207 protein-coding genes and 1 tRNA gene (1 of these 208 running past the window's edge) are annotated in these 227,106 nt (G+C 67.2%); 118 read left to right on the top strand and 90 right to left on the bottom strand.

Going from position 1 to position 227,106, the window contains the following annotated elements:
• Positions 1-216 precede the first annotated feature (216 nt).
• The 3 genes from ACFVUS_RS42440 to ACFVUS_RS42430 are packed head-to-tail and all read left to right on the top strand — an operon-like array spanning position 217 to position 1,971.
• A complete protein-coding gene (locus tag ACFVUS_RS42440; protein WP_387780761.1) occupies positions 217-939 on the top strand; it encodes a rhomboid family intramembrane serine protease in 723 nt (240 codons plus the stop codon).
• A 33-nt stretch (positions 940-972) separates the two neighbouring features.
• The gene (gene nucS, locus ACFVUS_RS42435) at positions 973-1,653 is read left to right on the top strand and encodes an endonuclease NucS (protein ID WP_387780758.1); all 681 of its coding nucleotides are present in this window, start codon (positions 973-975) and stop codon (positions 1,651-1,653) included.
• Positions 1,654-1,662: 9 nt separating this feature from the next.
• The gene (locus ACFVUS_RS42430) at positions 1,663-1,971 is read left to right on the top strand and encodes an ATP/GTP-binding protein (RefSeq protein ID WP_375955828.1); all 309 of its coding nucleotides are present in this window, start codon (positions 1,663-1,665) and stop codon (positions 1,969-1,971) included.
• Between the two features lie 131 nt (positions 1,972-2,102).
• Here ACFVUS_RS42430 and ACFVUS_RS42425 read toward each other — a convergent pair whose 3' ends face one another.
• Positions 2,103-3,071, bottom strand: coding sequence for a hypothetical protein (locus ACFVUS_RS42425; protein ID WP_387780755.1), 969 nt, complete (start codon positions 3,069-3,071; stop codon positions 2,103-2,105).
• Positions 3,072-3,157: 86 nt separating this feature from the next.
• Positions 3,158-3,628 (bottom strand): methylmalonyl-CoA epimerase, encoded by a 471-nt coding sequence (mce, locus tag ACFVUS_RS42420; RefSeq protein WP_364628583.1) that lies wholly within the window; start codon positions 3,626-3,628, stop codon positions 3,158-3,160.
• A gap of 113 nt (positions 3,629-3,741) precedes the next feature.
• Here mce and ACFVUS_RS42415 point away from each other — a divergent pair, with 113 nt between their 5' ends.
• The 3 genes from ACFVUS_RS42415 to ACFVUS_RS42405 all read left to right on the top strand — a co-directional run bounded on the left by ACFVUS_RS42415 (position 3,742) and on the right by ACFVUS_RS42405 (position 6,382).
• Positions 3,742-4,923, top strand: a complete 1,182-nt coding sequence (locus ACFVUS_RS42415) for an acetyl-CoA C-acetyltransferase (RefSeq protein ID WP_387780751.1) — start codon at positions 3,742-3,744, stop codon at positions 4,921-4,923.
• Between the two features lie 180 nt (positions 4,924-5,103).
• Positions 5,104-5,475: a DUF3817 domain-containing protein gene (locus tag ACFVUS_RS42410; protein WP_387780748.1), complete on the top strand. Its 372-nt coding sequence runs from the start codon at positions 5,104-5,106 to the stop codon at positions 5,473-5,475.
• A 58-nt stretch (positions 5,476-5,533) separates the two neighbouring features.
• On the top strand, positions 5,534-6,382 hold the full coding sequence (locus ACFVUS_RS42405) for a tetratricopeptide repeat protein (protein WP_387780803.1): 849 nt from the start codon (positions 5,534-5,536) through the stop codon (positions 6,380-6,382).
• A gap of 107 nt (positions 6,383-6,489) precedes the next feature.
• Here the strand turns inward: ACFVUS_RS42405 and ACFVUS_RS42400 are convergent, their stop codons facing one another.
• A complete protein-coding gene (locus tag ACFVUS_RS42400) occupies positions 6,490-6,729 on the bottom strand; it encodes a hypothetical protein (protein ID WP_387780745.1) in 240 nt (79 codons plus the stop codon).
• Positions 6,730-6,939: 210 nt separating this feature from the next.
• Here ACFVUS_RS42400 and ACFVUS_RS42395 point away from each other — a divergent pair, with 210 nt between their 5' ends.
• Positions 6,940-7,560, top strand: a complete 621-nt coding sequence (locus tag ACFVUS_RS42395; RefSeq protein WP_387780742.1) for a TIGR03086 family metal-binding protein — start codon at positions 6,940-6,942, stop codon at positions 7,558-7,560.
• Here ACFVUS_RS42395 and glgB read toward each other — a convergent pair.
• The 3 genes from glgB to ACFVUS_RS42380 form a co-directional block, all read right to left on the bottom strand.
• On the bottom strand, positions 7,528-9,720 hold the full coding sequence (glgB, locus tag ACFVUS_RS42390) for a 1,4-alpha-glucan branching protein GlgB (RefSeq protein ID WP_387780739.1): 2,193 nt from the start codon (positions 9,718-9,720) through the stop codon (positions 7,528-7,530). The two genes, ACFVUS_RS42395 and glgB, sit on opposite strands and share 33 nt — an antisense overlap.
• Complete coding sequence (locus ACFVUS_RS42385; RefSeq protein ID WP_387780736.1) at positions 9,720-11,720, bottom strand: maltotransferase domain-containing protein; 2,001 nt, start codon at positions 11,718-11,720, stop codon at positions 9,720-9,722. The genes glgB and ACFVUS_RS42385 overlap by 1 nt, the downstream gene beginning before the upstream one ends.
• A 77-nt stretch (positions 11,721-11,797) precedes the next feature.
• Complete coding sequence (locus ACFVUS_RS42380; protein ID WP_387780733.1) at positions 11,798-12,448, bottom strand: PaaI family thioesterase; 651 nt, start codon at positions 12,446-12,448, stop codon at positions 11,798-11,800.
• Positions 12,449-12,575: 127 nt separating this feature from the next.
• Here ACFVUS_RS42380 and glgP point away from each other — a divergent pair, with 127 nt between their 5' ends.
• Positions 12,576-15,143: an alpha-glucan family phosphorylase gene (glgP, locus tag ACFVUS_RS42375; protein WP_387780730.1), complete on the top strand. Its 2,568-nt coding sequence runs from the start codon at positions 12,576-12,578 to the stop codon at positions 15,141-15,143.
• On the opposite strand, the gene ACFVUS_RS42370 is transcribed toward glgP, so the two are convergent.
• Positions 15,140-17,194, bottom strand: a complete 2,055-nt coding sequence (locus ACFVUS_RS42370) for an AMP-binding protein (protein WP_387780727.1) — start codon at positions 17,192-17,194, stop codon at positions 15,140-15,142. The two genes, glgP and ACFVUS_RS42370, sit on opposite strands and share 4 nt — an antisense overlap.
• A 269-nt stretch (positions 17,195-17,463) precedes the next feature.
• Between ACFVUS_RS42370 and ACFVUS_RS42365 the strand changes: the two genes are divergently transcribed.
• Positions 17,464-18,825, top strand: a complete 1,362-nt coding sequence (locus ACFVUS_RS42365; protein ID WP_387780724.1) for an NCS2 family permease — start codon at positions 17,464-17,466, stop codon at positions 18,823-18,825.
• A gap of 150 nt (positions 18,826-18,975) precedes the next feature.
• Here ACFVUS_RS42365 and ACFVUS_RS42360 read toward each other — a convergent pair whose 3' ends face one another.
• The 3 genes from ACFVUS_RS42360 to ACFVUS_RS42350 form a co-directional block, all read right to left on the bottom strand.
• On the bottom strand, positions 18,976-21,039 hold the full coding sequence (locus ACFVUS_RS42360) for an ATP-dependent DNA helicase (protein WP_387780722.1): 2,064 nt from the start codon (positions 21,037-21,039) through the stop codon (positions 18,976-18,978).
• 87 nt (positions 21,040-21,126) lie between these two features.
• On the bottom strand, positions 21,127-21,696 hold the full coding sequence (locus ACFVUS_RS42355) for an isochorismatase family protein (protein WP_387780719.1): 570 nt from the start codon (positions 21,694-21,696) through the stop codon (positions 21,127-21,129).
• 159 nt (positions 21,697-21,855) lie between these two features.
• A complete protein-coding gene (locus ACFVUS_RS42350) occupies positions 21,856-23,172 on the bottom strand; it encodes a nicotinate phosphoribosyltransferase (RefSeq protein ID WP_387780716.1) in 1,317 nt (438 codons plus the stop codon).
• 337 nt (positions 23,173-23,509) lie between these two features.
• Between ACFVUS_RS42350 and clpS the strand changes: the two genes are divergently transcribed.
• The 10 genes from clpS (at position 23,510) to rdgB (ending at position 30,479) form a co-directional block, all read left to right on the top strand.
• Positions 23,510-23,785, top strand: coding sequence for an ATP-dependent Clp protease adapter ClpS (gene clpS, locus ACFVUS_RS42345; RefSeq protein WP_375956124.1), 276 nt, complete (start codon positions 23,510-23,512; stop codon positions 23,783-23,785).
• Positions 23,786-23,807: 22 nt separating this feature from the next.
• On the top strand, positions 23,808-24,377 hold the full coding sequence (locus tag ACFVUS_RS42340) for a DUF2017 domain-containing protein (RefSeq protein ID WP_387780713.1): 570 nt from the start codon (positions 23,808-23,810) through the stop codon (positions 24,375-24,377).
• A 57-nt stretch (positions 24,378-24,434) separates the two neighbouring features.
• Positions 24,435-25,496 carry a P1 family peptidase gene (locus ACFVUS_RS42335; protein ID WP_387780710.1) on the top strand — a complete coding sequence of 354 codons (1,062 nt, stop codon included), beginning with the start codon at positions 24,435-24,437 and terminating at the stop codon, positions 25,494-25,496.
• Positions 25,497-25,622: 126 nt separating this feature from the next.
• Positions 25,623-26,072: a Mov34/MPN/PAD-1 family protein gene (locus tag ACFVUS_RS42330; protein WP_387780707.1), complete on the top strand. Its 450-nt coding sequence runs from the start codon at positions 25,623-25,625 to the stop codon at positions 26,070-26,072.
• A gap of 33 nt (positions 26,073-26,105) precedes the next feature.
• Positions 26,106-26,384, top strand: coding sequence for a MoaD/ThiS family protein (locus ACFVUS_RS42325; RefSeq protein ID WP_387780704.1), 279 nt, complete (start codon positions 26,106-26,108; stop codon positions 26,382-26,384).
• 2 nt (positions 26,385-26,386) lie between these two features.
• Complete coding sequence (locus ACFVUS_RS42320; protein WP_387780701.1) at positions 26,387-27,349, top strand: cysteine synthase; 963 nt, start codon at positions 26,387-26,389, stop codon at positions 27,347-27,349.
• A gap of 121 nt (positions 27,350-27,470) precedes the next feature.
• Positions 27,471-28,172 carry a rhomboid family intramembrane serine protease gene (locus ACFVUS_RS42315; protein ID WP_387780698.1) on the top strand — a complete coding sequence of 234 codons (702 nt, stop codon included), beginning with the start codon at positions 27,471-27,473 and terminating at the stop codon, positions 28,170-28,172.
• A gap of 74 nt (positions 28,173-28,246) precedes the next feature.
• Positions 28,247-29,011 (top strand): cyclic nucleotide-degrading phosphodiesterase, encoded by a 765-nt coding sequence (locus ACFVUS_RS42310; RefSeq protein ID WP_387780800.1) that lies wholly within the window; start codon positions 28,247-28,249, stop codon positions 29,009-29,011.
• An 86-nt stretch (positions 29,012-29,097) separates the two neighbouring features.
• Entirely contained in the window at positions 29,098-29,871 is a 774-nt protein-coding gene (rph, locus tag ACFVUS_RS42305) for a ribonuclease PH (RefSeq protein ID WP_387780695.1), read from the top strand.
• Complete coding sequence (rdgB, locus tag ACFVUS_RS42300) at positions 29,871-30,479, top strand: RdgB/HAM1 family non-canonical purine NTP pyrophosphatase (protein ID WP_387780693.1); 609 nt, start codon at positions 29,871-29,873, stop codon at positions 30,477-30,479. The genes rph and rdgB overlap by 1 nt, the downstream gene beginning before the upstream one ends.
• 82 nt (positions 30,480-30,561) lie before the next feature.
• Here the strand turns inward: rdgB and ACFVUS_RS42295 are convergent, their stop codons facing one another.
• From ACFVUS_RS42295 to ACFVUS_RS42280, 4 genes are all read right to left on the bottom strand, one after another.
• The gene (locus ACFVUS_RS42295; protein WP_387780691.1) at positions 30,562-30,969 is read right to left on the bottom strand and encodes a DUF3817 domain-containing protein; all 408 of its coding nucleotides are present in this window, start codon (positions 30,967-30,969) and stop codon (positions 30,562-30,564) included.
• Positions 30,966-31,427, bottom strand: coding sequence for a transcriptional regulator (locus ACFVUS_RS42290; RefSeq protein ID WP_387780689.1), 462 nt, complete (start codon positions 31,425-31,427; stop codon positions 30,966-30,968). The genes ACFVUS_RS42295 and ACFVUS_RS42290 overlap by 4 nt, the downstream gene beginning before the upstream one ends.
• Before the next feature lie 72 nt (positions 31,428-31,499).
• Positions 31,500-32,375 (bottom strand): oxidoreductase, encoded by an 876-nt coding sequence (locus ACFVUS_RS42285; RefSeq protein ID WP_387780686.1) that lies wholly within the window; start codon positions 32,373-32,375, stop codon positions 31,500-31,502.
• Positions 32,376-32,531: 156 nt separating this feature from the next.
• Positions 32,532-33,470: an RNA polymerase sigma factor RpoD/SigA gene (locus tag ACFVUS_RS42280; protein WP_387780683.1), complete on the bottom strand. Its 939-nt coding sequence runs from the start codon at positions 33,468-33,470 to the stop codon at positions 32,532-32,534.
• Between the two features lie 73 nt (positions 33,471-33,543).
• Between ACFVUS_RS42280 and ACFVUS_RS42275 the strand changes: the two genes are divergently transcribed.
• Both ACFVUS_RS42275 and ACFVUS_RS42270 read left to right on the top strand, forming a co-directional pair.
• Positions 33,544-34,200 (top strand): TetR/AcrR family transcriptional regulator, encoded by a 657-nt coding sequence (locus ACFVUS_RS42275; RefSeq protein WP_387780680.1) that lies wholly within the window; start codon positions 33,544-33,546, stop codon positions 34,198-34,200.
• 160 nt (positions 34,201-34,360) lie between these two features.
• Positions 34,361-36,397, top strand: coding sequence for an MDR family MFS transporter (locus ACFVUS_RS42270; RefSeq protein WP_387780677.1), 2,037 nt, complete (start codon positions 34,361-34,363; stop codon positions 36,395-36,397).
• Between the two features lie 165 nt (positions 36,398-36,562).
• Here ACFVUS_RS42270 and ACFVUS_RS42265 read toward each other — a convergent pair whose 3' ends face one another.
• The 3 genes from ACFVUS_RS42265 to ACFVUS_RS42255 form a co-directional block, all read right to left on the bottom strand.
• Positions 36,563-37,777 carry an FAD-dependent monooxygenase gene (locus tag ACFVUS_RS42265; protein WP_387780674.1) on the bottom strand — a complete coding sequence of 405 codons (1,215 nt, stop codon included), beginning with the start codon at positions 37,775-37,777 and terminating at the stop codon, positions 36,563-36,565.
• Between the two features lie 191 nt (positions 37,778-37,968).
• Positions 37,969-38,631 (bottom strand): PadR family transcriptional regulator, encoded by a 663-nt coding sequence (locus ACFVUS_RS42260; protein WP_387780671.1) that lies wholly within the window; start codon positions 38,629-38,631, stop codon positions 37,969-37,971.
• 119 nt (positions 38,632-38,750) lie between these two features.
• A complete protein-coding gene (locus ACFVUS_RS42255; protein ID WP_387780668.1) occupies positions 38,751-39,551 on the bottom strand; it encodes a helix-turn-helix domain-containing protein in 801 nt (266 codons plus the stop codon).
• A gap of 158 nt (positions 39,552-39,709) precedes the next feature.
• Between ACFVUS_RS42255 and ACFVUS_RS42250 the strand changes: the two genes are divergently transcribed.
• Together ACFVUS_RS42250 and ACFVUS_RS42245 are read left to right on the top strand one after the other, a co-directional pair.
• Positions 39,710-40,153 carry a hypothetical protein gene (locus ACFVUS_RS42250; protein WP_387780665.1) on the top strand — a complete coding sequence of 148 codons (444 nt, stop codon included), beginning with the start codon at positions 39,710-39,712 and terminating at the stop codon, positions 40,151-40,153.
• Between the two features lie 50 nt (positions 40,154-40,203).
• Positions 40,204-41,223, top strand: coding sequence for an NAD(P)-dependent alcohol dehydrogenase (locus ACFVUS_RS42245; protein WP_387780662.1), 1,020 nt, complete (start codon positions 40,204-40,206; stop codon positions 41,221-41,223).
• Between the two features lie 123 nt (positions 41,224-41,346).
• Here ACFVUS_RS42245 and ACFVUS_RS42240 read toward each other — a convergent pair whose 3' ends face one another.
• Positions 41,347-42,213, bottom strand: a complete 867-nt coding sequence (locus ACFVUS_RS42240) for a LysR family transcriptional regulator (protein ID WP_387780659.1) — start codon at positions 42,211-42,213, stop codon at positions 41,347-41,349.
• Positions 42,214-42,247: 34 nt separating this feature from the next.
• Here ACFVUS_RS42240 and ACFVUS_RS42235 point away from each other — a divergent pair, with 34 nt between their 5' ends.
• From ACFVUS_RS42235 to ACFVUS_RS42225, 3 genes are all read left to right on the top strand, one after another.
• Positions 42,248-42,751 carry a nuclear transport factor 2 family protein gene (locus ACFVUS_RS42235; RefSeq protein WP_387780656.1) on the top strand — a complete coding sequence of 168 codons (504 nt, stop codon included), beginning with the start codon at positions 42,248-42,250 and terminating at the stop codon, positions 42,749-42,751.
• 141 nt (positions 42,752-42,892) lie between these two features.
• The gene (locus ACFVUS_RS42230; RefSeq protein ID WP_387780653.1) at positions 42,893-43,378 is read left to right on the top strand and encodes a hypothetical protein; all 486 of its coding nucleotides are present in this window, start codon (positions 42,893-42,895) and stop codon (positions 43,376-43,378) included.
• Between the two features lie 34 nt (positions 43,379-43,412).
• Entirely contained in the window at positions 43,413-43,880 is a 468-nt protein-coding gene (locus ACFVUS_RS42225; protein WP_387780650.1) for a hypothetical protein, read from the top strand.
• A gap of 11 nt (positions 43,881-43,891) precedes the next feature.
• On the opposite strand, the gene ACFVUS_RS42220 is transcribed toward ACFVUS_RS42225, so the two are convergent.
• Together ACFVUS_RS42220 and ACFVUS_RS42215 are read right to left on the bottom strand one after the other, a co-directional pair.
• The gene (locus ACFVUS_RS42220; RefSeq protein ID WP_387780647.1) at positions 43,892-44,632 is read right to left on the bottom strand and encodes a VIT family protein; all 741 of its coding nucleotides are present in this window, start codon (positions 44,630-44,632) and stop codon (positions 43,892-43,894) included.
• 85 nt (positions 44,633-44,717) lie between these two features.
• On the bottom strand, positions 44,718-45,164 hold the full coding sequence (locus ACFVUS_RS42215; protein WP_387780644.1) for an SgcJ/EcaC family oxidoreductase: 447 nt from the start codon (positions 45,162-45,164) through the stop codon (positions 44,718-44,720).
• A gap of 140 nt (positions 45,165-45,304) precedes the next feature.
• Between ACFVUS_RS42215 and ACFVUS_RS42210 the strand changes: the two genes are divergently transcribed.
• Positions 45,305-45,748 (top strand): MarR family winged helix-turn-helix transcriptional regulator, encoded by a 444-nt coding sequence (locus tag ACFVUS_RS42210; protein ID WP_387780641.1) that lies wholly within the window; start codon positions 45,305-45,307, stop codon positions 45,746-45,748.
• 76 nt (positions 45,749-45,824) lie between these two features.
• Entirely contained in the window at positions 45,825-46,919 is a 1,095-nt protein-coding gene (locus tag ACFVUS_RS42205) for a calcium:proton antiporter (protein WP_387780638.1), read from the top strand.
• Between the two features lie 9 nt (positions 46,920-46,928).
• Here ACFVUS_RS42205 and ACFVUS_RS42200 read toward each other — a convergent pair whose 3' ends face one another.
• Positions 46,929-47,132 carry a nuclear transport factor 2 family protein gene (locus ACFVUS_RS42200; RefSeq protein ID WP_387780635.1) on the bottom strand — a complete coding sequence of 68 codons (204 nt, stop codon included), beginning with the start codon at positions 47,130-47,132 and terminating at the stop codon, positions 46,929-46,931.
• 443 nt (positions 47,133-47,575) lie between these two features.
• Between ACFVUS_RS42200 and ACFVUS_RS42195 the strand changes: the two genes are divergently transcribed.
• The 11 genes from ACFVUS_RS42195 (at position 47,576) to ACFVUS_RS42145 (ending at position 58,904) form a co-directional block, all read left to right on the top strand.
• Entirely contained in the window at positions 47,576-48,424 is an 849-nt protein-coding gene (locus ACFVUS_RS42195; RefSeq protein ID WP_387780633.1) for an MlaE family ABC transporter permease, read from the top strand.
• The gene (locus ACFVUS_RS42190) at positions 48,424-49,287 is read left to right on the top strand and encodes an ABC transporter permease (protein WP_387780630.1); all 864 of its coding nucleotides are present in this window, start codon (positions 48,424-48,426) and stop codon (positions 49,285-49,287) included. Before ACFVUS_RS42195 ends, ACFVUS_RS42190 begins: the two co-directional genes overlap by 1 nt.
• A gap of 33 nt (positions 49,288-49,320) precedes the next feature.
• On the top strand, positions 49,321-50,319 hold the full coding sequence (locus ACFVUS_RS42185) for an MlaD family protein (protein WP_387780627.1): 999 nt from the start codon (positions 49,321-49,323) through the stop codon (positions 50,317-50,319).
• Positions 50,316-51,311: an MlaD family protein gene (locus tag ACFVUS_RS42180; RefSeq protein ID WP_387780624.1), complete on the top strand. Its 996-nt coding sequence runs from the start codon at positions 50,316-50,318 to the stop codon at positions 51,309-51,311. Before ACFVUS_RS42185 ends, ACFVUS_RS42180 begins: the two co-directional genes overlap by 4 nt.
• The gene (locus ACFVUS_RS42175) at positions 51,299-52,312 is read left to right on the top strand and encodes an MlaD family protein (protein ID WP_387780621.1); all 1,014 of its coding nucleotides are present in this window, start codon (positions 51,299-51,301) and stop codon (positions 52,310-52,312) included. Before ACFVUS_RS42180 ends, ACFVUS_RS42175 begins: the two co-directional genes overlap by 13 nt.
• Positions 52,282-53,394: an MlaD family protein gene (locus tag ACFVUS_RS42170; RefSeq protein WP_387780618.1), complete on the top strand. Its 1,113-nt coding sequence runs from the start codon at positions 52,282-52,284 to the stop codon at positions 53,392-53,394. Before ACFVUS_RS42175 ends, ACFVUS_RS42170 begins: the two co-directional genes overlap by 31 nt.
• A 410-nt stretch (positions 53,395-53,804) precedes the next feature.
• Positions 53,805-54,830 carry an MlaD family protein gene (locus tag ACFVUS_RS42165; RefSeq protein WP_387780615.1) on the top strand — a complete coding sequence of 342 codons (1,026 nt, stop codon included), beginning with the start codon at positions 53,805-53,807 and terminating at the stop codon, positions 54,828-54,830.
• The gene (locus ACFVUS_RS42160; RefSeq protein ID WP_387780612.1) at positions 54,827-55,783 is read left to right on the top strand and encodes an MlaD family protein; all 957 of its coding nucleotides are present in this window, start codon (positions 54,827-54,829) and stop codon (positions 55,781-55,783) included. Before ACFVUS_RS42165 ends, ACFVUS_RS42160 begins: the two co-directional genes overlap by 4 nt.
• A 21-nt stretch (positions 55,784-55,804) precedes the next feature.
• Positions 55,805-56,464, top strand: coding sequence for a hypothetical protein (locus tag ACFVUS_RS42155; RefSeq protein WP_387780609.1), 660 nt, complete (start codon positions 55,805-55,807; stop codon positions 56,462-56,464).
• 218 nt (positions 56,465-56,682) lie between these two features.
• Complete coding sequence (locus ACFVUS_RS42150) at positions 56,683-57,999, top strand: lipase family protein (RefSeq protein WP_387780798.1); 1,317 nt, start codon at positions 56,683-56,685, stop codon at positions 57,997-57,999.
• Between the two features lie 98 nt (positions 58,000-58,097).
• On the top strand, positions 58,098-58,904 hold the full coding sequence (locus tag ACFVUS_RS42145; RefSeq protein ID WP_387780606.1) for a nuclear transport factor 2 family protein: 807 nt from the start codon (positions 58,098-58,100) through the stop codon (positions 58,902-58,904).
• Between the two features lie 390 nt (positions 58,905-59,294).
• On the opposite strand, the gene ACFVUS_RS42140 is transcribed toward ACFVUS_RS42145, so the two are convergent.
• On the bottom strand, positions 59,295-60,386 hold the full coding sequence (locus ACFVUS_RS42140; RefSeq protein ID WP_387780603.1) for an AraC family transcriptional regulator: 1,092 nt from the start codon (positions 60,384-60,386) through the stop codon (positions 59,295-59,297).
• On the opposite strand from ACFVUS_RS42140, the gene ACFVUS_RS42135 reads away from it, so the two are divergent.
• From ACFVUS_RS42135 to ACFVUS_RS42120, 4 genes are all read left to right on the top strand, one after another.
• Positions 60,385-61,878, top strand: coding sequence for a flavin-containing monooxygenase (locus tag ACFVUS_RS42135; protein ID WP_387780600.1), 1,494 nt, complete (start codon positions 60,385-60,387; stop codon positions 61,876-61,878). The genes ACFVUS_RS42140 and ACFVUS_RS42135 overlap by 2 nt on opposite strands.
• A 68-nt stretch (positions 61,879-61,946) precedes the next feature.
• Positions 61,947-62,594, top strand: coding sequence for a hypothetical protein (locus ACFVUS_RS42130; protein ID WP_387780598.1), 648 nt, complete (start codon positions 61,947-61,949; stop codon positions 62,592-62,594).
• Positions 62,595-62,712: 118 nt separating this feature from the next.
• Complete coding sequence (locus tag ACFVUS_RS42125; RefSeq protein WP_387780596.1) at positions 62,713-63,426, top strand: Rv3235 family protein; 714 nt, start codon at positions 62,713-62,715, stop codon at positions 63,424-63,426.
• Between the two features lie 134 nt (positions 63,427-63,560).
• Positions 63,561-63,905, top strand: coding sequence for an Lsr2 family protein (locus ACFVUS_RS42120; protein ID WP_364628725.1), 345 nt, complete (start codon positions 63,561-63,563; stop codon positions 63,903-63,905).
• Positions 63,906-64,007: 102 nt separating this feature from the next.
• On the opposite strand, the gene ACFVUS_RS42115 is transcribed toward ACFVUS_RS42120, so the two are convergent.
• Entirely contained in the window at positions 64,008-67,943 is a 3,936-nt protein-coding gene (locus ACFVUS_RS42115; protein ID WP_387780594.1) for a BTAD domain-containing putative transcriptional regulator, read from the bottom strand.
• Positions 67,944-68,208: 265 nt separating this feature from the next.
• On the opposite strand from ACFVUS_RS42115, the gene ACFVUS_RS42110 reads away from it, so the two are divergent.
• The 3 genes from ACFVUS_RS42110 (at position 68,209) to ACFVUS_RS42100 (ending at position 71,800) form a co-directional block, all read left to right on the top strand.
• Complete coding sequence (locus ACFVUS_RS42110) at positions 68,209-68,439, top strand: hypothetical protein (RefSeq protein WP_387780591.1); 231 nt, start codon at positions 68,209-68,211, stop codon at positions 68,437-68,439.
• Between the two features lie 144 nt (positions 68,440-68,583).
• On the top strand, positions 68,584-71,130 hold the full coding sequence (locus ACFVUS_RS42105) for an ATP-dependent Clp protease ATP-binding subunit (protein WP_387780588.1): 2,547 nt from the start codon (positions 68,584-68,586) through the stop codon (positions 71,128-71,130).
• Between the two features lie 166 nt (positions 71,131-71,296).
• Positions 71,297-71,800: a PaaI family thioesterase gene (locus tag ACFVUS_RS42100; RefSeq protein WP_375955731.1), complete on the top strand. Its 504-nt coding sequence runs from the start codon at positions 71,297-71,299 to the stop codon at positions 71,798-71,800.
• A gap of 1 nt (position 71,801) precedes the next feature.
• On the opposite strand, the gene ACFVUS_RS42095 is transcribed toward ACFVUS_RS42100, so the two are convergent.
• From ACFVUS_RS42095 to ACFVUS_RS42080, 4 genes are all read right to left on the bottom strand, one after another.
• Positions 71,802-73,226 (bottom strand): WGR domain-containing protein, encoded by a 1,425-nt coding sequence (locus ACFVUS_RS42095; protein WP_387780585.1) that lies wholly within the window; start codon positions 73,224-73,226, stop codon positions 71,802-71,804.
• A gap of 84 nt (positions 73,227-73,310) precedes the next feature.
• Entirely contained in the window at positions 73,311-74,141 is an 831-nt protein-coding gene (locus ACFVUS_RS42090; protein WP_387780582.1) for an MIP/aquaporin family protein, read from the bottom strand.
• A gap of 115 nt (positions 74,142-74,256) precedes the next feature.
• Complete coding sequence (locus ACFVUS_RS42085; protein WP_387780579.1) at positions 74,257-74,820, bottom strand: heme-binding protein; 564 nt, start codon at positions 74,818-74,820, stop codon at positions 74,257-74,259.
• A 230-nt stretch (positions 74,821-75,050) separates the two neighbouring features.
• Entirely contained in the window at positions 75,051-75,344 is a 294-nt protein-coding gene (locus tag ACFVUS_RS42080) for a hypothetical protein (RefSeq protein ID WP_387780576.1), read from the bottom strand.
• A 3-nt stretch (positions 75,345-75,347) separates the two neighbouring features.
• Between ACFVUS_RS42080 and ACFVUS_RS42075 the strand changes: the two genes are divergently transcribed.
• Both ACFVUS_RS42075 and ACFVUS_RS42070 read left to right on the top strand, forming a co-directional pair.
• Positions 75,348-76,580 carry a sensor histidine kinase gene (locus ACFVUS_RS42075; protein WP_387780573.1) on the top strand — a complete coding sequence of 411 codons (1,233 nt, stop codon included), beginning with the start codon at positions 75,348-75,350 and terminating at the stop codon, positions 76,578-76,580.
• Positions 76,577-77,212: a response regulator gene (locus tag ACFVUS_RS42070; RefSeq protein WP_387780570.1), complete on the top strand. Its 636-nt coding sequence runs from the start codon at positions 76,577-76,579 to the stop codon at positions 77,210-77,212. The genes ACFVUS_RS42075 and ACFVUS_RS42070 overlap by 4 nt, the downstream gene beginning before the upstream one ends.
• Here the strand turns inward: ACFVUS_RS42070 and ACFVUS_RS42065 are convergent, their stop codons facing one another.
• The 4 genes from ACFVUS_RS42065 to glpK (ACFVUS_RS42050) all read right to left on the bottom strand — a co-directional run bounded on the left by ACFVUS_RS42065 (position 77,213) and on the right by glpK (ACFVUS_RS42050) (position 82,772).
• Positions 77,213-78,388: an NAD(P)/FAD-dependent oxidoreductase gene (locus tag ACFVUS_RS42065; RefSeq protein WP_387780567.1), complete on the bottom strand. Its 1,176-nt coding sequence runs from the start codon at positions 78,386-78,388 to the stop codon at positions 77,213-77,215.
• A 79-nt stretch (positions 78,389-78,467) separates the two neighbouring features.
• A complete protein-coding gene (gene sigJ, locus ACFVUS_RS42060) occupies positions 78,468-79,412 on the bottom strand; it encodes an RNA polymerase sigma factor SigJ (RefSeq protein WP_387780564.1) in 945 nt (314 codons plus the stop codon).
• Between the two features lie 88 nt (positions 79,413-79,500).
• Entirely contained in the window at positions 79,501-81,180 is a 1,680-nt protein-coding gene (gene glpD / locus ACFVUS_RS42055; protein WP_387780561.1) for a glycerol-3-phosphate dehydrogenase, read from the bottom strand.
• Positions 81,181-81,245: 65 nt separating this feature from the next.
• Positions 81,246-82,772, bottom strand: a complete 1,527-nt coding sequence (gene glpK / locus ACFVUS_RS42050) for a glycerol kinase GlpK (protein ID WP_387780558.1) — start codon at positions 82,770-82,772, stop codon at positions 81,246-81,248.
• A gap of 151 nt (positions 82,773-82,923) precedes the next feature.
• On the opposite strand from glpK (ACFVUS_RS42050), the gene ACFVUS_RS42045 reads away from it, so the two are divergent.
• The 3 genes from ACFVUS_RS42045 (at position 82,924) to ACFVUS_RS42035 (ending at position 86,198) form a co-directional block, all read left to right on the top strand.
• Positions 82,924-83,688 (top strand): IclR family transcriptional regulator, encoded by a 765-nt coding sequence (locus tag ACFVUS_RS42045; protein ID WP_387780555.1) that lies wholly within the window; start codon positions 82,924-82,926, stop codon positions 83,686-83,688.
• A 151-nt stretch (positions 83,689-83,839) separates the two neighbouring features.
• Entirely contained in the window at positions 83,840-85,354 is a 1,515-nt protein-coding gene (gene glpK / locus ACFVUS_RS42040; protein ID WP_387780552.1) for a glycerol kinase GlpK, read from the top strand.
• 10 nt (positions 85,355-85,364) lie between these two features.
• Positions 85,365-86,198 (top strand): DUF72 domain-containing protein, encoded by an 834-nt coding sequence (locus ACFVUS_RS42035; protein ID WP_387780549.1) that lies wholly within the window; start codon positions 85,365-85,367, stop codon positions 86,196-86,198.
• A 64-nt stretch (positions 86,199-86,262) separates the two neighbouring features.
• Here ACFVUS_RS42035 and ACFVUS_RS42030 read toward each other — a convergent pair whose 3' ends face one another.
• Positions 86,263-87,264 (bottom strand): acyl-ACP desaturase, encoded by a 1,002-nt coding sequence (locus ACFVUS_RS42030; protein WP_387780546.1) that lies wholly within the window; start codon positions 87,262-87,264, stop codon positions 86,263-86,265.
• Between the two features lie 304 nt (positions 87,265-87,568).
• Here ACFVUS_RS42030 and ACFVUS_RS42025 point away from each other — a divergent pair, with 304 nt between their 5' ends.
• The 3 genes from ACFVUS_RS42025 to ACFVUS_RS42015 all read left to right on the top strand — a co-directional run bounded on the left by ACFVUS_RS42025 (position 87,569) and on the right by ACFVUS_RS42015 (position 91,922).
• A complete protein-coding gene (locus tag ACFVUS_RS42025; protein ID WP_387780543.1) occupies positions 87,569-88,810 on the top strand; it encodes a KasA/KasB family beta-ketoacyl-ACP synthase in 1,242 nt (413 codons plus the stop codon).
• Between the two features lie 124 nt (positions 88,811-88,934).
• Positions 88,935-90,827, top strand: coding sequence for a long-chain-fatty-acid--AMP ligase FadD32 (gene fadD32, locus ACFVUS_RS42020; protein WP_387780795.1), 1,893 nt, complete (start codon positions 88,935-88,937; stop codon positions 90,825-90,827).
• Between the two features lie 204 nt (positions 90,828-91,031).
• The gene (locus ACFVUS_RS42015; RefSeq protein ID WP_387780540.1) at positions 91,032-91,922 is read left to right on the top strand and encodes a DUF5995 family protein; all 891 of its coding nucleotides are present in this window, start codon (positions 91,032-91,034) and stop codon (positions 91,920-91,922) included.
• A gap of 13 nt (positions 91,923-91,935) precedes the next feature.
• Here ACFVUS_RS42015 and ACFVUS_RS42010 read toward each other — a convergent pair whose 3' ends face one another.
• Positions 91,936-93,255, bottom strand: coding sequence for a diguanylate cyclase domain-containing protein (locus ACFVUS_RS42010; protein ID WP_387780537.1), 1,320 nt, complete (start codon positions 93,253-93,255; stop codon positions 91,936-91,938).
• A 117-nt stretch (positions 93,256-93,372) separates the two neighbouring features.
• Between ACFVUS_RS42010 and ACFVUS_RS42005 the strand changes: the two genes are divergently transcribed.
• Entirely contained in the window at positions 93,373-94,179 is an 807-nt protein-coding gene (locus tag ACFVUS_RS42005) for an SAM-dependent methyltransferase (protein ID WP_387780534.1), read from the top strand.
• A 72-nt stretch (positions 94,180-94,251) separates the two neighbouring features.
• Here the strand turns inward: ACFVUS_RS42005 and ACFVUS_RS42000 are convergent, their stop codons facing one another.
• On the bottom strand, positions 94,252-95,652 hold the full coding sequence (locus ACFVUS_RS42000) for an MFS transporter (protein WP_387780792.1): 1,401 nt from the start codon (positions 95,650-95,652) through the stop codon (positions 94,252-94,254).
• Positions 95,653-95,827: 175 nt separating this feature from the next.
• Entirely contained in the window at positions 95,828-96,373 is a 546-nt protein-coding gene (locus ACFVUS_RS41995; RefSeq protein WP_387780531.1) for an NADPH-dependent FMN reductase, read from the bottom strand.
• 217 nt (positions 96,374-96,590) lie between these two features.
• Between ACFVUS_RS41995 and ACFVUS_RS41990 the strand changes: the two genes are divergently transcribed.
• Positions 96,591-97,757 (top strand): lipase family protein, encoded by a 1,167-nt coding sequence (locus ACFVUS_RS41990; protein WP_387780529.1) that lies wholly within the window; start codon positions 96,591-96,593, stop codon positions 97,755-97,757.
• A 75-nt stretch (positions 97,758-97,832) separates the two neighbouring features.
• Here the strand turns inward: ACFVUS_RS41990 and ACFVUS_RS41985 are convergent, their stop codons facing one another.
• The 3 genes from ACFVUS_RS41985 to ACFVUS_RS41975 all read right to left on the bottom strand — a co-directional run bounded on the left by ACFVUS_RS41985 (position 97,833) and on the right by ACFVUS_RS41975 (position 100,367).
• The gene (locus tag ACFVUS_RS41985) at positions 97,833-98,972 is read right to left on the bottom strand and encodes a YeiH family protein (protein WP_387780526.1); all 1,140 of its coding nucleotides are present in this window, start codon (positions 98,970-98,972) and stop codon (positions 97,833-97,835) included.
• 4 nt (positions 98,973-98,976) lie between these two features.
• Entirely contained in the window at positions 98,977-99,132 is a 156-nt protein-coding gene (locus tag ACFVUS_RS41980) for a hypothetical protein (protein WP_387780525.1), read from the bottom strand.
• 176 nt (positions 99,133-99,308) lie between these two features.
• Positions 99,309-100,367 carry an AraC family transcriptional regulator gene (locus tag ACFVUS_RS41975; protein ID WP_387780522.1) on the bottom strand — a complete coding sequence of 353 codons (1,059 nt, stop codon included), beginning with the start codon at positions 100,365-100,367 and terminating at the stop codon, positions 99,309-99,311.
• 82 nt (positions 100,368-100,449) lie between these two features.
• Between ACFVUS_RS41975 and ACFVUS_RS41970 the strand changes: the two genes are divergently transcribed.
• The gene (locus tag ACFVUS_RS41970; RefSeq protein WP_387780519.1) at positions 100,450-102,168 is read left to right on the top strand and encodes a GMC oxidoreductase; all 1,719 of its coding nucleotides are present in this window, start codon (positions 100,450-100,452) and stop codon (positions 102,166-102,168) included.
• A gap of 112 nt (positions 102,169-102,280) precedes the next feature.
• Here the strand turns inward: ACFVUS_RS41970 and ACFVUS_RS41965 are convergent, their stop codons facing one another.
• Together ACFVUS_RS41965 and ACFVUS_RS41960 are read right to left on the bottom strand one after the other, a co-directional pair.
• Positions 102,281-103,252, bottom strand: coding sequence for an NAD(P)H-dependent flavin oxidoreductase (locus ACFVUS_RS41965; protein WP_387780516.1), 972 nt, complete (start codon positions 103,250-103,252; stop codon positions 102,281-102,283).
• A gap of 80 nt (positions 103,253-103,332) precedes the next feature.
• Positions 103,333-104,571 carry an oxygenase MpaB family protein gene (locus tag ACFVUS_RS41960; protein WP_387780514.1) on the bottom strand — a complete coding sequence of 413 codons (1,239 nt, stop codon included), beginning with the start codon at positions 104,569-104,571 and terminating at the stop codon, positions 103,333-103,335.
• A 213-nt stretch (positions 104,572-104,784) separates the two neighbouring features.
• On the opposite strand from ACFVUS_RS41960, the gene ACFVUS_RS41955 reads away from it, so the two are divergent.
• Entirely contained in the window at positions 104,785-105,450 is a 666-nt protein-coding gene (locus ACFVUS_RS41955; RefSeq protein WP_387780511.1) for a TetR/AcrR family transcriptional regulator, read from the top strand.
• Complete coding sequence (locus tag ACFVUS_RS41950; RefSeq protein ID WP_387780508.1) at positions 105,434-105,988, top strand: TetR/AcrR family transcriptional regulator; 555 nt, start codon at positions 105,434-105,436, stop codon at positions 105,986-105,988. The genes ACFVUS_RS41955 and ACFVUS_RS41950 overlap by 17 nt, the downstream gene beginning before the upstream one ends.
• 13 nt (positions 105,989-106,001) lie before the next feature.
• Here ACFVUS_RS41950 and ACFVUS_RS41945 read toward each other — a convergent pair whose 3' ends face one another.
• Positions 106,002-106,655 (bottom strand): TetR/AcrR family transcriptional regulator, encoded by a 654-nt coding sequence (locus tag ACFVUS_RS41945; protein WP_387780789.1) that lies wholly within the window; start codon positions 106,653-106,655, stop codon positions 106,002-106,004.
• Positions 106,656-106,853: 198 nt separating this feature from the next.
• On the opposite strand from ACFVUS_RS41945, the gene ACFVUS_RS41940 reads away from it, so the two are divergent.
• Genes ACFVUS_RS41940 through ACFVUS_RS41915 form a run of 6 tightly spaced genes read left to right on the top strand, consistent with a single transcriptional unit; the run spans position 106,854 to position 113,457 of the window.
• On the top strand, positions 106,854-107,714 hold the full coding sequence (locus tag ACFVUS_RS41940; RefSeq protein ID WP_387780505.1) for a metal-dependent hydrolase: 861 nt from the start codon (positions 106,854-106,856) through the stop codon (positions 107,712-107,714).
• A gap of 29 nt (positions 107,715-107,743) precedes the next feature.
• Entirely contained in the window at positions 107,744-108,622 is an 879-nt protein-coding gene (locus tag ACFVUS_RS41935; protein ID WP_387780502.1) for a metal-dependent hydrolase, read from the top strand.
• A 9-nt stretch (positions 108,623-108,631) separates the two neighbouring features.
• On the top strand, positions 108,632-110,200 hold the full coding sequence (locus tag ACFVUS_RS41930) for a flavin-containing monooxygenase (RefSeq protein WP_387780499.1): 1,569 nt from the start codon (positions 108,632-108,634) through the stop codon (positions 110,198-110,200).
• On the top strand, positions 110,197-111,129 hold the full coding sequence (locus tag ACFVUS_RS41925) for an SDR family NAD(P)-dependent oxidoreductase (RefSeq protein WP_387780496.1): 933 nt from the start codon (positions 110,197-110,199) through the stop codon (positions 111,127-111,129). The genes ACFVUS_RS41930 and ACFVUS_RS41925 overlap by 4 nt, the downstream gene beginning before the upstream one ends.
• Positions 111,126-112,205, top strand: coding sequence for a 2Fe-2S iron-sulfur cluster-binding protein (locus ACFVUS_RS41920; protein WP_387780493.1), 1,080 nt, complete (start codon positions 111,126-111,128; stop codon positions 112,203-112,205). The genes ACFVUS_RS41925 and ACFVUS_RS41920 overlap by 4 nt, the downstream gene beginning before the upstream one ends.
• A 28-nt stretch (positions 112,206-112,233) precedes the next feature.
• The gene (locus ACFVUS_RS41915) at positions 112,234-113,457 is read left to right on the top strand and encodes a serine hydrolase domain-containing protein (RefSeq protein ID WP_387780490.1); all 1,224 of its coding nucleotides are present in this window, start codon (positions 112,234-112,236) and stop codon (positions 113,455-113,457) included.
• Between the two features lie 91 nt (positions 113,458-113,548).
• Here ACFVUS_RS41915 and ACFVUS_RS41910 read toward each other — a convergent pair whose 3' ends face one another.
• Both ACFVUS_RS41910 and ACFVUS_RS41905 read right to left on the bottom strand, forming a co-directional pair.
• Positions 113,549-114,784, bottom strand: coding sequence for an amidohydrolase (locus ACFVUS_RS41910; protein WP_387780487.1), 1,236 nt, complete (start codon positions 114,782-114,784; stop codon positions 113,549-113,551).
• The gene (locus tag ACFVUS_RS41905; RefSeq protein WP_387780484.1) at positions 114,781-116,019 is read right to left on the bottom strand and encodes an MFS transporter; all 1,239 of its coding nucleotides are present in this window, start codon (positions 116,017-116,019) and stop codon (positions 114,781-114,783) included. Before ACFVUS_RS41905 ends, ACFVUS_RS41910 begins: the two co-directional genes overlap by 4 nt.
• Before the next feature lie 50 nt (positions 116,020-116,069).
• Here ACFVUS_RS41905 and ACFVUS_RS41900 point away from each other — a divergent pair, with 50 nt between their 5' ends.
• From ACFVUS_RS41900 to ACFVUS_RS41870, 7 genes are all read left to right on the top strand, one after another.
• Positions 116,070-117,230, top strand: coding sequence for an Lrp/AsnC family transcriptional regulator (locus tag ACFVUS_RS41900; RefSeq protein ID WP_387780481.1), 1,161 nt, complete (start codon positions 116,070-116,072; stop codon positions 117,228-117,230).
• Between the two features lie 383 nt (positions 117,231-117,613).
• Positions 117,614-119,308, top strand: a complete 1,695-nt coding sequence (locus ACFVUS_RS41895; protein ID WP_387780478.1) for a thiamine pyrophosphate-binding protein — start codon at positions 117,614-117,616, stop codon at positions 119,306-119,308.
• A complete protein-coding gene (locus ACFVUS_RS41890) occupies positions 119,305-119,964 on the top strand; it encodes an SRPBCC family protein (protein ID WP_387780475.1) in 660 nt (219 codons plus the stop codon). Before ACFVUS_RS41895 ends, ACFVUS_RS41890 begins: the two co-directional genes overlap by 4 nt.
• A gap of 3 nt (positions 119,965-119,967) precedes the next feature.
• The gene (locus tag ACFVUS_RS41885) at positions 119,968-120,984 is read left to right on the top strand and encodes a 3-oxoacyl-ACP synthase III family protein (protein ID WP_387780472.1); all 1,017 of its coding nucleotides are present in this window, start codon (positions 119,968-119,970) and stop codon (positions 120,982-120,984) included.
• Positions 120,985-120,993: 9 nt separating this feature from the next.
• Positions 120,994-121,998 (top strand): pyridoxal phosphate-dependent aminotransferase, encoded by a 1,005-nt coding sequence (locus tag ACFVUS_RS41880; RefSeq protein ID WP_387780469.1) that lies wholly within the window; start codon positions 120,994-120,996, stop codon positions 121,996-121,998.
• A gap of 122 nt (positions 121,999-122,120) precedes the next feature.
• Positions 122,121-122,510, top strand: coding sequence for a MarR family winged helix-turn-helix transcriptional regulator (locus tag ACFVUS_RS41875; protein WP_387780786.1), 390 nt, complete (start codon positions 122,121-122,123; stop codon positions 122,508-122,510).
• A gap of 169 nt (positions 122,511-122,679) precedes the next feature.
• Positions 122,680-124,482, top strand: a complete 1,803-nt coding sequence (locus tag ACFVUS_RS41870) for an AMP-dependent synthetase/ligase (RefSeq protein WP_387780466.1) — start codon at positions 122,680-122,682, stop codon at positions 124,480-124,482.
• Here the strand turns inward: ACFVUS_RS41870 and ACFVUS_RS41865 are convergent.
• Positions 124,473-125,357: an alpha/beta fold hydrolase gene (locus tag ACFVUS_RS41865; protein ID WP_387780463.1), complete on the bottom strand. Its 885-nt coding sequence runs from the start codon at positions 125,355-125,357 to the stop codon at positions 124,473-124,475. The two genes, ACFVUS_RS41870 and ACFVUS_RS41865, sit on opposite strands and share 10 nt — an antisense overlap.
• 378 nt (positions 125,358-125,735) lie before the next feature.
• Between ACFVUS_RS41865 and ACFVUS_RS41860 the strand changes: the two genes are divergently transcribed.
• From ACFVUS_RS41860 to ACFVUS_RS41830, 7 genes are all read left to right on the top strand, one after another.
• Positions 125,736-126,143, top strand: coding sequence for a hypothetical protein (locus ACFVUS_RS41860; protein WP_387780460.1), 408 nt, complete (start codon positions 125,736-125,738; stop codon positions 126,141-126,143).
• A 102-nt stretch (positions 126,144-126,245) separates the two neighbouring features.
• Complete coding sequence (locus tag ACFVUS_RS41855; RefSeq protein WP_387780457.1) at positions 126,246-127,871, top strand: condensation domain-containing protein; 1,626 nt, start codon at positions 126,246-126,248, stop codon at positions 127,869-127,871.
• A 3-nt stretch (positions 127,872-127,874) separates the two neighbouring features.
• Positions 127,875-129,335, top strand: a complete 1,461-nt coding sequence (locus ACFVUS_RS41850) for a glycosyltransferase (protein WP_387780454.1) — start codon at positions 127,875-127,877, stop codon at positions 129,333-129,335.
• A complete protein-coding gene (locus ACFVUS_RS41845) occupies positions 129,332-130,288 on the top strand; it encodes an ATP-binding cassette domain-containing protein (protein WP_387780451.1) in 957 nt (318 codons plus the stop codon). Before ACFVUS_RS41850 ends, ACFVUS_RS41845 begins: the two co-directional genes overlap by 4 nt.
• A gap of 79 nt (positions 130,289-130,367) precedes the next feature.
• A complete protein-coding gene (locus ACFVUS_RS41840) occupies positions 130,368-131,201 on the top strand; it encodes an ABC transporter permease (protein ID WP_387780448.1) in 834 nt (277 codons plus the stop codon).
• Positions 131,202-131,216: 15 nt separating this feature from the next.
• On the top strand, positions 131,217-132,557 hold the full coding sequence (locus tag ACFVUS_RS41835) for a hypothetical protein (protein WP_387780445.1): 1,341 nt from the start codon (positions 131,217-131,219) through the stop codon (positions 132,555-132,557).
• A 96-nt stretch (positions 132,558-132,653) separates the two neighbouring features.
• Entirely contained in the window at positions 132,654-134,156 is a 1,503-nt protein-coding gene (locus ACFVUS_RS41830) for a flavin-containing monooxygenase (RefSeq protein WP_387780442.1), read from the top strand.
• A gap of 65 nt (positions 134,157-134,221) precedes the next feature.
• Here the strand turns inward: ACFVUS_RS41830 and ACFVUS_RS41825 are convergent, their stop codons facing one another.
• Entirely contained in the window at positions 134,222-134,758 is a 537-nt protein-coding gene (locus ACFVUS_RS41825) for a hypothetical protein (RefSeq protein ID WP_387780439.1), read from the bottom strand.
• Positions 134,719-135,171 carry a hypothetical protein gene (locus ACFVUS_RS41820; RefSeq protein WP_387780436.1) on the bottom strand — a complete coding sequence of 151 codons (453 nt, stop codon included), beginning with the start codon at positions 135,169-135,171 and terminating at the stop codon, positions 134,719-134,721. The genes ACFVUS_RS41825 and ACFVUS_RS41820 overlap by 40 nt, the downstream gene beginning before the upstream one ends.
• A gap of 407 nt (positions 135,172-135,578) precedes the next feature.
• Here ACFVUS_RS41820 and ACFVUS_RS41815 point away from each other — a divergent pair, with 407 nt between their 5' ends.
• Entirely contained in the window at positions 135,579-136,604 is a 1,026-nt protein-coding gene (locus ACFVUS_RS41815) for a helix-turn-helix transcriptional regulator (RefSeq protein WP_387780433.1), read from the top strand.
• Positions 136,601-138,022: an aminotransferase class I/II-fold pyridoxal phosphate-dependent enzyme gene (locus ACFVUS_RS41810; protein ID WP_387780430.1), complete on the top strand. Its 1,422-nt coding sequence runs from the start codon at positions 136,601-136,603 to the stop codon at positions 138,020-138,022. Before ACFVUS_RS41815 ends, ACFVUS_RS41810 begins: the two co-directional genes overlap by 4 nt.
• Positions 138,023-138,044: 22 nt before the next feature.
• Here the strand turns inward: ACFVUS_RS41810 and ACFVUS_RS41805 are convergent, their stop codons facing one another.
• Together ACFVUS_RS41805 and ACFVUS_RS41800 are read right to left on the bottom strand one after the other, a co-directional pair.
• On the bottom strand, positions 138,045-138,383 hold the full coding sequence (locus tag ACFVUS_RS41805) for a hypothetical protein (protein ID WP_387780427.1): 339 nt from the start codon (positions 138,381-138,383) through the stop codon (positions 138,045-138,047).
• A gap of 180 nt (positions 138,384-138,563) precedes the next feature.
• Positions 138,564-140,900 carry an Rv1355c family protein gene (locus ACFVUS_RS41800; RefSeq protein ID WP_387780424.1) on the bottom strand — a complete coding sequence of 779 codons (2,337 nt, stop codon included), beginning with the start codon at positions 140,898-140,900 and terminating at the stop codon, positions 138,564-138,566.
• Positions 140,901-141,038: 138 nt separating this feature from the next.
• Here ACFVUS_RS41800 and hutH point away from each other — a divergent pair, with 138 nt between their 5' ends.
• From hutH to ACFVUS_RS41785, 3 genes are all read left to right on the top strand, one after another.
• A complete protein-coding gene (hutH, locus tag ACFVUS_RS41795; RefSeq protein WP_387780421.1) occupies positions 141,039-142,565 on the top strand; it encodes a histidine ammonia-lyase in 1,527 nt (508 codons plus the stop codon).
• Positions 142,562-143,344, top strand: a complete 783-nt coding sequence (locus ACFVUS_RS41790; protein ID WP_387780419.1) for a hypothetical protein — start codon at positions 142,562-142,564, stop codon at positions 143,342-143,344. Before hutH ends, ACFVUS_RS41790 begins: the two co-directional genes overlap by 4 nt.
• Positions 143,345-143,407: 63 nt before the next feature.
• Positions 143,408-144,466 (top strand): aminotransferase class V-fold PLP-dependent enzyme, encoded by a 1,059-nt coding sequence (locus ACFVUS_RS41785; RefSeq protein WP_387780416.1) that lies wholly within the window; start codon positions 143,408-143,410, stop codon positions 144,464-144,466.
• Positions 144,467-144,490: 24 nt separating this feature from the next.
• On the opposite strand, the gene ACFVUS_RS41780 is transcribed toward ACFVUS_RS41785, so the two are convergent.
• Entirely contained in the window at positions 144,491-145,189 is a 699-nt protein-coding gene (locus tag ACFVUS_RS41780) for a hypothetical protein (RefSeq protein WP_387780413.1), read from the bottom strand.
• A 150-nt stretch (positions 145,190-145,339) separates the two neighbouring features.
• The gene (locus ACFVUS_RS41775; protein WP_387780410.1) at positions 145,340-146,881 is read right to left on the bottom strand and encodes a carboxylesterase/lipase family protein; all 1,542 of its coding nucleotides are present in this window, start codon (positions 146,879-146,881) and stop codon (positions 145,340-145,342) included.
• Positions 146,882-147,042: 161 nt separating this feature from the next.
• Here ACFVUS_RS41775 and ACFVUS_RS41770 point away from each other — a divergent pair, with 161 nt between their 5' ends.
• The 3 genes from ACFVUS_RS41770 (at position 147,043) to ACFVUS_RS41760 (ending at position 151,350) form a co-directional block, all read left to right on the top strand.
• The gene (locus ACFVUS_RS41770; RefSeq protein ID WP_387780407.1) at positions 147,043-148,395 is read left to right on the top strand and encodes an ROK family protein; all 1,353 of its coding nucleotides are present in this window, start codon (positions 147,043-147,045) and stop codon (positions 148,393-148,395) included.
• Positions 148,396-148,483: 88 nt separating this feature from the next.
• Positions 148,484-149,833, top strand: coding sequence for a M20/M25/M40 family metallo-hydrolase (locus ACFVUS_RS41765; protein WP_387780404.1), 1,350 nt, complete (start codon positions 148,484-148,486; stop codon positions 149,831-149,833).
• Positions 149,830-151,350 (top strand): YfcC family protein, encoded by a 1,521-nt coding sequence (locus ACFVUS_RS41760; protein ID WP_387780401.1) that lies wholly within the window; start codon positions 149,830-149,832, stop codon positions 151,348-151,350. The genes ACFVUS_RS41765 and ACFVUS_RS41760 overlap by 4 nt, the downstream gene beginning before the upstream one ends.
• Position 151,351: 1 nt before the next feature.
• Here ACFVUS_RS41760 and ACFVUS_RS41755 read toward each other — a convergent pair whose 3' ends face one another.
• The gene (locus ACFVUS_RS41755; protein WP_387780398.1) at positions 151,352-151,915 is read right to left on the bottom strand and encodes a TetR/AcrR family transcriptional regulator; all 564 of its coding nucleotides are present in this window, start codon (positions 151,913-151,915) and stop codon (positions 151,352-151,354) included.
• A gap of 109 nt (positions 151,916-152,024) precedes the next feature.
• Here ACFVUS_RS41755 and ACFVUS_RS41750 point away from each other — a divergent pair, with 109 nt between their 5' ends.
• On the top strand, positions 152,025-153,335 hold the full coding sequence (locus ACFVUS_RS41750; protein WP_387780395.1) for a family 1 glycosylhydrolase: 1,311 nt from the start codon (positions 152,025-152,027) through the stop codon (positions 153,333-153,335).
• 435 nt (positions 153,336-153,770) lie between these two features.
• Here ACFVUS_RS41750 and ACFVUS_RS41745 read toward each other — a convergent pair whose 3' ends face one another.
• Both ACFVUS_RS41745 and ACFVUS_RS41740 read right to left on the bottom strand, forming a co-directional pair.
• Positions 153,771-154,763 carry an LLM class F420-dependent oxidoreductase gene (locus tag ACFVUS_RS41745; RefSeq protein WP_387780392.1) on the bottom strand — a complete coding sequence of 331 codons (993 nt, stop codon included), beginning with the start codon at positions 154,761-154,763 and terminating at the stop codon, positions 153,771-153,773.
• Between the two features lie 109 nt (positions 154,764-154,872).
• The gene (locus ACFVUS_RS41740) at positions 154,873-155,328 is read right to left on the bottom strand and encodes a MarR family winged helix-turn-helix transcriptional regulator (RefSeq protein ID WP_387780389.1); all 456 of its coding nucleotides are present in this window, start codon (positions 155,326-155,328) and stop codon (positions 154,873-154,875) included.
• 86 nt (positions 155,329-155,414) lie between these two features.
• Here ACFVUS_RS41740 and ACFVUS_RS41735 point away from each other — a divergent pair, with 86 nt between their 5' ends.
• Together ACFVUS_RS41735 and ACFVUS_RS41730 are read left to right on the top strand one after the other, a co-directional pair.
• On the top strand, positions 155,415-155,738 hold the full coding sequence (locus ACFVUS_RS41735; protein ID WP_387780386.1) for a rhodanese-like domain-containing protein: 324 nt from the start codon (positions 155,415-155,417) through the stop codon (positions 155,736-155,738).
• 81 nt (positions 155,739-155,819) lie between these two features.
• A complete protein-coding gene (locus ACFVUS_RS41730) occupies positions 155,820-156,542 on the top strand; it encodes a dienelactone hydrolase family protein (RefSeq protein ID WP_387780383.1) in 723 nt (240 codons plus the stop codon).
• Here the strand turns inward: ACFVUS_RS41730 and ACFVUS_RS41725 are convergent.
• The 3 genes from ACFVUS_RS41725 to ACFVUS_RS41715 all read right to left on the bottom strand — a co-directional run bounded on the left by ACFVUS_RS41725 (position 156,443) and on the right by ACFVUS_RS41715 (position 159,428).
• The gene (locus ACFVUS_RS41725; protein ID WP_387780380.1) at positions 156,443-157,345 is read right to left on the bottom strand and encodes a sterol desaturase family protein; all 903 of its coding nucleotides are present in this window, start codon (positions 157,343-157,345) and stop codon (positions 156,443-156,445) included. The two genes, ACFVUS_RS41730 and ACFVUS_RS41725, sit on opposite strands and share 100 nt — an antisense overlap.
• 119 nt (positions 157,346-157,464) lie before the next feature.
• Positions 157,465-158,793 carry an MFS transporter gene (locus ACFVUS_RS41720; RefSeq protein ID WP_387780377.1) on the bottom strand — a complete coding sequence of 443 codons (1,329 nt, stop codon included), beginning with the start codon at positions 158,791-158,793 and terminating at the stop codon, positions 157,465-157,467.
• Entirely contained in the window at positions 158,793-159,428 is a 636-nt protein-coding gene (locus ACFVUS_RS41715; protein WP_387780375.1) for a GntR family transcriptional regulator, read from the bottom strand. Before ACFVUS_RS41715 ends, ACFVUS_RS41720 begins: the two co-directional genes overlap by 1 nt.
• Before the next feature lie 180 nt (positions 159,429-159,608).
• On the opposite strand from ACFVUS_RS41715, the gene ACFVUS_RS41710 reads away from it, so the two are divergent.
• Positions 159,609-160,073 (top strand): PaaI family thioesterase, encoded by a 465-nt coding sequence (locus ACFVUS_RS41710; RefSeq protein ID WP_387780372.1) that lies wholly within the window; start codon positions 159,609-159,611, stop codon positions 160,071-160,073.
• A gap of 120 nt (positions 160,074-160,193) precedes the next feature.
• Here the strand turns inward: ACFVUS_RS41710 and ACFVUS_RS41705 are convergent, their stop codons facing one another.
• From ACFVUS_RS41705 to ACFVUS_RS41690, 4 genes are all read right to left on the bottom strand, one after another.
• A complete protein-coding gene (locus tag ACFVUS_RS41705; protein WP_387780369.1) occupies positions 160,194-161,414 on the bottom strand; it encodes a cytochrome P450 in 1,221 nt (406 codons plus the stop codon).
• A gap of 196 nt (positions 161,415-161,610) precedes the next feature.
• The gene (locus tag ACFVUS_RS41700) at positions 161,611-162,627 is read right to left on the bottom strand and encodes an NADP-dependent oxidoreductase (protein WP_387780366.1); all 1,017 of its coding nucleotides are present in this window, start codon (positions 162,625-162,627) and stop codon (positions 161,611-161,613) included.
• Positions 162,624-163,181 (bottom strand): TetR/AcrR family transcriptional regulator, encoded by a 558-nt coding sequence (locus ACFVUS_RS41695; protein WP_387780363.1) that lies wholly within the window; start codon positions 163,179-163,181, stop codon positions 162,624-162,626. Before ACFVUS_RS41695 ends, ACFVUS_RS41700 begins: the two co-directional genes overlap by 4 nt.
• Positions 163,182-163,187: 6 nt before the next feature.
• The gene (locus ACFVUS_RS41690) at positions 163,188-163,880 is read right to left on the bottom strand and encodes a type 1 glutamine amidotransferase domain-containing protein (RefSeq protein ID WP_387780360.1); all 693 of its coding nucleotides are present in this window, start codon (positions 163,878-163,880) and stop codon (positions 163,188-163,190) included.
• 118 nt (positions 163,881-163,998) lie between these two features.
• On the opposite strand from ACFVUS_RS41690, the gene ACFVUS_RS41685 reads away from it, so the two are divergent.
• The gene (locus ACFVUS_RS41685) at positions 163,999-164,925 is read left to right on the top strand and encodes a LysR family transcriptional regulator (RefSeq protein ID WP_387780357.1); all 927 of its coding nucleotides are present in this window, start codon (positions 163,999-164,001) and stop codon (positions 164,923-164,925) included.
• A gap of 39 nt (positions 164,926-164,964) precedes the next feature.
• Here the strand turns inward: ACFVUS_RS41685 and ACFVUS_RS41680 are convergent, their stop codons facing one another.
• The 3 genes from ACFVUS_RS41680 to ACFVUS_RS41670 are packed head-to-tail and all read right to left on the bottom strand — an operon-like array spanning position 164,965 to position 168,310.
• Complete coding sequence (locus ACFVUS_RS41680; protein WP_387780354.1) at positions 164,965-166,731, bottom strand: oleate hydratase; 1,767 nt, start codon at positions 166,729-166,731, stop codon at positions 164,965-164,967.
• Between the two features lie 38 nt (positions 166,732-166,769).
• On the bottom strand, positions 166,770-167,630 hold the full coding sequence (locus ACFVUS_RS41675; protein WP_387780351.1) for a 3-hydroxyacyl-CoA dehydrogenase: 861 nt from the start codon (positions 167,628-167,630) through the stop codon (positions 166,770-166,772).
• On the bottom strand, positions 167,627-168,310 hold the full coding sequence (locus ACFVUS_RS41670; protein WP_387780348.1) for a TetR/AcrR family transcriptional regulator: 684 nt from the start codon (positions 168,308-168,310) through the stop codon (positions 167,627-167,629). Before ACFVUS_RS41670 ends, ACFVUS_RS41675 begins: the two co-directional genes overlap by 4 nt.
• Positions 168,311-168,425: 115 nt before the next feature.
• On the opposite strand from ACFVUS_RS41670, the gene ACFVUS_RS41665 reads away from it, so the two are divergent.
• Positions 168,426-169,745: a hypothetical protein gene (locus tag ACFVUS_RS41665; protein WP_387780345.1), complete on the top strand. Its 1,320-nt coding sequence runs from the start codon at positions 168,426-168,428 to the stop codon at positions 169,743-169,745.
• 46 nt (positions 169,746-169,791) lie between these two features.
• Here ACFVUS_RS41665 and ACFVUS_RS41660 read toward each other — a convergent pair whose 3' ends face one another.
• The 9 genes from ACFVUS_RS41660 to ACFVUS_RS41620 all read right to left on the bottom strand — a co-directional run bounded on the left by ACFVUS_RS41660 (position 169,792) and on the right by ACFVUS_RS41620 (position 184,500).
• A complete protein-coding gene (locus ACFVUS_RS41660; protein WP_387780342.1) occupies positions 169,792-170,967 on the bottom strand; it encodes a hypothetical protein in 1,176 nt (391 codons plus the stop codon).
• Between the two features lie 82 nt (positions 170,968-171,049).
• Positions 171,050-172,912, bottom strand: coding sequence for an APC family permease (locus tag ACFVUS_RS41655; RefSeq protein ID WP_387780339.1), 1,863 nt, complete (start codon positions 172,910-172,912; stop codon positions 171,050-171,052).
• Positions 172,913-173,080: 168 nt separating this feature from the next.
• Entirely contained in the window at positions 173,081-173,956 is an 876-nt protein-coding gene (locus tag ACFVUS_RS41650) for an alpha/beta fold hydrolase (protein ID WP_387780336.1), read from the bottom strand.
• A 38-nt stretch (positions 173,957-173,994) separates the two neighbouring features.
• Positions 173,995-174,801, bottom strand: a complete 807-nt coding sequence (locus ACFVUS_RS41645; protein ID WP_387780333.1) for a phosphatase PAP2 family protein — start codon at positions 174,799-174,801, stop codon at positions 173,995-173,997.
• A 127-nt stretch (positions 174,802-174,928) separates the two neighbouring features.
• Positions 174,929-176,350, bottom strand: a complete 1,422-nt coding sequence (locus ACFVUS_RS41640; protein ID WP_387780330.1) for an aminotransferase class I/II-fold pyridoxal phosphate-dependent enzyme — start codon at positions 176,348-176,350, stop codon at positions 174,929-174,931.
• A complete protein-coding gene (locus tag ACFVUS_RS41635) occupies positions 176,347-182,742 on the bottom strand; it encodes an SDR family NAD(P)-dependent oxidoreductase (protein ID WP_387780327.1) in 6,396 nt (2,131 codons plus the stop codon). Before ACFVUS_RS41635 ends, ACFVUS_RS41640 begins: the two co-directional genes overlap by 4 nt.
• Before the next feature lie 60 nt (positions 182,743-182,802).
• Positions 182,803-183,426 carry a GNAT family N-acetyltransferase gene (locus tag ACFVUS_RS41630; protein ID WP_387780324.1) on the bottom strand — a complete coding sequence of 208 codons (624 nt, stop codon included), beginning with the start codon at positions 183,424-183,426 and terminating at the stop codon, positions 182,803-182,805.
• Between the two features lie 238 nt (positions 183,427-183,664).
• Positions 183,665-184,024 carry a fluoride efflux transporter CrcB gene (crcB, locus tag ACFVUS_RS41625; protein WP_387780321.1) on the bottom strand — a complete coding sequence of 120 codons (360 nt, stop codon included), beginning with the start codon at positions 184,022-184,024 and terminating at the stop codon, positions 183,665-183,667.
• Positions 184,021-184,500 carry a fluoride efflux transporter FluC gene (locus tag ACFVUS_RS41620; RefSeq protein ID WP_387780318.1) on the bottom strand — a complete coding sequence of 160 codons (480 nt, stop codon included), beginning with the start codon at positions 184,498-184,500 and terminating at the stop codon, positions 184,021-184,023. Before ACFVUS_RS41620 ends, crcB begins: the two co-directional genes overlap by 4 nt.
• A gap of 91 nt (positions 184,501-184,591) precedes the next feature.
• Here ACFVUS_RS41620 and ACFVUS_RS41615 point away from each other — a divergent pair, with 91 nt between their 5' ends.
• A complete protein-coding gene (locus ACFVUS_RS41615; RefSeq protein ID WP_387780315.1) occupies positions 184,592-185,725 on the top strand; it encodes an LLM class flavin-dependent oxidoreductase in 1,134 nt (377 codons plus the stop codon).
• Positions 185,726-185,735: 10 nt separating this feature from the next.
• A complete protein-coding gene (locus tag ACFVUS_RS41610) occupies positions 185,736-186,410 on the top strand; it encodes an FMN reductase (protein ID WP_387780312.1) in 675 nt (224 codons plus the stop codon).
• Between the two features lie 8 nt (positions 186,411-186,418).
• On the opposite strand, the gene ACFVUS_RS41605 is transcribed toward ACFVUS_RS41610, so the two are convergent.
• Entirely contained in the window at positions 186,419-187,315 is an 897-nt protein-coding gene (locus tag ACFVUS_RS41605) for an alpha/beta fold hydrolase (protein WP_387780309.1), read from the bottom strand.
• A 210-nt stretch (positions 187,316-187,525) separates the two neighbouring features.
• On the opposite strand from ACFVUS_RS41605, the gene ACFVUS_RS41600 reads away from it, so the two are divergent.
• Complete coding sequence (locus ACFVUS_RS41600) at positions 187,526-188,788, top strand: hypothetical protein (protein WP_387780306.1); 1,263 nt, start codon at positions 187,526-187,528, stop codon at positions 188,786-188,788.
• Positions 188,789-188,791: 3 nt separating this feature from the next.
• On the opposite strand, the gene ACFVUS_RS41595 is transcribed toward ACFVUS_RS41600, so the two are convergent.
• Positions 188,792-189,223, bottom strand: a complete 432-nt coding sequence (locus ACFVUS_RS41595; protein ID WP_387780303.1) for a hypothetical protein — start codon at positions 189,221-189,223, stop codon at positions 188,792-188,794.
• 124 nt (positions 189,224-189,347) lie between these two features.
• Here ACFVUS_RS41595 and ACFVUS_RS41590 point away from each other — a divergent pair, with 124 nt between their 5' ends.
• The 5 genes from ACFVUS_RS41590 (at position 189,348) to ACFVUS_RS41570 (ending at position 195,807) form a co-directional block, all read left to right on the top strand.
• Entirely contained in the window at positions 189,348-190,088 is a 741-nt protein-coding gene (locus ACFVUS_RS41590; RefSeq protein ID WP_387780300.1) for a glutamine amidotransferase, read from the top strand.
• Between the two features lie 89 nt (positions 190,089-190,177).
• Positions 190,178-191,674: a bifunctional phosphatase PAP2/diacylglycerol kinase family protein gene (locus tag ACFVUS_RS41585; RefSeq protein WP_387780297.1), complete on the top strand. Its 1,497-nt coding sequence runs from the start codon at positions 190,178-190,180 to the stop codon at positions 191,672-191,674.
• A 77-nt stretch (positions 191,675-191,751) separates the two neighbouring features.
• Positions 191,752-192,528 (top strand): DUF3472 domain-containing protein, encoded by a 777-nt coding sequence (locus ACFVUS_RS41580; RefSeq protein WP_387780294.1) that lies wholly within the window; start codon positions 191,752-191,754, stop codon positions 192,526-192,528.
• Between the two features lie 58 nt (positions 192,529-192,586).
• A complete protein-coding gene (locus tag ACFVUS_RS41575; protein WP_387780291.1) occupies positions 192,587-193,462 on the top strand; it encodes a DUF4436 family protein in 876 nt (291 codons plus the stop codon).
• 86 nt (positions 193,463-193,548) lie between these two features.
• Complete coding sequence (locus ACFVUS_RS41570; protein ID WP_387780288.1) at positions 193,549-195,807, top strand: germacradienol/geosmin synthase; 2,259 nt, start codon at positions 193,549-193,551, stop codon at positions 195,805-195,807.
• Here ACFVUS_RS41570 and ACFVUS_RS41565 read toward each other — a convergent pair.
• The 3 genes from ACFVUS_RS41565 to ACFVUS_RS41555 all read right to left on the bottom strand — a co-directional run bounded on the left by ACFVUS_RS41565 (position 195,794) and on the right by ACFVUS_RS41555 (position 198,900).
• The gene (locus ACFVUS_RS41565; RefSeq protein ID WP_387780285.1) at positions 195,794-196,906 is read right to left on the bottom strand and encodes a hypothetical protein; all 1,113 of its coding nucleotides are present in this window, start codon (positions 196,904-196,906) and stop codon (positions 195,794-195,796) included. The two genes, ACFVUS_RS41570 and ACFVUS_RS41565, sit on opposite strands and share 14 nt — an antisense overlap.
• Before the next feature lie 439 nt (positions 196,907-197,345).
• The gene (locus ACFVUS_RS41560; RefSeq protein WP_387780282.1) at positions 197,346-197,957 is read right to left on the bottom strand and encodes a dihydrofolate reductase family protein; all 612 of its coding nucleotides are present in this window, start codon (positions 197,955-197,957) and stop codon (positions 197,346-197,348) included.
• A 64-nt stretch (positions 197,958-198,021) separates the two neighbouring features.
• Positions 198,022-198,900 (bottom strand): LysR family transcriptional regulator, encoded by an 879-nt coding sequence (locus ACFVUS_RS41555; RefSeq protein WP_387780279.1) that lies wholly within the window; start codon positions 198,898-198,900, stop codon positions 198,022-198,024.
• Between the two features lie 88 nt (positions 198,901-198,988).
• Here ACFVUS_RS41555 and ACFVUS_RS41550 point away from each other — a divergent pair, with 88 nt between their 5' ends.
• A complete protein-coding gene (locus ACFVUS_RS41550) occupies positions 198,989-200,014 on the top strand; it encodes a bile acid:sodium symporter family protein (RefSeq protein ID WP_387780276.1) in 1,026 nt (341 codons plus the stop codon).
• On the opposite strand, the gene ACFVUS_RS41545 is transcribed toward ACFVUS_RS41550, so the two are convergent.
• Positions 199,977-200,972: a polysaccharide deacetylase family protein gene (locus ACFVUS_RS41545; protein WP_387780273.1), complete on the bottom strand. Its 996-nt coding sequence runs from the start codon at positions 200,970-200,972 to the stop codon at positions 199,977-199,979. The genes ACFVUS_RS41550 and ACFVUS_RS41545 overlap by 38 nt on opposite strands.
• 112 nt (positions 200,973-201,084) lie before the next feature.
• On the opposite strand from ACFVUS_RS41545, the gene ACFVUS_RS41540 reads away from it, so the two are divergent.
• From ACFVUS_RS41540 to ACFVUS_RS41530, 3 genes are all read left to right on the top strand, one after another.
• Positions 201,085-202,416, top strand: a complete 1,332-nt coding sequence (locus ACFVUS_RS41540; protein WP_387780270.1) for a putative glycoside hydrolase — start codon at positions 201,085-201,087, stop codon at positions 202,414-202,416.
• Between the two features lie 129 nt (positions 202,417-202,545).
• Positions 202,546-202,776 carry a lipopolysaccharide assembly protein LapA domain-containing protein gene (locus tag ACFVUS_RS41535; RefSeq protein WP_387780267.1) on the top strand — a complete coding sequence of 77 codons (231 nt, stop codon included), beginning with the start codon at positions 202,546-202,548 and terminating at the stop codon, positions 202,774-202,776.
• Between the two features lie 114 nt (positions 202,777-202,890).
• Complete coding sequence (locus ACFVUS_RS41530) at positions 202,891-203,196, top strand: hypothetical protein (RefSeq protein WP_387780264.1); 306 nt, start codon at positions 202,891-202,893, stop codon at positions 203,194-203,196.
• On the opposite strand, the gene ACFVUS_RS41525 is transcribed toward ACFVUS_RS41530, so the two are convergent.
• Both ACFVUS_RS41525 and ACFVUS_RS41520 read right to left on the bottom strand, forming a co-directional pair.
• Positions 203,191-203,835, bottom strand: coding sequence for a cysteine hydrolase family protein (locus ACFVUS_RS41525; protein WP_387780261.1), 645 nt, complete (start codon positions 203,833-203,835; stop codon positions 203,191-203,193). The two genes, ACFVUS_RS41530 and ACFVUS_RS41525, sit on opposite strands and share 6 nt — an antisense overlap.
• Positions 203,836-203,842: 7 nt before the next feature.
• Positions 203,843-204,169, bottom strand: coding sequence for a hypothetical protein (locus ACFVUS_RS41520; protein WP_387780258.1), 327 nt, complete (start codon positions 204,167-204,169; stop codon positions 203,843-203,845).
• Positions 204,170-204,280: 111 nt separating this feature from the next.
• Between ACFVUS_RS41520 and ACFVUS_RS41515 the strand changes: the two genes are divergently transcribed.
• The gene (locus ACFVUS_RS41515; RefSeq protein WP_387780783.1) at positions 204,281-204,634 is read left to right on the top strand and encodes a winged helix-turn-helix transcriptional regulator; all 354 of its coding nucleotides are present in this window, start codon (positions 204,281-204,283) and stop codon (positions 204,632-204,634) included.
• 4 nt (positions 204,635-204,638) lie between these two features.
• On the opposite strand, the gene ACFVUS_RS41510 is transcribed toward ACFVUS_RS41515, so the two are convergent.
• Complete coding sequence (locus tag ACFVUS_RS41510) at positions 204,639-205,538, bottom strand: MarR family transcriptional regulator (protein ID WP_387780255.1); 900 nt, start codon at positions 205,536-205,538, stop codon at positions 204,639-204,641.
• Between the two features lie 69 nt (positions 205,539-205,607).
• Here ACFVUS_RS41510 and ACFVUS_RS41505 point away from each other — a divergent pair, with 69 nt between their 5' ends.
• Positions 205,608-206,411: an SDR family NAD(P)-dependent oxidoreductase gene (locus ACFVUS_RS41505; RefSeq protein WP_387780252.1), complete on the top strand. Its 804-nt coding sequence runs from the start codon at positions 205,608-205,610 to the stop codon at positions 206,409-206,411.
• Between the two features lie 5 nt (positions 206,412-206,416).
• Here the strand turns inward: ACFVUS_RS41505 and ACFVUS_RS41500 are convergent, their stop codons facing one another.
• From ACFVUS_RS41500 to ACFVUS_RS41480, 5 genes are all read right to left on the bottom strand, one after another.
• The gene (locus ACFVUS_RS41500) at positions 206,417-207,418 is read right to left on the bottom strand and encodes an ABC transporter permease (RefSeq protein ID WP_387780249.1); all 1,002 of its coding nucleotides are present in this window, start codon (positions 207,416-207,418) and stop codon (positions 206,417-206,419) included.
• A complete protein-coding gene (locus ACFVUS_RS41495) occupies positions 207,415-208,941 on the bottom strand; it encodes a sugar ABC transporter ATP-binding protein (RefSeq protein ID WP_387780246.1) in 1,527 nt (508 codons plus the stop codon). Before ACFVUS_RS41495 ends, ACFVUS_RS41500 begins: the two co-directional genes overlap by 4 nt.
• Positions 208,942-209,023: 82 nt before the next feature.
• Entirely contained in the window at positions 209,024-209,974 is a 951-nt protein-coding gene (locus ACFVUS_RS41490) for a sugar ABC transporter substrate-binding protein (RefSeq protein ID WP_387780243.1), read from the bottom strand.
• Between the two features lie 25 nt (positions 209,975-209,999).
• Positions 210,000-211,040: a LacI family DNA-binding transcriptional regulator gene (locus tag ACFVUS_RS41485; RefSeq protein WP_387780240.1), complete on the bottom strand. Its 1,041-nt coding sequence runs from the start codon at positions 211,038-211,040 to the stop codon at positions 210,000-210,002.
• Between the two features lie 133 nt (positions 211,041-211,173).
• On the bottom strand, positions 211,174-211,980 hold the full coding sequence (locus ACFVUS_RS41480) for a DUF1460 domain-containing protein (protein ID WP_387780237.1): 807 nt from the start codon (positions 211,978-211,980) through the stop codon (positions 211,174-211,176).
• 115 nt (positions 211,981-212,095) lie between these two features.
• On the opposite strand from ACFVUS_RS41480, the gene ACFVUS_RS41475 reads away from it, so the two are divergent.
• The 8 genes from ACFVUS_RS41475 (at position 212,096) to ACFVUS_RS41440 (ending at position 220,298) form a co-directional block, all read left to right on the top strand.
• A complete protein-coding gene (locus ACFVUS_RS41475; RefSeq protein WP_387780234.1) occupies positions 212,096-212,710 on the top strand; it encodes an NADPH-dependent F420 reductase in 615 nt (204 codons plus the stop codon).
• A 66-nt stretch (positions 212,711-212,776) separates the two neighbouring features.
• Complete coding sequence (locus tag ACFVUS_RS41470) at positions 212,777-213,520, top strand: hypothetical protein (RefSeq protein ID WP_387780231.1); 744 nt, start codon at positions 212,777-212,779, stop codon at positions 213,518-213,520.
• A gap of 23 nt (positions 213,521-213,543) precedes the next feature.
• Positions 213,544-214,725, top strand: a complete 1,182-nt coding sequence (locus tag ACFVUS_RS41465; RefSeq protein WP_387780228.1) for a cytochrome P450 — start codon at positions 213,544-213,546, stop codon at positions 214,723-214,725.
• Between the two features lie 178 nt (positions 214,726-214,903).
• Positions 214,904-215,359 carry a hypothetical protein gene (locus ACFVUS_RS41460; protein WP_387780225.1) on the top strand — a complete coding sequence of 152 codons (456 nt, stop codon included), beginning with the start codon at positions 214,904-214,906 and terminating at the stop codon, positions 215,357-215,359.
• A 3-nt stretch (positions 215,360-215,362) separates the two neighbouring features.
• A complete protein-coding gene (locus ACFVUS_RS41455; RefSeq protein ID WP_387780222.1) occupies positions 215,363-215,914 on the top strand; it encodes a hypothetical protein in 552 nt (183 codons plus the stop codon).
• A 5-nt stretch (positions 215,915-215,919) separates the two neighbouring features.
• On the top strand, positions 215,920-217,194 hold the full coding sequence (locus ACFVUS_RS41450) for an MAB_1171c family putative transporter (RefSeq protein WP_387780219.1): 1,275 nt from the start codon (positions 215,920-215,922) through the stop codon (positions 217,192-217,194).
• A 282-nt stretch (positions 217,195-217,476) separates the two neighbouring features.
• Positions 217,477-219,096 (top strand): hypothetical protein, encoded by a 1,620-nt coding sequence (locus tag ACFVUS_RS41445; protein ID WP_387780217.1) that lies wholly within the window; start codon positions 217,477-217,479, stop codon positions 219,094-219,096.
• Between the two features lie 176 nt (positions 219,097-219,272).
• Positions 219,273-220,298, top strand: coding sequence for an alpha/beta hydrolase (locus ACFVUS_RS41440; RefSeq protein ID WP_387780214.1), 1,026 nt, complete (start codon positions 219,273-219,275; stop codon positions 220,296-220,298).
• A gap of 12 nt (positions 220,299-220,310) precedes the next feature.
• Here the strand turns inward: ACFVUS_RS41440 and ACFVUS_RS41435 are convergent, their stop codons facing one another.
• The gene (locus tag ACFVUS_RS41435) at positions 220,311-221,756 is read right to left on the bottom strand and encodes an MFS transporter (RefSeq protein WP_387780211.1); all 1,446 of its coding nucleotides are present in this window, start codon (positions 221,754-221,756) and stop codon (positions 220,311-220,313) included.
• Positions 221,757-221,852: 96 nt separating this feature from the next.
• Between ACFVUS_RS41435 and ACFVUS_RS41430 the strand changes: the two genes are divergently transcribed.
• Positions 221,853-222,926, top strand: coding sequence for an Lrp/AsnC family transcriptional regulator (locus ACFVUS_RS41430; protein ID WP_387780208.1), 1,074 nt, complete (start codon positions 221,853-221,855; stop codon positions 222,924-222,926).
• 11 nt (positions 222,927-222,937) lie between these two features.
• On the opposite strand, the gene ACFVUS_RS41425 is transcribed toward ACFVUS_RS41430, so the two are convergent.
• Together ACFVUS_RS41425 and ACFVUS_RS41420 are read right to left on the bottom strand one after the other, a co-directional pair.
• Entirely contained in the window at positions 222,938-223,453 is a 516-nt protein-coding gene (locus ACFVUS_RS41425; RefSeq protein WP_387780205.1) for a TrmH family RNA methyltransferase, read from the bottom strand.
• A 130-nt stretch (positions 223,454-223,583) separates the two neighbouring features.
• Positions 223,584-224,189 carry a phosphoribosylanthranilate isomerase gene (locus ACFVUS_RS41420; RefSeq protein WP_387780202.1) on the bottom strand — a complete coding sequence of 202 codons (606 nt, stop codon included), beginning with the start codon at positions 224,187-224,189 and terminating at the stop codon, positions 223,584-223,586.
• A gap of 109 nt (positions 224,190-224,298) precedes the next feature.
• On the opposite strand from ACFVUS_RS41420, the gene ACFVUS_RS41415 reads away from it, so the two are divergent.
• Positions 224,299-226,050 carry a hypothetical protein gene (locus tag ACFVUS_RS41415; RefSeq protein WP_387780199.1) on the top strand — a complete coding sequence of 584 codons (1,752 nt, stop codon included), beginning with the start codon at positions 224,299-224,301 and terminating at the stop codon, positions 226,048-226,050.
• Positions 226,051-226,183: 133 nt separating this feature from the next.
• Here ACFVUS_RS41415 and ACFVUS_RS41410 read toward each other — a convergent pair.
• Positions 226,184-226,265 (bottom strand) — tRNA-Leu (locus ACFVUS_RS41410).
• 389 nt (positions 226,266-226,654) lie between these two features.
• Between ACFVUS_RS41410 and ACFVUS_RS41405 the strand changes: the two genes are divergently transcribed.
• Positions 226,655-227,106 carry the 5' portion of a fatty acid synthase subunit beta domain-containing protein gene (locus ACFVUS_RS41405; RefSeq protein ID WP_387780196.1) on the top strand. The gene runs 8,863 nt beyond the window's last position, so the window shows 452 of its 9,315 coding nt (coding positions 1-452); its start codon is at positions 226,655-226,657; its stop codon lies off the right edge, out of view.

The following is a 227,106-nucleotide window of genomic DNA, read 5'->3' as shown; positions in this document are numbered from 1 at the left end:
CCGGAAGCTAAGGCCACCTGCGCCGATGGTACTGCACTCGACAGGGTGTGGGAGAGTAGGACACCGCCGGAACATCATTCGAGAAGACCCCCAGCCATTGGCTGGGGGTCTTTTTCGTTTTATAGATCTTTCTGTGAGTTTCGGTTGTTTAACAGCAGGTTCTCGAGGAACTCGTAGTCTGTACGGAGCGGCGCCAGGGATCCTGGAGTCAGCGTCGTGGAGAAGGAGAGCATCGTGGTGATCGTCGAGCCGGTCGCAACGACCCGTACGGGTTGGCGTCGCCTGTTCCTGCCGGTCACCTATGGCTATGCGGCCCTGCTGATCTCGGTCACGGTGCTGCTGTCCATCCTCAGCGAGGCCACCCAGACCCGGGTGGTGCTGCACGCCAGCACGAATCTGTACAACCTGCTGCACGGCCGCGTCGGCACGCTGTTCTCCAGCGCCTTCGTCATCGACGATCTGCAGAGCGCCGCGGTCATCATTCCGCTGCTGGCCTGTCTGCTCGCGCTCGCGGAGATGAAGTTCGGCGCGCTGCGCCTGCTGCGCATCTTCGTGGTCGGCCATGTCGGCGCGACGGTCATCGTCGCCCTCGGCCTGTGGGTCGCGGTATCGGCGAATTGGCTGCCGGTGGAGGTCACCCGGGTCTCCGATGTCGGTGTCAGCTACGGGGCGATGGCTTTGATCGGCGCGTTCATCGCGCTGGTTCCCTCGCGCTGGAAGCCCACCTGGGCCATTACCTGGCTGGCGGTCGCGGTGGCCGGTGTGGCGATGGGCCGCACCTTCACCAATGTCGGTCACCTACTCGCCTTTTCGATCGGCCTGTTGGCCGGTTATCGGGTATTGCGACGCGGTCGTACCGAATTGCCGAAGCTGAATGCCTGGGAGGGTGGGCTGCTCACCGCGGCCTCGATTCTCGGGTACATCATGCTGGTCGGTTAATCCGCGAAAAGGGCCGTCCCCTACAGTGCTTGGGTGCGCCTTGTGATTGCTCGTTGCCAGGTCGATTACGTCGGTCGTCTGACCGCCCACCTCCCGATGGCCCGCCGCCTGCTCATGGTGAAGGCGGACGGTTCGGTGCTGGTGCATTCGGACGGCGGTTCCTACAAACCGCTGAACTGGATGAGCCCGCCCTGCTGGCTGGAGGAGCGGGAGCCGGAAACCGATACGGCGCAACAGCTTTGGGTGGTCACCAATAAGGCCGGCGAGGAATTGCGGATCACCGTCGAGGAGATCGAGCACGATTCCAAGCATGAGCTGGGCGTCGATCCGGGTCTGGTGAAGGACGGCGTCGAGGCGCATCTGCAGGAGTTGCTGGCCGAGCACATCGAAACCCTGGGCGCGGGGTACTCGCTGATTCGCCGCGAGTACATGACCGCCATCGGCCCGGTGGACATCCTGTGCCGCGATGCCGACGGCGCGACGGTGGCGGTGGAGATCAAGCGCCGCGGTGAGATCGACGGCGTGGAACAGCTGACCCGCTATCTGGAGCTGCTCAACCGCGATCCGCTGCTGGCTCCCGTCGCCGGTGTATTCGCGGCGCAGCAGATCAAACCGCAAGCCAAAACCTTGGCCGCCGATCGCGGGATTCGTTGCCTGACACTGGACTACAACGCCCTACGCGGCACCGACAGCAGCGAATTCCGGTTGTTCTAGGGTTGGTTGATGCCCCGCCGGAAACCTCGCCCCAAGGATGCTCAGGCGCGGTCCCAGCCGGACCAGCGCCCGCTCGGTGACGTCTTCGGCCGCACCGAGGACGGCCCGGGCGGAGACGAGACCTACATGGTCCGCACCATCCCCGGCACCCGCGCGACCAAGTACTACCGCTGCCCGGGCTGCGATCACGAAATCCCGCCCGGCGTAGCCCATATCGTGGCCTGGCCCGCCTACGGCGGCGAAGAGGACCGCCGCCACTGGCACACCGGTTGCTGGAAAGGCCGCCACACCCGCGGCATCACCCGCCGCTGGTCCTGATTCGCGTTCGGTAGTGTGCGGGCGCTCCGCGGGCCGTCAGGGCATTGTGCGGGCCATCAAGGCATAAGGAAGGCCGCTCCCGGATCGGGAGCGGCCTTCGAGGTGTGCGGGTGTCGCCCGGGCGGAGGATGTTAGCCGGAGATCTCGGCGTTCTCGCGCTCTTCGTCGACGAGGTCGTCGTCACGAGTGTCGATGGCCTTGCGGCTGCTCTTGTTCAGCGAGCGCTGTTCGGGCGCGCCGTCCAGGAGTTCGCTTTCGCGGTTGACGGCGGCGAGCATGGCCGGCACCGAATCGAGCTGACCGCGGATGCCGAGCAGCTGGGCCAGCACGCGGCCGCGCAGGACGCGCATTTCCTCGGCCAGTTCCTTGGCGTGCGCGATCTTGCGATCGGCGGTGTTGGTCGCCGAGGTGATGAGGCGGTTGGCCTCGTCGGTGGCGTCCTTGATGCGCTGGGCGGCCTCGGCGCGCGAGGTGGCCTCGAGCTCTTCCATGGCACGGGTGAGCTTGGTGCGACGCTCGGCCATGGTGACCTCGAAGTCCTGCTGCGCGGCCTTGCGCTTGGCCTCGGACTCCTTGGTGAGGCGATCGGCTTCGGCGTTGGCCGCTTCGACGATCTTGTTGGCCTCGGAGCGGGCGTTGGCGAGGGTCTGCTCGAATTCGATTTCGAGCGCCTCGCGCTTCTCCTTGGTTTCAGAGAGGAGCGATTCGTACTTACCGCGCATCTCGGTCGCCTGCTGTTCGGCGATCGAGATCATTTCGGCGGCCTCGGCCTGGGCCTGCGCCCGCACCTCGGATGCCTCGTCGGAGGCCAGCCGCAGCATGCGAGAGATACGGTCCGACATGCCTTCCGCGGTGGTCGGCGGCACGGAGAGGCGGTCGACCTCCTTACGGAGCTCGTCGATCTCGTCGCGGGCGTCCTCCAGCTGGGCCGCCAGGTTGCGCGCCTGGGCTGCGGCGGCATCGCGATCGGTCGCGGTGACCCTTAGCTCGGCATCGAAACGGTCGAAGTAGTTACGCACCTCGTCACGGTCATAGCCCTTCCGCACGACGGTAAAGGGCAGTGCAACGAAGCGATTACGATCGGGCTCAGTGGACGACATGGCACACAAACTACAGCCTGGTGACCACTGATGGTGACCCGACCGCGAATGTTGTTACAGCCTCTTTAGGGTCGCTGATCTCGGTACTAGTGGGTAGTTTTCGCCGCCGGTTCCACGAGTTCGACCAGCACACCGCCAGCATCCTTCGGGTGGATGAAGTTGATGCGCGAACCCGCTGTTCCCCCGCGTGGGGCTTCGTACAGCAAACGCAAGCCCCGTGAACGCAGAAACGCGGAGACCGCCTCGATATCGGTGACTCGATATGCGAGCTGCTGCAGGCCAGGCCCGTTTCGGTCGATGAACTTGGCGATGGTGGAGGACTCGTTCAGCGGAGCCAGCAACTGGAGAGCAACAGTCCCGGCGGGGGCGCCCGCATAGGACAGCATGGCCTCGTGCACGGCCTGCGCCTCATTGATCTCGCGATGTGCCTCCACCATCCCGAGATTGTCCCGGTACCAGGCCACAGCCGTATCGAGATCGGGGACAGCGATACCGACATGATCGATGGCGGTGATGTATTCGGCGGGGATGAATTCGGTGTTCTCGGTGTTGCTCACACCTCGAACGGTAGCGCGCACCTGGGGAAGGCCGCCCGGGTCGGTCGGGTTACCTTTGAGTAGGGCTCCGATGGTTGGCGGAGCCACATCATTCGACGTAAGCGAGGCCTATCGTGACCACCACCGTCATCGTCTCCGGCGCCCGCACCCCGATGGGTCGGCTGCTCGGTTCGTTGAAGGATTTCAGCGGCTCCGATCTGGGCGGCATCGCCATCAAGGCGGCCCTGGAGAAGGGCGGCGTCGCCCCGGAGCAGGTCGATTACGTGATCATGGGTCAGGTGCTCACCGCGGGTGCGGGCCAGATCCCGGCCCGGCAGGCGGCGGTCGCCGCGGGCATTCCGATGGATGTTCCCGCGCTCACCATCAACAAGGTGTGCCTGTCCGGCATCAACGCGATTGCCTTGGCGGATCAGCTGATTCGCGCCGGTGAGTACGAAATCGTGGTGGCCGGTGGCCAGGAGTCCATGACCCGCGCACCGCATATGCTGGAGAAGAGCCGCGAGGGTTTCAAGTACGGCGATGTGACGCTGCGCGATCACATGGCGTACGACGGCCTGCACGACATCTTCACCGATCAGGCGATGGGCGCGCTCACCGAGCAGCAGAACGACGTGCAGACCGTCACCCGCGAGGAGCAGGACGCGTTCGCCGCCGCCTCGCATCAGCGCGCTGCCGCCGCGTGGAAGAACGGCCTCTTCGACGATGAGGTTGTGCCCGTTGAGATTCCGCAGCGCAAGGGTGATCCGGTGCGGTTCGCCTCCGATGAGGGCATTCGCGCCGACACCACCGTGGAATCGCTGTCCAAGCTGCGTCCGGCGTTCCGCAAGGACGGCACCATCACCGCCGGTTCCGCCTCGCCCATCTCCGATGGCGCTGCCGCCGTCGTGGTGATGAGCAAGGAGAAGGCCGAATCCCTCGGGCTGTCCTGGATCGCCGAGATCGGCTCCGCCGGTGTGGTCGCCGGTCCGGATTCCACCCTGCAGGATCAGCCCGCCAACGCGATCATCAAAGCCTGTGCCCGCGAAGGCATTTCGCCTGCCGATCTGGACCTGGTCGAAATCAACGAGGCGTTCGCGGCGGTCGGCGTGGCCTCCACCCGCAAGCTCGGCATCGACCCGGAGAAGGTCAACGTCAACGGCGGTGCGATCGCCGTGGGTCACCCCCTCGGCATGTCCGGCGCCCGCATCGTGCTGCACCTGGCCCTCGAGCTGAAGCGCCGCGGCGGTGGCGTCGGCGCGGCCGCCCTGTGCGGTGGCGGCGGCCAGGGCGACGCCCTCATCATCCGCGTCCCCTGAGACCCCATTCCCTGGCGGGGTCGACAGACTTGAATCCCCGCCAGGGATCCAGGCTCACGCGGCTCCGCGTCGCCACTTCGGTAGGCCCACGCCAATCCGCCCCTCGAAAGGGGGTTTGCGGGGCGGGGTGTGACCCATCTCCACTACGGGTCGTCGTAGCTGTCCGGCACAATGGACGCCATGGGTGACTTCTTCGACCTGAGCACGGTCGCTAAGCGGGTTCGGTTCTTCGGGATTCTGGAGGCTCCCAGCTGGGCGCTGCTGCTGCTCGGGTCGGTGCTCAAGCGTGCGGACGCGCTGGGTATCGCCGATGAGCCGATCAAGTGGCCGGTCATGGTTTTCGGCATGCTGCACGGCATCATCTTCATCGGATTCGCGATCAGCGTGCTGCTGGCCTCGCGTGAGTTCGAGTGGCCGGCCAAGACCACCGTGCTCGGATTGGTCTCCACCGTCATACCTTTCGCATCGGTGTTCTTCGAGCGCTGGGCGATCCGTACCGGTCAACTCGGGGAACTGAGTGAGGCTGCGGCACCCGCCGCCGCCCGTTCGTGACAGACTTGTAGTCGTGACTCGACCCGCGCGACGCCCCTCAGCCGCCGCTGCCGCCGCTATGTCCGGCGCGGTGGACCTGTCCAGCTTGAAGCAGCAGCCGGTGACGGATGTGCCCGCGGGGCATGCCGTCACCGAGGCCGATTTCGAGACCAAGGTGCTGCGCCGCTCCGCCCAGGTGCCCGTGGTGGTGGCGCTGTATTCGCAGCGTTCCCCGGGCAGCATCGAACTGGTGAAACTGCTGGAGCAGTTGGTCGCCGGTAACGGTGGTGAGTGGGAGCTGGCCACCATCGAGGCCGAGGCCAATATGCGGATCGCGCAGGCGTTCGGCGTGCAGGGCATTCCGACCGTGGTGGCGGTGGCCGCCGGTCAGCCGCTCGCGGATTTCACCGGTAATCAGCCCGAGGCGCAGGTGCGGCAGTGGCTCGATGCCGTGGTCGACGCGGTGCGCGGCAAGCTGCCCGGTGTCGGCGAGGGTGAAGGCGAGGCCGAGGAGCCGGAGGATCCGCGTTTCGTGGCGGCCGAAGAGGCTTTGGAGCGTAGCGATTTCGCGACCGCGGAGGCCGCGTACAAGGCGATCCTGAATGCCGAGCCCGGCAATGCCGAGGCCAAGGCCGCGCTGCGTCAGGTGCAGTTCATCGCGCGCGTGCAGGAGATCGATCCGGGCGCGATCGCCAAGGCCGCTGCCGATCCGGCGGATCTGGACGCGGCGTTGGCCGCATCGGATCTGGAGATGTTCAATCAGGAGCCGGAGGCGGCGTTCGATCGCCTGATCGGGCTGATCAAGCGCACCGCCGGTGATGACCGCACCCGGGTGCGCACGCATCTGCTGGAGTTGTTCGAGCTGTTCGATCCGGCCGAGCCGATCGTGATGGCGGCGCGCCGCAAGCTGGCCGCCGCGCTGTACTGATTCCGTTCCTCGACAACGAACCGCGCCCCTGCCGAATCGGCAGGGGCGCGGTCGTTTTCACCGTAGTGCGGTATCCCCGGCCGTAGGGTCGCCGGGGAGCGGCGCGACTACTTGGCCGGGTCGGCCGGGGTGGTGGCGGGCTTGCTGCCGAGGCTGCCGGTCAGCGTCTCCAGCAGCTTGGGCAGCAGCGAGGAGGAGCCGGTGGTGCCGGTGGGGTCCGGCTCGCCCGGGGCGACCACGGGGGAGGCGGAGACCGCGGGGGCCTCAGCGGAGGCCATGCCGGCGCCGGAGCCGATGATGGCGGTCGCGGCGGCACCGATGAGCATGGCAGTTCCGAGCTTCTTCATGCAGATTCATTCCTCTTCAAAGGTTTGCGATTAATTGGCGGCGCCGCCTCGCCAAGTCCACTACAGCGCAAGATGATTCGGCAGCCCGAATAGTTCGGGGCACAGAATCGTGTAACGCGTTCCAGATGCCCGGACTTCTGTGGGGTTGACCGCTTGGAGTAGATCGCCTACGGGGTAGCCAAGTTCGGAAAAATTAGTAAGCTGATGCTTATGATTTCGAATTACGACGAACTGCTCGCGGCCGGACCCGAGCTACTGTCTCTCGATGCCCGTGCGGTGCGCGCCAGCATCGACGTGGTCGCCCAGCTGTCCGGCGCCGATCTGGACGCCCCCACCCCGTGCGCCGGGTGGGCACTGCGGGATCTGTTGGAGCACCTGATCATTCAGCATTACGGCTTCGCCGCCGCCTCGCGCGGCGAGGGCGATCTCGCGCTCTGGAAACCGATTCCGCTGGGCCCGGACCCGATCGCGGAGTACCGCGCCGCGGCCGAGCATGTGCTGACCGCCTTCGCCGATCCGGGCGCACTGGACCGGAGCTTCCCGCTACCCGAGATCCGGGACGGCATCGTCATTCCTGGCACGCTCGCGGTCAGCTTCCATTTCGTCGACTACGTGGTGCATTCCTGGGATGTGGCAAGGACTTTGGGCGTGAGCGTCGACTTCGACGCGGATGTGCTCGCGGCGGCACTGGTGGTCGCGCGGGGCGTGCCGGGTGGGGAGGCGCGCACCCAGCCGGGGGCGTCCTTCGCGCCCGAGATCGTGCTGCCGGACGGTTCCGGGCTCGATCAGGTGCTCGCGCTACTGGGCCGCTCGCCGAGCTGGCCGCACTGATTCGGCGGGCGGCGCGGTCGGCACCAGCCACAGTCCGCTGCTGGGCGGCAGCGTGATGACCGCGGACGCCGGGCGGCCGTGCCAGGTCTCCGCGGTCGCGGTGACCGCGCCCAGATTCCCGATGCCGTTGCCGCCGTACGCGATCGCATCGGTATTGAGGACCTCGCGCCACTCACCGGTGCCGGGCAGCCCGATGCGATAGTCGCGATGTTCGGTCCCGGAGAAGTTGTAGACGCACGCCAGGATCGAGCCGTCCACGCCGTAGCGCAGGAAGGACAGCACATTGTTATCGCGATCGTCGGCGTCGATCCAGGAGTAGCCGCCGGGTGAGGTGTCCTGGCTCCACAGCGCGGGCGTGCCGCGATAGCGCTGGTTCAGATCCCGCACCAGGGTGTGGATGCCTTGGTGCAGTGGGTTTTCCAGCTCGTACCAGTCCAGTCCGCGATCGTGATCCCATTCCCGGAACTGCCCGAACTCCTGCCCCATGAACAACAGCTGCTTACCGGGATGCGCCCACATGTAGGCGAGCAGCGCGCGCACACCGCTGGCCTTGGTGAAATCGTCGCCGGGCATGCGGGTCCACAGTGTGCCCTTGCCGTGCACCACCTCGTCATGGCTGATGGGCAGCACGTAGTTCTCACTCCAGGCGTAGGTGAGCGAGAAGGTGATCTCGTTGTGGTGCCAGGTGCGGTGCACGGGATCATGTTTCAGGTATCCGAGGGTGTCGTGCATCCAGCCCATATTCCACTTCATGGTGAAGCCGAGGCCGCCGACTTCGGTGGGGCGGGTGACCCCGGGCCAGGTGGTGGATTCCTCGGCGATGGTGACCACGCCGGGATGGTGCTTGTGCACGGTGGCGTTCATTTCCTGTAGGAACGCGACGGCTTCCAGATTCTCCCGGCCGCCGTGGATATTCGGTTCCCAGTCGGGGCGGGAGTAGTCGAGGTAGAGCATGGAGGCGACCGCGTCCACGCGCAGGCCGTCGATATGGAATTCCTCGATCCAGTAGCGCGCGTTGGCGACCAGGAAGTTGCGCACCTCGTGCCGTCCGAAGTCGAAAACGTAGGTGCCCCAGTCGAGTTGCTCGCCGCGCCGGGGGTCGGGGTGTTCGTACAGCGCGGTGCCGTCGAAGCGCGCGAGCGCCCATTCGTCGCGCGGGAAGTGCGCGGGCACCCAGTCGAGCAGTACGCCGATGCCGTTGCGGTGCAGGTGATCCACGAACCAGCGGAAGTCGTCGGGGCTGCCGAAGCGGGCGGTGGGGGCGTAGTAGGAGGTGACCTGGTACCCCCAGGATCCGCCGAAGGGATGCTCCGCGATCGGCAGCAGTTCGACATGGGTGAAGCCCTGGGCGGCAACGTATTCGGCGAGTTGTTCGGCCATTTCGCGGTAGCCGAGTCCGGGTCGCCAGGAGCCCAGGTGCACCTCGTACGCGCTCATGGGGGAGCGGGTGGGATCGTGCGCGTCGCGGGCGCGCAGCCATTCGGCGTCACCCCAGACATGGGTGCTCTCGGTGACGACGGACGCTGTGGCGGGCGGGATTTCGGTGCCGAACGCGAACGGATCGGCGTGGTCCACGATGCGCCCGTCGGCCCCGTGCACCCGGTACTTGTATTTGGCCCCGGCCTCGATTCCGGGCAGGAATACCTCCCATACGCCGGAGTCGCCGAGCCGGCGCATGGGTGCGGTATGCCCGCTCCATCCGTCGAAATCGCCGATGACCGCGATCCCGCGCGCGTTCGGCGCCCACACCGCGAAGGCGGTGCCGGTCACCTCGCCGTCGAGGGTGGTGTAGCGCCGGGGGTGCGCGCCGAGCACATCCCAGAGTCGTTCGTGCCGTCCCTCGCCGAGCAGGTGCAGGTCGAGTTCGCCGAGGCCGGGCAGGAAGCGGTAGCCGTCGGCGTCGATCACGGTGCGCCCGCCCGGATAGGACGTCACGATCCGGTAGTCCCACAGTTCCGGAAACGGCACGGTGCCTTCGAATATCCCGTGGTCGAGGTGTTCGAGCGGATGATCGTCCGGGCCGATGCGCGCCGCGACGGTCTCCGCGTGCGGGCGCAGCACCCGGATGACGGTGCCGTCCGGATGCGGGTGCGCGCCGAGCACGGTGTGCGGGTCGGGGTGCGTTCCGGCGGCGAGCAGCAGCAGATCGCGCCGGTTCATCAGAAGTTTCTTCGATGTGCGAGTTCGGTGCGGACGGCGGCGGGGACCGGCGGCAGCACGAGAATGTGCGCGACCGCGCGAGAGGGGTCCAGGCGCACGAAATTGTGCTGGCCCCAATGGTATTCCTCGCCGCTGATCTCGTCGAACACCACCGGGCGGTCATGCCATTCGCGGCCGATGGCTGGCAGATCGAGCGAGATGTGACCCTGTTCGGGACCGTACGGATTGAGGTTCACCACCACCAGGACGGCGTCACCGGTGCTCGGGTCGAACTTCGAGAAGGCAAGCAGCGCATCGCTGTCGGTGCCGTGGAAGTGAATGCAGCGCAGCTGTTGCAAAGCGGGATGCGCGCGCCGGATCTCGTTGAGCCGGGTGATCCACGGTTCCAGCGATTCCCCGCGCGCGGCGGCCTCGGCGTAGGGGCGGGGCCGCAGTTCGTATTTCTCGGAGTCGAGGTATTCCTCGCTACCGGGTTGTGCCGCTTGATGTTCGAAGAGTTCGAAGCCCGAGTACACACCCCAGGTGGGTCCGAGGGTGGCGGCCAGCACGGCGCGAATGGCGAACATGCCGGGTCCGCCGTGCTGCAACGTCTCGTGCAGGATGTCCGGGGTGTTCACGAACAGGTTGGGCCGGGCCTCATCGGCCTTGGCCGCCAATTCCCGGCCGAATTCCTCGAATTCGTGCTTGTGCACCCGCCAGGTGAAATACGTATAGGACTGGGTGAAGCCGCGCCGGGCCAGGCCGTAGAGCCGGGCGGGGCGGGTGAACGCCTCGGACAGGAAGATGATCTCGGGGTTGGTGCGGCGCACCTGTGCGATCAGCCACTCCCAGAAGTCGGCGGGCTTGGTGTGCGGGTTGTCGACGCGGAAGATGGTGACGCCCAGCCCGATCCAGTGCCGGACCACGCGCAGCACCTCGGCGTACAGGCCGTCCGGATCATTGTCGAAATTGACCGGGTAGATGTCCTGGTACTTCTTGGGCGGGTTCTCCGCGAAGGCGATGGTGCCGTCCGGCAGGGTGGTGAACCATTCGGGATGCGCGGTGACCCAGGGGTGATCGGGTGCGCACTGCAATGCCAGGTCCAGTGCCACCTCCATCCCCAATTCCCGTGCGGATTCCACGAATTCGCTGAAGTCGGCCGCATCGCCCAGCGCCGGGTGGATGGCGTCGTGCCCGCCCGCGGCGGAGCCGATGGCCCACGGTGAGCCCACATCACCGGGTGCGGCGGTCAGAGAGTTGTTGCGCCCCTTACGATTCACCGTGCCGATGGGGTGGATGGGCGGCAGGTACACCACATCGAATCCCATGGCGGCGATGCGCGGCAGGTCCTTCGAGGCGGTGGCGAAGGTGCCGTGCACGGGCGTGCCCTGCGCATCGCGGCCGCCGGTGGAGCGCGGGAAGAATTCGTACCAGGCCCCGTACAGGGCGCGCTGTCGTTCCACCAGCACCGAGAACTGCGGTCCCTGCGTCACCAGCTCGCGAAGCGGTGTGGCACGCAGGATTTCGCTCACCTCGGCGCTGAACGCCGGGCCGACCCGGGCGGGCAGTTGGGCGTCGCCGCGCAGTGCGGCGGCCGCCGCGCGCAATGCCTCCCACTGCTTCTTCGGCACCGACTGTGCGGCCCGTTCCAGCAGTCGCGCCCCGATCTCCAGGTCATTGGCCAGATCGATCGCGCTCTGTCCGACCGCGAGTTTTGCCTCCACGGCCGAGCGCCAGGTGGCGAGCGGATCGCTCCACCCCTCGATGCGATAGGTCCACAGTCCCGGTTTCCCGGGCGTGAAAACCGCGTTGAAGACATCGGGCTGATAGTCCGGCGTCATGCGAATGCGCTGCGACCGCGAGGATCCGGGCGCTTTCACCGCGAGCGTGGCGGCCACGGCGTCATGTCCCTCGCGCCACACCACGGTGCGCACCGGGAACACCTCCCCGACGACGGCCTTCGCCGGCCGACCGCCGGGTATCGCGGGGGCGGTGTCATCGATGGCGATGCGGCCGGTCACCCGTTCGAACTTACCGGGTGCCGTGCCCGCGTGATGTCCCGCCGCCGAGGTGTCGCCGCCGCGACGCGCGTATATGGCTACTGCTGGCCCGGCTTGAGCATCAGGAACAGGCCGTTGGCTTCGGCGCACAGGCGCTCGCCGTCGTGCAGGGTGGCGCGGACGAAGACCTTGCGGCCCTCCACCCGCTCGACCCAGCCGTGCACCGCCAGTTCGGTGTTCAGCGGCGTGATGGAGCGGTAGTCGACGTGCAGGTACGCGGTGCGGGTGACGGCGCGGGTGTGCACGGCCGCGGTCATGCCGAGCAGATCGTCGAAGCCGAGGGCGATATGCCCGCCGTGCGCCGCGCCGTTACCGCCGAGATGGAAGGTGCGGAAGGTGATTCGCGCCCGCACGCCCTCGCGGTCGGCCTGATCCACCAGGTACGGCGGCAGCGTGAGATTGCCGCGCGCGGGCAGATCGGTGCGGTGCCAGCTGGGCGCGGACCATTCGTCGGTGACGACCTCGTCGAGACGCTCATTGAGCTTCTTCAATTCGGCGATGGCCTCGAGGGCGATCTCATCGGTGGGGCTGGCCAGGCGCACCCGGTCCATCAGGCCGCGCACCTGCTCGATGAATTCGCCGTAGTGGGGGCCGCCCTTGCTGTTGTCCCGGCCCAGTTCCGCGATCGGCCGGAATCCGCCCTCATGGTGCTCCTGGGACGGAGGTGTCTCGACCTGCTGCTCGCTCATGAGAACACGTTATCGGTTGCCACCGGAATGCTCTCCGCTGGGCTGTGCATATTGCATATCGGTGCGTAGGCGCAGGCAATCCCGCACAGCGCAGCGCGGGGAAAACCGTCCCGGTAGGGTTTTGTGGGTGAAGGCATTGCGTCGATTCACCGTTCGCGCCCATCTGCCCGAGCGGCTCTCCGCGCTGACCGAGCTGGCGACCAATCTGCGATGGTCCTGGCACGGGCCGACGCAGGATGTGTTCGCCGAGCTCGATCCCGCCCTGTGGGTGGACCTCGGGCGTGATCCGGTGCGCATGCTCGGGGAGGTGCCCGCCGAACGGCTCGACGAATTGGCCGCGGACGCGGCGTACACCCGCCGGGTGGATGCGGCCGCCGCCGATCTGGCCGATTACCTGGCCCGCCCGCGCTGGTTCCAGCGGCAGGAGCAGGGGCCGAAGGGGATCGCCTACTTCTCGATGGAGTTCGGCGTCACCGAGGTGCTGCCCAACTATTCGGGCGGACTCGGGATTCTCGCGGGCGACCATCTCAAGGCCGCCTCGGATCTGGGCCTGCCGTTGATCGGTGTCGGGCTGCTGTACCGGTCCGGATACTTCCGGCAGTCGCTGACCGCGGACGGCTGGCAGTCCGAGCACTATCCGGCACTGGATCCGCAGGGTCTGCCGCTGCGACTGCTCACCGACGGTGGCGCACCGGTGCTGATCCACGTGGCCATGCCCGAGGGCCGGGTGCTGCGGGTGCGGGTGTGGATCGCGCAGGTGGGGCGAATTCCGCTGCTGCTGCTGGATTCCGATATCGCCGACAATGATCCGGAACTGCGCGCGGTCACCGATCGGCTGTACGGCGGTGATCAGGATCACCGCATCAAACAGGAGATCCTGGCCGGTATCGGCGGGGTGCGGGCGGTGCGCGCCTACACCCGCGCGTACGGCCTGCCCGATCCCGATGTGTTCCATATGAACGAGGGCCACGCGGGTTTTCTCGGCATCGAGCGCATTCGCGAATTCATGGTCGCCGGAATGGATTTCGACGCCGCGCTGACGGCGGTGCGGGCCGGAACCGTATTCACCACGCACACCCCGGTCCCGGCCGGTATCGACCGGTTCGCGGGCGCGCTGGTGCGCCGGTATTTCGGCGGCGCGCACGGTGAGCGGGAATCGCTTGTGCTGCCGGGTGTTTCGGTGGATCGCATTCTCGCCATGGGCCGAGAGGCCGATCCGTCGGTCTTCAATATGGCGCATCTCGGATTGCGACTCGCCCAGCGCGCCAACGGTGTATCGAAACTGCACGGTGAGGTCAGCCGCGATATGTTCGCGCCGCTGTGGCCGGGCTTCGACGCCTCCGAGGTGCCGATCGGTTCGGTCACCAATGGCGTGCACGCGCCCACCTGGGCCGCGCGCGAATGGATTGACAAGGCCCGCGAACTCATCGGCGATGAACTCGTCGAGGAGGCGCGCGGCTGGGAACGGCTCTGCGATGTGGACCTGCGCGAGCTGTGGTCGACCCGGAACGCCTTGCGCGGCATCCTCGTCGACGAGGTGCGCCGCCGGGTGCACGCGTCCTGGTTGGAGCGCGGCGCGGCCCCGGCCGAACTGGGCTGGATCGACGACGTCTTCGATCCGAAGGTGCTGACCGTCGGTTTCGCCCGCCGGGTGCCGACCTACAAGCGGCTCACGCTGATGCTGCGCGATCCGGATCGCCTGCGCGCCCTGCTGCTCGACCCCGAACGTCCGGTGCAGTTGGTCGTCGCCGGTAAATCGCATCCGGCCGATGACGGCGGTAAGGCGCTCATCCAGCAGATCGTGCGCTTCGCCGACGATCCGGAGGTGCGGCACCGCATCGTCTTCCTGCCCAACTACGACATGTCCATGGCCCGGTACCTGTACTGGGGATGCGATGTGTGGCTGAACAATCCGCTGCGGCCGCTGGAAGCGTGCGGCACCTCGGGCATGAAGTCGGCGCTCAACGGCGGGCTCAACCTCTCCATCCGCGACGGTTGGTGGGATGAGATGTACGACGGCGAGAACGGCTGGGCCATCCCTACCGCCGACGGCGTGCGCGATGACCACCGGCGCGATGATCTGGAAGCCTCCGCGCTCTACGAATTGCTGGAACGCGCTGTGCTGCCGCGTTTCTACGACCGCGATCACGATGATCTGCCAGTGCGCTGGATGGAGATGGTGCGGCACACGCTCCAGACACTCGGCCCCAAGGTGCTGGCCTCGCGCATGGTGCGCGATTACGCCGTCGACTACTACACCCCGGCGGCCGCGGCCTATACGGCGGTGTCGCAGAACGACTTCAAGGGTGCGCGGGACCTGTCCGAGTATCGCCGCCGTATCGAATCCGCCTGGCCGACGGTGCGGGTGGTGCAGGTGGACAGCTCCGGCCTGCCCGATATCCCGGTCATCGGCGCGGATCTGGCGTTGCGCGCCCGCATCGATCTGGGCGGCCTGACGCCCGCCGATGTCAGCGTGCAGGCGGTGCTGGGCCGGGTCTCGACCTCGGACGATCTCTCCGATGTGCACACCATGCCCATGACGCACACCGGAACCGACTCCGGCACAGAGGTTTTCACCATCGAAACCCCGGTGCCGCTGTCGGGCGCGGTGGGCTACACGATTCGGGTGCTCCCGAGTCACCCGCTGCTCGCGTCGGAGGCCGAGTTCGGTTTGGTGGCGACGCCCAGCCCCTAAGTCGCCTGTCCCAGTGTGCGTTTGAGGATCTTCCCGGTCGCGTTGCGCGGCAGCGCGTCCAGGAAGGTCACATCGCGCGGTACCGAGAATCGGCTCACCCGGTGCCGGATGTAATTGCGCACCATCTCCGAATCGAGCCCGGAGCCGGGCCGTTTGACCACGAAAGCCGCCAGCCGCTGGCCGAATTCGTGATCCGGCACCCCCACCACCGCGACCTCGCTCACCTGCGGCAGATGCGAGAGCGCCTCCTCCACCGAGCGCGGGAAGACGTTCTCACCGCCGGAGATGATCATCTCGTCATCGCGTCCGGCCACGAACAGTTTCCCGGCGGCGTCCAGGTACCCGATATCGCCGGTGTCGAGCATGCCGTGCGCCTCGGCGGGCGGGGTGGCATCGGTGTAGCCGTCGAAGAGCATGTGATTGCCGACGAAGATGCGGCCCGTCTCACCGACCGGCAGAATCCGCTGATCCGGTCCCAGCACACCGATTTTCGTGCCCAGCGGCGGCCGCCCGGCGGTGGTGGGGGACATGCGCAGATCGGCCGGATCGGCGATGCTGGCCCAGGACACCTCGGTGGAGCCGTACACGTTGTAGAGGATGTCCCCGAAGGTGTCCAGGAAACGCAGCACGGTCGCGCCCGCCAGCGGAGCCCCGCAGCTGGCAACGACTTTCAGGCTGGACAGGTCATAGCGCGCCCGCACGTGTTCGGGCAGATCGAGAATGCGGTTCACCATGACCGGCACCACGATCAGCGCGGTCACCCGGTGTTCGGCGATCCGCCGCAAACAGTCCTCCGCGTCGAAGCGGTCATTGAGCACCAGGGTGGCGCGAATGGCGGTGGAGATCTGTAGCGCCGCCAGCCCCCAGGTGTGGAACAGCGGTGACGGAATCAGCATGGTCTCGTTGACGCCGAACGGAATTCGCGACAGCAGCGCCGCCACCGTCCCGAAACCCTTGGGATGCGGTCGTCGTGCGCCCTTGGGCGTGCCGCTGGTGCCGGAGGTGAGCACGATCAGCCGCCCCGGCCGCGACGGCTTCTTGGCCGTCAGATTGCGCATCGAGATGAGGTCCTCGATGGTGGTGCGCCCCGGTTCGGGCGGCCGGTCATCGGTGGTGAAGCGCGGCAGATCCGCGGGCAGATACCGCACCAGATGCTCGAATTCGCTGTCCACGAACAGCGCCGAGAGCGCGTGCCGGTGCACGATCTCCTCGATCTGGCGGGCGGGCAGTCCGGTATTGAGCAGTACCGCGTCCGCGCCGGACTTGCCCGCCGCCACCATGGCCTCGACCATGCCGGTGTGATTGCGGCAGAGCAGTCCGATCGCGGTGCCGGAGCCGAAGCCGAGCGCACCCATCGCGCCCGCCAAAGCGGTACTGCGCGAGTGCAATTGCTCGAAGGTGCTGGAGTACCGATCGTCCAGCACGGCGAGCCGGCCGGGGGAGTGCGCCGCCGCGGCCGCGTATCCGCCCGCCAGGCTGAACCCCCATTTGGCCAGGCTGCCGATCTGTTTGAGCCCCACATCGGGGCGGTAGGTGCGCACCACCCCGGAGGCCACCATCTGCTTGGCGACGCCCGCCTGGAGTTTCATCGGCGAATCCTCGCCATTGACGATGACGGCGGTCGGCGCGCCGGTGATCAGTTCGACCGCGCGTTTGAGCCCGGCGTGCGTCCAGGACACCGCCGCCGCGTTGGGCAGCTGTGCGGCCAGCGGATGCACCAGCGCCGCTTTGAAATAGGTGACGGACACCCGCGTCTTATCGCCGACCTCGCGCAGCCGTACGGCCGCGAAGCTGCCGGTGGCGGCGCAGTGCAGTTCGAAGTTCTCGTATTCGCGGCCCAGGCGCAGCTGCACCTCGAGCGTGCGGACTTCCTGCCCGACCCCGCCGATACGCAGGGTCAGGGTGGGGTATTCCGCGGCCGCGTCACGCTCCTCGCAGGCGCCGACACCTCGGAAGAGCCTGGGGTAGGACTGTGGCTCGACGAGCACATCCCAGAGTGATTTGCGAGTGATCGCGAACTCGGCGATCGCATCGATGACATCGGTAACCACGCGTTTGCAATTCTCGTCCGCCGGTTCGAATCCCTCACTCCCGGATTACGTATTTGTAACGTCCCAGACAGTCGTGCGCAAGGTTTTCTAATTACCGGTGAGTAATTAGACTATTTGCTTGGTAATAGCGCGGAAGTTGCCACAAAACCAAGAGTGAGGCAGGTGTGCTTGCCTGCGATTCGCCGGGCCGGTTGAACATCCGGCGAACAGGACAAGTACGGTGCCCAGGGCACCTCTCTGACCTCCCGCCGACTGGAGACCACACACCAATGAGCAGCGACGTCCGCACGCGCACCAAGGGGCGCGTCGACGCGTACTTCGGCATCAGCGAGCACGGCTCGACCGTCAAGCGCGAGCTCATGGCCGGAACCATCACCTTCCTGGCCATGTCGTATGTGCTCGCGGTCAACCCGGCCATCCTCGGCGATCACGGCGTGCTCGGCGACAAGGGCATGCCGACGCAGGCGGTCTTCACCGCCACCGCCGTCGCGGCGGTCGTGGGCACGCTGGTGATGGGCATCTGGGCCAAGTATCCGGTGGCGCTCGCGCCCGGTATGGGGCTCAATGCCTTCTTCGCCTACACGGTCATCCTGAATATGGGAATCCCGTGGCAGGAGGCGCTTTCGGGCACCTTGCTCTCGGGCATCATCTTCTTCATTCTCGCCATCACCAAGGTCCGCGAGAAGATCATCGACGCCATCCCGTTGCAGATGAAACTGGCGGTCGGCGCCGGTATCGGCATGTTCGTGGCCTTCCTGGGCCTGAAGAACGCGGGCATCGTGGTGGCCAGCGACGCGACCTTCGTGCACCTGGGCGACTTCCACAAGGGCACAACGCTATTGGCGCTGTTCGGGCTGCTGGTGACGGTCGTCTTCCTGGTGCTGGGCTGGCACGGCGCGGTGCTCTACGGCATCCTGTCCACCACCATCCTGGGCATTGTCTGCGGACTGGTGGAATTGCCGAATTCCATTGCGGCACTGCCGCACGGGCTGGACAAGACCTTCGGCCAGGCCGTCATCCATCTGCCGGACGCGTTCACCGGACAGATGATCATCGTGGTGCTCACCATGCTGTTCGTCGACTTCTTCGACGCCTCCGGCACTTTGATCGGTGTGGCGAATCAGGCCGGGCTGCTCACCAAGGAGGGCAAGCTGGAGCGCGCCGGACAGGCGCTGGCGGCCGATTCGGTCGGCACCGCGGCGGGCGCGATCATCGGCACCTCCACCACCACCGCGTATGTGGAATCGACGGCGGGTGTGTCGGCGGGCGGGCGCACCGGTTTGACCGCGGTGTCCACGGCGGGCTGGTTCCTGCTCGCCATGTTCCTGTTCCCGTTGTTCGCGGTGGTCGCGGATGTGCCGTCGGTGACGGCTCCGGCGCTCATCGTGGTCGGCGTGCTGATGTCCCGCGCGCTCGGCGATATCGACTGGAGCCGTTTGGAATACGCGGTTCCGGCGTTCATCACGGTGATCATGATGCCGCTGACCTATTCGATCGCGAACGGCATTGCCATGGGCCTGCTGTTCTATCCGATCGTCATGGTGGCCAAGCGTCGCTGGCGCGAAGTGCATCCGGTGATGTGGGTGCTCATGGCGGTGTTCTTGTCGTACTTCTGGTTCCTGGCCGAATAGTCGGGCCGGGGGCGGTTTGTGGTCCCCGCGCCGCGTGCAGGGCTTGGCGCGGGGACAATGACACTTCGATGTGGGAATTGGGGGGTCCACCGGAGTATCGCAAGCCAATTTACTTCTGTTCGGAAGTATGAACCACCCGTGTGACTGTTCTCACACGGGTGTTTTCGTCTCCGAAACACTCTGTGTCAAACGCGCCAAAGCCTTTGTCACCACTTGTGGATCGGACGTTTCCCAATAGGGCGGCAGTGACGCTCGCAGATATCCGCCATAGCGCGCGGTCGCCAGACGTGAATCCAGAATAGCGATTACACCGCGATCGTCCACGCTGCGCAGCAGTCGTCCGGTGCCCTGCGCCAGCAGCAGCGCCGCGTGATTGGCGGCGACCGAGAGAAAACCATTGCCGCCCCGCGATTCCACCGCGCGCTGCCGCGCGATCAACAGCGGATCATCCGGGCGCGGGAACGGAATGCGGTCCAGGATAACCAGACTCAGCGACGGGCCGGGAACGTCCACGCCCTGCCACAGCGAAAGTGTGCCGAACAGTGAGGTTTCCGGATCGTCGGCGAATTTCTTCACCAGTGCGCCGGTGGCGTCATCGCCCTGGCACAGCACCGGGGTGTCCAGGCGCTCGCGCAGAATCTCGGTGGCCGCCTTGGCCGCTCGCATGGAGGAGAACAGGCCCAGGGTGCGGCCGTTGGCGGCGGTGATCAATCGTTCGATCTCGTCCAGATACGCGGTGGGCAGGCCGTCGCGGCCGGGGGCGGGCAAATGCTTTGCCACATAGAGGATTCCGGATTTGGCGTGATCGAACGGGGAACCCACGTCCACCGAATTCCAGCGCAGTTTCGCAGCGTCGGAAGGGGTTTCCTTACCGCTGGCCAGTGCCGGATCGACCTGGGCGGCGGATTGGGGCGGCAGGCCCCAGGTGACCGCCAGATTGTCGAACGAGCCGCCGATCTGGAGCGTGGCCGAGGTCAAAACCACTGTGGCGGTGCCGAACAGCTGGCTGCGCAGCAAGCCGCCCACCGACAGCGGGGCCATGTGCAGGGTGCGGCGCGGGACGCCGCGCATCTCGTCCACCGAGAGCCAGATGACATCTCGGTGCGCGGCCGGATCCGGTTCCTCGTAGGTGGTGAGCACGCGCACTGCGGCATCGTGCACCTCCTCGATGGCGGCCAGCGCCTGATTGCGCAGCGCCGCGCCCTCGGGATCCGCCTGTGCGCTGTTCGCGCCCTGCGGTGCGAGTGCGGTGCGGGCATTCCACGCCGCATCGCGGATCAACGCCAAAACCGGTGCGGCACCGTCGGGTAGGCGATCCCAGCGGCCGGGATTCAGTTCGTCGAGCAGCGTGTGCCAGGCCTCCGCCGCGCCTTCGAGCCGGTCCACTTCCTGCTCGTCGATCAGCTTGGTGCAGCGCTTGGCGGCGGCGCTGATCGCGGCCGTGGACAGCTCCGCGGTGGCCACGCCGGTGACCCGGTCGACGAGTTCGTGCGCCTCGTCGATGACGACCACATCGTGTTCGGGCAGCACCTGGATGCCGCTGATGGCATCGATGGCCAGCAGCGCGTGATTGGTGACCACCACATCGGCGGCCCCGGACTCCGCGCGCGCCTTCTCCGCGAAGCAGTCCTGCCCGAAGGAGCAGCGCGACTTACCAAGGCATTCACGGGAACTCACGCTCACCTGCCGCCAGGCCTGATCGCTGACGCCGGGTGTGAGCTCGTCCCGATCGCCCTTCTCGGTATCGGAGACCCACTCGTGCAGCCGCTGTACCTCGCGCCCCAGTCGCGAGACCGCGAAGGCGTCGAACAATTCCGCCTCGGCGGGCTCGTCCGGAATCGCGCTATTGATCTTGTTCAAGCACAGATAGTTGTTGCGCCCCTTGAGGATCGCGAACTCCGCGACCCGCCCCAGCGGTTCGGCCAGCGCCTGACTCAAGCGCGGCAGATCCCGATCCACCAGCTGCCGCTGCAATGCGATGGTCGCCGTCGACACCACCACGGTCCGCCCCGTCCGCACCGCGTGCCGCAGGCTCGGAACCAGATACGCCAGCGACTTACCGGTACCCGTTCCGGCCTGAACGGCCAGGTGTTCCCCGGTATCGATGGAATGCGCCACCGCCGCGGCCATCGTCTGCTGTCCCTTGCGCTCTTTACCCCCCAGCGCCTCGACAGCAGTGGCCAATAGCTTCGGGACCGGTGGGAGTTCAGGCACGGCGGCCAGGGTACTGCGCGCCGCCGACAACCCGCGCGCAAACCTCGGTGTGCCGGACGATATGGCGCGTGCTAGCCGGGTAGCTACTCACTTCTCCAGCGTGCCCGCGAGGTCCACCCCGGAGGAGCGCAGCGTGTCGAGGGCGGTGCGCACGGTCGCGGGCGTGACGGCCGCCGTGAGCCCGAGCAGGACGCGGGTGTCGAAGCCCGCCGCGCGGGCGTCCAGGGCGGTGGCGCGGACGCAATGATCGGTGGCGATGCCCACCACGTCCACCGCGTCGATGGCGTGCGCGCGCAGCCAGTCCGCGAGGCCGGTGGAACCGTCCGACGCGGTGCCCTCGAACCCGGAGTAGGCGGCGGTGTACGCGCCCTTGGAGAAGACCTCCTGAATCGGCGCGGTATCGAGCGCCGGATGGAACTCCGCCCCCGGCGTGCCGACCCGGCAGTGCGGCGGCCAGGTGTCCACGTAATCCGGGGTGTCGGAGAAATGCGCGCCGGGATCGATGTGGAAATCGCGGGTAGCCACCACGGCGGTGTAATCCGAGACCCCCAGGTACCGGGTGATCCGCTCGGCCACCGCCGCTCCGCCCGCGACGGCGAGCGATCCGCCTTCGCAGAAATCGTTCTGTACGTCGACGACGATCAAGGCTCGGCTCATGGCAACCTCCCGTGGATGAACCGCGACGGTTCGATGCTCGTATTGCATTGTGCCGCCCGCTGGTCAGCGTGGTCCACGCGCGGTCGGCGGACGCCATTCTCGACGCTCGAGCCCCTCCTCGCGCGTCGAGACATGGCGGCCCGCACCGCCCGGCAGCCGCTAGGCGGTGAGGAAGGTGGTCGGGATCGCGGGTTCGCCGGCCGAGAGTTTCAGGCCCTCCCAGGGGAGGCTGATCAGGCCCTGGGCGACCAGTTCGCGGCTCTGCTGCAGGGTGGGCTGGTCGGGCAGGATGTCGCCGCCTCGGACGAGGGGGGTTTGCAGATCGCGGATCTGGAAGCCGTTGGGTTCGGGATGGGGTGCGGAAGCGGGGTAGACGATTTCCTCCACGACCGTTCCGGTGCTGCGGGACAGGCGCACGGCCTTCTTGGTGCCGCCGCGAGATTCCTTGTGGGAGCTGCGTTTCGCGACCGGGACGCCTTCGACCTCGACGAGTTTGTAGACCATTCCGGCGGTGGGCGCACCGGATCCGGTGACCAGCGCGGTGCCGACGCCGTAGACGTCCACCGGTTCGGCGCGCAGCGAGGCGATGGCGTATTCGTCGAGATCGCCGGACACCACGATCCGGGTCTTCACCGCGCCGAGCGCGTTCAGCTGTTCGCGCACCTGGCGGGCCAGCACTCCCAGATCACCGGAATCGATTCGCACGCCGCCCAATTCGGGTCCGGCGACCTCGATGGCGGTGGCGACGCCGCGGGTGATGTCGAAGGTGTCCACCAGCAGTGTGGTGCCGACGCCGAGCGCGGCGATCTGGCTGCGGAACGCGTCGGCCTCGTGCTCACCGTCGGATCCGCTGTGCAGCAACGTGAACGCGTGCGCGCTGGTGCCCGCGCCGGGAACACCGAAGCTGCGCACGGCCTCCAGGTTCGAGGTGGCGTCCAGGCCCGCGAGATACGCGGCGCGCGATGCCGAGGGCGCGGCCAGCTCATGCGTTCGGCGCGAACCCATTTCGATCATCCGCCGTCCACCGGCGGCGCTCACCATGCGCGCGGCGGCCGCGGCGATGGCGCTGTCGTGGTTGTAGATCGACAGCGCGAGTGTCTCCAGCAGCACGCATTCGGCGAAGGTGCCGCGCACGGTCAGGATGGGCGAGCCGGGGAAGTACAGCTCGCCCTCGCGATAGCCGTCGATATCCCCGCTGAACCGGTAGTCCCGCAGCCACGTCACGGTGTCCGCGTCCAGGAACTTCGACACGATGGCGAGTTCGGGCTCCCCGAAACGGAATTCGCGCAGTGCGGCCAGCAGTCGCCCGGTTCCCGCCACGACGCCGTACCGCCTGCCGTGCGGCAATCGCCGGGCGAATACCTCGAACGTGCAGCGCCGATGCGCGGATCCATCGGCCAGTGCGGCGGCGAGCATGGTCAGCTCGTATTGGTCGGTCAGTAGCGCCGTGCTCTTGACTCCGTCAACGATCGTCACGATCACACTGTAGGTCGAGAGATCGCTCAGATGGTTCACACCCGTGTTCGCGGCCCGTCCCGGTTCTGGACTGACGGAGCGGGGGAGCGAAGCGGAGGAGCGGAGGAGGGAAGGTTCGGGACTTTCGGGGCCGCGAACCGCGTCCGGAGCGTAGCGGAGGGCGCAGAGTAGCACCTCTGTTGTTTCTTCGGGGTCGAGTCGTACCCTGGACGTTATGGGTCTGTGCAGAGAGGACGCTGTCCGGATTGCCGCCGGGACGGGCGGCGCGAATGGGACGGTGTCAGCGGCACAATCGACGTTATCCACAGCCGAGGTAGTGCTCGGCGCGTCGCAGGCCATGCCCGAGGCTGTCGAGTACACCGAAATCCTCGAAGCCGAGGACCGCCCGTGGGTGACGGTCGTTTGGGACGATCCGGTCAACCTCATGCACTACGTGACGTACATCTTCCAAAAGCTGTTCGGCTATAGCAAAGCCAAGGCAACCGAACTCATGCTCCAGGTGCACAACGAGGGCAAAGCCGCGGTCTCCTCCGGTTCGCGCGACAAGATGGAACACGATGTGCAGCGCCTGCACGCGGCCGGACTATGGGCCACCATGCAGCGTGACCAGTGACCCGGGCGACTACGGTAGGCCCGTGCGGAAGTGGAGCAGGAAGAACTCCCTGGGCGGGTTGAAACTCCGTTCGGAAATGGACGCCCACGAGGCGGAGGTACTGCGCTCGCTGGTGGGCGCGGTGACCGGATTACTCACCGATCGAGCCCGTTCGGCCCCCGAGGACGATCTGGCCGCGCTCACCGGGTTACAGCTGGGCAACTCCACCCCGCCGGATGATCCGCGACTGGCCCGGCTGCTCCCGGACTTTCACCGCAGCGAACCCGGTTCCCCCGACGCCGACCGCGCCGATATGAACAGCGCGCTGCGCAGCCTGCACGAACCGGACATCATCGAAACCAAGGTGTCCGCCGGACTGGTCATCCTGGAAACCCTCCCGCCGCAGGGCGGCAAGGTGGTCATCACCCCGGAGCAGGCCGAACACTGGCTCACCGCGCTCAATGACGTCCGCCTGGCGCTGGGCACCGCGCTCGATATCAGCGCCGATATGCCGGACCAATTGGACGAGGACGATCCGCGCGCCCCGAGCCTGGACGTCTATCACTGGCTCACCTGGATGCAGGACTCCCTGCTGCAAGCGCTCATGCCGTAATCGCGCCCCCGCCGCGCACATTCGGCGCGGCCACCCTCGCCTTCGGAGGTGCATTTCGTGAACAACATTGCGGGACCGAACAATTCGATCACCGATGTGGCGGGGGTGCTGGTCGGGCACGAACATCGCATCGATGCGAACGCCACCCTCGGCACCGGCGCGGCCACCGGGTGCACGGTGCTGCGCGTCCCCGGTGGCGCGACCGCGTCGGTGGATGTGCGCGGCGGCGGACCGGGCACCCGGGAAACCGATCTGCTCGATCCCGGCAATACCGTGCGCCAGGTGCATGCGGTATTGCTCACCGGCGGAAGCGCTTACGGCCTCGCTGCCGCCGACGGCGTGATGCGCTGGCTGGAGGAGCACGGCGAAGGCATCCCGATGGATCCGGCCGATCCGTCGCGCGTGGTGCCCATCGTTCCCGGTGCGGTGATCTTCGATCTGCCGGTGGGCGCGTGGGACATTCGCCCGGACGCCGATTTCGGCTTTCTCGCGAGCGACACCGCCGCAACGGATTTCGCGCGCGGCTCGGTGGGCGCGGGCGCGGGGGCGCGCGCCGGTTCCATCAAGGGCGGCGTCGGCACCGCCTCGGTCCGCTTCACCGACGGCCCGGCCGCCGGAATCACGGTGGGCGCGTTGATCGTCGCTAACCCGGTCGGCTCGGTCTTCGATCCGCGCACCGGATTGCCGTGGGGCACGGGCACGGACGGCCCCGAGCATTTCGGCCTGCGCCCGGTAGCGGCGGACAAACTCGCTGCCGCCAACGCCCTGCCGGTCAAGAGCACCGTCCTGAACACCACCATCGGCGTGGTCGCCACCGATGCCGCGCTGGACCCCTCGGCCTGCCGCCGCCTGGCCACCACCGCCCACGACGGCCTGGCCCGGGCTATCCGCCCGGCGCACTCACCGCTGGACGGTGACACCCTGTTCGCCCTGGCCACCGGCGCGGTCGACCCCGCGCCCGCCTTCCCGCTGCCCCCGGCCTTCCCCGCCGACCTGCTGCTGCTCGACGAGCTCTGTACCGCCGCGGCGGTCTGTGTGGAACGCGCCATAGTCGACGCCATCCTGTCCGCCACCTCGGTGGCCGGAATCCCTTCCTACGCGGAGCTTTTCGGCGATTAGCGTCATGCGCACCGGGTGTCGCCGGTCACTCGCGCCGCAGCGGGCGCGGGGGTGTGATCCCGATCGCGGGGAATAGGTGAATATCCTGACCTGTTGAGGGCAGCGGTAAAGGGAAGGATTCGAACTGTGCTGGTGATCAGGGCCGATCTCGTGGAGGCAATGGTCGCGCACGCGCGCGCCGATCATCCCGATGAGGCGTGCGGTGTCATCGCCGGTCCCGAGGGTTCGGATCGTCCGGAGCGTTTCGTGGCCATGCTGAACGCCGAACGCTCGCCCACCTTCTACCGCTTCGATTCCGGTGAGCAATTGCGCGTCTGGCGCGCGATGGACGACGCCGATGAGGAGCCGGTGGTCATCTACCACTCGCATACCGCCACCGAGGCGTACCCGAGCCGCACCGATATCTCCTACGCGTCCGAGCCGAACGCGCATTACGTGTTGATCTCCACCCGCGCTGCCGACGCGCACGAGCTGCGCAGCTACCGCATCCTCGAAGGCGTGGTCACCGAGGAGCCGATCGAGATCGTCCCCGCCTACTCCGGCACCGGGTCGGATACCGAATCCGCCGACGCCTGAACATCTTCCGCCGGAAACAGCAAGGAGTCCCCAATGCCGGTCACCGTCTCCATTCCCACCATCATGCGCACCCTCACCGGCGGTGAGAAGCGCGTACAGGCCGAGGGCGCGACCCTGGCCGAACTCATCGACAACCTGGAGGCCAATCACACCGGCCTCAAGGAGCGCCTGCTCAAGGACGGCAAGCTCAACCGGTACGTGAACATCTACGTCGACGACGAGGATGTGCGCTTCACCGGTGGTCTGGCGGCCGAGGTGCCCGCGGGCGGCACCGTCACCATCCTCCCGGCGGTCGCCGGCGGTTCCCGCTAACCGTGGCGCGCTACGAGTCGCTGATCGCGACGCTCGGCGATACGCCCCTGGTCGGCCTGAAGAACCTGTCCCCGCGCTGGGACGGTGACAACCACGTCCGCCTGTGGGCCAAACTCGAGGACCGCAATCCGACGGGTTCGATCAAGGATCGCCCGGCGCTGCGCATGATCGAACAGGCCGAGGCCGAGGGCAAACTCACCCCCGGCTGCACCATCCTGGAGCCCACCAGCGGCAATACCGGCATCTCGCTGGCGATGGCCGCGAAACTCAAGGGCTATCAACTGGTCTGCGTCATGCCGGAGAACACCTCGGTGGAACGCCGTCAGCTGCTGACCATGTTCGGTGCGCGCATCATCGACTCGCCTGCCGCGGGCGGCTCCAATCAGGCTGTGGCACTGGCCAAGCAGATCGCCGCCGAGCATCCGGACTGGGTGATGCTCTACCAGTACGGCAATCCGGCGAACGCGCTCGCGCACTACGAGACCACCGGCCCGGAGATCCTGGCCGACCTCCCCGAGATCACGCATTTCGTGGCGGGCCTGGGCACCACCGGCACCCTGATGGGCACCGGCCGCTTCCTGCGCGAGAAGGTCCCGTCCATCGAGATCATCGCGGCCGAACCGCGCTACGGCGAACTCGTCTACGGCCTGCGCAATATCGACGAGGGTTTCATCCCCGAGCTGTACGACGCCTCGGTGCTGACCTCCCGCTTCTCGGTCGGCCCCTACGACGCGGTGCGCCGCACCCGCGAACTGGTGCTGGAAGAGGGCATCTTCGCGGGCGTCTCCACCGGTGCGATCCTGCACGCGGCCCTGGGCGTGGCCAAGAAGGCCGAAAAGGCGGGCGTCACAGCCGACATCGCCTTCGTGGTCGCCGACGGCGGCTGGAAATACCTGTCCACCGGCGCGTACGACGGCACCCTGGAAGAAGCCGAAGACCGCCTGGAGGGTCAACTCTGGGCCTGAGTGCTCGCCGCGCCGATCCCCGGGGGCGCTGATCGCTCGGGCTCGGTGATCGCGCGTGCGGGCCGCCGGGCGAGCGGCGGCGGTACGCTCGGGGCAGAGCTTGGCCTAGGAGGTACCGGCTATGGGCGGCAGCGGCGGCGTCGGCGCGTCATTCGATCCCGATCGGATCGCGCGACTGCGGGGTCAATTGACGAATCCCGGGGTCGCGGAGCGCGGGGGCAACGCGCTGAAGCTGCTGTGGCAGCGCGCGATTGCGATCATTCTCGCGTTTACCGCGTTCCTCTACGGGGTAGAAGGCGTCGACAGCGTCACCGGGCATCACCTCGACGCGGCGGGCGGTGTGAAGCCCCGTCAGGTCGACGGTTTGGACGGCATTCTGTTCGCCCCTGTGCTGCATGCGAATTGGCCGCATCTGATCGGTAATACGGTTCCGGTATTAGTGCTCGGCCTGCTGACCCTGCTGACCGGTATCGGCCGGGGCCTGGCGGCGACCGCCATCATCTGGGTGATCGCGGGGACCGGCACCTGGCTGATCGGCCAAAGCCACTCCGTTCACGTCGGCGCGTCGGTGCTCGTGTTCGGCTGGCTCACCTATCTGATCTCGCGCGGTGTGTTCGCCCGCAATGTGGTGCAGATCGCCATTGGCCTGGTGGTGGGGTTGCTGTATGGCTCGATTCTGTGGGGTGTACTGCCCGGACAGCCCGGAATCTCTTGGCAAGGGCATCTTTTCGGGGCGGTGGGTGGACTGGTTGCGGGGTGGGTACTCTCAGCGGATGAACGTCGTCATCGTCGCGGGGCCAACGCCGGCCGACTCGTGTCGTAAGGGTGACGGTGGACCCGGTCGGCGATTTGGGGGATCCCTCCTTGAGTGAGACAGCAGCGTGGCAGCATGGGGGAATGCGCCTCACCGTGATCGGGTGCTCGGGCAGCGTGTCCGGCCCGGATTCCCCGGCGTCGGGATACCTGCTCACCGGCCCGGATATGACTCCCACCGTCATCGATTTCGGTCCCGGAGTGCTGGGCGCGTTGCAGCGCTACCTGGATCCGGGCGAGGTGGATATCTTCCTCACCCATCTGCACGCCGATCACTGCCTGGATCTGCCCGGGCTGCTGGTGTGGCGGCGCTACCATCCGAATCCGCCCAGCGGTAAGGCCATCGTGTACGGGCCTTCGGATACATCGCTGCGCATCGGCAACGCCTCCGCCGAGATCGGCGGCGAGACCGACGACTGGTCCGATGTGATCGATATGCGGCAGTGGTCGGTGGGGGAGCCGATCCCGTTCGGTCCCGGCCATACCGTCGAGGCGCGCCGCATGTACCACCCGCCCGAGTCCTACGGCCTGCGCATCAATACCGCGGCCGGGCGCACCTTCGTCTACACCGGCGATACCGCCATCTGCCCCGAGGTCTACGACCTGGCGCGCGGCGCGGATGTGCTGCTGGCCGAGGCGTCCTGGACGCACGATCCGGCGAACCGGCCCCCGGGTATCCACCTCTCGGGCACCGAGGCGGGCATGATCGCCGCCGAGGCGGGCGTCGGCGAATTGCTACTCACCCATATTCCGCCGTGGACCTCGCGCGAAGATGTGATCGCCGAGGCGAAGGCCGTCTTCAGCGGTCCGGTGCACGCGGTATCCCCGGGCGAGACCTTCGACATCTGAGGCTCGTCCGCCCGTATTCATCGCACATGTCCGCGACCCGTATGGGCCGCGGACATGTTCGTTCCGTGCACTATTAGGCTGGGCCCGTGTCTAAACGAGCCGATGGCAGGGCGGATGACGAACTCCGCGAGGTAAAGATCACCCGTGGGTTCACCACGCATCCGGCGGGATCGGTGCTGGTGGAATTCGGCGGGACCCGCGTCATGTGCACCGCGAGCGTCACCGACGGGGTGCCGCCGTGGCGTCGCGATTCCGGATTGGGCTGGCTCACAGCCGAATACGCGATGCTGCCCGCCGCCACGCACACCCGTTCCGGGCGTGAATCGGTCAAGGGCAAGGTCGGCGGCCGCACCCAGGAGATCTCCCGGCTGATCGGGCGTTCGCTGCGGGCCTGCATCGATCTGTCCACCATCGGCGAGAACACCATCGCGGTCGACTGCGATGTGCTGCAGGCCGACGGCGGCACCCGCACCGCCGCCATCACCGGTGCGTACGTTGCGCTTTCGGATGCCATCACCTATCTGGCCGCGGCCGGGCAGCTGACCGATCCGCAGCCCATCTCCTGTGCCATCGCCGCGGTGAGCGTCGGCGTGGTGGACGGCCGGGTGCGCCTGGACCTGCCGTACGAGGAGGATTCGCGCGCCGAGGTCGATATGAACGTGGTCGCCACCGATACCGGCACCCTGGTCGAGATCCAGGGCACCGGTGAGGGCGCGACGTTCCCGCGCTCCACCCTGGACAAGATGCTCGATTCCGCGCTCGCGGGGTGCGAGCGCATCTTCCAGGTGCAGAAGGAAGCGCTGGCGCTGCCGTATCCGGGCGTGCTCCCGGAGCCGTCCGAGGGGAAGAAGAAGTCCTGATGTCCCGCCGCGTGCTGGTCGCCAGCCGAAATGCCAAGAAGCTCAACGAATTGCGCCGCATCCTCGATGAGGCCGGTATCGCGGGCGTCGAAATCGTGGGCCTGAACGACGTTCCGGAGTACGAGGAGGCCCCCGAGACCGGCGCGACCTTCGAGGAGAACGCCGTCGCCAAGGCGCGTGACGGTTTCGCGGCCACCGGATTGCCCTGTGTCGCAGACGATTCCGGTATCGCGGTGGACGCGCTCAACGGTATGCCCGGTGTGCTCTCGGCGCGCTGGTCCGGTACGCACGGCAATGACGAGGCCAATAACGCGCTGCTGCTGGCCCAGCTCGGCGATGTCCCGGACGAGCGCCGCGGCGCGAACTTCGTCTCGTCCTGCGCCCTGGTCGCCGACGGTGTCGAAGAGGTCGTGCGCGGGGAATGGCCGGGCGTCATCTCCCGGAATCCGGTGGGCGACGGCGGTTTCGGTTACGACCCGCTCTTCGTTCCGGAGGGCGGCACCGTCTCGGCGGCGCAGCTCACCCCGGCCGAGAAGGATGCGGCCTCCCATCGCGGCCGCGCCCTGCGCCAACTCCTCCCGGCCCTGAAAGCCTTGGCCGCCAACTGAATTGCCCGGGTAATCCCGGCAACTCCAGCAAGCGAACGCGCCCCCATCCATCGGATGGGGGCGCGTTCGTTGTGTGTGCGGCTCAGAGCCCGAAGGCGGCCTTCACCTCTTTGGTGCGCATGTGCTCGAACACGAAGGACAGGAACGGAATCGTGCCCGCCAGGCAGGTGAGCGCCGTGGTGACCGGCTTCCAGCGCGCCTTGATGCCCAGGTCGATGGTCATCACCAGGTACAGCATGTAGAAGATGCCGTGCACCTGACCGACGTAGAACAGCCAGTGCGGCGCGGTGCTGCTGTCCTCGAGCAGCAGGTACTTGTAGATCACCTCACCGGTGAGCACCAGCAGCCACAGACCGGTGATCCAGGCCAGGATTCGGTAGCGCAGCAGCGCGCCGCGAATCTTCTCGGGTGCGGCCGCACCGAGTGGCCGGGGCGCGAGGGTGTCCGCACCGGTCGCGACGGGGGCCTGGGAGTTGTCGCGCGCGGTCACCCGGCGCTCCTTTCGGGGTGGTTGCGCAGCCCGGCGTCCTGGATCTGCTGATCGAGATCGCTGGCGTGCAGTTCGGCCAGGTACCTGTTGTATTCGGCGGTCTGCGGATCATCCTGCGCGGCCGCCTTGGGCCGTTCGGGCAGCAGCCCGGCCGGAATCTCGCGCGGCGCCTGCGGCTTGGGCCGCTTGGGTCGCGGTGCGACCTCACCTTCGGCGACCGGTGCCGCGGCGTCGAACTCGGCTTCCAGTTCGGCGTCCTTCTCCAGTCGCACGAATCGGAAGTACGCCCACACCACGAATCCGGCGAACAGCGGCCACTGCAATGCGTAACCGAGGTTCTGTGCGGTGCCGGTGCCCGATTCGTAGCGCCCCCACTGCCACCAGCCCAGGCCCAGGCAGGCCACGAATGCCACGACCACGAACACGATCAGGGCCGGACGGCGTTGGGGAGCGGACACGACCTCCACGGTACCTGCCTACTACGGCCACCGTAGTAGGAGGTCCATCGCATTATCGGAAGCCGTTGATGCTCAGAACTTGTAGGTGACGCCCGTGAGCCGCTCGGATTCCTCCCACAGCCGACGCCACAGTTCGCGATCCTGGGACAGCTTGCTGGAGGGCGCGTGCTCGACCGGGCCCTTATTGCCCATCAGGCGGGCCGGACCCCAGTAGACGGTGGGATCGGCGTCGGGTTCGGTGGCGGCGAAGAGCGAGGAGTGCGCGGCCAGCGCGGGGGAGTGACCGACCAGGCGGACGAACGGCTTGGAGATGCGGTCCAGGGGAGTTTCGGTGCGGGCGAACAGATCCGTCGCCGAGACGCCGGGGTGCACGCCGTAGGACCGCTTGGCCGAACCGGCGGCGGTGAGGCGACGCTGCAATTCGCGCGCGAACATCAGGTTCGACAGCTTGGACTGCGCGTACGCGAGATTGCGCTGATACCTGCGGTTCTCGTAGTTGAGATCGTCGACCCACAGCTTGGGGGTCTGCTTGTGCGCGATGGAGGCGAGGGTGACGACCCGGTCGCCGATCTTGTCCAGCAGCAGCCCGGTGAGCGCGTAGTGCCCGAGATGGTTGACGCCCCACTGGGTTTCGAAGCCGTCCGCGGTGCGCGAGAACGGCACGTTCATCAGTCCGGCGTTATTGATCAGCACATCGAATTCGCCTTGGCTGTCCGCGAATTCGCGTACCGAGGCCAGGCTGGCCAGATCGAGTCCGGCGACCCGCACATCACCTTCGATGCCGTCGGCCACCTCCTGCGCCTTGGCGGTATTGCGGCAGGCCATGATGACGGTGGCGCCCTTGCTCGCCAGCACCTTGGTGGTCTGCTCGCCGATCCCGCCATTGGCTCCGGTGATCACGAACGTGCGCCCGGACTGGTCCGAGATTTCGCTTGGCTTCCATGCCATGGCTGTTGACCTCACAGGTTCGGCTTCGGCGCGCTTCGTCGCGCACGCGGTCCGCTGATCTTACTCCAGAGTAAGTTCCCGCGATAGGCCGAGTGTCCGGGACGCGCCGCCGCGGTATCCCGGACGCGCCGCGAGCCGCGCGGCGCGTCCCGGACCTCAGCCGAGCATGTCCGCGAAAGCGGATTTGCGCGACGGCTGTCGCAACCGTCCCATGGCCTTGGACTCGATCTGCCGCACCCGCTCCCGCGAGACGCCGAACAGTCGCCCGACTTCCTCCAGGGTGCGCGGCTCGGCACCGTCCAGACCGTAGCGCAGTGTGATGACCTGCGCCTCCCGCTCGGGCAGACCCGCCAGGACTTGGCGGATCCGGCCGTGCGCCGCGGCCTCGGTGACCGCGACCGAGGGGTCCGGGGCGCCGTCGGCCAGCAGTGCGCCGAGTTCGGTGGCATCCTCCTCGCCGACCGGGAGATGCAGCGAAATCGGTTCGCGCCCATGGCGTATCACCTCGCGGACCTGCTCGACCGGCAGCTCCATCTCGGCCGCGAGCTCATCCATCGTCGCTTCGCGCCCGAGCTGCTGGGACAGCTGCCGCTGCGTGCGCCTGGCCCGATTCAGCACCTCCACCACGTGCACCGGAACCCGAATCGTGCGGCTCTGATCGGCCAGCGCCCGGCCGATGGCCTGCTTGATCCACCAGGTCGCGTAGGTGGACAGCTTCAAACCGCGGCGGTGGTCGAATTTGTCGATGGCGCGCATCAGGCCAACGGTGCCCTCCTGGGTCAGATCCAGCAGCGACATGCCCGCCGGGGTCGGATAGTGCTTGGCGATGGAGACCACCAGGCGCAGATTGGCGCGCACCATATGGTCCTTGGCCAGCCGCCCGTCGGCGCTCGCCAGCTGTAGTGCGCGCCGTTCGGCGGCGCTGAGTTCGATTGCGGCGGAGGCGGACTCGTCCATCCGCCGCTGTGCCAGCCGTCCGGCTTCGATGCGTTCTCCCAAGGCGTATTCATCCTGCGCGGTCAGCAATGCGGTACCGCCGATGCGGCGGAGGTAGTCCTGGATGGCGTCTTCGCTGAGGGTGATCGCGCTACTCATGCCGACAAACTTAGATGCGACCTAAAAATATGTCAAGAGTGAATTTGTGACGGGATCAGTTATAGTTCCGGATATGAGCGCACAGATCACCGATGCCAGGTCATCGGGGCTGCGGGAGCGGAAGAAGCAGCAGACCCGGCAGCACATCTCCAATACCGCCACGCTGCTGTTCCTCGAACGCGGCTACGACAGCGTCACCATCGCCGAGATCGCGGCGGCCGCGGACGTCGCCAAGATGACGGTCACCAATTACTTCCCGCGCAAGGAGGACCTCGTGCTCGACCTGCACGACGTCTTCGTGGAGACGCTCGCGGAGACGGTGCGCGAGCGCGAGATCGGTGAATCGGCGCTGGCAGCACTGCGCCGCAATTACCTCGCCACGGTCGCGGAACGCAATGCGGTGGTGGGCTTCTCCGGCCCCGATTTCGCTCGCCTGATCACCGGCAGCCCGGCCCTGGTGGCGCGGCTGCGCGAATTCCACGATGAGCGCGAGCGTCGCCTCGCGGCCTGTCTGGCCGTCGAAACAGCCGCCGCGCCGGACGAATTCGCCCCGCGGGTGGCGGCGGCCCTGCTCGGTGGCATTCATCGCGCGCTGTTCGAGGAGACGCTGCGCCGTACGGTCGCGGGGGAGTCCAATGAGGTCATCGCCGGAGCGCTGACCGGGAATGTCATCACCGCGTTCGACACCTTGGAGCCGTCCCTCGGCGGCTATGCGGTGCGGACCGCTTGACGCTGGGTTCGGCGGACGGTATGGATCCCGGCCACAAGCATGCCGGGATGACGGGTGGCGGCGTGCCGGGGTGGTGGAGTGGCGTGTGGGGGTTGCGGCGGTTCACGAGTTAGCCGTGTCGTTGCTGTGTCTTCGGTAGCGGGCGAAACATACTGGGCCGATGACCGGTGCCAGCGTGGCCGTCGCTCCTTCGGTGCCCCAGCCTCTCAGCCGGGCCCGAATCAATGTCATCTTCGGCACGGTGGTGCTCGGGATGCTTATGGCGGCACTCGATTCGACCATTGTCGCCACCGCCCTGCCCACCATCGTCGCCGATCTCGGCGGCTCCGGGCATATGGCCTGGGTGGTCACCGCCTATCTGGTCGCCGAGGCCATCGCCACGGCGCTTGCCGGAAAATTCGGTGACCTGTTCGGCCGCAAACTGATCTTCCAGCTCAGCGGAGCGATCTTCATCCTGGGTTCGATCGTCGCCGGTATGGCGCACGGAATGGATTTGCTGATCATTGCCCGGGCCGTGCAGGGGCTGGGTGCGGGCGGGCTCATGGTCACCTCCATGGCGCTCATCGCCGATGTCATCCCGCTGCGCGAACGCGGCCAGTATCAGGGCGCGCTGGGCGCGGTATTCGGCGTGACCACGGTGGTCGGCCCGACCCTGGGCGGACTGTTCACCGATCACCTGAGCTGGCGCTGGTGCTTCTACGTGAACGTGCCCATCGCGATCATCATGATTCTCGTTGCGGCGCGGACGATTCCGGTGGTCCGCAATGCGGTGAAGCCGATCGTCGACTATCTGGGCATCGCGCTCATCGCCATCGGCGTCACCTGCCTGATCCTGGGTCTGGAGTGGGGCGGACAGGAATACGCCTGGGGCTCGGCCATGATCATCGGCCTGTTCGCGGCGGCCGTGCTGGCGCTGGCGGCGTTCGTCGCGGTGGAGCTGCGCGCCGAGGAGCCCATGCTCCCCATGCGCCTGTTCCGCAGCAATGTGTTCACCGTCTGCTCGATCCTGAGCTTCATCGTCGGTTTCGCCATGCTCGGCGCGATGACCTACCTGCCCGCGTTCCTGCAATACGTGAAGGGCGTGTCCGCCACCGCTTCCGGGGTGCAGACGCTACCGCTGGTGGTCGGCCTCTTCGGCACCTCGATCCTGTCCGGCACCATTGTCGGCCGCACCGGCCGATACAAGTTCTTCCCGATCGCGGGCACCGCCGTGATGGCGCTGGGCCTGTTCCTCATGTCCACCATGGATTCCGGCACCAGCTTCTGGTTGCAGTCGCTGTACATGCTTATCCTGGGTCTCGGCATCGGTCTGGCCATGCAGGTGCTGACCATCGCGGTGCAGAACAGCGTGCCGTATTCGGATCTGGGCACCGCGACCTCGGGCGTGACCTTCTTCCGCACCATCGGCAGCGCGTTCGGCACCACGGTTTTCGGCACGCTGTACTCGAATCAGCTCGGTCCGCACCTGACTTCGGCGCTGATGGAGGCCAAGGTGCCGCCGGAGGTGGCGCAGAATCCGCAGGCGCTGCGCGCGCTGCCGCCGGAGCAGGCCATGCCGATCATCGACGCCTACGCCACCTCCATCGATTACGTCTTCCGCTGGGTGGTGCCGGTCGCGGTGCTCGGCTTCCTGATCGCCTGGTTCCTGAAAGAGGTTCCGCTGCGCGACAGTTCGCGCGGTCAGGCCGGGGATGTGGGGGAGGGGTTCGCGGTGCCGGACTCCCCGGATCGCGGGGTGCAGATGGAGCGGGCTATCGTCCGCGTGCTGCGCAAACTGCGCGACAACGCGGTTCCCGAGCCCGGCATCCTCGCCGCGTCGGGCAGTTCACTGGCCAAGGATGAGGCGTGGGCGCTCGGCCAGGTGCGCATGTACCAGCGCCTGCGCGGTTCGGTGACGGTCTCCGATATCGCCAAAACCCATTGGGTGCCACCGGAATTGGTCGAGCCGGTGTTCGAGAAGACACAGCGCGAGGGCCTGGTCCGGCGCGACGGCGACGAACTCTCGCTGACCGAGCGCGGCCTGCGCGAGGTCGACACCGTGCAGACCGCCTGGAAGCACTGGCTCGAAAACCAGCTCGACGACTGGGATCTCACCGATCCCAAGGAGCGCGCCCTGTTCGACCAGAGCATCGACAATATCGCCACCAAACTCCTGGACGAGGCCGACTACCCCGACACCCTCCCCGCCAAGCGCTGACCACCCACGGTCGCGCAACCACCCACGGTCGCGCGACCACCCACGGTCGCGCGACCGCCCGCGATGGCGCGACCAGCCTCGTCATCCCGGCGCGTTCTTGGCCGGGATCCACATCCCGCAACCGCCCCGCCGCGTAATTCGCGGCGGGGCAGTTCATTTCGAGCCTCAGGCGCGCACCGGCACCGCCCGCACCGGTGCGTCCCAATCGATTCGGAAATGCTGTTCGGGTCCGAACGTCTTCTCCGGATCCATTCGCTTGAACATCATCGGCATGATCGCGCCCATGAACGCCCGGGTGATCGGCCCCGCCGCCTTGGTGTGATTCATCCGCTTGACCCGGTTGGCCACGCCCTCCACCCGGGGCCGCCGCAGTGCCTCATAGGTCGCGAAAGCCGTTGCCGGATCCTCGATATCGCGCAGGCAGCGCGCGAGTTCGATGGCGCTCTCGATGGCCATGGACCCGCCCTGCCCGGAGGTGTTACTGGGCGCGTGCACCGCGTCGCCGGTGAGCACCATGCGCCCGCGATACCAGTGCGGCACCGGCGGCATGATGTGCAGTGCGCCGACGACCTGCAAATCCGCCGCCTGGGTGGCCTGCGCCAGGGCCGAACCCGGGGTGTCGTCCGCATAGGTCTCGCGCAGGATGCGCAACCATTCCTCGTTCGAGACGGTGCGCGCCTCGCTCAGCGAAAGATATTGCGGGTGCGGCAGATTCGCGCCCCAGGCCACGCGTCCGTCCGGCATCACCCAGTACAGGTAGTAGGCGCGTTTGCCGAAGGCGAAGGTCATATCCGACGGTTCGAGATCGACCGGGCATCGGGTGTACGCCCCGAAACCGAGCATGTTCAGGTACTGCGGCCCCGGCGCTTTCGGATCGATGAGCGTGCGCACCGTGGAGCGGATGCCGTCCGCCCCGATCAGCACATCGCCGGTGGCGCTGCTGCCGTCGGCGAAATGCGCGGTGATGCCGTCCGCGTGTTCCTCGACCTCGACCAGCCGCCGGTTGTACTCGAAGCTCACCCCGGCGGCGACGGCGATATCGTGCAGTGCCGCGTGCAGGTCGGGCCGGTCGACCAGTTGCAGCGGTTCGACGCCGCTGATCCCGGGCAGCTTGATGATCTTGCCGTTGACGGCCATCGACTGCGACCGGATCGGGGCGGCGATGGCCCGCACGGCGTCGGCGGCCCCGATGATCTCCAGTGCGGCCAGCCCGTTCGGGGCCAGGGCCAGGTTGGAGCCGATGCCGTAGGCGGGTCCCGGATACGCCTCGAAGACGCGGGCTTCGATCCCGGCCTTGTGCAGTGCCGCGGCGACGACGGGTCCGGAGATGCCGCCGCCGATGACGAGGGCGCTGCGCACAGCGCGTGAATTGCTGGACATGGGTTGTCTCCCTGAATATTCGAAGGGTGCGATAAACCCCGAATCAGAGCGCGCGCGGAGAACCCAGTTATCCTGTAGTTGCCAAACTCGGTACGAGTTCGCCTGCACGAGCACGGATCGGGAAGGTGTGTTCCCGGGTCTCGGCGGTGGTGTTGCAGCACCTTCGCCGGGGCCCGGTTTCGATCGGTGGTTCAGTCCGGCGGCTGGTGCGCGCCGGGCAGCCCTCCCTCCACTTGCGCCACGACATCGGCGGGTGCGGCGCCGTCGCGATGCCACGTCCGCCACATGTCGACCTGCGGAAAGCTGCCGTCGGCGAGTGCGTCGCGCAGGCTGCGCGCCCAGCTCGCCTCCGCGGTCAGCATGGTGAGCTCGTAGTCGTTCTCGACCAGGAACAGGCGCGGCAATGAGCCCGCGAGAGTGTCGATTTGAGCGCCGATGGCGGCGATCATCGTCTCCAGCTTGGTGATTCGCTCGGTGAGCAGGGTGATCACCTCATCGGGCGGCAGCACCGAGAGCACCGAGAGTCCGGCCATGAACGGCCGCTGTTCGGGTTCCGGGCCGGCGATGAGTTCCCTTGTCCAGTCGGTGAGTTCGGCGCGGCCGGCCTCGGTGATCCGGTAGATGGTGCGTTCGGGCCGCGCGCCGTCGCGCTCGCTGCCGGTGACCTCGAGGAATCCGTGTTTGGTGAGGTTGTCCACCACCGTGTACAGCGAGCCCCATTTGACGCCCATGTCATGGTCTTTGCCGTACTCCCGCAAACGCGCGGCGATCTCGTAGCGGTGCATGGGTCGCATGGCCATGACCGACAGCACGGCCAGTGCCATCAGATTTCCGACCTTGCGCTTGCGAGCCATCTCCGGCACCTCCCTTACTCGTCTACGAATATACGTCTACGAGTATTCAGGGACAAGGCCCGAAAAGCAGTGCGCCCCGCGCGGCCGGAGCCGGGCGGGGCGCTGGTGCCGAGGCGTGCTCAGGAGGTGGCGAAGCGCGAGCGCAGATAATCCGAGGTGGCCTGATCGGCGGGCAGGAAAGCCTCCAGGTGCAATTCGGCCAGGGTGATATCGGTGGCGGTGGCGAACGAGGTCAGCGTGGTGATCAGGCGCAATTCGCCGCCCGGGCTGCGCAGCCGCAGCGGTACCGCGAAACCCAGATGCTGCGGTCCGGGATCGACCCTGGGCAGGTACGCCTCCAATTCGGTGATGAGCGCGTCCAGATCCGGATCCGGGCTGCGCGCCGCCCGATTGCGCAGGCTGTCGGTGATATGCCGCCCCCATTCGGGCAGATTGATCACCCGCCGCGCCAGGCCGTCCGGATGCAATGCCAGCCGCAGCACATTGAGCGGGGCTTCCAGGAGTTCCGGCGCGCAACCCTCGGCCAGCATCTCGAACGCCGCGTTCGCCGCCACCAGCACCCCGTACGGCCGGGTCACCACCGCCGGATACGGCAGATGCCCCTGCAGAATGGAGTCAAGCGCATGCCGCACCGGTCCGAGTTCCGGTGCGTCCAAGGCGGATTCGGGAAACGCGGGGGCGTATCCCGCTGCCAGCAGCAGCGTATTGCGTTCGCGCAGTGACAGTCCCAGCGATTCGGCCAGCCGCACCACCATGGTCCGCCCCGGATGCGAGCGCCCCTGCTCCAGGAAGCTCAGATAGCGCTGACTGGTCTCGGCGCTGATCGCGAGATCGAGCTGGCTGATCCGGCGCCGGGTGCGCCAGTGCCGCAACTGCTGTGCGAAGGGGCTCGCCGGGGCTGCCACCGCCATGATCGTCATACCTCCACTGTGTGCGCCCGGTTGTCTCCTGGCGATTCCCCGGAGGGAATCGCGCGCCCGTGGAAAGACAAGCGCGGCGGCCCGATCATTCCCTGCGGAACATGATCATTCCCTGCGGGGAATCGCGCTCGATGACGCGGCCGAACAGACTTTTGACCATGAGCAACGAGCTGAACACCGCCGCACTGACCACCCTGACCGAGCAGTACATCACCCTCTGGAACGAGTCCGACGCGGCCGCTCGCACCAAGCTGATCGCCGAACTGTGGGCCGAGGACGGCGCGCAGGTGCTGACCGATCCGCCGCAGGAGATTCGCGAGGCGGCCGCCGCCATCGCCTTCCCCGTCCCGTACCTGACCGTGCGCGGCCACCGCGAGCTGGATGCCCGGGTCACCCGGGCCTACGAAATGTTCATCGCCCCGGGCGAATGCACCTTCGAGCCGCTCGGGGTGGCGCAGCGCCTGGCGGGCGGTCTGGCCGGTCTGGGCTGGGCGATGGTGTCCACCGCGGACGGCTCGATCGGCGGCACCGGCTACGACGTGCTGGCGCTGGACGAGGACGGCCGCATCCGCAGCGATCACCAGTACATCGGCCCCGCGTAGCGACAACTTCATCGGCACAACCACTTTCGAACGCTTTCAGGAGAACCACAATGAATGGCATTGCGTACCAAATGGATCCGCTGCGCGGTCTCGACGGCCTCGGCACTCGGGCACAGCAGCTGCCCGAGCCCGGACCGCATCAGGTCGTGGTGAAGGTCCGCGCCACCTCGCTGAACCGGCGCGACATCCTGCTCTACGAGGGTAGGTACCCGGTTCCCATGACCCCGGGCATCACGCCCTTGGTCGACGGGGTCGGCGAGGTGATCGCCCTGGGCGAGGGCGTGACCCGCGCCGCGCTCGGCGATCGGGTCACCGGCACCTATTTCGTCGCCTGGAACGACGGGCCGCAGACCCAGCGCAACTCCTTCGAGCAGTACGGGGCCAACCATCACGGCTGGCTGGCCAACTATGTGCTGCTGGAAGAGGATTCGGTGGTGCACGTGCCCGAGCACCTCACCGACGCGGAGGCCGCGTCGCTGACCGCGGCCGGCCTGGTGGCCTGGTCGGCGCTGACCAAGCCGGTCCCGGCGGGACCGGGGGACACCGTGCTCACGGTCGGCACCGGCGTGGTCGGACTGTTCGCCGTACAGCACGCCAAAATGCTGGGGGCACGGGTCATTTCGATCACCTCCGCACCGGACAAGGCGGAGCGGCTGCGCAAGCTGGGGGCCGATGAGGTCATCGATCGCAAGGAGTTCCCGGACTGGGAGCACATGGTGCTCGAGCTGACCGGCGGGGACGGCGTGCAGCACGTGATCGACGCGGTCGGCATGCCCACGCTGCCGAAATCGCAGGCGTCCGGGGCGTACAACGCGATGATCACGCTGATCGGCGCGTTCCCGGCCGAGGCCGGACAGCAGCCCGGCGATCCCACGGGTTTCAAATATCTGGGCGTCCGGCGCATCGCGGTCGGCAGCCGCGCCGATTTCGAGGCGATGAACCGCACCATCACCGAGCATCGGATGCGGCCGCTCATCGACCGGGTCTTCCCGTTCGATCAGGCGCGCGAGGCGTTCCGCTACTACACCGAGGGCGATCCGTTCGGCAAGGTCGTCATCTCCATCGCCTGACCGCCCGCCGACCCCGCCCGCCGACCCCGCCCGCCGACCCCGCCCGCCGACCCCGCCCGCCGACCCCGCCCGTCATCCCGGCATGCCTTTGGCCGGGATCCACAGCCCGGCAGCGGTATTCATTCATCCGGGCTGGGCGGCAGCCTCCGCCGCACTCACGAACCCCCGGATGCGCGCGCTGTCATTTCCCTTGCGCCACAGCAGTACCCACTGAACCGGCGCGGCATCACGCAGCGGGACATAGGCCACATCGGGGCGGGCGTGATAGCGCCGCGCATGCGCCCCGATGGGCAGCACCCCCTTGCCCGCGCCGACCGAGGTCAGCAATTCGCCGGTGGTCCCGGTTCCGGTCAGCACCGTGGCGGCCGGGATATCGGCCAGGGTCACCGAACGCCGCTGTGCGAGGCGGTGATTCACCGGCACCGCCAGTATCCGTGCCTCGGTGACCAGCACCGGCCCGGCGGTGATATCCGGATCGTGCACCGGGAGCGCACCCAGCGCGATATCGATCTCACCCTCGCGCAACCACGGAATCACCTGTGCGGGTTGAGCTTCCCGAATGCGCACGGCGCAATCCGGCAGTCGCTCGCGGAAGAGTTCGGCCGCTCGGGTGAGTAGTTGTCCGGTCGCCGCTTCCACGAACGCCACCTCCAGGGTGCCGCCGCGTCCGCGTCCGGTCGCCACGGTGTGCTCCACCGCCGCCGAGATCCGATCCCAGGCGGGCCGCAATTCGGCGTAGAGGTCGCGACCGGCCGGTGTCGCCGCCACCCGCCTGCTGCTCCGGTCGAAGAGCGGAACACCCAGTCGCCGTTCGAGTTTGGCGACGGTCTGACTCACCCGGGCGGTGGAGATGCGCAGCCGGTCGGCGGTGCGGCCGAAGTGCAACTCCTCGCACAGTGTGAGCAGGACCTCGATTTCGTGCCGCTCCAGCATTCCGGCCTCCACCAGCATCGTTAAGTCGTGCTTGACGATCGTTGCATACCGGCGCATTGCCGCCACCCGCGCGGGAGCAGACAGTGGGGCAATGCCCGTCACCGCACCGCACGCCCTGTCCGCCCCGGCCGCCGATTACACGGCGGTGGTCCGGGAATTGCGCGATCGCGCCGAGATCGCCGACGCCCTCTATCGCTTCGCCCTCGGCCAGGATCTGCGTGATCGTGAATTGTTCGCCTCGTCCTTCAGCGAGGACGCCGAACTCGACTTCCAGCCGACCGCCGACCGCTGGGGTGGTAAGGCCCCGCTCATGGAGGGCCGGGATTTCATCGTCGACACGATCCTGAGCGGTTTCGCCGGACGCGTCGACACCAGCCACCAGGTGACCAATCCGCGCATCGTCATCGACGGCGACACCGCCTGGCTGACCGCCATGGTGGAGGCGCAGCATCTGCGCACCTACGACCACGATGTCTTCGCGCTGCTGAAGAACCGCTACGAGGTGGAGTTGGTTCGCGATGGCGAACGGTGGCTCATGCGGCGCGTCCGCATTGTCAATATCTGGTTCACCGGGGACCCGAAGGCGATCTTCTAGCTACAGCTGAAAATAGATACTGAGCTGGAATGATTCTGAGTCGCTCGCCCTGTTCAGGTTCGTGGCAAACCTGTGTACGGTCCTGGAAGACGAGCTTTTCGGATCGGCAGGCAAGCTGCCCGGGAATCTAAGGAGTTTCCGGTGTCCCTCGGCGCGGTGCGCGAGAAACCCGAAGTGCGCGATGGCGACGGCACACCCGGTGTGGTGGAGTCCGGCGAGATGTCGGCGCGCACGCTGGTGTTGATGATCGTGCTCTCCCTGGGTGTGGTGCTGGCGCTGGTCGGCGGCAGTGTGCGCGGCAGCTTCGGCGGCTCGGGCGAATCCTCCGATGAACCCGCGGCTCCGGTCACCAGCTCCACCCAGCAGCCCGCCAGTGTGGGACCCGCGCCTGCTCCGGCACCCGCGCCCCCGCCGCCCGCTCCGGCCCCCGAACCCGCGCCCGCTCCGGCCCCGGCTCCGGAAACCTATTACGCTCCGGCCCCGGTCGCTCCGGCGCCCGCGCCCGAACCCGCGCCGCCGCCCGCGCCCGCGCCGCCGCCGCCCGCGCCGATCATCCCGGACATTCTCGCGCCCATCCTGCCGTTCCTGTTGCCACCGCCCCCGCCACCACCGCCCCCGGCGCCCTGATCGGCAGTCGGCCGGAATCCGAAGGAGGACAACCATGCTCGGTAGCCCGCGGCAATCCGACTCGGCGCACGAAGGCGATCTCGACCCGCGCGGCCTGGCCGCGGTCGTCCTCGTTTCCGGGCTCATGGTGCTCGCCATCGGCGCGGGCATGCTGCTCACCCGATCCGGCGATACGGATGCGAATCCTGTTCGCGGCGTGCTGGATCCGAGTCGCACCTCGATGTATCACCCGCCTGCCGCGCCCGCCGCGGTCGCTCCGGCCGAACACGATTCCATCGCCCCGGCACACGGGTTGCTGCCCCCGTCGAAGGCTCCGGTGGCAGGTCCCGCCGCGCCGGTGAACGGACCCGCCACCCCGCAGATCGGCTCGCCGGAACTGGTGTATCCGCGCATGGCTCCGGCGAATCCGCCTGCCCCGCCCGCCGTTCCGCCGCCTGCCGCGGTGGCCCCGCCGGTCGCGCCGCATCCGGTGGAGCTCCCGATCCTGTTGCCCCCGCGCTAGTTCCGCGCCGGTCAGATTCCGGAAACGCCTGCGAGCTGGCCGATTCCGTAGGTGACCGCCATGGCCAGCGCACCGCCGATCACCACGCGCAGTACCGCGCGCCCGGGGTTGCCGCCGCCCAGACGTGAACTCACCGAACCCGTAATCGCCAGTGCCACAAGCACTGCCGCGAAGGTGACCGGAATCCGCCAGGACACCGGCGGCAGCAGAATGGCCAGCAGCGGCAGTATCGCCCCGAGCGTGAACGAGACGGCCGAGGAAATGGCGGCGTGCCACGGATTGGTGAGTTCGGTCGGATCCAAACCCAATTCGGCCTCCGCGTGCGCCCGGAACGCGTCGTGCGCGGTGAGTTCCTCGGCCACCTGCCGAGCCGTGGCGCTGGAGAGCCCCTTGCCCTCGTAGATCTGCGCCAGCTCCGCCAATTCGTACTCCGGCGACTCGGCCAGCTCCCGCCGCTCCTTGGACAGCAGCGCCCGCTCACTGTCCCGCTGCGTGCTCACCGAGATGTATTCACCCGCCGCCATCGAGATCGCGCCCGCGGTCAGCCCCGCGATCCCCGCGGTGAGAATCGCCGAACTCTCCGTCGTCGCCGCGGCCACACCCACCACCAGCCCGGCGGTGGAGACAATCCCGTCATTGGCCCCGAGCACCCCCGCCCGCAACCAGTTCAGCCGCGAAGCCAGCCCCTCGTTATGCGGTTCATGCGGATGCGGTTCCCCATTCCCGCCCGCCTCGACACTCGTTTCGGCCACCCCGAAAGCCTATTCCACCCACTAGGCGATTTGCCGCATCCGCACGGTTCGTCCGGTAGCGCCGAGGATCGCGATTTTCGTCATCTCAGTGTGCGGCCGGGCGGGTGGCGGGCTGGAACTTGAAGGAGATGGCTTCCATGACGGGCTTGTGCTGGGTCTTCTGGACGGCGGCGATGCGCCATTGACCGTCGGTGTCGCGAATAACGGTGTAGGTGGCCAGTTTTCCGAGCTTCTTGGCCGTGCCCTTACCGGATTCGCCGCGGGTGAGCACGATCGCGGTGTCCGTGCCGTAGCGGCGGATCTCCAGGATGTCGATGGTGAGCCGGGTGCCTTTGAGGAAGCTGTCGAACAGCGCCTGATGTGCGCCGCCGATCTCGTCGCCGCCGTGGTAGACGGTGCCGACGTAGGTCACGTCGGTGGCGTCGGCGGTGAAGCAGCTTCCGTAGCCGGCGCCGTCGCCGCGGCCCCAGGCCTCGGCGCTGCGCTCGATCAGGGCGCGGATGGCGGTGGTGTCGATCTCGGTGGCGTTCATGGCGTCTGCCTTTCGGTAGTGATCATTGGTGTGTGGACGATGGGGTGGTGGCGAAGCCGTGCTATTCTTCTGCCTGGAAGAAGCTTCTTCTTAGAAGAAGTATCTTCGTTAAGGAAGAGATTAATTGAGGGAGGCGAACCGTGTCAACACCTGCGGGATCGAGTGAGCACGAGATTTTCCGGCGCTATCTGAGTGCTGTCGTGCTGCATGCGCAGGCGGGCGCGAAGGCTGTCGGGTTGGGTGCGACCGATCTGTACGCGCTCAATATCCTGGAGTTGAGCGGGGCCATGACCCCCGGCGAGCTCGGTACTCGCACCGGTTTGACCACCGGGCCGACCACCCGGCTCATCGATCGGCTGGAGGCGGCCGGGTATGTCCGGCGCGCCGCCGATCCGGGGGATCGGCGCAAGGTGATTGTGGAACCCGTGGGTAGGCCCGCGGAGCTGGAGGCGGTGCTCGCGCCGGCGCGCCGGGCGATCGGCGAGATTCTCGGCGATTACCCCGCTGACCAGCGCGCGGTGCTGTTCGACTACTTCGAGCGGGCGGCCGCCGCCTACCAGCGCGCCGCGGGCGAGATCGGCTGAACGGCTTCATGCCCCCGGCTCGCCGAGGGAGGCCTGGCTCTCGTTTTGCGGTGAATGCGAACAATTTGCTGGAACGATGAAGGTCATGATCCGCATCGTCTGCCGCTATTGGTCGCTCGTCATCCCACTGGTCGCCGCCCTGGTGCTGGCGGTTTCCTGGGGTCGTGACCTGGGTCCGGCGGTGGTGGTGCTGGTGTCCGCGGCGCTGGTGGGGGCGGTGTTGTCGGCGGTGAGTCACGCCGAGGTGGTGGCGCACAAGGTGGGTGAACCGTTCGGATCGCTCATTCTCGCGGTGGCGGTGACCATTATCGAGGTCGGCCTGATCGTCACGCTCATGCTCTCCAGCGGAGACAAGGCGGCCTCGCTGGCCCGCGATACCGTCTTCGCCGCGGTGATGATCACCTGCAACGGCATTCTCGGCCTATCCCTATTGGTGGCGGCGGCGCGGCGGCGGCTGGCGGTCTTCAACGCGGAGGGCACCGGCGGCGCGCTGGCCACGGTCGCCACCCTGGCCACGCTGAGCCTGGTGCTGCCGACCTTCACCACCAGTGAGCCCGGCCCGGTCTTCTCGGCCTCGCAGCTGATCTTCGCGGCGACGGCCTCGCTGGTGCTCTACGGCGTTTTCGTCATGGTGCAGACGGTCCGGCATCCGGGTGACTTCCTGCCCGTGGAGGACGGCGAGCAGGGTGATGACGATCATGACGAAATGCCCACGCGCAAGCAGGCTTTCACCTCCCTCGCACTGCTGCTGGTGGCGCTGGTCGGCGTGGTCGGCCTGGCCAAGCTGGTCTCGCCGTCCATCGAAAGCGGTATCGCCGCAGCGGGTTTGCCCGCCTCCGCGGTCGGTGTGGTGATCGCGTTGCTGGTGCTGCTGCCGGAAACCATTGCGGCCGTGCGCGCCGCGCGCCGCGAGCGGGTGCAGATCAGCCTCAACCTGGCGCTGGGTTCGGCGATGGCGAGTATCGGCCTGACGATTCCGGCCATCGCGCTGGCGTCGATCTGGATCGAGGGTCCGCTCATGCTCGGCCTGGGCGCGACGCAGATGGTGTTGCTGGCGTTGACCGTCGTGGTCGGCGCGCTCACCGTGGTGCCCGGCCGCGCGACGCTGTTGCAGGGCTGTGTGCACCTGGTGTTGTTCTCGGCCTTCGTCTTTCTGGCCGTCAGTCCGTAATCGGGCCGCTCACGAGGTCCAGCGATAAACCTGTCCGTCGCGCAGTTCGTACGCTCGCGCCGGTTTGATGCCGTCGTGTCCGGAGAGCAAGGCCATGACCCGGGTGCGCCCGCGCGTGGTGATGCCGTCCTCGGTCCAGTGCACATAGGGGTGTACCAGTTTGGCGAATGCCGTCCAGTCATCGGATGCGATCGCCGAAAGGACTGCCGACACTGTTGGATCCACAGGCACAGTGAACACTCCGGTCGGTCTTCTCGCGCTGGCTTGGCGGAAAACCGCCATAGCCGAAGCGCACCCACCGCCCGTTTTTCCGAATAGCTGACTGTTCACTCATTTTCGGTTTCGGTATGGCACCAGCCGTTTTGGGTGCCGCGCGACCGGTTCACTGGACGTGTGTCCAGTATCATGCCGATAGCCTTCCGGCCTAATAACACGTTTCAGAACCGCAGGTCACATGGGCAATCTCCGTTTTGAACAGCGGCGTCCGACATGTACTGGAAGGTAACTTAGAGGCCTGAGTCACACTTCCGACGGATTTGTTGTAACTCCGCGTAACCATTAGCTTTGATGGCAGGCAGTGTTGCCGATCACGGAGAAGAAGATTTGAACCTCGTCACCCGGCGCCGAATTCGGCGTCTCGCAGAAGTCACCCCGCAATGACCCGGACCCTCGCGCGCCGCTCGGCCGTGCGCAGCAATGTCCGCATCGTTCGGGAGAACTTCTCCGGCACCGCGGTGGCCTCCCTGCGCACCTTCGGCCGCGCGGCCGGTATCGCGCAGGAATCGGTGGCGGGCACTTTCACCGATATCGTGCGCCGCGAATTCCAGTGGAAGGAAGCCATTCTCCAGGCTTGGCGGCTGGTGACGGTGACCGCGATTCCGGCCATCCTGATGGCGATTCCCTTCGGCGTCATCGTCTCGGTGCAGGTCGGCAACCTCATCCACACCCTCGGCGCGGATTCGCTGCTCGGCGCGACCGGCGGCCTCGGCGTCATCAAACAGGGCGCACCGCTGGCCACCGGCTTCCTGCTCGGCGGCGCGGGCGCGGCGGCACTGGCCGCGGACCTGGGCGCGCGCACCATTCGCGAGGAGATCGACGCCCTGAACACCATGGGCATCAGTCCGATTCACCGCCTGGTGATTCCGCGCATGGTGGCCATGCTGGTCGTCGCGCCGCTGCTCAATGTGCTGATCATCTTCGTCGGCGTGCTCGCCGGATACGTGGTGGCCATCGGCGGTCAAGGCGTCACCCCGGGTAGCTACTGGGCCACCTTCGGCTCCTTCACCACCACCGCGGACGTGTGGATCTCGCTGCTCAAGGCGGTCATCTTCGGGTTCATCGTGGTGGTGATCGCCTGCCAGCGCGGGCTCGAGGCCAAGGGCGGTCCGCGCGGTGTCGCCGATGCGGTGAACGCGGCCGTGGTGCTCTCGGTGGTCTCCATCGTGGTGGTCAACCTGATCGCCACCCAGATCACCGCCATGTTCCTGCCGACGAGGCTCGCCTGATGTCCGCTACTTACGTCCCGAAGGGACTGGGCTGGTTCGCGCGCTTCTATCACCGGCGCGGGCTGTTGCTGCGCCGCGTCGAAGGCGTGGGCTTCGTGCTCTCCTTCGTGTGGCAGGTGCTGTCGTCGATTCCGTTGACGCTCAAGCGCTATCGCGACGAGACCATGCGCGCCATCACCAATATGACCTGGGGTCGCGGCTCCATCATCGTGGGCGGCGGCACCGTCCCGATGATGATCGTGCTCGGTCTGGTGATGGGCGCGTCGGTCGCGGTGGAATCGTTCGCGACCCTGGACATGCTGGGCATGGGCCCGGTCACCGGTCTGGTGTCGGCGTACGCCACCACCCGTGAACTCGCGCCCATCGCGGCCGCCATCGGTTTCGCCGCGCAGGCGGGCTGCCGCATGACCGCCGAGATCGGTTCCATGCGCATCTCCGAGGAGATCGACGCCATCGAATCCCTGGGCCTGCGTTCGGTTCCCTTCGTGGTGACCACCCGCGTACTGGCCGGTGTGGTCGCGATCGTGCCGACCTTCCTGATCGCGCTGATCATGTCGTACCTGGCCTGCCGCGGTCTGATCACGCTGGTGCTCGGGTCATCCGCGGGCGTGTACGACCATTACTTCTTCCAATTCGTCTCCGGCTTCGATGTGATCGCGGCGGTGGTGAAGGTGGCCATCTTCGCGGTGGTGGTGATTCTGATCCACTGCTACTACGGCTTCTTCGCGACCGGCGGTCCCGAAGGTGTGGGCATCGCCTCCGGCAAGGCCGTGCGAGCGAGTTCGGTGGCGATCATCGCCCTGGACATGGTGCTCTCGCTCGGGTTGTGGGGCTTCAATTCGGCGATCACGTTCACGGGGTAGGGGATGCCGAACTACGGAATGCCTGGTGTTGCCGTGGACCGGAAACGGTCCATGGCGGTCGGCGCGGTCGCGCTGGCGCTGATCGTCGCGGTGGCGATCGGCTGGACGGTGTACTCGTCCGCGAAAATCGAAGACGGAATCGCGATTTCGCTGCGCACCGAGCAGATCGGTGACGGCGTATTGGTCGGCACCGATGTGCGGGTGAACGGCGTGGTGGTCGGCAAGGTCACCGATATCGCCCCCGACGCGCACGGTACGCAGCGAATCGGGTTGCGGCTGGACGATTCCCGGCTCTTCGGGATCGACGATTCCATGCTGGTGGATTACGCGCCCGCGAACCTGTTCGGCATCAGCGAGATCGATCTGCGCGGCGGCCCCGGCGGTGCGCCGTTGCGCGCCGGCTCGGTCATCGATCTGACCGGTGCCCGGGCGAACGCGGTGTACGACGCCACCATGGGGTCGATTCTGCGTAGCGCCTCGCAGGTCGGCGGTTCGGTGCTGACCCCGCAGATGGCGTCGGTGATCGCGCAGGCGGCCGCCGATACCGAGGCGCTGACCCCGCTCGCGCAGGCCCTGATCACCGCCACCCGCACGGTCGCGGACAACCAGAAGATGCCGCTCTCGGAGCTGATGGGTCAGCTCGGCCCGGCGTTCGACGGCGGCGGCAAATTCGCCGGGGCCACCGTGCAGGTCGTGGACATGATCCGCAGTGTGCAACGGCTGCAAGGCAATCGGGCCACCTACGATTCCAATCTGGCGCTGGTGACCGGGCAGCTGCTGCCCGAACTCGCGAAAACCCTTGGTACGGCCGGTAATCAGCTTTCCGGACTGACCGATATGCTCGCGCCGGTGCTGGCCATGCTGGCCCAGATGGTGCCGCAGCCGCAGCAGTCCAGCGCCGAATTGCGCACGCTCATCGAGCGTTTGCGCGCCGCCATGCCGGATAACGGGCAGGGCCCGGTGCTCAATGTCGAGGTCGATCTGCGTGGCGTGCCCGCCGTCGCGATCCCGCTGCTGGGAGGCGCGCGATGACGGTCAAGGGCGCCGCGTGGCGGCTCGGCCTGTTCACCTCGGTGATCGTGGTGGTGCTCATGCTGGTGATCACCGCGATTCAGCGGCCGGTCTCGGGTGAGACCGAAACGCACGACGCGATTTTCACCGATGCCAATGGGCTCAAGGTCGGCGATGACGTGCGCATGTACGGCGTGCAGGTCGGCAAGATCAAGCACATCGAACTGGAGGGCGCGAAGGCGCGCGTGCAGTTCTCGGTCAAGACCGACGCACCGATCTACGACAACAGCAAGCTGGCCATCCGGTATCAGAATCTGACCGGGCAGCGCTATGTCGATCTACAGCAGCAGCCGCAGCCGGGCCAGCGTGTCCAGGCCGGTGCCCGCATCGAGATCGACCACACCGTGCCGTCTTTCGATGTCACCAGCCTGTTCAACGGCTTGAAGCCGGTGCTGTCCACCATTTCTCCCGAGGCCATCAATCAATTCAGCGCCAGCATGGTCGCTTTGATCGAGGGTGACGGCAGCGGTGTCGGCCCGGCCATGGACGCCATCGGCAAACTCGCGTCCTACGTGGACAATCGGCAGCAGGTGATCGGCACGCTGATCCGCAATATGTCCGATCTCGACGATCGGCTGAGCGGGCGCGTGCACTACCTGGTGCCGCTGCTGGCCCGCCTGAGTGACATTTTCGAAGCGCTACAGGCGAATATCGGTGGGCTGGCGCAATTCGCGGCGACCGCGCCGTCGGTGCTCGGGCCGATCGACAGCCTGCTGCGCACGCTCGGCATCGACAGCGGCAGTGATGTGGACGCGCTGATCCGGCGCGTCTTCCCGGACGCCCAGCAGGCCGTCGAGGTATTCGGCCGCCTGCCGTCGGTGCTGGCCGCGGCCGATGTGTCCGCGCCCAACGCCACGGGCTGGAAGCCGGTGTGCAGCAAGGGGAGTGCCGATATTCCGCCGCTGGTGCAGGTGCTGATCTCGGGACAGCAGGTGGCGATATGCAAGGGGTGAGATTGCCGCGGCTCTTCGCCAACGCCGATCGTGTGGTCGACGACGCCACCAGGAAGAAGCGCGAACTGCGCCGGGGCATTATCGGCGCGGCCCTGGTCGCGCTCGGCCTGCTGGCCGCGGGCGTGCTGTTCGTGGTGCCGTTCGGCAAGCACACCTACACCGCCGAACTCTCCGAGGCGCAATCGGTGAAAACCGGTGACGACGTGCGCATCGCGGGCATCTCGGTGGGTGAGGTGAAATCGCTGGAGCTGAAGCCGGATCGCGTGGTCATGCGCTTCACGGTGAATTCCGATGTGTTCCTGGGTGATCAGACCTCCCTGGACATTCGCATGCTCACCATCGTCGGCGGTCATTACGTCGCGGTCTTCCCGGCGGGCGATAAAGCGCTGGGCGACAAGGCGATTCCGCCGGATCGGGTGCGCCTGCCGTACAGCCTGGCGCAGACCTTCCAGGATGCGGCGACCCCGCTGGCCAAGATCGACGGTCAGACGCTGAACCGGAATCTGGCCGCGCTCGGCAATTCCGTCGACGGTGCGCCGGACAGTCTGCGCACCACGTTGCAGACCGTGAGCACCTACGTCGACGCCCTGGATCGCCAGCGCACCCAGGTCTCCAACGCGGTCTCGGTCGCCGATGAGTACGTGCGCATGTACGACGGCGCGAAGACCGATCTCGGTCGCCTGATGGACAACGCCAACCTGCTGGTGACCGTGCTCGCGGACAAGCATTCGGAGATGGCGGAGGCGCTGCGCCTGCTCAGCGCGGTACTCGATCGGCTCGATGGCGCGCAGCCGCAGTGGGATGCCTCGCTCAAACCCAAGCTGAACGACGCCATCACCCAATTGGAGCAGCTCGGAACGCGTTTCGCGCCGACGCTCACCGCGGCGCAGGAGCTACAGCAGAAGCTGTCGTCACTGGTGGTTCCGGACGGCGGCGTGACCATCGACCAGTCCGCGCAGACGGTGCCGGTATGCGTGCCGCTGCCCGGGAAGGACTGCTGATGCTCAAGCGGATGCTCGCCTCGCAGGCGTTCATGTCCATCGCCGGCGCGGTGCTCGTGGTGGTGCTGGCCGTGGTCGGCTATTTCATCTGGTTCGATCCCATGAAGAAGACCGAATCCTATTGCGCGGTAATGCCGGACGCGGTGGGCCTGTACGTGGGCAACAAGGTGACCATGCGCGGTATCGCGGTGGGCACGGTGACCTCCATCGACTCCGACGGCGCGAAGGTGAAGGTCGGCTTCTCGGTCGACGCGAAGTATCCGGTGTACGCCGACGCCGCGGCCACCACGGTCGCGGATTCCATTGTCGCGGACCGCAATCTGGCCGTACTGGCCAGCGGTAAGGACCGGGCGCACTGGGATTCCTCGCAGTGCATCACCAAAACCCTTACGCCCAAGAGCATTACCGAGACGCTGACCGCGCTGGCGGATCTGTCCTCGCAATTGCAGCAGGCGCAGGCCCCGGACGCGCTGGCGCACGGGCTGGCCGGGCTGGACACCGCGACCGCCGGTTCCGGACCGCAGATCAATGCGATCGTCAAGCAGCTCGGTTCCGCGCTGGCCGCGCCCGATGCCGATATCGGCCATCTGGCGGGCATTTTCGATGCTTTCGCCTCGGTGGGCGAGAAGGTGGAACAGCATTGGGGCGATCTGCGCTCGATGCTGCTGCGCCTGGCGCCCGCGCTGAACAATGCCAGCACCGAATTGATCGGTCCCGGAGCCGAACTCATCGACCGGCTGGGTCAGGCCCTGCCCATGCTCAATGACCTGATCACCATTGTCGGCGATCCGATCATGCGGGCGCTGGACGACACGCTGCCGCTGGTGCGCCTGCTGCGCGCCAATGTCGGCTCGCTCTCGGAGATCATGCTCAAACTCCCGGTGCTCAGCAATGCCGCCAAATCGGTCATGGGGTCCGGCGTCACCTACGGTTCGCCGCGCGCGGCGCTGCCCGCCCCGGACGCCGCCCAGGTCTGCGCGGCCGTGAACGCCGTCACCCCCGGCGCGTGCACCGACCCCGGCAACGGCATGGTCGATGTCCCGCTGGTGCCCCTCGTGCTCGGAATGGCAGGTGCGCGATGAGAATCGGACCCTGGGAAATCACCCGCAATGCCGGTTATATCCGCTTTGCCCACCAGGTAGTAACGCCTGAGCAACCCACACCGACACACCTCGTGCAAGCAGGGGCTGCGCTGGCCGCAGGTACTGCCGGGCCTATGGAATTTGCGATGAGGGCAGATTCCGCACACCGGGCAGCGACCCCCGGGCGTGCGGGCTCCGTGCCGAGGGCAGTCGGCCGGAGCCACCCCGCCCAACCCACTTCGGGCGCAACGAACCCCCGTCAGTCGGGCGCGACCAACCCCCGTCAGTCGGGCGCGACCAACCCCCGTCATCCCGGCATGCTTGTGGCCGGGATCCACTCTCCCCGCGTAGATTCCGGCCAAAAGCCCGCCGGAATGACGGGGCGGGGTGTCAGCCGCGCGTTCGGAGCCGTGCTGTTGTCCGTCGGACTCGTGGCCGGTGCGGCGGGTTGCGCGTTCGATCCGGCATCGGTTCCGGTGCCGGGCACGTCCGTCTCCGGGCCGACGTATCGCATTCATATCGAGTTCGGCAATGTGCTGAATCTGCCTGCGCGGGCGAAGGTTATCGCCAATGGCGCACAGGTCGGGACGGTTGCCGGGGTGCGCGTGGTGGATTCGGCGCATGCGGGCGGGCGCGGCGGCTATGTGGTTGTGGACGCCGATATCTCGACCAAGGCGCAGTTGCCCGCCACCACCATCGCGGAGTTGCGGCAGAACACGGTGCTCGGCGATATCCACCTGGCGTTGACGACCCCGCCCGACGGGTTCGGCGCGCTGCTGCGCGAGGGCGGCACCATTCCGCAGGAGCGCACGCATCCGGCGGTGCAGCTGGAGGACACCATGGCCGCGCTGGCCGCCTTCACCCAGGGCGGTGCGGTGAATCAGTTGCAGGACATCATCAATCGCTTCAACGCGGTGCTGCCCGCCGATCCGAACGAGACCAAGCGCATCGCGCAGAACGCGGCCGGGAACGCGGTGGATCTGGCCGCGAATCTGGATCAGGTCGACGCACTGCTCAACGGCCTAGGCGTCAATGCCCAGGTGCTGCACGATCGCGCGGACTTCCTGGACCACGAACTGAGCCAGGAGTCGGTGGACACCCTGAACGGCGTCACCAACTCCATTCGCGGTGTGGCGCAGATCTTCACCGCGCTCGGCACCCTGGGTAACTCATTGGCCTGGCTGGCCCCCGTGGTGAGCTCCGCCGACGGTGCGGCGAAAGCCTTTGTGCCGCTGGCATTCTCAGGCGCACCCCTGGACCTATCGGTGCCCTCGAACCTCTCGCTGCTGGTTTCCCTGCTGCGCGACAAGCTGATTCCATTCGTCGAACACGGCCCGAAGGTGAATATCACCGGCGTGCACACGGATTCGGTCCCCAAGGACGACCAGGTGGGCAATATCCTCGCCACCCTGCGCATGATCGGAGCGGTGCGATGAAGTGGGGTTCGCTGGCGTCCCTGGGCGGTATCGCCGCCGTCACCGTGCTGGGCGCGGGCTATCTGACCTTCGGTGTGGTGCGCGCGGATCCGTTCGCCGAGTACACCAGCGCGTCCATGGTGCTGGCGAATTCCGGTGGCCTGAGCGTGGGTTCGCCGATCCTGTTGACCGGCATGAAGATCGGCCGCATCACCTCGGTGGACAGCAATGCGCGCGGTGTCGAGGTCGGCTTCCGCATCGACGCCGATCGCAAGGTGCCCACCGACAGCGTCATCAGCATCGAACAGCTCTCGGCGCTGGGCGAACCGTATGTGGAGATCCGCCCCAAGACCGGCGGCGCGCCCTATCTGAAGAACGGTCAGCGCCTGGACACCTCGGCGGTGAAGTCCCCACTGTCCATTCCCGAGGTATCGCGCCTGGTCAACAAGGTGATGAACCAGCTCGATCCGACGGTCGCGGCCTCGCTCGCCAATACCCTCGGGGTGGCGTTCCACGACACCGATTCGGCCATGCCGGCGCTGACCCGGGCCGGTGATCTGCTGGCGTCGGCCATCATGAGCCGCGAACCCAAGATCGTGCAGCTACTGAACAGTTTCCAGGCCGCGGCCTCGAATATGGACGGTATCCCCGAGGCGACGGCCGCTGCCGCGCCCGCGTTCATCCAGTTCGCGCAGTCTCTGAACGATCTGGTCGAGGCGGTCGGTAGACTCACCGATCGAGTGCCCGGACCGCAGTCCTATGTGGACAGCAATGGACTGGCACCCTTCCTGGCGAAGCTGACCGACTGGTTGCAGCAGGCCGGACCCGAACTGAAAACCCTCGCGCCCCAATTGCAGCCGCTCGCCGATGCCGCACGCACGACCGGGCCGCAAATAGATATCAGCGCCCTGATCTCGCAGGCCCTCGCCAGTACCGGCGATAACGCCGTGCGGGTGCAGGTCAACGTCAAGTAGTCACCGAAGAAGGAGAAGCGGATGTCGCAGGACACCGAGCCGAAGCGGGCAGTCGACGCGGAGGCCGCTGCCGTCTCCGCTCCCGAGGCGCAGCAGGCGCAAGCCCCGAAGGTCGAGATGTCGAAGCCCGAAGCGCCGCAGGCCGAGACCGCGCAGGCCAAGACCGTCTCGCTGAAGCTCTCCACGCTCGGCACGGTCGCGGCGGCGGTACTGCTGATCGGTGCGCTCATCACGGTCAGCGCGCTGTGGCTCTCGGCGCGCGGTGATCTGAGCGATCGCGATACCGCGGCCGCGGACGCGCAGCGCGCCGAGCAGATCGCCACCGACTATTCGGTCGGCGCCTCCAATATCAACTTCTCCGACCTGAATTCGTGGACCGGCCGCCTCAAGGCCAATACGACTCCGACGCTGGCCAATAAATTCGAGGCGACCGCGCCGAAGTTGCAGGAGATCCTGGTCCCGCTGAAGTGGACCTCGAGCGCCACGCCGGTGACGGCGAAGGTGATGTCGCAGAACAACGGCGTCTACCAGGTGAATGTGTTCCTCAATGTCACCTCCACCAATGCGCAGAATCCGCAGGGCGTGCAGACCACCGTCACCTACACGGTGGCGGTCGATCCGAACAATGGCTGGAAGGTCGCCGATGTGGGCGGTATGAATCTGGCGCTGCCCAAGCAGTAATCCTGCGGGACTTCCCGTTGTTCGGCCCCACCGGCACTTCCGGTGGGGCCGAACTCATTTGGACGGGATTGCGATTCAGGTCACTTTCATGCGATAGTTCTCCCATCGTGTGAGACGGAGCAGTCTCACATTTGGTCGGAGGGTGGAAGAGAGTGCGCAAGCCGAGAACCGCACGGCGAATTGCCGTCGTGCTGGCCGGAATCCTTTCGTCGGCGGCCATGATGGCCACCGGCACCGCCGGAGCGGATCAGGTTCCGGTGCAACCGGCCCCCGCGATCGCCGTTCCGCCGGAACTGGATTCGGCCTTCTACCGTCCGGACCCGGAAATGGTGGCGAGCAAGGCGCCCGGCGAGATCATCACCGCCCGCCAGGTCAATGTCGCGAACTTCGGCCTGATCCCGGTCAACGTGGATGCCTGGCAGCTCTCCTACCGCTCCAACAACAGCCGTGACGAGGCCATCGCGGCCGTGACCACGGTGCTCAAGCCGCGCGGCTCGGCACCGGACAAGCTGATCTCCATGCAGATCGCCGAGGACTCGCTGGCCGGATATTGCGCGCCGTCCTACGCGGTGCAGCAGTGGTCGCTGAGCGCCCTGGGCGGTCAGGTCGTGGTGCCCGCCGAATTCGCCATCACGCAGGGGGCGCTGGCGCAGGGCTGGGCGGTATCGATTCCGGATCACCAGGGCCCGAATGAGGCCTATGCCGCCGGACCGCTGGGTGCGCGCATCACCCTCGACGGTATTCGCGCCGCGAAGAATTTCGATCCCATGCGGCTGGCCGCCGATACCCGCATCGGCATGTACGGCTATTCCGGCGGCGCGATCGTCACCGGGCACGCCGCGGAATTGCGGCAGTCCTACGCACCCGAACTCAATATCGTCGGCGCGGCCGAGGGCGGTGTGCCCGCCGATTTGGGTGTCACGCTCAATGTGGCGAACGGCCAGGCCACTTCGGGCCTGATCTTCGCGGCGGTGCTCGGATTGACCCGGGAATACCCCGATTTCGCGCGCTTCGTGAACGAGCGCATGGATCCGCTGGGGCACACGCTCGCCGCGGTGAAGAACAACCTGTGCCTGCAATACACGGCCATGCTGCTGCCTTTCCTGAATTTGAAGGGCATGCTGCACACCGCCGGTGATCCGCTGCTGGAGCCCGCCGTCGCCGATGTCCTGGACAAGACTCGAATGGGCAAAGTCGTCCCCGATATGCCCATGTACATCTGGCAGGGCAATCCGGATGAGGTCATTCCGGTCGGTCAGGTCAATACGCTGGTGGATACCTACTGCCAACATCCCGAAGCGAATGTGAAGTACACCCGCGAGCATCTCGGCGAGCACGTCGTCACCGAGATCTCCGGCGGCGGCCCCGCCATGCTGTGGATGAAGGATCGCCTCGATGGTGTTCCGGCACAACAGGGTTGCTCCACCACCGACGCGGGCTCGCTGTTCCTGGACCCGAACGGCACCGCCCTGCTGTTCAACACCTTCGGCGAGGTGTTCGCCTCCTTCTTCGGAAAGCCGCTCGGCGCGAAGTAATTCCGAGCGGACGCCGGACGGTGGCGGCCGATGGTTCCCGTGACGCCGGACGGGGCGGCCGGTATCATCGCGCGCGCTACTGATCACCTGGAGGAACCGTGTCCGCGAACCCCACTGCCGCCGAACTGCTGGCGACCGTCGAAGCCTCCCCGCGGGCGGTGGCGGCGCATCACCGCGCCGCCTGGGTCGGCCTTTTCGCCGACTCCGCCGGCGTGGAGGACCCGGTGGGTTCGCGCCCGCATATCGGCCGCGCCGCCATCGAACGGTTCTACGACACCTTCATCGCGCCCAATGGCATCGCCTTCGATGTCGCGCACGATGTGGTCTCCGGCTCGACGGTGTTCCGGGATCTGACCATCGCCACCACCATGTCCACCGGTGTCACCCTGCACGTGCCCATGCATCTGCGCTATGACGTCACCGAGATCGACGGGGAACTGAAAGTCGCTGCGCTGCGCGCACATTGGGAACTGCCCGGCATGATCACGCAGCTCATGGGCTCGGGTGTACAGGGCCTGCTGGCGGGCGCGAAGCTGGGACCGCAGCTGCTCGGCAACCAAGGCGTCGGCGGCGCACTGGGTTTCATGAAGGGCATGCGCAGCGTCGGCGCGCCGGGCAAACAGGCCGCCGGGCGACTGCTGGATGCCGCGGGTCGCGGCGAATCCGCCGGTGCGCACGCCGCCCTGGCTCCGGTTCCGCGGCTGTCCTGGGCGGAGGATGAGCGAATGTCCCTGGAGGACTTCATCGTTCGTGCCAAGGGTCTGCGCTGGAGCAAGCCGATCGCCGCGGGCCGCACCGTGACCGCGACGGTCGAAACCCGCGACGGCCGCGGTATCGCCCAACTCGACTTCCACGAGCGCGGCACCCGCATCGAAGCCGTCCGGGTCTTCGTGCCCTCGCGCTAATCCCGTCTGGTGACGATCGCCGCCAGCGGATCGGTCCGGCTGAAATTGCTGCCACCGGCCGCGCCGACCACCTTCCCGTGCACGGCGATCATCCACTGTCCGCATACGCACCGTAGGTACTGCACCGACCGGTGCGAGGACACGGGCGTGGGGGAGGGCCAAGCGCAGGAAGGGCATTCGGCTATCACCACTTCATCCTGCGCGCGTGCGCGGCGGCACGCTCGCAGGACACGCGGCAAGATCGCAAACTGATTGCGAGAATTGCCTGGTTCACATTGCCCGATTCCCAATGGATACAGGCGAACTCGAGCCGGTCGTCCCCGGTCGCGGCGATGCCGAGTCGGATGCCGTTGTGTCCCGGCGGCTTTGCCGAACCCGCGCGCGCGGTCCTCAGTGCGCCGCCGCGCCGCCGTTGCGCCGCAACGCGGTAGGCGTCGCTCCCCACCAGCGCCGGCAGCAGCGGGTGAAGGTGGATTGTTCGGACAGCCCGACCAGCGACGCGACCTGACTCATCGGCATATCGGTGGTGGTGAGATAGCGATGCGCCTCGGTGCGCCGGACTTCGTCCAGCAGCGCCGCGAAACTGGTGCCCTCGGCGGTCAGGCGGCGTTGCAGGGTGCGCGGGTGAATGGTGAGCAGCCGTGCGACCGCGCCGATTTCGGGTGCGGCGGTGCCGAGCAGCTTCTGCAGCGTGATGCGCACCTGCGGGGTGAGCGCCCTGGAATCCCCGCCGGACAGCTGCGCCAGGAACGCCATGGCGAGCCGATGCAGATTCTCGTCACCGCCGGACAGCGGACGATTGGCCAGACTGCTCGGTACCCGCAGCATCGCGATCGGACGCTCGATGCGCACCGGTGCGCCGAAGAATTCCTCGTACACCGCGATCGGCGCGGCCGGGCGATAGGGCAGTTCCACCGAGCGCAGGCCGTAGCGCTCCTCGGCCAGTCGCTGAATTGTGCGGTGTACGAACGCCAATCCGACATCGGTGCCCTGGACCGGCGTCGGCAGTCCGTGCGCGGTGACGCCGTAGCGCAGTGCGGTGACGCCGCGATCGCCGTACGGGTCCGGCGTCATGGTCAGGCTGAGCGAGCGCGCGTGCACGAACAGATAGCGCGAGGTGCACTCCAGCACATCGGCCAGGGTCGGCGAATTGCGGATGGCCAGCGCGAGCGGTCCGAGCATGTCCAATTCCTGCCGCCGGGACATGCGCAACCCCAGATCCGGGCAGTTCAACCGGTGCGCCGCGAGTTCCAGCGCCGCGCCGACGGCCTGATCGGGGACGAGTAGATCGTCGGTGTCCAGCGCCTCGGGTGGCAGCCCGCAGAGCGCGGCGAGCTCCTCCGCGTCCCCGCCCAGTTCGGAGACGGTGGCGCGGAAGCCGCGCAATCCGGCGGATCGAATGACCGACATGTCGTTCAGAATCAAATACTTGTCGCGCAGAGTCAAGAAGGGGACGCCCGGCGGACGCAGACTGGAGTTCATGAGCGCCGCGACCTCCAGCACTGTCGAGCATCTAGACGTCGTGATCGTCGGAGCCGGGCTCTCCGGCATCGGCGCGGCGTATCGATTGCAGGCCGAACATCCCGGCCGCAGCTATGCCCTGCTGGAATCCCGCGCCGCGCTCGGCGGCACCTGGGACCTGTTCCGCTATCCGGGCGTGCGCTCGGACAGCGATATGTTCACCCTGGGCTACCCGTTCAAGCCGTGGACCGATGCCAAGTCCATCGCGGACGGTCCGGCCATCCTGCGCTACATCACCGAGACCGCCACCGAGAACGGTATCGACAAGCACATTCGCTACGGCACCAAAGTGCTTGCCGCGCAATGGGACAGCGGTGATTCGCGCTGGACGCTGACACTGGAGACGCGCACCGGCGACAGCGTCGAACAGCGCACCCTCACCTGTGGCTTCCTGTACTCCTGCGCGGGCTACTACAACTACGACCACGGCTACGAGCCCGAGTTCCCCGGCATCGGTGATTTCGCGGGCACCGTCGTGCATCCGCAATTCTGGCCGGAGGACCTGGATTACACCGGTAAGAAGGTCGTGATCATCGGCAGCGGCGCGACCGCGGTGACCCTGGTGCCCGCCATGGCCGATCAGGCCGAGCGGGTCACCATGCTGCAGCGCAGCCCCACCTGGATCTCCGCGGTCCCGGGCCGGGACAAGATCGCCGACCGGGTGCGCGAACTGCTGCCGCCGGGCCTGGCGCACCGGGTGATCCGCACCAAGAACATTCTGTTCAATGTCGGCTTCTACCAGTACTGCCGCCGTCGTCCGGAGTCCGCGCGCAAGATGCTGACCGGTCTCACCGCGCGCATCCTCAAGGATGACGCGCTCGTGGCCGAGCATTTCACCCCCGACTACAACCCGTGGGATCAGCGCCTGTGCGCGGTGCCGGACGCCGACTTCTTCAGGGCCATGCGCAAGGGTAAGGCCGAGGTCGTCACCGATCACATCGAAACCTTTGTGCCGGAAGGGATTCGGCTGAAGTCCGGGCGGGTGCTGGAGGCCGACGTGGTGATCACCGCGACGGGTCTGCAACTGCTCGCCTTCGGCGGTATCGGCCTCTCGGTCGACGGGGCTCCGGTGGATCTGGCCGATCAGTTCGTCTGGCAGGGCACCATGATCACCGGCGTGCCGAATTTCGCGGTCTGCATCGGCTACACCAACGCCTCCTGGACGCTGCGCGCCGATCTGTCCTCGCGCCTGGTGTGCAAGGTGCTCGGCTATATGGATCGCAGCGGCTACCGGGCGGTCGTCCCGCAGCCCGATCGCGCGCTGGGCGAGCGTCCACTGCTGGATCTGGCCTCCGGCTATGTGCAGCGCTCGATTTCGGAGTTCCCGCGCCAGGGCGATCGGCACCCGTGGCAGGTGCGCCAGAACTACCTCATCGATTCGGCCACCACCATGCGCACCGATCTGCGCAAGACCCTGCGCCCGGTGGCGGCGAAAGCCCCGGCGCGGGTCTGAGTTCCGGACCCGCCCGAGTGTGGTACGTCACAGTCGGGGGTGAATTGCCAGTCGTTAGCATCGGATTCGTGAGAGCGAAACGGACGGCGGCGGCGGTAGCGACCATGGCGGTGCTGGGATCGACGGCGTGGCTGGTGCCCGCGGCCGCCCAGGCCGCCCCGCCCGCCGCGGTGGATCTGTGGACCGTGCCCACCGCCCCGGCGGATTCGGCGACGCTGATCGTGGCGTACAGCTTCGGCAATCGGCTTGCGCCCGGCACGGATTCGACGCGCACCGTCGGTGAGCCGGGTCCGGTGAACGAGGCGCTGGCCGCGGCGGTGGTTGCCGCGCGCGGTGATCGGGTGGTTCCGGTGTACGCGCAGACCGAGATCGCGCAGGTGCTGCGGGAGCGGTACGGCCTGACCGATGTGATCTCCATCGATCCGGATCGTGCGGCCGACGGCACGCTCGTGTACCTGTCCACCGATGGGGTGGCGGCCAAGGTGGCGGAATTGCGCGGCGGCGCGGCGGCTTCCGACGCTGCCGCCGTGGTGGCGTTCCAGGACCACCTGTGGCGGGCCACCCGCACCACGGCCAAGCGCGGTTTCACCGCCTTCGCGCCCGCCGGGGTGGCGATGCCCGCGCAGTACGATCCGCAGTCCGGACAGCCGTGGACGACGAGTCCGTTCCTGTATCTGCCCACCGATTTCGCGGGGCGGCTGGCGCTGCTGAAGTAGCGGGCGCGCGACATTCCGGCAAGGGGTGCGCGAAGCCGCACTTGGGGTTTACCACTGGCAACATCGCATGTCAGGCTGCCGATGCGGCGGGGTGAATCCGCCCGGGGAGGGAGCGCAGATGATTTCCGGCGATGCCGCGATACTGATTCCGGGCACCGCCCCGATGTCGATTCCGGGTGCCGCCGCCGTTCCGATTCACAGTGTCGCGGCGGTGCCGATTCATGAGTCCGCCGCGGTGATTTCCGGCATTGCCGCGGTGCCGATTTCGGGTGTTGCCACGGTGCTGCCCGCACCGGATTTCGAACCGCCGCCCGCGCCCTGTATCCGTTCCCGGAGTCGCCCGGCGCGACGGCGCGCCCGGCCGCGTACGCAATCGGCGGCGCAATCGAGCCCGCGCTCCTGTCGCAATCACGTCATGCGTAATGCGGCCGCGCGGCGTACCGGAACCGTTGCGCTACAACGGGTATTACAGGCTTCGCACGCTGCGAAATCACACCCCTGTGACGCGGGCGATACTGCCCCGCGCCAATTCGCCGGGGCGGCACTGCGGTTGGCCCTCGAGGTGCTCGACGGGCGGCGTTCACCGGTGCAACTGCGCCCGCTCGCGGAGCCCGGTGTGATCGCCGCGCTGCGCACCTTGGCCGAACACGGGCAGGCCCCGGGGCGTGAACTCGGCGCCGCCACCCTCACCAGGATCGATGTGATCATGACCGGCGCGGGGGCCGCGGAAGTGTGTGCGGGATACGACCGGGGAACGCGACATTTCGCACTTGCCGCCCGTATTGTCCGCGGTCGTTCCGGGTGGCGGTTGACCGTTTTCCGGGTGTGCTGAAGACCGGATGGTCTCCGCGGTAATAGCAGAATAGTCTGATCTCACCGAATTCCATTCGCGCCTGGTTTGAAACTACCCCGCCGCGGCATTAGCATTTCGGCGAATAGCGGCACCTCTACGTGGAAGGGCAGTCCATGGCGAAGAAAGTCACCGTAACGCTGGTTGACGACTACGACGGCGAATCGAAGGCCGACGAGACAGTCTTTTTCTCGATCGACGGCTTGGACTACGAGATCGATCTGTCGATCAAGAATGCCGGCAAGCTGCGGGAGTCTCTCGAACCCTGGACCGAGAAGGCCCGCAAGGTCGGTCGTTCCAAGCAGCGCAAGGTCACGGCCGCGGGCGGACGTACGCGTCCGGCCGTGGACCGGGAGGAAAGCACCGCGATCCGGGAGTGGGCGCGCGCGCAGGGCCATCAGGTCTCCTCGCGTGGCCGCATCCCGGCCGAGATCGTCGATGCTTACCAGCGGGCGAAGTAATACCGGGCGATTAACCCTCGCCCGTAGGGAAATTCGGCGGCAGCCGGTGACCACTGGTCACCGGCTGCAGTCATTCCATCCGGATATTTCGGACCGCAGATGTTAAGCAAGGCGAAGTAGCGAATTTCCCGCTATCGGAAGTTCGGTGCGGATTCGCTCGAGTTGCCGCCGGGCGCGTTCCCGATGCGCGGCCGCCGCGGCGGTATCGCCGAGCGCCTGCGCGAGCGTGGCCAGCACCGCGTCCACGGGGCCGAACGAGGCCATACTGGTTTCACTGCCGATGATCGCGCCCGAATGCGGCAAAAGGTATTCATAGAGCGCCGCGATATCGTCCGTTTCGCCCAGTGCGATGGCGGTGTGCGCCCGCAGCGCGGACATCAGCATCGGATACATCTCCTCGCGCACCCCGGCGGTCTCGGCGTAGACCGCGCGTGCCCGGTCCAGGTCACCGGCGTGGACGAGAGCCAGCGCGTACGCCTGGCCGAAGGTGCCCGGCAGTAGCGTGTACGTTTCGCCCAGGCGGCCCACCAGCACGGACAGATCGGCGCGTGCCCAACCGATCGCGAGCGCGCAGAACAGCTTCGCCTCCGCCGCGTTCGCGATTCCCGAACGCGTTATCCGCCTGCCGAATTGCTCGTACAGTCGCTCGGCGGGTTCCACCTCGCCGCGTAGCAGTTCCAGGCTCGCCGCGAAACAGCTGACCAGATCCAGCAGCGGCTGTAGCTGCCCCTCATCGGCCAGCTCCACCGCCTGTGCCGCCAGGCGTCCGGCCTCACGCAGATCCGATCGCGCCACCGCCGCCCGGTATCCCATGTAGTGCGCGACGGCCTGGTACTCGGCCAGCCCCGCCCCCGCCGCCACCAGCTCCAACTCCGCGATCAACGCGAAGAAGTCCACCCCGTAGTCGTACTCCAGATACGTCACCGCATTGACCGCCGCACAGAACAATTCGGTATCCCCGAGCGTGCGCGCCAACTTCAGCGCCTCCCGCGCCAGCCGCTGCCCCGCCTCGTACTCCTCCAGCCCCGCCTCGAACGTGGCGGCGATCAACAGCCGCACCAACTCCTCCAGCGAAAGCCCTTCGGCGGCACCCCAATCCGCTGCCGAAGCCCGCAACCGATGCCCGGACAAATCCATCTCCGGCACGAATTGATCAGGAGCGTAATGGATTTCGCCGACAGTCTCGCCCGGCCATCCGGTCGCGGAACCGATTTCGCTGCCGGCTCGAGCCGATGCGCCGGGCGTGGAGCCCACAGTGCCGACCCGTCGAGCCCCCTGCCCCTGCGCGGAGCCCGAACCGCCGCCCGATCGGATCGATTGTCCTGGTGCGGAACCCGGCCCCGTCGACTGCCGCGCCGTCGCGGCCATCTCGGCGGCGGCCGCGGGGAATCGGCCTCGCTCGAAGGTCGCTTCGCCGCCGTGCTCGGGTGCTGATCGGCGTGCCGAAGGGGTTTCGACATCCGACTCGGTGGTCCAGGACGCGGCGGGATACGCGATGCCGTACGGGGCCAGGGCGCGGGAGAGAGCTTGGCGTACCCGGTGGTCGGGGGTGCGCCATTCTCGGATGGCCCAGATGACGGGGGCACGCCAGCAGGTGAGGGCTTTGGTGCGCAGGCGGGGGGAGCCGAGGGTTTCGGCCAGGGTGACGGCGCGAGCGCGTTCGGCGCGGGCCTCGCGGTGCAGGTTGTCGTAGGCCAGGGCGGTGACCAGGGCGCAACGGGTGTCCAGGAGTGCGACGCGGTCGGCGTATTCCGCGTGTTCGGCGGTATCGCCCGCCAGTTCGTGGAGTTCCACGGCGGCGTGGAGCAGGCGCACGCATTCCGCGCGATTGCGCTGGGTGGTGCGGCGTCGGGCCGCGGTGAGCACATATTCTATTGCGGCCCTGGCTGTTTCGGTGCTTGCGCCGAGGATGGCGTGCCGGGCCAGCACATCCGGGTCGCGGGCGAGGGCGGGCTGGGAATCGGCCTGAGAGCGGAGCAGTTCCAGTGCCGCCCAATGCATTCGGCCGCGGCGCAGCGGCGGTATGCCGAGGTAGACGGCATCGCGAATGAGGGCGTGCACGAATCGGATGCCGCCGGTGCTGTCGGTGCTCACCAACCCCGCGGCCTCGGCGGCGGCGAGCAGATCGATGAGGGCATCCTGTCCCAGCCCACTCGCGCGGCTGAGCAGCCCCAGCTCCATTCCGCTGCCCCAGATCGAAATGTGTTGCAGCACTTCGGTGACACCGGCGGGCAGGCGCGCGATGCGATTGCCGACGATCTCCCGAATGGATTCCGGAACCTGTTCGATACTCCCGTGCGCCGCCAGCAGCTTGGCCAGCTCCCGCACGAACAGCGGATTCCCGCCGGTGCGGCCGTGTAACTGCGCCAACGTCTCCGGCCCCAGCGGCGTCAGCCCCGACGCCTCCGCGACCTGTCGCGTGCCCGCCTGATCCAATCCGTTCAACTCCATATGCACGGCGGTGGACCGTGCCAGCGCGGCAGCGGTATCGCGCACCTGCGGCCCGGCCTCGGACCGCCGGGCGGTCACGATCACCAGCACCGGCTCATCCCGTAACCAGTGCACCACCTGCCGCAGCACCTGCAAGGTCGCCGCGTCGGCGCGGTGCACATTCTCCAGCAGCAGGACCACCGGCCCGAAACCAGCCGCCTGCCTACATGATTGCGCCAGTCGCCGCGACAGCGTGAACGCGTCCTCGGCCTCGCCGGGGAGCACTACCCCCGGTTGACCGTTTCCGCTTTTGCCGCCGTTACGAGGCGTTTCCGTCAGTCCGGTCGCACCGCTGTGGTCGTCGTCGGGCGTTCCCGCCTGGTCGGCTCCGCCGACGGTGCTATCGGGCATCGCTCCCGTCGACCCGGCTTTATCGACATGGCCGTCGCCGATCACTCCTACCCGGGCGAAATCGCTACCGCCCGGAAACTGTTGTGCCGCGGCGCTGTCCAGCGTCGCGCCGATTTCGGTCCAGGCCCAGCCCATGGGCGCGCCGTCGATTTCCGGGCAGTTGCCGGTGGCGGCGATCCAGCCGGTGGCGGTCAACGCGGAGAGTGCGCTCTCGGCGAGGGTGGTTTTGCCGATTCCGGCCTCACCGGAGATCCAGGCCAGTCGCAATCGCCCGGCCCGGGCGCTCTCGGAGAGGGTGAGCAGTTCGGAGAGTTCGGCGGAGTAGCCGGTGGCGGAAGGGGTTTCGGGAAAGTAACCGACGGCGGCCGGATGCGGTTCGGCGGCCTCGGCGACGGTGAGCAGTCCGCCGGGAACGGTGAGTTCGGCGGCATGGGTGAGGATCGCGGTCTCCAGATGCCGCAGTCCCGGTCCCGGGTCGACGCCGAATTCGTCGCTGAGGAATTCTCGGGAGCGCCGAATTGTGGTGAGCGCCTCCAATTGCTGGCCCTGCTGATATTGCGCGGTGGCGAGCAGCCGGACGAGTTCCTCACGTCCCGGGTGTTCGTCGAAGAGCGCGCGCAGTTCGATGACGACCTCACCTGCCCGCCCCAGTTCCAGTTTCGCCTGCGCATTGAGTTCGACCGCGGTGAGCCGCAGATCGGTGAGCCGGTCCGCTTCCGCGGCAGCCCATTCGAAGTCGGCGAAGGCTTCCAGCGCGGGTCCGTGCCATTGTGCGAGCACGGTTTCCAGCAGCGCGTTGCGCTCACCGGGTGCGGGCCGGGTCTCGGGATTGCTGATCAGTTCCTGATAGGTCCGCAGTTGCTGTTCGAATTGCCATGCGTCCACGGCGTTCTCAGCGATTTTCAAGGCATAACCGGACGATTCGGACACAATGTATCGGGAGGGGGCGCGGCGTGCCCGATCCGGTTCGAACAGCCGCCGCAGATTGTGGATATGCACCTGCAATACCGAGGCGGCCTTGGGTGGCGGCACCCCCGCCCACAGGTCATCCACCAGCCGTTCGGCGGGAACGGCCTGTCCGCGTGCCACGATCAGCCGCCCGAGTACGGCCCGCTGCATGGGCGTTCCGAGCGGAATCCGCTCGCCGCCGAGGGTCAGGCGCAGCGGGCCGAGCACCCGTATCTCCGGCCCCGTCATCCACCCTCCTGACACCCCGAAAGCAAACTGGACGTTCGCCGCAAGAAGAGCACTATCTCGCAAAAACTCGAAGATGCCAAAAGTTTGCGCAATAGTTGTCGGATAGTTATGACCATGCCCGAGCGCGGCCCGAATCCCGTGCTAAGGAACATTGTTTGCCGGGCATACGGTATTCGCCCGCCGTGCAACCCCACCGGAAGTGAATCGGAAGTGGCGTGCCGGATACTTTCGGGTGGAAGCGAACCTGAGGAAGAGGGTGTCCGGCATGTTGGAGCAAAGCGATTTCCCCGGCGGATTCGGAGAAAGCGGTGTCGAGCCCGCCGCGGACGGCTTCTACGTCGATCGTGACGGCGATATCTGGGAGAAGCAGGACCACAGTTGGCGATTGATTCTGCAGCGCGGCGTCGCGGTGGATCCGATGTCGCTCTGGGATTGGACCGAGGGCCACGTCCGCGATTACGCGCCATTCGCTCCGGTGGGCGCCGGCGCGGAGTGACCGCCGGGAACTGAACACAAACGAGTCACGGTCCCTTGCCGTTTCGAGCCCGGTCGCTAGTGTGGATGCGAGTTCGCCATTCGTATGCTGGCGCGTCCTGGCTGCCGTGAAACGGGCGCGCCCGCCTGATGCCACGAGGTGACAATGACTCAGGGTTGGCCAAGTTCCAGGGGCTCCTTCGACTCCATCGACGATATCTTCGAGCGTTTCTTCGGGTCCGGTATGACGGCCCAGCCGCCGGTACAGCGCATCGATCTGACGCGGTTGCTGAGCGAAAGCGCCAAGGCGGTGGTGGACGGCGCACGGGCGGCGGCGCACGACTGGGGCAGCGCCGAGATCACCCCCGAACACCTGCTCTACGCGGCTGCGGGCACCGAACCGGCGACCAGCATCATCGCCGAAATCGGCCGGGACCCGGAACAATTGCGCGAACAGATGCGCGCCGCCGCGGGTAGCGGCATCGGCGCGCACGGGGGCGGGCACGCGCTGGCATTGAGTCCGGCGGCCAAGGCCGCCCTGCGCAACGCGCAACGCAGCGCGGCCGAGGCGGGCAGCAGCTATATCGGTCCGGAACACATCCTGCTCGGCATCGCGGCCAGCCCGGACACCCCGGCCGCACAGGCCCTCGCGGGCGCGGGCAAACTCCCGACGGCCAACGCGCCCAAGGAACCCAGCGATACCCCCACCCTGGACGAGTACGGCCGCGACCTCACCGCCGAGGCGCGCGCGGGCAAGGTGGATCCGGTGGTGGGCCGCGCCCAGGAGATCGAGCAGACCGTGGAGATCCTGTCCCGGCGGCGCAAGAACAATCCGGTGCTCATCGGCGATCCCGGCGTCGGCAAGACCGCCATCGTGGAGGGCCTGGCCCAGCGCATCGTGAATGGCGATGTGCCCGAGACGCTCGCGGGCCGTCGCGTCATTGCGCTGGACGTGGGTTCATTGGTGGCGGGCAGCAAGTATCGCGGCGAATTCGAGGAGCGGCTCACCAAGATCCTCGACGAAGTGCGCGCGCACTCCGAGGAATTGGTGATCTTCATCGATGAGCTGCACACCATCGTCGGCGCGGGCGGCGGCGGTGAGGGCGCGATGGACGCGGGCAATCTGCTCAAACCCGCACTGGCGCGCGGTGAACTGCACTGCATCGGCGCGACCACCATCGACGAATATCGCAAGTACATCGAGAAGGATGCCGCGCTGGAGCGGCGCTTCCAGCCGGTCATGGTGTCCGAGCCGTCGGTCACCGACACCATCGAAATCCTGCGCGGTCTGGTCGATGTGTACGAGGAACACCATCAGGTGCACTACGAGGACGAGGCGCTGATCGCGGCGGCCGAACTGTCCGATCGCTATCTGACCGACCGGTTCATGCCGGACAAGGCCATCGATCTGGTCGATCAGGCCGGTGCGCGCGTCCGATTGCGCACGCGCACACTGGATCCCGAGGCGCGTGAGAATCAGGAGCGGCTGGCGAGCCTGCGCCGGGAGAAGGATGCCGCCGTCGCCGGTGAGGACTACGCCAGGGCGAACAAGCTCAAGGACGAAATCGCCAAGGCGGAAAAGGATTCCGGCTCGGGTGACGCGGCTCCCGCCGAGGTGCAGCAGGTGACCGTCACCGATATCGCCGAGGTGATCTCGCGCCAGACCGGTATTCCGGTCGCCGATCTCACCGTCGAGGAACGGCAGAAACTGCTGAAACTCGAAGAGGTGCTGCATAAGCGGGTGGTCGGGCAGGAGGAGGCGATTGTCGCGGTGGCCGAGGCGGTGCGCCGGGCGCGCGCCGGACTCAAGGACCCGAATCGGCCGATCGGCTCCTTCCTGTTCCTGGGCCCCACCGGCGTCGGCAAGACCGAGCTCGCGAAAGCGTTGGCGCAGGCGGTATTCGGTGACGAGGACCGGCTCATCCGCTTCGATATGAGCGAATTCCAGGAGAAGCACACGGTATCCAGGCTGGTCGGCGCGCCACCCGGATACGTCGGCTATGACGATGCCGCGCAGCTCACCGATAAGGTGCGCCGCCAGCCGTATTCGGTCATCCTGTTCGACGAGGTGGAGAAGGCGCACCCGGATGTGTTCAATGTGCTGCTGCAACTGCTCGACGACGGCCGGGTCACCGATTCCAAGGGTCGCACGGTGGATTTCAAGAACACCATCGTGATCCTCACCAGCAATATCGGCTCGGATATCATCCTGGCCGCGAAAGACGGTGACCTGGAATCGATTACGCCGCAGCTGGAGGAAAGGCTGCGCCGGCACTTCCGCCCCGAGTTCCTCAACCGCCTCGACGAGCAGATCGTCTTCCACCGCCTGGACCGCGCGCAGCTGCGCGATATCGTCGATCTGGTGCTGGACGGCACCCGCCGTCGCCTGCGCGGTCAGGACATCGAACTCGATGTCACCGATAAGGCCATGGACTGGCTCGCCGACACCGGCTATCAGCCCGAATTCGGCGCGCGCCCACTGCGCCGTACCGTGCAGAAGCAGATGGACAACGCCCTGGCCAAACAGATCCTGGACGGCGCGCTCGGCGCGGGCGATACGGTCCGCATCGACGCCGACGACAACGGCCTGGTCATCGAGGCCGTACATCGCGACGGAGCCAAAACCAGCGAGGGCACCATCGCCTCGATCGACAAGGGCCATTCCACCAACGGCCACGGCAAAGCGAAATCGGGTAAGTCCAAGAGCCGCTGAGGCTCTCCCGCTATCGCAACGTCTCTCGTCATCCCGGCGCGCTTTTGGCCGGGATCCACACCCTCGGCTGATGCGCCGCTTCGTGTGGATCCCGGCCGAGAGCATGCCGGGATGACGGAGGGTGGCGGCACTCGCTTTGGATTCGAATCTGGGTTAACTTTCAAAGATGGAACACGATCGCGAATCGGCAGCGCTGCCGCTCGGTGACCTGTTTGCCGATGGCCCGTTTCCGCCGCACCACCACGGGTGTTTCGGCTGCGGCCCGTCGAATCCGGCCTCCCCGCGCATGGTGTTCGAGCGGCGCGGGGACACCGTGCGCGGGACGTTCACCATGGATGAGCGGCATCAGGGCGCGCCCGGGGTCGCGCACGGCGGCATTGTGGCCGCGGCCCTGGACGAGGCGTCCGGATCGATCCTGTTCCCGCTGCGCCAGCCCGCGGTCACGGTGAATCTGGACGTGAACTTCCGCGCCCCGGCCCGACTGGGCCGGGAATTCGTGGTTACTTCGCAATTGACCGCGCGCGAGGGTCGCAAGATGTTCATCGACGCGGTGCTCACCGACGGCGATACCGTCATCGCCACCTCGCGCGCGCTGTTCCTGACCGTCACCCAGAGTCATTTCACCGATCTCGGTGCGACCCCGGGTGAATTGTTCAGTCTCGGTATCTGATTCAGCGCAGGCGGCGGATATCGCCGCGCACGCGGTAGAAGCCGCCGCGGGCGGATTCCGATACCGAATCGACCACGTAGCGCGCCCCGGCTTCGCGAATATCGCGGGGGAACTGCACGTTCCAGCCGCGCTGATATCCGGCGGAGACCACGTGCACGCGCAGGTTGGCCCCGTCCTGAATGCATTCGACGACGATGCCGTCGCCCGCGTCGACGGCCAGTTCGACTGTCGCACTGGGGGTTACGGCGGAGATCTCGGGCGCCTTCACCGAAAGCGTCTGCGGCAGTACGCCCTGTTCGGCGTCGTGGATGGCGGCCTCGCTCACATCCAGACAGGCCAGTGAACCATTGGTGGTGACCAGGTACAGCTTCTCGTCGTGGTACTGCATGGAGTACGCCGAACCGCAGCCGGTGCCCAGCTTCCACAGTCGCTGACCGCTGGAGTCGAAGCAGTACACCGAGGAGTAGTTGTCACCGGCGAAGACGTAGCGCCCATCCGGTGAAGTGGCGCAGGAGAACACCATCGCATCGCACTGGTAGCCGCGATCGGACTGCCCGTTCTTGGCCACCATGCGCACCTGATTGCGGCTGGTGCCCGCGTACACCGCGTCGGCCTCCTGCCAGCCGAACAGCACCGCGCCGTCGGTGCGCACCTGCCATTCGTTATTGCCGCTCTCCAGGTCGTAGCGGGTGACGCCCTTCGAATGCCCGTGGTAGACACCGTCATCGTCGATGCGCACCATCCAGCCGGAATCGCCATTGCTCTGGCGCGACCACAACGATTCCTCCTCGTGGTCGATGACGGTGAGCCCGCCCTTGCGATCCGAGACGCCGAGAATGCCGTCGTGGATGTCGAGCCAGTAGATGTCGACATTGGCGGCGATATCGTAGGCGGCGCGCGGCACCTTGCCGGACAGATCGTAGACGCGGCCGTCATCGCAGCCCGCGTAGATCCAGAAGTCGTCGGCCACAATGCATTTCACCGCGTCCGGGAGCCGGAAGCGGCCGGTCACCTCACCCGCCGGGGTGAGCGTGAAGACATCGCCGCTCTCATTGCCGACCCAGCAGTGCTGCTCGTCGACGAAGATGCCGAAGGCGGCCGCACCCGAATCGAAGGTCCACAGCACCGGGGCCTTCTTCGCGGTGGAACGCTGGGAGACGATGGCGCGCCGGGTGACCGGTCGCGCGGCCCGCGCGCCCATGACGGCGGGCGCGTACCCCTTGCGCACCTTCTCGCCGAGCTTCTTGGCGGCCGCGGCGCGTGCCTTGTCCACGGTGGCAAAGGAACTGACCCGGACCTGGCCGGTTTCGCCGATCCGGCCGAAGCGAATGGTCACCTGGGTGTCCGCCACCACGACCTCGTAGAACTTGTGTGCCGAACCGCTGTCTTCCGACAGTTCCAGATAGGTGGTTTCCCCGGTGGTCATGCGCCGCGCTCCAAGCTTCGGTCAACGTTTACGCCGCGAAAGCTAGCAAGCCGCACCGACATTCGCTCCCCGGGGAGGGGCGAATCAGAGGTAGAGCTGGGCCACCAGGCCCGCGAGCGCGCCGCCGACCAGCGGTCCGAGCACCGGAACCCAGGCGTAGGCCCAGTCCGCGTTCTTGTGCCGCGAGCCCGGATGTGCGGGCAATTGCTCCTCCACCCGCTCGGCCGCTCCGCCACCCGCGTTCAGGTCGGCCGGAACCCGTTGCGGGAGCACATTCATCGGGCGGCCGGTGGGCAGCAGCGCGTAGGCGATGCGCGGGCCGAGGTCGCGCGCGGGGTTGATGGCGTATCCGGTGGGTCCGCCCAGCGATGCGCCGATGCCGACCACCAGCAGCGCCGCCGCCAGCGGTCCGAGCCCGCTGGGGGTGTGCCCGAAGGCCAGGATCACGAATACCAGCGCGAAGGTGGCGATGACCTCGGTCAGGAAATTCCACCGGTACGAGCGGATGGCGGGACCGGTGGAGAACACCGCCAGCTTCTTGGCCTCATCGGGTTCCTCGTCGAAATGCCGCTTGTACGCGACGAACGCGGCGCACGCCCCGACGAACGCGCCGGCCAGCTGACCGGTGAGGTAGGCGACGGTATTGCCGAAGTTCACCGGTATGCCCGGTGCGTATTCCTCGGCCCCGGCGAACAGATTGCCGATGGTGACAGCGGGATTGAGATGACCGCCGGTCTTGTAGGCGACGTAGACGCCGCCGAAAACACCGAGACCCCAGCCGAAGGTGATGAGCAGCCAGCCGCCGTCGAAGCCCTTGGATTTGGTGAGCAATGCGTTGGCTACGACGCCCGCGCCGAGCAGGATGAGTATCCCGGTGCCGAGTGCTTCACTCACGAATATCTCGCTGAAGTTCATGGATGACCTCCGATCGGGTGTTCTTCCGCTGCTGCGGCCATACCTGATCAGACTCTACGGTTTGAACTTCGGCAAATCTCCAGGAACACGCGTTGGTGACTCCCAGGAACGGGTGTCAGTGACCGAGTACGGCCGCACCCGCCTGGGCGAACTTCTCGTCCTGATCACCGCTCGGCGCGCCCGCCACCCCGATACCGGCGATCGGCGCGCCCTTGGCATCGACGGGTGCGCCACCGGCCAGGAACAGCGTCCCCGGAATGGCCGCCAGCTGCGGTGCGCTCTGCAACCGCCCGGCCAGCTGCGAGGTCGGCGCATTCCACGACACGGCCGTAAACGCCTTCTGCCGAGCCGATTCGAACGACTGCGGTCCCGCGCCGTCCCCGCGCAACACCACGATGGTGTTCCCGTCCCGATCCACCACGGCCACACTGACCCGCTGATTCTCCTGCTTCGCCGCATCCAGCGCGGCCTGTGCGGCCTTGGTCGCGGCGGCAACCGTGAGATGGGTGCTCTGCTGCACGTTCGTGTCCGACGCGTCCGCCACAACGGGTGCTTTCACACCCGGCTCGGTGCTGTCCGCATTGGACGCCACCACCCCGACCACCCCGGCGGTCACCGCCACCGCGGCCACCCCGCCGACCAGAATCCGGTTCCGCACCGATACACCCTTGCCGCCCATGCCATTTCCTCACGCTCGAACTCGATCCGAGCCGACCGGCTCGCTGCCATCAATCCTGCGAGCCCGATCCCCGCCTGCCATCCGCGTCTCGGCTACCTTCCAAGCCCCACCCGGCCGACCCCCGTATCAGCCGATCGGTTGACCCGCGCATCCATCCGAACCAGGCACAATGACACTGTTTGCCGGATTTCCGCCCGGCTCCCGATCTGCCCCGAGGAGGTGCGTAATTGTCACGATCCACTCCCGGTGACGGTCACCGCACCCGAGGTCCAGAGTCCGACCGCGCACCTTCGAGCCATGTCGCCAAGCGCTCCGATCCGCCGGTTCAGGGCGTCGGCCGTGACACCGAGCGCCGCGACTCGCCCGGCATGATCGCCGGTGGTGACGCCGAGCGTCACGACGCGTCCGGCGTGATCGCCGGTGGTGTTGTCGAGCGTCACGACTCGTCCGGCGTGATCGGTGGCGGTGATGTCGAGCGTTACGACGCGCCCGGCGCGACTCGTGCAGCTGATGCCGAGCGTCACGACTTGTTCGGTGCGGGTCGGGGTTTCGACGGTGCGGGAGTCGATGCTCGTCGCCTCGGTCTGGTGATGGATGCCGCGTTCTATGTACTGCTGGCCGCCTCGCTGGCCCGCTTCCTGATCCGGCACCATGACACTCCGCGCGCGTCCTGGGTCATCGCGCTCTCGGTGCTGCTGGCCGTGCTCTACGCACTCGACGCCCGATCGGACCGCCACCGCGACCGTCCCGACCATCCGTTACGGCCGTGGCGCACAGTCTGGTTCGGGTCCGTGGTCGCGGTGTGGGCGGTACTGGTGGTGCTGGGGCCGAGCTTCGCCTGGTGCGCGGTGCCGTTGCTGTTCCTCGCGCTGCGCATCCTGCCGCAGCGGGCGGCGCTGGCGCTGTCGGTGCCACTGACCGCGTTGGTGGTGTGCACGCAGATTCGGCTGGCCGGTTGGCTGGATCCGAATCTGCTGCTTGCCCCGCCCGCGGTGGCGGCGATCGTCATCTCCGTCTTCGTGTACATGCGGCGACAGACCGAACGGCAGGCCGCACTCATCGCGGATCTGGTGCGGACCAGGGCGGAGCTGGCCGGGATCGAACGGCGCGAGGGGATGCTGGAGGAGCGGGGGCGGCTGGCCATGGAGATACACGACACCCTGGCGCAGGGGCTCTCGAGTCAGCGAATGCTGTTGCAGGCGGCGGAGCTGGTGTGGGAACAGGATTCGGGACGGGCATGGGAGCATGTGCGCACCGCAGCCGGGATCGCGGATCGCAATCTCGCCGAGGCACGTCGATTCGTGCACGATCTGGCTCCGGCCGAGTTGGCCGAGAACGGTTCGCTCGCGGCGGCTTTGCGCACGCTGGCGGCGCGTGAGACCGGTGCCGGGGAGCCCGCCGCCCCGATGGGCGGGCTGACGGTGAACCTCCAGTTCGACGGGACGCCCGCGGATCTGCCCGCGCGGGTGGAGTCGACACTGCTGCGAATCGCACAGGGGGCGTTGGCGAATGTGCGGGAGCACGCGGGCGCGGCTATCGCCACCATCACGCTGACCTATCTGGATGATCAGGTGGTGCTGGATATCGCCGATGACGGGTGCGGGTTCGATCCGGCGCGGCTCACGTCCGAACCGGAACGCGGGCACGGGCTTCCGGCGATTCGCGCCCGGGTGCGTCAGTTCGGCGGCACGGTGACCATTGAATCCGCGCCGGGGGAGGGCACTGTGCTCTCCGCCGCGATCCCATTGGAGTCGTCATGACGGATTCGGCTGTGCGCCTGGTGATCTGTGATGACCACGCGGTGGTGCGGGCCGGTCTGCTGGCCCTGTTGTCGAGTGCGGCGGGGATCGAGGTTATCGGCGAGGCGGGCAGTGGTCCCGAGGCGGTTGCGCTGGCCGAGCGGCTGCGGCCGGAGGTGGTGCTGATGGATCTGCAACTCGGCGGCGATATGGATGGTGCGGAGGCGACCCGGCGGATTACCGAATTCGCCGCTCCCACACCGCGGGTGCTGGTGCTTACCACCTATGACACCGATGCGGATATCGCCCGTGCCATTGCCGCCGGGGCGACGGGATATCTGTTGAAAGCCGAGAGTCCGGAGGAGCTGTTCGCCGCGATTCACGCTGCGGCACAGGGGAAGACGGCGTTGTCGCCGCCGGTGGCGCATCGTGTCATGGCGCAGATGCGCAATCCGCGTCCCACCTTGACCGCGCGCGAACTGGATATCCTCGCCCAGCTCTCGCGCGGACTCGGCAATCGCGAAATCGCTCGCGCCCTGCACATTTCCGAGGCCACCGTCAAAACCCACCTCGGCCGCATCTACGACAAGCTCGCCGTGGACACGCGCGCGGCCGCGGTCGCGGTGGCGAAGGAGCAGCGCCTGCTGCCTTGATCACGCGGTGACCGAGGTGGTCACCACGATGCGGCGGCGACGGCTCGGCAGCATCATGGTCGGGTGCGCGACGCTCCACGCGGCCGCCGCGCAGATGAGCTGCTTGATGCGCACGCCCGTACGCCCGGTGAAGATCTTGTCCGTGGGCTGATCCTCATCGGTCACCTTCTGCACCAGGGCATCTCGGCGGCCCAGGCTGATGCACTGCGTGTTGTAGCCGATCGGGGCCTCGGGAACTTCCCGGCCGGTCAGGCGCGCGGCGAGGGCGTCCGAGCCCTGCCAGGCCATGGGAGTCGCTGTGGCGCAGCCCATTCGCAGCGTCTTGCCGCCGACCCCCGCGACGTGCGCGGCATCGCCGAAGGCGTACACGTCCGGGTGCGAGACCGAACGCATGGTGCCGTCGACGACGATCCGGCCGCTATCGGAGACCTCGAGGGTGCTGGCGGCCGCGATCGGGTGCACCGCGAATCCCGCGGTCCACACCGTGACCTGTGCCGGAATCACCTCGCCCGCGGCGGTTTCCACGCTGTTCGCGCCGACCCGGGCGATATCGGTGTGCTCGTGCACGGTGACGCCGAGCCGATCCAGGGCGGTGCGCAGGTACCGCCGGGCCTGCTCGCTCAGCCAGTCGCCGACACCACCGCGCGCCGCGATGGCGATATCGAGATCCGGCCGGGCCTCGGCGATCTCGCTGGCGGCCTCGATACCGGTCAGACCGCCACCGGCGATCAGAACGGTTGCGCCCGAAGTCAATTCACTCAGTCGAGCACGCAACGCCAGCGCGGCCCGCTTGCTCGCGACATTGTGGGCGTACTCGGTGACGCCCGGAACGCCGTAGTCGGCGACGGTGCTGCCCAGGGCGTAGACGAGGGTGTCATAGGCCAGGGTCTCCGAGCCGTCCTCGCCGATGACGGCGACCGTCTTGGCCTCGACATCGATGGCATCGACCAGCGCCACCTGCACCCGCACCCCGGTGCCGGCGAACATGCCGCTCAGCGGCCGGTGCTTCAATTCCTGTCCACTCGCGAGCTGGTGCAACCGCACCCGCTCGACGAAATCGGCATCACCGTTGACGAGGGTGATCTCGACGTCAGCGCGGTGCAGCCGCTTGGCGAGGCGTCCGGCGGCGGTGGCTCCGGCGTATCCGGCGCCGAGGACGACGATGCGGTGGTTCATGGTGAGCTCCTTCGTGATTGCGACACCACCTGAACTGGATGGCGGCGCGATCCCTGACAGAACTCGGATGTGATGTGGGTCACCAGCTCCCGGCGAGGGGCTGACGCTGCTCGGTCGCCGCCCATTGCCGGGTGAGGCGCGCCAGCTTGTCGGGGTTGACCTGAATGTTGATCCCCACGACTCCTTCCGGGGTCGCGTCCAGGCTGAAAATGCCGTAGACCCGCCCGTCGACCTCGACCAGCACCGCCGGGCCGCCGTTGATCTCGGCGGCGTAGAACGTCGGTTCGCCGCCGACGAAGGCGACCTTGGCCGGGGTGGACCGGAAGATATCGCGCAGGTAGCGGGCGATGGCGAGCGCGCCATTGACGGGGGTCCGGCGCGCCGGAACCGTGCTGCCGCCGTCGGCGATGCTGACCGCGTCGGCGGTGAGCAGGCGGATGAGCGGTTCGGTATCCCCGCTCAGCACCGCGGCGAGGAACTCCTCGACGACCTTGCGCGCGGCCGCCGAATCCACCTCGACGCGCGATTTCTCCGCTCCGACATGCTGTTTCGCCCGCCGATACAGCTGCTGGCAATTCGATTCGGTGATGTCCAGGATCGCCGCGATCTCGCGATGCGAATGCCCGAACGCCTCGCGCAGCACGTACACCGCGCGCTCATTGGGCGAGAGCCGCTCCATCACGGTGAGCATGGCGATCGACACCGATTCGCGCTGTTCCACGGTGTCGGCCGGGCCGAGCATGGGATCCCCGGCCAGCACCGGCTCCGGAAGCCACTGCCCCACATAGGTTTCCCGCCGCGCCCGCGCCGAGGTGAGCTGGGTCAGGCACAGATTGGTGAGCACCTTGGTCAGCCACGCCTCGGGCACCTCGATCAGTTCCCGGTCCGCCGCGTGCCAGCGCAGATAGGCATCCTGCACCGCGTCCTCGGCATCACCGGCCGACCCGAGCAGCCGATAGGCGATCGCCTCGAGCCGCCCCCGGGAGCGCTCGAACACATCGGCTTCATACGTAGTGACCACCATGCCCCAATCGTCGACCATCAGGATCGACAACGTGGACAGGGGTGCCGCCGTATTCCGGCGGCACCCCTGTCCACTTGTTGCGACGGCGCTAGCTCACCGCGAGCAGTCGCGCGGCGTTGGCGGCCTCGTCGTCATTCGCCTCGTTGGCGGCGAGTTCGGCGTGGACGCGGTCGTAGTACTGGTTGATCTCCGCGTTGGTGCGGTCGGAGTCCCAGCCCAGGTGCGGGGCGATGAGGCGGGCGATTTCCGGGGCCGCCTTCAGGCCGCGGTCCGGCACCTCGATGGAGATGCGGGTGCGGCGGGTCATGATGTCGTCGAGGTGCAGTGCACCCTCGTGGGTGGCGGCGTAGACGGCCTCGGCGGCCAGGTAGTCCTCCGCGCCCGGAATCGGTTCGCGCAGTGCGGGAACCGCGGCGATGAGGTCGAACATGCTCTCGGTGAGCGAACCGTAGCGGCCGAGCAGATGGCGCACGGTCTCGACGGGGAGTTCGGCGCGAGCCGCGACCTCGTCGATATCGCCGAGCATGTCCTGGTAGCCGACCGCACCGAGCAGCGGCAGATCCGCGGTGACCGAGACGGGCGCGTCACTGCCCAGGCGCGCGGCGGCGGCGTCGACCACATCGGCGGCCATCACCCGGTAGGTGGTGTACTTGCCGCCCGCGATGACGAACAGGCCGGGGGCGGGTTCGGCGACCGCGTGCTCACGCGAGAGCTTGGAGGTCTCCTTGTTCGCGCCGGTCATGAGCGGCCGCAGTCCGGCGTAGGTGCCGACGATATCCGCCCGCGTGAGCGGTTCGCGCAGCAGCGAATTGATGTGGTCGAGGATGTACTGCACATCGGCGGCGCTGGCGGTCGGATGGTTCTTGTCCAGCGACCAGTCGGTATCGGTGGTGCCGATGATCCAGTGCTCGGCCCACGGGATCACGAACAGCACGGACTTCTCGGTGCGCATGATCAGACCGGTGTTCATGTTCAGCCGCTCGCGCGGCACCATGATGTGCACGCCCTTGGACATGCGCACGTGGAACGGGAATTCCACGCCGGTCATCTTGATCATGTCATCGGTCCACACGCCGGTCGCACTGATCACGGTGCGCGCCCGAATCGTGTGTTCCAGACCGGTTTCCCGATCCATCACCTTCGCGCCGACGACCTTCTCGCCGTCACGCAGCAGTCCGGTGACCTTGGTCCGGGTGAGCACGGTCGCGCCGTGCTGGGCGGCGGTGCGCGCCAAAGTCATGGTGTGCCGGGCATCGTCGACCTGGGCGTCGTAGTACTTGATCGCCCCGGTCATGGCGTCATCCTTGAGCGCCGGGGCCAATTCCAGTGCGCCCGTGCGGGTCAGATGCCGGTGCATGGGCACCGCGCGTGCTCCGCCGAGGGTGTCGTACAGCGCCACGCCCGCGCCGATGTAGGCGCGCTCCCAGACGCGATGCTGGAGCGGGAACAGGAACGGCACCGGATGAACCAGGTGTGGGGCCAGCTTGTTCAGCAGCAGCCCGCGCTCCTTCAAAGCCTCACGGACCAAAGCGAAATCGAGCTGTTCGAGGTAGCGCAGGCCACCGTGGATGAGTTTGGACGACCGGCTGGAGGTGCCGGCGGCGAAATCGCGCGCCTCCACCAGGGTGACGGACAGTCCGCGCGAGGCGGCGTCCAGGGCCGCTCCCGCGCCGGTCACGCCGCCACCGATCACGAGGACGTCGATCTCGGTGTCGCCGAGCGCATCGATGGCCCGGGTGCGGTAGGCGGGATCCAGTTGTGCGGACACGAAAATCTCCTTGTTATCGGTTCATCGGTGCTTGAACACGGGCAGTCATGGAGCAGTCCTGGCGATCAGTCATCGTCATCGATATCGACCCAGTCGAGCGTTCGTGACACGGCTTTGAGCCAGCGGGCGTACCCGCGCTCGCGCTGCTGCTCGGAAAAGGCAGGCTGCCAGCGTTTGTCCTCGTGCCAGTTGGCGACGAGTTCGTCTGTGTTGTTCCAGAATCCGACGGCCAGTCCGGCCGCGTAGGCCGCGCCGAGCGCGGTGGTCTCGGGCACCATCGGCCGCGAGACCGGCACGCCGAGGAAGTCGGCTTGAATCTGCATGGCGAGTTCGTTGGAGGTGACGCCGCCGTCGACGCGCAGCGTCTCCAGCTTCACCCCGGAGTCGCGCTGCATGGCCTCGACCACATCGCGGGTCTGGTAGCAGATGGATTCCAGTGTGGCCCTGGCCAGGTGGGCGTTATTGCTGTAGCGGGACAGGCCCAGGATCGCGCCGCGCGCGTCCGGCCGCCAGTACGGCGCGAACAGTCCGGAGAACGCGGGCACGAAGTACACGCCGCCGGTATCGCTGACCTGACTGGCCAATCGCTCGATTTGCGATGCGCCGGAGATGATTCCGAGCTGATCGCGCAACCACTGCACGGCCGATCCGGTGACCGCGATCGATCCTTCGAGCGCGTACACCGGCTTCTCGTCGCCGAACTGGTAGGCGACGGTGGTGAGCAGGCCGTGCTTGGAGTGCACAATATCGGTACCGGTATTCAGCATCAGGAAATTCCCTGTGCCGTAGGTGTTTTTGGCCTCACCGGGCCGGAAGCACACCTGCCCGACGGTGGCGGCCTGCTGATCGCCCAGCACACCGGCGATCTTCACCGCGCCCTTGAACGGCCCGTCCGGATTGGTGGTGCCGAAGCTCTCCGGGTTGGAGGAGGGTGCGATGGCGGGCAGCATGGCGCGCGGAATCCCGAACACCGACAGCAATTCCTGGTCCCAGTCCAGGGTTTCGAGATCCATCAGCATGGTGCGTGAGGCATTGGTGGGATCGGTGACGTGCACGCCGTCGCGCACACCGCCGGTGAGATTCCAGATCAACCAGGTGTCGGGGGTGCCGAACAGCGCGTCACCGCGTTCGGCGTCTTCCCTTACGCCCGGGACGTTTTCGAGAATCCACTTCAGTTTGCCGCCGGAGAAGTACGGTGCGGGCGGCAGTCCGGCGCGCTGCCTGATGAGATCGCCGTGCCCGGCCTGCTCGATCTCCTTGATGATGCGGTCGGTGCGGGTGTCCTGCCAGACGATGGCGTTGTAGTAGGGGCGTCCGGTGCGGCGGTTCCACACGATGGTGGTCTCGCGCTGATTGGTGACGCCGACGGCGGTGAGATCCTTCGCCGTGAGTCCGGCCCCGGCCAGGGCGCTCTTGATGACGGTGCGGGTGCGTTCCCAGATCTCGTCCGGATTGTGTTCCACCCAGCCGGCGCGCGGCATGATCTGCTCATGTTCGAGTTGATGGCGGGCAACCACCGCACCGCCGTGATCGAACACCATGAAGCGCGTGGAGGTCGTGCCTTGGTCGATGGCTCCGACGTACTGCGTCATCGCGGTCCCTTTCCGGATACTCGTCGTTGAGTCCGTAATCCCTGGTGAGACCGGTTGCGGCCGGGCCCGAGGACCACGTTACGAAGTGGAGGGTGTCACCGACAGGGTGCGCGTTCGACAATGCCGAACGGTTTGCTGATAGGTTACGAACATGCCCGGCCCGATTCAGTCGATCGAGCGCGCAGCGGCCATGCTGCGCCTGCTCGCACGCGGATCCGGGCGCATGGGAGTCGGGGAGATCGCGGCCGCGCTGGGGCTGGCCAAACCGACCGCGCACGGGATTCTGAAGACCTTGCAGGGTGTGGGCTTCGTCGAGCAGGACGCGGTCACCGGCAAGTATCAGCTCGGATCGGCGCTGGGCGAGCTGGGCGCGGGCTACCTTGACGCCAACGAGCTGCGCTCGCGGGCGATCAACCGGGCCGACGCACTGGCCGCGCGCAGCGGCGAATCGGTGCGCATCGCCGCGCCGGTGCACGGTGCGGTGCGGGTGATCCACCACGTCTTCCGGCCGGACAACACCTCGCAGGCGCTCGAACTCGGTGAAGTGCTGCCGCCGTACGCGACCGCGCTCGGAAAAGTGTTGCTGGCCTACGATTCCGAACTCGCCGCCGTGGTTCGCGACGCCGATCTGCCCGCACTGACACACCGCACCATCACCGACCGGCCCGCCCTGGGGCGCGCCCTGACCGAGGTGCGCCGCACCGGCTGGGCCGGGGAGATCGGCGAATACCGTTCCGGTGAAGCAGGTATCGGCGCACCGATCCGGGCGCGGGGTGGCCTCGTCGTCGGCGCGATGGGCATCACCGGCCCGATCGACCACCTCTGCGACGGCCAGCTTCGCCTCCGCCCCGCGCTCATCACGCAGGTTCGTGATGCGGCACAGGCGGTTTCGCGCGATTTGGGCGGTGCCCAGTGAGGATGGAGACGGCTGTGCGGCGACGTGCCGATGTGGGACGCTCCCGTCATCCCGGCGCGCTTTTGGCCGGGATCCATCGAAACACGTTGGAGTGCAGTCGGTGTGGATCCCGGCCAAAAGCATGCCGGGATGACGAAGGGTGGCCTCGCAGATGACACAGCGCTATGTGCTGGCGATCGATCAGGGCACCACCTCCACCCGCTGCATCCTGTTCGATCAGCGGGCGCGGTTGGCGGGGGTGGCGCAGCGCGAGCATCGGCAGCACTATCCCCGGCCCGGGTGGGTCGAGCAGGACGCGCTGGAGATCTGGAAGACCGTGGAGCGGGTTGTGCCTGCCGCACTGCGGGATTCGGGTATCACGGTGGATCAGGTGGCGGCGCTGGGCATCGCGAATCAGCGCGAGACCACGGTGGTGTGGGATCGGCGCACCGGCACGCCCATCGGCCGAGCCATCGTCTGGCAGGATGTGCGCACCGAGGAACTGGTATCGGAGCTGCGGGAAACTCCTGGCGCGGAACCGATTCGGGAACTGTGCGGACTGCCGCTGGCCACCTATTTCGCCGCGCCCCGGTTGCGCTGGATGCTCGACAACGTATCGGGTCTGCGCGAGCGGGCCGAGCGCGGTGAGGTGCTGTTCGGCACCATGGAGACCTGGCTCATCTGGAATCTCACCGGCGGTGCGGATCACGGCGTGCACGTCACCGATGTGACCAATGCCGGGCGCACGCTGCTGATGAATCTGGCCACCCTGGCCTGGGATGACGAGCTGTTGCGATTCTTCGATATCCCGAAGGCGATGCTGCCGCGCATCGAACCGTCCACCGGTGATTTCGGGGTGGCCCGCCGGGTGATTCCGGGCGTGCGCATCGCCGCCGCGCTCGGCGATCAGCACGCGGCGCTGTTCGGGCAGACCTGTTTCGCGCCGGGAGAGCTCGAATGCACCTATGGCACAGGCGGATTCCTGCTCATGAACACCGGCCGCGAACTGGTGCGCTCGCAGCACGGCCTGCTCACCACCATCGGCTATCAGATCGGCCCGGATCCGGTGTACGCGCTGGAGGGCCCGATCGCGGTGACGGGTTCGCTGGTGCAGTGGCTGCGCGACAATATCGGGCTCATCGCCAGCGCCCCGGAGATCGAAACCCTCGCGGGCACAGTCCAAGACAACGGGGGCTGCTATCTGGTGCCCGCGTTCTCGGGGCTTTACGCCCCGCACTGGCGCAGTGACGCGCGCGGTCTGCTCATCGGTCTCACGTCCTATATCACCAAGGGGCACATAGCCCGAGCCGTGCTGGAGGCCACCGCGTGGCAGACCCGGGATGTGGTCGAGGCCATGAACGCCGATGCCGGACTGCGCGCCGACTCGCTCCGGGTGGCGGGCGGAATGACCTCCGACAACCTCTTGATGCAGATAGTCGCCGATGTTCTCGACATACCGGTCATGCGCCCCATAGTCTCCGAGACCGTCTCGCTCGGCGCGGCCTACGCGGCAGGCCTGGCGGTCGGTTATTGGCCGGATCTCGAAGGCCTGCGCCACAACTGGCGCGTGGCGGCGCAGTGGGTGCCGCGCATGGACCCCGCCCTGCGTGCCGACGAATACGACAACTGGCGGCGAGCGGTCGAGCTTACCTTCGGTTGGCTGCGCCCCAAGAAGCCCTTGACCTAACGTGGCAGATATGCGGTTGTACGTGGGATGCGCGATGTGGACACACCCGGAATGGCAGGAACGCCCACTTCCCCCGGCGGAGCGCCTGCGCACCTACGCCTCCTGGTGCAACGCGGTCGAGGGCAACACCACCTTCTACGCCACCCCCCAGCGCCGTACCGTCGAATCCTGGTCCCGCCAAACCGATCCCGACTTCCGCTTCGTCATGAAGCTACCGCGCACGGTGACCCACGACCGCCGCCTGTCCGGCATCGACAACGATATGAATCTCTTCCTGGACGCCATCGAACCCCTCGGCCGCCGCCTGCATGCCCTGTGGATCCAACTCCCCGCCTCCTTCACCGATTTGAAGGCCCTGTCCAACCTTCTCGAAGGCCTGCCCCCGCACTATCGCGCCGCGGTGGAGGTCCGCCACCCCGCTTTCTTCGAAAACCCGAGAGCCATAGCGCAATTGGAGGCCGTGCTGACGGCCGCCGCTGCCGAATGGATCCCCTTCGACACCACCGTCCTGTTCGCCGCGGGCCCCATCTCCGCCGCCGAACACGAGGCCCAGTCCAAGAAGCCCCGCCTGCTCCGGCGCACCAAGGCCCTCACCGAATTCCCGATGGTGCGCTATCACGGCCGCGATGACACCGCCGCCACCGTCGCGGGCTGGGAACCTTGGGTGGAGCAGACCGTGGCCTGGCTCCGAGAGGGCCGGTCCCCAACGGTTTTCATTCATACCCCGGACAACGCCTCCTCGCGCACGCTGGCGCGCCGCTTCCACGCCGAGGTCGCCACCCACCTCCCGGATCTGGAGCCGCTACCCGATCCCATCCCGACCGATCCCATGACGCTGTTCTGATCCACCGGCTGCAATGAAAAGCGCCGCCGCGGAACGGGTTCCGGGGCGGCGCTGGGTGGTGAGGTCAGCCGACGAGCAGGGCGGCCTGTTTTTCGGCCCGTTCGGCGTCGCGGGCGAGGGAGCGGTCGCGCTGTTCCTCGAACTTGACGACGTCCTTGCGGAGCTTGTCGAGATAGTCGCCGAGCTCATTGCGGAGTTGGTCGCCGTGCGCGCCGAAATCGGTGCGTTCGAAGATGTTCCACTTCTTCAGGACGGGCATGAGGACCTCCTCCAGGTGCTGGCGGAGGTCGTAGATGCCGTGTTTGGCCATGAGGACGCCATTGCGGCGGAAATTGGGCATGCCCGCGCCCGGCATCTCGAAATTGCGGATCATGTGCGTGATGGCTTCCATGGACTGATCGGGGGACAGGTCCAGGGCCGCGCCGCACAGGTTGCGGTAGAAGATCATGTGCAGGTTTTCGTCGGCGGCGATGCGCTGCAGCATCCTGTCCGCTATGGGGTCATTGCAAACTTTGCCGGTATTGCGATGCGAAACGCGGGTCGCTAATTCCTGAAAAGTGACATAGGCGACGGAAGCCATAAATCCGGCAGCGGCCGGAATGGCGTTGCTGCCAATGCGTTTCCGCGCGATCTGGGTGGCGCTGTAGCCATTGGTCATGTGGATCATCCGGGCGTGTTCGAGCGCCTCCGGATCGACGCCGCGGGTCACCACGAGGTAATCGCGCAGTACGATGCCGTGCCGGTTCTCCTCGGCGGTCCAGCGGCCCACCCAGGTGCCCCACGGACCGTCCATGGAGAAGTTCTCCGAGATTTCCCTGTGGTAACTGGGAAGATTGTCCTCGGTGAGAAGATTGGTGATCATCGCGGCCTTGGCGACCTCGCTGAGCTGCGACTCCTCCGGATCCCAATCCTTACCGCCCATTGCTGCAAAGTTGCGACCCGCATCCCACGGCACGTAGTCGTGCGGATGCCAGTCCTTGGCCATGGATAGATGCCTATTCACGTTCGCTTCGGCGATCGGCTCCAGCTCGATGAGCATCTCGAGCTGCGTGAGATTCCTGGCCACCGTCGTGTGCCTCCCTCGAAATGGCAATGCGCTGCGGAATGATGCAGTAGAAAGCGCTTGAGATCTGGCGATCGCCGCCGCGGGGAAGACGCCGCCGGGGAGAGTTCCGGGGATGTCCGCGTGTCGGTCAAAGAGACTGGTCGGCTTCGCCTCGGATAATCTAGCCCAGTTCGCCGGAGATTGGCTTCATCCCCCGCCGAAGTGTCAACCGGCCGGGTGCGTTCGCTAGTTGCTACCAGTCCTTGACAGCCCACGCGGATCGAAATCTGGTTCGCCGGAGCATTGCTACGGAGAGTGAACGATCATGCAGACGCCTAAAAGGAAGTTCCCGAACGTCGTGGTCACCAGCTTGGCGGCCACCACCTCCATTGCCGGTGACGTCGATTCGACCTGGAAGGGCCTACTCAACGGCGAGAGCGGCATCGACGTTCTCGAGGACAGTTTCCTCGACGATTTCGGCCTGCCCGTGCGCATCGGCGGACATCTGAAGGTGTCGCCGACCTCCGTCCTCGAGCGCGACGAATGCCGTCGCACCTCGTACGTCGAGCAGATGGCGCTGGTGCTGGGCCGCGAGGTGTGGCGCAACGCGGGCAGCCCGGAGGTGGACGGCGATCGCCTCGGCGTCGCCATCGGCACCGGTCTGGGCGGTGCGGAAATGCTGATCATCGCGCGCGACAAACTCTCCAGCGGCGGCTACCGCAAGGTCTCGCCGCTGACCGTGCAGACCATCATGCCGAACGGTCCGGCGGCCGTGGTCAGTGTGGAGCTGGGCGCGAGGGCCGGTGTGACAACGCCTGTTTCGGCTTGTTCGTCCGGTTCGGAGGCCATCGCGAACGCCTGGCAGAAAATCGTCATGGGCGATGCCGACATGATGATCACCGGCGGCGTGGAAGGTTCCATCCAGGCGCTGCCCATCGCGGGCTTCTCCATGATGCGCGCCATGAGCACTCGCAATCACGATCCGAAGGCCGCTTCGCGCCCCTTCGACCGCGACCGCGACGGTTTCGTCTTCGGTGAGGCGGGCGCGCTCATGATCATCGAAACCGAGGAGCACGCGCTGGCCCGCGGCGCGAAGATCCACGCCCGAATCATGGGCGCGGGCATCACATCCGACGGTTTCCACCTCGTCGCCCCCGATCCGGAGGGCACCGGAGCCGCCCGCGCCATGAGTCGCGCCATGGAACACGCCGGTATCTCCAAATCCGATGTGTCGCATATCAATGCGCACGCCACCGCCACCCCGATCGGCGATACGGCCGAGGCGAACGCCATCTACCAGGCCGTCGGCAACCACGCAGCTGTCTACGCGCCGAAGTCCGCGCTGGGTCATTCCATCGGTGCCGTGGGTGCGCTGGAATCGGTGCTCACCGTGCTCAGCGTGCGTGACGGAATCATCCCGCCCACCTTGAATTTGGACAATTTGGACCCGGAAATCGACCTTGACGTGGTCGCCGGTTCGGCGCGCACCGGCACCTACGAGTACGCGCTGAACAACTCGTTCGGTTTCGGCGGCCACAACGTAGCCCTGGCCTTCGGCCGGTACTGAGTGACGTGCATCATGGACACCTGCTAGTCTTCCCCAGCCCCAGCTACTTCTCGGGCTTCGGTGTCGATTCTTGTTCGGTGTCACTGCACAGTCATTTCTGTGAGTTGAAAAAGGATAGGGAATGATCGGCGAGACCATTGATGACTATCTGGACGAACGCGGCAATATTCAGATGCCGAGCAACCAGACCATGATCGACCTGGTCGACAAGCACTCTGCGGCGCAAGGGGATGAGCTCGCCTACCGCTATGTCGACTACTCCCGCGAACGCGACGGTGAGTATTTCGAGCTGACCTGGAACGAGTTCGGCGTCCGGTTGCGCGCGGTGGCAGCCCGGCTGCAGCAGGTGACGCAGCCGGGCGATCGAGTCGCCATCCTGGCACCGCAGGGCTTGGACTACATCGTGGCCATGTACGCGGCGGTATACGCGGGATGCATTGCGGTGCCGCTGTTCGACCCGGATGAGCAGGGTCATTCGGATCGGTTGCACGCGGTGCTCGACGACTGTCAGCCCGCGGCCATCCTGACGATCGGCGCTTCCGCACCCGGTGTGCGCGAGATCTTCCGGGATCTGCCCGCGCCGAAACGACCGCGAATCATTGCGGTGGAGGCGATTCCGGACAGCGTCGGCAGCGCCTGGGTGCGCCCGGACATCAATATCGACAGCGTCGCGTACCTGCAGTACACCTCCGGTTCCACCCGCACGCCCGCCGGTGTGGAGATCACGCACCGGGCGGTGGGCACCAACCTGCTGCAGGTGATCAATACCGTTGGTATCACCGAGAAAGCGCGCGGCGTCACCTGGTTACCGCTGTTCCACGATATGGGCCTGTTGACGGTCATCCTGCCGACCATCGGCGGCAAGTTCATCACCATCATGTCGCCCAGTGCCTTCGTGCGCCGCCCCTACCGCTGGATCAAGGAGCTGGCCGCACAGGAGGACGGCGCCGAGATCTTCGCCGCCGCACCGAATTTCGCGTTCGAGCACGCCGCTGCGCGCGGTCTGCCCAAACCGGGCGAGGAACTCGACCTCTCCAATGTGATCGGCCTGATCAACGGCAGCGAACCGGTATCGGTGACGTCGATGAAGAAGTTCAACGACGCCTTCGAGCCGTACGGTCTGCCCAAGACCGCGATCAAGCCCTGCTACGGCATGGCGGAGGCGACGCTGTTCGTCTCGGCGACCAAGCGCGAGGATGAGGCGCGGGTGGTCTATGTGGACCGCACCGAACTCAATGCCGGGCGCATGACCGAGGTCAGCCCGGACGCGGAAAACGCTGTGTCCCAAGTGTCTTGCGGATATGTGGCGCTGTCGCAGTGGGCGGTGATCGTCGATCCGGAGACCGGTGCGGAGAAGCCGGAGGGCGAGGTCGGCGAGATCTGGCTGCACGGCAAGAACATGGGCATCGGCTATTGGGGTCGCCCCGAGGAATCCGAGGCCACCTTCCGCAATCGGCTCAAAGTCCGTCAGCCGCAAGGCAGTCACGCCGAGGGCGCGGATGACGACGCGGATTGGATGCGCACCGGCGACTTCGGTTCGTACCTGGACGGCGAGCTCTACATCACCGGCCGCGTCAAGGATCTGGTGATCGTGGACGGGCGCAATCACTATCCGCAGGATCTGGAGTACTCCGCGCAGGAGTCCAGCACCGCGCTGCGCCCGGGATTCGTTGCGGCATTCTCGGTTTCGGCGAATCAGATGCCGGTCGAGGCGGCCACGCCGAACGGTATGAAGCTCACCCTGGATCCCGGCGACAATGCCGAGCAATTGGTGATAGTGGCCGAACGCGGCACCGGCGCGGCCAAACTCGAACCGGAGCCCATCGCCGAGGCGGTGCGGACCGCCATCGCCAAACGGCACGGTGTCACGGTCCGCGATCTGCTGCTCGTCCCCGCGGGCTCCATCCCGCGCACCTCCAGCGGCAAGATCGCCCGCCGCGCCTGCAAGACCGCGTACGTCGAGGGCACCCTGCGCGGCGGCTACCGCCAGCAGGCCTTCCCCGACGTCACGGAATAGCGCTTCGTCGTCCCGGCGTGCTTGTGGCCGGGATCCACATCCGGGGCATCTCGCCGGCAGTGTGGATCCCGGCCAAAGACGCGCCGGGATGACGGGCAAGCGCGGCCCGCGTGCGGTGCGCGCGGGCCGTTTTCGTGCCAAGGGGGGTTGGCACGGCGGTGCGTGCCGGGCAAGTAGTCAGACCGGTCCGTACACTTCCTGGCCGTGTGGACTTCCGCCCGGATCGGGCTTCTTCTTACGACTACCGCCGTCGCGGTGGCCCTCTCCGGCACGCCGGTGGCCGGTGCGACGGAGGTGGCGCCGGCATTCTGCGGAACGCCGCTCTCCGCCGATGAAATCGGGACAATCGGTCGACTATCGGACACTTCGGACCTGACCGGGGATGCGTTGCAGCGGTTGCAGACCGCCGTACAGCGCAACCACCGGATCACCGAGATCCTCACCGAGCACCGGGATCGCCGGGGACTGTTCGGCATCGGCCTGGACGGGGTGGAACAGGTCGCGGTCATGCCCCTGCAGGAGGATCCCACCGCCTTCCAGGACCGCGATTACGCCCATGCGATCAGCCTCGAGCTACTGAGCCGCTACCTGAACAACCTGCACGCCGAATTCACCGGCGGCGCGGTGGAATCCCATTGGGCGCGTTATTTCGCGCAGGCGGCGCAATGCGAGCTGTCCGGCGCGCGGGTGGCCATGTCCGGCTACAGCGCACATCTCGCGGTGGATCTGTCCTACTCCATCGCCGCGATCGGCACCCGCCCGGAGAACGCCGCAGACTACTTCAAGATCGTCGCCGCCATCGCGGGCGCGGGCGATGTCATCGTGGACCGCACTAAGGCGGTCTACAACGCCGACCTCGGCCCGCTGTGGCGCTTCTACTTCGTCGGCGAGGGCCTGGACCTGTTGGTCGGTAAGGGCGTGGCCACCAAACCCCTGCTGGTCCTGGCCGACCTCGGCGCGAACGTCGTGATCTTCGGAAACGGCCTGGCCCTGGAGGATCCGGCCCTGCACGACGCCACCGCCGGTGAGATCCGCGCCCTCACCGATGCCGCCGACGTCGCCTTCGGGGTCCTGGCCGACATCCACGCCCTCTAGCTCGCCGGGCGAATCACCCTGCGGCGGTATCGGTTCGGCGGCGTCTGCGGCCCGCCGCCTTGGCCCAGTACATCGAATAGTCCGCGGCCTGTAACAGGTCGTCGGCGGTGGTGTGGGCCGCGTACTCCTCGGCGATGCCGACGCTGGCGGTGACCGTGAGCCGATGCCCCTGCACCTCGAACGGATGGGTGAAGGCGAGGCGCACGCAGCGCGCGATCTCATCCACCTCGGCGGTGGAATTCGGTACCAGCACCACGAATTCGTCACCGCCGATGCGCGCGACCAGCTGCCCGAAGCCGTCCGCGCAGGCGTCCAGCCGCGCGGCGGCCTGCACCAGCAGCTCATCGCCGACGGCATGCCCGAAGGTGTCGTTGACGGCCTTGAAATGGTCCAGATCCACGTAGCAGAGCCCGACCCGGCTGTCCGGATCGGTGAAGGCGGCGGTGAGCGCGTCGAAGAATCGGGAGCGATTGGCCAGCCCGGTCAGCTGATCGTGGTGCGCGCGATAGTGCAGTCGTTCCCGCAGCGCGCGCCGTTCGGAGATGTCCTCCACCAGAATCAGCGTGTACTGCGGCTGACCGTGATCGTCGCGGATCAGCGAGACATTGATATTGGTCCACACGGTGCGCCCGTCCCGGTGCGGGTACGCCTTCTCCAGCTGCGCGTTGTCGACATCCCCGCGCAGTACCGACGCGTACAGCGGCCACATTTCCGGATCGTCGTCGGGATGGCTCAGATCGGTGACCTCGAGGGCGCACATCTCGGCGGGGGAGTAGCCGAGCATATTCGCGAAAGCGGCGTTCACTTCGATGATGCGTCCGGTCATATCGGACAATCCGGTGCCAATCCCGGCCTGCGCGAACACCGCTCGGAATCGCGCCTCACTGGCTCGCAGTTGTTCCTGCATGCGTAATCGCGCGGTCATCTCCGCCACCCGCACGCTTTCCTGCTCGGTGAGCAGCCAGCGCCGGAAGGCGCGGACGTAGCCGGTTGTGAAGGCCCCCAGCAACTCTGCGGCACGCGCGTCCGGAATCGCCTTCTCCCGACCGAAATACGTGTCCAATACCGAGACGCAGCGGCCCAGCACCTCATCCCCGACGAAGTGCGCCCGCGCCAGCTCCGCGCCGAGTTCGGCCACCCGTTCGGTGGATTCGCCATTGCGCGCGGCGGCGTCGACCTGCTCGGCCAGCCGGGCCAGCAATGCGATCGTCTCGTCGCGACTCATGGGCACGACGTGATCGCGGGCTCCGCTGTCGAGCGCGGCCACCCACTGATCGACCAGTTCGGCGTGCGGGCCACCCTGCTCCGGCCCACCCCCGGGATCCGACGCCATGAGGGTCGATGGTAGTCCCGCAGCTCCGCTCCCGCGAACCCCGCCCCCATGACGCCGGGTGATATACCATTGCGGCGCTTCACGATTGGTAGCAGGTTCGAGAGGGGCTAGGAATCGATGACCAGACCGAGTTGGGCACCGGAGGGCATCGATCTTGATCGCCCCAGCGCCTCCCGCGTATACGACTACTTCGTCGGCGGAATGCACAATTTCGAGATCGACCGCGAACTCGCGCAGATGATCGAGAAGTTCACCCCGAATGTCGCCGAGACCATGCGCGCCAACCGTGATCTGCTGCGCCGCGCGGTGCGCCTGCTGACCGATGCAGGTATCGATCAGTTCCTGGATCTGGGCTCGGGCATCCCCACCGTCGGCAATGTGCACGAGGTGGCGCAGGCCCGGAACCCGCAGGCCCGGGTGGTCTACGTCGATATCGATCCGGTGGCGGTGGCGCACAGCCAGGCCATCCTGGACGGCAATCCACTCACCACCGTCATTCACGCCGATGTGGCGCAAGCGGATTCGATCCTGTCGAATCCGGACGTGCGGCAACTACTGGACTTCGAGCGTCCGATCGCCGTATTGCTCTTGGGTGTACTGCATTTCGTTCCGGACGAGTCCGATCCCGCTGCGGCAGTGGCGAAGTTGCTCGATGCCTGCGTGCCCGGCAGCTACGTCGCCATCACCCACGCCACCGCGGACGGCCAGCCGCAGGAGGTGCTGGACGCGCAGAAGCTCTCCGGCCGCACCTCGACCGAGATCACGCTGCGCGGGCGGGACGAGATCGCCGCCTACTTCGGCGATTGGACGCTGCTCGAACCCGGCCTGGTGCAGCTGCCGCTGTGGCGTCCGGAGGATCCCGCCGATATCGGCGAGAATCCGGAACGCTCCGGCGCGTACGGCGGGCTCGCCAAGAAGGACTGATCGCGGTCCGCTCCGGGCGCGATCAACGCGATACCGCGGCGGCGAGCAGGCTCGCCACCGCGGTGTGTTCGGTTACCGCGCCGCGCGGCGGAAGGTGAGTACCGCCGCCACGGCCGCCACCGCCGCGATGAGTGCGGCGGCGCGGAAGGCCGCGGCGAAACCGTCGGTGAGAGCCAGTGTGTCGCCGAGCTTTTCGGCTCCGGCGGCGGAGGCGATGGCGGTGACCGCCGCCAGGCCCAGTGCCGAGCCGATCTGATAACCGGTGTTCACGATGCCCGAGGCCAATCCGCCCTCCTCCGGCGGCGCGGCCGAGATGGCGGTTTGCAGCGACGGCACGAACGCCAGCGACATGCCCAGCGCCGCGACCAGCGAACCCGGCAGTACATCCACCAGGAAGCTCCCGTCCGCGCGCAGGAACGACAGCCACACCAGTCCGGCGGCCAGGATCAGCAGTCCGGCGACGATCATGGTGCGAGCGCCGAAGCGCGCGAACAACTTCGGTGACAGTGCCACCATGCCCGCCATGATGAGCGCGGTCATCGGCAGCAGCGCCGCACCCGACGGGAACGCCGAATAGCCGAGCACCTGTTGCAGGTACAGGTTCAGGAAGAACCACATGGGCACCCAGGCCGCGCCCAGCAGTAGCTGCGCCAGATTGGCCGCACCCAGGTTCGGGGACCGGAACACCGACAGCGGCATGAGCGGTTCGCTACGGCGAATCTGAATGGCCAGGAATGCGATCAGCAGCACCGCGGCCAGCGCGAGCACTCCCCAGGTGGTTCCGGAAAGCCAGCCCGCCTCCGATGCGCGGACCACGGCGAACACCGCCGCGCCGAGTCCCAGGGTGGCGGTGAGCGCGCCGAGCAGGTCCACCGAACCGTGCGGTGCGAGCGCGCCGCCGGGAACCAGGGCGGGTGCCGCGATCAGCGCCAGCACGGCCAGCGGGATATTGATGTAGAAAACCCAGGGCCACGAGGCGTATTCGGTGATCAGCCCGCCGAGGAACACCCCGGCGGTGCCACCGGCCGGCGCCGCCGCGCCGTAAACCGCGAACGCCTTGGTCAGCTCCCGGGGATTCGAGCCGAACAGCATCATGAGCAGGGTCAGCGCCGAGGGCGCGATGAGCGCCGCGCCCGCGCCCTGGATGCCGCGCCCGATCAATTCGACCGTGGCGGAGGTGGCCAGGCCCGCCAGCAGCGATCCGAGGCCGAGGATCGCCCAGCCGGTCTGGAATATCCGGCGAGCGCCGAGGATGTCGGACAGTTTGCCGCCGAGCAGCAGCAGTCCGCCGAAGACCACCACGTAGGCATTGAACACCCAGCTCAGGTTCTCCTGCGAAAACCCCAGCGCGCCCTGCATTTCCGGCAGTGCGACGCCGATGATCGAGGTGTCCATGATGACCATGAACTGGGCCAGGGCGATGAGGGCGAGGGCGGCCCACCGTCGCGAGGACGGTGGCGCCTGAGTAGCGATGGACACGGTCTCACTCCTTCGAAAGTTCGATGGCTTCTTGTATACCCATGGGGGGTATCTGGAAGGAATGGCGTGAGCCGTGATTCATTTCATACCCACCGGGGGTATGAAAAAGGCGGCTCCCCGTTTAAGGGAGCCGCCGTGATACCGGTTGCGGCGGAGCGCTTTCGGTCGTTCAGGCCGCCTTCGCGCGGACGTACGCCGCCAGCGCGGGCAGTACCGCGTCCAGCCGGTCGCGCACCTCGGCGTCGGCCACCAGCTCGTCCACGCCCAGCTGTTCGCGCAGTACGGTGATCCGCCCGCAGGCCGGTTCGGCGATATCCGCGCTCACGTAACCCAGTACGGTGCACAGGGTTTCGATCGCCGCCTCGCCCCGTCCGGGATAGGCCACGTTGATCCACGCCACCGGCTTGTCCACCAGATCCCCGGTGCCGACCGTCCATTCGAGCAGGTTCTTGAGGCTGCCGGGAATCATGCCCGCGTATTCGGGTGTGCAGATGAGCACGGCGTCGGCATCGCCCAGTTGCTTGCGCAGGGCCTCGACGGGCGCGGGCGCGGGCTCATCGCCGGGGACGAACTGCGGCAGCTGGACGAGGCCGTCGTAGAGCGTCGTCGCGAACTCGTCCGGGGCCCCGGCCGCGATGGTGCGCAGCGCGGCGGTATTGGTGGAGCTGTCCCGGGTGCTGCCCGAGATCAGCAGGATGCGCAGGGGTGTGGTCACAGTGCGGGCAACGTGCCTGGCCGCACGGGTATTTCGCGGACGGCCGCCGGGCGTCTTCCGTCCCACCGAGTGGGAGCTGTTGGTCCATAACCTGTCACTTCGTCCCATTTTCGGTATCGTGGGCGGAATGCCGCACTGTCCCGGACAGTTATAAACGTTCGGATTCGATTGTGCGACAACTGCATAGCGTGTGTTTGTGTTCGAAAGGCAGGCGACGATGACTGCGTTCACCAACCGCTTCGACGAGGCGGCGGTCGGTGCCGGAGGCTCCACCGAGGCATACGACGGGCTGGGTCCCGGGCGAGTGCTGGCGGCGGAGCCGATGACGGCGTACCTGCTGCCCGGGGTGCGACTGCCCGCCCGTGCCTGGCGCATCAACTACACCACGACCACCGGTTCCGGCGATCCGACGCAGGTCACCGGCACCGTGCTGGTACCGCGCGAACCGTGGCGCGGTCCGGGCTCGCGGCCGCTGATCGGCTACGCGGTCGGCACCCAGGGCCTGGCGGACAAGGTCGCCGCCGCTTCCTGGCAGTTCCGGTTCGGCCTGGAATACGAATCGCTCTTCATCACCGCCGCGCTGCGTCGCGGCTGGGCGCTGGCCATCACCGACTATCCGGGACTGGGCAATCCGGGCACGCACCCGTACGTCATGGGCCGCTCGCTCGGCCCGGCCGTACTGGACAGCATGCGCGCCGCGCGCCGCCTGACCGCCGCGGGCCTGGATCCGAACGGCCCACTGGGCATCTACGGCTATTCCGAGGGCGGCTGCGCCGCGGGCTGGGCACTGCAATTGCAGCCCTCCTACGCCCCGGATCTGCCGCTCGCGGGCGGCGTGGTGGGTTCCGCCCCGGCCGACCTGGTCGACATGATCAAGTTCCTGGACGGCACCCCGTACGCCTTCCTGCTGTTCTACGGCGTGCTCGGACTCGACGCCGCGTACCCGGAACTCGATGTGCTGCAATACCTCAAGCCCGCGGGCCGCGCGCTGGCCGCCATCCTGCGCCGCACGCACGCGATTCCCGCCGCGGTAGCCGGTATCGGCCTGGGTCTGGTCGTGCCGACGAAGGTCTCCACCTACTGCTACCGGATGCCGTTCGAGGTGCCCGAGGTGCGAGCGCGCCTGCTGGAGAACAAGCTCGGCGCGATCGCACCGGCCACCCCGGTGCTGGTGGCGGGCGGCACCGCCGAGCAGATCATCCCGTATCCGCAGGCCGTGCGGCTGGCGGAGCAGTGGAAGGCGCTCGGGGTGGATGTCACCATGCTGTCCATGCCCCGCCGCGAACACATCACCGGCGCACTGTCTTTCGCGCGTCCGGCGCTGAGTTTCCTGGCGGACCGCTTCGCCGAATCGGGTGCGGCCGTCCTGAAGCGCGGCGCGTAGTCGAGTAGGCGGACAAACGAATCGGGTTGCCACACATGCCGTGTGACAACCCGATTCGTATTTCCCGGTGCGCGGTCAGACCCCGATGCTCCAATGCAACACGCGAGAAGTGAACAGCACCAGGCCCAGTGACACCACCGCGACGGTGACGAGTCCGACGATGGCGACCACCAGTGGCCGCCAGCCGGTCCGCGCCAGTTCGCGAATGTTCACATTGAGCCCGACGCCCGCGAAGGTGAGCAGGAACGCCCAGCGCGACAGGTTGGCGAGATTCGTGGTCTGCTGCTTGGTCAGCCAGTGCGCGGTCGCCACCGCGGACACCGCCAGGAAGCCGAGCACGAACTTCGGGAACTTCTCCCACACGAACGCGGCCTTGGCGCGCACGCCCGGCGCGATGGCGTCGGCCTGCCCACGTGAGGCCCAGTAGGCCGCGAAACCCAGCACCACGAAGCCGATGAGCGCGTTGCGGGTGGACTTCACCAGCACCGCGACCTTGCCCGCGGTATCGGAGTACAGGTAGCCGGTGGCCGTGGTCTCGGCCGTATTGTCAACGGCCAGACCGGCCCACAGCCCGAACTCGTGATCGCTGAGCCCGATGGCGTGACCCAGCGGGGGCAGCGCGAACAGCGCGACCGCGCCCAGCGCCAGAATCGCGGCGATGGCATAGCTGACATCGGAATTGCGTGCCCGGATCGCGCCCTTACCGGCGATGATCGCGGACACACCGCAGATGGCGGTGCCGATGGCCAGCAGCGACCCGAGCTTGCCGGACAGGCCGAGCAGTCGCGCCACCAGCAGGATGATTCCGCCCGAGACCGTCATATCGACCAGGATCTGCAGGAAGCTGGTGCCGCCGAGCTTGGCCACATCGCCGAGCAGGAAGCGCGAGCCCAGCGCAACGATGCCGATCTTGAGCCAGAACTCGTAGGTCCCCACGCCCGGCCGGAAGATCCGGTGCAGGCCGACGGTATTGGTGATCAGCAGGCCGATCAGGATTGCCCACAGCACGTACTCGATATCGGGCACGGTCCAATGCTGGTGCTTGGCAAGGGAATTCCACCAGATCTGCGCGTACTTGCCGAGCACGCCGACGCCGATCAGCAGTGCGATGCCGGGCAGATAGGACAGCAGCCGGTTCAGCGTGAGCGGCCCGTTGTCGAGGGTCTCATCGAATTCGCCGGAGGTGGTGTTCGCGGTGATCGCGGTATCGCTCATGCCGTCACCACGGAATCTTGGGCAGGGCATCGAAAATGGCGAGCACGGTGGCCACGCCCGCCACGATCACGGACCACCAGTCGGCGCCGAGCCGCCCTAGGGCGCCCAACCACGACGATCGGGCGCCGGATGACTCCGGCGCGGGATGAGAACTTGTCACGACCTGCCTCCAAAACACACTGCGGATGGACCCCCTCTGGGCCGCAGACCTGCACTATGAGGCTGGGAACGGTCGGGAACCAGTGTTGAAATCGCGGTGATTCCGGATGCGGGTGTTCGGTCGCCGATCGGGTATCCGACAGGCGGATCCGGCCGCTCGTGGCGGTGGGCGGGGATTCAATCGCGGCGGTGCGCGCGGCGATGCGCGGCCGGGGTGGTGCCGGTCCAGCGCTTGAACGCGTGAATGAACGGCGTCGCTTCGGCATAGCCGAGCCGGATCGCTATGTCATCGACGGATAGCGGTGTGGCGGTGAGCATTTCCTCCGCCAGCGCCTGGCGCACCTCATCCAGCAGCGCGCGATAGGAGGTGCCCGCCGCCACCAGATGGCGGCGCAGCGTCCGGGTGCTGAGATTGAGATCGCGGGCCACCGCGTCCAGATTGGGCGGTGTGCTGAAACCCGTTGTGCCCGAACCCGGTAACAGCCGGTCCCGCACCTCGGCGGCGATACCGGTGCGGGCGCTGCGCCGGTGCAGCAGATCCCGGCACTGCGCCACGCATACCGCCCAGGTGGGTTGATTGGCCTGGGGGAGTGGGCGGGTCAGCAGATCCGGATCGATGCCGAAAATGGTGTGCGCGCGATCGAAGCGCGGGCGCACCCCGAACAGGGCGGTCATGCGATCGATCTGATCCGTTGCGGGATAGCAGAATTCGGCGCTGCTGAAATCGACGCGCGCACCCAGCAGATCACTCATCACCCGATGCATGGCGACGATATCGCGCTCCACCAGGAACTGCTGCACATCGGCCGGGATGGTGTCGTGGTGAATCCAGGTGATCACCTCGTGCGGGCGCGATTCCACGATCGGCGTGCAGAACGCGAAGCCGAGCCGGTAGTAGCGCAGCGCCAGTGAAATCGCCTCGCGCAGTGTGGGACTGGTGACACACGCGTAGCCGAAGATGCCGAACGTGCTGATTCGGTAGCGCCGCCCCACCTCGACGCCCAGCGTGGGCACATCGGTGACCTCGCGCACCAGATTGCGCACCACCGCGAGTTCGGCCTCGGCGGAGATCTGCGCGTCGGGATCGCCGAGCTGTGCCACGCTCACTCCGGTCTCGGCCAGCATGCGCGCGAGCGGCACCCCGTGCTCGGCCGCGAATTCGGTCATCACCGCGACGCTGGCGGTGCCGCGCGGAAAATTCCAGGTGCGGACCTCCGGCTGCTCGAGCGTGCTCATGCCCCAAGTATGTCCGAAACTGTGGATTTCTTGGCCGCCGCGCATTCTCGCCGACATCATCGCTGGTCGTAGCGTTTCCGGCATGCGCTTCGACTACGACGTGATTGTCATCGGCTCCGGTTTCGGCGGCAGTGTCAGCGCCCTGCGCCTGACCGAGAAGGGTTATCGCGTCGGCGTGCTGGAGGCCGGACGGCGGTTCGAGGACCACGAATTCGCCAAGACCTCTTGGCGTGCGCGACAGTTCCTGTGGGCCCCGGCCCTGGGCTGCTTCGGAATTCAGCGCCTGACGCTGTTGAAGGACACCTTCATCATGAGCGGTGCGGGCGTGGGCGGCGGCTCGCTGGTGTACGCCAATACGCTCTATCAGCCGCCGGACAAGTTCTACGCGGACCGGCAGTGGGGGCATATCACCGACTGGAAAGCCGAACTCGCCCCGCACTACGACCAGGCCACCCGCATGCTCGGCGTGACAACCAATCCGGCCACCACGCCCGCGGACCGGGTACTGCGCGAGGTCGCCGACGATATGGGCATCGGCGACACCTATCAGCGCACCCCCGTCGGCGTCTTCTTCGGCGGACCCGGCCGTCGCCCGGGTGAGGATGTGCCGGACCCGTTCTTCGGTGGCGTCGGCCCCGACCGCCGGACCTGCACGCACTGCGGTGAATGTATGACGGGCTGCCGGCACAATGCCAAGAACACGCTGGTCAAGAACTACCTGTACCTGGCCGAAAAGGCCGGTGCCGCGGTGCATCCGCTCACCACCGTGACCGATGTGCGCCCGCTGTCCGGTGGCGGCTATGCCATCGAGACGGTGCGCACCGGCCGCCGAATTCGCAAGCAGCGCCGTGAATTCACCGCCGAGCAGGTGATTTTCGCGGCCGCGTCACTCGGCACCCAGCGGCTGCTGCACCGACTGCGCGATCGGGGCTCGCTACCGCATATCTCGCCCCGGCTCGGGTATCTGTCCCGCACCAATTCCGAAGAGCTGCTGTCTGTTCGGAGCCGCGATCGCGATAGCGACTTCACCAAGGGCGTGGCGATCACCTCGTCCATCCACCCCGATGCCGACACCCATATCGAACCGGTCCGCTACGGCAGGGGCAGCAATGTGCTCGCCCTGATGACCACCGCCATGGTCAGCGGCGAACCGCCGCGCGGCCGGCGCTGGCTTCGCGAATTGGCAAGGAACCGGCGCGATCTCGCGAAGATGCACAATCCGCGTCGTTGGTCCGAGGAGATGATCGGCCTGCTGGTCATGCAATCGGTCGACAATTCGATCACCACGGTCACCAAGCGCGGCCTCTTCGGCCGCCGCATGACGACCACCCAGGGCGAAGGCGACCCCAACCCGACCTGGGTCCCCTCCGGCCACGAGGTCGCCCATCGCGTCGCCGCCAAAATCAATGGCTTCCCGACGGGTTCGGCCACCAGCAGCATTTTCAACATCCCCATGACCGGTCACTTCCTCGGCGGCTGCGCCATCGGAGATTCCCCCGACACCGGCGTGGTCGACCCCTACCACCGCCTCTACGGCCATCCGGGCCTGCACATCATCGACGGCTCCACCATCTCCGCCAACCTCGGCGTGAACCCCTCCCTCACCATCACCGCCCAGGCCGAACGCGCAACATCGCTGTGGCCCAACAAGAATGAGCCCGACCCGCGCCCCGCCCTCGGTGCTCCGTACGAGCGCCTCACCCCAATCACACCGCACAGCCCAGTGGTCCCCCCGACCGCCCCCGCCGCACTGCGGCTCCCGATCATCGCGCTCAACGAAACGACTTCCGCGGAAAGCTGATTCGGGCGCAATACCCCGTCATCCCGGCGCGCTTTTGGCCGGGATCCACACCTTAAGCTGATGCGCTGCCCGTGTGGATCCCGGCCAAAAGCATGCCGGGATGACGAGCGTGTCAGAGGTGGGCCAGTCGGGCCTTAGCCGCGGCGTATTCGCGAGCCAGCCGGTCCACCAGGTCTGCGGTGGGGACCACGGCGTCGACGGCGGCGATGCCCTGGCCCGAGCCCCAGATGTCCCGCCAGGGCTTGGGGCCCGCGGTGGGGGAGTCGCCGGTGCCGAAGTCCATGGCGGACGGGTCGGCGTGGCCGAGGTTGTCCGGGTCCAGACCGGCGGCGGAAATGCTGGGGCGCAGGTAGTTTCCGTGCACGCCGGTGAACAGGTTGGAGTAGACGATGTCGGCGGCTGAGGAGTCGGCGATCATCTGCTTGTAGCCGTCGACGGCATTGGCCTCCTCGGTGGCGATGAACGCCGAGCCGATGTACGCCAGATCCGCGCCCGCCGCCTGGGCGGCCAGGATGGAACGCCCGTGCGCGATGGCGCCCGAGAGCAACAGCGGTCCGTCGAACCAGGCGCGAATCTCCTGGATGAGCGCGAACGGCGATTGCGCGCCCGCATGCCCGCCCGCACCGGCGGCCACGGCGATGAGTCCGTCCGCACCCCGCTCGACGGCCTTGTGCGCGAACACGTCATTGATCACATCGTGCAGCACGATGCCGCCGTAGGAGTGCACTGCCTCGTTCACATCCGGGCGCGCGCCGAGCGAGGTGATGACGATCGGCACCTGGAATTCGACGACCGTGGCCAGGTCTTCCTCCAGCCGGTCATTGCTCTTGTGCACGATCAGATTCACCGCGTACGGCGCGGACGGCTGTTCCGGATGCTCCGCGTCATGCTTGGCCAATGCCTCGTTGATCTGGATCAACCACTCGCGGAACTGCGCTTGCGGCCGGGCGTTCAGCGATGGGAACGAACCCACCACGCCCGCGCGGGATTGCGCGATCACGAGCTCCGGCCCGGAGACGATGAACATGGGCGACGCGACGGCGGGCAGCCGCAGGCGTTCGGACAGGATGGGCGGCAGGCTCATTGACGCATTTCCTTCGATGGGCGGTTAACTTCGCGCGGGGCGCGCTGGTGATACTGCCAGCGCGCGCACGCAACCGCGATTCAGGCCGCGTGACCGATGTAATCGACCGACCCGCCGATGGTTCCCTCCTTCGGGCCGATCAGGGTCTGCATGAACGACCGCTGCGCGCGCAGTCCCGCGCGAGCCTGGCGGTTGCGCCAGCCGGGCACCAGAATCCCGACGCCGGACCGCGCCACATTGACCGGGAACTTCACCACCGGATACCAGGGCGGCATATAGCCGGGCAGGCCGAGCTGGCGCATCCGGCCCCGGCCCAGGAAGGCCGTGCTGATCGAAAGATGCTGTGCCCAGGCGATTCTGCGGCGCAGTGCCGGGAGCGTCGAGTAGTGCCAGTTCAACGGGTCCTCGGCCATGGGCCGGGCCAATTCCATACTGCTGTCGTCGGGCGCGGTGAGCACGCTCAGGTAGTGATACAGCTGTTTGGTGGCGTCCAGGAATCCATTGGGCAGATAGCGTTCCTCGATCCCCATGACCCAGCCGACATAGCGGGTGAGGTGCACGATGGCATCGAGTTCCCTGGGCGTGAAGACATTGCCCATCATCATCCCGGTGAGCGCGGGTGCGTAGAGCGCGCCGAGCATGGTGACCGCCATATCCGTCTGATTGACCGGCACGCCCCATTCCGTGGCGTTCCACTCCGGCAGCTTCGCCACGTGCCGTCGCACGAAGGTGTGGATCAGCCGCACATGCAGGGTGGAGCGGAATCCCTTGCCGCCGGGCCGCATTCCGCCATCGGAGATGACATCCAGGGCCCACTTCATGGTTTCGGCGAAGCGCTGACCGCCGCCCGTCGCACCGCTCTTACCGGTATTGGTGAGCAGCAGCGTGCGATTGATGCCGGAGGCGACGAATCCGCCGAGGAACGGCACATCACGCGCGAGGTAGATGCCGTCCAGTCCGGCGGCCTGGAAGATGCGCTCGCCCAGCTCGATTCGCTTCCAGTCCACCCAGGCCGGCGGATTCTCCACCTGGGTGAAGAAGGCGCGCAACGGTTCCGGTGCGTCCGGCACATTGTCGATACCGTGCGCGAGCGCCTGATCGAACAGCGGCCGCACCTTGCCCATCCCGGCCGTGTACATCCACTCCACCAGCTCGTCCATCGGCCGGTCCCCGATGGTCAGGGCCTCGCCCATGGCGGTCCATTCCGCATCGTCGGGCGGCCGCATGCGCATGAGCTTGGCCACCGGACCCAGTACCGGCACCGCGGCCGGGTCGTCGGGGTGCCGGGTCGGAATGGTCGAGGGTCGAGTGCGCGTCATCGGGCAGCTCCTTCGCAATTCTGGTGAACTTCCTCACCAGATATCTGGCAATAGTCTCCACCAGACGGGCGGGTGTGACAAGACTCGAGAGAATTTCTCTCATGCATTCAGCCCTGCTGGGAGGCGGTTTCGACCGGGGAGAAGCCTGTCACCAGCAAGTTTGGTGATAGTCTTCACCAAAATCGCGGTGAAATCTCGGACGGCGGGTGTGGCGTGGTAGCGGATCGCGGGCGATACGCCGGACTCAGCGCCGAGGAACGCATGCGGCAGCGCCGGGCGAAATTGCGCGAGACTGCCCTCGCGACCATTGCCGAACAGGGTCTGGCCGGGCTCAAGGTGCGGGCGCTGAGTGCTCGCGCGGGTCTCAATGACCGCTACTTCTACGAGAGCTACACCGATACCGACCAACTGCTCTTCGAGCTGATGGAAGCCGAACTCGCCGCCGTCATGACGGAATTGATCGCCGTCATCGCCACCGAACCGGCCGATACCCGAGTGCGATTACGCGCGGTGGTGGAGGCGGGCATCGCCGCGGTCGCCGACCATCCGGTCCGCCGCGCCATCTTCATCGAACTCCAGACCACCGGCGAATTGCGCCGCCGCCGCGCCGAATTCGTCGCCCTGCTGGGCGGCATCATGCTGGATCAGGGCCGCGAACTGCTGGGCGAGGACGCGGTGACCGGTATCCAGGCCGAACTGGCCGCGCGCACCATTTCGCACGGCGGTCTGGAACTGGTCTCCGAATGGCTGCGCGGTGATCTGGATATCGATCGCGCTCAGCTGGTGGATTTCCTGGTCGCCATGATCCTGACCACCGCGCAGATCACCACCACCGTGCGCCGGGAAATGGCCGGGACCGCCGATGGATCGCGAGGCTGAGATGGCCGAACCACGCGTGGACTGGCTGGCGGGCGGCGTCCGCCGCTCGATCGCCAGTGACCGGATCGTCGCGGTGGCGCGGGAATTGTTCCTGGCCAAGGGTTTCGACCGGGTCGGCATGGACGATGTGGCGGCGGCCGCCGGATGTTCCCGGGCCACCCTGTACCGGCACTTCAGGGGCAAGCCCGCGCTGATCGACGCGGTGATGGCGAATTCCGCTGTGGCGGTGGCCGAACGGGTCGCGGCGGCGGTGCGGCGCTACGAGGGTTCGCGCCGCATCGTGGAGGCGATTCTCGCCTCGGTGATGGCGGTGCGCTCGGATCCGACCATGGCGCGCTGGTTCGCGGACCGTGCGGGTGGCACCGATGAGGTCTTCGCCACCTCACCGGAATTGGGCCGGATCGCGACCGTGCTCACCGGTATCGCGCCCGATGACGAAGCGGCGCAGTGGATTGTGCGCGTGGTGCTGTCGCTGCTGTGCTGGCCGCTCGCCGACGCCGCGAGCGAGCGCCGCATGGTCGAGCGTTTCGTGAGCTGACGGCCGGACCGGCTCAGCTGAGCAGCGGCTCGTCCGGATCCAGCACCAGACCGCGCGACTCCGCGGTGGAAGACAGTGCGCCCCAGGCGAAGTGGCTGAGTTGCTCGGCCAGTTCCTTACCGTCGATGACGGGATCGTTGAGCCAGCGCAGCACTCCGAGCCCGACCGCGCCCAGTAGCGCGTCCACCACGAACTGGGTGTGTTCGCCGTCCGCTCCGCGCCCGCGCAGCACATCGGAGAGGAATTCCGCGACCCCGTCCGAGAGCGGCCGTCCGTCCTCGATCAGTCGTGCCGCCCCGAACGCCGCCACCACATGCGAGCTGACAATGAACCGAAACAGGTTGGGCCGCTCGGAAACCAGATCGATATAGGCCGTCAGCGCGGTGCGAATCGCCTCGCGCGCGGAGGCGGCCGGATCGAACAGCGGCGTCACCCGCTCCACGATCAATTCCTGTACCCGCCCGCTCACCGCCGCCAGCAGTTCCACCTTGTCGCCGAAGAACCGATAGAGCTTGGGGCGCGGTATCCCGGCGGTTTTCACCACATCGTCGATGGACAGATCGGGTCCGTGCGCGTCGATGGCGCGAATGGTGGCCTCGATGAGTTCGGCGCGCACCAGTGCCCGGTGCGTATGCCAGCGGTCATGTCTGGCGTCGCCTTTGAGCATGCCGGCGCCTTTGAGCACGGCCGCCGGACCGCGCGGGATCTCGGGCAGGGGATCGCGCGGCGGATCGGAAGCCATGCGGCAGATTCTAATTCGATCCGTTACGGCGCACCCCTTGCTAGCTGTCTGGGACAATCCTACACTGGCATCACATCGAACACTCAGTACTAGGTACTCTGTGTTGCACCAAGGATGGTCGAGATGACACTTGCCCCCGTAGCAGGCACCTATCCGAAGGCCAGGCGGATCAAATTCCGCTTCGACCAACATGATTCGAACGATAAGTACTTCGTCGACGGCGATATGGTCTTCAGCCACTTCGTCGCCGGACTCTCCGGCGGTTTCCCGCCCGGTGAGGAATCCTTCATCCGCTCGGTCCGCCGCGTGGCCGACCGCATCACCGATCCACTGCTGAAGAAGCGCATCGCCGGATTCGTCGGCCAGGAGGCCACGCACGGCCAGGAGCACCGGCAGCTCAATCGCAAACTCGTCGAAATGGGTTATCCCATCGAATGGATCGATACCGAGCGGGCGCACACCCGCATGCTCGCCATCGAGGAGCGCTTCTCCGATCTGGTGCATCTGGCCGCCACCGCCGCGGCCGAGCACTACACTGCGGTACTGGCCGAACGCGTGCTCTCCAGCGACGAAATCCAGTCCATCCCAGCCGAACCCGAGTTCTGGAATCTGCTCAACTGGCATGCGCTGGAGGAGCTGGAACACAAATCGGTCGCCTTCGACGCCTTCCGCGCGGCGGGCGGCACCGAGGGTGTGCGCATCGGGGTGATGGCCGGGCTGTACGCCGTCACGCTCCCGTTCACCTTCGGCAGCCTCGCCTACGCGCTGGCCCGCGATCCGGTCGCGCGCCGACAGCCGGTGCGGGTCGCCCGCGAGGCGTACGAGCTGTTCCGCGGACCCATCTTCCGCGGTCTCATGGCCGAGCTGGCCAAGTACATGCGGCCCGGTTTCCATCCCGACGACATCGATACCACCGCCCTGCTGAAGCACTGGCAGACAGAGCTTTTCGGCGCTGACGGCGTGCTTGTCGATCACCTGAAGTAAACACAACTCCATTGAGAAAGGACCGGCCAATGACGATCGGTCAGGACGCCAAGTCCCTCACCCCCTATCCCAAGGTCCGGCGCATGCGATTCCGGTTCGGTCAGCCCGAACCGATGACGCACATCTTCGCCGAGGGCGATATCCCGCTCACCCATCTGATCGCCGTGCTCTCGGCGGTCTTCCCGCCCGGCGAGGAATCCTTCATTCGCTCGGTGCGCAAATTCTCCGGTGAGATCACCGATCCCGTGCTCAAGAAGCGGGTGGCCGGGTTCATCGGCCAAGAAGCCGTACACGGGCAGCAGCATCGCGTGCTCAACGATCAGCTCATCCGGCTCGGTTTCCCGATCGTGCGGGTCTTCACCTTCGAACCCGGTGCGGCCCGCGAGCGCGCGCTCATCGCGGTCGAGAACATGGTGCCGCGGCAGGTGCATCTGGCGGTCACCGCGCTGGCCGAGCACTACACCGCGACGCTGGCGCACCGCGTGCTCGGAACGCCGGAGATCCAGGCTCTCCCGGGCGACCCCGAAGTGCTGAACCTGTTGAACTGGCACGCCTTCGAGGAGCTCGAGCACAAGTCCGTCGCCTTCGACGTCTATCGCGCCACCGGCGGCTCGGAAGCCGTGCGCATCGGTCTGATGGCGGGCAGTTACGCCCTCACCATTCCGGTCGTCGGGCTCGGGGTGTTCGCCTCGATCCTGAGTGATCCGCGCAGCTGGCGGCCCATCAAGGTGGCCCGGCAGACGGTGCGGCTGGTCCGCGGGCCGATCGTGAAGGGCCTGCTGCTGGAGATGCGGCCGTACATGCGGCCGGGCTTCCATCCCGACGATATCGACACGAGCGAGCTGCTCGAGCGCTGGCGCGTCGAATTATTCGGCGCGCAAGGCGAACTCGTCGATCGCATCGGCTGAGGAATACATATGGACACCTTCGGCGACAAGGGTGCGCCGGACCGAACTCGTCCCGATCACGAGGTCATCGTGGTCGGGGCCGGTTTCGGCGGCATCGGCACCGGTATCGCGTTACAGCGCAAAGGCATTCACGATTTCATCATCGTCGACAAATGGGATCGGGTCGGCGGCACCTGGCATGCCAACACCTATCCCGGTGTGGCGGTGGACATTCCCTCGTTCATCTACAGCTTCTCCTACGAACAGCGCGGCGACTGGTCGCGCGTCTTCGCGCCCGGCAGCGAACTCCGCGACTACGCCGAGAGCATGGTCGACAAGTACGGACTGCGGGCCAAACTGCGGTTGAGCACCACCGTCGTGGCGGCGGAATTCGATGACCGGCACAGTCTGTGGCGATTGCGCACCGACGGCGGGCGCGAGCTCACCGCACGGCATATCGTGCTGGCCATCGGCGGCCTGGAACGGCCCAAGATGCCGGATATCCAGGGGCTGAACGACTTCGGCGGCACCCTGCTGCACACCGCCATGTGGGATCACGATGTCGCGCTGCGCGGTAAACGGGTGGCGGTGATCGGCACCGGCGCGACCGCGCTGCAATTGATCCCGGCGATCGTCGAGGAGACCGGACATCTGACGGTCTTCCAGCGCACCCCCATCTGGGTGTTCCCGAAGAACGATGCCGAGGTCGGTGCGCTCGGCCGGCAGATACTGGGCCGCAAGCGGATTCGCTCCGCACTGCGGGTCGCCGGGAATCTCGGCACCGAGCTGGCCATGAGCGGCATGGTGGTCGGCCCGCCCTGGCTCACCGAATCCGGGCGGCGGCTGGCGGAGGGGCCGATCCGCCGGTGGATGCGGCGGCAGGTCGACGATCCGGTGTTGCGGGACAAGCTCACCCCGCGATACGGGCTCGGCTGCAAGCGGCCGTCCATGTCCAACGACTACCTGAAGACATTCAACCGCTCCGACGTCAGCCTGGTCACCGATTCCATCGAGCGCATCACCGAACGCGGCGTGATCACCGCGGACGGCACCGAGCACGAGATCGATGTGCTCATCTGCGCCACCGGTTTCAAGCTCTGGGACAGGGGCGCGATCCCGCCCTTCCCGGTGCGCGGGCGGCACGGGCTGGATCTGGAGCGATTCTGGGACGAGCGCAGATACCAGTCGTACCAGGGTGTTTCGGTGCCCGGCTTCCCGAATGCCTTCACCGTCACCGGCCCATACGGCTTCGTGCTCGGCTCCTACATCTGGATGATCGAGGCCACCGCCGCACATCTGAGCCGCGCCATCGCGGAGGCGAAACGCCGGGGCGCGACCGAGATCGAGATCCGGCAGGACGTGCACGACGAGTACTTCGAGCGGTGTCTGAAACGGCAGGAGAAGAACTTCCTGTTCACCCCCGTGTGCGCGGGCTCGAACACCTACTACATCGACAACAAGGGCGATTCCCCGTTCCGGCCGTCCACGCACGGCGAGATGTATTGGCAGAACCGGCATTTCGATCTCGACGTGTACCGGTACAGCACGGGCGCACCGCATCCGGCGGCTGTGGCGGTCCGATCCGAGGAGGTCTCGTGAAACTCAATGACATCCGGCCGCGCCTGGTCGTGGTCACCGGTGCGGGCAGCGGTATCGGGCGGGCGGTCGCGCTGCGCTTCGCGCGGGGTGGTGCGCAGGTCGTGGTCTCCGATATCGACAAGGACGCGGCGCTGGCCACGGTCGCCAAGATTCAGGCGCAGGGCCGCCGGGCCGTCGCCATGCAGCTGGATGTGACCGATCCGGCGGCCTGGCAGGCCTTCGCCCGCGATGTGCACGCCGATCTCGGGGTGCCCGATGTGCTGGTCAACAATGCCGGAATCCTGGTCAGCGGAGCGTTTCTCGATCTGGAGCCCGAGGATTGGGAACGCCAGCTCGGGGTCAATCTGCTCGGCGTCGTCTACGGCTGCCGTGCCTTCGGGCAGCAGATGATCGAGGAGGGCAAACGCGGGCATATCGTCAATATCGCCTCGGCGGCCGCGTTCACCCCGACCCCGGTCATGTCGGCCTACTCGGTCTCCAAGGCCGGGGTGAAGATGCTCACCGAATGCCTGCGCCTGGAACTCGCGCCGAAAGGAGTCGGCGTGAGCGCCATCTGCCCGGGCGTGATCAACACCAATATCGGCGACCACGCCATCACCGTGGGCGTCGATCCGGCGCTGGTACAGCGGGGTAAGGAAATCGCCAGGCAGGTACAGGATTTCGCGGAGCGGCTGCCGTTCTCGCTGATGAGCCCGGATCTGGTGGCGCGAGCCGTCGTGCGCGCGGTGCGCTTCGATCTGGCGGTGGTGCCGGTGCGCACCGAGGCGTGGCTCGGGTATTTCATGCTGCGCATCGCGCCCGGTGTCAATCGCCGGATGACCCAGCCGATTTCGATGGAGCGCATCGAATCGGCGGGCGCGTGGCTGCTGAACCGGATCGGATACGAGGTGCCGCCCGAAGTCGCCGCCGGCTCGGGGAGAGCCGGATGAACGCACGCGCCCACCGGATCAAGGTGCGCGAGGTAGTCAGCGAGACCGCCGAGGCGGTCTCGCTGGTCTTCGATATCCCGGAGGATCTCGGCCGCCGATTCGCCTATTCCCCTGGACAATTCCTGACCATTCAGGTGCCCAGCGACCGCACCGGATCGGTGGCGCGCTGCTATTCGCTCTCCAGCAGCCCGCACTGCGGTGACCGCCCGGCGGTGACGATCAAGCGCACGCCGGGCGGCTACGCCTCGAACTGGCTCTGTGACAATATCGCGGCCGGATCGATCGTCACCGTCCTCGAACCGGCCGGAAACTTCGTGCCGCGCAACTGGAATCGGGATCTGCTGCTGTGCGCGGCGGGCAGCGGGATCACGCCCGTCATGTCGATTCTCAAATCGGCGTTGTTGCTGGGCCGATCGAAAATCACACTGCTGTACGCCAATCGGGATCGGTCCTCGGTCATCTTCGCCGAACAGCTGCGGCAGCTGACACAGCGGTATCCACGCAGGCTCACCGTGCTGCACTGGCTGGAATCCGAGCGCGGCCTGCCCACCGCCCGGGGGTTGGCGGGATTGGCCAAGCCCTATCGGGGCTATGAGGTCTACCTCTGCGGGCCCTCCGGGTTCACTATGGTTACCCGGCAAGCCCTGGCACAATTGCGGATATCCGAGCGCGTCATCCGCCAGGAGGAATACCGCTCGCTGACGGAGAACCCGTTCGAGCGACCCGCACCCGCACCCGCACCGGCGGCAACGATCGCGGTCACATCGGCGATCGCATCCGCCGCGGCACCGGGCGCGGATACCGCCGCCGTGCGGGTCGATATCGACGGGCAGACACATCAACTCGCGTGGCCGCGTGGCCGCAAACTGCTGGATGTGCTGCTCGAGCACGGTATCGACGCACCGTACGTCTGCCGGGAATCCGCCTGCGGTACCTGTGTCTGTCGCGTGGAGAGGGGTCGGACGCGCATGCTGATGAACGAGGCCCTCATCGACGAGGAACTCGCCATGGGATTGACCCTGGCCTGCCAGACCCTGCCCGAATCCGACGACCTGCACATCACTTTCGACCAGTAGTTCCGGCCCGACAATGAGGTTGCCCGCCATGCTGACTCCGACCGCCATGCCGACTCTGCCCGAGGGAATCCGCGGTAGCGCGGACCCGCGCTTCGCCGCCCCCGTCCGCGCGTTCGCCCGCCTGTTCACCCACTACGTCCGCACCGGCGGTGCGCTCTCGGTGCACCTGAGAGGTGAACCGGTGGTGCGGATCTGGACCGGCACCGCCGACGCCGCGGGCGAAATCCCGTGGGAGGCGGACACCACCGCGCTGACCTTCTCCACCACCAAGGGCATCACCTCGCTGGTGGTGCACCGGCTGGCTGATCGCGGATTGCTCGACTACGACGCGCCCGTCGCCGAGTACTGGCCCGAATTCGCCGCGGGCGGAAAGCATTCCATCACCGTGCGCGATGTCCTCGCGCACCGTGCGGGCCTCTCGGATCTGCGCCGCGTCGTGCGCGAACCCGGCGATGTGCTCGATCACGTGCTGATGGAGCGGCGACTGGCGGCGGCCACCCCGGATTGGACCCGCGGCCTGCCCGTCTATCACGCGGTGACGTTCGGCTGGCTGCTCGGCGGCCTGTGCCGCGCCGTCACCGGGCAGAGCATGGCGGAGCTCTATCGCACGGAACTGGCCGACCCGCTGGGCATTACGGGCCTGCACCTGGGCCGCCCGTCCGATGGCACCCCGGTCGCGGATCTGGTCGGCCCCAGCCTCAATGCCACCGGAAGCCGTCTGGGCAAACCGATCACCCTCGCGGCGGTCCGAGTCCCGCTGGTGGGCAAGGCGATCAGCTCCATGCACTTCACCGGCGGCGAAGAGGCCATGCGCGGGCCGATTCCGGAGCTGTCCTATTCCGAAAACGGTGCGGCCACCGGCGTATTCACCGCCGACGCGATCGCGAGCGTCTACGCCACCCTGGCCAATGACGGCAGCTGCGGCGACACCCGCCTGATCTCATCGCGCACCGCCCGCGCCCTGATCCGCTCCACCAACACCAGCCCGGACCCGAACCGCCTCACCTTCTGGCACCTCGGCTACCACCCCTTCCCCACGGTCGGAGCCCCGCGCGGCCTCGGCCACATGGGCCTCGGCGGTTCCGGCGGCTGGGCGGATCCCGACTCCGGCCTCTCGGTCGGCTTCGTGCACAACCGTCTCGACCTGGCCCGCCTGCCCATCGACATGACCCTGATGTCCCTGCTCCTGCCCACCGTCACCCGCGCGGCCGCCACCGCCGGACGCGCCGAAAGCGCCACCCGCGCAGCCTGATCCACCGCCGCGTACGCGCGCGGAAACAGGACCGGGTGGGACGACCCGCGCCGACCACGCGACACCCGGTCCTGCACACCCCCCGTGTGGACTACGCGCGGGCGAGTTCCGAGCGCGCCGCGACCACCATGGCCGTGATCATCGCGGGCAGTGTCTGCACCGGGTCCGGGGCGAACTTCGGCGAGTGGTTGGACGGGAAGCGCGCGGGAATGGTGTGCTCGGCGAGCATGAGCGCCTGATCTTCCGCGGTGAACTTGGCCGCGTCGATACCGCCGATATGCCAGAACACCGACGGGCACTGCGCCGCGGTGCCGAACAGCCCGAAATCCTCACTGCCGGTGAGCGGATGGGTCATCGGCATGACCGGGACCCCGCCGTCGGTGAGCGTCTGCATGATGCGCTCGGTGGCGCCCTCGGTATTGATCGTCACCGGGAACGGGTCGTACGCGGTGAACTCCGGCGGGACCGGCGCACCGGACGCCTCGGCCTCCGCCGCGGCCAATCGGCGCAGATCCGCCAGCATGCCGGTGCGCGAGGAATCGCTGAAAGTCCGCAAAGTGAGCAGCAATTCGGCGGTTTCCGGGGTGATGTTGGGGCGGGTGCCCGCGTGCAGCGAACCCGCGGTCAGCACCGGACCCGCGGGCACCGCAGCCTGCCGGGCGGTCATCGCCTGCATGCGCACCACGAACGAGGCCGCCATGACGATCGGATCCACCGTCAGATGCGGTTGCGAACCGTGCCCGCCGCGCCCGGTGAACAGCACTCGGATCGAGTCCGAGGCCGCCATGAACGGCCCGCTCTTGCTGATCGCCAGCCCGGCGGGCAGCGGCGCGACATGCTGACCGAGCACGATGCCCGGCTTCGGAAAGCGGTCCAGCACGCCATCATCCACCATGCGCCGCGCGCCCGCCCCGGTCTCCTCGGCGGGCTGGAAGATCGCCACCACCGTTCCGGCGGGCCGATCCTGGGACAGCTGCGCGCACGCGCCGAGCAGCGCCGCCACATGGGAATCGTGTCCGCAGGCGTGCATGACTCCCGCTGTGCGCGAGGCGTATTCGAGTCCGGTGTCCTCCTGCACGGGCAGGCCGTCCATATCCGCGCGCAGCCACACCACCGGTCCCGGGCCACCCTGTAGGACGCCGACCACGCCGGTGCCGCCGACGCCCGGGGTCACCTCCCAGCCATCGAGCGCCCGCAGTTCCTCGGCCACCAGACTCGCGGTGCCGTGCTCCTGGCCGGACAGTTCCGGATGCTGGTGCAACTGCCGGTAGACCTGCTGCCAGTGCTCGGATTTCGACTGTGCGACAGCGGAATCGGTGGTGGTCACGGGAGACTCTCCTTCGTCGGTTCGACCGCGGGCGCGCGCCGGGCCACCTTCGCCCGGAACTCGTCCGCGGTCTGCGGGACCAGCGACGCCGCCACAATGCTCAGCAGCGGACCGATGGCCATCATCTCGAAAGCCGTTGTGTAGGACACGTGGTCGGTCACCACCCCGAACAGCAGCGGGCTGAGCACGCCCGCCACCTGACCGCCGAAAATAATCACACCACTGGCCGCGCCCATATACGCGCTGCGCAACGCGCGCAACGGCACCGAGAACGCGGGCATGAACGCCAGCCCGGCCGCCAGACTCATCACGGTGCCGACCACCACGAACAGCGGAAACGGCTGCGTGCGCGGCAGTACGAACAGCATGACCGCGGTGAAGGCCATCGCGGGCACCACGATTACCCGGGGTCGCCCGCCCAGCCGATCGGAGAACCGCGCGCCCAGCACCACCCCGGCCCCCGCGGCCAAGGTCGACGGCACCGCCGCGACCGCGACCAGGGTCATCGAGACCCCGCGCTCCTCCTGGAGAAAGGTCGGCGTCCACGCGGTGACGCCCCAGACCAGCACGTCATAGCCGAAGAAGATGGCGGCGTAGCCGAGCAGCGCGGGGGAGAACAGCACCGCGCGTCGTTCGGCCGCCGACAGTTCCTCGTTCTCCTGGGTGGCGTCCTGCGGCAGCGGTTCCGGCATCCACCGGCGCCACGCGATGATCACGGCCACGCCGAGAACGGAGATGAGCGCGAACATGATTCGCCATCCCACCGTCGGCAGCAGAATCCCGGAGATGACCGCCGCCGCCAGAATGCCGACCGCGTTGGAGGAATTGGTCCAGCCGGTCGCGGTGGTGCGCTGCTCCGGTACCGAACGTTCGGCCAGGGCCTTCATCGCGGCCGCCGGGAACACGCCCTGCACCAGTCCGAACAGGAAGCGAATCGCCAGCAGCACCGCGAAAGACCATGCCACGGCGGTCAATCCGGTGAATATCGACCAGGCGATCAGCCCGATGGTGCCGACCTTCAGCGCCCCGTAGCGGTCCGCCAGCAGCCCGCCCGGCACCTGCACGATCGCGTACGCCAGGAAGAACACCGAGATGAGCAGGCCCTGCTGGGTGTGGTCGAGTCCGAGATCCTTGCCGATCGACGGCAACGCGAAATTGATCACGGTCCGGTCGATGTAGTCGACAACCCAGGCCGCGAACAACAGCATGACGGTTATCCGGGTGGTGCGTGGCATTCCTGCCCCTTCACAACGTGGAGGCGTGGCGAAATGCCACAATGGCCCCCATGGCCGAGAATATGGCGAAATCGCTGAATAACGCCATATCGAGTAATCATCTGCCGGATTCCGCCACCCGCACGGCGGCCGACCGGGTCACCGCGTCGCCGGGCGTTGTCCGCTCCGAGATCGGCTTTCCCGGGCCGCGGGGGATCGCCACGGGGTTCGGGGAGCACGATCTGAATCTGGTCAACGCGTTGCAGATCAATCCGCGCGCCTCGTGGACGCGGATCGGCGCTTCGCTCGGGGTGGATGCCAGCACGGTCGCGCGGCGCTGGGCGCGGCTGCGCGAAAGCGGGCTGGCGTGGATGACGGCGTACGCGCCGGAGTTCGCGGTGATCGGCTATGTGCGCGTGCACTGCCGGGCCGATGCGGTGGCGCCGCTGTCCGAGCGGGTCTGCGCGTTCGACTGCGTCTTCTCGGTGGAACGCGTCAGCGGCCGCCATCAGTTGAATCTGTCGGTCGCCGCCGCAGACGCCGCCGCGCTGGACGATTTCGCGGTGCGTGAGCTCGCCGCGCTGCCCGGTGTGCTGGATGTGCGCGTCGCGGTGGGTCTGCGCATCTACATCGAGGGCGGGCATTGGCGGCCGGGTGCGCTCGATCCGGTGCAGCGCACCCGGCTGACCGATGATCAGCGCCGCCCGCCCGCGCCCTCGCGGGTGCGCCCGGGGGATATCGAGCTCATGCTCGCGCTCGCGCCGGACGCCCGGCGCGGTATCGCCGAACTCGCCGGAGACACCGGACTGAGTGAGACAACCGTGCGCCGACGCCTCGCCGAAATGACAGGTTCGGGTCGTTTGCAGATTCGCTGCGATTTCGCTCAGCAATCCGCCGGGTGGCCGGTGAATGTCAACCTCTGGGTACGACTGCCCGCCGGTGAACTCGACGCGCTCGGTGCCGAACTCGCGCAATGGCCCGAGATCCGGCTCTGCGCAGCCGCTACCGGTGCCAGCAATGTGCTGGTCATCGCCTGGCTGCGCTCGCAGCACGAATGCATCCTCCTGGAAAACCGTCTGCTGCAAAGTTTCCCGAATCTGGACATTACCGAGCGCCAGCTAACCCTGCGTGCCCTCAAACGTATGGGCAGGCTCCTCGCGCCGGACGGTTCCGCGACCGGTCATATCCCCTTCGCCGTCTGGCCCACCCCGGTCACGAGCCGGACGAACTAGACCCGGGAGTGCGGCGCTGTCCATGTGCCGGCGCTCAGAACCGGTGCGGCGCCTTTGGTTCCGGGCACAAGGTTCGGGCCGATGTCGCGCTCGGGGCGGATTTCACAGGATCGGGGCCTAGATTGAACCCGCGCGGGGTCTGAACCGTTAATCCTGTCGAGTCGATCGCAACCCGGTTGCGGGCGAGATGCTGACTCGAATGTCATCGCATTCGGGTCGCAGCGCCACCGGGATTCGATCGGTGGCGTCCCTACACGCCAAAATCGCTGACTACCAGCACTTTTCAAGCAATCGTGTGACCTGTGACACATTGTCTGGGACGGGTGTCCGTGGATACATTGTGGACGATGTATCGCGGGCAATGTATTTCGAAACGGGGGATCGTGAGCGAACGCGGAGCAGCCGTTCAGACCGTCGCCGACGTCATCGTCGCGCGGCTCGGCGCCTATACCGATCACCTCTTCGGCGTGGGCGGGGCCAATATCGAGGACCTGTACGACGCGGTCCAGCGCCGCCCCGACCTGCTGACCGGCATTGTCGCCAAACATGAATTCGGCGCCGCCACCATGGCGGACGGGTACGCCCGCGCCACCAACCGACTCGGCGTGGTCGCCGCCACCTCCGGCGGCGGGGCGATGAATCTGCTTGCGGCGCTTACCGAATCATACGACTCGCGGGTGCCGGTGCTGGCGCTTGTCGGCCAGCCGCCGATCGGGCTGGAAGGCCGGGGCGCGTTCCAGGACACCAGCGGCGGACCCGGCCGGCTCGATGCCGAACGCATCTTCGGCGCGGTGAGTATCTCGTGCGTGAAAGTCGCACGGCCACAGGATATTCACGCCGATCTGGAGCGGGCCATCGAGGCCGCGCTCTCGGGCGGCCCGGCGGTGCTGTTGCTGCCCAAGGATATTCAGGCGGCCATTGCCCCCGGCGGATCCTGGCCGGTACATCGCGAGGCCGATCCCGTGCCCGCACCCTGGCAGGTCGACGTGCGCGCCGCCGGGCAACTCGCCGAGGCCGCTGAACTGCTCACCCTGGCCGCCGGGCAGGGACCGGCGGTCATCATCGCCGGACCCGAGATAGCGCGCGCCGACGCCCGCGCCGAACTCGCGGCACTGGCGGTATCCCTCGATGCCCGGGTACTGGTCACCCCCGATGCGAAAGACGCCTTCCCGAACCGGCATCCGCGGTTCGCCGGGGTCACCGGCATCATGGGGCATCCGCACGCGCCGGACCTGGTCGCGGCCGCCGCGGTCTGCGTGCTGGCCGGGACGCCGCTGTCGATGACCGCCCGCGCCGGGCTGGACGAGGCGCTGGCGGCCTGCCCGCGCGTGGTGCATCTCGGCGAGGACGAGCCGTTCGTGCCGGTGCGGGTGCGGGTGCCCGGATCGCCGCGCCGCCGCCTGCTGGAGCTGTCCGCGCGCACCTCGCGACCGGGATTCGGTGCGGCGCCGCCGGATCGGGACGTGCTGCCGGAACTGTCGCCGCCCCCCGCGAACGGACCCGGCGTGCGCTATCGCGATGCCGTACAGTCGATTTCGTCGCGCTTGGAACCCGGCACCGATGTGGTTGCCGATGCGGGCAATACCGGTGCGGCGGTGGTGCATCACCTCCCCGTTCCCGACGGCGGGCGCTTCCTGATCGCGCTCGGCATGGGCGGTATGGGTTACTCCTTCGGCGCCGGCATCGGCTGTGCGCTCGGCCGTCGCCGCCGCACCTTCGTAATCGCCGGTGACGGTTCGTATTTCATGCACGGCAACGAGGTGCACACCGCCGTCGAATATCAGGCCCCGGTCACCTTCGTCATCTTCAACAACAACGCGCACGCCATGTGCGTCACCCGCGAACAGCTCTATTACTCGGGCGAATACAGCTACAACCGTTTCCGCCCGGCCGAGATCGGCGCGGGGGTGGCGGCCATGTTCCCGCAGCTGCCCGCCTATACCGCGAGCACCCTCGCCGAATTCGACAACGCCCTGGACAAGACCCGCAACGAGGCGGGCCCGGTCTTCATCGAAATCCTTTGTGATCCAGATGAACTCCCTCCCTTCGCCCCCTTCCTGAAGGAGCCCCGCGCATGACCGACACCGTCAAGGCCGAACCCGTCGAGGTACCCCATCTCGACGTCCCCGGCGTGTACCGCATCGAGACCATGTCCCTCAAGGAGGGCATGCCGATGGTGCTGGACATGACCCGCGCGGTGTACCCGCACGATGAGATCTTCGGCGAGTACTGCACCGTGAACGAGTACATCGACGCACCGCCGGACGAGGTGTTCGAATACCTCTCCGATACCCGCAGTCTGTGCGAATGGACATACAGCATGCGGGGTTTCGAGCGCACCGACACCCCGGACCTGTGGGTCTCGGACGATCGCATCGGCTCGCACACCCGCATCTACACCCGCACCGAATCCAGCCGTGAGACCCGCACCGTGGACTACCACTGCGCCTGGGATCAGGGTGAGCACCTGTGGATGATCTACCTGATGCGGGTTGTGGACGCGCAGAAAGTGCTCAACAAGCCGGGGTCGGTGGTGCTGTGGACCAACTGTCACCACCCGTTCTACGACGAGAACGCCTATCCCGAGACCGCACCGGAGGGCCGCCCGGTGTGGGTCGGCGATTTCTGGCACCTGTTCGCCGCCGGACATCTGCTGGAACTGCGCAATCTCAAAGCCATTTGCGAACACCGGCACGCCAACGGCCAGCCGATCAAGCCCGAATGGATGGACTGAATCATGAGCACAGCAACCGTCAGCCTGCTCGACGTCGCCGGGTACCTGCCCGAAACCGTCGTTCCCGCAGACTATTTCGCGCAGTACGCGGATGCCGAGGATGTCACCGCGAACATCATGTTCAAATCGCCCAAGTTCCGGCATCACGTCGCGCCCGGTGAGACGCCCGCCGATATGGCCGAGCGCGCCGTCGCCCCGCTGCTGGACCGGCACGGCCGAGATGTGTTGCGGGACATCGATGTTCTCATCGTGCACACCCAGCTGCCCGAGACCGGCATTGTCGGCAACGGCGGTGAGGTCGCCGCGCGTCTGGGCATCAACCCCGAATGGCTCATCGATCTGCACAACGGCGGCTGCGCGGCCTTCGTGCACGCCATGAAGCTGGCGCGGCAGATCCTGGTCAGCACCGATGCCAAGGCCGCGCTCATCGTCACCATTCAGAACGCCGCCGGGCAGATCTTCACCCAGGAACAGGTGCGCGGAAAACCGCAGGCCGCCATCCCCGGTGACGGTGCGGGCGCGGGTCTGCTGGTGAAATCCGATATCTCGCCCATCCTGGATATCGAGACCCGGCATCTGCCGCAGTTCGCGGGCGAGATGACCGTGCTGGCCGATCCGCCGCGCAAGTACTGGGAGGCCGGGCCGGGCCAGATGCACGTCGGCTTCACCGAATCCAAGATCGCCAAGGTGCTCGGGCGCGGTAACCGGATCGTGCCGGAGGTGGCGCACGCGGTGTGCAAGCGACTCGGCGTCGCCTCCAGCGAACTGGATCTGCTGGTCACCAATCAGCCCAATCGGGCGTTCCTGCGCAACTGGCGCGATGCGTTGCTGCTGCCGCAGGACAGGCATCCGGACACCTTCGACGAATGCGGAAACCTGTTCGGCGCGGGTATTCCGGTCAATTTCGACCGGGCGATCGACGAGGGCCGCGCCGCCCCCGGATCGCTGGTGATGTTCGCCGGATTCGCGCACGCGGGCGACTTCGCGGCCGCCGCCGCGGTGCGCTGGGGCGGGCGCTGAGGCGAGACGATGGCACCCCTGGCCCCGCTCGGGCATCAGTTGCAGCTCAATGAAAACCCGTATGGGCCACCGGCTTCGGTGCGCGCGGCACTCTCGCGCGCACTGTCCTCGGCGAATCGGTATCCGGAGTTCCTGCCGCAGCGGCTGCCCCGGCTGATCGCCGAGCGGCTCGGGGTCGACGCCGATCGCATCGTGGTCGGCGCGGGGGCGACCGGCGTGATCATGCATATCGTGCAGGAATTCGGTTCCGGCGGTGCGGGTGTGGTGATGGCGACGCCCACCTTCGACGGGTATCCGATCCTGACCACCATGGCGGGCGGGCGGCCGGTGACCGTACCGCTCACCCCGGATGGGCGGCAGGATCTGGACGCACTCGCCGATGCCGTCGACGATCGGACCCGGTTGGTGGTGCTGTGCAGCCCGCACAATCCGACCGGAACACTGATCACGCCGAGGGAATTCGAGAAGTTCCTGCACCGGGTGCCCGCGACGGTCCCCGTCGTCCTGGACGAGGCGTATGTGGACTTCGTGCCCGGCGAAGATCGCATCGAGGCTTTGGCATTGGTGGAGCGACATCCGAATCTGCTGGTGCTGCGCACCTTTTCGAAGGCGTACGGACTCGCCGCGCTGCGCGTCGGTTACGCCATCGGGGATCCGGAGCTGATCGAGCGAATCGCCCGCTGGCAGTTGCCCTTCGGGATGAACGCGCTCGCCGAGGTCGCCGTGCGCGCCTGCTATGCCGCCGAGCCGGAGATCGAGGCCCGGGTGAGCGTGATCGCCGGGCATCGGCATCGCCTCACCGCCGGACTGCGCGAACTGGGTCTGTCGGTGCCGGACAGCTATGCCAACTTCTCGTATCTGACGCTGCCGGAGCCGGATATCGATCGGGTGGCGGCGGCCTTGGCGGGCGCGGAGATTCACGTCAAGCGGTATCCCACCGGTATCCGCATCACCGTCGGGGACCGCTCGGCGACCGACGCCGTTCTCGCCACCGTGCGCAGTACAGTGCAGTAATGTCAGAAAATCCGCCTTCCGCACCCGATGGGCACCGGGCCGGAGCGGACGAGGAGATCGACTACGCGCTTCTGTCGCTGAACGCTCAGCTGTGTTTCGCGCTGTACTCCACGTCGCGGTCCATGACCGCTGCCTACCGTCCCTTCCTGGACGATATGAATCTCACCTATCCGCAGTACCTGGTGCTGCTGACGCTGTGGGAACGTCCGGGAATCACCATGAAAGAGCTCGGCGAGCAGATTCACCTCGACTACGGCACGCTGTCACCGCTGGTACAGCGACTGACCGCCAACGGTCTGGTGGAGAGCGAGCGCAGTGCCTCCGATGGCCGGGCGCTGGTGCTGCGCGCCAGCGCTGCCAGCGCCGAACTCCAGGTCGCCGCCCAGCACATGATCCACGCCGTACTCGAATCGGTCGGGCTGCCGATCGAGGACATCGAGGCGCTGCGGGATCGGGTGAACGCGCTGGGTGCGCGCCTCGATGCCATGGTGGTGGCCGCCCGCTCCCACTGATGGGAATGGTCTGCGGCACACTCGGGCGGGGTGCGCGGTGTTCGTCCGCACATTGTGATGCACCGCGCAGGGCTCCAGCATTGTGAGTTGGCCCCGGTTCGCGGGTCGTGCGAGAGTGTGCCCGCGTGCCGGACGCCAGGGGACCGGCAGCAGAGAGGTCGTAGAACAGATGGGATCCACCGCGGTTGCACAGCGCGAGTTCGAGGCGCACGCGTCCTACACCGTCGCCGCCGATGCGGCGCTGACCGATGTCGTCGACAACCTGGAGAAGGATTCGCCGAACTTCGTGGCGTTCCAGATCCCGAACGGGTCCGGCTGGACCGATGTGACGGCCGCCGAATTCGCGGGGCAGGTGCGCGCGGTGGCCAAGGGGCTCATCGCCGCCGGGATCGCGGCGGGGGATCGGGTGGCGCTCATGTCCGCCACCCGCTACGAGTGGACCCTCATCGACTACGCCATCTGGACCGCGGGCGCCTGCACCGTCGCCATCTACGATTCCTCCGCGACCGATCAGGCGCAGTGGATTCTCTCGGACTCCGGGACCGTACTGCTCATCGTCGAGAACGAGCGGCATGCCGCCACCGTCGCCGAGATCAGCACGCCCGATCTGCGGGAGACCCTGCGCATCGACGCGGGCGCGATCGACGAGCTGATCGAACGCGGAAAGTCGGTGCCGGACAGCGCGATTGCCGAGCGTCGCGCCCAGGTCCGCGCCGAATCCCCGGCCACGCTCATCTACACCTCCGGCACCACCGGACGCCCCAAGGGCGTGGTGCTGACGCATTCGAATCTGCTGGCCGAGTCCATCTCCGGCAAGATCGCGCTGCGGCATCTGCTCGCCGAGGGCAAGACCACCCTGATGTTCCTGCCGCTCGCGCACGTCTTCGCCCGCGCCATCGCGGTGGGATCGCTGGCCGCCAAGGTGACCGTCGCGCACACCTCGGACTGGACCACCCTCACCACCCAATTCGCTTCGTACAAGCCGGATTTCATCCTGGCCGTACCGCGCGTATTCGAGAAGGTCTACAACGGCGCGCGCCAGCAGGCGCATGACGGCGGTAAGGGCAAGATCTTCGATCTGGCCGCCGATACCGCCATCGCCTACAGCACCGCGCTGGAGACCGGCGGCCCCGGACTGGTGCTGCGGGTCAAGCACGCCCTGTTCGACAAGCTCGTATACGCCAAACTCCGTGCGGCACTTGGCGGCCGGTGCACCGGTGCGGTGTCCGGCGGCGGTCCGCTGGGCGCGCGGCTCGGCCACTTCTTCCGCGGTATCGGCGTTCCGGTCTTCGAGGGCTACGGCCTGACCGAGACCAGCGCCGCGGTCACGGTGAACACGGTCTCGCATATGCGCGTCGGCACGGTGGGCGTGCCCATCGAGGGCAATGCGGTGCGCATCGCGCAGGACGGTGAGGTCCTGCTGAAGGGTTCGGTGGTCTTCGACGGTTACTGGAAGAACGACGCCGCGAACGCCGACGCCTTCACCGAAGGCTGGTTCCACACCGGCGATCTGGGTGCGCTGGACGCGGACGGCTTCCTGTCCATCACCGGCCGCAAGAAGGAAATCATCGTCACCGCCGCGGGCAAGAATGTCTCGCCCGCGCCGATGGAGGACACGCTGCGCGCGCATCCGCTGATCGGGCAGTGCATGATCGTCGGCGATAACAAGCCGTTCGTCGGCGTGCTGATCACCCTGGACCGCGATGCCCTGCCGGGTTGGCGCCAGCGCAACGACATTCCCGCCGACGCCACCATCGAGGATCTCACCGTCAACCCGATCCTGGTCGCGGAAATCGATGCGGCGGTGGCGGATTCGAACAAGAAGGTCTCGAAGGCCGAGGCCGTCAAGAAGATTCGCATCCTGTCCGCCGACTGGACCCAGGAAACCGGTGAGCTGACACCCAAGATGTCGCTGAAACGCGCTGTGGTGCTGGAGAAGTACGCCGACGACGTGGCGGCCATCTACTCCTGATCGACCCGGTCGTACCGACCGGCGAATTCCAACACCCGGCCGATGACCTGCTCCGGCAACACCCAGAGCAGGTCATGCCCGGCCCCCGGACAGATCTCGACATCGGCCCCCGGCAGCACCCGCCGCACCCGCGCCGCCGCCACCTCCGGATCATGCACCACCGTCTCCGCCCCGAACAGTGCCAGCACCGGCGCGGAAACAGCGGCGAACCGCTCGTCGGACAGCGGCTTCGGCCACGGCAATCCGGGACGGAACTTCAAGGTCCCCAACACCATTGCCCATTCCAGCTCGTCGAGTTCGACACCGGGCTGGAGCCAGGTGTTGAACTTCTCCAGCTTCGCGCGGCTGGGCCGGACCCCGGCGGCCATGAACTTGCGCAATACCCGCCACGGCGGCCGGGCGAAGGTGGCGGGCGCGGTTTCCAGCAGGCTCAGGGTGGCGACCCGTTCGGGCCGGTAACCCGCCACCACGGCCGCCAGCCAGCCGCCGAGGGAATAGCCGACCACGTGCGCCTGTCGCACCCCGAGCCCGTCCAGCACCTCGGCGGCCCACCGTGCGATATCGGCCTCGTCTCGCACCGGAGCGGTCTGCTCGCACCGGCCCGCCCAGCCGATGATGTCCGGGGCGTAGACGACTCGGCCCCGGCTCAACTCGGCGATGAACGGCTGCCAGAACAGGCTGCTGCCGCCGATGCCGGGAAACAGCAGCAGGGGAGCGCCGTTACCATCTCCCGATTTCCGCACATGTGTTGTCCCGTAAGAGGTTTCGACCTCGAGATCCACCGCGGGCACCGGCCAGCGGGCGGCCAGCGCGTCGTAGGTGGTCCTGAATTCGGTTCGTGCCTGCTCGCTGACGAACCGCCCGATCTTCGCCATCATCTCCCCTTCACTTGGTGATATGAACGTATCACGGAAGTGGTACGTCCATCCCATCAAAACCGCGTTGCCGTGACCGGGGCGGATTGTGCGCGCACCGCTCGAATTCCGCGCGCTGACGGGCGGGAAAGTGAATGAGTGGGCAATTTGTGTTTTCAGTGGCGTGGCGCACAGTAAAAGGGCGTGGGAACAATCCGTTAACCATTTGTTTGCACGCCCTTGTGTTGCGAATTCGAGATAAGAGTGATGTTCTTGGTTCGCGCCAGTCTCGGCGCATTCCCGGCAGCGTCGCCGCCGCTCTCTCAAACTGCTCGTCAGCCGAGTCGCCGTTTTCGGCGCACCGCTCCAACTGATGAAGGTTCGAAAGGATTTCAGGCCATGAACGCACGTATCGTCACCCGGGTTGCCGCTTTCTGTGCCGGCGCCGCTCTGACATTCATCGCGCCTGCCTTGGCTACCGCCGCACCGACGGGAGGCGATATCCCGCCTCCCGTCGATGCGGGCACTCCCGCCCCCGTTCAGTCCGTGCTTCCGGCGCTCGGATCGGGTAGCGCGGCCGCCGGAACAGGCAGTTCGACCGGAGCGGGCGTACTCGGGGCACTCGGCACCGGCAGCTCCGCCGCGGGTTCGCTGGCCGGGCTCGTACCCGGACCGGGCTCGGTGCTGAGTCTGCTGGGCACCGGCAGCGGCGCGGCAAGTGGTTCGGCACAGGCGGGCGGCACGCTCGCGCAGGCACTCGGATCGGGCAGCGCCGCAGCGGGTGCGGGCTCCTCGGGTGTGAAGTAAGTCAATAGCTTTCAATTCGCCAGACGTGAATTGACGGGCGTGGAATTTTACGGAATCCATACGCCCTCACCGCCGGGCATGAAATTCGATGAGGACATCGATATGGAATACACACATCTTTCCGAATTCGCCCTGCGCCCGGGCACATTGACCCTGTGGCGGCCGGAACTCGCACCGGGACAGGAGTGGACGGGCGATCCCCGGCCCTTCACCAGCGTGCACGTCCGGCACTGCCTGGACACCGACGCCACCGATCCCAAGCCGGGCCGCGGTCGCTGGATCGGCACCATCTTCGAAATGGACGCGGCCTTCGAACCCGAACACTGGCGCGAGACCGTGCGGCTGTGGCACGCCCGGCACGAGGGACTGCGCACCACGCTCGACCGCGACACCGGCGCGGAACCGCGCCGACTGGTATGCGCGCCGGAGGCGGTCGCGGTCGCCGCCGAACCGGTGCCCGAGCTCACCACACCCGGCGCGATCACCGAATACCTGTGCGACGCTTTGGAATCGCGACTGTCCGCGCTGGTGTGGCCGCACTGCCTGCTCGCCACTGTGCAGCACGACACCGATGACTTCACCGTGCTGATCGCCGCCGATCACTCTGTGATGGACGCGTATTCGCAGGCCATCGTGATCCTCGAACTGCGTACCCTTTATCGCTCGGTGGTGGCGGGTGAACCGGTCCGCGAGTCCGTGACCTTCGGCAGTTCGGCCGACTTCGCCGCCCTCGAGCGCAGCACCGCCGCCGGGCTCACCACCGAATGCGATGCCGTGCGGCTGTGGCACAACTTCCTGGACGGTTCCGGCGGCATGCTGCCGCGCTTCGAACCCGCCATCACCGCGGGCAGCGGCACCCAGTCCGAACTGCCGCAGACCAGCGTTTCGCGAAAACTGCTGGCACTGGATGAACTCGAACACATCGAGACCATGGTCACCGCGCGCGGACACCGGTTGTCCGTGGCGGTTTTCACCGCCCTCGCCATCGCGTACCGGCGGGCCTTCGGTTACATCTCCATGCGGGCGATCATGCCCATCGCCACCCGACCGGATTTGAAATGGCTCGAATCCATGGGCTGGTTCGTGAATGTCGTCCCCATCGACATCACCCTGTCTCCGGATCTGGATCTGGACAACGCCCTGGAATCCACCCGCAAAACCCTGCGCCGCTCCAAGGTCGCCAATGACGCCACCTGGACCCGCGCGCTGGAGCTGCTCGGCTGCGAGGACCGCCCCCGCTTCGGCATCTCCTTCCTCGACATCCGGGTGCTGCCAGATTACGAACTCGTCGAATCCCTGCGCGGCCACACCCTGCGCGCCGAGTCCTACTCCGGCGACGAGGTCTTCTTCTGGGTCGTCCGCGCCGCCGACGGCCTGCGCCTGTCCACCCGTTTCCCCGCCGCCTTCCCCGCCCACGAAATGGATCGCTTCCTGATCGAATTCACCCGCGCCATGCGCGAATTCGGTGGCGCGAGTTTCGTGGATCGCGAATCGGACGCCCTGGCGGAGACCGGTGACCTGGTTCGTGAGGTGACCGACTTCCCCGAGACGGAAGTCGCCTCGGCCACCGGGCACCAGGCCGATCGCCGGGGTCCGGGGGCGCGCGGCGGGCTGGGCGAACCCATATCGTCCGCGGTGCCCCAGTCGCCGGCCGTGGTGGCGGCGGAATGCGCGGTGGCCGCGAATGACGCAGCGGTGCAGCGGGTTCCGGTCGCGGTGCAGGGCTGAGCCATGAAGGTGCTACTGGCCTTCGCGGGCAGCCGGGGTGATGCGCAACCGGGGGCGCTGCTGGGCCGGGAGCTGGCCGCTCGCGGACATCGGGTGACGGTGGCGGTATCGCCGAATCTGGTGGAATTCGTGAGCGGGCACGGGGTTTCGGCTGTCCCCATCGGTGTGGACAGTTCGGAACTCCTGCGTGCGCAACAGCGCGATGAGCGATTCTCCAGCTGGAGTCCGGTGGCGCGGGTGCGGGCGGTGGTGGATCTGCAACGCCGCGGATTCGCCGAGGCCGCCCGGGATCTGCTGGCTATCGCCGGGGACGCCGACGTCCTGGTGACCGGAATGGCCTGCGAGGAACTCGCCGCCGAAGTGGCACGGTCGCGGGGGATTCCGCTCGCCGCCATGCACTTCTTCCCGATTCGGCCGAATCGATCCGTGCCGGTGGTGCCCGCGTCCTGGGCGAGCCGCCTGCCCGGATCAGCGCATCGGCTCGGCTGGCAGGCGCTCACCAAGGCTCGCGCCTGGGCGCTGGCCCGCGAGATCGCGGCCCTCCGCGCGGACCTGTCCCACGCCGCACGGCTGGCAGCCGCCGGCCGAACCGATCGCCCCGCGACCGACGATCGCCCGGCGGCCCGTGGTCATTCGGCGGCGGGGCTCGGCGATACACCGGACTTTCTGTCCTACACCGCAATTCAGGCGTACGACGTCGAACTGTTTCCCGGGCTGGCGGAAGAACTGGGTGATGCGCCCGTCACCGGATTCCCGGTCGTCCCCGGCCGGAGCCCGGCGGCCGAGACTTCGGCGGTGGATTCGCCCGAACCGCTCTCGCCGCTGTTGGCGCGGTGGCTGCGGGCGGGCGAGCCGCCGGTGTACGCGGGCTTCGGATCGATGCCGGTCGCCGATCCGGACTCCGTGCGGCAACTGGTGCGCGAGGTGGGCAGACGCGCGAATCGCCGGGTGCTGTTGACCGGCAGCATGTTCGAGCCCGAGCTGACTCCGGAGTTGGCGGTGCTCCCGCAGGTCGACCATCGCGCGGTGCTGCCGCGCTGCGCGGTCGCGATTCATCACGGCGGGGCCGGGACCACCGCGGCCGCATTGCGCGCCGGGGTGCCGTCGGTCATCTGCTCGGTGCAGGCGGATCAGCCGTTCTGGGGCCGCCAGCTGACCGCGCTCGGCCTGGGAGCCACGCTGCCGTTCACGGAATTATCGGCGGATCGCCTGGAGCAGGCACTGATTCGCGCCACCGAGCCCACCGTCCAGCTGCGCGCCTCGGCCTACGGCCTGCGATTCCGCGACGACGGTGTCGCCAGGGCCGCAGACGTCATCGAGTCGCTATCGACCGAAGCGACCGACTCTCTGTCCGCCGAAGCGGCTGAGTCCGTTGCACCGCAAGATAATTCAGTACCGTCGCGCACTTCTCCGGCAGAGCTGCCGGACGGTGCGGCGGTCCTCAGGATCGGAGATGTGCGATGAGCGCCGAACTCGCTATCGAAACGGAGTCGCTGGGAAAGACTTTCGGTTCACTGACCGCGGTCGACAAGGTGGACCTGCGGGTCGAGGCCGGTACGGTATTCGGCCTGCTCGGCCCGAACGGCGCGGGTAAGACCACCACCGTGCGCATGCTCGCCACCCTGCTGCGCCCGGATTCCGGGACCGCGAGCGTCTTCGGCCACGATGTACTGCGCGATGCCACCGCGGTCCGCTCCATGATCGGGCTGACCGGTCAATACGCCGCCGTGGACGAGAATCTCACCGCCCTGGAGAATCTGCGCCTGTTCGGCCAGCTGCTCGGCCTGACCCGCCGTGCCGCCGCCCGCCGCGCCGAGGAGCTGCTCGAGCAGTTCGAGCTGACCGCCGCGGCCCGCCGTCGCGTCGGTACCTTCTCCGGCGGTATGCGCCGCCGTCTCGACCTGGCGGCCACCCTGATCACGCTGCCGCCGTTGATCTTCCTGGATGAGCCGACCACCGGTCTGGACCCGCACACCCGCGAGAGCATGTGGTCGATCGTGCGCGAACTGGTCGGCCGCGGCGCGACCATCCTGCTCACCACCCAGTACCTCGAGGAAGCCGACGCCCTCGCCGACCGCATCGCCGTCATCGACCACGGCACCGTGGTCGCGGAAGGCACCGCGGCGGAACTCAAGTCGTCTCTCGGCGAGGAAATGCTCCGCATCGACCTGGTCGATGCGGCCCAGCGTCCGCTGGCGGACGCGGCCGTCGAACGCATCGTGGGCGTCACCCCGCTGCACGGTGACACCCCCGCCACCCTCTCGGTCCCGCTCCGCGATATCGACAGCGCCGCCGATGTCATCACCGCCTGCCGCGACAGCGGAATCCGGCTGCGCGGCTTCGCCGTCGACCGCCCCGACCTCAACTCGGTCTTCCTCACCCTCACCCGCAAGACCGAGCGGAGGGCGTCCGCATGACCGCCCGCACCGACTCTCCGCAATCGGCGGCGCTCGCACCCGCCGCATCGAATTCCCGTACCGAGAGGAGGACTCGCGCATGACCGTCCTCACCGAGACCCCCGTGATCGCCGAGCCGCAGGCTCGGATCGAGCGCAAGCCCACCGTCCGGCACGTGGGACCGCTTGCGGCACTGCGACAGTCGCTGACCATGGCCAAGCGGGGCATGCTGACCTTCCGGCACAGCCCGCAGCTGCTGTACGACGCGGTGCTGCTGCCGATCATCGGGCCATTGTTGTTCGGCAGTGTGTTCGGCACCGCCATCGCGGGCAGCATGCACGCCTACCTGCCGACCCTGATACCGGGCGTGCTGGTGCAGATCGTGCTCACCTCGTCGGTGGCCACGGGAGTCCAACTGTCCGAGGACATTCGGTCGGGTGTCTTCGATCGCTTCGTCGCCATGCCGATCGCCAGATCCGCGCCGGTCACCGGTGCGCTGGTGGCCGGGGCCACGCGCTATGTGATCGCCGCGCTCATGGTGCTGGTGGTCGGCTACGGGATGGGCTATCGCCCGGAACATCCCGGCGGGCTGGTGCTGGGCGCACTGCTGGTGGTGCTCGCCACCACGGCGCTGAGCTGGATCTTCGCCTTCATCGGCGTCACGGTGGCCAAACCGGCCGCGGTGCAGGGCATGTCGATGCTGGTGCTGACCTTCCTGAGCTTCGCCTCCAACGCCCTGGTGCCGGTGGCGGCCATGCCGACCTGGTTGCGGCATGTCTCGGACTACAACCCTGTCTCGCATCTGGTGGCGGCCGTGCGCACCCTCGCCGACGAGGGCCGCGCGGGCAGCGACCTGCTGTGGTCGGTGGCGGCGGCGCTGATCGTCGCGATCGTGTTCGCCCCCTTGACCGTTCGCACGCTACGCAATCGCTGATTCGGAGGATCCGGGATGAACCGGCTGACCGCAGACGATGATCTGTTCCTGAAACTGCACGCCCTGTACGGCAACGCCCTGGTCAATCAGCTGGCCTGGCGTTTCGACGAACCCGTGGATCCGGCCGTGCTGGAACGCTTTCACGCGCATCTGGCGCACGGCTTCCTGGCCCGGCGGGTGCGCACCACCGCGATACCCCTGGCTCGCCCGTGGTGGGTGCCCGCCGCGCAGTCCATTCCCTTGGCGTCGCAGTCCGAGCCGGTACCGCAAGACGGTGTGCTGGACTGGTTCTTCGAGCAGAGCCGCGTCGACTTCGATCCGTCGGTGGGCCGGGTCTGGCGACTCTCGTCCGCCCCCACCGCCACCGGCGGCATGCTGCTGTCCCTGGTCACCTCGCATGTCGGCGCGGACGGCGGCGCGGTGCTGTACGCGGTCGGCGATGCCCTGGATCGGCTGGATTCCGGTGCGCCGGTGGATATCGCGAGCAGTTCGGGCCGTCTCGTCGGTGATCTGCCCGCAACGGGGTTGTACCGCAGGCACTTCGCCGACGCCTTGGGCCAATTGCGCGCCGCCGCCAAGGGGATTCGCGCCGCCGTCGCGGCTCGTGGCGTCCAGGAACCGGCCCGCAATCCGCGCCCCGCGGAACCCGCCCTCGATCTGCCGGACCGGCACACCGCCGCCAGTCTCGTGGTGGAAGTCGGTCTCGCCGAATGGAATACGGTCGCGGCCGCACATCAGGGCACCGCCAACGGTCTCATGGTCGGTGTCGCGGTCGGCATTCTCGGCTGCACCGGGCGCATCGCCGATGGCGCGCAGGTGCGGGTGGACATCCCGCATTCCATGCGCCTGCCGGACGATCCGCGCGGTAACGCCACCACGGGCCTGCCCATCGCCGTGCGGTACCGGGCGGGTGAACTCACCGACCTCGCACAGGTCCGCGCCGCCATCAAGAGCGCCGCCCGCGCCTATGCCGATCCGGCGACCACGCCCGCGCTCCAGCATCTGCAACCGGTGCAGATGATGCTGCCGAAGTTCGTGCTCGACCGTTTCTCGCGCACCGCCAAGGCCCCGGAATGCCTGTGCACCAATCTCGGCGAAACCGGTCAGACGGTGGCCAGCTTCGCCGGTACGCGCGCCCGCTCGGTGCTCATGCGCCCGGTCGTGTGCACCAATGACACCGAACTCTTCCGCCGCGTCGAGGTGGGTCTGAATCTGTCCTGGTCCAGCGATGGCGAAACCGTCACCCTGGCGGTGACCGGCGCGGATCCGGATCGTTTCCCGACCCGCGAGGCACTGCGCGAATGCGTGGCCAAGGAGTTCGCCGCCTGGGGGCTGCACCCGGTTTTCTGGTCCTGAACCCGCGTCAGAGTAGACGTTACTATGGATAACAGATAACATGCGGGAAACCCGGACGACGGAGCCCGGGCATGAACAGACGAAGCGAGTACCTCAATGACGCGGCATGTCGACGTACTGATCATCGGCGCGGGCCTGTCCGGTATCGGCATGGCCTGCCATCTGACCCGGGAGAACACCGGTCGCAGCTACCTGATCCTGGAACGCCGCACCGCCATCGGCGGCACCTGGGACCTGTTCAAGTACCCGGGCATTCGCTCGGACTCCGATATGTACACCTTCGGCTACGGCTTCCGCCCGTGGATCGGCACCAAGGTGCTCGCCGACGGCCCGCACATCCGCCAGTACGTCGAGGACACCGCCGCCGAATACGGCGTCACCGAGCACATTCGCTTCGGCCGCAAGATGACCACCGCGAGCTGGGACAGCGCCGCCGGACTCTGGACCGTGCAGGCCCTGAACGAGACCACCGGCGAGACCGAGACCTACACCGCGAACTTCGTGGTCGGCTGCACCGGTTACTACGACTACGACAAGGGCTACCGCCCCGAGTTCCCGGGCGAGCAGGACTTCGCCGGGCAGATCATTCACCCGCAGCACTGGCCCGAGGACCTCGACTACACCGGTAAGCGCGTGGTGGTCATCGGCAGCGGCGCGACCGCCATCACGCTGATCCCGGCCATGAGCGATAAGGCCGCGCACGTCACCATGCTGCAGCGCTCGCCCACCTATATCGCCGCGCTGCCCGCCAACGATCCGGTCGCGGTCGGTCTCAAGCTCGCGAAAGTGCCTGCCGCCATTGCCTATAGGGCGGGCCGGGCGCGCAATATCGCCCTGCAGCGCGCGAGTTACCAACTGTCCCGGACCAATCCGAAGCTGTCCGCCAAGCTCATGCTGGCCGCGGTGCGCGCCCAGATCGGCTCCGGCATCGATATGCGGCACTTCACCCCGTCGTACAACCCGTGGGATCAGCGCCTGTGCGTGGTGCCCAACGGTGATCTGTTCAAGACGCTGCGCAGCGGTAAGGCCTCCATCGCCACCGATCAGATCGAGACCTTCACCGCGAACGGCATCAAGCTGCGCTCGGGCGAGGAGCTGGCCGCCGATATCGTGGTCAGCGCAACGGGTTTGACCGTGCAGATGCTGGGCGGGGCCACCCTGGAGGTGGACGGCGAGCAGCTGGCGACGCGAGATCTGGTGGCGTACAAGGGCGCTCTGCTCGGCAATGTCCCGAACCTCATGGTGATCCTGGGCTACACCAACGCCTCCTGGACGCTCAAGGCCGACCTGGCCGCGGAGTACTTCTGCCGCCTGCTCAACCATATGAAGGCCGAGGGCTACACCGAAGTCGTGGCCGTGCCCGAGGAGGGCGATCGCTCCGAGGCCTCGCTCATGGGTGGTGCGCTCACCTCCGGATACATCCAGCGCGGCGACGGCGTCATGCCGCGCCAGGGCACCCGCGGTCCGTGGCTGGTGATCAACAACTACTTCCGCGACCGCGCCATGCTGCGCAAGGGCGCCATCGAGGACGGCATCCTGCGGTTCCGTCGCCGAGTGCGCAAGGCCGAGCCGGTGGCGGCCGAATCACGTTCCGCCTGACCATGATTGCGTGACCGCCGGGCGGTGGCGATGTCCCCTCCGCGCCACCACCGCCCGGCACTCGGTCAGGCTCTGGTGGTGCCGATCAGCAATGCCGCCAGCACCAGGCAGGTGGCCGCGGTCATGGAGGACACGGCCCAGCGGCTGATATGCCTGCTGCCGGTGCGGATATTGGTGACGGTGGAGGCCCGGAACTCCCCGGTCCGGCTCCGATGTCCCTCGGCGAAGGCCGGATCACCGAGCTGTAGATCGGTGCCGAACCAGGGCAGGAAGTGCAGTGTCCAGTGCGCGCCCGCGTCATCGGTGATGCGCAGGCGCATGCCGGTGCGCCATCGAATCGGCGCGAACGGCCGTGCCAGGCGCGAGATGAGCCCGATGCGCGCCCCGGCCGCCAGATGTATCAGTAGCGCTGCCGCCGCCACCGCGCCGACGGTGCTGAGCATGATCGTGCGGGAGAGCGGCGGCACGCCCTCCAGGAAGAGCACGGCGGTGCCGAGCAGAAACCAGAACGGTTGCAGCACCGGCATTTCCATCGGTCTCGGATCCACGGTGACGGTGCCGATCAGGCTCGACCGGCGGTAGCCTGCGGTCGGCAGCGGCACTGCCGCGACCCGAGACAGTGGCCATGCGCAGCCGGGGCGGTGCCCGGCCGCGCTGTGCCCGGTCCAGCCGCAGCGTTGACATCGGAGGATGGCGTCGGAATACACAGATTCTCCTGACTCCGGAGTTGATCGCGCTGCGCCATCCGAATCGACAGGCGCAGCACGACTTCCCGAAGGGTGGTGCCGAGTTCACCGGCCCGGATGGCGGCCAGTTCCAGGGCGAGTTCGCCGTCGGCGAGGGCGGGATCGCTCAGGATCTCGTCCAGCACCATGCCGCTGACGGCCTGTTCGAAGCTCAGCGGCCGGTCCGGCAGCCAGCTCAACTCCCACTCGTGTTCGGAAGTAGTTGAGCGCAGGGCGATTTCGGGAGTCACGTCACTGGTTATCAACCACGTGGTGAATGCGAGGGCCATGTGAACACCTCCTCGGGAAGTGCAGGCGGTTCCGCGGCTGAAACCGCCTGTGCCATCAAGGGTATGCGATATCACACATGGCAAAAAGCGAGTTCTTGTGGTGCGGAGCGCTATCGGTGATCGATATGGGATATGAAAAAAGCGTAGAGCTGACTCGGTATCCGTAATGTGCTCGCGAATAGGCCGAAAGGCTTGAAATCTGAGGCGAAAATGCTTGCCGCAGAGCATGGATGACTACCGCGCAAGCTTCGAGTAGCCGCAGTTCGGGCCTATTTTTTCGGCTGCAACCTTGCAAAACGAAAACTCGCCGGACTTGCCTGGCACACATGACACATCGTGCTTACTATGGGTGCCGCATGGCACGTGGTGGCACAGCAAATTTTTCGAACTCCGATGGGAGAGGCAGCATGTCTCGCTCAGCCGCGGACGGCGAGCAGGTCGGCGAGCTGGTTCGCCGACTCCGCAAGGAACGCGATCTCACGCAGTTGCACCTGGCCGAACAGGTCGGCTGTTCGCGCAGTCTGATTCAGCAGATCGAGAACGGCACTCGTATACCGCCGCTCGCGCTGCGTGAGCGGCTGAGTTCGGTACTGGGCGAACGCATGCCGGTCGTCGGCACCGAAACCCCGGCCGATCTGGTCAGCAGTGATCTGCGCATGCAGTTCAATATCCTGCTGGGCAAGGATCCCGAATCGGTCGCCCGGGTGCTCGCCATCGCACAGAGTCTGATCGATGTCGGCGCCGCGCGCAGCGAGGTCACCCCGCTGGGCTTCATCGCCAAACGACAGCTCGAACGCGCGGAAGAGCTTTTGACCCAGATCCCTTCGGGTAGTGCCACGGTATGGGAGTGGAACACCATCAATGACTGGCTGACCGTGCTGGGCCGCGCGTCCCAGGCGATCTGCGCCATTCACACCGCGGACCTCGGAGCCATCGGCGGCGACCTCGGCGATGAGTACCACCTGGAGATCATGCGCATCGCGCGCGCCGGGGTCTCGGTGCGGCGGCTCTACGTCATCGACGCCATCGCCGATGTGGTGCCCTACGAGGACAAGATCTGGCAGCAGGTGCGCGCCGGTGTCGAAACGGTGCTGGTGGATCGCGTACACGCGAGCAACGCGCAGAGCATGTTGATCGTCGACCAGAGCTATGTGACCACCGGCGAATACGATTACGCGCGGCGCGAACGCGTCGCTACCCGCTTCTCCGCGCTCAAACACGATGTTCAGTTCGCGCAGAGCAGGTTCGACAAACTATACGAACTCAGGAGTGCCGGAATGGCCCTCGTGGTCAACGAAATCATGGCGCAGCCCACGCTGGCGCGGTTTCCGAGGCTCGGACCCGAAGACAGTCGTGCGCTGTTCCGCACCGCCCTGGCCGATTCCTGGGCCGAGGGTGCGGGCGCGTCGAGCGGTGAAGGCGGGTACCGGTGACCGAACGCACGGCAGTGCTGTGCCCGGACCCGGTGCGACTGACCAATCGCTCCGATGAGCGCAAACAGGCCGCACGCGCCTTCCTCGGCCCGCATCCGCTGTTCCCGGGCACCGCGGGCCGGGTGTATCGCGGTGTCATCGACGCCTATCACGGTGAGACCGGGCTGGAGATGGACGAGTTCACGATCGAGGCGTTGAACACCGCCTGGCGTGAGCTGATGACCCGCACCCAGCCCGAGGAGTATCGGGACGGGCGGCTGTACGACAAGAAGCAGCCGCTCGTACTGCGAAAGCTGGCCGCGGACAGTCTGTTTCAGCGGTTGCACGCGCCGGTGCCGGAGGTGCCGGGTGTGCGGGTCGATCCGGCCGAGGTGCTGGTGTGCCCGTATTCCAGCACGGTATTGCTGGAGGAGGCGATCGCCACCATCGCGCGGCCGGGCGGGGTGCTGGTGTGCCCCGAGGGGTACTACAAGAGCGCCAGCGTGCACATCGCCAAGTACGGGCTGCGCATGGTGTCCAGCGCGGCGACGGCGGATCGCGCCTTCAAGATCGACCCCGCCGAATTGGCGCGAACGCTGGAACATCATGCCGCGCAAGGGGATCTGTGCGGCGTCATGCTCACCCTGCCCGGCAATCCGGTGGTGGCGGACTACACCGTCGCGGAACTGGCCGAGATCGGCCGGGTGCTGGTCGCGGCCGACGTGCCGATCATCTGCGATATGTCCTTCGATCTGCTGGTCGACGATCATCTACCGATCGCCGCGATCACCGTGCGCACCCCCGACGGCCCGGTGCGGCTCTACGATCGCGTACTCAGCATCACCGGAAACTCCAAGGCCTACAATGCCTTCGGTCCGAACAAGATCGGCGCGGCCTGCTCCGGAAACACCGCCTGGCTGGACGAGATCCGCGCCCGCCTCGCCGTCTCCTTCCAGCGCGAGACCACCCACCTCGCGCGCGCCACCATCGAGCACACCACCCCGGATCGGTTGGCCCGCAACCGAAATCAACTGCGCACCCAGGTCGACGCCGCCTGGGAACTGCTGGCGGCGGTCAACACCCGCCTCGGTCAGGACCTGCTGCACCCCCTCGGCAGCAGACAGGGCATGTTCCTCACCGTCGAATTCGACACCGCCCTACTCGCCGCCGCCGGCGTGCACACCAGCCCCGAACTCGAGGACCTGCTCCTCACCATGGCCGGAATCGACAGCGTCGCCCTCGGCCGCACCGGTTCGCACCGCCTGGGCGTCCGCCTCAACGCCGCCGCCCCCCGCTACGGCGCGGGCCGCGAGGACCAGGCCCTGGAGCTCCTACACCAACTCTTCGACCGCCTCGAATGCCTACTGCTACGCCTGCGCGACGGCATGACCTACGAAGATGCCCTGTCGGAGCGCCGAATTCCCGCCATCACGTCCTGAACCGCACCGGGTGATCGGCGCGTCATGCGCCCACGAGGAACAGGGCGGTGAGGAAGCTTGTCGTCAGCAGGATGACGCTGAGCAGGATGGTGGCGGTCCAGCCCAGGTATTTGCGGAGTGGATCCAGCACGCCCGCTTCGGTTTCGGTGGCCATACCCCAGATCAGCAGGGCGACGACCGACAGGTGAATCGCGATGAAGGTGGCGAAGGCCGGTCTGTTGTGCAGGGTCCAGCCTTCGAGGGTGGCGGCCTCGAACAGGGTGAGCAGGGTCAGGGGTACGGCTATGCGTACTCGGGTGCGTGGTGTACGGGCGATGAGTAGCCAGCACACCAGGGGCAGGAGCAGCACCAGGCGGAACATTCGGTCAGCTTATGATCCGGATCAGGCCGGGGTCGGACCACTTCCGAGGCGGGCGCATGTGAGCGGTAGTGAGCGAGGGCGCATATCAAGTGGGACAGCGGATTTCGGTGTGAGGTCAGCGCCGACCGGGCTGGGCGGCGGTGCATGGAGCGGTGGTGGGTCGGGCGGTGGATCTCGATGTCAGCTCAGGGTGAGTACGGCGTCCAGGGGCAGGCGCAGAGAGCGGGCGGTCGGCGGGGCGGCATGGGCCAGGCGGAAGAGCAGGATTTCGGCGTGGTCGGCGGGGGCGTCGAAGAGGCGGCGGTAGCGCTGGCGCAGGGTGGTCAGTTGGGTGCGCTCCTGCGGATCGAGGCCGGTGCCGCCGCCGCGTTCCAAGCGCGCGAAGAGGTAGGGCAGCGCGGTCATCGGTTGCAGTGCGATGGACTCCCGGGTGGCGGTGAGCCACAGCCGCTGCATGATCCGGCCGCCGCGTAAATAGCTCTCGCGGGCCGTACCCGGAACCGTGAGCAGGCATACCGCGGAGGCGGCGGCGACGGCGCTGCGCGAGAGATCCTCCAGGGCGCGGCCGCCACCGATGTCCCGCAGACAGCGCATCACCTTCCAATCGCGGACCAGGTGCAGGGCGGTGCGTTCGGCGGCGGTCAGTTCGGCGGTGGCCAGATCGAGGCCGTGCCGCTGGGTGCGGGCCTCCTCCGGGGTCCAGCGATAGCCGCGCATGGCCTGATGATGCATCGACTCGTTCAGCAGGGTGAGGCGGTCGGCCGCGCCTATCAGCGCACCGGCTTCATCGAGATCTTTTGCGGTACAGAGGAATTGCAGACCCGCGCCGTGTGCTTCGGCGGTGGTGGCGAGCACGTCGGCTATCTCGGGTTCCAGTTCGCGGTGCTCCTGGCGGACCCGGTTGGTGACCCGGGTGACCACGTGGGAGCCGAGCCGGTCGACGGTGAATGTGGCCGGGGCGGGGCTGAATTGGACGGTTGCCACCAGATCGGGCGCGGTGGGATCCGGCCAGGTCTCGGGATGCGCGCACAGCCCCAATTGGGCGGCTGCCAGCTCGATGTTCTCCAGTAGCGCACCGAAACCCACCCAGGTAGCGCAGTTCTCGAAGTCCAGCGCGGGCAGGTCGCGGGCCGCGTCGTGGCGGCATTCCAGGTGCGCGCGGTCGCGTCGCCAGCGCAGGGTCCAGGGCTGAGCGTTGTGCGCGGACGGCGCGAGCGTCCCCAGCGCGGCGATCCAGCGCACCGCGTCGTCGGAGAGCACCTCGCGGTCGTCCGCGGTGGTGATCCTGTCCCGTGCGGTGCCGCCGTCGCGCGCGGCGGTGTAGTTGTCGCGCCCGCCGCCGTTCTCGCGTCCCATGCCGCTGTCTCGCGGGACGCAAAATACCTCGCGCCCGGTGGGCTTGGGCGGCAATGCCGGGTTGGCGCGCGCCTCGGCGGCGATGGCGAACGATGGTGCGGGAGTGGCCGGTTCGCGGTACAGCGCGTGCCGCTCGGTGACGAGTTCGCCCGGATCGACGTGGTAGCGGCCGGAAAGGATCGGCTCGCCCAGGAGTAGGCGGCGGGCGGTATCGGCGATGATCGCGCCGCCGAGCGCCACACCGGAGGCCAATTGCGGCCAGCTGCCGATGGAGTGGCCCACCTCGGGCAGGGAGGCGGCCGCGCGGGTGCTCGGCGCACCGAGGATGGCCATGATGTACGGGATCTTGTCCCGGGTGGACAGGCCGCGGAGTTGTTCGGCGCGTAGCGATCCCAGCAGACCGTGCAGCAGTGGGCGATCCGGTTCGAGGTCGAAGCGCTCGACATCCAGCATGCCGCGGTCGCTGGTCTCCATCAGCACCGGAATACCGTGTGCGCGTGCGCGTTCCCGGATCAGCACCTTGGTGTGCAGGTCATCGCATTCCTCGATGAGCAGGTCCAGCCGCCCGCCGCCGAGGAGGAAGTCGTCGATGAAGGATTCGCGAATACCGTTGCTGTGCAGTTCGATTCGCAGGAAAGGATCGATCTCCAACAGTTGCCGGGCGGCGAGCACGGTCTTGTCGACGCCGAGATCGGCGACCCGCGCCCGCAGCCGGTTCAGGTTGGTGAGGCCGAGCCGGTCGAAGTCGGCGAGCTTGAATTCCCCGCCGATGCCCTCCATCGCGAGGGTGACCGCCGCGGCATTGCCGACCGAGAGCCCGACGATGCCGATGCGCATACCGGCCAGCCGCTGCTGTTCCGCGACCGTGATCTTGTACCGATTGCGGTCGGCGCGCACCGCGCGGAACTCCTTCTCGGGCAGCAGATGTACGAGATCACCGGTCCACGGGTACCAGACCCAGATGCCGTACTCGGTGAGATCGCCGGGCGTCGCCGTACCGCGCGTGGTTCCGAGTTGCCGCAATTGTCCGGTAATCGTGTCATGTATTCGCGGGGCGGCCGAGGCGCGGAGTTCGGCGAGCGCGAGCCGATCCCTTTCCGAGGCCGCATTGAATTGAACTGGCCGCCATTCAGAATTGTCGGCGTCGATCCGGGTCCGCATTATTCAGGTCTACACCCGGAACACTCGATCATGGCTATGATTGGAATAGCTGATCACTGGCTGAATATCGCTTGTTTCCATTGCTCTATCGCGTTGTCGAATGCTGCGAACTGGTGCTCGGGGGAGAGGAAACCAGTCGTGACCGTGTCATCGGCTCCGACCCGCGTGCTGCGCTTTCCGGGCACGCTCACCACACCACATCTGGAAGCCGCGCGGGGTCCGGTCCGCGTGGAGATCTCCGCCGCCGCCCTACGTTCGGTGGCACAGTGCCGCGACTTCGTCGATGAGCTGATCCGTTCCGGCAGACCGGTTTACGGCGCCACCACCGGCTACGGCGCGCTCGTCGGATATCGCGCCGGGCCCGATGGCGCCGAGCATTCGCAGGGGCTGGTCGACTTCCTCTCCGCCGGTCAGGGACCGCCGCTGCCACCGGAGCTGGTGCGCGCCATGCTGCTCGCGCGGGTATGGAGCCTGGCACACGGCAATTCGGGCGTATCGCCCGCCGTACTGCACCATCTGATCGAGGTGCTCGGCACCGCCCTGGCCCCGGTGGTCCCGGAATACGGATCCGTCGGCGCGAGCGGGGATCTGGTGCCGCTGGCGCACGCCACCGCCGCGCTCATGGGCCGCGGCGATATGTTCGAGGGCGCCGAACGGCTGCCCGCCGGGGTCGCGCTGGCTCGCGCGGGTCTGTCCCCGCTGCCGCTGGCGGGCCGCGACGGACTGGCGCTCGTCAATGGCACCGCGTTGACCGGCGCGGCGGGCGGACTGGCCTGCGCGCAGGCATTGCGCGCGGTGCGCACCAGCCTGCTGCTCACCGCCGCATTGGCCGAAATCCTCGGCGTGGAAACCGAATTCGCGGATGCGGCGCTGGTCGAGGCGTCCGGTCACGGCGGCGCGGGAATGGCCGCCCGGCTGCTCCGTGCCCTGCTGGCGGGTTCCGTGCCCTCCGGCGCGCGCCCGCTCCAGGAGCCGTACAGCCTGCGCTGCGTGCCGCAGCTGGTCGGTGCGGCGCTCACCTCGGTGCGGCACGCGACCAGCGTCGTCACCGCCGATCTCAATGGCGTCAGCGACAATCCGCTGTTCTTCCCGCAGGTGGGGGAGGTGGTGCACGGCGGCAATTTCTTCGGCCAGCCGGTCGCCTTCGCCGCGGATCTGGTGTCGAGCGCGCTCACCCAGCTGGCCAATCTCGCTGAGCGGCAACTGGATCTGCTCATGGACCCACATCGCAATACCGGATTGCCGCCGTCGCTGTCCGCCGCGCCGGGTCGTCGGCACGGTCTGACCGGCGTGCAGATCGCGGCCACCGCGATCGTGGTGGCCATGCGCCGCGCCGCGATTCCCGCTGCGATGCAGAGCATTCCCACCAACCAGCACAACCAGGACATCGTCCCGTTCGGTACGCAGGCCGCGCTCACCGCGTACGACCAGGCGCGCAAACTGCGCTGGATACACGGCTCCCTGGCGGTCGGGTTGCGGCAGGCGTTATATCTGGCGGGCAGTCCGCCGCTGTCGCCATCGGGTGCGGACTTCTTCGAACGGCTCTGCGCCACAGTCGCTCCCGTCGACCCGGACCGCCCGCTGGATGTGGATGTGCGCCGCGCGGCGGATCTGCTGGACGACATATCGGCCGCGGACTCGGAATTCGGAGGGCAGTGGGAATGACAGTCGCGCCGGAGAACCTCGGAAAACTGGTGCTGTGTCTCGAATCCACGGTGCACGCAAGGCCATCCGAGGCCGGCATGCGTGAATCCGCAAGAGGGCAGGATCATTCCGCAGCGGGCGCGCCGAAACCCGTGGGAAGGGCGCCGGAATCCGATTTCGAGCTGCCGCGCTGGCTGGTCGAGTTACGCGAATTCCGGGCGCGCATAGCGTGGAACAGCGGCCGCCGCCCCGACTTCCGGCAAACCGACGGCACCTTCGTCGATCCGGATCCGCACGATCTGAGCGCCTACCACCTCACGGTGCGGACCGATACGGGCGAGCTGATCGCATGCTGCCGCTACGCGCCCTTGGAAGCACTGCCGTGCAGTCGAATTCGTGAACTCGATCCGGGCGGGGCGGACCGTATCGCGGGCGAACTCGGCTGCCTGGACACCGAGATGCTGGAGGGTGGACGGCTGCTCGTCGCCATGCAGTGGCGGCACTACGGCCTCGCCACCGAACTATTGCTCGCCGGAACGGCTTTGGCCCGGCTGCTCGACCGTCGCGCCATCTGGGGCACCGCCGGGGTCCGCGACGGTCAGGAGCATGTGTTCCTGCGCCTGGGCTACCACTGTGCGGCGGCCGATCTCATTCCCGCCCCGCACTACGATGACGAACTCCGCATCATCGTGTGCGATCCGGCGCGCGTTCCGGCCGCTATCGAACCGCGCATCACCGCGCTCGCCACCGAACTGCGCGGTCTGCTCGACCGCATCGAACCACACCGCACCGGAACGTGAATCATGCCAGTTCCGGTGCCGGTGGATATTTCGCGCCGAACGCCGGATGGGCAGACTTGGTAGATGACGATCGCGTCGAACGCCCTGCTGTCCGATGCCGTCCGGGAGGCGTTCGCCCCGACGGTCACCTATCTGAACGCGGCCGGATACGGGCTCATGCCGAAAGCGGTGCTGGATGCCGTCGAAGCGGCCGAACGCGGCCGGGCGAGCGGTGAATTCGAGATAGCCGACGTGGACGCGACCATGCGCGCCTGCCGCGCCGCCTTCGGCGAACTGGTCGGTGTGCGCGCGGATCAGGTCGCGGTCGGGGCGCAGGTCTCCCAGCTCATCGGCCTCATCGCGCAGAGCCTGCCGCCGGGCGCCCAGGTGCTGGTGGGCGAACACGAGTTCACCTCGGTGACATGGCCTTTCCTGGCCCGCGAGGATCTGCGAGTGCGAATCGTCCCCATGGCCGAACTGGTCGCGTCGGTGCTGCCGGAGGATGACGTGGTGGCCGTGGCGGTGGTCCAATCGGCCGACGGATACGTGCTGGACGCCCCGGCCCTGACCGCCGCCGCGCACGCCAACGGCGCACGCGTGCTGCTCGATGTGAGCCAGGCCGCGGGCTGGCTTCCGGTGCACGACACCGGGGCCGACTGGATTGTCAGCGTCGGCTTCAAATGGCTGCTCGGTCCCAAGGGCACCGCGTTCCTGGCCGGAACCGACGCCGCGCTCGACGCGTTGCGCCCGATCGCCGCGGGCTGGTACGCCGGTGACGATCCGTGGCAGACCTGCTACGACGCTCCGCTGCGGCTGGCGCGCGATGCCCGCCGATTCGATGTATCGCCGGTCTGGCCCGCCTGGCTCGGCCAGCGCCCGGCACTGGAACTACTGCTCGCGGTGGGCATCGAGAACATCCGGCGGCACAATATCGCGCTCGCGAACCGCCTGCGCGCGGGTCTCGGTCTGCCCGTGGGTGATTCGGCCATCCTGTCGATACCGGTGCAGCCGCAGACGCTGGAGCGACTGCGATCCGCCCGCGTGGTGGGAGCCGTGCGCGCCGGTCGGCTGCGGCTGGGCTGTCACCTCTACAACACCGAGACCGATATCGACCGGGCGCTGAATGTGCTCACGGGCCACTGACTTTCGCTCACCCGTGATCGACGCTCAGATCGGCTGGAACCCCGCGCCCAGGCCGCCGTGCGCGTCCGCATCCGCCCGGATCGCGTCGAACGACACCGCGACCACCGGAGAATGCAGCGGATTCGCGGAATTGGTACAGCTGAAACGCATTCCGAGGGTGTCGTTGATCAATGCCCGGGAGACCAGCCCGACCAGCCGATTGCCCACGGTCAGCGGACCGCCCGAATCGCCGTAACTCGAGCACGCCTGATCGATGAATCCACCCGGGCCCGCGGACCATACGATGCCGCAGGCGAATCCGATGGTGCGCCCGTTCTGGCAGGCCACATCCAAAGCCGTTGGCGCCGCGCCGATTTCGGTGATGGTCGTCGCGCCCACCGTGCGCAGCGGGGTGACCTTGGCCGGATCGAATTCGATGACGCCGTAATCGAGATCGTTATCGGAGTCCCGCATCACCCCGACCACGCCCGCGTCCGGGAACTGTTCGCCGCGCACCGGTGTCCCCGACTCGGCGCAATGTCCGGCGGTGAAGCCGACCAGGCGTCCGGCGGCGTCATTGCCGATGGTGGTGAGGGTGCATTTGGTGGATCGACCGAGCACGATGCCGGATCCGCCGCCGAGCGCCGCCTCGGTATCGCCCGGCGCGGCCTGCGCCTGTGCGGCCGGCAGCCCGGCCATGGCCACCATGACGGCGGGTACGGCCCACCGGCGAAATCCGAGCATCTGGAACCACCCATCCGTCTCGACACGCTCCGACCTCGGAGTTGCCCTCAGTTTGCCATTGCGGTGCATGGACCGTGGCATACCCCGTGCGCCCGCCGCCACGCCCGCCGGTGGATATTCGGCGTGGCGGCGGGCTCGGCCGGTAACCGGTCAGCGCGACCAGAGAGCGCGCTGACCGGCGAAGGGATCGGCCTGCACCCGGGGCGAATCCGACCAGATCATGGTCTGCCGCTGCTCCGGGGTGTAGCGCGGCCAGGCCGCGCCGGGATCGCCCGAGGTGATGAAGGACACCCAGGATGTGTGCACGGCGTCCGCGAGGGACTGCGGCGGATTGTCACCGGCCACCGCGGTGACACCCTGCGCCTTCAGACAGTCGAAGGCGAACGGCACATCCAGGCAGTGGAAGGAACTGCCCGCGAACTTCGGCGCACTCGATGCCCAGGTGAACTCGTACAGCCAGGTGGGCTGATTGCGGGCCGCGCGATCCTCGGCCAGCCGGTAGGTGGGTGCGCGCAGCAGCAGATCGCTCTGCGCCTGACCGAGCAGCTGCGCGGCATTGTCACCGGGGTAGGCGGTGCGGAAGGCGTCGATATCGGCGGGCGGCAGGCCCAGGGCGGCGAAGGCGACGGGCAGGGTGGCGTCGGTGACGGGCTGCTCGCTCGCCATACCGTTGAATTCGTCGCGGGTGAATCCGAGCAGCAGCGGAACATTGGTCGCCCCACCGGATTTCAGCAATTCCGGGGTGGCCAGCGGAATGGTGCCGCCATCGGCGAATGGAGCCAAGCCCAGTGCGGACACGGTTCCGCTGTCGGGGCCGATGGCGCGCAACTTGTCCTCGAGATCCTGAATCTGGCTGCCGGACAACCCGTTCAATGCCGCTGTCGTGGCGGGCAGACCGGTGCGCCTGGTGAACAGTTCGGCCTCGGCGACGGCGGTCGCGCGATCATTGGGCTGCGACACCGCGCCCGAGGCCGAAATACCCGCGTGGAAAAGACCTTTCGCGGATGGCGCGGCCATCAGCGCCCACACCGCACCGCCGCCCGCGGACTGTCCCGCGATCGTCACCCGGCCCGGATCGCCGCCGAACGCGGCGATATTGTCGCGCACCCAGGTCAGCGCCGCGATCCAGTCCAGCACCCCGCGATTGTCGGGTGCGCCTTGGACCTGCAAGAACCCCTCGATGCCGAGCCGATAGCCGACGGAGACCACGATTACGCCGTCCCGGTTGAAGGCCGCGCCGTCGTACCAGGGGCTGGCCGCGCTGCCCGCCACGAAGCCGCCGCCGTGAATCCACACCAGCACAGGCAGTTTCGCCGTGGTGTCCGGGGTGAAGACATTCAGGTTCAGTACCCCGTCACCCGGGATGCTCGGCTCCGGAATCGCCGTCACCTCGGACAGGGCCTTGCGCTGTGCGGTCGGCCCGGACTTCGTGCAATCGAGCGTCTCGCGCCACGGGGTCGGTGGCGCCGGGGCCGCGAATCGCAGCTCACCCACCGGCGGCTGCGCGTAGGGGATACCCAGATACGCGGTGCCGGTCTCGCGGCGCACGCCCTTGACCGGTCCATATGTGGTGGTGACCGTGTCCGCGGAACCGGTCTTGTCATCGGACTTGCTCGTCGAACACGCGGTGGCCAAGGCCAGTACGCCCGTTCCGAGCAGGAGTGAGCGGCGTCCGAAGTGCGGTACTGGCATGGCGAACCTCTGGTCCATATTTAAGTCAACGGTTGAAATAATTATCGGCCAGCATAATGTCGACCTGTGAAGCACGCACCCTCGGGCAGCCCCGACGTCTCGGCAGCGCAGACCGCTCCGGTTGCGCCGTGAGTACGACAGGCCGGGCGGGGGATGGGGCCGTGAGCGGGGATCTCGCGCGCCGCCCGGTCGATTCCGCCGCGGTGCGCCGCCGCAATCTGGGTGCGGTGCTGCGGCATATCGCCGAGCACGGTGCGTGCGCGCGGACCGATATCGCCGCCGCCACCGGATTGGCACACGGTTCGGTGACCGCGCTCGTGGGAGATCTGATCGAGCGTGGACTCGTGCGCGAGGACGATGCGCTGCGCAGCGGCGGCCGGGGTCGGCCGGGTCGGCCGTTGCGGCTCGTCGCGCGCCGGGCGCTGTCGGTGGCCGTGCAGATCACCTCCGAGCAGCTGCGCGTCGTCGTCGCCGATCTCGGGGGCGTGATCGTCTGGCGCGAGTCCGTCGCGCATCACAGCGCGCCCGGCCGACCGGAATCCATGGCCGATGCGGTCGCGGCGGCCGTCCTGCGCGCCGAGCGCTGCGCTGTCGCCGCGGTACCGATGGCCGGCCCCGGCGGGCGGGGTGATGTCGAGAGCGGTTCCGCCACAGTGGCTTCCGTCGCTGTCGCGGCCGGACCCGGAGAGCCGCGAGCGGAGGAGCCGGCGGATTCGGTGCTGGTGCGGATCGTGATCGCGATGGCGGGGCCGGTGCGCGACGATGCCGCGCAAACCGTCCTGGCGGCGGCGGATTTCGGGTGGTTGCGACCGGTGCGGCTGGGTGAGCTGGTGGGGGAGCGGCTGCCGGGGATCGGCTGCCCGATCGATGTGGTCAATGACGGGAACTCGGCGGCGCTGGCCGAGTATCACGCGCGCGGGCGGCGCGGCCGGCTGGTGTTGATCGAGGCGGGCACCGGTATCGGCGGTGGCGTTGTGTTGAACGGGCGCATCGAGATCGGCAGTCACGGGGTGGCGGGAGAGCCGGGGCATCTGCCGGTCGCGCTGGACGGGCCGGTATGTCTGTGCGGGGCGCGCGGGTGTCTGGTGCTCTACGCCGGTCCGGAGGCGGTGCTCACCGCCGCCGGGCTGGGGGAGGAGCTCACTCACACGGGGCTGGAGGCCGCGTCCGCGCGGTTGATCGAGGCGCTGGCGGTGGGTGACACGCGGGCCGTGCGTGCGCTCGAGACCGCCGGCCATGCGCTCGGCGCGGCGATTCTGGGCATCACCGCACTGCTGGATGTGGATGAGGTCGTGCTCGGCGGGCTGCTGGCGCAATGGTTTCCCTGGCTGGAGCCGACCATCGGAACCCGGCTGGCCGGGCGGCGCGCGCTGGCGCGCGGGGTGGAACTCGGGATCGCGCCGGCGGTGCTGGGGGCGGACGCCATGCTGCTCGGTGCGATCGAATTCGCCAGGCGCACAGTGCTTTCCGATCCGTCCACGGTTCCGTTGCGGACGGTCGCGCCCGGGGTCTGAAACACGCCCGCAACGGCGTGACCTGGCGGTTCGGCAAAGATCGCTACAGATTCGCTGATCTTGCCGCGCGGGGTGGTTTCATAGCGGGATGGATCTGCGGCCGGACCTGCGTGGCACTGTCGGCGACCTCATGCCCGAGCTGAAGGATCTGCTCGAACGGCTGGTCGCAATCCCCTCCATCGCCTTCCCGGACTATCCGAAAGAGAATGTGCAGCGCGCGCACGATCTTGTAGCGGATGAGTTGCGGAAATCCGGGGTCACGGATATCTCGGTGTTGAATCTGCCGGATACCTCCCCGGTCATCTACGGCCGGATTCCACCGCCGCCCGGCGCGCCGACGGTACTGCTGTACGGCCACTACGACGTTCAGCCCTCAGGTGACGAAAGTCTGTGGAATACACCGCCGTTCACGCCGACCGAGAAGGACGGCGCGATCTACGGTCGCGGGGCGGCGGACTGCAAGGCCAATGTCGTCGCGCATATCGGGGCGCTGCGGGCCTACGGCGGTAAGCCGCCGGTGGGGGTCACCATCGTCATCGAGGGGCAGGAGGAGTACGGCTCCGGCTTCGACGACTATCCGGGGGAGAAGCCGGATCTCTTCCAAGCCGATGCCCTGCTCATCTGCGATGCCGGGAACATTCGCGCGGGCACGCCCACGCTGGTGACCGCATTGCGCGGTGTCGCAGACGTTTTCGTCGAGGTGCGCACGCTTGCCGCCCCGGTGCACTCGGGGCAGTTCGGCGGTGCCGCGCCGGACGCGTTGCTCGCGCTGGTGGCCGGGCTCGCCACCCTGCACGATGCCGACGGCAATGTGGCGGTCGAGGGTATGCGCCGGGACAACTGGACCGGTGCGAACTACACCGATCAGGAATTCGCCGAAATCACCGGTATGGCACCGGGAATGCCGCTGCTGGGCACCGGTCCCATCGGTGAGCGCATCTGGTACGGCCCGGCCATCACGGTCATCGGCCTGGACGCGCCGCCGGTGAAAACCGCCGCGTCGGCGGTGGTTCCGTATGCCAAGGCGTATCTGAACGTGCGCGTGCACCCGGAGCAGGATCCGGCCGAGGGGCAGCGCGCGGTCATCGAACACCTGCGGAAGGTCAAGCCCTACGGCATCGAATTGACCGTCACCGGTGGTGATGTCGGCGCCGGATTCGCCGCCGGGACAACCGGTCCCGCCTACGCGGCCATGCGCGAGGCCATGGGCAAGGCGTGGAATACCGAGGTGGTCGACTCGGCCATGGGCGGCTCCATTCCGCTCACCAATTCCATGGCCGCGGCCAATCCGAACGCCGAGGTGATCATGATCGGCGCGGAGGACTCCAAATGCAATATGCACGGCTTCAATGAGCGAGTCCTGTTGAGCGAGTTGAGCAATACCGCGCTCGCCGAGGCCGAGTTCTTCCAGCTATTCGCGAACAGGATGCGCAAATGAGCGACACCACGGTGGCCGCGCCCGCACCGAAACCCGCGCAGCACAAGAAGAAACGCGGCTTCCCCTCCACCTACACGATTCTGGCGGGCGTCACGGTCGCGGTATGGCTGGCGGCCTTCGTGATTCCGCCGGGCGCGTACCAGGTGGACGATAAGGGCCACACCATCGCCGGGTCGTACCACCGCATCGAGGGTGCGAAGGGTTTCGGCGAGCGCCTGCGGGATCTGTTCCTCGCGCCGGTGAACGGGCTCTACGGAATTCAGGGGCAGGATGGGCAGGTCGCGCCGGACAGTTCCGGCTCGCTGTACGGTGCGGCCGCGGTGTTCCTGTTCGTGCTCGCGGTGGGCGCGTTCATCACCGTCGCCTTCGCGACCGGGGCGCTGGACAGCGGGATCGGGCGGCTGGCGTACAAGCTGCGCAGCCGGTCCTTCCTGTTGATCGTGGGCATCATGGTGGTGTTCGCCATCGCGGGCACGGTGGAGGGGTTCGCGGAGGAAACCCTCGGTTTCTACGCGCTATTGGTGCCGTTGATGCTCGCGCTCGGGTATGACCGGATGACGGCGGTCGGGGCGATCATCGCCGGTGCCGGTGTGGGCGTGCTGTGTTCCACGGTCAATCCGTTCGCCACCGGCACCGCGTCGTCTGCGGCGAATGTGGCCATCGGAGACGGCATTGTGCTGCGGCTGGCCATGCTGGTGGTGCTCACGATCGTCACCGTCGCGTATGTGCTCTGGTACGCGCGGCGGGTCAAGAATGATCCGGACAAGTCCTGGTCCGGGTGGCAGCCCGGGGATCGGGATGTGAAAGCCGAAGAGCACGAACCGGATCCGATGACCGCGCGGCAGGTGGCGGTGCTGTGGCTGGTCGGGCTCACCTTCGCGTTCATGATCTTCGCGATCATTCCGTGGGGCACGGTGATCAATGGTCCGGACGCGAAATCGTTCGTGTGGGAACTGGATTGGTACTTTCCCGAGCTGACCGCGCTGTTCCTGGTGGGTGCGGTGGTGATCGGGCTGGTGGGCGGGCTCGGTGAGGGCAAGATGTCCGAGGCCATCGGCAAGGGGTTCGGGGATTTCGTCGGGGCGGGCATCGTGATCGTGCTGGCGCGCGGGGTCACGGTGATCATGAACAACACCCAGATCACCAGCACCGTGCTGCACGCGCTGGAAGGCGTGGTGACCGGGACGTCGTCGGCGATGTTCGCGGTGGCGGTGTTCCTGGTGAATGTGCCGCTCGCATTCCTGATTCCGTCCACCTCGGGGCATGCCACGCTGGCCATGCCGATCATGGCTCCGCTCGCGGATTTCGCGAATGTGCCGCGCTCGCTGGTGGTTACGGCGTGGCAGTCGGCGTCGGGGTGGGCGAATCTGGTCACGCCGACCACCGCCGTGGTGACCGGTGGTATCGCGCTGGCCAAGGTGCGCTACGACCGGTACGTCAAGTTCATCGCGCCGCTGATGGGGATTCTGTTCGTGCTGATCTGTGTGTTCCTGGCGGTCGCGGCCTGGATCGGCTGATTCAGCGAATCAGGTTGTGCCAGCACTGTTCCAGGTGTGCGGCCATATCGAAGCTGGGATCGATGAGCCAGCGCGATTGCAGGCCGTCGGCGAGGGCGAACAGGGTGGTGGCGGCGGCATCGGGGTCCAGGTGCGCGGGCAGTCGTCCGGCATCGCGCAGGGCGCGCAGGGAGTGTGAGAAGCCTTCGATGCCAAGGCGATACCGGTCGCGCATGTAGTCGTGGGCGGGGTGGCGGGGGTCGGCGGCGGCGGCCTGCATATGGGTGAAGAGTTCGATCAGCCCGGGTACCAGGGCATTACGCCGCACCACGTCGATGAAGGCTTCCGGGGTGTATTCGGTGGCGGCCGCGACGTCGGTCTCATCGCGGCGGCGCAGCACGGCGACGAACAGTTCCTCCTTGGAACCGAAGTAGTGCAGCAGTCCGCCCTGGCTCAGGCCGACCGCCTCGGCCAGTTCGGCGATCGAGGTGGCCAGATAGCCGCGCTCGGCAATGGTGCGTAGCGCGGCGTCGAGAATCTGCTCTCGCCGTTCGATGCCCTTGCCATAGGGTCCCCGTTTCGCCACGCACCGAGTCTAAGGCCAGGTCCGGGGTGTTCTTGCCACTCAAAACCGAGCGCTGTACGGTTTTCATTGCGGCTGCTGCCGCGCCCGAGCGAAGGAGAATCCGGTTCCGATGCGTGTCCGTCCTCGATATTTCGCCCCCGCCGCGCTGGTCGCCGCCACCCTCGTCCTGGGCGCGACCCCCGCCGCCGCTCGCCCCGCCCCGCCGACCCAGGTCGCGCCGCTGGGCGGTGATTTCCTCTGGGGTGTGGCCGCGTCCGGCTTCCAATCCGAGGGTGACGCCCCCGACAGCAACTGGTCGCGCTATGTCGCACAGGGCAAAACCGACGATCCGTACCGCGATTCCATCGACTTCCACTCCCGCTTCCGTTCCGATATCCAGCTCGCCAAGAACCTGGGCGTGAAGGTCTATCGCATGGGCATCGAATGGGCGCGCGTTCAGCCGCAGCCCGGCGTATGGGATGAGAACGGCCTGAAGTTCTACGACGACGTCATCTCCACCATCACCGCCGCGGGCATGCAACCCATGCTCACCCTCGACCACTGGGTCTACCCCGGCTGGGAAGTCGACCGCGGCGGCTGGAACAACCCCGCCATCGTCTCGGACTGGCTCGCCAACGCCCGCACCGTCGTAGACCGCTACGCCCATTTCAACCCGCTCTGGGTCACCTTCAACGAGCCGGTCATGTACATGCTCAACGAAACCCGCCACGGCGGCATCTCCGCGGCCGCCATCCCCAGCATGACCGACCGAATCGCCCAGGCACACAACGGCATCTACGACTACATCCACCAGGTCCAGCCCGGCGCAATGGTAACCAGCAACGTCGCCTACATCCCCACCGCCGAAGACGCCATCAACGGCCCCCTGATGAACGCGATAGCCGCGAAGCTGGACTACATCGGCATCGACTACTACTACGGCATGTCCCCGGACGACATGCGAGCCATCTCCACCGAACTCTGGAAGAACTCGCTACAGCCCGAGGGCATCTACTATGCCCTGCAACACTATTCGCGAGCATTCCCCGGCAAGCCCCTCTACATCGTAGAAAACGGCATGCCCACCGAAAACGGCCTCCCCCGAGCCGACGGCTACACCCGAGCCGACGACCTCCGCGACACCGTCTACTGGATCCAACGCGCCAAATCCGACGGCATGAACGTAATCGGCTACAACTACTGGTCCCTCACCGACAACTACGAATGGGGCTCCTACACCCCCCGTTTCGGCCTCTACACGGTAGACGTCCTAACCGACCCCACCCTCACCCGCAAACCCACCGACGCAGTCCCCGCCTACACAGCCATCACCACCAACAGCGGCGTCCCGTCCGACTACCACCCCACCCGAGCCCCCAAGCCCTGCTCCCTGGTAGACGCCCTCGCCAGCTGCACCGACCCCGTCACCGTCCCCCGCTGACTTGGAGCCTGCCGGTGTGCGACTAGCCGAGATACGGTGCGGTGCGCTGCTCTGCGTGATGGCGAAGCCGTAGTCGTACCGTGTCGTGCACCGGCACGCGGACGGATGTATCGGGAATCGGGCAGCTGTGGGACGAGAGTCAGATCCGTCAGGCAGCTTCGCGACTGGGGTATGACCTCGCCGGCATTGTGGTCTACGACCCCCGATCGGGGCGGGGGTCGTTGGCTCGGCTTCGGGCCCAGGTGAGCAGGCTCGATGCTGAGGCTGTAATCGTGCCTGGGGCTTCGCATTTCACTGAAGGCCGGGTGCCGGGTGCGTTGGCGCGGCAGGTTGATGTGGTCACGGTGCACCCGGAGGGGGTTCATGCGCGGCGTGTTGGGGATGTGATGCCCGGTGTTGCTCCCGGCTTGTAGAGGCCGGGAGCTGTGGGAGCGGTCAGCGGAGGGCGGGGATTACTTCGTTTTCGAAGATTTCTATGCCGGTGGTGTCGTAGGCGGCTTCGGGGAAGTAGTGGATGCTGTAGGAGAGGCCGAGATCTTTTGTGCGGGTTATGTTTTCGATGATCTGGTCGGGGGTGCCTACGGCGGGGCTGTTGCGGAAGAGGCTGTCGACGTGGGACTTGGCGGCTTCCTCGCCGAGGGTTTTGGCGAAGCGGGCTTCCAGGTCGGTGAGGCGCTGCTGGACTTCGGAGTCGGTGGCGCCTACCAGGGTGTTGAAGTTGGAGCTGCGGGTTATGGCGTTGAAGTCGGTGCCTACCTTGTCGCAGTGGGCGCGCAGCAGCTCCGACTTGTGGGTGAACTCCGTCGGATCGCCCGAGAAGTTGGTGTACTGCGCGTACTGCGCGGCAATCCGCAGCGTCACCTTTTCGCCGCCGCCCGCTACCCAGATGGGAATTCCGCCCTCCTGCAAGGGAAGTGGGCGGACGATGGCGTTGTCCACCTGGTAGTGCTTGCCGTCCAGGGTTGCCGCGCCGGTGGTCCAGGCCTGCTTGAAGATCTGCACGCCTTCGTCGAGGCGGCCGAGACGTTCACCGGCGGAAGGGAATCCGTAGCCGTAGGCGCGCCATTCGTGTTCGTACCAGCCACCGCCGATGCCCATTTCCACGCGGCCTCCGGAGATGAGGTCGACGGTGGCGGCGACCTTGGCGAGGTAGGCCGGATTGCGGTAGCTGATGGCGGTGCACATCTGGCCGAGGCGGATGCGGGAGGTGGTGGCGGCGAAGGCGGACATCAGGGTCCAGGCCTCGTGGGTCGCCTCCTCGGTGGGGACCGGCACGGTGTGGAAGTGGTCGTACACCCAGAGCGATTCCCAGTCCGCGTTCGCGTCCGCGCGCTGGGCGAGACCGCGCATTACGTCCCACTGTGCGGCGGGGTCGATATCGACCAGGTCCAGCCGCCAGCCCTGTGGGATGAAGATGCCGAAACGCACGAGTTGTCTCCTCCGTATGGATGGATGGGTCCGGCGGTCCACCCTTCCCCCTCGTCAGCGGGAGGGCAACTATTCGACTCCGAGCGCGCCGAACTCTCAGGCCTGGTGATTACCGCGCTGTCGGATCGGGTAGCTCGGCGGGGCTGAGCACCTTGCGCAGGGCATTGGCCACCGTCTCCAACTCCGCGTGATCGAGCTGCCCGCCGAAGCGGCGTTCGATACCCGCGAGATAGTGCGGAGCCGCCTCCCGGAACCGTTCCCGCCCCCGCTCGGTAATGCCGACGAACGCCGAACGCCCGTCATCGGGATTGGATTCGCGACGCACCAACCCCTGCGCCTCCATCTCGGTGATCAACCGGCTCACCCGGGTCCGGCTGAGCACCACCCGCTCACCCAGATCACTCATTCGAAGTCGATCCGGCCCATCGAGTTCCAGCAGGACGTCGTACCAGCTCAGCGGTAGCCCGGTGGCGCGCCGTAATTCGGCGTCGAGCTCGGGCACCAGTTTGGCGTGCACCTGGAGCAGCGCGGCCCAGGCGGAAACGGCGGGGTGGGATTTCGGCACCGCCCCAGCATAACCGGTTGCGTGCGCGCGCACATAAGTAGTAGCGTGCACACGCACATACTTTTGTGCTCGGGAAAGGAAAGACCATGACCACGTTGATCACCCGCGAAGAACTGGCCAGGGAGATCGAGGCCGGATCGGTGACGGTGCTGGACGCCCTCGGCGGCGAGTACTACGCCAAAGCTCATCTACCCGGCGCGCTCGCCCTGGTGGAGGCCGACGTCGACACACTTGCCCCGCGACTGCTGCCGGACAAGACCGCCGCCATCGTCACCTACTGCTCCAACGCCGCCTGCCCCAACAGCCAGAACGTCGCGGGCAAACTGGAGCGACTCGGCTACACCAATGTCCGCAAATACCGTGACGGCATTCAGGATTGGTCCGAGGCCGGTCTACCTATCGAGCCCTAACCCGGGAGAAATCGTCCCAGACGGACTACTATCCGCAGCAGTCATCATTCGGTGTTCGCATACTGCGGAGGGGGCTCGTCGATGAGCTCAATGCAATTGGACGCGCCCGACGGGCCCATCGAGGCCTACCTCGCCACACCGTCGGGCGACGGTCCCTGGCCCGGCGTGGTGGTGCTGCACGACATGCTCGGCATCGGCACCGCCGTGCAGAAATCCACCCGGCTGCTCGCCGACCACGGCTATCTCGCCATCGCACCGGACCTGTTCTCGCGCGGCAAGGTTCGGTGCGTGCCGGGCATGATCCGGGACCTGATGGGCAATAAACGCGATGGCATCGCGGTCCGCGACATCCTGGCCGCCCGCGCCCAGTTGACAGCTGATCCGCGCTGCACCGGCAAGATCGCGGTGGCGGGCTTCTGCCTCGGCGGCGCGTTCGCGCTCCTGGTGTCCACCGAGGGCTTCGACGCGGCAGCGCCGTTCTATCCCGCCGGCCGCGGTAATTACGACGAGATGCTGCGCGGCACCTGCCCGGTGGTGGCCAGCTACGGCACACGCGATCCCCAGAACATCGGGCGCGGGCCGAAACTCGAGCGCGTCCTCACCGCCGCCGGGGTGCCGAACGATGTGAAAACCTATGCGGCATCCGGGCATTCGTTCGCCGACGACCATCCGGGGCAACCGCTGCTGAAGGTGATGGGCCTGGGCTACAACGCCGACGCCGCATCCGACGCCTGGCGTCGCATCTTCGCCTTCTTCGATACCCACCTGTCGCCCGGCGACCAGCCCGGCGGACCGAAGGAGTAACCGAGCCAGTCCCGAATTCGCCTGCTGGAGCGCAGATCCCGCCACAGCGCGCCGAACTCGTAGTACTGCAACGTGAGGACATTGCCGCTGTCGATGTTCTTGGTCAAACCGTAAGTGGGACGGAAGGTTTCGGCGCGGAAGGTGCCGAACAGCCGATCCCACAGAATGAATATGCCGCCGTAGTTCCGGTCCAGATACTCCGGATCGCTGGCATGGTGCACGCGATGGTGCGAGGGCGTGTTGAACACGAACTCGAACCAGCGCGGCAGCCGCCCGATGGTCTCGGTGTGTACCCAGAACTGATAGATCAGATTGAACGACCAGGCCGTGAACACCATCCACGGCGGAACGCCCAAGAGCGGCAGCGGAATCCACGCCAGCAGTTCGAACCAGGGATTCCACTTCTGCCGCAGCGCGGTCGCGTAATTGAAATACCGGCTGTTGTGGTGCACCTGATGCGCCGCCCACACCACCCGCACCCGATGCGAGGTGCGGTGGTAGGCGTACCAGAGCACATCCACCGCGAGAATCACCGCGACCCAGCTCAGCGGATTGCGCGGATCGACCTGCCATGGCGCGTGCACGTACAGCACCGCGTACCCGAGCAATGCCACGAATTTGGCCGCCCCGCTGACGAAAACCGACACCAGACCCATGACCAGGCTGTTGCGCGCATCGGACCTCTCGTATCCGGTGCGCTCGTCACCGTGCGCCCGCAGCGAGAAGATCTCCACCACCATGGCGAGCACGAAGAACGGGATCGCATACGTCACGGGCTGATTGATCTGGTCCCACAGATTCACGGCGACTACTCCACTCCCGCGCCGATGTGCGCGCGGTCACTACATCTGCACCGACTGTAAGGCCCGCCATGCGATCTCCGGAAGCCCGCGTTTCCGGAAACGTTTGTGCTGCCGCATCCTCAGCCCCGGCGACAGCGCGTGACCAGCGCCAGACAGCCCACCGCCAGCGCGGTGACGACGCCGAACATGACCGGATACCCGACCCCGGTCCCGTCGTGCAGCATCGCCATCACGGCGGGAACGCCGAAGCCCAGATAGCTGACCGCGTAGAAGACGGCGGTCAGACCCGCGAGATCCTCCGGCCCCGCCATGCGCTCGATCTCCAGCAGCCCGGCGACCAGGCCGATGCCGAACCCCATGCCGAGCACGGCGGCGGTGGCAATGGTGAGCCACAGCGTGAGCGCCCCGGAAGCGGCCGCGGCCAACACCATTCCGGCGATGACCAGAATCAGCGCCAGCACGGGCAGCCGAATGGTGCCCGGCCGATCCAGCTTGCGCGCCACCGATTGAATGGCGAAACCACACCCCAGCGTGATCACGGTGATGAGCGCCGAGAACGCGATGGGCGCACCGTGCACCCGCGGCATCATCAAGGTCGGCATGATCGCGTAGGCGGTCGCGGATGAGGTGAACAGCCACAGCGACACCGGCAACGCGACCAGCCGGAACCGCCGATGCGACGCGGCCGGAACCTTGAGATCATCCAGCAGCCGGGCGGTAGTCGGCACGGGCACCAGGGTTTCCGGCGTCCGCGCCAGTGCGGCCGCCGCCGCCAGGCACAATCCCACATTGATCAGATAGGGCAGCACATCCGGTAGCGGCCCCCACTGCGCCAGCACCCCCGCCACGCCCGCACCCACGCCGAACCCGCCGGTGAGGCTCATGGCCGAACGCCGCGCGCCCAACCCGGACGCGTTCTCCGCCGCGAACGGCGGCTGCGAAAGCTCCTTGAGCCAACTGCTGCCCACCGCCATGGCCAGGCCGATGGCGACACCGCTCAGCACCCGCCCGGCGGAAAGCATTGGCACCGAAGACGACCCGAACGCCAACAGCAACGACCCCGCCGCCGCGATCAACGGCGCGGGCCGCATGAGCCGCCCCCGCCCGTACCGATCCGACAGCGGCCCGCCGATCAGGAGCGCGGGCACGATCCCCAGCACATATTCGAACAGCAACAGGTCAACAGTGGTGACCGGCAACCCGTCCCGCTTGTACATCACCAGCAACGGCGTGAATTCGTTTCCGCCCCAGGCGATCGCGAAGATCGCCGCGCTGACACTGATCCACGCGCGTGAGCGGCTCGTGTTCGCCGGGGCGGGTCGATCCAGGACCGCGATGGCGGTGCGACCGGTTTCGGCGCTGACCGGATGTGATCCCGAAGCCGTCCCGGCGGGGCGGCCGAGGTCGCCGCCGATGATACCGCCGTAGGTGTTGTCGGAGTTCGCCATCACAGCCCTCTGATGGTCACACCGTGCACGTCCATGAGGTGCTGGGCGAGGGCGGTGGCGAAGCCGGTGGTGTCACCGGATTCGATGAGGTCGGCGAGGCGGGCGTGCTGGGCGATGATGCGATCGGTGTGGATTTCGCCGTGGCGCAGCGCGACGCTGTTCATGCGGCGCTGGCGTTCGCGCAGGGAGTCGTAGAAACCGGCGAGCAGGGGATTGCCCGCGGCGACCACGTATTCGCGGTGGAAGTCGGCGTCGACGACGGCGAATTCGTCGAGGTCTCCGCTGGCGGCCAGGGCGCGCTGGCGGTCCAGTGAAGCGTGCAATCGGGCAATGAGAGCCGACCGATCGGTCTCCGCAAGAGCGCGCACCGCACCCGTCTCGACGACATAGCGCGCCTGTGTCACGTCCTCGGCCTCATGCGAGGGCACCGGCACCACCAGCGCACCGCGCTTGGGGTACAGCTTCATCCAGCCCTCGGTCTCGAGCCGCAGGAACGCCTCCCGTACCGGTGTGCGCGAGGTGCCGAGCGCGGTGGCGATCTCGCCCTCGCTGATCAGCTCGCCGCCGGGGAGTTCCCCGTTCAGGATGCGTTCCTTGACCTCGCGGTAGGCCCGCTCGGCGGATGAATACGTCATAGACACAAGTCGCATCCTAGGTATCCGACCGGTCGGATTTGCTGGGATGTGGCCGGTCTCACCGCCCTGCCGTGTCAACCTGGAAGCCGCGCCGACCCGGGGACTTGCGCGCGCCGAACCTTTGCCACGATGATCTGTGCTGTTGGCATGCCGCCAGTAAGTCAGACAGGGAGGTCCCGCATGGCGAATGACGCCACCCCGCCGCTGAACGAAATCGTGAACGGCGCACTCGAATTCACGATTCCGATCGCGCACAAGATGGGGGTCAAGGCTACCGAGGTCCGGCCCGGCTACGCCGCCACCAAGGTTCCCATCGAGGGCAACGGCAATCACTTCGGCGTCATGTACGCGGGCGTGCTGTTCACCGTCGCGGAAATCCTGGGCGGTGCGCTCGCGGTCGCCAGCTTCGACGGCGCGCTGTACTACCCGCTGGTCAAGGACCTGCACATCTACTTCCGCAAGCCCGCCGCCACCGATGTGACCGCGGTCGCCGAGCTATCGGAGGCCGAGATCGCTCGGATCGCCGAGGAAGCCGAACTGAAGGGCAAGTCCGACTTCACCCTGAAGGCGACCGTCACCGATGCCAACGGCGTCGTCGTCGCCGAGACCGAAGGCATCTACCAGCTGCGCGCACACCGCAAGTAGGCCAAGCGCCCGGTGCCGCATACCGACACCGGGCCACCGTCCGGCCGGGTCATCCGGCCGGGGTGAGTCGGCCATACCGAAGTGCCCGTGCCAGGTCGTGCCCGGGTGCGCGGAGCGCGTTCAGGTCAGATGCAGGGGGAGTGACCGGTGCCGGCGCACGAAGATGCTCGGAAACCATTGCGGAGGCGCGTCATCCACGAGGGTGAAGCTTTCGGTGCGGTCCAGCAGCGCGGTCAGCGCGGCGGTGGCCTCGAGTTTGGCCAGCGCCGATCCGACACAGAAGTGCACACCGCGGCCGAAGGCGAGATTGTTCGCACCGCTGCGGCGATCCAGATCGAGGATTTCCGGGTTGTCGAAGCGGGCCGGGTCGCGGTTGGCGGCGCCCCAGGAGAGCAGCAGGTGGCTGCCCGCCGCAAGCTCGGTGCCGCCGAGCGTGGTGTCCGCGGTGACATGGCGGTGATGACCCCGGAAGGGTGCTTCCAGGCGCAGCGCCTCATCCAGAAACGCGGGCAGCAGCGCGGGCTCGCGGCGGAGTTCTGCTTGCAATTGCGGGTTTTCGGCCAGCAGGCGGACGGCATTGGCGATGAGTCCGGCCGAGGATTCACCGCCCGCGCCCACCAACTGCACCAGCACCAGCACGGCGACGGTATCGGTCAATTCCCCTGCGGCACAGGCTCTCGCGAGCACTCCCAGTAGGTCCTGGCCCGGATTCGCCTCGGCCGCTTTGAAGGTGGTGTAGAGATAGCCGGTGAGTTCGGCGGCCGCGGTGACCGATCGGCCGAATCCATCGGAATCGACTACGCCGCCGAGCATTTCGGTGCTGTCATAGGCCCAGGTGAGCAGCCGGGGCACATCCTCGTTCGGCAGCCCGATGATATCGGCGACCAGGGCGAGGGGAAGCCGGTCGGCAACGGCGGTCGCCCAGTCGATGCGGTCGTCGCGAGCATGCTCGGACCACAGGCTGTCCACCAGATCGCGGACGGTGGGTCCGATACCGCGAATTCGCTTGGCCAGCAGCGGCTGTACGAGTTTGCGATGCGCCAGGTGGGTGGGATCGTCCGCGGTGGCGAGCACGTGCACGGCCTGGCCGCCGCCATCCATGTCGAACGTCACGGGCGGGCGGTCGGGCTGCCGCAGCAGCACCCCGGTCAGGTTGGAGGAGAAGGCATCCGGCCGCCCGATCGCCTCGGCGACCAGATCCCAGGACGTGACCAGATGGAAGTCCGTCCCCGGAATCCGATACACCGGCGACTGTTCCCGCAGCCGGTCATACAGCGGGTACGGATTGTCCAGGTGAACGGGATCGAAGATATCGATCGCGTCCGGTGCGGTCTGCGTCATCGGCACACCGTCTCCGCTGCTGAATCGGGTGTCAACAAGTGTCTCCGGATGAGATGACAGTGCATCGGCCGGAGGGCGGAGAACCGCCGCGGTGGAAATGAAATACGCTGGTGAAGGTATGAATTCGCCGCGAGACAGAAGCTGTCGCCTGTCTCGCGGCGAGATATTCGAGGCCGCCGCGAGCGCGGTCGGATCTCTACCCGTTGTGCGGCAGGCGCACCAGCATCTTGCCGGTATTGGCACCGCTCATCATGGCCGTGAACGCGTCCAGCGCCTGATCGATCCCGTCCACCACGGTCTCCTCCGCACGCAGTGCACCGTCGGCCAGCCAGCCCGCCGCCTGTCCGATCCACTCGGGCGCCTGATGCAGATGGTCGGTCACATTCATGCCGCGCAGGTTGATTCGCTTACCGATGGCCAGCGGCAAATGGGCGGGTCCGGGGGCGAGTTCGGTGTCGTTGTACACCGAGATGGCCCCGCACAGCGCGATGCGCCCGTACCGGTTCATCGCCACCAGCGCGGCGTCGAGGTGATCGCCGCCGACATTGTCGAAGTACACGTCGATGCCCTCGGGCGCGGCAACGGCCAACTGCCCCACCAGATCACCCTCGCGATAGTCGATGGCGGCGTCGAAGCCGAATTCGTTCAGCAGCCGCGCGGTCTTGGCCGGACCACCGGCCGAACCGATCACCTTGGACGCGCCGAGCCGCTTGGCGACCTGTCCCGCAATGGAACCCACCGCTCCCGCCGCGCCGGAGATGAAGACGACATCACCCTCCTTGACCGGAGCGACCTCGGTGAGACCCGCGTACGCGGTGATGCCGGTGGTGCCGAGCACACCCAAATACGCTTGCGCGGGCGCGATTTCGGCATTCACGACCTGCGCGGCGGCGGCATCGAGCAGCGCGTATTCCCGCCAGCCGTAGAAGTGGCTGACGACCGTGCCGACCGGCACATTGTCCGCGCCCGAGGCCACCACGGTGCCCACGGCCCCGCCGGTCATGGCCTCGCCGAGCACGAAGCGCGGAATATAGGATTCGACATCGTTCATCCGCCCGCGCATGTATGGATCCACCGACAGCCAGTCGTTGCGCACCAGCACCTGCCCCGGACCCGGATCGGGCAGCGTCACGGTGGCGAGCTCGAAATCGCCGGGCTTGGGCTCGCCGAAGGGGCGGGCGATCAGACGCCATTCACGGCTGTCGACGGTCATTGCTGTTCTCCTTCACAAGTTTTCGATGGTGCGCCGAGCCCGGCCAGGACGGCGTCGGACGCGGTGCGCAGTAGATCCGGGCGGCCCGCCGAGAGCAGGCCGATGGTGGTGGCCAGCACGATCCGAGCGGCGTCCTCCGGTCGCTCCAACCCGGCCTCGGTGAGCAGACCGGTGAGCAGTTCGTGCAGTTCATCGGTGAAGCCGCGGCAGATATCGCCGCAGAGCCGGGCCTGTTCGTCGAGCAGTTCGGCGGCGTGCGGTGAGCCCGCGAACGGTCCCGCCATCAGCTCGGCCTTGGCGGTGACAATGCCGAAGACCCTGTCCGCCAGGGGAATCGGCGCGCTCGCCGATTCCCGTGCCGAGCTCAGCGCCCGGTCGTGCAGCCGTTCGGCGATGCGCCGCACGGCATCGTCCTTATTGCGTACGTACTGATAGACCGCCGACCTGGAAACGCCTGTCTCAGCGGCGATATCGTCCATGGTGGTGCGCCGCGCCCCGTACCGCAGCAGGCAGCGCAGGGTGGCGTCGAGTACATCGGCGGTCCGGTCGGGCATGGTGACTCAGAGCGCCTTCAGCAGCTCCGCCGCCAGCGGGGCGGAGGAGGCCGGGTTCTGCCCGGTGTAGAGATTGCGGTCCACCTCGATATGCGGGGCCCACGGCTCACCCGCGCGGAAGTCGGTGCCCAGTTCGATGAGCCGATCCTCGAGCAGCCATTTGGCCTTGTCGGCGAATCCGGCCTGGGTCTCCTCGGCATTGGTGAACCCGGTGATTCGGTAACCCGCGAACGGCGACTTGCCGTCCGCGTCCGCGGTGGCCAGCAGCGCGGCCGGGGCATGGCACACCACGCCCAGCGGCTTACCCGAAGCCAGTGCGGCGGTGAGCAATTCGCCGGAGACGGGATTGACGGCGAGATCCTCCATCGGCCCGTGTCCGCCCGGGTAGTACACCGCGTCGTAGTCGGCGAGATCGACCGCGCCCAGCTCGATCGGCGAGTTCAATTCGGTTGCCTTGCGCAGGGTTTCGGCGATCTTCTCCGCGCCCTCGGGGCCGCCGTTGGCCTCGGGTGCGAGACTGCCGCGATCGATCGGCGGCACCACCGCGCCCGGGGTGGCGACGACGATATCGTGCCCGGCCGCCTTGAACGCCTCGTAGGGCGCGGCGAACTCCTCGGCCCAATATCCGGTGGGATGCTGGGTGCCGTCGGCCAGCGTCCAGTGGTCGACGCCGGTCATGACGAACAAGACCTTGGCCATGATGCTCCTCGCTCAGAACGGTCTCTTACCGATGAACTGACACTCCGTATGCGGAATGTCAGGTTGTCGGGTTCCACCGTAGGGACGTGAACATAGATCGACCAATAGACTCGCCTATATGAGACATAGGCAAACCGATGGATCCGTGGATTTGGCGCAGCTCCGGACGTTTCTCGCCGTCTACCGGGCCGGCTCGCTGACCGCGGGTGCGAGCCAGGTCGGCCTCTCCCAGCCTACGGTGACCACCCAGCTGCAAGCCCTGGAACGACAGCTGGGCCGCCCGCTCTTCGAACGCCTGCCGCGCGGGGTCAGCCCCACCGCGGCCGCCCACGACCTCGCCGCTCGGGTGGCGGATCCGCTCGACGCGCTGGAAACAGTGGTCGCCGAGTCACCCGAGGGCGATACCCCCGAGCCGCCGGTGCTGCTCGGCGGTCCGGCCGAACTGCTGGCCGCGCTCACCCTGCCCGCACTGGCCCCGCTCATCGCCCGGGGCATCCGGTTCACCGTCACCACCGGGCTGGCCGATGATCTGCTCGCCGATCTGCGCCTGGGCAAACTCGATCTGGTGCTGTCCACCATTCGCCCGCGCGGGCGCACGGTACTGGCCGAACCCTTGGCGGATGAGGAATTCGTGCTCGTCGCCGCACCGCAGGTGGCCGCGCGTATCGATATCGAGCGGCTGCGCGTCAATGATCTGGCGGGGGTGCCGCTCATCAGCTATGCGGCGGATCTGCCCATCCTGCGCCGCTATTGGCGGCATGTGTTCGACACCCGGCTGGAAGCCGAAGCGGCCCTGGTGATTCCGGATCTGCGCGCGGTGCTGTCCGCGGTCGTCGCGGGCGCGGGGCTGTCGGTGCTGCCGCGTTATCTGTGCGCGCGCGAACTCGACGCGGGATCGATTGTGACGCTGCTGGATCCGGAGGATTCGCCGATCAACACGGTCTATCTGGCGCGCCGTGTGGGTGGCCCGGCCCGGCCGCATATCGATCTGGTGCGGTCCCGGTTGCTGGAGGCGGCGGAGATATGGCGGGCCTGCGTGCACTGAGCACGCCGACCCGCCACATCGCCGAAACGCGCTGCGGCGCTACTTATCCGAGATCAACCCGAATTCGGTGAGCAGCTCGCCCACCTCGGTCGAATCGAGGCGTTTGAACAGCTGTTTGCGCAGGATCTGCGGTCCGGGCAGATCGATGGCCTTGCCGTCCCGTAGTCGGCTCGTCGCGGCCAGCAGCGAGCGAATGTCGTAGGTGGAGCCGAAGACCTCCGGCACCCCGCGCTCGATATTCAGCAGTTGATACGCCGCCTCCATACCGGTGCGCACCGAATACTCGGTGGTGAAGATGCAATCGCGGCTGGTCTCGGAGAACTGCCCGATGAACGCGAAGTTGACCGACCCGTCCGGTACCACGTTCGGCCGGTCACCGGCCTTGCGCGGCATGAAGAACGCGGTCACGTACGGCATCATGCACGGTACGCAGGTGGCGGCGTTCGCGGCCAGTTCCGGAATATCGGCGACCGGAACACCCATGTGGTACAGCCATTCCTGGGTGATCTCCTCGCCCGTGCACTCCTGCATGGTCTTCTTCACGTAATCACCGGGCACGTCCACGAACAGCGAATACACCCACACCACGATCTGATCCTTGGGCTGCTGTTTGAAGTGCGGCTGGCGGTTCACCGTCCAGCTCATCAGCCAGCTCGAATCCTTCACCGTGACAATGCCGCCGGTGACGACCTTGCCGCTGAACGGATCTCGCTTACAGATCTTCTGAATGTATTCGGGGATGCGCTGATCCAGCGTGGTGACGGTGGCCGATTCCCATTTGGTCTTCTCGATATCACCCGCGAAGACCTCCGGCCGCCCGAATGCCGGATCCTTGGCCGCGAGGGTGCGCCACAGATCCCAGGCGGGCGCGGGCCCCTTGTTCAGCTTGGCCGGGGTGTCCTGATCGCCCTCATCGGAATTCTCGGTGAGCGAGCCGATGGTCATGAGCAGCAGATCGTTCTCGCTCAGGTCCACCCCGCCCTCGACGCCCTCGGACACCCAGTGAATCCGCTTGGCCTGCTTGCGTTTCGCGCTCAGGTCGAAGTCCACATCGGTGACCGTGGTGTCGAACTTGAAGTTCACGCCCTGATCCAGCAGCCACTGGTACAGCGGCAGCACCAGCGATTCGTACTGGTTGTACTTGGTGAACTTGAGCGCCGAGAAGTCCGGCAGACCGCCGATGTGGTGGATGAAGCGATGCAGGTACAGCTTCATCTCCAGCGCGCTGTGCCACTCCTCGAAGGCGAACATGGTGCGCCAGTACAGCCAGAAGTTGCTCTGCAGGAAGTCTTTCGAGAAGACCTCGTCGATGCGCTTGTCCTCCATCTCCTCCCGCGTGGCGAGGAAGACCTTGACGATCTCCTTCTGCGCCTTGTCATTGAGGGTGAACAGGCCATCGGTGTGCGCGTCCTGACCGCGTTCGACGGTGGCGCGCTGCAACGAGAAGTTCGGATCGTCCTTGTTCAGCCAGTAGAACTCGTCCAGCACGCTGGCGCCGTCGATCTCCATGGACGGAATGGTGCGGTAGAGATCCCAGAGGCATTCGAAGTGGTTCTCCATCTCGCGTCCACCGCGAATGACGAAGCCCTTCTTGGGTTTACGGATACCGTCCAGCGCACCGCCGGGCAGTTTCAACTCCTCCAGAATGGTGATCTTGTTACCCGGCAGCTGCCCGTCGCGAATCAGGAAGGCCGCTCCGGACAGCGAGGCGAGGCCGGATCCGACGAACCACGCCGTCTTGCCGTCGACCCCCTCGGGCTTACGCGGTCGCGCGAAGGCCTCGTAATTGCCGCTGCTGTAGAACATTTGACTCCCATCCCTGGTTGTTTCGAACGTCGGGCGGATCACTTGCCGTACTTGTAGAAGCCCTCCCCACTGGCGATGCCGAGCTTGCCCTTGCTGATGTAGTTGTCCTGCAACCACTTCGCGAGGTGCTTACCGTTCTCGTCGCCGTTGACCAGCATGTTGTACGGGGTGGTCAGGCCGACGATGTCGAGAATCTGGAACGGTCCCGCGGGCGCGCCGGTGGCGATGCGCCAGGTCTTGTCCACCGTCTCGGGATCGGCGTAACCGTTCGCGCCCAGATCCATGGCGGCGTTGAGCAGTGGGATCAGCAGCGAGTTGAGAACGTAACCCGCCTTCTCCTTATGCAATTCGATCGGCACCATGCCGATGTCCGTGGCGAAGTCGACGACCGCCTTATAGACCTTCGGGTCGGTGGCGGGGGTGCCCATCACCTCGGCGGTATTGAACTTCCACACCTGATTGGCGAAGTGCAGCGCCAGGAATCGATCCGGGCGGCCGGTGAATTCCACCATGGCGCTGGGCAGCAGGCTGGAGGAGTTGGTGGCGAAGATGGTGCGCTCGGGGGCGTGTTCGCCGAGCTTGGTATAGGTGTCCTGTTTGATCGAGAGCACCTCGGGGACCGCCTCGATGACCAGGTCGGCGTCCCGAACCGCCTGTGCCAGATCGGAAGTCAGCGTGATGGCGGACGCGGTTTTCTCGGCCTTACCGCCGCCCGCGCCGTTCACCTCACCTTTGTAGATGGCCGCGAGTTTCTCGAAGCGTTCGCTCGCCGCCTTCAGCGCGTCGTCATTGATGTCGTACGCGGTGACGTCGAAGCCGCTGAACGCGGTCTGGAAGGCGATCTGGGATCCGAGTACACCGGTGCCGAGTACGGTCACCTTGCGAATATCGATGGTCAATTACCGCTCCTCTGTTGGGGTTTGGTGACGGACGTGTGCAGGGCCGCGAAGAATCCGGCCACGATCTGCGCGATCTGCGCGCGCAGATCGGTGAGCGGGTCATATCCGGGATGCGCCCCGGTCGCCGGCCGGGCCAGCGCCAGGTGCAGCACCGCGAAGACGCTGCGCCCGGCGAGCCGGGAAAGCTCTTCCAGCCGAGGCGATTCCAGTCCGCGGGCGCGGGCGTCGACGGCGAGCCGGTCGGCGATCATGGCCTCCAGTCGCGCGACCAATGCCAATCCCTCGACGCGATACCTGTCCTGTGGCGGGCCGAAGAGCAACTCGCGCTGATAGGCCACGGTGTTCTCGGCGCTGCGCCCGGCGGACCGCACGGTGGGCCGGATGAGTTCGAGCACCGTTTCCACCGGATCGTCGTGCGCGCGGGCGCGCTGCTCCGCCGAGTCCAGCGCGGATCGGAAATCCGCGTTGTAGACCATGAGCAGTAGTTCGCCCTTGGAGGCCGCGTAGCGGAACAGTGTGCCCGCCGCGATATCCGCGCGATCGGAGATCTGCTGGGTGGTGACGCGCGCGAAGCCTTTTTCGGCAAACAGTGCGGCGGCGGCGTCGAAGATGCGGCCCTGCTTATCCCGCATACCGCGTGCACGCCGTCCCACCTGCGTGGATTCCTGCGGCACGGGCACTGGACACCTCCGGATCGCCCTCGAATAATGAGCGGACTCATTTCCGAGCGTACCCATGGCTACCGAATCCGCAACCCTCCGGCACAAATTAGCGACTGCACAGTATGTTGTGAGGGTGCGTCGTCTGCGCGACCTCGTGGAAGTGGTGACCGCGTTCCTGGCAGCGGCGGTCGCCTGCCTTTCGGTGATGATGCCCGTTGACTTCGCCCGGGTGGCCGGGAGTTCGGCACTGCACCAATACCTGCTGGTGGTGAACGTGCCGCGCGCCGATACCGCGGGCGCGATCTCGGCGGTGGTGGCGGTGGTGCTCGCGGTCTCGCTCGGGGACACCCGGCTCACCTGGATCTGCGCCAGCGTCACCGGAATCGCCTTGCTCGCCAATGCGGTACTGAGCCGGCGGCTGGACTCCGATGTCTCGCTGACCACCTCCAACTACATGGACTCCATTTTCGGCGGCGTGCTGCTCGGGCTGATCGGCGCGGCCGTGCTGCGCTCGCGGCGCACCGGCGCGGCCTTCATGCTGGGCGCGGTCGCCAGCGTCGTCCTCGGCGACCTGACCGAATTGCCGAGCGCCGAAGCCACTTACACCGGGGTCGGCACCGATTCGCCGCCGATATGGTCGATTTTCGCGGTGGTGGTGCTCATCATGCTGTCCACCTGCTGGCATCGCCGCCGGCGCGTGGAGATGGTGCATGAATTGGACGCGCCGTTCGGGACGGTGGTGGCCGGAGCCATCGGGGCGGGCTCGACTCTGCTTGCCGCCGAATGGTTCACCGGGAATCAGGTCGATACGCTCGTCGCGGTGGTGGCGGCCGGGGCGACCGTGGTGGTCGCCATTCTCACCGCCTTCATACTCACCGGGCGCGACGGCGGCATCATTCTCATCGGCGTCGGCCTGGCCGCGGTGGGCAGCGCCATTGTGGCTGTGCCACGGCCGAGTTGGGTGCATCCGCTGCTGTTCGTCGCGGTCGCGGCGGGACTGTGGCTGGGGGATAGGCGGCGCTTCCCACTGGTCGCCATGGGGTTGATCGCGGGCCTGGCGCTCTTCGCGGCGCTCGCCCCGACCTCCGAGCAGAATCGGGTGATTCCCTCGATCGGAGCGCTCGCGCTGGCCGCGATCACCGGATACGGCTACGGGGCAACCCGGCCCGCGCTCTTACAGAATCGGGTGCTCGGCATCGCGGTGCTGTTCGTGCCGTCGGTGGTGCTCGCGGTGCGCGGCGCACAGGACACCCTGGCGGGCTATTCACACCTGTGGTACCGCTCGCCGTCCACCACGCACGAGCCCAAGGCCGGATGGATGGCGCTGGGCATCGCGCTCGGCTGCGCACTGGGGCTGATCTGGCTGCGCAAGGTCCGGCCCGCCACCCGGCCGCGCACCGTGCCCGCGGAAGCGGTTCGGGCGCAGGATGATCCGGCTCGCGAAGGTCGGTAGCGCGAGGGCGGCGCCACGCGGCCGGGAGCCGGTGACGCCGCGTTGATCAGTAGCGCAGTACCGCGATCGAGGCGGGGGCGTTGGCGCTCTTGAAGAGTCCGGCCAGCGCCTCGGGCGGCAGCATGTAGACCGCGCCCTTGTTCTCCAGCGTTTTCACCGTGGCGTATTCGGTCAGGTCGATCACCGAAGTGCCGGGCTCGGAATGGGTTTCGACGGCGTCGGTCATTTCGTCGAAGCGGCCCCACTCCACCGCGCCATCGGTGAGCAGCAGCGTCTCCACCCGGCCCTGGAAGGCCGCGCGCACCACCTCGCCGATGGTGACCGCGATCTTGGTGGGTCCGTCGGCCAGCAGCAGCGCGGCGCGTTCCAGGGCGGCGCGCTCACCGGCCTCGAAGTGCGGGCGCACCACCTGATACGCGGTCTCGTGCAGTTTGCCGTTCAACAGGGCGGCGGGATTCTTCTCCACGGTGCCGACCAGCAGCGGGCCCAGGGTGCTGCGCTTCTTGAACTGGCCGCCGAGCTCCGGATCGGCGATCAGCACCAGCGGGATGGCCTGATCGGCCAGGCGGCGCTCGACCGCCGAGGCGACCTTGCCGACCCAGTCGTCCAGTACGGATTTACGCCAGTCCGTTGGTGTTTCGCCATACGCCTGGGTGGAGGTGGTGGCCTTGCCGCCGGTGTGCGGGCGGGCGGTCGGGCTGGCCAGGATCCGGCTCTGATTGTCCTCGTCGAGGTTCTCGGTGGGACCGCCGGGCAATCCGGCCGCCGGGTCCGGGGTGAGCGCGAATTTGGAGCCGTCGTACAGGGCCGCGCCATCGGCGGTGAGCGTGAGCACCGCGAACTTGCCGTCGGCGGACAGCAGCGGCAGCAGCGGCTTCACGTAGAAGCCGGGTTCGATATGCACCTGTTCGGTGAAGGTGAGCGGCACGGTGAAGCGGTATTGCGAGCCGTCCGCACCCAGGAACAGCGCCAGACCCTCGTCCTGGTGCTGCCAGAACGGATAGTCGTCCAGCAGTGCCTCGCCCGGGGCGAGCAGGGCGTCGGCCTCGCGCTTGCCGACACCGTCGGCGATGAGTTTGGCATGCGCCTCGGTGAGCAGATTCCGGAGCCGGATCGGGTCCTGACGGGTTTCCGGGCCGCTGCTGTGCGTGGGCAGATAGATGGAGACACCGCGGCCGGGGGCGGCGGAAATGAGCGTCGACAGGTCGGACTGATTGAACATCGGCCGTCCTTCGGTAGAGGTTGGTTGGTCGATCCTCATGCAGGTTTTCGCCAGCCTACGCCCAGTCCGAACCGGGCACAGGTCAGTGCACTTCGATCGAGATGGTCGCCGCGATGGCATCGGTATGCGCTTCCACGGCCGCCAGGATGACCGGGACACGCTGATTGTGCAGCAGCTGATCCCGGGCGTGCCGCGGCTCGATCCGGGGTAGCAGCACCACCACCTGACGGTCCGGACCGCACAGCTCACGGGTGTAACCGACGATCGGATCGACCATGCTGCGATGCGGACTGGGCAGCACCTGGAGCTCCAGTCCGGGATTCCAGCGCTCCCAGTCCGCGGACAGCCGCTTGGCACCGCGCGGATCGATGGCGATGGCGATCGGGCGCACCTCGTCACCCATGCGCAGCGCCGCCGACAGCGCCTTCTCGGTGAGCTTGCTGACCGCGGTCACCGGCACCACGACCACCACCCGGCGACGGGAATCCGAGTGCGGCCGTGGCACTTCCCCGCCGAAACCGAGCTGGGCCCCGATGCGCAGGTAATAGCGCTCGATCCGGGCGAACAGCAGGATCAGCGCGGGCACGATCACCAGCAGCAGCCACGCGCCCTCGGTGAACTTGCCGACGAAGAACACCACGGCCGCGACCGCCGTCAATATCGCGCCGAAACCGTTGAGCAGCATCTTCCACGCCCAGCCCGGCCCGTGATCGGTGATCCAGTGCCGCACCAAACCCGTTTGGCTGATGGTGAATCCGACGAAGACGCCGATGGCGTAGAGCGGCAGCAGTCGATCGGTATGCGCGTCCGAAAGTATCAGCACCAGCGCCGCGACCAGTGCCAGCGCCACCACGCCGTAGCGGTACACCGGTCGCTCGGCGCGCAGCGCGAACAGATGCGGCAGGCGATGGTCCTTGGCCAGCAGGCTCAGCAGCACCGGCAGACCGCCGAAACTGGTGTTCGCGGCCAGGCCCAGCACCAGGGTGATCACCAGATTCGTCGCGTAGAACAGCCAGCCGGTGCCGAACGCCGCCGCCGACAACTGCGACAGCACGGTGACCTGACCGCGCGGCAGCACATGGTGATGCCGGATCAGCACACCGAGCCCGATCAGCATGGCGCCCAATAGGATTCCGAGCATCATCTCGGTGCGCTGCGCGCGTTTCACCGCGGGCGCGCGGAAGGCCGGAACACTGTTGGCGATGGCCTCGACACCGGTCAGCGATGAGCTGCCCGCAGCGAACGCCTTGAGGAACAGCAGCGCGCCGAGGCTTTCGGTGACCGGGAAGTCGCCGGGCGCGGTGCCGATCAGCGCCACCGGCTGCGATCGGGCCAGCCCGACCACGATGATCGCCACCACGGAGGCGATGAAGAGCGCCGCGGGCAGCATGAGCACCTTCGCCGATTCGGCGATCCCCACCAGGTTCAGCACCATGATGACCGCCAGCGCGATCAGCGTGCAGGACAGCAAATGCGATGCGACGAAAGGGAATACGCTCCCCAGACTGGCCGCGCCCGCCGCCAGGCTCACCGCCACGGTCAGCACGTAGTCGACCACCAGCCCCGCCGCCGCCAGCAGACTGACCGGCCGCCCCAACCGCGTCTTGGCCACCGCGTACGACCCGCCCCCATCCGGGTACACCGCGATGACCTGCCGATACGAGACCACCAGCACCAGCAGCAGCACGGTGATGGCGATGGTGATCGGCAGGGTGAACCGCACCGCCGCGCCCCCGGCCGCCGTCAGTGCCCCGACGATCGCCTCCGGCCCGTAGGCCACGCTCGACAGCGCGTCCAGCGATAGCGCCGCCACTCCGCCCAGCGCCGTCAGCCGAAACGCGTCTCCCCGTTGCATCCGCCGTACATGCGGATCGGACACCGGCACCACCCGGGGCGGCAGCGGTTCGGACTCGTCGGTTTTCCCCGACTTACCGTCGGCGATCATGGTTACGAGGCTAGCGCCGCACCGGAGGGATTCACGTCCCGAGCCGTTCGCCCCCGTAGTCCCGGCGCGTTTTTGGCCGGGACCCACACCGGTCGGTGCGGTACCGCGGCGTGTGGATCCCGGCCAAAGGCATGCCGGGATGACGAAGGTGAGGTATTCGCCCGGGTATCAGTCCTGGATCGGGTTCGGGGCCGTCGGTGCGGCGAGGAAATCGCGGAGGATTTCGGTGAAGCGTTGCGGGGTTTCGACATTGGGGCTGTGGCCCGCGTTGTCGATGAGTTCGAAGCGTGCGCCCGCGGCGGTGTAGCGGTCGCGGGTGGTGGCCCAGTCGTACATACCGTCGAGGCGGCCGTGGATGACCAGGGTGGGCAGGGCCAGGCGGCGGAGCTGCCGATCCAGGGGGTCGGCGGCCAGGGCTTGGCGGCGGACCGTGGTGACCTCGCGGTAGGCGCGCCAGGACATGGCGCGATGGTCCAGGAACATCTGGTGCGGGCTGGGGACCGCGCCGGATAGTTCGAAGCCGGGGGCGAAACCCTCCCGGAGGGCTTGGCGCACAATCGGTTCGGGGGCGAACCGCTGGATGAACCGGGCGACCGGGCCGAGGGCGAGCAGCGGTGCTCCGGCGGGCACGTGCAGATAACTCAGGTCCGGGGCCTGATCCAGAATGATGATCTCGGTGATGCGGGGCGAGCGCGCGGCCACGGCCAGCGCGGCGTCCGCGCCCCAGGAGTGTCCGCACACCGCCACCTTGGCGACGCCGAGTTCATCGAGCACCGCGGCCAGCATGCTGCCCTGTCCGTCCTGGCCGAATCCGGCTTCGCCACCGGTGCAGCCGAATCCGAGCAGATCGACGCGGATCACCCGATAGGTATCGGAAAGCAGCGGTGTGACCGCGTCCCACCAGTGCAGCGAACCCTCGAAACCGTGCAGCAGCAGTACCGGTTTGCCGTCGGCCGGTCCGTCCTGGCGTACGTGGACCCGGCGGCCCTGCACGGTGATGAGGTCACCGATCCGGGCGCGTGACTTGGTCTCGGTAGACGTCATTGTCCTCAGCACCGGCTTTCTCCAGTCGAACGGTCGAGTCAGATCCTCTCATTTCCTCGCAATTCAGGCATTGACCCGGGCCGCTCGAATACCGGCGGGTGCAGCAGCGTCGCCACCGCCAGCAGTGCGGTCGCCACGATCGCGTCGAACCAGTAGTGATTGCCGGTGCCGACCACCACCAGCGTGGTGATGGCGGGATGCAGGAGCAGCAGCCAGCGCCATTGGGTGCGGGTGGCCGCGATCAATCCGAGGGACAGCAGCAGCGCCCAGCCCACGTGCAGCGACGGCATGGCCGCGTACTGATTGGACAGGGTGTCGGTATCGGGCGGGCCGTAGACCGACTGCCCGTATTTCGCGGCCAGATCCACGAATCCGTACTCGGGCAGCATGCGCGGCGGAGCCAGCGGGATGAGCATGTGCAGCGCCAGCGCCGCCGCGGTGAGCGCCACCATCAGATTGCGGGTGAGGCGGTAGTACATGGGCCGGAAGGTCCACAGCCACAGCAGCGCCGTGATGGCCACCGCGAAATGCGCGGTGGCGTAATAGAAGTTCGCGGGCACCGCGAGGAACTCGTGTTTCACGAAGATCGATTGCAGCGCTTGCTCATTCGGCATCTGCAGGCGGTCTTCCCAGGTCAGCAGGGTGCGCGCGTTGGCGAGCGCGTGCGCCTGCTCATCGGCCGCGAGCATGCGGCCGACGCGATAGGTCAGGTACAGCACGGTGATAACCACGAGTTGGACCACGGCCTCGCGGCCGCGGCCGTGTAGCGCCGCCCGCGTTCGATCGATGACGCCGGTTCCCGATGGTGAAACACGTACGGGTGCATCGAGATCCAGTGCCACCATTGGCGCGGCCTCCTCCTCGCTCGGCTGACCGCCCTCCGGGAAGTTAACCGGAGTGATATCCTCCGGTTAACCTAGCATCACTTTCTCGTCACCGGAAATGGGGTGTGATCCGGGATACACGGACCACTCAGACGGCCGCCGTTTCGGGCAGCCCGCTGGCCAAGGCAATGGTCTCGGCCAGTAGGTCCGCGGTCGAAATCAGCTGCTGCGCTGTGTGTTCGGAGGTAATGAAGAAGCGCAAACGCTCCTTGCCGACCGGCACCGCCGGGGCGGAGATGGCCCCGGCGTAGACCCCGCGCCCGAGCAGCGCGGCCGAGACGAATCCGGCCCGCATCTCGCCGGGCACGATGACCGGGCAGATCGGGGTGCCCTGTGACTCTCCGAGGTTCAGGCCCCGGTCGCGCAACGCGGCATGGAAGATCTCGGAGTTCTCCCACAGCCGCGACACCCGCTCCGGTTCGGCCTCGAGCACCTCCAGTCCGGCCATGGCGGCCGCGATGGTCGACGGTGCCGGACCGCCGGTCAGCATGGCCACCCCGGGTGCGCTGGCCTTCATCGCCCCGATCAGATCGGCGTCCGCGGCGATGAAACCGCCGCAGCTGCCCAGCGCCTTGGACAGCGTGCCCATCCAGATATCGACATCGGCGCCCGCCATCCCGTAGTGCTCGCGAATACCGTGCCCGCGCGCACCGAAGACGCCGAACGAATGCGCCTCGTCGACCATTACCGCACAGTCGAATTCCCGTGCGATCGCGGCCAGTTCGGCCACGCGGCCGACCGTGCCGTCCATGCTGTAGTGGCCTTCGAGCACCACGAGGGCGCGATCGAAACCGCCGCGCGACATGCGCAGCACCGCGCGCAGCGATTCGGGATCGTTGTGCCGGAAATTCACTCGGCGGCAGCCCGCCCACTGGGTGCCGGACACCACGCTGCCGTGGATGAGGGCATCGCAGATGGCGACATCGCCCTCACCGAGCAGGAAGCCGATCACCCCCGCGTTGGTGAGGTAGCCGCTGGTGGTCACCAGGGCATCGCCCGCATCGTAGATATCGGCCAGCCGCCGTTCGAGTTCGCCGTAGAGCGGAATCTCGCCGGACACGATGCGACTGGCCGAGGCGGACGCCCCGTACCGATCGAGCGCGTCCTTGGCGGCCCCGACCACGTGCGGATGACTCGACAGGCCCAGGTAGTTGTAGGCGCTGAAGTTCACCAGGTCGGCGTCATTGGCCCGAATCACCGTGTCGTTCGGGCTGTTTCGCGGCAGGAAGAGTGGATTCACCAGCCCGGACTGCGCGGTGATGGCGGCGATGGCGGCCTGCTTGGCCACGGTTGCCGCCACATCCGGGTGATCCGCGAACTGGCGGCCCGGACCGCGCACCCGCCGGGCCGCCGCCGCACCGGCCGCCGGGGGAGCGGCGGTGGGCGGGCGGGTGGCGCCGGCGGCGGGCCGGGTGGCACCGGTCGCCGAGCGCGGTGCGGTGGCGATCCCGCCGCCATTACCATTGCCCGCCAATAGCTTCCGGGCAATTTCCCGTGCGGATTCGGTCATGCTGTCACCTCCGTGGGTGTCGGTGCCGCATCGGTGAGGCCGGTCGGATCGATGGAGTCGGTGCTGCCGATGAGGAATTCGGCGGCGCGCGCGCCCGCCTGTTCCAGGGTGAAGGTGCGGCCCATCTTGAGCGCGGTCAGATCGATGCCGAGCGATTTGCCGACCAGCGCACCGAATTCCACCGCCATGAGCGAATCCAGACCCAGATCCGGGACCGGGACGGTGAGATCGATGGAGTCCGGGTCCACACCCATGACCACCGCGAGCTGCTCGGCGAGCATATGCGCCACCACATCCCCGCGCTTCTGCGCGTCCAGGGCGCGCAGCGCGGCCACCAGATGTGAGGCGGCGGAATCATCCTCGGCCGCCGCCGCGATCTGCTCCTGCACACGCCCGACCATGCTGAAGAAGGGAACGGTCGAGGCGACCTTGCCCCAATCCACCGGGATGATCGCCACCTGATGGTGGATGCCGAGTTCCAGTGCCTTCTCCAGGAATTCGGTGCCCTCGTCCATATCGATATCGTCGAAGCCGGTGGTGCGCAGGTAGCGCGCCACGCTCTCGTCATCGGCCATACCGCCGCCGGACATATGCCCCCAGCCGACGGCCAGTGCCGTGCCGCCCTCGCGGACCACCACGTCGGCGACCGATTGCAGGGCGAGATTCGCGGCGGTGTACGAGTATTGGCCGATGCCGGCGAAGATCGAGCTGCCGGAGGAGAACAGCACGAACAGATCCAGTTCGGCGTTCGCGAGATCGAGCCCGTAGCGCAGCGCGCGCACACCCTCGATCTTGGGCCGGTACACCGCGGCCAGGCTGTCCCGGTCCATCACCGAAATACGCTTGTCGTCAACGACTCCCGCCGTATGGATGACCCCGCGCAGCGGACGCTCGGCGGAATTCGCCCGGGCGATCACCGCGGCAATGCCCTCGACGTCGGTGACATCCACGCGTTCGGTGATCACCTCGACGCCGTCGTGCGCCCACGCGGCCAGTTGATTCCGGCTCGCCTCGGTAGTCGCACCGTTGCGGCCGAGCAGGGTGAGATGCCGTGCGCCCGAACGCACCAGCCAGCGACCGACCGCCAGGCCGAACGCACCGAAGCCACCGGTGATCAGATACCGCGCCGCCGGATCGATGGTCAGGCGCGTAATCTCCGGTCGCACCAGCGGCGCGACGGCCTCCATGCTCACGGCGATGCGGCCCAGCTGGGTGGAGCGCGCCACCTCCTCGAAAGCCTTTGCCACGTCATCGGTCTCGTACAGCTCGAAGGGCAGCCGCCGGTACCGGCCCGAGGCCAGTGCCGCCTCCACCCGCTCCATCAGTGCGATGGTCCGGGTCCGGCGCAGCGCCAGCATGCGATCCAGATCGAAGGAGTGGTAGGAGATGTTCTTGTCGAAGTACTTCAGGTCCAGCACGCCGCCGCCGTAGATATCGGCCTTGCCGATTTCCACGATGCGCCCGAATTCGGCCACCGCCTTGAAGTTCCGGCGCAGGATCTCCCCGGGCGCGGTGCTGATCACTACGTCCGCGCCGCGACCGTCGGTGAGCGCCAGCACGTCATCGGCGAAATTCAATGAGCGCGAATCCAATACGTGATCAGCGCCCTGACCCAACGCGTAGGCGCGCCGGTCGCCGGTGCTCGCGGTGCCGATCACGGTGGCCCCGTGCAGTTTCGCGATCTGTACCGCCGCGGTGCCGACGCCGCCCGCCGCGCCGTGCACCAGCACCACGTCGTCGGCCTGCACCCGGGCCAGCTCCAGCAGCGAGTGTTCGGCGGTGGCGAAGGCGACCTCGCTGGTGCAGTAGCCGGGTTCGGCATCGTCCGATACCGCGCTGACCAGGGTGCGATCGGTGGTGTGGAAGCGGCTGATCATGCCCTTGGAGGACAGCATGACCTTGGCGCCGACCGCGAGATCGGTGATGTCCGAACCGATTCGGACGACGACGGCGTCGCCCTCCATACCGGGGATCGCGCCGAAGTACGTTCCGGCCAGCTCCTCCTCATCGAGGACACCGAGCACCTTGAGCGGATCCTTGTAGCCCAGGCCCACGGCGCGCATGCGGACCTCCACCTCACCCGGACCGGGTTCGCGGCGCTCGCAGCGCCGCCAGCCCAGCCGGGACAGCAGCTTGGATTTGGGCAGCTCGAGGGTGAAGTTGGCTTCCGGATCGGTCAGCGGCACCGCCTGATCCAGTGCGTCGATGCGATCGGGCAGGGACGCGTCCACCACCGGAATCCAGCGCAGGCCATTGCGCAGGAAGATCTCATCGGCATTGTCGTGACTGAACGCCCCGGTGACGGCCAGCTCCGCGGCGATATCGGCTGCGGCGGTGCCGGATTCGATATCGACCAGCCGCCAGCGCAATCGCGGCTGCTCGTTCAGCAGCACCCGGCGCGCACCGGCCAGGGCGGCGTGCGCCGGGTTCGGCGTCGCCTCCTCCTCGGGATGCGCGAAGGCGCGTTCGGTCACCACGCTCACATGCAGCGAGCCGTCACCGATCATCGGGGTTTCGACGCCGCGCCGTTCCAGCCAGCCGTCGAAGAACTCGTCCAGGGTCAGGGCGAGGCGGCGCAGGGTCCACAGATTGTCGAGGTCCTCGTACTCGGCCCCGGCCACCACGATGACGTGCAGTCGCTGCACCTCTTCGGTGACCGTCGCCGACAGCAGCTCTCCGACAACGGTTTCCAGGTCCGCACGCCGCGGATCGCCGAGCGTCAGCAGTCGCTCGGTACCCACGGCCGCCGCGATCTCGGCGGCCCGGGCGCCCGCGCGCACACCCATTTCGAGCACGAGCGCGGCGGTATTCGCACTGTCCGGCAGTGCGTTCGGATCGATCGGATCGCGCAGCTCCCAGCGGTCCTCGTAGAAGAAGTCCGTCATGCGTTGCAGCGCACCGCGTCCCGGCGCGATGGAGCCGAAGCGCATGCCGATGAGCTGCAACACCACCCGCTGTTCGGCATCGAGCAGATCGATATCGGCGATCGGATCGGCGCTGGTGTCCAGCCGCGCGACCACCGTGACCCGGTCCGGTATGGCATCGAATGCGCGCACCTCGGCCACCCCGATGGGCACCATGGCACCATCCTCCGGGCCGCCGGTCCCCGCCAGCAGCGCGGCCACACTCTGGAGCGCGGCATCCACCACGCACGGATGCGCCAGATGTCCGGGGGCCGCCGCGCCCGCACCATTGAGCGCCTCGGGCACGGTGCCGTCCAGGGTGGCCAGCACCGTCGACCCGGAGACGCGCACCGAGGTGGCGCGCTGGAACGCCGGACCGTATTCCAGTCCGCGCGCGGCCAATCCGGCGTAGAACGCGGCCGGATCGATGGCGTGCATCTCATCGATGGCGGGCAGGTCCACCTTGCTGGACTCGAAGACGCCCTCCACCAGGCGGCCGGTCGCGTGCACGGTCCACAGCGCGTCCACGGTCGCGCGTGAGCGAATGGTGAAGCGTCGCGTGGAGTCCTCCACGTGCAGCTCCACGGTCGGCGCGGCACCGTCGTCGATGATGAGCGGTGCGATGAATCGCACCTCCTCCACCGCCACCCGGCGGGTCTCGGTGCGCAGGGCGGCCGCACTCAGCGCCGCGTCCAAATAGGCAGCGCCCGGTAGGATTCGCGCGCCGCCGACCACGTGATCGGCAAGCCACGGCATCGCGCCGACGCTGAGCTGAAGCCGCCACGAGGTCGAGGCATTGTCCAGATCGGCATCGCCGAGCATGGCGTACACCCCGGGTGTCCCGTGCTGGAGCTGTCTGAACACCGGCAGCTCATGGCGCAGGTGGGTGCGCTGCCACGGATAGCGCGGCAGATCGATATGCGGGGTGATCAGATCGCCGAAGAGCGGTTCGAGCTCCAGTACGCCCGCACCGTAGAGCCCGGCGATGGTCTGCCGAATGCTCTCCGCATCGGTCTGTTTGCGATTGAGCGTGGCCACCGAGGTGCCGGTCTCGCCCGCGCCGATCAGGATTTCGCGAATGTTCGCGCCCAGCACCGGATGTGGGCCGACCTCGAGGAATACCCGGTGACCCGCGTCGACGAAGGCGCCGACGGCATCGGCGAATCGCACCGGCTGCCGCACATTGGCGCACCAGTATTCGGCGTCCCAGTCTCCGGCGACGACCTCGCGGCCGGTGACGGTGGACAGCAGCGGAATCGTCGGGTCGCCGAGCGTGAGATCGGCCAGCGCCGTGCGCAATTCGCCGAGGATCGGTTCCATGAGATAGCTGTGGTACGGCACCTCGACCTGGAGTCGACGCGCGAAAACACCCTCCGCGGTGAGACCTTCGGCGATCTCGTCCAGGCGGGTCTCGGCCCCGGCCAGGGTGACCGCGCTCGGGCTGTTCACCGCGGCGATATCGACCAGTGCGTCGCCGTCGATCAATTCCAGTGCGGCCGCCAACGGCAACCCGATGGCCAGCATGCCGCCCGAACCCGCCGTGGTGGCCTGCAATCGGGCGCGGTGGTAGCTGACCAGCAGCGCGTCGTGCAGCGAGAGCATGCCGGTGACATACGCCGCCGATACCTCGCCCACGCTGTGCCCGACCACCGCGGCCGGATGGATGCCCAGCTCATCGAGCAGGGCGAACAGCGAGACCTGCACCAGGAAGTTGGCGGGCTGTGCGATGGCGGTGCCGGTGACCCGGGATTCCTGCTCCGGGCGCAGCAGCTCCTCGATGATGGACCAGCCGGAGATCTGCTGGAACACCGCGTCGATGCGCTGCGCCTCGGCGGCGAAAGTGCCGCCCGCGGTGAGCAGTTCGCGGCCCATGGCCCACCACTGCGGTCCCATGCCGGTGAAGACGAAGACCGGGTCGGCGACCTTGCGCGGCACCACCTTGGTGGCGGCGCGACCGCCGCCATTGGCGTATTCGACCAGGGCCGTGACCAATTCGGCGTCATCACCGAACGTCAGGCCGGTGCGGAACTGGTGATGCTGACGGCGGGTCCAGGCCGCCTCGGCCAGCAGCCCCGGATCCGCGCCGTCGGCGATGAGTTCGGCATAGCCGCGCGCCAGTTCGCGGGCGGCCTGATCGGTGCGCGCGGACACCGGCAGCACGCCGTAATGCCGTGGCTCGCGGTCGATTCCGCCGGTCTGCCGGTATTCCTGGAGAATCGCGTGGGCATTGGTGCCGCCGTAGCCGAAGCCGTTGACCGCCACGGTCATTCGCTCGACCTCGGGCCCGACCGGCTCCGCCTCCAACTGGAGTTTGATGCCCAGCTCGTCGAACGGGATATCCGGATTCGGGGTGTCCAGCCAGCCCTGCGGTGCGATGGTGCGCTTGGAAATGGCCAGTGCCGATTTGATGATGCTGGCAATGCCGGAGGCGGCCTCGGTATGCCCGAGCTGCGCCTTCACCGAGCCGACGCCGACCGGTGCGGTACGACCCTCGACCTGACCGTAAGCCCGTCCGATGGCGCGCAATTCGAGCGGATCGCCGACCGGGGTGCCGGTGCCGTGCGCCTCGACGTAGGTGACCTCGTGCGGTGCGATGCCCGCGCGCCGCGATACCGACTTGGCCAGCGCCTCTTGCAGATCCGCGTTCGGCACCGTGATGGCCGAGGTACGCCCGTCCTGATTGGAGCCGGTGGCCTTGATGACCGCGTACACCCGATCACCGTCGCGCTCGGCGTCTTCCAGCTTCTTGAGCACCACCATGCCCGAGCCCTCACCGCGCCCGTATCCGTCGGCGGCGGCGTCGAAGGGCTTGCTGCGGCCGTCGGTGGCCAGGAAGCCGCCCTTGCACATGGAGACGAACGCCTCCGGCTGCAACAGCATGGTGACCCCGCCCGCGATGGCGACCGCGCAGTCGTCGTTCGCCAGTGCCTGACAGGCCAGATGCAGGGCGACCAGCGATGACGAACAGGCCGTGTCCACGGTGAGCGCGGGTCCGACCATATTGAGCGCAAACGCGATTCGGTTCGACAGCATGGTGTAGGACGCGCCCGCGGCGGTGTGCATATCGATGTACGGCAGCGCGGTGCTGGTGCCGGAGACGGCCAGCTGATCCAGGGTGAACGCGCCGATGTAGACGCCGATCGGCGCGCCGGAGATATGTCCGGCGATGCCCGCGTCGTCCAGCGCCTCCCAGGCGACCTCGAGCACCAGGCGCTGCTGCGGATCCATGGCGGCCGCCTCGCGCGGCGAGATGCCGAAGAAATCCGGATCGAAGGCCCACGGATCGCCGGTCATGAAGGCGGCGCGCTTGGTGTACATGCGGCCCGGCGTGCGCCGGTCCGGATCGTAATAGCGGCGGTAATCCCAGCGCTCGGGCGGTATCTCGGCGACCCCGTCGCGTTTGTTGATGATGAAGTCCCAGAAGGATTCCGGTGAATCGATACCACCCGCGTATCGGCACCCGATTCCGACAATGGCAATGTCAGACACTACGACTCCTCGGCAAATCAGCTCGAACTCTTGATCCCCCCCGAGAAGGCTGCGGTGCTGCTAGGGAACCGGAACCGGTTGCCGCAGCACGAAATTCATCTCAGGTCCGGTACTCCCGATCCGGACCCGGCGAATCAACCCGTAGCCGAAAGTGGCGTAGTACGGCATATTGCCGTCCTTGCAGATACCGCCGACGGTCTCATCGCGCTCGTCGGCGAGCGCGTCCAGCCAGTTCACCAGCGAGCGGCCAACGCCCGCGCGCTGCACCGTGGGGTCCGCGCCCAGGTACACCATGAAGTGGTGTCCCTCGACCGGCCGGACCTCGGCGATGGCGTTGTCCACGTGCACGCCCCGAGCGGTCCCCGCGCCCATGGCGGCCAGCAGCAGCGGGCCCGAAATCGCTTCGCGCCACAGTGATTTCCGGTATCCCGCCGGGTACCACAGCAGTGCGCCCACCACCTTGCCGTCGACCGTGGACACGGCCGCGCCCCCGGCGGGCAGGAAGCGGTACCTGATCATGATGCGCAACATGCGCGGCGATCTGCGATGCCGATCCGCCGGATCGGGGAAGACGTATTCCTCGATCGGATCGTCGGTCGCGAACGCCCTGGAGATGATCCGCGCAATGTCCTCGATGTCGTGCGAGGTAGCCCGGCGGATGACCGGTGTACCCGACTGATCCAAGATTTTTCCCTCGATAGATCCCTGCTTGCCCCATGCCGGGGCGGCAGCCGAACAAGGCTACTGACCAGTAGGTTACATGGCCGGGATTAACTCGCCACCCGTTCGCGTTGTGGCATAAAACAATTCACCGGGCCATTGCCAGTGGGAGGTTCATAACCTAAAGTGCCGCGATCCAAATCCCTTGGGGCGCAACCCAATTGACCCAGACAGCCGTATTATCGCCAGGGCTGGGAATGTCTCACAATGCGGCGTGAAATGCGGTGTAGCTCAACAGGGTTGCGCCCAGTCCCGCGATGACGCTCACGACGATATTCATCGCGGCGTACAGGTATGCCCGCTGTTCGGTCAGTCGCACCGTCTCGTAGCTGAAGGTGCTGTAGGTGGTGAGCGCACCGCAGAATCCGGTGCCCGCCAACGCGTAGACCGGACTCGATACCGCGGCTCCGGTCAGGCCGCCGAGCACCGCGCAGCCGATCAGGTTCACCGTGAAGGTGCCCCAGGGAAAGATGCTGTCGTGCTTGGTCTGAATCGCGCGATCGGTGAGATAGCGCAGCGGCGCGCCGATCATCGCGCCGAGCACGACCAGTAGTGCGGTCATCGCGCCCCCGCTTTCGCGTGCAGGGTGCGGGTGAGGGCGATCGCGGCGAGGGTGGCCGACAGTGCGCATACCAGCGTCCCGGCCATATACGCGAAGGCCAGTGGAACCGTGCCCGGTTGCAGTAGCCCGCGTGTCTCATTGGCATAGGTGGAGAAGGTGGTGAAGCCGCCCAGAATGCCGACGCCCAGGAACGGCCGGGTGAGCGCGTGCACCGGGCGGATCTCGGTGATGGTCACCATGAGCACGCCGATCAGGAAGCAGCCGAGCACATTGGTGGCGAAGGTGGCCCAGGGGAATCCGCCCGCCGGGGTCGGCCAGATCAGCGCCAGGCCGTAGCGGCTCAGCGCGCCGATCGCGCCACCGAGCGCGATCACCGTGAGCACGGTCACCGGATGGTCGATGAGCTCGCGGCGCTGCGCGGGGGAGTGCACGTCGATATCGGAATCGACCGTCCCGATGGTGGATTTTCTCCGCATCGATCGATCAGAGTAGCGGAATAACCTGTGAGCCCCGCCGGTTCATTTGGTTGCCATATCCACAAAGTGGCTTTCGATCCGAGGAGGACTCGTGCAGTTCGGAATCTTCACCGTCGGGGACGTCACCACCGACCCCACCAACGGCCGCACCCCGACCGAGGCGGAGCGGATTCAGGCGATGGTCGCCATCGGCGAGAAGGCCGAAGAGGTCGGTCTCGACGTCTTCGCCACCGGTGAGCACCACAATCCGCCGTTCGTGCCGTCCTCGCCCACCACCATGCTCGGCTATCTGGCCGCTCGCACCGAGCGCCTGATCCTGTCGACCGCGACCACGCTGATCACCACCAATGACCCGGTCAAGATCGCCGAGGACTTCGCCATGCTGCAACACCTGGCGGGCGGGCGCGTCGATCTGATGATGGGCCGCGGCAATACCGGACCGGTTTATCCCTGGTTCGGCAAGGATATTCGCGACGGCATCCCGCTGGCGGTGGAGAACTACCACCTGCTGCGGCGGCTGTGGCGCGAACAGCGCATCGACTGGGAAGGCCGATTCCGCGGTCCGCTCCAGGGTTTCACCTCGACCCCCGCACCGCTGGATGGCACCCCGCCGTTCGTCTGGCACGGTTCGATCCGCTCGCCCGAGATCGCCGAACAGGCCGCGTACTACGGCGACGGGTTCTTCCACAACAACATCTTCTGGAACAAGGAGCACACCGAGCAGATCGTGCGCCTGTATCGGCAGCGCTTCGAGCACTACGGGCACGGCAGCGCGGATCAGGCCATCGTCGGACTCGGCGGTCAGGTGTTCATGGCCGAGACCGAGGCCGAGGCCAAGAAGCGCTTCCGCCCCTACTTCGACAACGCGCCGGTGTACGGGCACGGCCCGTCGCTGGAGGATTTCACCGAGCTCACCCCGCTGACCGTCGGAACCCCCGAGCAGGTCATCGAACGCACCCTCGGCTTCGCCGATTACGCGGGCGATTACCAGCGCCAGCTGTTCCTGATGGATCACGCCGGACTGCCCCTGGACACCGTGCTGGAGCAGATCGACATCCTGGGCCGCGAAGTGGTTCCGGTGCTGCGCAAGGAATTCGAACTGCGCCGCCCCGAGCATGTGCCCAGTGATCCGCCCACCCACACCAGCCTGGTCGCGGCCGGTCCCGACGCCCCGCACCACCTGGTCGAACCCGCCCGTGACCGCATGTCGGCCGAATCGAATTGAGGCACAACAAATGAGCCGCAAGGTCGTGGTACTCACCGCCGGACTGTCCCAGCCCTCCTCGACCCGCCTGCTCGCCGATCAGCTGGCCGCCGCCGTCTCGGCGGCGGTCGGCGGACGCGGTGAGAGCGTCGAACTCGACGTGATCGAACTCCGGGAACTGGCCACCGAATTGGCCGCCACCATGGCCACCGGCGGCATCCCGACCCCCGCCGTGGCGGCCGTCCGCGAACGAATCTCCCAGGCGGACGGGCTGATAGCGGTGACCCCGGTCTTCGCCGCCAGCTACAGCGGCCTGTTCAAGATGTTCTTCGACATCCTCGATCCGGACGCCCTCAACGCCATGCCGGTCCTGATCGCGGCCACCGCGGGCACACCCCGTCACTCGCTGGTCCTGGACTACGCCATGCGCCCGCTCTTCACCTACCTGCGCGCGGTGATCGTCCCCACCGGTGTCTTCGCCGCCACCGAGGACTTCGGCTCCACCGGTCTGGCCGACCGAATCCACCGCGCCGCAACCGAATTCGCCACCCTGGTGGTGGCCGAGCCCACCGCCGTCGGCGGGTTCCTGCAAGAACCCGAACCGCGTAAACGGCACTCCGGCAATTCCCTCGGCGCGGTGACCCCGTTCAGCCGCCTGCTCGCCGGACACACCGGCAGCGGACCGGTACCGGCGAAAGAGCACTGAGCCGCAAGCTACTTGGTGCTGTCGGCCAGTTCGATCAGGCGGGCTCGGACCAGTTCCGGGCGCTCGTCGATGACGAAATGGCCGCAGCCGGTGACGGCCTCGAAGGTGTAGTCGTCGGCTTTGGCGGTGGCCGGATCGGCCATGGAGTGGTGCACGGCCACATCGTCGACGCCGAAGAGGGCGCGGATGGGAATGGTGCCGCGGCGGCGCTCCGGATTGCGGGCGGCCCGGGGAATCTCCCGCACCCAGAAGGTCCGGTAGGTATCGGTGGCGGCCTTGGCGCAGACCGGATCTCGGAAGCGATCCGAGAAGACGCGGATATCCTCGCGGCTGACCGTCGAGCGGTCGCTGATGGCGGCGGTGATGAGCCGATTCAGGAAGCCGGTGCGCTGCTGGATCGGCTTGCCCGCGATGGCGATCAGGGGCTGATAGGCCAGGAATCGCCAGATATTGCGTGCCACAACCGATGTGGGCACCCAGGGGTGCGCCATATTCATCGCCAGGTAGCCGGAGAAGCGGTCCGGGTTGCTCAGGATCATCCGGTAACCGATGAAAGCGCCCCAGTCGTGACCGGCGAGCAGGACCTGCTCGATACCCAATTCGTCGAGCAGGGCGAACAGGTCCGCGGCCACATCGTCCTTGGCCCAGCGGTGCGGTGCGGGTCCGGACCAGCCGTAGCCGGGCAGGTCGGGGGCGATGACGCGCAGTCCCGCAGGCGGATTCGCGAGCAGATCGCGGTACGCGTAGTGATGCTGGGGCCAGCCGTGCAGCAGCAGTACCGGTCGCCCGTCCGCCGGTCCGGCCTCGGTGACGTGGAATCGCACCCCGCGCGCGGTGACGAACGAACGCCGCACCCCGTCGATCTCGGGTGGTACGGATGCGGCGGCACTGCCGAATTCAGCCATGCGGTCACGATATCCGGCGGTGCGACGGCCCGCCTCCTACCGCGGGCGGAGCCCCGACGCCGTCCACGGGCGGGTGCGCGGGATGATCCGCCGGGCGCATCGAGGCGGTCAGCAACCTCCCAGTCATGCCGCCGGGTCGCATGGGCCGCGCCCGCCCGATGCGGTGAAAACCGCCCGTACGCACGGCTTGCAGGCCGTACCCTCGGGAGGGTGTGGCTCGATCTGATCTCCATTCCATTGTTCACCGGGGTCATCGGCTATGTCACCAACTGGACCGGCATCCTGATGCTGTTCGAGCCGATCCGCTTCCACGGTTTCCGGTTACCGGGTTTGCGCTGGGTCTATCCCTATCTGCCGCGCCGCGTTCAGGTGCTGCCGCTGCTGTCCGCCGACGGCCGGGTCGGCTGGCAGGGCATCGTGCCCTCGCGCGCGGAGAAAATGGCCAGCATCGCGGTCGACAAAGGACTCTCCAAACTCGGCGGCATGGCCGATTTCTATCGTGAGCTGGATCCGGACAGCATTGCCGAACAGCTGGTCACGCTGACCCGGCCGCAGGTTCCGACGATGGTGGCGCGCATTCTGGAGCGGCGGAATCCGCAACTGTGGTTCAACCTGCCCGAATCCGCGCGTGAACTGGTGTTTCGCCGGGTCGCCGAGCAATTGCCCGCCAGCGCCCGCGCGATTACCGATGGCATCGGCGAGCATATCGAGGAATTGATCGACCCCAAGTGGATGACCATCCGCCATCTCACCGCGAATCCGCGGCTCATCAATCGCATATTCCGGGAGATCGCCGCCTCGGAACTGCGCTTCATGCAGAATTTCGGCTTCTACTTCGGTTTCCCGATGGGTTTCGTGCTGGTCGCCATTCTGCATTTCTTCCCGTACTGGTGGGTGCTGCCGCTGGGCGGGGTGGTGATCGGTTACATCGTGAACTGGGTCGGCATCACCATGATCTACGAACCGCTGCAGCCGAAATGGTGGGTGCCGTGGCGGCAGGGCCTGATGCTCAAGCGCCGCAATGAGATCGCCGACGGCTACGCGGAAATCATCGCGGGCGAGGTGATGACGCCGCAGAACCTGGCGCGGGAACTGCTCGCCGGACCACGCGCCGACCGCACCACCGCCATGCTCGACTCGATTCTGAGCGCCTCCATCGATCAGGCGGTCGGGCAGGCCAAGCCCGCGCTGCGATTCTCCTTGGGCCGCACCGGTTATGACCGGCTCAAATCCGATGCCACCCCGGAGATCCTGCAACTGGCGCACACCGCCTTCGACGATCCGTCCTTCCTGTCCTCGCAGACCGCGCGCATTCGCGATTTCGTGGCGACCCAGATGCGTGCCCTGGATCGCCGCGATTTCGTGGACCTGCTGCGTTCGGCGACCCGTCAGGACGAATGGCTGCTGTTCGTGCACGGCGCCGCGCTCGGTGTGCTCGGCGGCCTGCTGCACCTGGCCATCTTCGGGGTCTGAGCGCTACGCGGGGGTGATGGTGGCGACGATGGTCTGGATCGCGCCCTCGGACATGGCGAAGGTCTCCACGATGTCGACCGTCATGAGCCGGATTCCGGCGACCCCGGAATCGAGCAGATAGCGCGCGGTGACCACATTGCCGGCTTCGGAGAACTGGATATCGCGCACGCCCTGGATGACCGAATACTGCACGCCGTGTTCGAGGTCGTTGGACAGTTGCGGCCCGGAGGTGCCGGTCTTCAGGCCCGCCTCCACGCGGGTCGCGTCGGGGGTGAAGCGCACCGCGCTCGCGTCGTGCGAGACCAGCGCGTCGATGTACGCCTTGGCCATGGCGGCATTCGGGCTGAGCGTCGGATCCGCCGCCGCCCCAGCGCTTCCCGAGCCGAAGGTGAGTGCTGCCGCCGCCGCTGCCGAGACAACTGCAACCTGTTTCATTTTCATGAGCACATCCTGTCAGCAAACCCGGCCCGTGCGGGCGCGATCCGGGACTCGCACCGGGTAATCATCGCTAAAGGGACTTCCGAGTTTTCCGGGCGCTCGGTATTCCATAATCGAATCCATGCCCAAGCCCTGCGTGCTGCTGCAGTTACGTCCGGAAACCGCCGCGGCGGATGACGAGTACGCCGCCATCCTGCGTATGGGCGAGCTGTCGCCCGGCGACCTGGTGCGGGTGCAGATGGATCGCGAATTCCCGGATCTGGCACTGGACGACTACGCCGCGGTGATTGTCGGCGGCGGTCCGAGCAATGTCAGCAACCCCGACGCGCGCAAGTACGACTATCAGCGCGAATTCGAGCCCAAGCTGCGCAAATTGGTCTCCGAGATAGTCGCGCGCGACTTCCCCTACCTCGGCGCGTGCTACGGCCTGAGTATTCTGGCCGATGTGCTCGGTGGACGGGTCAGCGATGAACGCTTCGGCGAAACCGCCGGGGCGACCACGATCGAACTCACCGCGGAGGCCGAGGCGGACGCGCTGCTCGCGGGCCTGCCGAAGTCCTTCCGGGCCTTCGTCGGCCATAAGGAAGCCTGCCAGGAAACTCCGCCCGGTGCGGTGCTGCTGGCCGATTCCGCGGGCTGCCCGGTGCAGATGGTGCGGGTCGGCGAGCATGTGTACGCCACCCAATTCCATCCCGAACTCGATGGTGACGGCCTCGCGCTGCGCATCGAGATCTATCGCAACGCAGGCTATTTCGATCCCGAGGAGGCCGACCTGCTGACCGCTCTGGGCCATCGCGAATCGGTGCCCGTACCAGCCGAGATCCTGCACCGCTTCCTCGACCGCTATTACCGCGATCGATGAATGCGCCGTTGGCGCAAGCACTTCGCCGCATCCTGTCACCCGGTAGGTTCGATGGGGTGAGTGCTTGGTTTGGGCGAAACTTTCAGCGAGTGGGCAATTTTGACCGAGCCGTGAACGGTGCGGTGGGGCGGATTCCGGTGACCGGGGTCGATCGGGGCATGCTGCGGTTGACCCAGACCGCGGATCGCGGGGTGCTGTGGGCGGGTATCGCGATGCTGCTGGCCGCGCGCCAGGGCTCGACGCGGCGGGCCGCACTGCGCGGTGTCATCTCGGTCGCGGGCGCGAGTTTCACGGTCAACGTGGTGCTCAAATCGATGTTCGCGCGCCGCCGCCCGGCCGCCGAGGCGCTGCCCTCGGCGCGGCGGTTGATGCGCTTCCCGACCTCCTCGTCCTTCCCGTCCGGGCACAGTGCCTCGGCCGCGGCCTTCGCGACGGCGGTGGCGCTGGAGAGTCCGCGCGCCGCGCTGGTGGTGGCCCCGCTGGCGGCCTCGGTGGCGTATTCGCGGGTGCACACCGGTGTGCACTGGCCCTCGGACGTATTCGTCGGCGCGGCAGTGGGTTCCGGGGTCGCGCTGGCCACCCGGCGCTGGTGGCCGGTGCGCGTCTCGGATGAGGCGCAGGCGCGCCCGGTCCGTGAGGCTCCGGCCCTGGTCGACGGCAAAGGTCTTGTGCTGCTGGTGAATCCGGTTTCCGGCGCGGCGGGCTACGACCCGTACGACGATGTCGTGGCCGCCTTGCCCGCGGCCACCGTCTACCGCACCGAGCCGGGCCGCGATGTCGTGGAGCATCTGCGGACGCTGCTGGCGGAGTACACCGGCGAGGTGCGCGCGGTCGGAGCGGCCGGTGGTGACGGCACCATCGCGGCGGCGGCCACGGTCGCGCTCGGACATGACCTGCCGCTGGTGGTCATTCCCACCGGCACGCTCAATCACTTCGCCCGCGATCTCGGCGTCTACGACCTGCTGGAGGTGGTGGACTCGACCGGTGTGGGCGAGGCCGTCGCGGTCGATGTCGCGAGCGTGGAACTCGAGACGGCCACCGGTTCGCGCACCCACCATCTGATCAATACCGCGAGCCTGGGCGCGTATCCGGATCTGGTGCGGTTGCGCGAGAAATGGCAGGGGCGCTGGGGTAAGTGGCCGGCCTTCGCGGTCGCGCTCGTCATCATGCTGCGCCGCGCGGAGCCGATTCGGATTCGCTTCGAGGATCGCTGGCACGATGTGTGGTTCGTCTTCGTCGGCAACGGTCCCTACCATCCGCACGGCGCTGTTCCGGCCTTCCGTTCCCGCCTGGACGCCGGGCTGCTGGATGTGCGCTGGGTGCGCGCCGATGTCCGGTTCTCCCGTTCGCGCGCGGTGCTGGCGCTGTCGCTGGCCGCGATCGGCCGCAGCAAGGTGTACGGCGAACGCCTGGTGCCGGAGTTGACCGTGCATCTGAACGAGCCCGAGGCCGTCGCGGCCGACGGTGAGGTGCTGGGTGCGGCCGTGCGCGTGCACTTCTCGATCGCCGGGCAGGTGGCCGCCTATCGTCGCGACGAATCCAATCCGCGCTGGGCGAATCGGCCCCGCCCGCACCACCGCGGTTAGCCCGTCCCCTTGTAGAGTTCCGAACACAGGTTCTTCCGCTGGTTGCCGTGTTCCGATCTCTTCGTGAGGGGAATTCGATGAAGCATTCAGCTCGTCCCCGCGTCGGCGTCAGCCTGGCCTGCATCGCCCTGCTCGTGGCCGGTTCCGGCGCCTGCGCCACCTCGGCCGCCGATGACGCGCCCGCGGAGCAGGACACCGGGGCGACCCCGGGCACCTACTCCTACTGGGTGCCACCCGCCGACCCGACCTCGTTCAGCATGCCGATGCTGCTCGAGGCCGACCCCGGCAATTACAACGCCTACTGGTCGAATCAGTTCAGCCTGAACGATGCCGCGCACACCGGTGGATATCTCGGCTTCCAAACCCATGACGATGGCGGCGGCATGTTCCTGGGCTCGCTGTGGAACGCCAAATCGGCCAAGCCCGGTTCGGACGGCACCTACTGCACCGAGTTCGGCGGTGAGGGTGTCGGCATGTCCTGTCGCTGGAACGAACGACCAAGGGCGGGTGCGCAATACCTGCTCACCGTCAGCAAATCCGGCACCCACGGCTGGACCTTCACCGTGGTGAACTCCACGGCCAATACCACCACGACGCTCGGCACCATCTACACCGAGGCCGACGCCAAACTCTCCGGGGCCGACTTCGTCTCCTGGACAGAGTATTTCGACTGGAACAACCCGGCCACCACCTGCGAGCAGGCCAAATACTCGAAGATGCGGTTCGGCATCCCCGCGACCAGTGCGGGCAACGGCCGCTACACCGGAACCGACACCCGCAAACGCTGTCCGCAGATGGAGCGGGTGACCCTGAACGCGGTCGGCGCGACGCAGGAGGACGGTCCGCTGCCTTAGCTCGACGTCTCTCGGCTCGAATTCCCTTGTCCGGCACACAGGTTGGAGTTCTCTGGCAATGAGTTCGGTGAACAGTCGAATGCGCGGCGCGGTGCCGGTGCTGATCGCGGCCGCGCTGTTGGTCGCGGCGCTGGCGATCAGTCTCGGGCTGTACGCGGTGCAGAAGAATCACGGCAGCGCCGTGCACGTCGTCGGGGCCGAGGAACACGCGGATCGTATCGATCTGGATGTCGCGATCATTCGAATCGACGCCGCCGCACAGGAACTCGTGATGCAGATGACGCCGATGGCACGCGGTGCGCTCGGCGATGACGAGGGGCGCTTCCGTGCCGACACCACGCTGCACACCTCCGGGCTCACCTCCGAACCCATCGTGTACCGGGCGGGCGATATCAACTCCGGTTCGGAGCTGCGGGTCGCCATCGGCGGCGGCGGGATGATCACCGACTATCCGTTCGACAAATACGACGCGCGCATGGCGTTCGCGGGAACCAGTGGCGGGCAAGAGATTCCGGTGGTGCTGGACCTGTACAGCCTGGACGCGGCCTTCAGCGTGACCGCGAAGCCGGATACCGCTTACGGGGCCGATACGGTCGGCGCGGTGCTGACCGTGCGCCGGTCGACGGCCTCGATCGTCTTCGCGGTCTTCGTCATGGCGCTCATGCTCGGGCTGGCGTGGGCGGCGGCCACGGCCGCGTTCTACGTGCTCTCCGGGCGGCACGGGTTGATCTGGCCCGCCAACACCCTGATGGCGGCCATGTTGTTCGCCATGGTGCCGCTGCGCAACGCGGTGCCCGGCTCGCCGCCGATCGGGTCGATCATCGATTTCGGATCGTTCTTCATCGCCGAGACGGTGGTGGCGCTGGCGCTGATCTGCACGGTGCTGGTCGGTTACCGGCAGGAAATGCGCAAGCTGCGCACAACGGACCACTGAGCATGTTCGAGCCGATTCCCGTGAAAGTTGGCGGCGCTGGTCGTACCGTTGTTGGGGGCGTTTTGGTCGATGACTAGGGGGTTGCTGTGCAGCCGTTCGAACTTCCCGATTTCTATATGCCCTACCCCGCGCGGCTGAACCCGCATCTGGAGCAGGCGCGGGCGCACACCCGGGGCTGGGCCGCCGACATGGGGTTCTTCGAACCGCAACAGGGGCACCACATCTGGGATGAGGACGATCTCGAGCGGCACGATTACGGGTTGCTGTGCGCATACACGCACCCGGATTGTGATGGCGCGGAACTGGATTTGATAACCGACTGGTACGTCTGGGTCTTCTACTTCGACGACCACTTCCTGGAGCTGTACAAGCGCACCCGGGATATCGCGGGCGCGCGCGACTATCTCGAGCGGTTGCGGGAATTCATGCCGCTCACCGGAATCGATATGCCCGAGCCGACCAATCCGGTGGAGCGTGGCCTGGCCGATCTGTGGCCGCGCACGGTGCCCGCCATGTCGCTGGACTGGCGCAGGCGCTTCGCCACCACCACCCAGGCGCTGCTCGAGGAATCGCGCTGGGAGCTGAACAATATCGCCGAGGGCCGGATCGCCAATCCCATCGAGTACATCGAGATGCGGCGCAAGGTCGGCGGTGCGCCGTGGTCGGCGAATCTGGTGGAGCACGCGGTGGGCGCCCAGGTGCCCGCCCAGCTCGCGCCGACCCGGCCGCTGCGGGTGCTGTGCGATACCTTCGCCGACGCCGTGCACCTGCGCAATGACATCTTCTCCTATGAGCGCGAGGTGCGGCAGGAGGGCGAGAACGCCAACTGCATCCTGGTCATGGAGCGTTTCCTGGGGGAGGAGACGCAATCGGCCGCCGAGATCGTGAACGATCTGCTCACCTCGCGGGTGCAGCAGTTCGAGTACACCGCGCTCACCGAATTGCCGCTGCTGTTCGCCGAATACGGCGTGACTCCCGCCGAGCAGGCCGATGTGGCGTTGTACGCCAAGGGATTACAGGATTGGCAGTCCGGCGGGCACGAATGGCATATGCGGTCCAGCCGGTATATGAACAGGGGCAGTCGCAAGAGCGCCACGCACGCGCTGCCCGCGGCGTTCGCACCGGCGGGGCTGGGCATGTCGGCGCTGCGGATCACCCCGAGTAGCTTGGGGCTCAAGCGATTCGCGCGATTCGCGCACGAGCCGTTCGAACCGGTCGGGCCGACACCGCTGCCCGAGATCTACATGCCTTTCGAACTGCGGTTGAATCCGCTGCTGGACAGCGCCCGGGAGCATATCGTCGAGTGGGCGCGCGGAATGGGGATGCTCGAACCGGTGCCCGGTCTGGAGCTCAACATCTGGAGCGAAGCCGATCTACGTGATTTCGACTTCGCGCTCTGCTCTTCGGGTTTGGACCCGGACGCCACCGCCGACGAGCTCGATCTGGCCACGGCCTGGCTCACCTGGGGCACCTACGTGGACGACTACTATCCGGCCGCGTTCTTCCCGACCCGGAATCTGATCGGCGCGAAGGCGCAGGGCAGGCGGTTACAGGAGTTCATGCCGATCGACCAGCCGGTCACCGCCGTGCCCGCGAATCCGCTCGAGCACGGCCTGCTCGAACTCTGGGCGCGCACCACCGCGGCCATGGATACCGAGCAGCGGACCGAATTCCGCAGGGCCGTACAGAGTTTCCTCACCGCGTGCGAGTGGGAAGTGCTCAATCAGACCCTGCACCGCATCCCCGATCCCATCGACTATGTGGAAATGCGGCGCGATACCTTCGGTTCGGATCTCACCAAGGCGCTGTCCCGGCTCTCACACGGCAATCTGGTTCCGCCGCAGGTGTATCGGACCCAGACGCTCTCGAATCTGGAGAATACCGCCGCCGATTACGCGGTTCTGCTCAACGATCTGTTCTCCTATCAGAAGGAGACCGAGTTCGAGGGCGACTTCCACAATGGCGTCAGCGTGATCCGCAATTTCCTGGACTGCGACCGCGATCGGGCCGTCACGCTGATCAATGATCTGATGACGGCCCGCCTGGAACAGTTCGAGCGCGTGGTGAGCCGGGAACTGCCGACGCTCTACGAGGAGTACGGCCTCGACGACTCGGCGCAGCGGGTGCTGAATCAGCGTGCCGCCGAACTCCAGGATTGGATGGCCGGGATCCTGAACTGGCATCTGAACTGCCGCCGGTATGCCGAATCCCAACTGGTGCAACGATTCCGTCCACCACCGGTGGTCGCGGCGGCCCGGCCCGAGCTGCCGTTCCTGCGGCCGACCGGGCTGGGCACGCGCGGGCTGCGCATCGGCGCGACCCGCGCGCAGGTCACCTCCGGGTGACGCACACCGTCGCGCCGAGGCTGATACCGGCGTCGATGGTGATGTAGGGCGAGCCCGGCGGGCATTTGCCGTCGTCGGGCTGGTGCACATCGGTCACCTGGAACCGCGCCGCCGGATCGCCGCAGTCCAGCCGCCGGGTGCGGGCCGAGGTGCCGGTGCCGTCGACGGCGATGCAGTCGCCGAATTTGGCGTAGGCGGCATCGCTCTGATCGGCCGGGCCCAGGCAGATGGACAGCACCAGATCGGTTTTGTCATTGGTCGTCATGGAGAACCCCGAGGCGGCAACGACATCCGGGCATTGCGGGCGCACCGGTTGCTGATATCCGGTGCTCACCTTCAGCACCTTCTTGGACGCCTCGGGTGCGGTGCAGGCCACGATCTTCTGGATGTTCTTATCGAGGCAGTCGCCGACCACGGCACTGCCCAGATAGGTGGGATCCGTTGCGGTCACGCACAATACGATCGCCCGCCCGCCCAATGAGGCCTGCGCGTACGCCTGTCGCGCGGTGGTCTCGTTCTTGCACGCCTTATCGGTGACGGGCACGGCCAGATGCATTTCGACGGCCAGCACCTTCGCACCGAAAACGCCTGTGCCGCAGGGCACGCGCAGAATCGTATCGCCCGCACCCTTCACATCGACGCAGTCCCCGGCCTGTACCGCGCCGGGATCGTTCATATTGAGCCGGGTCGGTGCCAGGCACAGCACGGTTTCGACCTGCTCTCCCGCATCCACCGGTTCGGCGATGGCCTTGGTGACATCGGGATATTTCGTGCACACCGACTCGAGCGGATACTTCACATCCTCGCGGGCCGCGATTCGATAGAGCGCACTCGGGTCCGCACAATCGAATTCCACCGGTGGATTCGAGGTGATGGACACGCAGGCGTTGAACGCGAAGCGCTGCACCGGATCCGGCCGCGTCACCAGATATCCGGCCACCGATCCCGCGACCGCCACCACGATCGCCACCGCCACCGCGACCCATGTGAGCGGCTTCCGCGCCCAGGACTTCTCGGGCTCGGCCGGCACGTCGGACGGCCAGATGCCCGGTGGACCCTGACCCCAGCCAGGTGCGGGAGTCGCTGCGGGGCCGCCCATTCCGGGATGTGTCGGCGCGCTGCCCCACTCGTGCCCGGGCGGAATGGTTCCGGCACCCAACCCGGCCTGTGCGGTTGGTTGTGCGCCTGCCCACCCACCCTGTTCGGCGGGGGAAGGCCACTCCGGGGCAGGCCGCACCGCGGGGGACTCCCCGGTCGGCGGCGGGGCCCAGCGTGAGTGGGCTACCGGGTCCGGTCCGGCGGTCGCCCACTGCATCTCCGCCGGGGTGTTCGGTGTCGGGGCCGGGCCCCATCCCGCCGGGTGCTCCGGTTCCGGCGTCGGGGCCGGGCCGGTATGGACGGGTTCGTCGACAGAATTGTCCGACTGGTCGTGCACTTTTCTTCCCCCACCAGCTGTAATGCGGTATTCGAGACCCCGCGGGCGCGGGGGAAGATGATCTTAGCCGGGGCGGGGGACAGTGCCGCCCAATATGTCTCGGTTATCGGTCCTGCGGCAGGTGCTGGGTGGCCTCGGTGTAGCCGCCGGTGCGGGTGGTGTCGTCCGAGGTGTAGATCAGGTGCAGGACGCCGGTGCTGAACGGGGTGGCGGACAGCAGCCGCAGCGGGATGGGGTCGCCCTCGTCGAACAGGCGCAGGCCGTGCCGCAGCGCGATGGGGTGGACCAGCAGGTGCAATTCGTCGAGCACGCCCGCGGCCAGCAGCTGGCGCACGATGGACGGGGAACCGCTGATGGCGATATCGGTATCGCCCGGCTCCTGCTTGAGCGCGGTGACGGCCTCGATCAGATCGCCCTTCAGCAGTTCGGAATTGCGCCACGGCAGGTCGAGGTCCTGGTGCGAGACGACGATCTTGCGCGCGTCACCGAGCGTTTTCGCCATACCGGCGTCCTCACCGTCACCGTTCTCGCGCTCGGGCCAGGCGGCGGCGAAGCCCTCGTAGGTGGCGCGGCCGAGCAGCAGGGTGTCGGCGGTGGCGAGCTGGGAGCCGACCGCCGCGCCCATCTCGTCGTTGAAGTAGGGGAAGTGCCAGTCCTGGGGTTCGCCGATCACGCCGTCGAGTGAAATGAACAGTCCCGCAGTGATTTTCCGCATTTTCGGCTCCTTGCCGTAGGTGGTGTCAGCAGTACAGACGGGGCTCGTTCGGAAAACTAATCGGTCACCAGCCGGGGCGGGCGCGATCGCCGTGTTTGAGGCGGTTGGTGTTCTCCACGATGGCCCGGGTGAGCGCCTGCTCGGGTGCGGACTGCGCGCGGCGGGAGGCCGAGATCAGTACGAATTCGATGCGCTCGGGGCGCGGTGTCGGCAGACCCGTGACGGGGTACAGATCCGGCGGCAGCAGCGCCTCGCTGTGCACCACGAAGCCGAGTCCGGCGAGCACGGCGGCGCGAAGTCCCAACTGCCCCTTGGTGGTACAGGTGATGCGGTAGTCCAGACCCGCGTGTTTCAGCGCCGCCAGCGCGGATTCGCCGGACAACCCGGGTGGCGGGTAAGCCACCACCGGGACGGGCCGGGAGAGGTCGGGAACGGCTCCGTCCGGTCCGGCCCAGATGAACCGGTCCTCGAAGATCAGTTGTCCGTGCCGCTGACCCGGCCGGCGTTTCACGAAGGCCAGATCGATGCGATCGGCGCGCAGATCGGCGTGTATCTCATCGCTGAGCCCGATGAACAGCTCCAGATCCACCTGTGGATAGGCGCGCCGGAACTCCAGCAGGATCGCCGGAAGCGCCTGGGAGACCAGGTCTTCCGAAACGCCGAAGCGGATTCGGCCGGTGAGCTGTTCACCGCCGAACAGGCGCATGGCCTCGTCCTGGGCGTCGACGATGGTGCGCGCGAACCGAACCAGGGCCGCGCCCTCGGTGGTGAGCGTGACCGAATGCGTATCGCGCGTGAAGAGTTCACGGCCCAGCGCGGCTTCGAGCTTCTTCAGATGTCCGCTGACCGTCGGCTGGCGCAGTCCGAGCTGGCGGGCGGCCTGGCTGAAACTGCGGTACTGCTCCACCGCCAGGAAACTGCGCAGCATGACCGGATCGAGCATGGGCGCTCCTGCCTATCGTGATTCGTGATAGCGAATATAGCCGATATCGCATTCTGCTATGCCTCGGCGGACCGTAGCGTCGCCATTCGTGAAGGTGCTGAGCAAGTTCCATATCGACGGGTTCATCATCGGGTTGCTGACCATGGTGTTCCTGGGCGCGGTCATACCCGTCTCGGGCGCGGCCGCCGAGGTCTTCGGCTGGATCACCAAGGCCGCCATCGCCCTGCTCTTCCTGCTGTACGGCACCCGGCTCTCGCCCGCCGAGGCGTGGGCGGGCCTCAAGCATTGGCGACTGCACCTGACCGTGCTGTCGGTGACCTTCGTGATCTTCCCGCTGCTCGGTCTCGGGATCTGGTTGCTCGGGCGCGGTGTGATACCCGCCGATCTGCGCACCGGCGTGCTGTTCCTGTGCCTGGTGCCGTCCACCGTGCAGAGTTCCATCGCCTTCACCTCCATCGCGCGCGGCAATGTCGCCGCGGCCATGGTGAGTGCCTCGGCCTCGAATGTGCTGGGGGTGCTGCTCACCCCGCTGCTGGTGGTGCTGCTCATGACCACCGGCGGTGAGGTGCGGATCGGCGCGGGCGCGATACTGGCGATCATGACGCAGTTGCTGCTGCCGTTCCTGATCGGGCAGCTACTGCGCCCGGTGATCGGCGGCTGGCTGACCCGGCATCAGCCGCTGGTCAAATATGTCGACCGCGGTTCGGTGCTGCTGGTGGTGTACACCGCGTTCAGCGCGGGCACGGTGCAGGGCATCTGGCGGGCGGTCCCGCCGATTCGCATTGCCGAGGTCGCGCTGATCTGCGCGGTGCTGCTGGCGGCGGTGCTGGTCATTTCCGGCGGGGTGGGCCGGCTGTTGAATTTCGCGCTCGCGGACCGGATCGTGATCACCTTCGCGGGCTCGAAGAAGAGTCTGGCCTCGGGGTTGCCGATGGCGGCGGTGTTGTTCGCCGGTCAGCAGACGGCGCTGATCGTGCTGCCGCTCATGATCTTTCACCAGATTCAGTTGATCGTCTGTGCCTTTCTCGCGCCGCGTTTTGCCCGACGGCATGCCGACGGTGATATCGCGGCACCGGTCAGTACGGAGCCGATTGCGGCGACCAGCGCGCGGTGAGTTCGGCGGAGAGGTTGCGGGGGAACGAGATTCGACCCGGATTGCCATCGCAGGTGTAGCGCTGTTCCGGATGTTCGGCGAGGTGGTCCAGCCAATAGCCGGAGTCGAACGGGACGGGTGCGCGGCCGGAGCGAATGCGCGGGATGGCGGTGACGTCCAGCGCGCCGAACGGAGACGGTGCGGGTTCCGCGCCGACCAGCATGACCGCGTCGAAGGAATACGGCGTGCCGTCCCAGCTGCCCGCGCTCGCCAATCCCCGATCGGATGGCGAAATGCCAAGGGGCAGTGCCATTGTCCGGATGGGCGAGTTCGGCACGGCGGCGGTGATGGCGCGCAGGTTCTCCACCAGTTCGCGCTGAACGCCGGTACTGTCCAAACGCCCCAGATTGGCGTGCGTGGCCGTGTGCGCGCCGATCTCGTAGCCGTGCGCGGCCAGCCACGGCAGGGCGCGCGGATCATTCGCGAACGGCTCGTTGTTCACGAAGAATGTTGCGGTGGAGCCGAATTCGGGATGTTTGGTGTGGAAGTCCTCGAGGATGCCGATGACGCTGTCCGGCACGGGATTGCCCTCGGCGGTGAAGGCGAGCTGGCTGACGGTGGAATCGTCGAAGGTGAGCACCACCGGATGGGTGCCCGCGGGCAGATCGATCGCGCCGGAGACGTAGCGGGACACCGTGATCGGCCGGTAGTTCTCGCGCAGCAGCCGATCCAGTTCGGCGCGGAACTTCTCCGGTGTCTGGTCGTAGTCCCCGGCGGGGGCGGGGGAGAGCTGGTGGTACATCAGAATCGGGATCATCCCGAGTTCGTTCGCGCCGACCGCGGCCGGATCGGGCGGCGGCGCGGTGGTGGCCGACGGCGGGGTGGTGGCCGGGGCCGGTGGCTTGCCGGTACTGCCGCAGGCGGCGGCGAACAGTAGCAGTGCGGTGGCGGCGACCCGCAGGGCGGTGATCTTGGCCATTGTCGAACTCTACTGTCCGGCAATCCGTCTCGGGCGAGAGTCGGAAATCCCAACCGCCCGGCTCGCCGACAGCGGATAGTTGAGGGACCTCGAGTGAGAGTTGGTGTGCGCGTTGTTGAAGCGGGTCCCGGCTACCGGGCGACGACGGCTGCTGATCGTCGGCACGGTGGTGGTGATTGTCGTGGCCGGTGTGATCATCGGTCTGCTGCGTACCGATCCCGGGCGGACCGCCGCGGCGGCCGTACCCCTCGCCCTGGAGGTGACCCAGCCCGCTCCGGTCACCTCGCTGCACGCGCCGATCACGGTGCGCGGTAAGGCGTCCGGGGCCAAGAGCATCACCGTCGCGGGCACACCGGTCAGCCCGGGCGCGGACGGCACCTTCTCGCTCACGGTGCCCGGTCCGGCCGCCGGGGCCACGGTGGTCGCCACCGACGGTGACGGCAAAACCATGACCCAGCCCATCACCACCACGGCCGAGGTGCCGCGGATTCGCGCGGTGCACGTCACCGCGTACGCCTGGGCCTACGAGCCCATGCGCGAGGATGTGCTGAATATGGCGCGCGAGGGGCGGATCGATACCGTCCAGCTCGATATCAAGGATGAGGACGGCGTCGTCGGCTACGACTCGCAGGTGCCGCTGGCCCGCGAATCCGGTGCGTCGGCGGCGATCTACGATGCCGGGTCGGCATTGAAGACCCTGCACGATATGGGTATTCGGGTGGTGGGCCGGATCGTGGCGTTCCGGGACAAGACCATGGCGGAGTGGGCGTGGCATGCCGGGCACCAGGACTGGGTGATCCAGAATCCGGGGGGCGGGCCGTATGCCAGTCACTACGGCGCGATCGCCTTCACGAACTTCGCGAGTCCCGAAATGCGCCGGTACAACATCGATCTCGCGACCGAGGCGGCCGGGCTGGGATTCGACGAGATCATGTACGACTACATTCGCCGTCCCGATGGGCCGCTGTCCAGCATGGTGTTTCCGGGGCTGGTCGATGCGCCGTCGGTATCGATCGCGGAGTTCCTGCGCGAGAGCCGTGATCCGGTGCGGGCCGCCGGAGCCTTCCAGAGCGCGGCCGTTTTCGGCATAGCCGCCACGCGCCCCGATGAGATCGCCCAGGATATTCCGCAGATGGCCCGGCATCTCGACTACGTCGCGCCCATGCTGTACCCCTCGCATTGGAATGCGGGTGAATACGATGTGGCGAGCCCGAACTCGCAGCCGTACGACATCATCTTCCGATCGCTACAGGATTTTCAGCGCCAGGTGCAGGGCACCGGGGCGAAGGTGATTCCGTGGCTGCAGGATTTCAGTCTCGGAGTGAGTTACGGCGATGCCCAGGTGCGGGCGCAGATCGATGCCGCGGCTGCGGTGGGGATTCCGAGTTTCTTCCTGTGGAACGCGTCCGTGAGCTATCACGCGGGGGCGCTCGACCCGGCGTGATCGCCCGACCGGTGTGCCCGGGTGCGTCCTCGACTCGCCTGGGCGGCTGACCTGGTTTGCCGCGCGTGCGGGGGATAGTTGACCGTATAGCTACACCGACCGGTCGGAACTATCCCGCCAGGAGTGCGCATGAGTAGCCCGGAAAAGCGGTCCTTGCTCTCCCGCATCACGCCGAACCAGTGGATCGCCCTGGTCATCACCGTGCTGGCGATCATCTTCGTGGCCGCCAACCGCAACAAGGTCAATATCGAATTCCTGCTCGTCACGGTCAGTTCACCGATGTGGCTGATCCTGCTGGTGATGTTCGTGATCGGCTGGATCGCGGGCCTGCTCACCGCCCGCTCGCGCCGCCGCCGCTGATCAACAGCTATTCGGACATAGGTGAGATTTAGCGCGAAGGCTGAATTCGGGGCCAATCGGTGCTGTACTTGAGCCGGTTTATTACGGATTGGTCTCGGGCTGCGAGGTGGCGCGATGGTTCGGAAGGTCGGAAAGTTCGGTTCGGCACGGTCGCGGCGGCGGTTGCTGCCGCTGCCCGGCGGCTATCCGCCACGGACCGCACCGTACTACCTGGTACCGATTCGCCCCGCCGAAACTCCGCGCGCGGATTACACGGAGCCGGGCGGCGAGATACTGCTGCTGGTGCTCGGGCTGCTGTGTTTCGGATCGGGTGCGGTGCTCATGGTGCACGGTGTGGTGGTGATCGCCATGGTGCTGATCGCACTCGGCGGCTTCCCCGTCTACTTCGCGAAGGTCATCCGCGCCCAGCGCCGACTATGACGTGCGTTTCATCAGATCCAGCAGGGTGGAACTATCGGTCGTGCGCGAGCCGCCGGCGAAAGCCAGTGTGGCATAGGCTCGTTCGGCCGCTTCCTGATGCCCCGCGCCACAGGCGTCGGTCACCATGACCGGCAGGTAGCCGAGATCGGTGGCGTGCCGCACGGTGGGCTCGATGCCGATCTCCAGCGCTATGCCCGCGATGGCGAACGAATCGATTCCCAAGTCCCGCAAGACGATATCGAGCGGGGTGCCGACGAACGCCGACATGGCGATCTTGTCGAAGACCACCTCGTTCTCGCCGGGCTGCAACTCGGGCACCAACTGATACTGGGCCGAACCCTGCGGGAACGCCGCCCGCACCTCGTTGGGATCGTCCCGGTGCTGCCACTCCATCGCGGTCCGCAATTGCGAAACGCCCGCGGCCGCCACCGGCATCGACATGTGGCGGGTGTAGAAGACTCGAAACCCCTTCTCCCGGGCCATATCCCGCAGTCGCACACAGGCCTCGACGATTCGCACACCGTCGGGTATCTGCCGCACGATCCCCACCTGCATGTCGTAGATGATCACCGCCATCCGTCCCGGATCGACCACATCCGCGACTTCGAGCGGAATGCTCAACCCGTACGCGTACCGCACGCCGCCCTCACTTGGTCCGGTCGTAGGGCTCACCGACGTCGACCGAGCTGTTCATCAGCGCCTCCAATGGCAATGGTGCGGTGACCGGCACATACGTCCACTCCAGCAACCCCTTCTTGGTCAACGGGAAATCCTCGATATACCGCTTCGCTTCTTCCACACTATCCACCTCGAACACGATCACCACCCCTGGTTCGTCGGCCCGCGCGTAGTTCTCCCGCACGATCCCCGCCTTCCACAGCCGCCACACATTGGCCACTTCTTCGGGTAGGAAGGGAGTGATGGTCTCCAACGTGACCCCCGGCTTGAAACGATCAAACGTAATGACCTTCATGAGCTTTCGACTCCGTATCAGCTGTATCGACGCTTGCGTACGAAGTCCATCGAAGCCCGCTGATTACAGTCTTACAAGAACGCACTTTCCGGTAAGCACCCCGAGGTGACCATGCCCGCCAAGCGCTATTACTGCCCCGTCGAGGTAACCGTCGATCTCATCGGCGGCAAATGGAAACCGGTAATCCTGGCCCACCTGAAGGAGGGCGCGCACCGCTACGGCGAACTCCGTCGCCGCATGCCCGGCACCAGCGAGAAGATGCTCATCCAACAACTCCGCGAACTCGAATCCACCGGCCTGGTCCGCCGCACCGCCACCGAAACCGTCCCACCCCAGGTCGAATACGACCTCACCGAAGAGGGCTGGACCCTGGTCCCGGTCCTGACCGCCCTCTACGAATGGGGCGAAAAGCGCAGCGCCAGAGCGGGACTCACCGTGGAGAGCATCGCCCCACGGGCGAGCTGAACGGTCAGATCAGATGGCTGCCCGGTCGCGGGTCGGCCGCTGCGGATTTGGCCGAATCGGGGGAGTCCGGGTCGATGGTGATCGTGTGGTGGTCGTCGACGCCGCGGGTGAGGGTGATGGTCAGGGTGTCGGCTGATGACAGTGCGGTGTGCAGGGTGGTGATCGCGCGCAGGTTTCGGGCGTTGACTTGGGTCAGGACGTCGCCCGTCTTGATTCCGGCCTTGTCGGCGGGGGAGTCGGGGGTGACTTCGCGGACCAGTAGGCCGGTGACAGGGGGGAGGCCGACGGCTTGGCGCATGGTGACGGACAGGTGGGCGGGGGCCAAAGTCATTCCCAGGCTGGGGGATTCGGCATCGGGTGCCGAGCCCTCGAATGAGACGAGTAGGCGGTGCAGGAGCGCGCGCAGCGTGGCGCGCTCCTCGGGGCCCAGGGCGGACAGCATGCGGTCTTCGAGGTCCAGGTGGGCCGGGGTTACCCGGTCGAGGCGGTCGCGGCCCGAATCGGTCAGGGCGACAAGGGAATTGCGGCGGTCGCCGGGGTCGGGGGTGCGGGTTACCAGGCCCTGGTCGACGAGGCGGTCCACTCGGACGCTGATCGTTCCGGAGGTCAGGCCGAGCTCGCGCATGAGGTAGCGCTGGGAGACGCCGCCGGCGTGCTCGTGCAGGCGCAGGGTGGCCAGGGCGATGTAGTCGGGGCCGTTGAGGCCGAATTCGGTGAAACCGGCTTCGATCTCGGCGTCCAGGTAGCGGCGCACCTTGCCGAGTCGCTGCACGATCCCGACCGGCGCGAAGTCCAGGTCCGGTTGTACGCGCGCCCAGCCCGCCAGCAATCGGTCCACCGAATCCGGCGGTCCAGCCTGCGGTGGCTCGGCCGGGTGCGATCCATTTCCGGTTGACGAAGGCATTCGCTCACCCTACGCTTCGGGACAATAGCTTGGACTCAAGCTATTGTCTCAAGCTAAAAGGAATTACGCATGGACCTGCTACTTCACGATAAGCGTGCCCTTGTCACCGGAAGTTCGAACGGCATCGGGCGGGCCATCGCCCTCGCCTTGGCCGTCGAAGGGGCGGCGGTCGTCGTGCACGGGCGCGACCCCGAGCGCACCCGGGCGACCGCTGACGCGATCACCGCGGCGGGCGGCGAATCGGCGGTGGCGCTGGGGGATCTGTCCTCGGACGCGGCGGCCCGCGAGGTGGCCGATACCGCCACGGCGGCTTTCGGCGGCATCGACATTCTCGTCAACAATGCGGGCGGGCTCGGCACGGACGGGTGGACGGCCGCCACCCCGGCCGACTGGCTCAGCCTCTACGACACCAATGTCGCCGCCGCGGTCCGCCTCATCCAGGCGCTCACCCCGGCCATGCGGAAAGCCGAGTGGGGCAGAGTCATTCAGATCGGGAGCGCGGCGAACCCCAATCCGCTACCGCCGCGCGCGGCCTACAGCGCCGCCAAGGCCGCCCTGGCCAACCTCACGGTCAGCCTCTCGAAAGAACTGTCCGCCACGGGAATCACGGTCAATACGGTCAGTCCCGGCCCGGTGCACCTGCCCGCCTTCGACGCCTTCGCCCGGGAGTTCGCCCGCGCCCACGACCTGCCCGACGATGTCCCGGCCGCCACCCGCGTCCTGTTGAACGGTCCCCTGGCCAACCCGTCGGACCGCCTCACCGAGCCCGGCGAAATCGCCGCTCTCGTCGCCTTTCTCGCCAGCCCGCTCGCCGCCTCGGTCAACGGCGCGAACCTGCGAATGGACGGCGGGATGGTTCCCACCGTCAACTGAGAGGGTCAGGACGCGCCGGAAAGGTGGGTCATGAGGCGTTTGCGGTAGGCGTCGAGAATGACCGCGATGATGATCACCGCACCGGTGACCATGATGCGCTGGAAGTCCGAAACACCCATCAGGAGCAGGCCGTTGGTGAGCACGCCCAGCAGGCAGGCACCGAGGAGCGTGCCGATCACCGAGCCGCGGCCGCCGGACAGGCTGGCTCCGCCGATCACCACGGCGGCGATGGCATTGAGTTCGTAGCCCTGGCCGAGGATGGGGCTGGCCACGCCGAGACGGGCCATGTAGATGATCGCGGCGATACCCACGCACAGTCCGCCGATGACGAAGCAGATGATTTTGATCAGGTTGGTGCGGTGGCCCGAGAGCCGCACCGCCTCTTCGTTATTGCCGGTGGCGTAGACGAGGCGGCCGAAGACGGTGCGGGACAGGATGAACCAGGCCGCGGCGACGATCAGCAGCGCCACCGCGAAGACCGCGGGGATGCCCGCGATGGTGCGGGTGCCGAAGGCGGTGAGTGCCTTGGGGAGGCTGTAGATGGTGCGGGCATCGGTGTATTGCTCGGCCGCGCCCCGGGCGAAGTACAGCATGCCGAGGGTGACGATGAAGGACGGTACCCGCCAGCGTTCGGTGACGAAACCACTGATCAGACCGCATAGCGCGCCGATGAGCAGGCTCAGGGCGATGGCCGCGGGAATGGCGGAGGCGCCGCTGTTCTCCATCGCCTTGCCCGCCACCACCGCGCACAGCGCGATGACCGATCCCACCGAGAGATCGATACCGCCGACCAGGATCACGAAGGTCATGCCCACGGCCAGAATGGTGTTCAGCGTGATCTGGGTCATGATGTCGCGAATATTGCCGGTGGTGGCGAAATGCGGTGCGGCGGCGAGGAAGAACACGGCCAGTGCCACCAGGGCGACGCCGATTCCGGCTTCGCCGAGCACCTGGGTCAGGATGCGGTTGGTGCGGGTGTCGGCCCGTGCCGTGCTCAGGGAAGTCATGCTGCACCACCGTTTTTCAAATAGCCCGAATAGGCGAGGTTGAGGATGTGTTCGGGATCGAAGTCGGGGCGGGCGATTTCGCCGGTGATCCGGCCCGCCGAGAAGACCAGGATGCGATCGCAGACGCCGATCAGTTCGGACAGGTCGGAGGAGACCATCAGCACCCCTTTGCCGGCGTCGGCGAGATTCAGTAGCAGCTGGTGGATTTCGTAGCGCGCGCCGACATCGATGCCCCGGGTCGGCTCGTCGACGATCAGCAGATCGGTGTCGGCGGCCAGCCAGCGGCCCAGCACCACCTTCTGCTGATTACCGCCGGACAGGGCGCGCACGGTCTGCTCGATACCGCTCGATTTGATTCGGAGCGTGTCCGAAAGCGCACGCGCCGAGGCATTTTCGGCCCCGCGCCGAAGCAGCCCCAGGCCGCTGACCTTGTCCAGACTCGCCAGGCTCAGATTCGCGGCGATGGACAGATCCAGCACCAGACCCTGCGCCTTGCGATCCTCGGTGAGCAGACTGATACCGCGCCGCACCGCCGCGCGCGGATTCCGAATCCGAGCGGCGTTGTCGCGCACCGTGATCGCGCCCCCGGCGGCCCGATCCGCGCCGAAGATCGCGCGCATCGCCTCGGTGCGCCCGGAGCCGACCAGCCCGGCCACCCCCACCACCTCACCGGTGCGCACCGTGAACGAGATCGGCGGCGTACGCGGGGTCACCGTCAATTCCCGAACCCGCAGTAGCTCCGCACCGAGACTCCTAGCGGTGACCGGGGGATACTCGGCCGACAGCTCGCGCCCGACCATCATGCGCACCAGCCCGGGAATATCCAGCCCGGCGATCTCGCGCGCCGCGACCCCGGTGCCATTGCGCAGCACCGTGACTCGATCCCCGATCTCGAAGATCTCATCGAGATGATGCGAGATGAAGATGATCGCCACGCCTTCCTCCCGCAGCCGCCGCATCACCTTGAACAGCGTGGCGGTCTCGCGCGGGGTGAGCGTCGCGGTGGGCTCGTCCATGATCAGCAGGCGGCATTCGGTGGACAGCGCCTTGGCGATCTCCACCAATTGCATCTGCGCGATGCCGAGCCGACCGACGGGGGTGTCCGGCGCTACCTCCAGACCCACCTGCTCCAGCAAAACTGCTGCTCGCCTGCGCATTTCGCGCCGATCGACAATGCCGAACCGGCGCGGCATCCGCTGCAGGAACAGATTCTCCGCGACGGTCAGCGCGGGCAGCAACGCCAATTCCTGGTGCACCACCTGGATTCCGGCGTGCAGCGCCGCCGCCGCCGATCCGGGCCGATGCTCCGCACCACCGAGCAGCATGCGCCCGGAGTCCGGTTGTTCCAGCCCCGCAAGGCATTTCACCAGCGTCGACTTCCCCGCGCCGTTCTCGCCGATCAGCACGTGGATCTCCCCGGCCGTCACGCTCAGATCGACGCCGTCCAGCGCCGTGACGCCCGGATATCGTTTGGTCAGGCCGGTGACCTCGAGTAAGGCGCCGCCCGTTGATTCGGGGTTCATACCGTTTCCACTACTCTCGCCGATGGACCGGGGTGGAGTCGCTTGGACCGACTCCACCCCGGCCGTGTCCGCACCGGGCCCCTCACGCCCCGGCGGTGACCACGTTCATGCGGGTCTTCTGCCAGCCGGTGACGGCCTGCCCATTGATCAATTGCATGGCGACGTCGATACCGTCGCCCGCCTGTTCGGAGCCGTACTGGTCGAGTGTGGCCAGCATGGGCCCGTTCTTCAGGAACGGCGTGACCGCCGGAATATTGTCGATGGACACGACTTTCACATTCGCGGAGCGTTCCTGGATCACCTTGATCACGCCCAGCGCCATGGAATCGTTGGAGGCGAGCACGCCCTGGATATCCGGATGCGCGGTGAGCATATTGCCGAACACCGTGTACGCCTCATCGGTTTCCCAATGCGCGGTCTTGGAATCGAGCAGTGTCAGCTTGGCCTCGGCGACGGTGTCGTTGAAGCCGTTCTTGCGCTGTAGCGCGTTATCCGCGCCCGGATTGCCCTCCAGGATAACGACTTTCCCGCCCGGCACGGCCTTGGCCAGTACATCGCCGACCTGTTTGGCCCCGGCCCGGTTATCGGGTCCGACCAGCGGGATATCCACCCCGGCGGCCTTCAGCGCGTCCGGGTCCAGTGCCACATCGATATTGACGACCTTGATCCCGGCCTTGCTGGCCTTGACCACCGATTGCACCAGCGCCTTGGAATCGGCCGGTGCGATCACGATCGCCCGCACCTGCTGGGTGATGCATTTGTCGACCAGTGCGATCTGCCCGTCCACGTCGGTCTCGTTCTGAATGCCGGCGGCCTGGAGATCGAGCGTGCCGAGTTTGTCGACATGCTCCTTCGCGCCCTTCTGCATCTGCTGGAAATACTCGTTGGCCAGCGATTTCATAATCAGGCAGACCTTGGGCTTACCGCCGGAGTCCGCCGGTCCCGATGCGGTCTGTTCGGTGCCGCAGCCGCTCAATACCAGTGCGGCCGCGGCCGTCACGGCGGCGAGTACCGTCCCTGTGCTTCTTTGCATTTCGGATTTACCTCTCTTTGTGGAGCTAGCGCCCGGCGCTGATCGCGGAATCACCGCCGAGCGGGTCCGGGCAGCCGCAGGAGCCGCGCGCGACCAGCGTGGTGGCGTGACTGATCCGGCTGGGCGCCAATCCCGGATCGGCGATCTTGGCGAGCAGCCATTCGACCGCCGCCCGCCCGAGTTGTTCGAACGGCTGCCGCATGGTGGTCAGCGCCGGAACCGTGTACGCGCTGCCCTCGATACCGTCGAAGGCGCACAGCGCCAGGTCCCGCGGCACCCGCAACCCCAATTCGGCCGCGGCGCGCAGCACGCCGAGCGCCTGCTCGTCACTGGCCACGAACAGCGCCTCTGGCCGATCCGGCCGGGCGAGCAGCGCCCGGCCCGCGCGATAGCCCTCGGCCCGGCCGAATGCGGTGTGCACCAGCAGTTCATCGGCGGGCCGCTGTCCGGCGTCGGCGAGCGCGCGTCGCCAGCCCGCGACCCGATCGACGGTCGGATGGATACCGGGCACCCCCGCGATACATCCGATCCGGGAAAGCCCGTGCCCCAGTAGGTGTTCGGTCGCCGCGTACGCGCCGCCCGCATTGTCGACCAGCACATGCGCCGCCCCGGGCAGTTCCAGTTCCCGATCCAGCACCAGCCGCGGCACGGCGGTTCCGGCGAGTTCGGTGACCCAGCTGCCGATTCCGTGCGCGGGCGCGACGATCAGCCCGTCCACCTGCCGGTCGATGAATATCCGAATGTAGGCGGCCTCGCGCTCATCGCGTTCCATGGCATTGCCGAGCAGCAGCGTGTATCCGGCCTCGAACGCGACATCCTCGATGGCCCTGGCCAATTCGGCGAAGAAGGGATTCGAGTTGTCCGGCACCACCAGCCCGAGGGTCATGGTGCGGGAGGTCTTGAGCGAGCGGGCGACCGCGTTGGGCCGATAGCCGAGTTCCTTGACCGCGGCCAGGATGCGCTCCCGCGTGGCCGGGGCGACCCCGCGCGGGCCGTCGTTCAGGACGTAACTGACCATGGCTTCCGACGTTCCCGCCAGTCGCGCCACATCCCGTCGCGTGACCATATGACCTCAATCAACTCGTGTTGATTGAGGAGTATGCAGCGAATCGGACGCCGCCGGAGCCGATTCGGGAAAACGTGTCAGCTGCGGTTCGCGTGCCTGTCGGAGGCGGTGGAATCGCTGGTGGAACGGCCGATCAGTTGGGCCGCAGCACGACCAGACCGGGTGTGGTGCCCAGGTATTCGCGCAGCGGAGTGTCGACCACCTGATACGCGGCGAGCGAGGTGGCGTTGCGGAAGACCGGCCCGTTGGGCGTGGACACGAAGATGCCGACGTGTGTCACGTCCAGGCCCGGCAGATCGGCGTAGGCCGCCAGATAGTCGCCGGTGCGCAGCTGTGAGATCACCGAATCGGTGACGGCCGCGGCCGGGATGTAGGTGATGGTGCGATCAACCGTGGGCAGCCCGGGCAGATAGACGCTGCCGTCGGATTTCAGATTGAGGTGCTTGGCCACGGCGACGGCCGCGGGCGTGAGCCCGGCGGTGATATCCGTGGCCGCCGTGCGCGGGGTGTTGGCCCAGTCGGTGAAGAAGTGCTTGCGATTGAGGAAGGCGACCTGGCCGTTGGTGTAGCGCGTCTCGGCGAGATTGGTGAGGAAGTCGGCGCGATTGCTCGAGCGGGTGAGGGCTTCGACGTAGTCCAGGAAGGTGAAGCAGTCCACCCGGCGCAGATCGACGATCAGTTCCTCGGGTTGGGTGGCCGAGCCGACCAGCATGTTCGCCCCGTACGGGGTGCCGAGCAAGCGCGCGGACAGCTGGTTGATCAGCTCACCCTTGGTGGCCCCCGAGGCGGAATTGCGCAGCGCCAGCAGTTCGTCGAGTTTGGTCGCGGTGGCGTCGTCGATGGCCGGGGCGGCGGGTGTGGCCGAGGCGATGGGACTCAGCAGTCCGGCGCCGCCAACGAGCACGAGCAGGACGAACAGTATGCGGGTGAGGGTGCGCACGTCGCCTCCACGAAACAGCCGATCGATGAACAGATTCGCCCCCTACCGTAGCCCGGACCGGACCGGTCAGGAATCGAGAAGCGCCCGAACCCGCCTCCGACCTAGCGTTATTGCCATGTGCAGCATCTATTTACAGGGCCCGGGCCTGCGGGCCGATGGCGTGCGGCGGGCGAGTGTCGCGGTCATCGGAACGGGGCGGGTGGGCCGCGCGGTGGGCTACGCGCTGGCATCGGCCGGGCATTGCGTCGGCTACGGCTCCCGCACTCCGGGGCGGGACAGTTTCAGCGTTGCCGATGCCGTGGCGGGCGGTGCGGCGGTGCTGGTGGCGATTCCACCGCACGCGGTCGCCGATTTCGCCCGCGAACACGCGACCGCGCTCGCGGGCAAACTGGTGCTCGACGCCACCAATGACGTTCCGGGCACACCCGCCAATGCCGCCGCGACCTTCGCCGAATTCGCGCCGGACTGCCGCTACGCCCGTGCCTTCAACAGCCTCGGTGCGGAGATCTTCCAGCAGCCGATCATCGACGGTGCTCCCGCCGACATGTTCTTCTCCTGTGCCGAATCGGATCGCGGGGAGGTCGAGACGCTGATCAGCGCGGTCGGCCTGCGCCCGGTCTACGTCGGTGAGAACCACGAGGTGGTGGACGGTGTCATGCGACTGTGGCTCACCCTCGCCATGTCCCGAAACCTCGGCCGCGATTTGGCATTCCGTATGGTGACCCGCTGACCTGCGGTTGATCGGCGACGGTTCGGCTCGGCGTGCACTCCCAGCCAGTCCGGACATAATGCGGCAATGGGTATTTTCAGGCCGACCTGCCCGGTGGGGGAGCTGGAACGGCTCTGGGTCGAGGAAATGCTGAGCTGGTGCGCGGTGCAATTCGGCCCGCGCACCCTGCGCACGCCCGTGATACTGCCGACCTCGGAATGGTTTCCGGACCCGTACTCCGGGACCGAACCCCAGGTGCGCGGCCTGGTGGACAGCGTCGGCGACTATATGGGCGTCGCCGGGGATCGCCTTGTGGTGGAGGTCAATTCGGGCCGCGACCCGCTGCCCGAGGGCATGGGTTTCCTGGAGGGCACCGCGAACGGCGAGGCGGGCCACTACCGGGTGGAGCACGGGCGCGCGGTGGTCTCACTCGATATGGGGCGACTGCGTTCCCAGCTCACCCTGGTGGCGGCGATCGCGCATGAACTCGCCCACGAACGACTATTGGGCGAGCGGCGCATCGACCGCGACCGGCGCGACGGGGAACAGCTCACCGATCTGGTGACGGTCTACCTCGGGCTGGGCGTCTTCAATGCCAATGCGGCTCTGCAATTCTCGCAGAATCAGCGGGGCTGGCGATCGCAGCGACTCGGGTATCTGTCGCAGCCCATGTTCGGATACGCGCTGGCCTGCTGGACGCTGATGCGCGGTGATCCGAAACCCGCGTGGGCCCGGCACCTGGACACCAATCCGCGCGTGTACATGAAACAGGGGCTCAAATATCTGCGCGCCAATCCCGAGGCGCTGTCCGATTGGCGCGAGACCCATTGAGCCGCTTGGGCGATGATGGTGCGGTGCAGAATATCTTCGATGCGGAATTCGCGCGCGAGCCCTGGCCGGTGCTGCGTTCGCTGCGGGACGACGGGGGCGTGCACCGGGTGGCGACGCCGGACGGTCCGCCCGCCTGGCTGATCACCCGCTACGCCGATGTTCGCGCGGGACTGCTCGACGACCGGCTGTCGACGAACATGCGGTACAGCCGCGGCGACGACTATCGGGGCTTCGCGGTGCCGGACGCGCTGGCCGTCTTCCAGACCGGTGAGCCCGCGGAGCTGGCGCGCCTGCGCAGTCTGGTCGTCGGCGAATTGCGCTTGGCCGGAGACTGGTCCGAGCGGGCTGCGGAACTGGTCGGCAAATGTGTGGCGGAGCTGGACGGGACCGCCGAATTCGACTTCGTGCGGCGGGTGGCGCTGCCATTGCCCGCCGTGATTCTCGGTGAACTACTGGGATTGCCCGAGTCCGAACGGGATTCGCTCGCGGCCTGGGCCGATGCCACCATGGCCCCGGATGCGCGTCCGCGCGCCCGGGACACCCTGGGTGCGATGCAGCGGATCATCTCCGCTGTCATCACGCGCGGCCGTGACGGTGCCGACGACACCATGCTCGGCCGCCTGGTGCGCTCCGGAATCGGCGGTGCGGCAGGTGATTCCGGTGAACTGCCCGGACTGCTGTTCTACCTGCTGTTCGTCTGGTACGAGGTGCTGATGGATGTGCTCGCCGGTGCGGTGCTGACCCTGTCCACCCGGCCCGAACAGCTCTCGGCATTGTTGTCGGCCCCGGATCGCGCGGTCGCGGTGGACGAGCTGCTGCGCTACCTGTCCCCGCAGGTGCTCGCCAGTCCCCGTTTCGCGACAACCGATCTGGTGATCGCGGGACAGCCGATCCCGGCGGGCGAGACGGTGCTGCTCTGCCTGGCCTCGGCGAATCACGATCCCGAACGATTCACCGGCGCAGTGGAATCGAGCGGTGCGGTAGCCCTGGACATGCGGCGCGCTCCCAATCCGCATGTGGCGCTGGGATATGGCGCGCACGCGTGTGTCGGCACGGCGTTGCTGCGGCCGGTGCTGGCCTCGATCCTGGGTGAGTTGTATCTGCACCTGCCGACGCTCGGAGCGGCCGATGCGGAACGGAATGTGCCGTGGCGCAGCGGATTCCGGCATCGCGGACCACTGACACTGCCGGTGCGGATCCGATGAGGGCGAACCCGATGAATGGGGCGAACGACTCTGGTCGCCCCATTCCGACTTCGCGTGCGAACCACGCGGTAGTCGATGCCCTCCCCTTCGGGGGCAGCGGCTCGTGTGCGATCACGAAGTAGGGATGAGTATATGATCAGGGTCACCGCGACTGTCAACTGCAGGAGACAAGATCAGAATGGTTGCCGCGCAACAGCATCCGTTCACCCGCGCGCTCAATGCGCTGATCGCCGGTATGCATCCGCCTGTGACCGGCCAGGGACGTGACGGCGAGATCACCCATCGGGCGCTGGCGGAGAATATCCAGCACACCACCGGCGTCGGCCTGTCGGCGAACTATCTGTGGAAGCTGCGCACCGGTCAGACGGTCAATCCGTCCTTCGAAACCCTCGAGGCGCTGCGCGGCTATTTCGGCCTGGACAGTCTCGATCCGCTGACCAATCCCGAACTGGCCGTCGCGCGCGCCCGGGAACTGGCATTGATCAACGCGCTCAAGGGAACCGCCGATTCGGCGGCCCTGGAACTGGTGCTGCGCGACGGGCTGGCGCACGGTACCGTCCGAGCCGAGACGGTCGCGGCCATGCTCGATGTACTGCGGCGCATCGAGGCCGAAAACTATGGGGAAGACTTGTGAGCCATGCGGATCGCGGTCTGGGAGGGCGCTGAGCACCCGATGATGGAGCACCGACGCCTGCGGCGCGAATTGCGCGGACTCGGGCTGCCCGCTCGATTCACGGTGGCGGAGCTGGCGGAGGCGCTCGCGCGGCGGCGCGGACGGCCGCTGCGGTTGCGCCCGGAACCCTTTCCGGTGGCCGGACTTTCGGGCGGACTGCTGGTGACCCGGGATATCGATTTCCTGGCCTACCAGAGCAATACCAGCGAACTGCATCAGGATCACATCGTCTGCCACGAGTTCGGTCATCTGCTCGCCGGGCACGAACCGGTGACGGTGACCGGACAGGACGCGCTGCGGCTGCTCGCGCCCAATATCGATCCCGCCGTGGTGCGGCGCATGCTGGGGCGCAGCTGTTCGGCCGAGCATGAGGAGCGCGAAGCCGAACACATCGCGGATCTGCTGATGGCACACCACATCACGCGCTGGACACCGCGCGCGGAATGGGTGCTGCCCGAGAACGCGCCCGCCGATATTCGCAGTCTGCTCGATACGCTCGGCCCGGGAATCGACTGATAACCATGCATTTCGCTCTGGTATACGGCAGCGTCGGCGTGCTCGCGGTACTGGTGTTCGGCTGGCGGCTGATGCTGGCGCTGCGCGGCACCCGAATCGCCTCGCGCTGGGCGGTCGCGGTGGCCATCGCCTGCGCGGCAATAGGTTTCGATGCCGCGGTGCCGCAGACCTACGAGTGGATCGGCCGGATCAGCGGTATCCCGAATCTGGCGACGCTGATCGTCTACTCCGCCATCGCCACCGCCACGCTGGCGCAGTTGGTCTGGACGACGTATCTGGTCGCGCCGGACGCGGGAGTGGGGATCGAGGCCGCACCGGGTGTCGCGGTGACCGCCGGGACCGTGCCGATCGAGGCGGAGGCGATCCCTTCCGCACCGGGTACCGGCCGGAATGTCAATGCGCGCAGGGTAATCCTGGTCAATGTCGCCGTGGTGCTCGCGTTGATCGCCCTGTTCTTCGCCGCTCCGGTTCATGATCGGGCGCACGCGACCGACTTCGACTACCACTACGCGACCGTTCCGCTGGTCGAGGTCTTCCTGGGCATCTACCTGTGCGCGTACACCCTGGCGCTGCTGCGCATCGTGCTGCTGTGCCGCGCCTGGCTGCCGCATGTGCGCGAACAGCCTTGGCTGCGCAGGGGTTTGCTGCTGTTGGTGATCGGTTCGGTCATCGCCATCGGCTACAGCATCGGCAAGATCGCCGCCCTCATCGCCGCCCGGGCCGATATCGACGCGCGCCGGTTGAATATCGAGATCGCGCCCGCCTTCGCCAGCGTCGGCGCGGCGATCATGCTGCTCGGTTATCTGTGCCCGTCGCTGCTGCCGCAGGCCATGGCGGCGGTGCAACGGACCCGCGCGCTGCCGCGGCTGCGCCCGCTGTGGCTGGCGCTGCGAACGGCGGCACCCGAGGTGGCCGAGGCCGCGCCGGTGGCCCGGCGCGCGGCCCGGGACCGGCTGTATCGCCGGGTCATCGAGATCCGGGACGGCCTGCTGCTCCTGCAACCGCATCTGAGTCCTGAAATCACCGCGCGCGCAATCGAAATCGTGGATGGTATGCCCGGCCGGATCGCCGATCGCGAGGCGGCCGTCGAGGCGGCGCGCATCGCTCTGGCGCTCGAGGCGTTCGGGCGCGGGGATACCCCGGTCGACCGCGGTGAGATCTTTCGCCGCCCGGCCAAACCCACCTTCCTGGGTGAAATCACCTGGTTGGGGGCGGTTTCGGACGCCTACCGCAAATATCCGGTGACCGGTGCGGCGATCGGCGACACAACTCGCACCTGACGAAATCGCCTGTTACCGCTATCCTTTCCGGTGCGGGCGTGATGTTCGGTATCCCCTTCTCGAACATCACGCCCGTCCAAATGCTTTGACCCGCAGTGCGTTCCGATTCCGCACCCGCTGCCTTCGAGGTCTCGCGGGGGAGTCGCGCACCGGTCGCGGCGCGCGCCCGCCTTTGTGCACAAGCCCGGTGCCGCGCCGGTTCTCCTGGCAATCTGCCCGATGACCAGGGACTTGTCGCCTGGAAGTGTGCAGTGCATCACTGCGTCACACCCCCGGAGCACAATGAAGAATCGCACCCCCGCCCGCATCTGCGCGCTCGCCCTGCTCGCCTGTACCCCGCACGCGTCGGGAATCGCTCAGGCGCAACCGGATTCGGCGACGTGGTATGTCAGCGCGGCGGCCGGGCCGGGCGGCACCGGCGCGATCGACGCGCCGTTCGATTCGCTGGCCGGCGTCGAGGCCGCCGCCGGGCCCGGGGACACCATTATCGTCCAGCCCGTCGCGGCCACCGTGCGGCCGCTGGACGGCGGTATCGCGCTCAAACCCGGTCAGCGGCTCATCGGCGACGGTGGCGCGGTCATCGGTGCGGCGAATGACGCTCCGCTGCCACGCATTACGAACAGCACCGGCGCGCACGACGGTGACGCGGTGCGCCTGGCTCCCGGCGCCGAGGTGCGCAACCTCGTCATCGACGGTGCGCGCCGGGGCGGTATCTACGGCAACGATGCCGCGGATGTGGTGATCAGCGGCAACAGCGTGTCCGGCACCAATCAGCTGTGCGCGGACGGATTCATGATCGGCCCGTTCAGCCTGCCGCCGACCATTCCGCTCGGCGTCGCCATCGATCCGCTGCCCGACTTCATCACGCTGAACAATGGCTGGGCGGGCATCATGACCGATTTCGGCGCGGCGGCGGGCAGCGTGCGCATCGAGGGAAATACCGTGCACGACACCGCCTGCGGCGACGGCATCGATATTCGCGCCCGCGGCACCAGCCGGGTGAGCGCGCAGGTCACCGATAACACCACCCGCGATATCAACCTGGGCCTGGCGAAGCTGTCCGTACTCGCGCTGGGAGTGCAGGCCGCCGATGACGCGCGACTCACCGCCGAGCTGACCGGCAATCGGCAGCTCGATATCGCCCCGCCGAGCTCACCGCTCAATCACCTCGCCGACAGCGAGGGGGTCTTCATCAATCCGCTCGGGCGCGCGCACCTCGATGTCAGCATCGACCGCAACGAGTTCCGCAACGGCGACGGTAACTTCTCCGCCAATGGGCTCGAATACGTCACCACGAGCGGCGCGCCCGAGAGCCGGGTGACGGTCACCGACAGCACCTTCGACAATGTCAGCGGCGATGTCATCGAGAACTACAACCTCAGCCCCGGCGGTGCTCGGCAATCGCTCACCCTGGACGGCGTGCGCGCCCGGCACTCGTCCTTTCCGGGTGCGGCGCTCAATCCGCTGATTCCGGCCAATCTCGGTACCTGCCTGGTGAACACCAATTTCGGCCGGACCGCGCACACCGATCTCACCGTCACCAATTCCGAATTCGGCGAATGCAGCGCCGACGGCATCGGGCTGATCGGTTACACCCCGACCGGTCCCGGCCCGGCCACCGCCGAACTGGTCTTCGATATTCGGGACACCTCGATCAACGGCACCGCGGCCAACGGCATCGCCATCATCAATATCGGTGACACCGATATGCGCGGCAGCGTCACCCGCACCGCCATCGCCGGGGCGGGCGGTGCGCTCATTCACGCCCGCAACAGCGGCGGAAACACCCGTCCGGCGGTGCTGTTCGGGCCGGGCACCCTCGACGGCATCGCACAGCCCTGCCTGGCCACCGGTGGTGCTCGGGTAGATCTCGCCGCCATCCCGGTGAACTGTCAGCCCTGAGACCGCCGCGCGTCCCCTGTACGACAGGATTCCGAAACCTGCCGTTGGCCACGGGGTGCCAGACTCGCCGCGCCACCGCCCGTACCGCTCCCATCGCGGTGCGGGCGGTGGCGGCAATCGGTGGTTCGGCCGCCGTGCTCCCGAGCGCGGCGGCGCAGTAGAAACAGGGCTCGAACGTGCGCATTCGCTGGATAATTCGGAGCGCGGCGGTAGTGCTGGCCGTGGCGATCTCCGCGATAGCGCCGTGGTCGAGCGCACTGCTGCCCGTGGCCGCGGCCGCCCCGGACGCGTCGGACGACTCTCACGTGGTGAATATTCACGTGGACGATGTCCGGCACTGGGTCGTCACCGTGTTCTCCGCCGCGATGAACAGCGAATTCACCGTCGAGGTGCAGCGACCCTCGGACACTTCGGTGCCGCGCCCCGTGCTGTATCTGCTCAGCGGTGGCAGTGGCGGTGTCGGCCCCGGCTCCTGGGATCGGCAAACGCACGCGACCGATTTCCTGGCCGATAAACAGGTCAATGTCGTTCAGCCCATCGGCGGCGCGGCGTCCTACTACGCGGATTGGCGCAACCCGGACCCGCGCCTGGGCATCGTCAAATGGAAGACCTTCCTCACCGATGAACTCCCGCCGCTGCTCGATACCGCCCTGGGTGCGAATGGTCGCAATGCCATTGCGGGCGTATCGATGTCGGGCACCTCGGTGCTGCAACTCCCGATCGCCCGGCCCGGCCTGTATCAGGCGGTCGCCGCCTACAGCGGCTGCGCTCAGATCTCCGACCCCCTGGGTCAGGCGTACGTGCGGCTCACCGTCGCCTACAGTGCGGGCGACGCCGTCAATATGTACGGCCCGCCCGGCGATCCCATGTGGGCCGCCAACGACCCGTACCTCAACGCCGAATCCCTGCGCGGTCTCGACCTCTACCTCTCCAGCGGTAACGGCCTGCCCGGCCCCTATGACAAATCCGGCGGCCGCGGCCTGGTCGGCGCGGGCCCCGGCGCCCTGGTGAACCAGGTCCTGGTCGGTGGCATCATCGAAGCCGCCACCGACCAGTGCACCCGAATCCTCGCCGCTCGCCTGCAATCGCTGAATATCCCCGCCACCGTCAACCTGCGCGCCTACGGCACCCACTCGTGGGGCTACTGGGATGACGAGCTGAAGGCCTCCTGGCCGACATTGGCACACGGTCTCGGGCTCTAGCGGGCTCAGCTGCTACGAGAGACGTTCGGCCACAGCGTGTTCCGTGGATTCCGAGTCGAATCGCGCTGTCGTATCGGTTGATTCGGCTGCCGCCGGTGTTCGGCGGCGCATCAGGATCGGGACGACAAGTGCGCCGAGCAGGGCCGTCGCGCCGCTCACCGCGAGGGTGAGCTGGACCCCGGCGGCCGTGGTGGCGGGGTTGTCGAGCACATGCCGGGTGCGGTGGGTGAAGAGGCCGCCGAGAGCGGCGATGCCGAGGGCGAAGCTGAGCTGCTGGGCGGTATTGAGTGCGCCCGTTGCCATTCCGGCGCGGTGCCAGGGGACCGTGGACATGGCGGCGGAACTCAGGGTGGCGGTGGCGAGGCCGACGCCCGCGCCGACCAGCAGCGAGCCGGGGATGAGGGCGGGCCAGCTCGCGTCGCCGTGCACGAACAGGGCTCCGAGCAGGCCGCCCAGGCCGATCAGGGCCAATCCCGCCCCGACGATGCGGCCCGGGTTGTCGCCGTGCAGATATTTGCCCAGTGCGCCCGAGACCACGAATGCCATGAGGGACAGGGGGAGTCCGACCGCACCGGCGGCGATGGGGCTCAGACCGAGGGACGATTGCATCCAGATCTGGGTGTACATCAGGGCGGCGAAAGCCGCGAAATAGAGGGTCGCGCCCGCGATGAGGACGCCGGTGAAGAAGCGGTCGCGCAGCAGGGTGAGATCGAGAACCGGTTGATCCGAACGGATTTCGATCGCCACGAAGGCGGCCAGCGCGATTCCCGAGCCGAGTAGCAGCCACCAGGTGAGCGCATTGGTCCAGCCGTGCTCGTTGGCGCGGATCAGGGCGTAGGTCGCGGTGGCGGCGCTCGCGGTGAAGATCGTCATGCCGGCCACATCGATCCGATTGTGCTGGGCGCGTTCACCTTCGGTGAGCACGACCAGGCACAGCGCCATGGCCAGCACGCTGAACGGCAGATTCACGAAGAAGATCCAGCGCCAGGACACGATCTCGGTGAGCAGACCGCCGATGATCGGGCCGATCGCCGAGGACGCACCCGCCACCGCACCCCACATGCCGTATGCCGCACCGCGATCCCGGCCCGCGTAGGCGGCGTTCAACAGCGCGAACGTGGTGCAGGACATGGTGGCCGCGCCGATGCCCTGCGCGATGCGCGCGGCTATCAGCACCGTGGGATTCGGGGCGAGTCCGCAGATCAGTGACGCCGTGGCGAACAGGGCCAGACCGGCCAGATAGGTGCGCCGATGCCCGGCCAGATCGGCGATCGACCCCGCGCCGAGCATGAGCGCGGCCATGGCGAGGGCGTAACCGTCGACCACCCATTGCAGCGCCCCGAAGGAGGCGTCCAGATCGGTCCGCATATCGGGCAGCGCGACGTTCACGATGGTGACGTCGATCAGCAGCATGAAGGTGCCCAGGCACACCGTCAGCAGCGGTAACCACTTACGCAATGTCGTTGTCCTCTCGAAGCATTGATGAGGCGTCGAGTATCGGAATCGAGGACGGATCCGGTCGCCCGGCGGCGGATTCGGCGTACATTTCCTGCTGTGACAGCCGCCGCGCCACCGGAAACCGCCATGTTGGACGCGCTGGATGCGCGAATCGTGCACGCGCTCCAATTGGAGCCCCGCATTCCGTTCGCGCATATCGCCGCCGGACTCGGCGTCGCCGAACAGACCGTGGCGCGGCGCTATCGGCGGCTGCGGCGGGACGGCATCGTCCGGGTGATCGGGGCGGTCGACGCCCGCGCGCTGGGCGAGAGCGACTGGATCATTCGCCTGCACTGCCGCCCGGACGGCGCGCTCGCGGTGGCCGAGGCGCTCGCACAGCGCGATGACGCGGCCTGGATCAGCATCGCGGACGCGGGTGCGGAGATCGTTTTCTCCCTGCACCCGCGCAGCCCGCAGGACCGCGACGATCTGCTGGTGCAGCGGTTACAGCGCAGTGCCCCGGTGCACGACATCACCGCGGCGATGATCCTGCACCGGTTCGTGCGCGGTGATGTCATCGACTGGCGGGGAAGGCAATTCGCCGCGCGAACCGGAGGGGGCGAACCGAACCCGGGGGTGGGCGGCGAATCGAGTTCCGGGACAGCGGAATTCGCCGAGGCGGAACTCCGGATCGGAGACGCGGACCGCATTCTGCTCGAGCTGCTGGCCCGCGACGGCCGCACCGGCTACACCGTGCTGTCCCGGGCCACCGGGATGAGCATCGGCCGCGTCACCCGCCGCATCGCCGCGCTACGGGCGGGCGGCGTCCTGTACTTCGATCTCGATATCGCGCCCGCCGCGGTGGGCGCGGGCACCGCGGCGTTCCTGTGGCTGCGCGTGGCGCCCGCGCGGCTCGAGGCGGTCGGCCGCGCCATCGCCGAACATGACGAAATCACCTATGCCGCGGCCATATCCGGCTCGTTCAATATCTTCGCCGTGCTCCAGACGGACAACACCACCGCCCTCTACCGCTACGTGACCACCGAAATGGCGGCACTGGACGGCATCCACGGATTCGAGCTCTCACCGGTCCTGCATCGGCTCAAACAGGCCGGATCTCGCACCACCGGTGGCAAGCTGGTCCACCCGAAACCGCTCGCCGCCCGCCCGGCGCGCCCGCGCACCAAGTGATCGGGCGACGCTCAACACAGCCCGGCGAGCTTGTACAGCACCAGCGAACCCGCCACCGCCACATTGAGACTCGATCCGGTGCCCACCATCGGAATCTCCACCGCGATATGCAGCAGCTCCAGGCCCTCGGGTGGAATCCCGTCGCCCTCATTGCCGAGCACCATCACGGTCCGCCGCCGCGCCACGGGCAGATCCGCCAGCCGAATCGATTCATCGGTGAGTTCCACCCCCACCACCGCCGATCCGGCTCGCTGGCGCTCCAGCCATCGATCCACCGGGCCGTCGACCCAGTGCACGCACTGCCGATGCCGCAGCGTGTTGCCGCGACTCAAAGCCTCTGGCACCCAAGGCAATCGGGGTACCGCCAGACAGGCCCCCACCGCATCGCAGGTGCGCAACAGCGTGCCGAGGTTCACCCCGTGCTTGGGCCACAGCGGTGCGGCGATCAGATGATTCCAGCAACCGTGCGCACCCGGTCGCCGCTGTCTGCGCAGTTCGCCTCGCGAGCGCAGTCGCGCGGCGGTCATCGGCCGGAGGGAACGCTCTTCCCCTGGGAGAAAACAAGTTTCATAGGAACGATGCTTGGCGGCGCATCGGGGCCATCGTCGAGAACAATCGGTGCGTCCATCCTAGGGCATGCGCCGCACCCGCTGCCGATCACTCTCGCCCGGGTACCGCCCGTGCCGCCGCGATGAACTCGCGCATGCGGCCGTGGTCCTTGACGCCGCGGCTGGATTCCACGCCGCTGGACACATCCACACCCCAGGGCTGTGCTGCGGTGATGGCCTCGGCCACATTCGCCGGGGAGAGTCCGCCCGCGAGCAGCCACTGTCCGGTGGGCCGGGTCCGCTCCAGTGCGCCGAGATCCCAGCGTTCGCCGGAACCGGCCTGCGGGGAGTCCAGCAGCAGCCATTCCTCGCCGTACGCGCCGGTGCGCACATCGGTGTCGGCGGCCAGCGCGGTCGCGCGCAACAGCCGGAAATCGGCGAGTTCGGCGAAGGCCGCGGGGTCGTAGGAGCCGTGCAGTTGCAGGGCGTCCACACCCGCCGCGCGTGCCAGCTCACCCGCCTGCGCCGCCGAGATGCCGTGCACCACACCTACGGACAGCACGTGCGCGGGCACCCCGTTCAGCAGCTGCCGCACCTGCTCCACGGCGATCTGGCGCGGGCTCGCGGTGAAGACGAATCCCACCGCATCGGCTCCGGCGGTCACGGCGGTGGCCACATCCGCCTCGGTGCGCAGGCCACACAGCTTCACGAACATGCCGAAAACCGTATCCCGGCGGGAGTTGGGCACTGTGCCGGGTACGGCGGGGTGTTTCTCGGGGGATTCCCCATGGCGGGCGCCGGAGTTCGTTGGCAGCGTGCAACACATGAACAAAGTTGTTCGGCGCGTGCGTATTTCGGCGGGCGTGCTGATGGCGGTGATGCTGGCCGCGGCGGGTGGGGTCACCGGGGTGGCCGCCGCGGATCCGGAACCGGTGAGCGCGGCGACCGACCGGCAGGAACAGGAGCTGTCCACGCGGGACGGCATCGTCACCTCGTATGTGAGTTTCGCGCTCCCGCTGCCCGCCGACGCGCCCGCCCATCCGGCGAACTGCGATCGGGTCGGATTCCTGCGCTATCGCCCGGCGGACGGCTCCGCGGATCCGGTCGACGCCGCGCACGTGGTGATCCAGCAGCAGGGCCTGCACGGCGGTGCGGTCAATTCCGACAGCGTGGCCTTCAATACGGTGCATTCGGCGATCGCGCAGGGGCAGCGGATCGAGTACTGGGCGCTGGCCCGGCGCAGCGCCTGCCTGGACGAGACCCGCGGCTTCGATTACGCGCTGCACACTGGCAACTACCTCGACGCCGTCGACTACTACTTCAATGGCCTGCCCATCGACGGCGAACGTTTTCCGGGTTTCCGTACGTCGGCGGATCTGCCGGTCCTGGACTACATGGGCCTGGATCGCGTCGTGCGCGACCAATACGAGGTGATGCTGCACGAGATTCCGGCCCTGGCCGATCGGCAGCGCAAATTCGTCTGCACCGGAATCTCGCTGGGCGGCTTGGTCACCGGCTTCTTCTCGGACTGGGATTTCGACGGCCGCCCCGGTGCGGATCAGTGCGCCGCCTTCGCCGCCCAGGACTCCATGGTCTCCTCCGACCCGGTGGCCCTGCAGAACACCCCGATCCTGCACGACATCACCAACGCCCTTGTCGGCCCGCTGGATTCGGTGTTGCAGGGTGGCTTCAAGGTCAACGCCCTGCCCCGTATCTTCGGACCCGTCCCCGGTCTGGGCACCCGCGCCTTCTTCCTGCTCCGCCTGGCCGGACTCGCCGCGCACCTGGACCCCGACGGCGAAAGCCAACTGCTGTCCCATCTTCCGCACGATGCCGACATCGACGGCACCCTCAACTTGCTCGGCGCGCCCACCTGGTCCGCCTTCGCCACCGGCGGCGCGGACGGCTCGGGCACCCTGCGCGACTACCGCTTCACCAACACCGCCCTGCTCGGCGTCCTCATCGACAACAACTCCTCCAACTTCTCCCTCTTCCAACAGGGCGTCGGCGCACTCTCCGGCGGCCCCGTCCAGGACAAGACCTTCCCCAATCCCGGTGAACTGACCCAACTCCCACTGCTGGGCAATTACCTGCGCATCTCGGCCGGAATCCAGCACCGCGTGGCCCCCGCCGACCGCACCGCCCTCTACACCTGGCGCAACTACAACGACGTCACCGGCGTCCCCTACACCGCCCCCGGTCACGAAGTGGCCGATATCCGCGACGTGGCAAGACAATTGGCCTCCGGCGCCCCCGGCGGCTACTGGGAAACCTACTTCCCCCTCCGCGTGATAACGGACATAGCCGCAGGCTACGGCGGAGCCCGCAGCGGAGACCGCGCCGTCCTGCGCTACCACGGCATGAGCCGCCTCAAGCCCAATTTCGTAGCCTGGGCGGGCGACAGCCCCGTCCCGCCCGCCACCGGCACTCTCTTCCCCACCCCCGCCCTGGCAACGGTCGTAACCCTCCCCGGCTACGACCACGTGGACACCATCGGCGCGGCCCTGACCCAGAACGACGGCCAACCAGACCACAGCGCCTGGCAACTGGCCCTGTTCATCCGCGGCCTCGGCTGACCGAATCGTCCGATCCCCGAACCGAAGTCGCATTTGCCCGAAGGTTGCAGAAGCGCGGCGAACGCCGCTGGCAACCGGTCTGAAATGGGAAATCCCGGCTACTGCCCGATGGGCGGTATGCCGGGATTTGTTGTGCGCGAGGCGGGACTTGAACCCGCACGTCCGTGGACACCAGAACCTAAATCTGGCGCGTATGCCAATTTCGCCACTCGCGCTAACGGTACGACCGTCCAAACTTTACCGGGCGAAACGGGGATCGCGAAGCATTGGGTCGGTGTGGCGTACTGGTCGGTAACCCTACCAGGGATTATAACGATTTGATAAACGGCAATGTGAGGAGCCCTCATATTTCCTACACGGGTGTAACCGGCCTCACCAGCGGGTTCAAACATGAGGGAGGGTCATGTTTGCGGGCGTTCTGGTACGGGCGTGCCGAAATACTCGAGGGTAGGTCGTCGGGCGGTAACCAAACATGAGGAGAACCTCATGATTTTGTGGAATCCTCGGCGTCTACCAGGGCCAGTTGGCCGGAGGAACACCTGCGCACCGTGAGCGCGGCCCAGTCCTGTGGGGACGGGGACGCCAGGAGAAGGAAGTCGAAGTCTTGACGATCAACGAGAGCACCGGAACCGGATCGAAGGCCGAACGGGCCCGACAGAACCGGGATAGTGGAGTCAGGTCGTCGCTGCTCGATCGGTTGCTGGGGGGTGCGCCGTACGCGCTGGCCTTTGGTGGACAGGGTGCCGCCTGGCTCACCGAGCTCGAGGAAATCGGGCGGGACAGTGCGCTCGAGCCCGAATTGACCGCACTGGTCAACGAGGCCGCCACCAAACTGGAACCGGTTGCCGCGCAACTGCTCGTGGTGCGACCGGTCGGCTTCGACCCCATCGGCTGGATGCTCGAGGAAGAGCTCGCCGACCCGGATCAGGGGGAGGTGTCGGCGGCGCCCTCCGCGCAGGTGTTGCGTTCCGCCGCGGTCTCCATGCCCGGTGTGTTCCTCACCCAGATCGCCGCACTGCGGGCGCTGCGCCTGCAGGGCCTCGATATCGTCACCCA

Source organism: Nocardia sp. NPDC058058 (assembly GCF_042885355.1).
Classification (GTDB): Bacteria; Actinomycetota; Actinomycetes; order Mycobacteriales; family Mycobacteriaceae; genus Nocardia.
The sequence above is the reverse complement of the archived record's forward strand: the minus strand, read 5'-3'. Positions and strand labels throughout refer to the sequence as shown.

Excerpts from the sequence above, each read along its gene's own strand:
- ACFVUS_RS42005 (WP_387780534.1), top strand. The coding sequence starts at position 93,373 with ATGACCAGACCGAGTTGGGCACCGGAGGGCATCGATCTTGATCGCCCC.
- ACFVUS_RS42140 (WP_387780603.1), bottom strand. The coding sequence starts at position 60,386 with ATGAACTCCAGTCTGCGTCCGCCGGGCGTCCCCTTCTTGACTCTGCGC.
- ACFVUS_RS41520 (WP_387780258.1), bottom strand. The coding sequence starts at position 204,169 with ATGAAGGTCATTACGTTTGATCGTTTCAAGCCGGGGGTCACGTTGGAG.
- ACFVUS_RS41490 (WP_387780243.1), bottom strand. The coding sequence starts at position 209,974 with ATGCAAAGAAGCACAGGGACGGTACTCGCCGCCGTGACGGCCGCGGCC.
- ACFVUS_RS41590 (WP_387780300.1), top strand. The coding sequence starts at position 189,348 with ATGCCCAAGCCCTGCGTGCTGCTGCAGTTACGTCCGGAAACCGCCGCG.
- ACFVUS_RS42235 (WP_387780656.1), top strand. The coding sequence starts at position 42,248 with ATGCCCGTCACCGCACCGCACGCCCTGTCCGCCCCGGCCGCCGATTAC.
- ACFVUS_RS42175 (WP_387780621.1), top strand. The coding sequence starts at position 51,299 with ATGCAAGGGGTGAGATTGCCGCGGCTCTTCGCCAACGCCGATCGTGTG.
- ACFVUS_RS41715 (WP_387780375.1), bottom strand. The coding sequence starts at position 159,428 with ATGACGTATTCATCCGCCGAGCGGGCCTACCGCGAGGTCAAGGAACGC.
- ACFVUS_RS42065 (WP_387780567.1), bottom strand. The coding sequence starts at position 78,388 with ATGAACCACCGCATCGTCGTCCTCGGCGCCGGATACGCCGGAGCCACC.
- ACFVUS_RS42285 (WP_387780686.1), bottom strand. The coding sequence starts at position 32,375 with ATGGCATGGAAGCCAAGCGAAATCTCGGACCAGTCCGGGCGCACGTTC.
- ACFVUS_RS42205 (WP_387780638.1), top strand. The coding sequence starts at position 45,825 with ATGAAGGTCATGATCCGCATCGTCTGCCGCTATTGGTCGCTCGTCATC.
- sigJ (WP_387780564.1), bottom strand. The coding sequence starts at position 79,412 with ATGGTGGTCACTACGTATGAAGCCGATGTGTTCGAGCGCTCCCGGGGG.
- ACFVUS_RS42150 (WP_387780798.1), top strand. The coding sequence starts at position 56,683 with ATGATGGCCACCGGCACCGCCGGAGCGGATCAGGTTCCGGTGCAACCG.
- ACFVUS_RS41930 (WP_387780499.1), top strand. The coding sequence starts at position 108,632 with ATGGACACCTTCGGCGACAAGGGTGCGCCGGACCGAACTCGTCCCGAT.
- ACFVUS_RS41880 (WP_387780469.1), top strand. The coding sequence starts at position 120,994 with ATGGCACCCCTGGCCCCGCTCGGGCATCAGTTGCAGCTCAATGAAAAC.
- ACFVUS_RS42265 (WP_387780674.1), bottom strand. The coding sequence starts at position 37,777 with ATGTCCAGCAATTCACGCGCTGTGCGCAGCGCCCTCGTCATCGGCGGC.
- ACFVUS_RS42365 (WP_387780724.1), top strand. The coding sequence starts at position 17,464 with ATGAGCAGCGACGTCCGCACGCGCACCAAGGGGCGCGTCGACGCGTAC.
- ACFVUS_RS42310 (WP_387780800.1), top strand. The coding sequence starts at position 28,247 with ATGCGCCTCACCGTGATCGGGTGCTCGGGCAGCGTGTCCGGCCCGGAT.
- ACFVUS_RS41690 (WP_387780360.1), bottom strand. The coding sequence starts at position 163,880 with ATGGCCAAGGTCTTGTTCGTCATGACCGGCGTCGACCACTGGACGCTG.
- ACFVUS_RS41815 (WP_387780433.1), top strand. The coding sequence starts at position 135,579 with ATGTCTCGCTCAGCCGCGGACGGCGAGCAGGTCGGCGAGCTGGTTCGC.
- ACFVUS_RS41655 (WP_387780339.1), bottom strand. The coding sequence starts at position 172,912 with ATGATCGCCGACGGTAAGTCGGGGAAAACCGACGAGTCCGAACCGCTG.
- ACFVUS_RS42160 (WP_387780612.1), top strand. The coding sequence starts at position 54,827 with ATGAAGTGGGGTTCGCTGGCGTCCCTGGGCGGTATCGCCGCCGTCACC.
- clpS (WP_375956124.1), top strand. The coding sequence starts at position 23,510 with ATGCCCGAGGCTGTCGAGTACACCGAAATCCTCGAAGCCGAGGACCGC.
- ACFVUS_RS41835 (WP_387780445.1), top strand. The coding sequence starts at position 131,217 with ATGAACCGGCTGACCGCAGACGATGATCTGTTCCTGAAACTGCACGCC.
- ACFVUS_RS41500 (WP_387780249.1), bottom strand. The coding sequence starts at position 207,418 with ATGACTTCCCTGAGCACGGCACGGGCCGACACCCGCACCAACCGCATC.
- ACFVUS_RS41535 (WP_387780267.1), top strand. The coding sequence starts at position 202,546 with ATGAGTAGCCCGGAAAAGCGGTCCTTGCTCTCCCGCATCACGCCGAAC.
- ACFVUS_RS41640 (WP_387780330.1), bottom strand. The coding sequence starts at position 176,350 with ATGACCGAATCCGCACGGGAAATTGCCCGGAAGCTATTGGCGGGCAAT.
- ACFVUS_RS41510 (WP_387780255.1), bottom strand. The coding sequence starts at position 205,538 with ATGCCTTCGTCAACCGGAAATGGATCGCACCCGGCCGAGCCACCGCAG.
- ACFVUS_RS41680 (WP_387780354.1), bottom strand. The coding sequence starts at position 166,731 with ATGTTCTACAGCAGCGGCAATTACGAGGCCTTCGCGCGACCGCGTAAG.
- ACFVUS_RS41595 (WP_387780303.1), bottom strand. The coding sequence starts at position 189,223 with ATGAAACAGGTTGCAGTTGTCTCGGCAGCGGCGGCGGCAGCACTCACC.
- ACFVUS_RS42315 (WP_387780698.1), top strand. The coding sequence starts at position 27,471 with ATGGGCGGCAGCGGCGGCGTCGGCGCGTCATTCGATCCCGATCGGATC.
- ACFVUS_RS42225 (WP_387780650.1), top strand. The coding sequence starts at position 43,413 with ATGCTCGGTAGCCCGCGGCAATCCGACTCGGCGCACGAAGGCGATCTC.
- ACFVUS_RS41885 (WP_387780472.1), top strand. The coding sequence starts at position 119,968 with ATGAGCACAGCAACCGTCAGCCTGCTCGACGTCGCCGGGTACCTGCCC.
- ACFVUS_RS41530 (WP_387780264.1), top strand. The coding sequence starts at position 202,891 with ATGGTTCGGAAGGTCGGAAAGTTCGGTTCGGCACGGTCGCGGCGGCGG.
- ACFVUS_RS42070 (WP_387780570.1), top strand. The coding sequence starts at position 76,577 with ATGACGGATTCGGCTGTGCGCCTGGTGATCTGTGATGACCACGCGGTG.
- ACFVUS_RS42325 (WP_387780704.1), top strand. The coding sequence starts at position 26,106 with ATGCCGGTCACCGTCTCCATTCCCACCATCATGCGCACCCTCACCGGC.
- ACFVUS_RS41415 (WP_387780199.1), top strand. The coding sequence starts at position 224,299 with ATGAACAAAGTTGTTCGGCGCGTGCGTATTTCGGCGGGCGTGCTGATG.
- ACFVUS_RS41865 (WP_387780463.1), bottom strand. The coding sequence starts at position 125,357 with ATGGCGAAGATCGGGCGGTTCGTCAGCGAGCAGGCACGAACCGAATTC.
- ACFVUS_RS41935 (WP_387780502.1), top strand. The coding sequence starts at position 107,744 with ATGACGATCGGTCAGGACGCCAAGTCCCTCACCCCCTATCCCAAGGTC.
- ACFVUS_RS41555 (WP_387780279.1), bottom strand. The coding sequence starts at position 198,900 with ATGCTCGATCCGGTCATGCTGCGCAGTTTCCTGGCGGTGGAGCAGTAC.
- ACFVUS_RS41890 (WP_387780475.1), top strand. The coding sequence starts at position 119,305 with ATGACCGACACCGTCAAGGCCGAACCCGTCGAGGTACCCCATCTCGAC.
- ACFVUS_RS42255 (WP_387780668.1), bottom strand. The coding sequence starts at position 39,551 with ATGACGATCATGGCGGTGGCAGCCCCGGCGAGCCCCTTCGCACAGCAG.
- ACFVUS_RS41785 (WP_387780416.1), top strand. The coding sequence starts at position 143,408 with ATGACGATCGCGTCGAACGCCCTGCTGTCCGATGCCGTCCGGGAGGCG.
- ACFVUS_RS41425 (WP_387780205.1), bottom strand. The coding sequence starts at position 223,453 with ATGACCGCCGCGCGACTGCGCTCGCGAGGCGAACTGCGCAGACAGCGG.
- ACFVUS_RS42085 (WP_387780579.1), bottom strand. The coding sequence starts at position 74,820 with ATGGGCGGCAAGGGTGTATCGGTGCGGAACCGGATTCTGGTCGGCGGG.
- ACFVUS_RS42260 (WP_387780671.1), bottom strand. The coding sequence starts at position 38,631 with ATGGCTCGCAAGCGCAAGGTCGGAAATCTGATGGCACTGGCCGTGCTG.
- ACFVUS_RS41495 (WP_387780246.1), bottom strand. The coding sequence starts at position 208,941 with ATGAACCCCGAATCAACGGGCGGCGCCTTACTCGAGGTCACCGGCCTG.
- ACFVUS_RS41900 (WP_387780481.1), top strand. The coding sequence starts at position 116,070 with ATGGCCGAGAATATGGCGAAATCGCTGAATAACGCCATATCGAGTAAT.
- glpK (WP_387780558.1), bottom strand. The coding sequence starts at position 82,772 with ATGACGCAGTACGTCGGAGCCATCGACCAAGGCACGACCTCCACGCGC.
- ACFVUS_RS42180 (WP_387780624.1), top strand. The coding sequence starts at position 50,316 with ATGACGGTCAAGGGCGCCGCGTGGCGGCTCGGCCTGTTCACCTCGGTG.
- crcB (WP_387780321.1), bottom strand. The coding sequence starts at position 184,024 with ATGACCGCACTACTGGTCGTGCTCGGCGCGATGATCGGCGCGCCGCTG.
- ACFVUS_RS42095 (WP_387780585.1), bottom strand. The coding sequence starts at position 73,226 with ATGACCACCGGGGAAACCACCTATCTGGAACTGTCGGAAGACAGCGGT.
- ACFVUS_RS41610 (WP_387780312.1), top strand. The coding sequence starts at position 185,736 with ATGAGCCGCAAGGTCGTGGTACTCACCGCCGGACTGTCCCAGCCCTCC.
- ACFVUS_RS41830 (WP_387780442.1), top strand. The coding sequence starts at position 132,654 with ATGACGCGGCATGTCGACGTACTGATCATCGGCGCGGGCCTGTCCGGT.
- ACFVUS_RS41575 (WP_387780291.1), top strand. The coding sequence starts at position 192,587 with ATGAGTTCGGTGAACAGTCGAATGCGCGGCGCGGTGCCGGTGCTGATC.
- ACFVUS_RS41850 (WP_387780454.1), top strand. The coding sequence starts at position 127,875 with ATGAAGGTGCTACTGGCCTTCGCGGGCAGCCGGGGTGATGCGCAACCG.
- ACFVUS_RS41505 (WP_387780252.1), top strand. The coding sequence starts at position 205,608 with ATGGACCTGCTACTTCACGATAAGCGTGCCCTTGTCACCGGAAGTTCG.
- ACFVUS_RS42215 (WP_387780644.1), bottom strand. The coding sequence starts at position 45,164 with ATGAACGCCACCGAGATCGACACCACCGCCATCCGCGCCCTGATCGAG.
- ACFVUS_RS42135 (WP_387780600.1), top strand. The coding sequence starts at position 60,385 with ATGAGCGCCGCGACCTCCAGCACTGTCGAGCATCTAGACGTCGTGATC.
- ACFVUS_RS41905 (WP_387780484.1), bottom strand. The coding sequence starts at position 116,019 with ATGCCACGCACCACCCGGATAACCGTCATGCTGTTGTTCGCGGCCTGG.
- ACFVUS_RS41780 (WP_387780413.1), bottom strand. The coding sequence starts at position 145,189 with ATGCTCGGATTTCGCCGGTGGGCCGTACCCGCCGTCATGGTGGCCATG.
- ACFVUS_RS41920 (WP_387780493.1), top strand. The coding sequence starts at position 111,126 with ATGAACGCACGCGCCCACCGGATCAAGGTGCGCGAGGTAGTCAGCGAG.
- ACFVUS_RS41475 (WP_387780234.1), top strand. The coding sequence starts at position 212,096 with ATGTGCAGCATCTATTTACAGGGCCCGGGCCTGCGGGCCGATGGCGTG.
- ACFVUS_RS41730 (WP_387780383.1), top strand. The coding sequence starts at position 155,820 with ATGAGCTCAATGCAATTGGACGCGCCCGACGGGCCCATCGAGGCCTAC.
- ACFVUS_RS41460 (WP_387780225.1), top strand. The coding sequence starts at position 214,904 with ATGGTTGCCGCGCAACAGCATCCGTTCACCCGCGCGCTCAATGCGCTG.
- glpK (WP_387780552.1), top strand. The coding sequence starts at position 83,840 with ATGACACAGCGCTATGTGCTGGCGATCGATCAGGGCACCACCTCCACC.
- ACFVUS_RS41455 (WP_387780222.1), top strand. The coding sequence starts at position 215,363 with ATGCGGATCGCGGTCTGGGAGGGCGCTGAGCACCCGATGATGGAGCAC.
- ACFVUS_RS42115 (WP_387780594.1), bottom strand. The coding sequence starts at position 67,943 with ATGACGGGGCCGGAGATACGGGTGCTCGGCCCGCTGCGCCTGACCCTC.
- ACFVUS_RS41750 (WP_387780395.1), top strand. The coding sequence starts at position 152,025 with ATGCGTGTCCGTCCTCGATATTTCGCCCCCGCCGCGCTGGTCGCCGCC.
- ACFVUS_RS42120 (WP_364628725.1), top strand. The coding sequence starts at position 63,561 with ATGGCGAAGAAAGTCACCGTAACGCTGGTTGACGACTACGACGGCGAA.
- ACFVUS_RS42010 (WP_387780537.1), bottom strand. The coding sequence starts at position 93,255 with ATGGCGTCGGATCCCGGGGGTGGGCCGGAGCAGGGTGGCCCGCACGCC.
- ACFVUS_RS42275 (WP_387780680.1), top strand. The coding sequence starts at position 33,544 with ATGAGCGCACAGATCACCGATGCCAGGTCATCGGGGCTGCGGGAGCGG.
- ACFVUS_RS41915 (WP_387780490.1), top strand. The coding sequence starts at position 112,234 with ATGCTGACTCCGACCGCCATGCCGACTCTGCCCGAGGGAATCCGCGGT.
- ACFVUS_RS41970 (WP_387780519.1), top strand. The coding sequence starts at position 100,450 with ATGCGCTTCGACTACGACGTGATTGTCATCGGCTCCGGTTTCGGCGGC.
- ACFVUS_RS41860 (WP_387780460.1), top strand. The coding sequence starts at position 125,736 with ATGAACGCACGTATCGTCACCCGGGTTGCCGCTTTCTGTGCCGGCGCC.
- ACFVUS_RS42045 (WP_387780555.1), top strand. The coding sequence starts at position 82,924 with ATGCCCGGCCCGATTCAGTCGATCGAGCGCGCAGCGGCCATGCTGCGC.
- ACFVUS_RS41660 (WP_387780342.1), bottom strand. The coding sequence starts at position 170,967 with ATGTTCAATCAGTCCGACCTGTCGACGCTCATTTCCGCCGCCCCCGGC.
- ACFVUS_RS41945 (WP_387780789.1), bottom strand. The coding sequence starts at position 106,655 with ATGCTCAAAGGCGACGCCAGACATGACCGCTGGCATACGCACCGGGCA.
- ACFVUS_RS41960 (WP_387780514.1), bottom strand. The coding sequence starts at position 104,571 with ATGACGCGCACTCGACCCTCGACCATTCCGACCCGGCACCCCGACGAC.
- ACFVUS_RS42280 (WP_387780683.1), bottom strand. The coding sequence starts at position 33,470 with ATGAGTAGCGCGATCACCCTCAGCGAAGACGCCATCCAGGACTACCTC.
- ACFVUS_RS41735 (WP_387780386.1), top strand. The coding sequence starts at position 155,415 with ATGACCACGTTGATCACCCGCGAAGAACTGGCCAGGGAGATCGAGGCC.
- ACFVUS_RS42035 (WP_387780549.1), top strand. The coding sequence starts at position 85,365 with ATGCGGTTGTACGTGGGATGCGCGATGTGGACACACCCGGAATGGCAG.
- ACFVUS_RS42155 (WP_387780609.1), top strand. The coding sequence starts at position 55,805 with ATGTCGCAGGACACCGAGCCGAAGCGGGCAGTCGACGCGGAGGCCGCT.
- ACFVUS_RS42405 (WP_387780803.1), top strand. The coding sequence starts at position 5,534 with ATGTCCGGCGCGGTGGACCTGTCCAGCTTGAAGCAGCAGCCGGTGACG.
- ACFVUS_RS42380 (WP_387780733.1), bottom strand. The coding sequence starts at position 12,448 with ATGAGCGAGCAGCAGGTCGAGACACCTCCGTCCCAGGAGCACCATGAG.
- ACFVUS_RS41485 (WP_387780240.1), bottom strand. The coding sequence starts at position 211,040 with ATGGTCACGCGACGGGATGTGGCGCGACTGGCGGGAACGTCGGAAGCC.
- ACFVUS_RS42190 (WP_387780630.1), top strand. The coding sequence starts at position 48,424 with ATGTCCGCTACTTACGTCCCGAAGGGACTGGGCTGGTTCGCGCGCTTC.
- ACFVUS_RS42195 (WP_387780633.1), top strand. The coding sequence starts at position 47,576 with ATGACCCGGACCCTCGCGCGCCGCTCGGCCGTGCGCAGCAATGTCCGC.
- ACFVUS_RS41560 (WP_387780282.1), bottom strand. The coding sequence starts at position 197,957 with ATGCGGAAAATCACTGCGGGACTGTTCATTTCACTCGACGGCGTGATC.
- ACFVUS_RS42125 (WP_387780596.1), top strand. The coding sequence starts at position 62,713 with ATGATTTCCGGCGATGCCGCGATACTGATTCCGGGCACCGCCCCGATG.
- ACFVUS_RS41470 (WP_387780231.1), top strand. The coding sequence starts at position 212,777 with ATGGGTATTTTCAGGCCGACCTGCCCGGTGGGGGAGCTGGAACGGCTC.
- ACFVUS_RS41760 (WP_387780401.1), top strand. The coding sequence starts at position 149,830 with ATGAGCGACACCACGGTGGCCGCGCCCGCACCGAAACCCGCGCAGCAC.
- ACFVUS_RS41605 (WP_387780309.1), bottom strand. The coding sequence starts at position 187,315 with ATGGCTGAATTCGGCAGTGCCGCCGCATCCGTACCACCCGAGATCGAC.
- ACFVUS_RS41940 (WP_387780505.1), top strand. The coding sequence starts at position 106,854 with ATGACACTTGCCCCCGTAGCAGGCACCTATCCGAAGGCCAGGCGGATC.
- ACFVUS_RS41800 (WP_387780424.1), bottom strand. The coding sequence starts at position 140,900 with ATGCGGACCCGGATCGACGCCGACAATTCTGAATGGCGGCCAGTTCAA.
- ACFVUS_RS41990 (WP_387780529.1), top strand. The coding sequence starts at position 96,591 with ATGACTGCGTTCACCAACCGCTTCGACGAGGCGGCGGTCGGTGCCGGA.
- ACFVUS_RS42110 (WP_387780591.1), top strand. The coding sequence starts at position 68,209 with ATGTTGGAGCAAAGCGATTTCCCCGGCGGATTCGGAGAAAGCGGTGTC.
- ACFVUS_RS41565 (WP_387780285.1), bottom strand. The coding sequence starts at position 196,906 with ATGGGCGGCCCCGCAGCGACTCCCGCACCTGGCTGGGGTCAGGGTCCA.
- ACFVUS_RS41855 (WP_387780457.1), top strand. The coding sequence starts at position 126,246 with ATGGAATACACACATCTTTCCGAATTCGCCCTGCGCCCGGGCACATTG.
- ACFVUS_RS41775 (WP_387780410.1), bottom strand. The coding sequence starts at position 146,881 with ATGCCAGTACCGCACTTCGGACGCCGCTCACTCCTGCTCGGAACGGGC.
- ACFVUS_RS41650 (WP_387780336.1), bottom strand. The coding sequence starts at position 173,956 with ATGACGTCTACCGAGACCAAGTCACGCGCCCGGATCGGTGACCTCATC.
- glgB (WP_387780739.1), bottom strand. The coding sequence starts at position 9,720 with ATGAACCGGCGCGATCTGCTGCTGCTCGCCGCCGGAACGCACCCCGAC.
- ACFVUS_RS42270 (WP_387780677.1), top strand. The coding sequence starts at position 34,361 with ATGACCGGTGCCAGCGTGGCCGTCGCTCCTTCGGTGCCCCAGCCTCTC.
- ACFVUS_RS42430 (WP_375955828.1), top strand. The coding sequence starts at position 1,663 with ATGCCCCGCCGGAAACCTCGCCCCAAGGATGCTCAGGCGCGGTCCCAG.
- ACFVUS_RS42240 (WP_387780659.1), bottom strand. The coding sequence starts at position 42,213 with ATGCGCCGGTATGCAACGATCGTCAAGCACGACTTAACGATGCTGGTG.
- ACFVUS_RS42245 (WP_387780662.1), top strand. The coding sequence starts at position 40,204 with ATGAATGGCATTGCGTACCAAATGGATCCGCTGCGCGGTCTCGACGGC.
- ACFVUS_RS41720 (WP_387780377.1), bottom strand. The coding sequence starts at position 158,793 with ATGGCGAACTCCGACAACACCTACGGCGGTATCATCGGCGGCGACCTC.
- ACFVUS_RS41700 (WP_387780366.1), bottom strand. The coding sequence starts at position 162,627 with ATGACCGTCGACAGCCGTGAATGGCGTCTGATCGCCCGCCCCTTCGGC.
- ACFVUS_RS41765 (WP_387780404.1), top strand. The coding sequence starts at position 148,484 with ATGGATCTGCGGCCGGACCTGCGTGGCACTGTCGGCGACCTCATGCCC.
- ACFVUS_RS41820 (WP_387780436.1), bottom strand. The coding sequence starts at position 135,171 with ATGGCCCTCGCATTCACCACGTGGTTGATAACCAGTGACGTGACTCCC.
- ACFVUS_RS41445 (WP_387780217.1), top strand. The coding sequence starts at position 217,477 with ATGAAGAATCGCACCCCCGCCCGCATCTGCGCGCTCGCCCTGCTCGCC.
- ACFVUS_RS41545 (WP_387780273.1), bottom strand. The coding sequence starts at position 200,972 with ATGGCCAAGATCACCGCCCTGCGGGTCGCCGCCACCGCACTGCTACTG.
- ACFVUS_RS42395 (WP_387780742.1), top strand. The coding sequence starts at position 6,940 with ATGATTTCGAATTACGACGAACTGCTCGCGGCCGGACCCGAGCTACTG.
- ACFVUS_RS41805 (WP_387780427.1), bottom strand. The coding sequence starts at position 138,383 with ATGTTCCGCCTGGTGCTGCTCCTGCCCCTGGTGTGCTGGCTACTCATC.
- ACFVUS_RS41710 (WP_387780372.1), top strand. The coding sequence starts at position 159,609 with ATGGCGAATGACGCCACCCCGCCGCTGAACGAAATCGTGAACGGCGCA.
- ACFVUS_RS41875 (WP_387780786.1), top strand. The coding sequence starts at position 122,121 with ATGACCGCTGCCTACCGTCCCTTCCTGGACGATATGAATCTCACCTAT.
- ACFVUS_RS42025 (WP_387780543.1), top strand. The coding sequence starts at position 87,569 with ATGCAGACGCCTAAAAGGAAGTTCCCGAACGTCGTGGTCACCAGCTTG.
- ACFVUS_RS42250 (WP_387780665.1), top strand. The coding sequence starts at position 39,710 with ATGAGCAACGAGCTGAACACCGCCGCACTGACCACCCTGACCGAGCAG.
- ACFVUS_RS41705 (WP_387780369.1), bottom strand. The coding sequence starts at position 161,414 with ATGACGCAGACCGCACCGGACGCGATCGATATCTTCGATCCCGTTCAC.
- ACFVUS_RS41420 (WP_387780202.1), bottom strand. The coding sequence starts at position 224,189 with ATGTTCGTGAAGCTGTGTGGCCTGCGCACCGAGGCGGATGTGGCCACC.
- ACFVUS_RS41790 (WP_387780419.1), top strand. The coding sequence starts at position 142,562 with ATGACAGTCGCGCCGGAGAACCTCGGAAAACTGGTGCTGTGTCTCGAA.
- ACFVUS_RS41620 (WP_387780318.1), bottom strand. The coding sequence starts at position 184,500 with ATGCGGAGAAAATCCACCATCGGGACGGTCGATTCCGATATCGACGTG.
- ACFVUS_RS41845 (WP_387780451.1), top strand. The coding sequence starts at position 129,332 with ATGAGCGCCGAACTCGCTATCGAAACGGAGTCGCTGGGAAAGACTTTC.
- ACFVUS_RS41965 (WP_387780516.1), bottom strand. The coding sequence starts at position 103,252 with ATGAGCCTGCCGCCCATCCTGTCCGAACGCCTGCGGCTGCCCGCCGTC.
- ACFVUS_RS41580 (WP_387780294.1), top strand. The coding sequence starts at position 191,752 with ATGAAGCATTCAGCTCGTCCCCGCGTCGGCGTCAGCCTGGCCTGCATC.
- ACFVUS_RS41975 (WP_387780522.1), bottom strand. The coding sequence starts at position 100,367 with ATGAGCACGCTCGAGCAGCCGGAGGTCCGCACCTGGAATTTTCCGCGC.
- ACFVUS_RS41950 (WP_387780508.1), top strand. The coding sequence starts at position 105,434 with ATGGATCGCGAGGCTGAGATGGCCGAACCACGCGTGGACTGGCTGGCG.
- ACFVUS_RS41985 (WP_387780526.1), bottom strand. The coding sequence starts at position 98,972 with ATGAGCGATACCGCGATCACCGCGAACACCACCTCCGGCGAATTCGAT.
- ACFVUS_RS42355 (WP_387780719.1), bottom strand. The coding sequence starts at position 21,696 with ATGAGCCGAGCCTTGATCGTCGTCGACGTACAGAACGATTTCTGCGAA.
- ACFVUS_RS41685 (WP_387780357.1), top strand. The coding sequence starts at position 163,999 with ATGAGACATAGGCAAACCGATGGATCCGTGGATTTGGCGCAGCTCCGG.
- ACFVUS_RS42090 (WP_387780582.1), bottom strand. The coding sequence starts at position 74,141 with ATGAACTTCAGCGAGATATTCGTGAGTGAAGCACTCGGCACCGGGATA.
- ACFVUS_RS42410 (WP_387780748.1), top strand. The coding sequence starts at position 5,104 with ATGGGTGACTTCTTCGACCTGAGCACGGTCGCTAAGCGGGTTCGGTTC.
- ACFVUS_RS42425 (WP_387780755.1), bottom strand. The coding sequence starts at position 3,071 with ATGTCGTCCACTGAGCCCGATCGTAATCGCTTCGTTGCACTGCCCTTT.
- ACFVUS_RS41695 (WP_387780363.1), bottom strand. The coding sequence starts at position 163,181 with ATGCCCGACCGGACCGCCGATGTACTCGACGCCACCCTGCGCTGCCTG.
- rdgB (WP_387780693.1), top strand. The coding sequence starts at position 29,871 with ATGTCCCGCCGCGTGCTGGTCGCCAGCCGAAATGCCAAGAAGCTCAAC.
- ACFVUS_RS42105 (WP_387780588.1), top strand. The coding sequence starts at position 68,584 with ATGACTCAGGGTTGGCCAAGTTCCAGGGGCTCCTTCGACTCCATCGAC.
- ACFVUS_RS41450 (WP_387780219.1), top strand. The coding sequence starts at position 215,920 with ATGCATTTCGCTCTGGTATACGGCAGCGTCGGCGTGCTCGCGGTACTG.
- ACFVUS_RS42170 (WP_387780618.1), top strand. The coding sequence starts at position 52,282 with ATGCGTGCCGCTGCCCGGGAAGGACTGCTGATGCTCAAGCGGATGCTC.
- ACFVUS_RS42100 (WP_375955731.1), top strand. The coding sequence starts at position 71,297 with ATGGAACACGATCGCGAATCGGCAGCGCTGCCGCTCGGTGACCTGTTT.
- ACFVUS_RS41840 (WP_387780448.1), top strand. The coding sequence starts at position 130,368 with ATGACCGTCCTCACCGAGACCCCCGTGATCGCCGAGCCGCAGGCTCGG.
- ACFVUS_RS42400 (WP_387780745.1), bottom strand. The coding sequence starts at position 6,729 with ATGAAGAAGCTCGGAACTGCCATGCTCATCGGTGCCGCCGCGACCGCC.
- ACFVUS_RS41645 (WP_387780333.1), bottom strand. The coding sequence starts at position 174,801 with ATGGTGGCACTGGATCTCGATGCACCCGTACGTGTTTCACCATCGGGA.
- ACFVUS_RS41870 (WP_387780466.1), top strand. The coding sequence starts at position 122,680 with ATGGGATCCACCGCGGTTGCACAGCGCGAGTTCGAGGCGCACGCGTCC.
- ACFVUS_RS41515 (WP_387780783.1), top strand. The coding sequence starts at position 204,281 with ATGCCCGCCAAGCGCTATTACTGCCCCGTCGAGGTAACCGTCGATCTC.